Source organism: Streptomyces sp. RKAG337, assembly GCF_023701715.1.
Lineage (GTDB): Bacteria > Actinomycetota > Actinomycetes > Streptomycetales > Streptomycetaceae > Actinacidiphila.
The window spans coordinates 6762021-6992706 of the sequence record NZ_JAJOZA010000001.1; the positions used below are offsets into that span (position 1 = coordinate 6762021).

Annotated in this window: 180 protein-coding genes and 5 pseudogenes (2 of these 185 only partly in view); 98 read left to right on the forward strand and 87 right to left on the reverse strand. The window is 71.3% G+C overall.

What is annotated here, in order from left to right:
- The 11 genes and pseudogenes from LNW73_RS30000 to LNW73_RS30045 all read left to right on the forward strand — a co-directional run.
- A protein-coding gene (locus LNW73_RS30000; protein WP_250992054.1) for a beta-ketoacyl-[acyl-carrier-protein] synthase family protein crosses the window boundary here: on the forward strand, positions 1–1058 show its 3' portion. It extends 232 nt beyond the left edge of the window; 1058 of the gene's 1290 nt are visible here — the last part of the coding sequence; its start codon lies beyond the left edge, outside the window; the stop codon is at positions 1056–1058.
- The gene (locus LNW73_RS30005; protein ID WP_250992055.1) at positions 1051–1557 is read left to right on the forward strand and encodes an L-2-amino-thiazoline-4-carboxylic acid hydrolase; all 507 of its coding nucleotides are present in this window, start codon (positions 1051–1053) and stop codon (positions 1555–1557) included. Before LNW73_RS30000 ends, LNW73_RS30005 begins: the two co-directional genes overlap by 8 nt.
- A 55-nt stretch (positions 1558–1612) precedes the next feature.
- Entirely contained in the window at positions 1613–2683 is a 1071-nt protein-coding gene (gene hppD / locus LNW73_RS30010; protein WP_250992056.1) for a 4-hydroxyphenylpyruvate dioxygenase, read from the forward strand.
- 48 nt (positions 2684–2731) lie between these two features.
- Positions 2732–3655 (forward strand): phytanoyl-CoA dioxygenase family protein, encoded by a 924-nt coding sequence (locus LNW73_RS30015; protein WP_250974583.1) that lies wholly within the window; start codon positions 2732–2734, stop codon positions 3653–3655.
- 58 nt (positions 3656–3713) lie between these two features.
- Positions 3714–4087: pseudogene (locus LNW73_RS36495) on the forward strand (prephenate dehydrogenase/arogenate dehydrogenase family protein); the annotation flags it as partial.
- A gap of 63 nt (positions 4088–4150) precedes the next feature.
- The gene (locus LNW73_RS36500) at positions 4151–4558 is read left to right on the forward strand and encodes a prephenate dehydrogenase dimerization domain-containing protein (RefSeq protein ID WP_308407803.1); all 408 of its coding nucleotides are present in this window, start codon (positions 4151–4153) and stop codon (positions 4556–4558) included.
- Positions 4559–4655: 97 nt separating this feature from the next.
- Positions 4656–5363: a 3-oxoacyl-ACP reductase FabG gene (gene fabG, locus LNW73_RS30025; protein WP_250992057.1), complete on the forward strand. Its 708-nt coding sequence runs from the start codon at positions 4656–4658 to the stop codon at positions 5361–5363.
- A gap of 88 nt (positions 5364–5451) precedes the next feature.
- Positions 5452–6711: an acyltransferase domain-containing protein gene (locus tag LNW73_RS30030; protein ID WP_250992058.1), complete on the forward strand. Its 1260-nt coding sequence runs from the start codon at positions 5452–5454 to the stop codon at positions 6709–6711.
- A 97-nt stretch (positions 6712–6808) separates the two neighbouring features.
- Complete coding sequence (locus LNW73_RS30035) at positions 6809–7597, forward strand: DUF3050 domain-containing protein (protein ID WP_250974579.1); 789 nt, start codon at positions 6809–6811, stop codon at positions 7595–7597.
- Between the two features lie 83 nt (positions 7598–7680).
- Positions 7681–8427: a maleylpyruvate isomerase family mycothiol-dependent enzyme gene (locus LNW73_RS30040; protein ID WP_250992059.1), complete on the forward strand. Its 747-nt coding sequence runs from the start codon at positions 7681–7683 to the stop codon at positions 8425–8427.
- Between the two features lie 5 nt (positions 8428–8432).
- On the forward strand, positions 8433–9257 hold the full coding sequence (locus LNW73_RS30045) for a maleylpyruvate isomerase N-terminal domain-containing protein (protein ID WP_250992060.1): 825 nt from the start codon (positions 8433–8435) through the stop codon (positions 9255–9257).
- Between the two features lie 53 nt (positions 9258–9310).
- On the opposite strand, the gene LNW73_RS30050 is transcribed toward LNW73_RS30045, so the two are convergent.
- The 8 genes from LNW73_RS30050 to LNW73_RS30085 all read right to left on the reverse strand — a co-directional run bounded on the left by LNW73_RS30050 (position 9311) and on the right by LNW73_RS30085 (position 20669).
- A complete protein-coding gene (locus LNW73_RS30050; protein WP_250992061.1) occupies positions 9311–10324 on the reverse strand; it encodes a helix-turn-helix domain-containing protein in 1014 nt (337 codons plus the stop codon).
- A gap of 51 nt (positions 10325–10375) precedes the next feature.
- Positions 10376–11491, reverse strand: coding sequence for an alpha-hydroxy acid oxidase (locus LNW73_RS30055; protein WP_250992062.1), 1116 nt, complete (start codon positions 11489–11491; stop codon positions 10376–10378).
- Positions 11492–11693: 202 nt separating this feature from the next.
- Positions 11694–12761: an acetylserotonin O-methyltransferase gene (locus LNW73_RS30060; RefSeq protein WP_250992063.1), complete on the reverse strand. Its 1068-nt coding sequence runs from the start codon at positions 12759–12761 to the stop codon at positions 11694–11696.
- On the reverse strand, positions 12758–14377 hold the full coding sequence (locus LNW73_RS30065) for a DHA2 family efflux MFS transporter permease subunit (protein WP_250992064.1): 1620 nt from the start codon (positions 14375–14377) through the stop codon (positions 12758–12760). Before LNW73_RS30065 ends, LNW73_RS30060 begins: the two co-directional genes overlap by 4 nt.
- A gap of 13 nt (positions 14378–14390) precedes the next feature.
- Positions 14391–16070, reverse strand: a complete 1680-nt coding sequence (menD, locus tag LNW73_RS30070) for a 2-succinyl-5-enolpyruvyl-6-hydroxy-3-cyclohexene-1-carboxylic-acid synthase (protein ID WP_250992065.1) — start codon at positions 16068–16070, stop codon at positions 14391–14393.
- 97 nt (positions 16071–16167) lie between these two features.
- Complete coding sequence (locus tag LNW73_RS30075; protein WP_250992066.1) at positions 16168–17652, reverse strand: UbiD family decarboxylase; 1485 nt, start codon at positions 17650–17652, stop codon at positions 16168–16170.
- Positions 17653–18340: 688 nt separating this feature from the next.
- Positions 18341–19837 (reverse strand): APC family permease, encoded by a 1497-nt coding sequence (locus LNW73_RS30080; protein ID WP_250992067.1) that lies wholly within the window; start codon positions 19835–19837, stop codon positions 18341–18343.
- Positions 19838–20099: 262 nt separating this feature from the next.
- Entirely contained in the window at positions 20100–20669 is a 570-nt protein-coding gene (locus LNW73_RS30085; RefSeq protein ID WP_250992068.1) for a PadR family transcriptional regulator, read from the reverse strand.
- 86 nt (positions 20670–20755) lie between these two features.
- Here LNW73_RS30085 and LNW73_RS30090 point away from each other — a divergent pair, with 86 nt between their 5' ends.
- A complete protein-coding gene (locus LNW73_RS30090) occupies positions 20756–21193 on the forward strand; it encodes a nuclear transport factor 2 family protein (RefSeq protein ID WP_250992069.1) in 438 nt (145 codons plus the stop codon).
- An 84-nt stretch (positions 21194–21277) separates the two neighbouring features.
- On the opposite strand, the gene LNW73_RS30095 is transcribed toward LNW73_RS30090, so the two are convergent.
- A complete protein-coding gene (locus LNW73_RS30095; protein ID WP_250992070.1) occupies positions 21278–22699 on the reverse strand; it encodes a family 2B encapsulin nanocompartment shell protein in 1422 nt (473 codons plus the stop codon).
- Between the two features lie 444 nt (positions 22700–23143).
- On the opposite strand from LNW73_RS30095, the gene LNW73_RS30100 reads away from it, so the two are divergent.
- Together LNW73_RS30100 and LNW73_RS30105 are read left to right on the forward strand one after the other, a co-directional pair.
- A complete protein-coding gene (locus tag LNW73_RS30100) occupies positions 23144–24370 on the forward strand; it encodes a family 2 encapsulin nanocompartment cargo protein terpene cyclase (protein WP_250992071.1) in 1227 nt (408 codons plus the stop codon).
- Between the two features lie 46 nt (positions 24371–24416).
- Positions 24417–25283, forward strand: a complete 867-nt coding sequence (locus LNW73_RS30105) for a geranyl diphosphate 2-C-methyltransferase (protein ID WP_250974565.1) — start codon at positions 24417–24419, stop codon at positions 25281–25283.
- A 92-nt stretch (positions 25284–25375) separates the two neighbouring features.
- Here LNW73_RS30105 and LNW73_RS30110 read toward each other — a convergent pair whose 3' ends face one another.
- The gene (locus LNW73_RS30110) at positions 25376–26071 is read right to left on the reverse strand and encodes a GNAT family N-acetyltransferase (RefSeq protein WP_250992072.1); all 696 of its coding nucleotides are present in this window, start codon (positions 26069–26071) and stop codon (positions 25376–25378) included.
- A gap of 24 nt (positions 26072–26095) precedes the next feature.
- Between LNW73_RS30110 and LNW73_RS30115 the strand changes: the two genes are divergently transcribed.
- Positions 26096–26401 carry a hypothetical protein gene (locus LNW73_RS30115; protein WP_250992073.1) on the forward strand — a complete coding sequence of 102 codons (306 nt, stop codon included), beginning with the start codon at positions 26096–26098 and terminating at the stop codon, positions 26399–26401.
- A gap of 128 nt (positions 26402–26529) precedes the next feature.
- A complete protein-coding gene (locus LNW73_RS30120) occupies positions 26530–27936 on the forward strand; it encodes a cytochrome P450 (protein WP_250992074.1) in 1407 nt (468 codons plus the stop codon).
- A gap of 16 nt (positions 27937–27952) precedes the next feature.
- On the opposite strand, the gene LNW73_RS30125 is transcribed toward LNW73_RS30120, so the two are convergent.
- From LNW73_RS30125 to LNW73_RS30135, 3 genes are all read right to left on the reverse strand, one after another.
- Complete coding sequence (locus LNW73_RS30125; protein WP_250992075.1) at positions 27953–28657, reverse strand: M24 family metallopeptidase; 705 nt, start codon at positions 28655–28657, stop codon at positions 27953–27955.
- Between the two features lie 20 nt (positions 28658–28677).
- Positions 28678–29469, reverse strand: a complete 792-nt coding sequence (locus LNW73_RS30130) for a class I SAM-dependent methyltransferase (RefSeq protein WP_250992076.1) — start codon at positions 29467–29469, stop codon at positions 28678–28680.
- A gap of 204 nt (positions 29470–29673) precedes the next feature.
- Positions 29674–30978 (reverse strand): hypothetical protein, encoded by a 1305-nt coding sequence (locus tag LNW73_RS30135; protein WP_250992077.1) that lies wholly within the window; start codon positions 30976–30978, stop codon positions 29674–29676.
- A 457-nt stretch (positions 30979–31435) separates the two neighbouring features.
- On the opposite strand from LNW73_RS30135, the gene LNW73_RS30140 reads away from it, so the two are divergent.
- The 11 genes and pseudogenes from LNW73_RS30140 (at position 31436) to LNW73_RS30190 (ending at position 50970) form a co-directional block, all read left to right on the forward strand.
- Entirely contained in the window at positions 31436–32626 is a 1191-nt protein-coding gene (locus tag LNW73_RS30140) for an MFS transporter (protein ID WP_250992078.1), read from the forward strand.
- A 539-nt stretch (positions 32627–33165) separates the two neighbouring features.
- On the forward strand, positions 33166–35988 hold the full coding sequence (locus tag LNW73_RS30145; protein WP_250992079.1) for an ATP-binding protein: 2823 nt from the start codon (positions 33166–33168) through the stop codon (positions 35986–35988).
- A 443-nt stretch (positions 35989–36431) separates the two neighbouring features.
- A complete protein-coding gene (locus LNW73_RS30150; protein ID WP_250992080.1) occupies positions 36432–36650 on the forward strand; it encodes a type A2 lantipeptide in 219 nt (72 codons plus the stop codon).
- Between the two features lie 149 nt (positions 36651–36799).
- Positions 36800–37606 (forward strand): HlyD family efflux transporter periplasmic adaptor subunit, encoded by an 807-nt coding sequence (locus LNW73_RS30155; RefSeq protein WP_250992081.1) that lies wholly within the window; start codon positions 36800–36802, stop codon positions 37604–37606.
- 155 nt (positions 37607–37761) lie between these two features.
- Positions 37762–39879, forward strand: coding sequence for an NHLP family bacteriocin export ABC transporter peptidase/permease/ATPase subunit (locus LNW73_RS30160; RefSeq protein ID WP_250993083.1), 2118 nt, complete (start codon positions 37762–37764; stop codon positions 39877–39879).
- A gap of 1 nt (position 39880) precedes the next feature.
- The gene (locus tag LNW73_RS30165; protein ID WP_250992082.1) at positions 39881–42814 is read left to right on the forward strand and encodes an NHLP bacteriocin export ABC transporter permease/ATPase subunit; all 2934 of its coding nucleotides are present in this window, start codon (positions 39881–39883) and stop codon (positions 42812–42814) included.
- A 104-nt stretch (positions 42815–42918) separates the two neighbouring features.
- Positions 42919–44532 carry an APC family permease gene (locus tag LNW73_RS30170; protein WP_250992083.1) on the forward strand — a complete coding sequence of 538 codons (1614 nt, stop codon included), beginning with the start codon at positions 42919–42921 and terminating at the stop codon, positions 44530–44532.
- Between the two features lie 183 nt (positions 44533–44715).
- The gene (locus tag LNW73_RS30175; protein ID WP_250992084.1) at positions 44716–46938 is read left to right on the forward strand and encodes an RICIN domain-containing protein; all 2223 of its coding nucleotides are present in this window, start codon (positions 44716–44718) and stop codon (positions 46936–46938) included.
- 873 nt (positions 46939–47811) lie between these two features.
- A complete protein-coding gene (locus LNW73_RS30180) occupies positions 47812–49080 on the forward strand; it encodes an ABC transporter substrate-binding protein (protein WP_250974547.1) in 1269 nt (422 codons plus the stop codon).
- On the forward strand, positions 49077–50060 hold the full coding sequence (locus LNW73_RS30185; protein WP_250974546.1) for a carbohydrate ABC transporter permease: 984 nt from the start codon (positions 49077–49079) through the stop codon (positions 50058–50060). The genes LNW73_RS30180 and LNW73_RS30185 overlap by 4 nt, the downstream gene beginning before the upstream one ends.
- Positions 50057–50970 (forward strand): annotated as a pseudogene (locus LNW73_RS30190) (carbohydrate ABC transporter permease). Before LNW73_RS30185 ends, LNW73_RS30190 begins: the two are co-directional and overlap by 4 nt.
- A gap of 73 nt (positions 50971–51043) precedes the next feature.
- On the opposite strand, the gene LNW73_RS30195 reads toward LNW73_RS30190, so the two are convergent.
- Together LNW73_RS30195 and LNW73_RS30200 are read right to left on the reverse strand one after the other, a co-directional pair.
- Complete coding sequence (locus LNW73_RS30195; protein WP_250992085.1) at positions 51044–52690, reverse strand: amidohydrolase; 1647 nt, start codon at positions 52688–52690, stop codon at positions 51044–51046.
- Positions 52691–52741: 51 nt separating this feature from the next.
- A complete protein-coding gene (locus tag LNW73_RS30200; RefSeq protein ID WP_250992086.1) occupies positions 52742–54226 on the reverse strand; it encodes an APC family permease in 1485 nt (494 codons plus the stop codon).
- Between the two features lie 102 nt (positions 54227–54328).
- Between LNW73_RS30200 and LNW73_RS30205 the strand changes: the two genes are divergently transcribed.
- Both LNW73_RS30205 and LNW73_RS30210 read left to right on the forward strand, forming a co-directional pair.
- On the forward strand, positions 54329–55072 hold the full coding sequence (locus LNW73_RS30205) for a TetR/AcrR family transcriptional regulator (RefSeq protein ID WP_250992087.1): 744 nt from the start codon (positions 54329–54331) through the stop codon (positions 55070–55072).
- Positions 55069–55617: a putative glycolipid-binding domain-containing protein gene (locus LNW73_RS30210; RefSeq protein WP_250992088.1), complete on the forward strand. Its 549-nt coding sequence runs from the start codon at positions 55069–55071 to the stop codon at positions 55615–55617. The genes LNW73_RS30205 and LNW73_RS30210 overlap by 4 nt, the downstream gene beginning before the upstream one ends.
- 136 nt (positions 55618–55753) lie before the next feature.
- Here the strand turns inward: LNW73_RS30210 and LNW73_RS30215 are convergent, their stop codons facing one another.
- The gene (locus tag LNW73_RS30215) at positions 55754–58591 is read right to left on the reverse strand and encodes an N-acetylmuramoyl-L-alanine amidase (RefSeq protein ID WP_250992089.1); all 2838 of its coding nucleotides are present in this window, start codon (positions 58589–58591) and stop codon (positions 55754–55756) included.
- A 262-nt stretch (positions 58592–58853) separates the two neighbouring features.
- On the opposite strand from LNW73_RS30215, the gene LNW73_RS30220 reads away from it, so the two are divergent.
- From LNW73_RS30220 to eccD, 3 genes are all read left to right on the forward strand, one after another.
- Positions 58854–59204, forward strand: a complete 351-nt coding sequence (locus tag LNW73_RS30220; RefSeq protein WP_250974540.1) for a WXG100 family type VII secretion target — start codon at positions 58854–58856, stop codon at positions 59202–59204.
- A gap of 58 nt (positions 59205–59262) precedes the next feature.
- Positions 59263–59577: a WXG100 family type VII secretion target gene (locus LNW73_RS30225; protein WP_250974539.1), complete on the forward strand. Its 315-nt coding sequence runs from the start codon at positions 59263–59265 to the stop codon at positions 59575–59577.
- Between the two features lie 75 nt (positions 59578–59652).
- Positions 59653–61023: a type VII secretion integral membrane protein EccD gene (gene eccD / locus LNW73_RS30230; protein WP_250992090.1), complete on the forward strand. Its 1371-nt coding sequence runs from the start codon at positions 59653–59655 to the stop codon at positions 61021–61023.
- A gap of 134 nt (positions 61024–61157) precedes the next feature.
- Here the strand turns inward: eccD and LNW73_RS30235 are convergent, their stop codons facing one another.
- The gene (locus LNW73_RS30235; RefSeq protein WP_250992091.1) at positions 61158–61835 is read right to left on the reverse strand and encodes a LuxR C-terminal-related transcriptional regulator; all 678 of its coding nucleotides are present in this window, start codon (positions 61833–61835) and stop codon (positions 61158–61160) included.
- Positions 61836–62091: 256 nt separating this feature from the next.
- Between LNW73_RS30235 and LNW73_RS30240 the strand changes: the two genes are divergently transcribed.
- Together LNW73_RS30240 and LNW73_RS30245 are read left to right on the forward strand one after the other, a co-directional pair.
- Positions 62092–63123 (forward strand): hypothetical protein, encoded by a 1032-nt coding sequence (locus LNW73_RS30240; RefSeq protein WP_250992092.1) that lies wholly within the window; start codon positions 62092–62094, stop codon positions 63121–63123.
- Between the two features lie 59 nt (positions 63124–63182).
- Positions 63183–65927 (forward strand): right-handed parallel beta-helix repeat-containing protein, encoded by a 2745-nt coding sequence (locus LNW73_RS30245; protein WP_250992093.1) that lies wholly within the window; start codon positions 63183–63185, stop codon positions 65925–65927.
- 84 nt (positions 65928–66011) lie between these two features.
- Here the strand turns inward: LNW73_RS30245 and LNW73_RS30250 are convergent, their stop codons facing one another.
- Positions 66012–66521 (reverse strand): hypothetical protein, encoded by a 510-nt coding sequence (locus LNW73_RS30250; RefSeq protein ID WP_250992094.1) that lies wholly within the window; start codon positions 66519–66521, stop codon positions 66012–66014.
- Between the two features lie 357 nt (positions 66522–66878).
- Here LNW73_RS30250 and LNW73_RS30255 point away from each other — a divergent pair, with 357 nt between their 5' ends.
- The 3 genes from LNW73_RS30255 to eccCb all read left to right on the forward strand — a co-directional run bounded on the left by LNW73_RS30255 (position 66879) and on the right by eccCb (position 71863).
- On the forward strand, positions 66879–67175 hold the full coding sequence (locus tag LNW73_RS30255) for a WXG100 family type VII secretion target (protein WP_250974533.1): 297 nt from the start codon (positions 66879–66881) through the stop codon (positions 67173–67175).
- 11 nt (positions 67176–67186) lie between these two features.
- Positions 67187–67738 carry a WXG100 family type VII secretion target gene (locus LNW73_RS30260; protein ID WP_250992095.1) on the forward strand — a complete coding sequence of 184 codons (552 nt, stop codon included), beginning with the start codon at positions 67187–67189 and terminating at the stop codon, positions 67736–67738.
- A 102-nt stretch (positions 67739–67840) separates the two neighbouring features.
- On the forward strand, positions 67841–71863 hold the full coding sequence (eccCb, locus tag LNW73_RS30265; protein ID WP_250992096.1) for a type VII secretion protein EccCb: 4023 nt from the start codon (positions 67841–67843) through the stop codon (positions 71861–71863).
- Positions 71864–71957: 94 nt separating this feature from the next.
- On the opposite strand, the gene LNW73_RS30270 is transcribed toward eccCb, so the two are convergent.
- Positions 71958–72608, reverse strand: a complete 651-nt coding sequence (locus LNW73_RS30270) for a hypothetical protein (protein ID WP_250992097.1) — start codon at positions 72606–72608, stop codon at positions 71958–71960.
- A 752-nt stretch (positions 72609–73360) separates the two neighbouring features.
- On the reverse strand, positions 73361–73720 hold the full coding sequence (locus LNW73_RS30275; RefSeq protein WP_250992098.1) for a hypothetical protein: 360 nt from the start codon (positions 73718–73720) through the stop codon (positions 73361–73363).
- 6183 nt (positions 73721–79903) lie between these two features.
- Between LNW73_RS30275 and LNW73_RS30280 the strand changes: the two genes are divergently transcribed.
- Both LNW73_RS30280 and LNW73_RS30285 read left to right on the forward strand, forming a co-directional pair.
- Positions 79904–90727 carry a nucleotidyl transferase AbiEii/AbiGii toxin family protein gene (locus tag LNW73_RS30280; protein ID WP_250992099.1) on the forward strand — a complete coding sequence of 3608 codons (10824 nt, stop codon included), beginning with the start codon at positions 79904–79906 and terminating at the stop codon, positions 90725–90727.
- A 222-nt stretch (positions 90728–90949) separates the two neighbouring features.
- Positions 90950–91429 (forward strand): hypothetical protein, encoded by a 480-nt coding sequence (locus tag LNW73_RS30285; protein WP_250992100.1) that lies wholly within the window; start codon positions 90950–90952, stop codon positions 91427–91429.
- Between the two features lie 24 nt (positions 91430–91453).
- Here LNW73_RS30285 and LNW73_RS30290 read toward each other — a convergent pair whose 3' ends face one another.
- Both LNW73_RS30290 and LNW73_RS30295 read right to left on the reverse strand, forming a co-directional pair.
- On the reverse strand, positions 91454–92335 hold the full coding sequence (locus LNW73_RS30290; protein ID WP_250992101.1) for a diacylglycerol/lipid kinase family protein: 882 nt from the start codon (positions 92333–92335) through the stop codon (positions 91454–91456).
- A gap of 31 nt (positions 92336–92366) precedes the next feature.
- On the reverse strand, positions 92367–93962 hold the full coding sequence (locus LNW73_RS30295) for an FAD-binding oxidoreductase (RefSeq protein ID WP_250993084.1): 1596 nt from the start codon (positions 93960–93962) through the stop codon (positions 92367–92369).
- Positions 93963–94036: 74 nt separating this feature from the next.
- On the opposite strand from LNW73_RS30295, the gene LNW73_RS30300 reads away from it, so the two are divergent.
- Positions 94037–94636 carry a TetR/AcrR family transcriptional regulator gene (locus LNW73_RS30300; RefSeq protein ID WP_250992102.1) on the forward strand — a complete coding sequence of 200 codons (600 nt, stop codon included), beginning with the start codon at positions 94037–94039 and terminating at the stop codon, positions 94634–94636.
- Positions 94633–96234, forward strand: coding sequence for a glycerol-3-phosphate dehydrogenase/oxidase (locus LNW73_RS30305; protein ID WP_250992103.1), 1602 nt, complete (start codon positions 94633–94635; stop codon positions 96232–96234). The genes LNW73_RS30300 and LNW73_RS30305 overlap by 4 nt, the downstream gene beginning before the upstream one ends.
- A gap of 665 nt (positions 96235–96899) precedes the next feature.
- Here the strand turns inward: LNW73_RS30305 and LNW73_RS30310 are convergent.
- A complete protein-coding gene (locus LNW73_RS30310; protein ID WP_250992104.1) occupies positions 96900–97598 on the reverse strand; it encodes a TetR/AcrR family transcriptional regulator in 699 nt (232 codons plus the stop codon).
- A gap of 125 nt (positions 97599–97723) precedes the next feature.
- Between LNW73_RS30310 and LNW73_RS30315 the strand changes: the two genes are divergently transcribed.
- Both LNW73_RS30315 and LNW73_RS30320 read left to right on the forward strand, forming a co-directional pair.
- Positions 97724–98386: an O-methyltransferase gene (locus LNW73_RS30315; RefSeq protein WP_250992105.1), complete on the forward strand. Its 663-nt coding sequence runs from the start codon at positions 97724–97726 to the stop codon at positions 98384–98386.
- Between the two features lie 177 nt (positions 98387–98563).
- Complete coding sequence (locus LNW73_RS30320) at positions 98564–99901, forward strand: MFS transporter (protein ID WP_250992106.1); 1338 nt, start codon at positions 98564–98566, stop codon at positions 99899–99901.
- Between the two features lie 102 nt (positions 99902–100003).
- Here LNW73_RS30320 and LNW73_RS30325 read toward each other — a convergent pair whose 3' ends face one another.
- From LNW73_RS30325 to LNW73_RS30360, 8 genes are all read right to left on the reverse strand, one after another.
- Positions 100004–101287, reverse strand: a complete 1284-nt coding sequence (locus LNW73_RS30325) for an MFS transporter (RefSeq protein WP_250992107.1) — start codon at positions 101285–101287, stop codon at positions 100004–100006.
- Between the two features lie 83 nt (positions 101288–101370).
- Positions 101371–101868, reverse strand: coding sequence for a GNAT family N-acetyltransferase (locus LNW73_RS30330; RefSeq protein ID WP_250974520.1), 498 nt, complete (start codon positions 101866–101868; stop codon positions 101371–101373).
- 3 nt (positions 101869–101871) lie between these two features.
- Positions 101872–103245, reverse strand: a complete 1374-nt coding sequence (locus LNW73_RS30335; protein ID WP_250993085.1) for a DUF6271 family protein — start codon at positions 103243–103245, stop codon at positions 101872–101874.
- Positions 103246–103274: 29 nt separating this feature from the next.
- Positions 103275–104321, reverse strand: a complete 1047-nt coding sequence (locus tag LNW73_RS30340) for a phytanoyl-CoA dioxygenase family protein (protein WP_250992108.1) — start codon at positions 104319–104321, stop codon at positions 103275–103277.
- Between the two features lie 112 nt (positions 104322–104433).
- On the reverse strand, positions 104434–105666 hold the full coding sequence (locus tag LNW73_RS30345; RefSeq protein ID WP_250992109.1) for a type III PLP-dependent enzyme: 1233 nt from the start codon (positions 105664–105666) through the stop codon (positions 104434–104436).
- A 1147-nt stretch (positions 105667–106813) separates the two neighbouring features.
- Positions 106814–107305, reverse strand: a complete 492-nt coding sequence (locus LNW73_RS30350; protein WP_250992110.1) for an AAA family ATPase — start codon at positions 107303–107305, stop codon at positions 106814–106816.
- Between the two features lie 101 nt (positions 107306–107406).
- A complete protein-coding gene (locus LNW73_RS30355; RefSeq protein ID WP_250992111.1) occupies positions 107407–108045 on the reverse strand; it encodes a nucleotidyltransferase domain-containing protein in 639 nt (212 codons plus the stop codon).
- Between the two features lie 229 nt (positions 108046–108274).
- Positions 108275–108730 carry a MarR family winged helix-turn-helix transcriptional regulator gene (locus tag LNW73_RS30360; RefSeq protein WP_250992112.1) on the reverse strand — a complete coding sequence of 152 codons (456 nt, stop codon included), beginning with the start codon at positions 108728–108730 and terminating at the stop codon, positions 108275–108277.
- Positions 108731–108855: 125 nt separating this feature from the next.
- Here LNW73_RS30360 and LNW73_RS30365 point away from each other — a divergent pair, with 125 nt between their 5' ends.
- The 6 genes from LNW73_RS30365 to LNW73_RS30385 all read left to right on the forward strand — a co-directional run bounded on the left by LNW73_RS30365 (position 108856) and on the right by LNW73_RS30385 (position 115898).
- On the forward strand, positions 108856–109716 hold the full coding sequence (locus LNW73_RS30365) for an NAD(P)H-binding protein (RefSeq protein WP_250992113.1): 861 nt from the start codon (positions 108856–108858) through the stop codon (positions 109714–109716).
- A 304-nt stretch (positions 109717–110020) separates the two neighbouring features.
- The gene (locus tag LNW73_RS30370; protein ID WP_250992114.1) at positions 110021–111469 is read left to right on the forward strand and encodes a WGR domain-containing protein; all 1449 of its coding nucleotides are present in this window, start codon (positions 110021–110023) and stop codon (positions 111467–111469) included.
- 12 nt (positions 111470–111481) lie between these two features.
- Positions 111482–111616, forward strand: a complete 135-nt coding sequence (locus tag LNW73_RS36090) for a hypothetical protein (protein WP_285369348.1) — start codon at positions 111482–111484, stop codon at positions 111614–111616.
- Positions 111617–112005: 389 nt separating this feature from the next.
- Entirely contained in the window at positions 112006–114105 is a 2100-nt protein-coding gene (locus LNW73_RS30375) for an AAA family ATPase (RefSeq protein ID WP_250992115.1), read from the forward strand.
- Positions 114098–115342 carry an McrC family protein gene (locus tag LNW73_RS30380; protein ID WP_250992116.1) on the forward strand — a complete coding sequence of 415 codons (1245 nt, stop codon included), beginning with the start codon at positions 114098–114100 and terminating at the stop codon, positions 115340–115342. Before LNW73_RS30375 ends, LNW73_RS30380 begins: the two co-directional genes overlap by 8 nt.
- Before the next feature lie 394 nt (positions 115343–115736).
- Positions 115737–115898 carry an SAM-dependent methyltransferase gene (locus tag LNW73_RS30385; protein WP_308407747.1) on the forward strand — a complete coding sequence of 54 codons (162 nt, stop codon included), beginning with the start codon at positions 115737–115739 and terminating at the stop codon, positions 115896–115898.
- Here LNW73_RS30385 and LNW73_RS30390 read toward each other — a convergent pair.
- The 3 genes from LNW73_RS30390 to LNW73_RS30400 form a co-directional block, all read right to left on the reverse strand.
- Entirely contained in the window at positions 115844–116200 is a 357-nt protein-coding gene (locus LNW73_RS30390; RefSeq protein ID WP_250993139.1) for a hypothetical protein, read from the reverse strand. The genes LNW73_RS30385 and LNW73_RS30390 overlap by 55 nt on opposite strands.
- A gap of 279 nt (positions 116201–116479) precedes the next feature.
- A complete protein-coding gene (locus LNW73_RS30395) occupies positions 116480–117346 on the reverse strand; it encodes a transporter substrate-binding domain-containing protein (protein ID WP_374118224.1) in 867 nt (288 codons plus the stop codon).
- A gap of 49 nt (positions 117347–117395) precedes the next feature.
- Positions 117396–117977: a hypothetical protein gene (locus tag LNW73_RS30400; RefSeq protein WP_250992118.1), complete on the reverse strand. Its 582-nt coding sequence runs from the start codon at positions 117975–117977 to the stop codon at positions 117396–117398.
- 1965 nt (positions 117978–119942) lie between these two features.
- Between LNW73_RS30400 and LNW73_RS30405 the strand changes: the two genes are divergently transcribed.
- Positions 119943–120851, forward strand: coding sequence for a helix-turn-helix domain-containing protein (locus tag LNW73_RS30405; protein ID WP_250992119.1), 909 nt, complete (start codon positions 119943–119945; stop codon positions 120849–120851).
- Positions 120852–121105: 254 nt separating this feature from the next.
- Here LNW73_RS30405 and LNW73_RS30410 read toward each other — a convergent pair whose 3' ends face one another.
- Together LNW73_RS30410 and LNW73_RS30415 are read right to left on the reverse strand one after the other, a co-directional pair.
- The gene (locus LNW73_RS30410; RefSeq protein ID WP_250992120.1) at positions 121106–122293 is read right to left on the reverse strand and encodes an ice-binding family protein; all 1188 of its coding nucleotides are present in this window, start codon (positions 122291–122293) and stop codon (positions 121106–121108) included.
- Positions 122294–122970: 677 nt separating this feature from the next.
- Positions 122971–123198 (reverse strand): annotated as a pseudogene (locus LNW73_RS30415) (MerR family transcriptional regulator); the annotation flags it as partial.
- A 767-nt stretch (positions 123199–123965) separates the two neighbouring features.
- Here LNW73_RS30415 and LNW73_RS30420 point away from each other — a divergent pair.
- From LNW73_RS30420 to LNW73_RS30440, 5 genes are all read left to right on the forward strand, one after another.
- Positions 123966–124361 carry a hypothetical protein gene (locus LNW73_RS30420; protein ID WP_250992121.1) on the forward strand — a complete coding sequence of 132 codons (396 nt, stop codon included), beginning with the start codon at positions 123966–123968 and terminating at the stop codon, positions 124359–124361.
- A gap of 253 nt (positions 124362–124614) precedes the next feature.
- The gene (locus tag LNW73_RS30425; RefSeq protein WP_250992122.1) at positions 124615–125304 is read left to right on the forward strand and encodes a CBS domain-containing protein; all 690 of its coding nucleotides are present in this window, start codon (positions 124615–124617) and stop codon (positions 125302–125304) included.
- Positions 125301–127967, forward strand: a complete 2667-nt coding sequence (mgtA, locus tag LNW73_RS30430; RefSeq protein WP_250992123.1) for a magnesium-translocating P-type ATPase — start codon at positions 125301–125303, stop codon at positions 127965–127967. Before LNW73_RS30425 ends, mgtA begins: the two co-directional genes overlap by 4 nt.
- 206 nt (positions 127968–128173) lie before the next feature.
- Positions 128174–128662, forward strand: coding sequence for a universal stress protein (locus tag LNW73_RS30435; RefSeq protein WP_250992124.1), 489 nt, complete (start codon positions 128174–128176; stop codon positions 128660–128662).
- Between the two features lie 49 nt (positions 128663–128711).
- On the forward strand, positions 128712–129206 hold the full coding sequence (locus tag LNW73_RS30440; protein WP_308407748.1) for a DUF5994 family protein: 495 nt from the start codon (positions 128712–128714) through the stop codon (positions 129204–129206).
- A gap of 78 nt (positions 129207–129284) precedes the next feature.
- Here LNW73_RS30440 and LNW73_RS30445 read toward each other — a convergent pair whose 3' ends face one another.
- Positions 129285–130160, reverse strand: coding sequence for a universal stress protein (locus LNW73_RS30445; RefSeq protein ID WP_250992125.1), 876 nt, complete (start codon positions 130158–130160; stop codon positions 129285–129287).
- The gene (locus tag LNW73_RS30450; protein ID WP_250992126.1) at positions 130157–131215 is read right to left on the reverse strand and encodes a zinc-dependent alcohol dehydrogenase family protein; all 1059 of its coding nucleotides are present in this window, start codon (positions 131213–131215) and stop codon (positions 130157–130159) included. Before LNW73_RS30450 ends, LNW73_RS30445 begins: the two co-directional genes overlap by 4 nt.
- A gap of 248 nt (positions 131216–131463) precedes the next feature.
- Here LNW73_RS30450 and ppk2 point away from each other — a divergent pair, with 248 nt between their 5' ends.
- From ppk2 to LNW73_RS30480, 6 genes and pseudogenes are all read left to right on the forward strand, one after another.
- Positions 131464–132315, forward strand: a complete 852-nt coding sequence (ppk2, locus tag LNW73_RS30455) for a polyphosphate kinase 2 (protein ID WP_250974494.1) — start codon at positions 131464–131466, stop codon at positions 132313–132315.
- Positions 132316–132708: 393 nt separating this feature from the next.
- Positions 132709–133584 (forward strand): slipin family protein, encoded by an 876-nt coding sequence (locus LNW73_RS30460; RefSeq protein WP_250992127.1) that lies wholly within the window; start codon positions 132709–132711, stop codon positions 133582–133584.
- Positions 133585–133736: 152 nt separating this feature from the next.
- Complete coding sequence (locus LNW73_RS30465) at positions 133737–135206, forward strand: amino acid permease (protein ID WP_250992128.1); 1470 nt, start codon at positions 133737–133739, stop codon at positions 135204–135206.
- 62 nt (positions 135207–135268) lie between these two features.
- A complete protein-coding gene (locus tag LNW73_RS30470; protein WP_250992129.1) occupies positions 135269–136519 on the forward strand; it encodes an arginine deiminase in 1251 nt (416 codons plus the stop codon).
- 69 nt (positions 136520–136588) lie between these two features.
- Positions 136589–137610, forward strand: a pseudogene (gene argF / locus LNW73_RS30475) (ornithine carbamoyltransferase).
- Position 137611: 1 nt separating this feature from the next.
- Positions 137612–138577 carry a carbamate kinase gene (locus LNW73_RS30480; RefSeq protein ID WP_250992130.1) on the forward strand — a complete coding sequence of 322 codons (966 nt, stop codon included), beginning with the start codon at positions 137612–137614 and terminating at the stop codon, positions 138575–138577.
- Between the two features lie 153 nt (positions 138578–138730).
- Here LNW73_RS30480 and LNW73_RS30485 read toward each other — a convergent pair whose 3' ends face one another.
- The 6 genes from LNW73_RS30485 to LNW73_RS30510 all read right to left on the reverse strand — a co-directional run bounded on the left by LNW73_RS30485 (position 138731) and on the right by LNW73_RS30510 (position 142873).
- Positions 138731–139186 (reverse strand): universal stress protein, encoded by a 456-nt coding sequence (locus tag LNW73_RS30485; RefSeq protein ID WP_250992131.1) that lies wholly within the window; start codon positions 139184–139186, stop codon positions 138731–138733.
- Between the two features lie 93 nt (positions 139187–139279).
- Complete coding sequence (locus LNW73_RS30490) at positions 139280–139513, reverse strand: DUF5133 domain-containing protein (RefSeq protein ID WP_250992132.1); 234 nt, start codon at positions 139511–139513, stop codon at positions 139280–139282.
- 299 nt (positions 139514–139812) lie between these two features.
- Positions 139813–140439 carry a helix-turn-helix domain-containing protein gene (locus LNW73_RS30495; RefSeq protein ID WP_308407749.1) on the reverse strand — a complete coding sequence of 209 codons (627 nt, stop codon included), beginning with the start codon at positions 140437–140439 and terminating at the stop codon, positions 139813–139815.
- A gap of 105 nt (positions 140440–140544) precedes the next feature.
- Complete coding sequence (locus LNW73_RS30500; protein WP_250992134.1) at positions 140545–141036, reverse strand: Crp/Fnr family transcriptional regulator; 492 nt, start codon at positions 141034–141036, stop codon at positions 140545–140547.
- A 243-nt stretch (positions 141037–141279) separates the two neighbouring features.
- Complete coding sequence (locus LNW73_RS30505; protein ID WP_250992135.1) at positions 141280–142137, reverse strand: universal stress protein; 858 nt, start codon at positions 142135–142137, stop codon at positions 141280–141282.
- 22 nt (positions 142138–142159) lie between these two features.
- Positions 142160–142873, reverse strand: a complete 714-nt coding sequence (locus tag LNW73_RS30510) for a response regulator (RefSeq protein ID WP_250974483.1) — start codon at positions 142871–142873, stop codon at positions 142160–142162.
- Between the two features lie 281 nt (positions 142874–143154).
- On the opposite strand from LNW73_RS30510, the gene LNW73_RS30515 reads away from it, so the two are divergent.
- Complete coding sequence (locus LNW73_RS30515; protein WP_250992136.1) at positions 143155–144870, forward strand: sensor histidine kinase; 1716 nt, start codon at positions 143155–143157, stop codon at positions 144868–144870.
- Between the two features lie 37 nt (positions 144871–144907).
- Here LNW73_RS30515 and LNW73_RS30520 read toward each other — a convergent pair whose 3' ends face one another.
- The 8 genes from LNW73_RS30520 to LNW73_RS30555 all read right to left on the reverse strand — a co-directional run bounded on the left by LNW73_RS30520 (position 144908) and on the right by LNW73_RS30555 (position 152543).
- Complete coding sequence (locus LNW73_RS30520) at positions 144908–145366, reverse strand: pyridoxamine 5'-phosphate oxidase family protein (protein ID WP_250992137.1); 459 nt, start codon at positions 145364–145366, stop codon at positions 144908–144910.
- A 445-nt stretch (positions 145367–145811) separates the two neighbouring features.
- The gene (locus LNW73_RS30525) at positions 145812–148232 is read right to left on the reverse strand and encodes a glycoside hydrolase family 65 protein (protein WP_250992138.1); all 2421 of its coding nucleotides are present in this window, start codon (positions 148230–148232) and stop codon (positions 145812–145814) included.
- A 2-nt stretch (positions 148233–148234) separates the two neighbouring features.
- Positions 148235–149065, reverse strand: a complete 831-nt coding sequence (locus LNW73_RS30530; protein WP_250992139.1) for an HAD family hydrolase — start codon at positions 149063–149065, stop codon at positions 148235–148237.
- 128 nt (positions 149066–149193) lie between these two features.
- Positions 149194–149817 (reverse strand): hypothetical protein, encoded by a 624-nt coding sequence (locus tag LNW73_RS30535; protein ID WP_250974479.1) that lies wholly within the window; start codon positions 149815–149817, stop codon positions 149194–149196.
- A 265-nt stretch (positions 149818–150082) separates the two neighbouring features.
- On the reverse strand, positions 150083–150595 hold the full coding sequence (locus LNW73_RS30540; protein ID WP_250992140.1) for a flavodoxin domain-containing protein: 513 nt from the start codon (positions 150593–150595) through the stop codon (positions 150083–150085).
- Positions 150596–150635: 40 nt separating this feature from the next.
- On the reverse strand, positions 150636–151355 hold the full coding sequence (locus tag LNW73_RS30545) for a CBS domain-containing protein (RefSeq protein ID WP_250993086.1): 720 nt from the start codon (positions 151353–151355) through the stop codon (positions 150636–150638).
- Between the two features lie 257 nt (positions 151356–151612).
- Entirely contained in the window at positions 151613–151870 is a 258-nt protein-coding gene (locus LNW73_RS30550) for a hypothetical protein (protein ID WP_250992141.1), read from the reverse strand.
- Positions 151871–151949: 79 nt separating this feature from the next.
- Positions 151950–152543, reverse strand: coding sequence for a recombinase family protein (locus tag LNW73_RS30555; protein WP_250992142.1), 594 nt, complete (start codon positions 152541–152543; stop codon positions 151950–151952).
- A gap of 124 nt (positions 152544–152667) precedes the next feature.
- Between LNW73_RS30555 and LNW73_RS30560 the strand changes: the two genes are divergently transcribed.
- Both LNW73_RS30560 and LNW73_RS30565 read left to right on the forward strand, forming a co-directional pair.
- A complete protein-coding gene (locus LNW73_RS30560) occupies positions 152668–153282 on the forward strand; it encodes a flavin reductase family protein (protein ID WP_250992143.1) in 615 nt (204 codons plus the stop codon).
- Between the two features lie 136 nt (positions 153283–153418).
- Positions 153419–154621: a CapA family protein gene (locus tag LNW73_RS30565; protein ID WP_250992144.1), complete on the forward strand. Its 1203-nt coding sequence runs from the start codon at positions 153419–153421 to the stop codon at positions 154619–154621.
- A 36-nt stretch (positions 154622–154657) separates the two neighbouring features.
- Here the strand turns inward: LNW73_RS30565 and LNW73_RS30570 are convergent, their stop codons facing one another.
- Positions 154658–155437 carry an alpha/beta hydrolase gene (locus LNW73_RS30570; RefSeq protein WP_250992145.1) on the reverse strand — a complete coding sequence of 260 codons (780 nt, stop codon included), beginning with the start codon at positions 155435–155437 and terminating at the stop codon, positions 154658–154660.
- Positions 155438–155611: 174 nt separating this feature from the next.
- Between LNW73_RS30570 and LNW73_RS30575 the strand changes: the two genes are divergently transcribed.
- The 3 genes from LNW73_RS30575 to LNW73_RS30585 all read left to right on the forward strand — a co-directional run bounded on the left by LNW73_RS30575 (position 155612) and on the right by LNW73_RS30585 (position 158745).
- The gene (locus tag LNW73_RS30575) at positions 155612–156571 is read left to right on the forward strand and encodes a hypothetical protein (protein WP_250992146.1); all 960 of its coding nucleotides are present in this window, start codon (positions 155612–155614) and stop codon (positions 156569–156571) included.
- Positions 156572–156682: 111 nt separating this feature from the next.
- Complete coding sequence (locus LNW73_RS30580; protein WP_250992147.1) at positions 156683–157333, forward strand: ArsR/SmtB family transcription factor; 651 nt, start codon at positions 156683–156685, stop codon at positions 157331–157333.
- Positions 157330–158745, forward strand: coding sequence for an MFS transporter (locus LNW73_RS30585; protein ID WP_250992148.1), 1416 nt, complete (start codon positions 157330–157332; stop codon positions 158743–158745). Before LNW73_RS30580 ends, LNW73_RS30585 begins: the two co-directional genes overlap by 4 nt.
- Before the next feature lie 23 nt (positions 158746–158768).
- On the opposite strand, the gene LNW73_RS30590 is transcribed toward LNW73_RS30585, so the two are convergent.
- A complete protein-coding gene (locus LNW73_RS30590; protein ID WP_250992149.1) occupies positions 158769–159173 on the reverse strand; it encodes a winged helix-turn-helix transcriptional regulator in 405 nt (134 codons plus the stop codon).
- A gap of 137 nt (positions 159174–159310) precedes the next feature.
- On the opposite strand from LNW73_RS30590, the gene LNW73_RS30595 reads away from it, so the two are divergent.
- Positions 159311–160303 carry an NADP-dependent oxidoreductase gene (locus tag LNW73_RS30595; protein ID WP_250992150.1) on the forward strand — a complete coding sequence of 331 codons (993 nt, stop codon included), beginning with the start codon at positions 159311–159313 and terminating at the stop codon, positions 160301–160303.
- Between the two features lie 86 nt (positions 160304–160389).
- Here the strand turns inward: LNW73_RS30595 and LNW73_RS30600 are convergent, their stop codons facing one another.
- From LNW73_RS30600 to LNW73_RS30610, 3 genes are all read right to left on the reverse strand, one after another.
- Positions 160390–161151, reverse strand: a complete 762-nt coding sequence (locus LNW73_RS30600; protein WP_250992151.1) for a hypothetical protein — start codon at positions 161149–161151, stop codon at positions 160390–160392.
- A gap of 141 nt (positions 161152–161292) precedes the next feature.
- Positions 161293–161667, reverse strand: coding sequence for a hypothetical protein (locus LNW73_RS30605; protein ID WP_250992152.1), 375 nt, complete (start codon positions 161665–161667; stop codon positions 161293–161295).
- A 196-nt stretch (positions 161668–161863) separates the two neighbouring features.
- Positions 161864–162022, reverse strand: coding sequence for a hypothetical protein (locus LNW73_RS30610; RefSeq protein WP_250974461.1), 159 nt, complete (start codon positions 162020–162022; stop codon positions 161864–161866).
- A 128-nt stretch (positions 162023–162150) separates the two neighbouring features.
- Here LNW73_RS30610 and LNW73_RS30615 point away from each other — a divergent pair, with 128 nt between their 5' ends.
- The 3 genes from LNW73_RS30615 to LNW73_RS30625 all read left to right on the forward strand — a co-directional run bounded on the left by LNW73_RS30615 (position 162151) and on the right by LNW73_RS30625 (position 164873).
- A complete protein-coding gene (locus tag LNW73_RS30615; protein WP_374118287.1) occupies positions 162151–162789 on the forward strand; it encodes an HAD family hydrolase in 639 nt (212 codons plus the stop codon).
- Positions 162790–163044: 255 nt separating this feature from the next.
- Entirely contained in the window at positions 163045–163866 is an 822-nt protein-coding gene (locus LNW73_RS30620) for a hypothetical protein (RefSeq protein WP_250992154.1), read from the forward strand.
- Between the two features lie 155 nt (positions 163867–164021).
- Complete coding sequence (locus LNW73_RS30625; protein ID WP_374118225.1) at positions 164022–164873, forward strand: pentapeptide repeat-containing protein; 852 nt, start codon at positions 164022–164024, stop codon at positions 164871–164873.
- Between the two features lie 228 nt (positions 164874–165101).
- On the opposite strand, the gene LNW73_RS30630 is transcribed toward LNW73_RS30625, so the two are convergent.
- The 3 genes from LNW73_RS30630 to LNW73_RS30640 all read right to left on the reverse strand — a co-directional run bounded on the left by LNW73_RS30630 (position 165102) and on the right by LNW73_RS30640 (position 167088).
- Positions 165102–165260 (reverse strand): hypothetical protein, encoded by a 159-nt coding sequence (locus tag LNW73_RS30630; protein WP_187144761.1) that lies wholly within the window; start codon positions 165258–165260, stop codon positions 165102–165104.
- A gap of 157 nt (positions 165261–165417) precedes the next feature.
- Positions 165418–166299, reverse strand: a complete 882-nt coding sequence (locus LNW73_RS30635) for an undecaprenyl-diphosphate phosphatase (protein ID WP_250992155.1) — start codon at positions 166297–166299, stop codon at positions 165418–165420.
- An 81-nt stretch (positions 166300–166380) separates the two neighbouring features.
- Positions 166381–167088, reverse strand: a complete 708-nt coding sequence (locus LNW73_RS30640; protein WP_250992156.1) for a TVP38/TMEM64 family protein — start codon at positions 167086–167088, stop codon at positions 166381–166383.
- 408 nt (positions 167089–167496) lie between these two features.
- Between LNW73_RS30640 and tuf the strand changes: the two genes are divergently transcribed.
- The 3 genes from tuf to LNW73_RS30655 all read left to right on the forward strand — a co-directional run bounded on the left by tuf (position 167497) and on the right by LNW73_RS30655 (position 170552).
- Positions 167497–168669, forward strand: coding sequence for an elongation factor Tu (tuf, locus tag LNW73_RS30645; protein WP_250992157.1), 1173 nt, complete (start codon positions 167497–167499; stop codon positions 168667–168669).
- Positions 168670–168834: 165 nt separating this feature from the next.
- Complete coding sequence (locus LNW73_RS30650) at positions 168835–169677, forward strand: patatin-like phospholipase family protein (RefSeq protein ID WP_250974429.1); 843 nt, start codon at positions 168835–168837, stop codon at positions 169675–169677.
- Positions 169678–169703: 26 nt separating this feature from the next.
- Positions 169704–170552, forward strand: a complete 849-nt coding sequence (locus tag LNW73_RS30655) for a spermidine synthase (RefSeq protein ID WP_250974428.1) — start codon at positions 169704–169706, stop codon at positions 170550–170552.
- Here the strand turns inward: LNW73_RS30655 and LNW73_RS30660 are convergent.
- Both LNW73_RS30660 and LNW73_RS30665 read right to left on the reverse strand, forming a co-directional pair.
- Positions 170492–171841, reverse strand: coding sequence for an MFS transporter (locus LNW73_RS30660; protein ID WP_250992158.1), 1350 nt, complete (start codon positions 171839–171841; stop codon positions 170492–170494). The genes LNW73_RS30655 and LNW73_RS30660 overlap by 61 nt on opposite strands.
- An 81-nt stretch (positions 171842–171922) precedes the next feature.
- Positions 171923–172999 carry a hypothetical protein gene (locus LNW73_RS30665; RefSeq protein WP_250992159.1) on the reverse strand — a complete coding sequence of 359 codons (1077 nt, stop codon included), beginning with the start codon at positions 172997–172999 and terminating at the stop codon, positions 171923–171925.
- 125 nt (positions 173000–173124) lie between these two features.
- On the opposite strand from LNW73_RS30665, the gene LNW73_RS30670 reads away from it, so the two are divergent.
- The 5 genes from LNW73_RS30670 to LNW73_RS30690 all read left to right on the forward strand — a co-directional run bounded on the left by LNW73_RS30670 (position 173125) and on the right by LNW73_RS30690 (position 179544).
- Positions 173125–173577 carry a DUF4442 domain-containing protein gene (locus LNW73_RS30670; protein ID WP_138355457.1) on the forward strand — a complete coding sequence of 151 codons (453 nt, stop codon included), beginning with the start codon at positions 173125–173127 and terminating at the stop codon, positions 173575–173577.
- 226 nt (positions 173578–173803) lie between these two features.
- Positions 173804–177322 (forward strand): DNA polymerase III subunit alpha, encoded by a 3519-nt coding sequence (locus LNW73_RS30675; RefSeq protein ID WP_250992160.1) that lies wholly within the window; start codon positions 173804–173806, stop codon positions 177320–177322.
- Entirely contained in the window at positions 177319–178380 is a 1062-nt protein-coding gene (locus LNW73_RS30680) for a DNA polymerase Y family protein (RefSeq protein WP_285391850.1), read from the forward strand. Before LNW73_RS30675 ends, LNW73_RS30680 begins: the two co-directional genes overlap by 4 nt.
- Before the next feature lie 8 nt (positions 178381–178388).
- A complete protein-coding gene (locus tag LNW73_RS30685; protein WP_250974423.1) occupies positions 178389–178736 on the forward strand; it encodes a GNAT family N-acetyltransferase in 348 nt (115 codons plus the stop codon).
- Positions 178737–178851: 115 nt separating this feature from the next.
- Positions 178852–179544 carry a DedA family protein gene (locus LNW73_RS30690; RefSeq protein WP_250992162.1) on the forward strand — a complete coding sequence of 231 codons (693 nt, stop codon included), beginning with the start codon at positions 178852–178854 and terminating at the stop codon, positions 179542–179544.
- 37 nt (positions 179545–179581) lie between these two features.
- On the opposite strand, the gene LNW73_RS30695 is transcribed toward LNW73_RS30690, so the two are convergent.
- The gene (locus LNW73_RS30695) at positions 179582–180166 is read right to left on the reverse strand and encodes a gamma carbonic anhydrase family protein (protein WP_250992163.1); all 585 of its coding nucleotides are present in this window, start codon (positions 180164–180166) and stop codon (positions 179582–179584) included.
- A gap of 341 nt (positions 180167–180507) precedes the next feature.
- On the opposite strand from LNW73_RS30695, the gene LNW73_RS30700 reads away from it, so the two are divergent.
- The 7 genes from LNW73_RS30700 (at position 180508) to LNW73_RS30730 (ending at position 194277) form a co-directional block, all read left to right on the forward strand.
- On the forward strand, positions 180508–181830 hold the full coding sequence (locus LNW73_RS30700; RefSeq protein WP_250992164.1) for an MFS transporter: 1323 nt from the start codon (positions 180508–180510) through the stop codon (positions 181828–181830).
- Positions 181831–181975: 145 nt separating this feature from the next.
- Positions 181976–183286, forward strand: a complete 1311-nt coding sequence (locus LNW73_RS30705; protein ID WP_250992165.1) for a non-ribosomal peptide synthetase — start codon at positions 181976–181978, stop codon at positions 183284–183286.
- Between the two features lie 234 nt (positions 183287–183520).
- Positions 183521–186721: a non-ribosomal peptide synthetase gene (locus LNW73_RS30710; protein WP_250992166.1), complete on the forward strand. Its 3201-nt coding sequence runs from the start codon at positions 183521–183523 to the stop codon at positions 186719–186721.
- Positions 186721–188649 carry a non-ribosomal peptide synthetase gene (locus LNW73_RS30715; RefSeq protein WP_250992167.1) on the forward strand — a complete coding sequence of 643 codons (1929 nt, stop codon included), beginning with the start codon at positions 186721–186723 and terminating at the stop codon, positions 188647–188649. Before LNW73_RS30710 ends, LNW73_RS30715 begins: the two co-directional genes overlap by 1 nt.
- Position 188650: 1 nt before the next feature.
- A complete protein-coding gene (locus LNW73_RS30720; RefSeq protein WP_250992168.1) occupies positions 188651–190498 on the forward strand; it encodes an amino acid adenylation domain-containing protein in 1848 nt (615 codons plus the stop codon).
- Positions 190488–193367: a condensation domain-containing protein gene (locus tag LNW73_RS30725; RefSeq protein WP_250992169.1), complete on the forward strand. Its 2880-nt coding sequence runs from the start codon at positions 190488–190490 to the stop codon at positions 193365–193367. The genes LNW73_RS30720 and LNW73_RS30725 overlap by 11 nt, the downstream gene beginning before the upstream one ends.
- Positions 193368–193482: 115 nt before the next feature.
- Positions 193483–194277, forward strand: a complete 795-nt coding sequence (locus LNW73_RS30730; protein WP_250992170.1) for an acyltransferase — start codon at positions 193483–193485, stop codon at positions 194275–194277.
- A 19-nt stretch (positions 194278–194296) separates the two neighbouring features.
- Here the strand turns inward: LNW73_RS30730 and LNW73_RS30735 are convergent, their stop codons facing one another.
- A complete protein-coding gene (locus LNW73_RS30735; protein ID WP_250992171.1) occupies positions 194297–195160 on the reverse strand; it encodes an EamA family transporter in 864 nt (287 codons plus the stop codon).
- A gap of 96 nt (positions 195161–195256) precedes the next feature.
- On the opposite strand from LNW73_RS30735, the gene LNW73_RS30740 reads away from it, so the two are divergent.
- Both LNW73_RS30740 and LNW73_RS30745 read left to right on the forward strand, forming a co-directional pair.
- Positions 195257–195829, forward strand: a complete 573-nt coding sequence (locus LNW73_RS30740; RefSeq protein ID WP_250974412.1) for a cupin domain-containing protein — start codon at positions 195257–195259, stop codon at positions 195827–195829.
- Between the two features lie 20 nt (positions 195830–195849).
- Positions 195850–196380 carry a YbaK/EbsC family protein gene (locus tag LNW73_RS30745; protein WP_250992172.1) on the forward strand — a complete coding sequence of 177 codons (531 nt, stop codon included), beginning with the start codon at positions 195850–195852 and terminating at the stop codon, positions 196378–196380.
- Between the two features lie 10 nt (positions 196381–196390).
- Here LNW73_RS30745 and LNW73_RS30750 read toward each other — a convergent pair whose 3' ends face one another.
- Both LNW73_RS30750 and LNW73_RS30755 read right to left on the reverse strand, forming a co-directional pair.
- On the reverse strand, positions 196391–196672 hold the full coding sequence (locus LNW73_RS30750; protein ID WP_250992173.1) for a hypothetical protein: 282 nt from the start codon (positions 196670–196672) through the stop codon (positions 196391–196393).
- Between the two features lie 36 nt (positions 196673–196708).
- Positions 196709–197116 carry a CoA-binding protein gene (locus tag LNW73_RS30755; RefSeq protein ID WP_250992174.1) on the reverse strand — a complete coding sequence of 136 codons (408 nt, stop codon included), beginning with the start codon at positions 197114–197116 and terminating at the stop codon, positions 196709–196711.
- 89 nt (positions 197117–197205) lie between these two features.
- Here LNW73_RS30755 and LNW73_RS30760 point away from each other — a divergent pair, with 89 nt between their 5' ends.
- Positions 197206–197832, forward strand: coding sequence for a YigZ family protein (locus LNW73_RS30760; RefSeq protein ID WP_250992175.1), 627 nt, complete (start codon positions 197206–197208; stop codon positions 197830–197832).
- Positions 197833–197884: 52 nt separating this feature from the next.
- On the opposite strand, the gene LNW73_RS30765 is transcribed toward LNW73_RS30760, so the two are convergent.
- Positions 197885–198733 carry a GNAT family N-acetyltransferase gene (locus LNW73_RS30765; protein WP_250974407.1) on the reverse strand — a complete coding sequence of 283 codons (849 nt, stop codon included), beginning with the start codon at positions 198731–198733 and terminating at the stop codon, positions 197885–197887.
- 252 nt (positions 198734–198985) lie between these two features.
- Between LNW73_RS30765 and LNW73_RS30770 the strand changes: the two genes are divergently transcribed.
- Positions 198986–200143 carry an exonuclease SbcCD subunit D gene (locus LNW73_RS30770; RefSeq protein WP_250992176.1) on the forward strand — a complete coding sequence of 386 codons (1158 nt, stop codon included), beginning with the start codon at positions 198986–198988 and terminating at the stop codon, positions 200141–200143.
- A 3-nt stretch (positions 200144–200146) separates the two neighbouring features.
- Positions 200147–203194, forward strand: coding sequence for an AAA family ATPase (locus LNW73_RS30775; protein WP_250992177.1), 3048 nt, complete (start codon positions 200147–200149; stop codon positions 203192–203194).
- On the opposite strand, the gene LNW73_RS30780 is transcribed toward LNW73_RS30775, so the two are convergent.
- Positions 203184–203630, reverse strand: a complete 447-nt coding sequence (locus LNW73_RS30780; protein WP_138357223.1) for an Lrp/AsnC family transcriptional regulator — start codon at positions 203628–203630, stop codon at positions 203184–203186. The two genes, LNW73_RS30775 and LNW73_RS30780, sit on opposite strands and share 11 nt — an antisense overlap.
- 94 nt (positions 203631–203724) lie before the next feature.
- On the opposite strand from LNW73_RS30780, the gene LNW73_RS30785 reads away from it, so the two are divergent.
- Positions 203725–204201, forward strand: a complete 477-nt coding sequence (locus tag LNW73_RS30785) for a rhodanese-like domain-containing protein (RefSeq protein WP_250992178.1) — start codon at positions 203725–203727, stop codon at positions 204199–204201.
- Positions 204202–204221: 20 nt separating this feature from the next.
- Here the strand turns inward: LNW73_RS30785 and LNW73_RS36840 are convergent, their stop codons facing one another.
- From LNW73_RS36840 to LNW73_RS30830, 9 genes are all read right to left on the reverse strand, one after another.
- A complete protein-coding gene (locus tag LNW73_RS36840) occupies positions 204222–204545 on the reverse strand; it encodes a DUF7848 domain-containing protein (RefSeq protein ID WP_441349486.1) in 324 nt (107 codons plus the stop codon).
- Positions 204449–204670 (reverse strand): hypothetical protein, encoded by a 222-nt coding sequence (locus LNW73_RS30795; RefSeq protein ID WP_250992180.1) that lies wholly within the window; start codon positions 204668–204670, stop codon positions 204449–204451. Before LNW73_RS30795 ends, LNW73_RS36840 begins: the two co-directional genes overlap by 97 nt.
- Positions 204671–204787: 117 nt before the next feature.
- On the reverse strand, positions 204788–205636 hold the full coding sequence (locus LNW73_RS30800) for a helix-turn-helix domain-containing protein (protein ID WP_250992181.1): 849 nt from the start codon (positions 205634–205636) through the stop codon (positions 204788–204790).
- An 18-nt stretch (positions 205637–205654) separates the two neighbouring features.
- A complete protein-coding gene (locus tag LNW73_RS30805; RefSeq protein WP_250993089.1) occupies positions 205655–206191 on the reverse strand; it encodes a DUF6879 family protein in 537 nt (178 codons plus the stop codon).
- Positions 206145–206411, reverse strand: a complete 267-nt coding sequence (locus LNW73_RS30810; protein ID WP_250992182.1) for a hypothetical protein — start codon at positions 206409–206411, stop codon at positions 206145–206147. The genes LNW73_RS30805 and LNW73_RS30810 overlap by 47 nt, the downstream gene beginning before the upstream one ends.
- Before the next feature lie 160 nt (positions 206412–206571).
- On the reverse strand, positions 206572–207096 hold the full coding sequence (locus tag LNW73_RS30815) for a GNAT family N-acetyltransferase (RefSeq protein WP_250992183.1): 525 nt from the start codon (positions 207094–207096) through the stop codon (positions 206572–206574).
- A gap of 55 nt (positions 207097–207151) precedes the next feature.
- Complete coding sequence (locus LNW73_RS30820) at positions 207152–208018, reverse strand: ATP-grasp domain-containing protein (protein WP_250992184.1); 867 nt, start codon at positions 208016–208018, stop codon at positions 207152–207154.
- 331 nt (positions 208019–208349) lie between these two features.
- Complete coding sequence (locus LNW73_RS30825) at positions 208350–210035, reverse strand: DUF885 domain-containing protein (RefSeq protein WP_250992185.1); 1686 nt, start codon at positions 210033–210035, stop codon at positions 208350–208352.
- 113 nt (positions 210036–210148) lie between these two features.
- Entirely contained in the window at positions 210149–210631 is a 483-nt protein-coding gene (locus LNW73_RS30830) for an Lrp/AsnC family transcriptional regulator (RefSeq protein ID WP_250974396.1), read from the reverse strand.
- A gap of 59 nt (positions 210632–210690) precedes the next feature.
- On the opposite strand from LNW73_RS30830, the gene LNW73_RS30835 reads away from it, so the two are divergent.
- The gene (locus LNW73_RS30835; RefSeq protein WP_250992186.1) at positions 210691–211863 is read left to right on the forward strand and encodes a trans-sulfuration enzyme family protein; all 1173 of its coding nucleotides are present in this window, start codon (positions 210691–210693) and stop codon (positions 211861–211863) included.
- Here LNW73_RS30835 and LNW73_RS30840 read toward each other — a convergent pair.
- Positions 211847–213190: a GNAT family N-acetyltransferase gene (locus LNW73_RS30840; protein WP_250992187.1), complete on the reverse strand. Its 1344-nt coding sequence runs from the start codon at positions 213188–213190 to the stop codon at positions 211847–211849. The two genes, LNW73_RS30835 and LNW73_RS30840, sit on opposite strands and share 17 nt — an antisense overlap.
- Before the next feature lie 167 nt (positions 213191–213357).
- On the reverse strand, positions 213358–214974 hold the full coding sequence (locus LNW73_RS30845; protein WP_250993090.1) for an alkaline phosphatase D family protein: 1617 nt from the start codon (positions 214972–214974) through the stop codon (positions 213358–213360).
- Between the two features lie 193 nt (positions 214975–215167).
- On the opposite strand from LNW73_RS30845, the gene LNW73_RS30850 reads away from it, so the two are divergent.
- The 3 genes from LNW73_RS30850 (at position 215168) to LNW73_RS30860 (ending at position 220449) form a co-directional block, all read left to right on the forward strand.
- Entirely contained in the window at positions 215168–216976 is a 1809-nt protein-coding gene (locus LNW73_RS30850; RefSeq protein ID WP_250992188.1) for an HSP90 family protein, read from the forward strand.
- Complete coding sequence (locus LNW73_RS30855) at positions 216973–219939, forward strand: tetratricopeptide repeat protein (RefSeq protein WP_250992189.1); 2967 nt, start codon at positions 216973–216975, stop codon at positions 219937–219939. The genes LNW73_RS30850 and LNW73_RS30855 overlap by 4 nt, the downstream gene beginning before the upstream one ends.
- A 99-nt stretch (positions 219940–220038) precedes the next feature.
- A complete protein-coding gene (locus tag LNW73_RS30860; protein WP_250992190.1) occupies positions 220039–220449 on the forward strand; it encodes a VOC family protein in 411 nt (136 codons plus the stop codon).
- On the opposite strand, the gene LNW73_RS30865 is transcribed toward LNW73_RS30860, so the two are convergent.
- The gene (locus tag LNW73_RS30865; protein WP_250992191.1) at positions 220446–221837 is read right to left on the reverse strand and encodes an MFS transporter; all 1392 of its coding nucleotides are present in this window, start codon (positions 221835–221837) and stop codon (positions 220446–220448) included. The two genes, LNW73_RS30860 and LNW73_RS30865, sit on opposite strands and share 4 nt — an antisense overlap.
- Before the next feature lie 145 nt (positions 221838–221982).
- Positions 221983–223443: pseudogene (pdxR, locus tag LNW73_RS30870) on the reverse strand (MocR-like pyridoxine biosynthesis transcription factor PdxR).
- Between the two features lie 46 nt (positions 223444–223489).
- Here pdxR and LNW73_RS30875 point away from each other — a divergent pair.
- Positions 223490–224452, forward strand: coding sequence for a DMT family transporter (locus tag LNW73_RS30875; protein WP_250992192.1), 963 nt, complete (start codon positions 223490–223492; stop codon positions 224450–224452).
- Here LNW73_RS30875 and LNW73_RS30880 read toward each other — a convergent pair.
- Together LNW73_RS30880 and LNW73_RS30885 are read right to left on the reverse strand one after the other, a co-directional pair.
- Positions 224430–225263 carry an alpha/beta fold hydrolase gene (locus LNW73_RS30880; protein ID WP_250974387.1) on the reverse strand — a complete coding sequence of 278 codons (834 nt, stop codon included), beginning with the start codon at positions 225261–225263 and terminating at the stop codon, positions 224430–224432. The two genes, LNW73_RS30875 and LNW73_RS30880, sit on opposite strands and share 23 nt — an antisense overlap.
- Positions 225264–225452: 189 nt before the next feature.
- The gene (locus LNW73_RS30885) at positions 225453–226106 is read right to left on the reverse strand and encodes an NADPH-dependent F420 reductase (protein WP_250974386.1); all 654 of its coding nucleotides are present in this window, start codon (positions 226104–226106) and stop codon (positions 225453–225455) included.
- Between the two features lie 360 nt (positions 226107–226466).
- Here LNW73_RS30885 and LNW73_RS30890 point away from each other — a divergent pair, with 360 nt between their 5' ends.
- Entirely contained in the window at positions 226467–227240 is a 774-nt protein-coding gene (locus LNW73_RS30890; protein WP_250992193.1) for a GntR family transcriptional regulator, read from the forward strand.
- A 79-nt stretch (positions 227241–227319) separates the two neighbouring features.
- Here LNW73_RS30890 and LNW73_RS30895 read toward each other — a convergent pair whose 3' ends face one another.
- From LNW73_RS30895 to LNW73_RS30910, 4 genes are all read right to left on the reverse strand, one after another.
- Complete coding sequence (locus tag LNW73_RS30895) at positions 227320–228477, reverse strand: ROK family protein (protein ID WP_138357209.1); 1158 nt, start codon at positions 228475–228477, stop codon at positions 227320–227322.
- A 128-nt stretch (positions 228478–228605) separates the two neighbouring features.
- Complete coding sequence (mug, locus tag LNW73_RS30900; RefSeq protein WP_250993091.1) at positions 228606–229160, reverse strand: G/U mismatch-specific DNA glycosylase; 555 nt, start codon at positions 229158–229160, stop codon at positions 228606–228608.
- Entirely contained in the window at positions 229157–230590 is a 1434-nt protein-coding gene (gene purB / locus LNW73_RS30905) for an adenylosuccinate lyase (protein ID WP_138357207.1), read from the reverse strand. The genes mug and purB overlap by 4 nt, the downstream gene beginning before the upstream one ends.
- 88 nt (positions 230591–230678) lie before the next feature.
- A protein-coding gene (locus LNW73_RS30910) for an SGNH/GDSL hydrolase family protein (RefSeq protein ID WP_250992194.1) crosses the window boundary here: on the reverse strand, positions 230679–230686 show its final stretch. Its footprint extends 772 nt past the window's final position; only the last 8 of its 780 coding nucleotides appear in the window; the start codon falls outside the window, past its right edge; its stop codon occupies positions 230679–230681.

The window sequence follows — 230686 nt, forward strand, 5'->3', positions numbered from 1 at the left end:
TGATCCTCGCGCTCGCCGCGGCGGAGCAGGCGATGACCGACTCCGGGCTGCGGGTCGGCGAGAACGCGGACCCGGAGCGGGTCGCGGTGATCACCTCCACCGCCGGCGGACCGCTGCGGACGTACGAGGAGCAGGCCGCGGCGCGCCGCGAGCGCGGCCGCAGCGCGGTCAGCCCGTATCTGTGCCCGGGGATGATCCCCAACATGTCGGCCGCCCGGATCGCCATCAAGTACGGCATCCGCGGCTACAGCCTGCTGCTGTCCACCGCCTGCGCCGGGGGCGGCCAGGCCGTCGCCGAGGCGTTCCGGCTGATCCGCGAGGGCGAGGCGGACGTGGTGGTCTGCGGCGGCTCCGACGCGCCGCTGCACCCGACGGTCGCGGCCGCGTTCGTCAACGCCCGTTCGCTGGCGAACGGTTACGACGACCCGACCAAGGCGAGCCGGCCGTTCGACCAGGACCGCAACGGCTATGTGCTGGGCGAGGGCGCCGCGATGTTCATCCTGGAGCGGGCCGAGCACGCGGACGCCCGTGGCGCCGCCGGATACGCCGATGTCATCGGCTGGGGCGCGACCACCGACGGGTACCACGTGACCAAGCCCCGCCCGGACGGCTCGGGCGCCGCGGCCTGCATGCGCAAGGCCGTCGCGCGGGCCGGGCTGCGGCCCGAGGACATCGGATACGTCAACGCGCACGCCACCAGCACCGGGCTCGGCGACATCGCCGAGGCGCGGGCGATCCGGGCGGTGTTCGGCGACGAGACCCCGCCGGTCAGCTCCACCAAGTCCGTCACCGGCCATCTGATGGGCGCCTCCGGGGCGTTCGAGGCCGCCGCCACCGTGCTGGCCGTCGCCCACGGCACGCTGCCGCCGACGTTCAACCTGGACCAGGTCGGCCGGGGCTGCGAGCTCAACCACGTCCGTGGAAAGGCGTACCGGACCGAGGTGCGGGCGGCGCTCTCCAACTCCTTCGGATTCGGCGGGCACAACATCTCGCTGGCCATCGGCACCCCCACCACCCGGGGCCGGCGCCTCGCCGACGGAACGCGCAGCGATGGCTGAGCGGGCAGTCGACCTGCCGCTGCACAAGTTCTGGTGGCTGCACGACGCCCGCTGGTACCAGGGCGTGCTGAAGCGGTACGGGCAGGAGGCGGCCAACGAGATCAACGCGGAGGCGATGCTCTTCGTTGCCCGCCGCGTCGCCCGCTGGTACACCGCCCGGCACGACGTCGACTTCGAGAAGCTGCCGATGGACGAGTTCGTCGACCGGTTCAAGGAGATCCCCCGGGTCATGTGGCCCGAGGACATGACCAACTACCAGCACCACGCGGTCGGCCCCGACACCTTCGAGACCGTGGTCACCGAGCACTTCGCGCTGAAGATGCTCAAGGCCGCCCGGTCCTTCGACAGTTACCGGTGCCCCTGCCTGGAGATGCGGGCCGGCTGGTTCGAGGGCATGGGACTCACCGTCGAGGACAGCCGCAGCGAGTGCATGACCAGCGGCTCGGAGGTCTGCCGCTTCCGCGCGACCGTGCGTCGCACCGACCTGGATCCGGCCTGAAGGGGCGCGCGAACGCGCCCCGCCGGAACATCCCGTCCAAGGGAGAACCACACTCATGATCGCAGGTATTGACCACGTCGAGTTCTTCGTGGGCGACGCCCAGCAGTCGTCCTTCTACCTCTGCGGTGCCTTCGGCTTCCGGCTGTGCGCCGAGGGCGGCCCGGAGACCGGCCTCATTGGACACCGCTCGCTGCTGCTGCGCCAGGGCGGGGTCCGCCTCGTGCTCACCTCGGCGCTCACCGCGACCGCCGAGGCGGCCGGATACGTCAGCCGGCACGGCGACGGTGCGGCGGTGATCGCCTTCGGCACCGATGACGCCAGGGCCGAGTTCCACGCCGCCGTCGAACAGGGCGCGGCCCCCGTGCGGGAGCCGGCCGAGTACGCGGACGCCGGTGCCCGGGTGGTGATCGCCGAGGTCGCCGGGTTCGGTGATGTCGTGCACCGCTTCGTGGAGCGGCACGGCGACCCGGACGCATTCCTGCCGGGCCGGATGCAGACCCTCGCCCCGGACCCGGAGGACGGGGAGTCGCTCTTCGAGCTGATCGACCACGTCGCGGTGTGCGTGGCGGCCGGCGAACTGGACCGCACGGTCGCCCACTACGAGAAGGCGTTCGGCTTCGCCCAGGTCTTCGAGGAGTACATCGAGGTGGGCGAGCAGGCGATGAACTCCAAGGTGGTGCAGTCCCCTTCTGGCGGTGTCACCTTCACGATCCTGGAGCCCGACACCACCCGCAGGCCCGGCCAGATCGACGACTTCATCGGCCGGCACGGCGGCGCCGGAGTGCAGCACCTGGCCTTCCTGGCGCCCGACATCTTCACCGCCGTGGACCGGCTGCAGCAGCGCGGAGCCCGCTTCCTGGCCACCCCCGACGGCTACTACGACGGCGTCGCGGGACGGATCGGGGCCACCACCGTCGACGCGGCGGAACTGCGCCGCACCAACGTCCTGATCGACCGGGACCACTGGGGCGAGATCCTGCAGATCTTCACCCAGTCCATGCACGTGCGGCGCACCTACTTCATGGAGGTCATCGAGCGGCGCGGGGCGCGCAGCTTCGGCAGCGGAAACATCAGGGCGCTCTACGAGGCCGTGGAACGCGACGGTTCGAGCGCCGCGGCGGTCTGAGCGCCGCGGCGGTCCGAGCGGGGAACAGGACAGCGGGGAAGGCAGTTCATGGACGCGGGACAGACGGAATTCAAGCTCACCGACGAGGAAGCGGCACTGCTGCCGACGGACGACGAAGTGCGGCAGTACGCCGAGCGCGGCTGGTACCTGTCGCGCAAGCTGTTCACCGACGACGAGATCGACGTACTGACCTCGGCGAGCGACCGGTACTACGCGGGCCACCGGGACCGCACCCTGCCGGTCCGGCCGGCCAGGCTGGCGTACTGGACTCCTGAGGACGGGCCGGTCCAGCGGCACAACGACTACATCCACTACGAGGACGACCGGATCGCCGCGATCCTGCGCAAGCCGCTGCTCGGTGCGGTCGCGGCCCGGCTGGCCGAGGCCGACGAGATCCGGGTCTTCCAGGCCACGATGATCTACAAGCCGCCGCGGCCCGACGAGCGCACCAACCTGGTGCCCTGGCACTTCGACAAGCACTACTGGGCCACCTGCACCTCGGAGCGCATGCTCACCGCCTTCATCCCCTTCCACGACTGCGGAACCGGGATGGGCACCATCACGATGATCGACGGCAGCCACCGCTGGCGCGAGGCCGGCGTCGTCGACAGCGCCACCCGGCACTTCGCCGAACGGGACCGCTCGGAGCTGGACCGGATGCTGGCCCAGAACGCCACGCACAACAGCACCCAGGTCACGAAGGTCCCGATGGACATCCCCAAGGGCCATGTCAGCTTCCACCACTGCCGGACGTACCACGGCAGCGGACCCAACCTCAGTGACCGGCCGCGCCGGGCGATCTCGCTGCATCTGCAGGACGGCGCCAACCGCCACCGGCCGTTCCAGCTGTCCGACGGAACACCGGTCGAGTACAACCACGACGTCCTCGTCCGCCGTACGCCCGCGGGCGAACCCGACTACTCCGACCCCGCGTTCTGCCCGGTCGTCTGGCGTACCGGCACGGGACGCTGAGCCGCCGATGCGAACGGTGGCGGTGGTGGGCGGCGGGCTGATCGGCACCTCGATCGGCATGGACCTGCACGGATGCGGGGTGCGGGTGCACATCATCGACCGCGACCCGGTGACCCAGGCGGTGGCGGCCGAACGCTGCCGGGGGTACGAGGGCGCACCACCGGAACCCGCCGACCTGGCGGTGATCGCGGTGCCGCCGGGCGCGGTCGCTCCGGTGCTGCGCGAGTGGCAGTCGCGCGGCCTGGCCCGCTGCTACACGGATGTGGCCAGCGCCAAGGAGTCCGTGCACCGGGCCGCCACGGCGGCGGGCTGCGCGCTGGACGCCTTCGTCGGCGGCCACCCCATGGCGGGGGCGAGCGACCCGGGCCGTACGCGGCGCGCGCCGGCCTCTTCACGGGCCGGCCCTGGGTGCTCACCCCGGACCGGCACACCGGGACGGCCGCACTGTCCGCGGCCCTCGCGCTGGTCGAGGCGTGCGGGGCTCGGCTGGTGGTGATGGGCCGCGCCGAGCACGACCGGGCGGTCGCGACGACCTCGCACGCGCCGCATGTGGTGGCGAGCGCCCTGGCCTCGGCGGTGGGCGCGGCCCCACAGGAAGTGGTCGAACTGTGCGGGGCGGGGATCCGGGACGCGACCAGGATCGCCGCGGGAGAGACCGGACTGTGGAGCGACATCCTCGGCAGCAACGCGAGTGCGGTGGCGGCGGCACTGGAGCCGCTGATCACCGAACTCACCGATGCGCTCGTCCAGTTGAGGGCGGTCGCGGGCGCTCCGCCCGGATCCCCGCCGCGGGTGCTGGCCGGGCTGCTGGACCGCGGCGGGGAAGGCCGTGCCCGCATCATGACGGCCCAGCCGGCCGCGGCCCCCGCGCCGCCACCGGTCACGGTCCCGTCCTACGCCTAGCCCCGTGCTGCGCCCGGTCAGTACTGCGCCCGGTCCGTCCCACGCCCGGTCCCGTCCTGCACCCAGCCCTGAACGACGAGCGGAGAGGAGCCCGCAGATGAGCCGGTCGGTCCTGGTCACCGGGGGCAATCGCGGTATCGGCCTGGCGGTCGCCAACGCCTTCCTGGCGCAGGGCGACCGGGTCGCGGTGACCTGCCGGGAATCCCCGCCACCGGACGGAAAGCTGCTGGCCGTCCGCTGCGACGTGACCGACTCCGGGCAGATCGACGCGGCGTTCGAGGAGGCCGAGCGCGCCCACGGACCGGTGGAGGTGCTGGTCTCCAACGCCGGGATCATCGACGACGTCCTGCTGCTGCGGATGCGCGAGGAGCAGTTCACCCGGGTCGTGGACACCAACCTCACCGGCGCTTACCGGGTCGCCCGGCGGGCCGCGCGCGGCATGGTGCGCGGCGGCTGGGGGCGGATCGTCCTCATCTCCTCGGTGGCCGCCGTGCGCGGGGCTCCCGGGCAGGCCAACTACGCGGCGAGCAAGGCCGGTCTGGGCGGGCTGGCCCGTGCGGTCGCCCGCGAGCTGGGCTCCCGGGCGATCACCGCCAACGTGGTGCTGCCCGGTTTCATCCCCACCGACATCAACGCCGACCTGCCGGAGAAGGTCCGCCGGGAGGCCCTCGCCCAGATCCCGGCGGGCCGCTACGGCCGGCCGGAGGAGGTCGCGGCGGCCGTCACGTTCCTCGCGTCGGACGCCGCCGGCTACATCACGGGGGTCCTGCTGCCGGTGGACGGCGGCCTCGGCATGGGCCACTGACACCGCAGTTCACGTCAGGCCGGATCACCTCAGGCCGGATCACGGCACGGCAGCTCATGGAAACCGCAGACGACCGGGGGAGGACCCCTTGCACGCCACCCGCACCGTTCCCTGTCCGCTCGGCGCCCAGTCGCCCGACGCGCTCGGCGCACTGGCCCGCGAGCTCGTCGCGAAACTCACCGCCGACCCGGGGGTGTCCCCGGCCCAGGCGGCGCGCGGCCTGGCCGGCAGCCCCGCCGGGCCGCACCGCGCCGTGGTGCTCGCGGACGACCGGGCCGGGCTGCTCGACGGCCTGGCCGCGCTGGCCGCCGGCCTGCCCGCCGACCAGCTCGTCACCGGACAGGCCGTCACCGGCGCCGGAACGGCCTTCGTCTTTCCCGGCCAGGGCTCCCAGTGGCCGGGCATGGCGACGGAGCTGTACGCGCGGTCGGAGGTCTTCCGCGAGCGGATCGACGCCGTGGCCGGCGAACTGGGCCGGTGGACCGACTGGAACCTCCTCGACGCCATGGCGGGCGCGGAGGGCGCGCCGGGATTCGAACGGGTCGACGTGGTGCAGCCCGCGCTGTTCGCGATGATGGTGTCGCTGGCCGCGCAGTGGGAGTCGTACGGTGTCGCCCCGACGGCCGTGATCGGCCACTCGCAGGGCGAGATCGCCGCCGCGCACGTCGCCGGGATCCTCAGTCTCCAGGACGCCGTACGCATCGTGGTGATGCGCGGCCGCGTCCTGCGCAAGCTGACCGGGCGCGGCGGGATGCTCTCGGTGCCGATGCCGTACGAGTGGGTCGAGCGGTACGTCGCGGAGCACTCGGCACGGCTGGCGCTCGCCGCCGAGAACGGCCCCGGCAACCTGGTCGTCTCCGGCGATGTGCCCGCCCTGGAGGAACTGGTCCAGCGGTGCGCGGAGGAAGGCGTCCGGGCCCGGATGGTGAAGGTCGACTACCCCTCCCACTCGCCGCAGATCGACGAGATCCGCGACGAACTGCTCGCCGGCATCGCCGGCGTGGCCCCCCGACCCGGCCGGATCCCCTACTACTCGTCGGTGGCCGCAGGCCGTATCGACGGCACCGAACTGGACGCCGGCTACTGGTTCCGGAACCTGCGGCGCACGGTGCGCTTCGAGTCCGCGGTGCGCGCCGCGGCGGACGACGGCCATCTGCGGTTCGTGGAGAGCAGCCCGCATCCGGTGCTGGTGCGGGGACTGCAGCGCACGCTGCGCGAGGTGCCGGACGGCCGGGTGATCGAGTCGGTGCGGCGCGGTGAGGGCGGACCCGACCGGTTCCTGCGCTCGGCGGCCGAGGCGTACACGCACGGTGCGGACGTCACCTGGCCCGGCGCGCTGTTCAGCTGAATCCGGGATCCGGAAGAGCCCGGATCCCGGCGCCCACATGCCCCGGGAACCCAAGAGTCCCGGCGATCTCACGCGTTGTCCCACTCTGGAGGAACAGATGTCACGCTACGACTGGGAAATCGACAACCCCGGTATCGCCCGCCTCGAGCAGGCCGTGGAAGGCGCCCGCAGCCGGGTCGTCGGCCACCCCGTCTACCACAGCCTGGACAGCCTGGGCGCGGTGGTCACGTTCATGGAGCACCACGTCTTCGCCGTCTGGGACTTCATGTCCCTGCTGAAGTCGCTGCAGCGGACCCTGACCTGCGTCTCCGTGCCGTGGATCCCGAGCGGCCCGGCCGCGAGCCGGCGGCTCATCAACGACATCGTGCTGGTCGAGGAGAGCGACGAGATCGGCGAGGGGTTCATCAGCCACTTCGAGCTCTATCTGCAGGGCATGGCCGAGGCGGGCGCCGACACCGGGCCGATCGACTCCCTGGTGGCACTGCTGCGCGAGGGCAAGCCGGTGCTGCCGTCCCTGAAGGAGGCGGGCGCGCCCGCGGCGTCCATCGAATTCGCCACGAAGACCTGGGAGTTCATCGAGAACTCCCCGGTGCACTGCCAGGCGGCGGCCTTCGCCTTCGGCCGCGAGGACCTGATTCCGGACATGTTCGACAAGGTGGTCGCCGTCAACCGCGACCAGGGCAACCGGCTCGGTTCCTTTGTCGACTATCTGGAGCGGCACATCGAGGTGGACGGCGAGGAGCACACCCCGATGGCCATGCAGATGCTCGCCGACCTGTGCGGCGACGACCAGGACAAGTGGGCCGAGTGCGAGGAGGCCATCAACGGGGCACTCGACGCCCGGGTCCGGCTGTGGGACGGCATCCTCGCGGAAGTCCGTGCCTGACAGCCATCATTGAGGTCACGTCACTTCAGCCAGCAGCGACGGAACTTCACCTGACTCCCGCTGAATCCCACCAGGAGGACGACGTGCCGACGCAAGCGACAGAGGCATTACGGGCGGACCGCAGCGCACTTCTCGATCTGTGCGCGGGGCTGTGCGAGGCGGACTGGAAGACGGAGAGCGGCTGCCCCGGCTGGTCCGTACAGGATGTCGTGGCGCACATGGGCGCACTGTTCACCTCGGTGGTCGCTCCGGGGACGCTGCCCGACACCGCGGGCCTCGCCACCGAGCGGGCGCAGGACGTCCATGTGGAGTTCCGGCGCTCCTGGTCGGCCGCCCAGGTCGTCCGGGACTACGCGTCGGTCAGCACCGAGGCCATCGGGGCGCTGGAGCGCCTCGCGGCCGCCGACCGGCAGCTGGACCTCGGTGACCTCGGGACGCATCCGGCGTCCCTGCTGCCCAACGCCTTCGCCTTCGACCACTACACCCACATCCGCGCCGACCTGTTCGCTCCGCGCGGCCCGCTGACCGGGACTCCGCCGCCCTCCGACGAGCTGCGGCTCACGGCCGCGATCGACTGGATCGAGGCGGCCCTGCCGCAGCAGAACCGGGAGCTGCTCGCGGGGCTCTCGGGCTCGGCCGACCTGGTGCTCGACGGGCCCGGCGGCCGCACCGTCAAGCTGGGGGCCGGCGGCCGGACCGTGCGGGTCGCCGGCGACACCACGTCGTTCGTCCGCTGGATCACCCAGCGCGGCAGCTGGGAGGAACTCGACGTCACCGCGTACGGCGATCCGGATCAGGCGGCGCTGCTGCGCCGGCTGCGGGTGTGGTGACGCGGATGTTCCCCGACTTCACCACGACCCCGGAAGACCTGCGGCGGGCCGCGGCCCGCACGGCCGCACTGCTGCGGACCGTGCCCGATCCCGGCGCGCCCGTGCCGGGCCTGGCGTGGACCATCGGCGAGACCGCCGCCCATCTCGTCGTGGAACTCCAGCACTACGCGGGCTTCGCCGGCGGCGAGCTGGACGCCCGCACCGTGCTGGACGTCCTGCCCACCGGGCCGGGGGTGACCCCGGGCGAACTGAACGCCGCCGCGAATGCCCAGCTGCTCGCGGGGTTCCCCGAGCGGGACCCGAAAGTCCTCGCCGACCTGCTGGAGTCGGCGGCCGCCGACTTCGGTGCGGCGGCCGGAAGCCGCCGGCCGGACGAACCCGTCCTCACCACCAACGGTCTGCACATGACCGTGCCGGTGATGGCGGCGACGCTGCTCGGCGAACAGGTCGTCCACGGCCTGGACATCGCCCGCGCCCGCCGGACGCCCTGGCCGGTGGCCCGCCGGGACGCGCTGCTGATCGTCGAGGGCGTGCTCGCGATGGCCCCGGAGTACGTCGACCGGAAGCGGGCGGCCGGGATGCACATCGCGTACGAGCTGCGCTTCCGCGGCGGCCCGGGATACCGGTTCGCGGTGGACGACGGGACGGCCGTGGTGACCCCGACGGGCGCCCGCGCCGACTGCCGGATCACCGCGGACCCGGCGGCCTTCGTGCTGATGGGCTACGGCAGGGTCGGCCAGTGGGGCCAGGTGCTGCGCGGCCGGATCGTCGCCGGCGGACGGAAGCCCTGGCTCGCCTCGGCGTTCGGGTCGCTGCTCACCCCCGTCTGACCGTACGGCCGGGCGCCGCCCGGGATCGGTGGCGTGGGGTCGGAGGGGCGGGTTCAGAAGAGCTCCACGCCGGGAAGGTGCGGGCCTGGCTGGACGGGCAGTTGCGCGACCAGGGTGGTGATCCGCAGGGAGGGGTGCAGGGCGGCGTGCGCGCCGGCCGTACTCAGCGCGAGGGGGGAGCGGCGGCAGATGTTGATCAACTCGGCCGTCGCCTCCTCCTCGGCCACCACCCTGCTGTGGCCGAGCAGCACCTCCAGCGAGGCACGGGCGTCCTGGAAGGAGAGCACGTCCACACTGACCGGGTGCGCCCCGTGATGGGCCACCAGGCTGACGAGCTTGCGGCGGCTGGTCACCAGCGTCAGACACCCCGCGGCGCCCGGCAGCAGCGGCGACACCTGTTCCGCGGACCGGGCGTCGTCCAGCACCAGCAGCATCCGCTTGCCGGCGAGCAGGCTCCGCAGCAGCGCCGACCGCGCGGGCAGCCCGGCGGGCATCTGGTCCTGCTGCACTCCGAGCGAGTCGAGGAAGTCCGCGATCGCCTCGTCGGGCCCCGGCCCGGCGGGCGTGCTGCCGCGTAGGTTCACATAGAGCTGGCCGTCCGGGAAGCGGCCGGCGTGCTGATGGGCCCAGCGCACCGCGAGGGCGGTCTTGCCCACCCCCAGCGGGCCGTCGATCACGGCCAGTCCGGCGTGCCGCCCCTGGTGTTCGAGCAGCGCGGTGAGCGAGCGCAGCTCCCGGTCCCGGCCGGCGAAGTGCCGGGCCGCCATGGGTATCTGCTGCGGGACCACCACTTGGGCGACGGGCTTGCCGGGCGGTCCTGGCACCGCCGCGGGGTCGGCGTCGGGGGCCCGGCCGGAGGCGAGCCGCGCCATGTCGCTCGGATCTAACTCCAGTGCGGTGGTGAGGAGTTGCAGGGAGCGGGGATGAGGTTTGCGGGTCCTTCCGCGTTCCAGGTCACTGATCATGCGGACGCTCAGCCCGGTGCGCCGGGCCAGGTCCTCCTGCGTGAGGCCCATGGCCTCCCGGCGCTGGACGAGAAGTTCGGTCGAGTCACTGCTGATGTGCATGATGGATCCCCCGTTGTGAAAGTGCTGGTCCGCCGGCGGATGGCGCTGTTCCTAGAGGGGACGTCTGCCGGGCGGCCGGTGCGGATGGAGCAAGGTCCCGTCGACCGGGCCGAGTCCCGGCAGGCCGCAGAGCAGCATCGCCTCGGCCAGTTCGTCGCGCAGCAGGCCGAGTACCGCCGCCACCCCGGTGGACCCGCCGCAGGTGAGCCCCCACAGCGCGGGCCGTCCGATCAGGACGGTGTCGGCGCCCAGCGCCAGCGCCTTGAGGACGTCGGAGCCGTGGCGGAACGCGCCGTCCACGAGCACCGCGCACCGTCCGCGCACTTCGGCGGCGATCTCGGGCAGCGCCGCCACCGCTGTGACCGCGCCGGGCAGTTGGCGCCCGCCGTGGTTGGAGACGACGACGCCGTCCATGCCGTGCTCGACCGCGAGCCGGGCGTCCTGGGCGGTGAGTACGCCCTTGAGGAGCAGCGGCAGCTTGGTGCGCCCGCGCAGCCAGGCCAGATCGGCCCAGCCCACCGTGGTGTCGAACTGCTCGGCGGAGTGGGCCGCGAGCGCCGAGGTGCCGGCGACGGCGCGATGGGTGGTGGCCATGACCGCGGAGTCCAGATTGACCGCGCGCACGTCCGCGGGGACGGAGAAGCCGTTGCGCAGGTCCCGCGGTCTGCGGGCGACCACCGGGGCGTCCACCGTGAGCACCAGCGCGCCGAATCCGGCCTCCTCGGCGCCGGCGACCAGCTTCTCCAACTGGTCGCGGCGGCGCAGCCAGTACAGCTGCAGCCACAGCGGTCCGGACGCCGCGCCGGCCATCTCCTGCAGTGTCCGGTTGGCGAAGATGCTGGCGATGAACAGGGCGCCGGCGGAACCCGCCCCCTGGGCGGTGGCCACCTCACCCTCCGGGTGGAACAGCCGGTGGTGCGCCATCGGCGCCACTCCGAGCGGCACCCGCAGCGGGCGGCCCAGCAGGGTGGTGCCGAGGTCGGGCCCGGCGGTACCGGTGAGGACCCGTGGATGCAGTCCCAGCCGGTCCAGCACGGCCTGATTGGCATGGACGGCGGATTCATCGCCGCTGCCCCCGGCCAGATAGTCCCATACCGGCGGGGAAAGGCGCCGGTGAGCCTCTTCTTCGAAATCCCTGACGTGCAATAACGCGCGCTCTTGGGTCACGAGTTGCAGTCTCTCAGTACTTGGTTCGGATGCGGGTAATATCTTTTCCAACTCACGGTGTCACCGTCCGGAAGTCCTGGCTTCCATTCGACGGGAGGAAAACGCGGAAGCCGCCGCGGTGCGGGCGGCGGTTCGGCGAGCGATGAATTCCGGTGAGTTCCGGTGGGTTTCTCAGGACACCACGGGCAGTACTCCTGACGCGCTAGACGGCGATGACCTCGATGGCACCTTCCCCGTTGGGGTCGGTGGCCGGTGCCGGATGGACGGCCGTGACCTCGAAGCCCGCCTTCTCGGCGAGCGCGCGGTACTCCGGTGCCGTCCTGTTGCGGCCCTCGACCATCGCCAGCATCAGCAGGTCGTACACCTTGGCCTGGCTGGGGCCGGGTCCCGAGGGGATGACCTTCTCCAGGATCACCAGGCGGCCGCCCGGTGGCAGGGCGGCGCGGGTGGTGCGCAGGATGGCCAGGGCCTTGTCGTCGGTCCAGTTGTGCAGACAGCGGGAGAGCAGATAGAGGTCGCCGCCGGTGGGGACCTCCTCGAAGAAGCTGCCCTCCACCAGCGTCGTCCGGTCGGTGAGGCCGGCGGCTTCCAGCCGCTGCCGGGCCTGGCTCACCGCCTCGGGCAGTTCGAGAAGCACTCCGTGCAGCTCCGGTCGGTCCGTGAGCACCTCGGCGAGCAGGTTCCCGTTGCCGCCGCCGATGTCCACGACGGTGCGGACGCCGTCGAGTGAGCAGTGCGCGAACGCGGCGGGCACCGCCCCGCGGCTGCCCAGCGCCGCGTTGAAGGTGCGGGCGACCTCCTGGTGCTCCTGCAGATAGGTGTACATCGGCATGCCGTGCACCTCGTCGAAGGCGGGCGTTCCGGTGCGGACGGCGTGCACGAGCGCACCGAACGAGCGGAACACCTCCTCGCCGAGCATGATCGCGCTGTTCCGCAGGGAGTGGGGTGTGTCCGAACGGAGCAGGTCGGAGACCGGAGTGAGCGAGAACCTGTCCTGCTCGTCCTGCGCGAAGATTCCGACCGAGGCGAGTGCCCGCAGAATTCTGTGCACCCCGTCCGGTTGCGCATCGCATTCCCCGGCTATCTCCGCCGCCGCTTTGGGGCCTTCGGCCAGGATGTCGGCGATCCCGAGCACCGCGGCGGCATAACAGGCCTGTGCCACCCAGGATCCGGTGAGCGCACCGAGCAGTGTGCGGCTCGCGGCCGCCCTTTCCTGATCCGGCGTCGATTCCTCGTCGACCGGGCCGTTCTTCCGGCCATTTCCACTCATTGCGTCATCGCTTTCTTCCGGTCTTCCTTTTCGACGGCGGGCCTGGCGGCCGGCCGCTTGACGGCCAGACAGGTGAGGGCGGCGAGCGCGGTCGCGGCCACGGGCAGTGCGATCGTCGCGTGCATCGCGTCGATGAAGCCGTGGGCCAGGGCCTGTCGCCCGGCCTCCCTCAGTTGACCGGCCACCTCGGCGGGCACCCCGGCCGGCGGCCCGGACGCGCTGCCCGCACCGACTTCGAGACCGCGTTCGGCGGTGGAGCGCAGCCCCGACACGAAGGAGGCGCGGTACTGCTCCGGCAGCGCCAGGGAGCGGCTGTCCGCCTGGTCGCCGATCGACGCGACGAGCCGGTTCTGCAGCAGCGCACCGACCGCCGCGGTGCCGATGACCGCGCCGAACTGCCGGTTGGAGTTGAAGACCCCGGAGGCCGCCCCGCTGAGCTCGGGCCGCACCTCGCGCATCGCGATGGTCGGCATCGGCGCGAACGTCCCGCCCATGCCCGCTCCGGCGACGAGCAGCGGGGGCAGGAAGTGGTACCAGCGGGAGTCGGGTTGGGCGATCGCGGCCATCCATCCCATCCCGGCCGCGAACAGCAGCAGCCCGGAGACCAGGATGTAGCGGCCGTCGATCCGGTCGGTGAGCCGTCCCGCCAGCGGCGCCAGGACCATCGACACCATCGCGGCGGGCGCCAGGGTGAGCCCCGCCCGCAGCGCGCTCATCCCGGCCACCGACTGCAGATAGAGGTTGAACAGCAGCAGGAAGCCGAGCATCCCGATGTTGACCGCACCGCCGACGACGTTCATCAGCGCGTAGTCGCGGTCCCGGAACAGGGCGAACGGGATCAGCGGATCCCGTTTCTGCGAGCGGGCCTGCAACCCGAGGAAGACGGCGAGGAGTACCACCCCGATGCCGAGCACCAGCGGGATGCCGATGAACGGGACCACCGTTCCCCAGTCGTAGCGCTGGCCCTCGACCAGCCCGTAGCAGAGCGCCAGCAGCGCCAGCGTGATCAGCAGCACGCCGAGCGGATCGAGCCGGCGGGAGCCGCTCCCGCGGACCTCGGTGACGACGGCGAACGTTCCGGCCAGGACGACGATCGCGATCGGCAGATTGATGAAGAAGATCCACCGCCAGCCGAACGCGGTGACGAGCAGACCGCCCACGGTCGGCCCGGCGATCGCGGCGATGCCCGCCACCGCGCCCCAGATCCCGAAGGCCGTACCGCGCCGCTCGGGCGGGAAGCTGTGGGTGAGGATGGTCAGGGTCTGCGGCATCAGGATCGCCGCCCCCAGCCCCTGAACCGCACGGAACGCGATCAGCTGACCCGGATCGGTGGCGAACCCGCAGGCCATCGAGGCGAGCGTGAACAGGGCGACGCCGGCCGCGAAGGTGCTGCGCGGGCCCCACAGGTCGCCGATGCGCCCCGCGGTGATCAGCAGTGCCGCGAGCACCAGGGTGTAGCCGTTGATGACCCACAGGATCTGATCGAGCGAGGCACCCAGGTCGTCGACCACGTCCGGGATGGCGATGTTGACGATCGTCAGGTCGAGCAGCGTCATGAAGTAGCCGAGCGAGATGACGATCAGCGTGGCCCACGGGTTGCCGCGCAGGTTCCTCATGGCAGCCCCGCCTTCACTCCGCCTCGGGTGCGGGACCGGTCAGCGACTCGCTGATCGCCTGGCCGACGGCGCCCGCCAGGAAGCGGTGGAACTCGGCGTTGCCGCGCCGGTCGGTGACGACCTCGACGAGCCGGGGGCCCGGCGCGCGCACCGCGTCCAGCAGCTCCGTCATCGAACCGGCTCTGGTGTAGGGCCAGTCGGCGGCGCGGGCGACGGCGTCGAGCCGCACGTTGTGCGGCGTGCCGAAGAACGTCTCGAAGCCGTCGATGGGTTCGCTCTGCGGGGTCATCGAGAAGATCCCGCCGCCGTTGTTGTTGACCACGACGATCACCAGGTCCGGCCGGGCCGGAGCCGCCCCGGTGATCAGCCCGTTCTGATCGTGCAGCAGGGACAGGTCGCCCAGCAGGGCGTACGCGCGCCCCGACGTCTCCGCCTCGTGGGCCAGTGCGGCGCCGATCGCGCTGGACACCGCCCCGTCGATCCCGCTCAGCCCCCGGTTGGCCAGGATGCGCAGGTCGCCGCGCGGCCGCAGGGTCCGCTCCACATCGCGCACCGGCATGCTCGACGCGGCGAAGAGCAGCGATCCGGGTGGCAGCGCGGCCGCCAGGTCACGGGCGATCCGGGGCTCGGTGACCCCGCCCGCGTCGAGCGTGCTGTCCAGCGCCTCCAGGGCCGCCTTGTCCGCGTCCAGCCACAGACGCAGCCAGTCAGGATCCGTCCGCTCCTGCACGGGCTTCCCGAGCCGGGAGATCACCTTGGTCGCGGTGCGCGCCGGATCGGCCCAGTCCTCCGCCGGATCCACGACGATCAACTCCTTGACGGAGCCGAGGTAGTTGAGCAGTGCCAGGTTCACCCCGGCCCGGCCGACGGCGACCACCGCCTCGGGGTGCGCCACCGCGCGGAACCCGGGGTGCGACAGCAGATAGCCGTACGTCGTGATCGCGTTGCCGCCCTGGCGGGCACCGCTCTGCGGTTCGGCCAGCAGCGGCCAGCCGGCCTGCTCGGCGAAGGCCACGGCGCCGGCCGGGTCCGCGGCGGCGTCCCCGACCACGACCACCCCGCGCGCCGGAACCTCCAGCGCCTGCGGCTCGGGCAGGCTGCGCACCACCCGTATCCTCGGGCGCGGTTCCCGGTTCGCGACGCCTGCCTGACCGGCCCCGGCATCGGCGGTGTTCTCCAGCGGATCGGGCAGCATCAGATTGAGCTGGACGGGCCCTCCGGCCGCGGCCGCGACGGTACGGGACAGCACCGAGCGCCAGTACCCGGCGGTCGCCTCGTCACCGGGGACGGACTCCAGCTCGGCGAAGAACCCGGTCGAGGTGCCGAACATCCGCACCTGGTCGGTCGTCTGGTTGGCGCCCGTGCCGCGCCAGACCGGCTTGCGGTCGGTGGTGATCACGATGAGCGGCACCCGGGCGTGCCGCGCCTCGAGGACCGCGGGGTGCAGGTTGGCGGCCGCGGTGCCGGAGGTGCAGGCGACCGCGACCGGACGACCACTGGCCCGGGCGAGCCCGAGCGCGAGGAATCCGGCGGAGCGTTCGTCGATCCGTACGTGCAGCCGGAGCCCTGGGTGCCGGTACAGGGCGGAGGCGAGCAGCCCCGAGTGCAGTCCGGGGGAGATCACCGCCTCCGTGACCCCGCACTGCGCCAGTTCGTCGGCCACGGTGGCGGTGAGCTGGTCGGAAAGGTTCATGGTGTCCCGGTCTCCAGATCGGATCGATACGGCGAGGGGCGGTGCGGGGGAGCGGGCGACTGGCTTCCCGTGCGGCGGCCGGCCGGTGCGGGGCGGGTCAGCTGCCCGGCCGGTCCCACAGCGCGCGCGCCCGCCGCTTGATGTGCTCGGGGAAGTTCTGCTCGAAGGCGGTGCTCACGGGCCGCTTGTCGGCGTCCGGGGACAGCAGGCAGTCGTACGCCATCTTCGGGCCGCTCAGGGTCTGCATCTCGGCAGCGGAGTAGATGATGTGCAGCGGTGTGAACAGCTGGTCCTCGATGAGGACCTGCCCCTGCACCGGATGGCAGCGGGTGGCGAACCCCCAGGCCAGATCACGCAGATCGGTGGGGTCGAGGTCGTCGTCGAGCACCAGGATCCGGGTGATCCAGAATCCCACCTTGGGCCGCAGCACCACATTCGCGATGGCCCGGGTCAGCATGCGGGTCGTGGTGTGGATGCCGCCGCCCCACTGCCGCCACTCGCGCGGCACGGTGATCGCGGCCAGCGTGCAGGAGCCTTCCGGGATCAGCCACGCGGCGGTCACCGGCAGCCCGGCACCGCGCAGATTGCGCAGCACCTCGGCGGCGTGCGTGGGGCCCACCACGGTGTGGACCTCCTCGACCGGCTTGCCCGCCGAGACCACCGGCAGGATCGGGTCGTCCCGGTGGGTGATCGCGGAGATCCGGAAGACCGGCCGCTGCCGGGGCTGCCCGGAGATGTAGCCGAAGAACTCGCCCATCGGCCCCTCCGGCAGGGTCTCGTCGAGCGAGACATGGCCCTCGACGACGATCTCCGCGGAGGCCGGCACCTGCAGATCGACGGTGCGGCAGCGCGTCACCTCCAGCGGTTCGCCGAAGTAGCCGCCCAGGTAACCGGACTCGTCACGGCCGGATGGCAGCGCCATCCCACCGGCGAACGGGATCGCCGGCTCGCTGCCCTGGACCAGCGCGGCGGGCATGGGTTCGCCCCGCTCCTTCCACATCGCGTAGATCTTCCCGATGTCCTGCGGAGGGTTGATCATGACGACCAGCGTCCGGCTGTCGGCCGCCATCACCCGCGTGATGGCCCAGTTGGTCCACGAGCCGTCCGGGCTGCGCACGATGATGACGCCCCAGGTGTTGAGGTAGCGCCCGGCGTCGCCCACGTGCACCAGCGGCACCGGGAACGCGTCCAGCGTGGCCTCGTCGCCGAGCAGCACGTTCTGCTGGCAGGGCGCGTCGGTGATCTCCACCGGCGGGATGGGTTCCGCGTCGAGCGCGGCCGCGAGCTCGTCCACGATGGCCAGCGGATGGGTCCCGGGCTCCAGCCCCAGGGACAGCGCGACCCGGGCCCAGCGCGCCTCGGGCAGTGAGCTCAGGGCCCCGGGTGCTCCGAGGATCCGATAGCCGGGCCGGTGCCCGGCGAGCCGGTTGAACAGGGGCGCGGGCAGTTGGTTCTCCACGGCGTAGCGGATCACCGCGCCGGCCTCGAGTTCGGTACTCACCTCGTCGTCGATCTCGCGTAAATCGCCTATTTCCCGCAGTTCCTCAAGATATGCCCGAAGGCTGGTCAAGTGCTTCTTCATTCGGAGCTGGCACCTCGTGTAAACCGGTCGATAAACCGGCAGGTAGGCCGGTATGGGATGGCGTGTCAATACGTGTCAATACGTGCGGATACAACTGATGAAGGCACTGGGGAAAGGACGGCGGACCGGCACTTCTGTCATCGCCGGGCGGCCGCATGTGAGCGCCGCGTCCCCGGGGGAGTCCCTCTCCGGCCGGGCCGCCCGCGCCCGAGGGGCCGTGCAGGGCCTGTGCGGGGTCTGTGAAGGTCGGGAGGAGTGGCCGGCGGCGCTGGAGGACTTTATGCGGACTATTGAATTCCGCTCATCTCTCAGGCTTGCTCCTCCCGTGAACAGCTTCGGCGGGTTGGCGGTGGGGCGGACGGGAGAACGAATTAACGTTTTCCTTACGCCTACTGCTCAGGTACTTCGCGCGAGTCATGTCGTGAGGCGAGCTCTGTTCAAGTGGTACTTGAGGGCAACACTAGCCTGCGCCCGTGACCGGTTCAAGGGCGGCCAATTTTACGCAGGTAAAGTGCCGGAAAGCCGCGCGAAGGCCCCGCGAACGGTTGGGCGAGTTCCCGCCAATTCCGTTCGTACGGTGTGTGGCGGCAGGTGGACCACGGGATGAACCGTGCCACACAAGGCCCGGCCACGGCTCCTGGACGGCCGGACCGGGGACCGGCCGGGCCGCGGCCGACCGGCGGAATCCCTACCGCGGTTCCCGCTCCGGGAGCGGACCGTCGCCGGGTTGATGGGCGGAGACGGCGATGGTCTCCTGGCGGAAGAACGCGGGGCGGATCACCCGGTAGACGAGCATCAGGATGCCGCCGAGCACCAGCGCGCCGATACCGGTGACGAAGACTCCGCCGAACTGCCAGTGCGGCGGGAACGGCAGGGTCCACGAGGTGCTGCCGTAGTCCGAGGCGGAGTACACCACGCAGGCGTTGATGAAGAAGTACAGCAGCAGGGCGCCGCCGACCCCCGGCATGATCCCCTTGCCCCACAGATCGCGGGGGCTCCGGGTGAGCACCTTGCGGTAGTACCAGACACAGGCGAACCCGGTGAGCCCGTAGTAGAAGGCGATCATCAGACCCACCGAACCGATGGAGTCGGCCAGCACGTTCTCACTGACGCGGGTCAGCATGACGTAGAAGGCGATGGAGGCCAGTCCCATGCCGACGGTCGACCAGGTCGGGGTGAGGAACCGGGGGTGCATCCGGGCGAACCGGTCCGGGATCGCCTTGAACGCGGCCATCGAGAGCGTGGTGCGCGCCGTCGGCAGGATGGTGGTCTGGGTGGAGGCCGCGGCCGAGGTGAGCACCATGAAGATCAGGAGTTTGGTGGCGAACCCGCCCCAGCCCCCGGAACCGAAGACCTCGCTGCCGAGGCTGGACAGCACGTCCCCGGAGTTGTCCGGGTTGGCGAGCCCGATGCCCTTGTCCCCGACCCCGGCGAAGGCCTGCGCGGACACGGTGACCACCACGTAGACGAGCAGCAGGATGACGGTGGACATGACCGCGGCCCGGCCCGGTGTGCGGCCGCGGTCCTTGGTCTCCTCGTTGACCGACACGGCTGTGTCCCAGCCCCAGTAGATGAAGATGCCGGCGAGGATGCCCTTGGTGAGGGCGTCCAGCGAGTCGATCTTGGCGGGGTTGAACCACGACCAGGAGACCTCCGTCGACACGCTCGGTGCCGTTCCCGCGTACACCTTGACCAGCGCGGTGACGGCCAGCAGGAAGAGCACCACGATCTCGATGGTGAGCAGCACCTTCTGCAGGTTGGCCGAGAGCTCGATGCCGATGTAGCAGATGAGCGTCATCACGGCGATCCACACCACGCCGACCACGGTGACCCACGTGGTGTTCTCGGCCAGCCCGTCAGCGCCGATGAGCTGGAAGCCGTACGCCCCGGCGATCTGGGCAAGGTTCGCCATGACGATGATGTCGGCGGCGATGATGCCCCAGCCGCCCATCCACCCGGTCCGCGGGCCGAACGCCCTCGAAGCCCAGGTGAAGGTGGTGCCGCAGTCCGGGTCCGCCTCGTTGAGCTGCTTGTACGCGTAGGCGATCAGGAACATCGGGATGAAGGACAGGATGATCACGATCGGTGACTGGAACCCGACGACCGCGACGATGACTCCGAGGGTCGCCGCGAGACTGTACGCGGGCGCGGTCGAGGCCAGGCCGATCACCATGCTGGAGAACAACCCCAGCGCGCCGTCCTTGAGCCCCTTCTCCGTCGATCCAGGTCCCGACGGAGGCCGGGCCGCGGGAGGGGGAGGGACAACAGGCACACCCATAACGGCCGCCTCAGGTCAAAGAAGCACACCCCACGCATTTCCACAATGGACCGCTTCCCCGCAGGTCCGCAACCCAGAGGACCAGGCCGGGTCCGAGGGCGCTTCGCGCCGGCCGGTGTCGCCGAGCCCTTCGGTCTGGCTGTCGCCCAGGGCGACGCAGCGCAGGTGGTCACCGTTCGGCATGGGTCGACCGCCTTTCCCGCAGCACGGCGGCGATGCGAAGGCACCAGTCCCGGTGGTCCTGCTCGAAGGCCAGGCCGCGCAGGCAGGTCAGATAGGGCCCGATCCGCTCGCCGTGGCGCAGGAACTCCTCCTCGTCGGCGTCGCCGCGCAGCTGGCGCAGCAGTTTGCCGAGCAGCTCGATCTTGGCCTCGGCCGCGGCAGCGCGCTCCTGGAGCTGTTCGAGTACGGGCGCGGTGCCGACGCGGTCGACGGCCTGGACCTTGACGAGGAGGTCGTCGCGGATGACAGAAGGCTTGGACGAGGCCGCGGCGAAGGCCTCCAGTTCGGCGAGTCCGTCGTCGGTGACGTGGAACATGCGCTTGTTGGGCCGGGACTCCTGGACCACCTGCCGGCCCGCGACCAGCCCTTCCTTCTCCAGCTTCGCCAGCTCGGCGTACAGCTGCTGGGGCAGGGCGTGCCAGAAGTTCCCGACGCCGATGTCGAACGCCTTCGCCAGCTGGTACCCGCTGTACTCGCCGTCCAGCAGCGCCGCCAGCACGGCATGTCGCAAAGCCATCGAAGCGCCCCCTTCCCTTTCCCCGTCCTGCAGCGCATCCTACCCAAGAACATGATTAGTCATATCCTTGAGTATCAGGAGGGGTCATGGAGACCGCTGAACGCTTCCGCACCGCCGTGGAGAAGCGCGATCTCGCCGCACTGGACGACCTGTTCACCGACGACATCCGCTTCTACAGCCCGGTGAAGTTCACGCCCTTCGAGGGCAAGGCCATGGTGCTGGGGCTCTTCGGCGTGCTGCTGCGCACCTTCGAGGACTTCCGCTACGTCGGACGGTTCGACGGCACGGCCGAGACCAGCACCGACGGCGCGGAGGCCCCGTCGGAGATCCTGCTCTTCCGGGCCACCGTGGACGGCAAGGAGATCCACGGCATCGACATGCTCCAGTTCGACGAGGCGGGCCGGGTCAAGGAGTTCACGGTGATGGTCCGTCCGCAGTCCGCCGTACAGGCCCTGGGCCAGGCGGTGCTCGCCGGCCTGGTCGCCGACGGCCTGGCCCTCGGGGGCGGCGCCCCGACCCCCTGACGCCCCTGCCGTTCAACGGTCTCGGTACCGAGGCGTGACCGGGCCCGTGGGACGGACGGGCCCGGCGACCGCCGTTGACCGTCCTCAGTCGCGCCAGTTGGCGATGTTGACGTTCTCCAGGATGCCGAGGGCGTCGGGGACGAGTACGGCGGCGGAGTAGTAGGCGCTGACGAGGTAGCTGATGATGGCCTTGTCGCTCAGCCCCATGAACCGCACGTTCAGTCCGGGCTCGTACTCGTCGGGGATGCCGGTCTGGCGCAGGCCGATGACGCCCTGGTTGTCCTCGCCGGTACGCACCGCGATGATCGAGCTGGTGCGGGCCTCACTGATCGGGATCTTTCCGCAACTGAGGATGGGCACGCCGCGCCAGGCGAGAACGCTGCTGCCGTCGACTTCGACGTTGCCCGGATAGAGGCCTTTGCGGGTCCATTCGCGGCCGATGGCGGCGATGGTGCGGGGGTGGGCGAGCAGGAAGCGGGTGCCGCGGCGGCGGCTGATGAGTTCGTCGAGGTCGTCGGGGAGCGGGGGGCCGGCGTGCGGCTGGATGCGCTGGTCGTAGTCGGCGGCGTGCAGCAGCCCGAACTCGCGGTTGTTGATGAGTTCGTGTTCCTGGCGTTCGCGCAGGGCTTCGATGGTGAGTTTGAGCTGTTGCTCGATCTGGTTCATCGGTTCGTTGTAGAGGTCCGCGACGCGGCTGTGGACGCGCAGGACGGTCTGGGCGACGCTCAGTTCGTATTCGCGGGGGGCGACTTCGTAGTCGACGAACGTGGACGGCAGGTCTGCTTCGCCCTTGTGGCCGGAGGCCAGTTCGATGGCGGCTTCGCCGCGCTTGTTGACCCGTTGGCGGGGGATGGCGCGGTAGGCCTCGATGTGGGCGCGCAGGGCGGGGGACTGGTCGGCGAGGGTCTGGAAGTCCTGCCGGGACAGGGCCAGCACGGTGGTGGTGGTGGCGGCTTTGGCGGTGAAGTCCCAGGGTGTTTCCGGGTCGAGCAGGCCCTGTTCGCCGAAGTGGGCGCCGTCGGCGAGGACGCCGAGACGATTCTGCTCGCCGAATTCGCCCTCGCTGAGCTTTTCGACCTTGCCGTGGGCGAGGAGGTAGAGGGTGTCGACGGGCTGGCCGGCTTCGGCCAGGAGCTCGCCGGGGGCGAACTCGCGCTGGGTGAAGCGGTCGGCGAGCGCGGTGAGGACCGCGGTGTCCTCGAAGGAGCGCAGCAGGGCGAGTTCGCCGAGTTCGGCGGGGACGACCCGCACTTGTGACCCGGTTTTGACGAAGGTCACCTTGCCGTCGCCCACGGAGTAGGTCAGCCGGCGGTTGACCCGGTAGGTGCCGGCCGAGACTTCTACCCAGGGCAGCATGCGCAGCAGCCAGCGGGAGGAGATTCCCGCCATCTGAGGTGCGGACTTGGTGGTGGTCGCCAGATTCCGGGCAGCAGCCGTATCAAGGCTCGTATGGGACGGGCTGATTCCCTGAGCGGGCGCGGATTCCGGACGGGCTTCGATCGACATGGGTGGAGTCCTTTGCCGTGGCGTTCTTCAATGTCCGTGGATTACTTGTTCCCACGCGAAATGCGGCGTCAGTTCCCGAAACGAGTGAAGTGGTACGACGGGGTTGCGAAATCCTGAAACAGGAGCGATATCCGGCGTGATATGCCGCTTCCACCCGGAGGAATCGGTATCGCCGGGCCGGTGGCCGACCTGGCGCCGCCCTCGGTCCAACTCCCTTGATTGCAGGGGAACTCGCCGGTTGAAGTATTGCTGATCTTCCTCCCCCGCGCCATCACTCGATCGAGTGAGTGTGAGGTGTGGCCATGACGGTAATGATTCAGCCCAGGCGCTGCGCCCACATTGCTCAGAATCACCATATTCATTGGGTTGCCGCGAAGGATTCCGGCGTGGCGCGTGAACGGCGTCGCAACACATGGCCAACGTCAGTCAGGGAGAGCACACGTCATGACCACCACCGGCCGAGGCCAGCCCCCGGCCGAAGCGCTGGAACGAATCCTCGCCGGGCCGACCGGTCTGGGAAGCGCCGCCAGCCGCTTCGCACGTCCGCCCCACCTCCCGGCCCGCCCGGCACCGGCAACGGCAACGACGCCCGCACAGCCGTCGGCGCCCGCACAGCCATCAGCGCCCGCACAGCCACCGTCGCCGCCACGGCCACCGGCGTCGGCCCAGTCGCCGGCCCCGGCCCCGGCGCCGGCCGCGGCGTCCGCGAGGATCGAGGGGCTGCACTGCCCGCCCGCGGTACGCGACGACCGAACGCTCGCCGACCTGATCAACGAGCAACTCCTCCAATGGGCCGATGACGTCGACCTGTTCCGTTCGCCGGACCTGCGCGCCGGTCTGCTGAAGTTCGACCCGGGCCGTTCCGTCGTGCTCTGCCACCCCGACGCCCCCACCACCGGCCATCTCCTGACCGCCGCCAAACTCCTGGCCGGCGAGAACGCGGTGGACGACTACTTCTGCGAACCCGAGCTGGGCGGCACACCCGAGGGCCTCGGCGCCCGCCTCGCCGTCGCCCAGTCCGCGATCGACCCCACCCACATGCCCGCCCCCTACGACGCCGACTGGCGGGCGGCCCTGGCCTCGCATCCGGCGCTGCGCGCCATGCACTCGGCCATGGAGTCCTTCACCCAGCTCGCCACCCCCGCCCAGTCCCACCGGTACCGCCATGAGGTCGCCAGCCTGTACCTCGGCTACGAGGCCGAAGCCGCGTGCGTCCAGGAGGAACGCACTCCCCGGGTATGGGAGTACCTGGTCCAGCGTCAGCTCAACTCCTTCCGCCCGTGCCTGGCGATCACGGACGCGATCGGCGGCTATGAACTCCCCGCCGAACTGTTCGCCCTGCCGGCCGTGCAGCGCGCGACCGCGCTCGCCTCCACCGCCTCCACGGTCCTCAACGACCTGTACTCCCTGCGCAAGGAACAGGCGTCGGGCCGCTTCCACTACAGCCTGCCGACCGTCATCGCGGAGGAGGAGGACTGCACGATCGACGACGCCTTCACGAAGGCCATCGAGGTGCACAACGAGCTTGTGCGCGCGTTCGAGACCGAGGCCGCCGCGCTCACCGCCCATCCGGTCGCCGCCCGGTACGTGACCGGGCTCGCGAACTGGATGGGCGGCAACCACGAATGGCACGCCGGCCACGTCGGCGGCCGGTATGCCACATCACCCTGAGCTCCAACCCTGAAGTGACCTGACGATCAAAGGAGTAAGCCCGCACATGACCATCGACCACATCACCGCCCCCGCCCCTCTCCTCAACACCAGCCCCTACCAGCGGTCCGTGGCCGCCTACTGGAACGCTGAGAAGAACCCGGTCAACCTCCGCCTGGGCGACGTGGACGGCATCTACCACCACCACTACGGGATCGGTGACGTCGACTGGTCGGTCCTCGACGCGTCGGAGGACCTGCGGGAGAACCTGGTCACCAAGGAGCTCCACCGGCTGGAATGCAACCAGACCGAGTTCCTCCTCGACCAGTTCGGCTCCATCGCCCCCGAGGACCGGCTGCTGGACGCCGGATCGGGCCGCGGCGGGGGCAGCATCGTGGCCAACCAGCGGTTCGGGTGCTCGGTCGACGGGGTGTCCATCTCCCAGTCCCAGGTCGACTTCGCCAACGACCAGGCCGTCAAGCGGGGTGTGGACGACAAGGTGCGGTTCCACCTCAAGAACATGCTGAGCACCGGCTTCGACACGGGTTCCTTCCGCGGGATCTGGAACAACGAGAGCACCATGTACGTCGACCTGGCCCAGCTGTTCGCCGAGCACTCCCGGCTGCTGGCGCGCGGTGGGCGGTACGTCACCATCACCGGCTGCTACAACGACACCTATGGACTGCCCTCCAGGGCGGTGAGTCAGATCAACGCGCACTACATCTGCGACATCCACCCCCGCAGCACCTACTTCAAGGAGATGGCGGCCAACCGGCTCGTCCCGATCAGCGTCGTGGACCTCACCGCCGCGACCATCCCGTACTGGGAGCTGCGCGCCAAGTCGTCGCTGGTCACCGGCATCGAGGACCCGTTCCTCACCGCCTACAAGGACGGCAGTTTCCAGTACCTTCTCATCGCCGCCGACCGGGTCTGATCACTCGGGCCCCGCTACCCCTCTGCCGGACCGTCGCGCGGCGGTCCGGCAGAGGTCCTTCCACGCCGGCGGGTGCGTCCGTGGTACCCCGGTCAGCGTGGCGGGTCGGCCAGGGCCCACAGCGGTGAGGTGTGCGCTCCGCGGCCGCGCTTGGCGGCGAGGGACTTCATCCCGGCGTGGAGGTGGGTGCACCCGTGCCGGTACGCGTCCTCGATCGGCAGGTAGTAGGCGAGGTTGAAGTACTCGAACGCGTCGCCGGTGCGCTCGGGATCATGGCCGACGGCCCGCAGCCACGCGGTGTTCCCGAAGTGGTAGACGAGGGAGAAGGCGACCATGGCGGGGCCGTCGTAGGCTGCGGTGACCCGGGCGTCCTCGCCCATGGCCCGGGCCTGGCGGCGCATGACGCCGGTCATGGCCGCGGTGTCGGTGGTGTGGCCGTGGTGGCGCTGCAGGATCGCCAGCAGCCGCCCGGCGTCCGCCACACAGTTCGCGAGCGGCCCGGTGCGCACGGTCAGGCCCCGGGCGTCGAACGCGCGGCGTTCGCCGCGGATGCCGCTGCGCCGCTTGGCCGGGAGAGCGGCGAGGTAGTCGTCGAAGCCCGTGCCGGGCAGGGTGATGGTGGCGTCGTCCTCGATCCGGCGCGGCGCGGTGCCGTAGGCGTCGCCCAGTTCCGTGGCGGCCCGGTCGGTGAGGTAGGGCCACCAGTGCCGGGTACCGTGCCGGGCGGCGTGCTCACGGGCCGCGTCGCGCAGCAGCGTCAGGCAGCCGGCTCGCTGGGGGCCGCTCAACCCGGCCGCCAGCAAAGGGGCGTTGTGGTATCCGCGCCTGGCTCCGGCGATGACGCGGGGAGCCTCGCCCTGCGGATCTGCGGCTTCTCGGAACTGGCCCGTGAACGCGACGCCGCCGAGCGGCTCCGGACCACCGCGCCGCCGCGGCCACCGGTCCCGGTACCCACCAGCAGGGACCAAGTCCTGTACGCGCTGCGGCAGTTCGCGCCGGGAGCGGGCTGTGTCACCTTCCGGTACGCGGCGCGCGCTCTCGGCCTCTCCTGGCGGGACATCCTCCGGCTGCGTGAACTCACCGGGGTCGACGGTCCGTTGCTGCCCCTCGTGACGTGAACCGTCAGGGGTTCCTCCTCCTTCGAGTGCTCTGCGGCCAGGCGACGTAACTTCGGTTTCCTCGGGGAGTTCTCACCTCGTCCGACCGACCCGCCGTCGGTCCGAAGGCTCCCGCCGCGAGGAACCGTATGTCCCAGCACCACCGCATCGCCCCCTACACGACGGGCACCGCGCCCGGCAGATGGTGGCTCCTGGGCCACGCGCCGCGCATCATGAAGGATCCGCTGGCGTTCCTGACCTCGCTGTCCGCCCACGCGGACCTGGTCCGCATCAGCATCGGCCCGTGGCACGGGCTGGTCGTGTGCCATCCGGACCTGGTGCACCGGGTGCTGATGGACGACCGGACCTTCGACAAGGACGGCCCGGTCTACGAGCAGAGCAAGCGCACCCTGGGAGAGGGCCTGGTGACCTGCCCCCACCAGGCCCACCGGCGCCAGCGACGGCTGCTGCAGCCCGCCTTCCGCCGCGACCGCCTGCCCGCCTACGCCGCGACGATGACCGGGCACATCGACACCATGACCCGCGCATGGACGGACGGGCAGACCATCGACGCCTTCTCGTGCATGCACGCGAACTCGGCGCGGGTGGCCACCGCGACACTGTTCGCCGCCGGGCCGGACGAGGCGGCGATCGCGGAGATGGTGCGGTGCATCGACATCATCGTCAAAGCCGGGTTCTGGAACATGTTCGCACCGCTGAGCAGGCAGCGGGCCCCGTGGAACCGGCGCTGCGCGCGTGCCCAGGCCACACTGAACGCGACGATCGACGGGATCATCGGCGACTACCGCCGCCGCGGCCGGCGCCACGAGGACATGCTGACTCTCCTGCTGGAGGCCAGGGACGAGGACGGGGACGGCTCGGACGAGGACGGTACGGACGGCCTGGCCCCGGCCGAGATCCACGACCAGGTCATGTCCTTCCTCATGGCGGGAATCGACACCACCGGATCGACCATGGCCTGGGCCTGCCACCTCCTGGCCGGTAACCCCGGGATCCAGCAGCGGGTACGCGCCGAGGTCCACACCGTGCTGGGCGGCAGAGCGGCCGAGTGGCACGACCTGCCCCGGCTGGAACTCACCGGCCGCGTCATCTCCGAGGCGCTGCGCCTGTATCCGCCCGGCTGGCTCTTCACCCGCAATGTGACGCAGGACAGCCGGCTCGGCGACACCGTCCTTCCCCGGGGCACCACGGTGATCTTCAGCCCGTATCAGATGCACCGTCAGGGCGGCCTGTTCCCCGACCCCGAGCGGTTCGACCCCGACCGCTGGCTCACCACCCCCGCGGGCCGGTTGCCGCGCGGGGCGTACATCCCGTTCTCCGCCGGTGCCCGGCAGTGCATCGGCAACGACTTCGGACTCACCGAAGCCACCCTCACCCTGGCAACCGTCATCGACCGCTGGCACCTGCACCCCCTGCCCGGCTCCCCCGTCCGCCCGGTCCCCGGCCTGGCCCTGCGCCCCACCCCCATTCCGCTGCGCCTGCACCGCACGAGCCGCGACTCATCGACCGACGCCGACGGCCCGGCGGGCACATGAGGGACGACCGGCGGCGTCACGCCAGATCGAGCAGCTGCTCGTAGAAGCCGCCGAAGCCGTGCTCCTCGTCGATGAGGTGGATCTCCAGGATCCAGTGACAGCGCCAGCCCGCGCGGTCGGTGCGGCGGATCGGGGTGTCGTTGTCCGGGGTGATGTACGACTCGGCCCTGGCGCCGTCGATGCTCTCGTGCGGGAACTCGCCGACCAGATGGCCCGCGTGCCAGCCGCCGAGCGTCCAGCCCGCCGCGCCGGCGAGCCGCGCCACCTCCGCGTACAGCTGCCGGCCGGTGATCCGTGGATCCGCCCGGAAGGCGCTCCGGCCGCCGGCGAAGACGGTCGCCAGGTCCTCGCGCAGCCGGTGCTTGGCCGGGTCGCCGCCGAAGACGAAGGTGCGGCCGAAGTCCGCCTCGTACTCCTCGAAGATCGGTCCGAAGTCGGCGAAGGCGATGTCGTCCTCGCCGATGATCCGGTCCGGCGGGTTCTCCTGGTACGGGAACAGCGTGTGCGGGCCGGAGCGGACGATCCGCTTGTGCCAGTGCTTCGTCGTGCCGAACAGCTCGTTCGCGAGGTCCCGGATCCGGTCGCTGACCTCGCGCTCGCCCGCCCCGGGCGCGACCAGGCCGCGCGCCTCGACCTCGGCGAAGAGGCGCACGGCCTTGCGCTGCGCCTCGACGAGCCCCAGGGCGCGCAGCTGCTCGTCCATGCGGTCGGGTACTCCCATGATGCCGTTCCTCTTTCTTGTCACGGAGTCGCGCGCACGATGACGAGCGACCCTTCGTACGTCGGCCGGCCCCGCAGGTGGCCGAAGCGTTCGTCCCAGGCCCCGGACTCCAGATCACGGCGGAGCGTCGTGTCGAAGCGTTCGCGGACTCCGTCGTCGACGAAACTCCACGCCGAGCAGGCCTGGCGGGCTGCCGGGTCGAGAAGCAGCTCGGGGCGGCCGTAGTAGGCCTCGTTGAAGCCGTCCGTGCAGTCGAGGGGGATCGGGACGGTGCCGATCGTGGCGCGGCCGCCCAGGGCGGCGGCCATCTCGTCGATCGGCGGGTAGCGGCGGGCCTCGGTGTCGAGGACCTCCGGGGCGTACTCGTGGAGCCAGAAGTCGCGGACGCGTTCCGGGTCGCAGGTCAGGACGACGACCGGGCCGCGGGTGACGCGCCGCATCTCGCTCAGGCCGGCCGTGACATCGCTCCACTGTTGGACGCTGAAGAGGGTCATGGCGCCGTCGAACTCCCCGTCGGCGAACGGGAGGTGCTCGGCGACGGCGTCGACCGCGCGGGCGAAGCGGGCCGGGCGCCGGGCGCGCATCGACTCGGAGGGCTCGACGGCGGTCACGGCGGGGGCGGCGCTCTCGTAGGACCCGGCGCCGGCACCGACGTTGAGCACGGTCCGGGCGCCGTCCAGGGCCTCGGCGATGGACTGCGCGATGCGGGTGTCGGGCCTCCGGTAGGAGGAGTGTCCGGAGCCGATGGCGGCGTGGTCGACGTCTCCGGCGCTGCCGTCCCGGGTGCGGGCGTTGAGGGGTTCCGTGGTCATGGGTCCTTCCCTGGCCTCGTGAGCAGGAACAGGGGGAGTGATCCTCCGCGGTTCTCGCACATCCCTGTACCCGACATCCTGCATCCGCGAGGCCAGATTCGTAAACCAGCTGGCAAATGCTTGGCCAATCGACCAAAAATGCCCCAGATGCGAGTCGAGTGATCTGTCCGTTCCTCCGGACGGCCCGCCGGGCGTGGGACGGACTCAGCCCGCCTCGTGCCCGGCGCCGTCCGCACGGGCGTCGGTGGTGCGGCCGGTCGCGGCCAGCAGGGCGAGCAGGGCGAGCACGGCGAGGAGGATGAGCACCAGCAGCAGGACGGTGAGCACCGTGGGGTGGTTCCAGAGCGCGAAGATCAGCGCGAGGAGCAGCAGCACGCCGGTGGTGAGCCACTTCCGGTAGCGCACCGTCCAGGTGCCGACCTGGCCGGTGTGCACCCCGTGGGCCGCGCCCCAGCGCGCGGCGGAGTCCGCCGTGCGCTCGGCGGTGCCCCGTACGGCGCGTGGCAGCCGTCCCATGCCCGACAGGTAGGCGCCGAGCGCCACGACCACGCCGAGGACCAGCGCGGTGCGGATGCTGACCTTCAGGAAGTGCAGGAGGGTGTCGAAGATCGCTGCGGCGGCCCCGGGGGACTGCACCTGCGCCGGCAGGTGGTCGAGGTAGTAGTGCCGGGCGACGGCGAGGCCGATGGCGAAGATCAGGCAGACCCCGGCGGCGCCGAGCATGACGGTCACCAGCGCGCGGCGGCGCCGGCGGGCGAGCAGCACTCCGGCGGTGCCGAGCAGCACGGTGAGCACGGGCAGCCAGTTGCCGACGACGTCGAGCAGATGGGCCGCGCCGCGGATCTTGGAGAGCTTGTCGGACTGCAGGAGCACCATCTTCTTGTCGACATCAGGGATATGCGCCGCCGGGGCGAGGCCGGCGTCGACGAGTTCCTGCTTGACGGATTCCACGGCGGCGCCGACATCGAGGGTGACGGTGCCGTCGTCGACGCCCACCGCGCCGCGCCCCTCGCCGGTGAGGGCGTGCACGATCGAGGAGTGGGCGCGCCGGTTGGTGTCGTCCCAGATGGTGGCGAACCGGTCGCTCCGTACGAACTTGCCCGCCACCTTCTCGACGACCTGTTGGGCGGCGTCGTCGATTTTGGGTCCCAGGGCCTTGAAGGCGGTGCCGACGCGGGGTGGCAGGCCCTGGGATTCCAGCCAGGCCGCCAGGTCGGAGGCGACCTGGTCGCCGTCGACGCGGACGCCCGCGGCCTCGCCGATCCGGTTCACAGCGGCGTCCTGGACCGCGGCGTTCCTGGCGAGCGGGCCGATGGTGGAGACATAGCGGTCGGTGTCCAGAGCGATGTCGTGGACCCAGACGGCGATCAGGGAGACCGGCACGAGAATGCAGGTGAGCGTGATCAGCACGATCGACAGGGTGCTCTTCACGATCCGCCCGGCGTGCGAGCCCCCCGTGCGGTCCACGGCGGGTGGCTCGGACGCGGGCTTCGCGGGCGGGGTGCTCATAGCGCTCCAAAGGCAGGGGCGGCCAGCCTGCCGCTACCTTCCATTGGCAGGGCGGGCCACCGCCCCCGCACCTGGGACTAGGCCTCCCGGGCGAGTGGCCGAGGAGGAAGCGGGCACGGGGGAGTGCTGCCGGGCGGTGCTCGCGTCGGCGTCGGGGAGCAGGATCACGGTCGCCGCGAGAACGGCCGCCGCGGTGCCGGCGATGATTTCTGACCGCTTGTTCGCCTGTCGGTGGCTCAACTCGCTGACCTCCAGCTGGATCACGAAGAGCGCCCACGGGTGTCCGGTCCCGCGTTCTCCCGCGACCCCGCCGACGCCTGCTACCTGGTCCTACGCGGCCGGTCCGCACCGGACTCACGACCACTCACTCTTTGACAACCGCCGAGCGGTACGGCGGCGCGGCGTGTCGGGCTTGCCGCGCGGGCCCGGGACGGGGCGCGCGGTTACCGTCGGGGGCATGACCGGTGATCGCCAAGGGTGGCGCCAGTGTTTGGTCGGCGGGGCGGTGTTCGCCGTGTGCATGGCCGGCACCACGCTGCCGACCCCGCTCTACGGCCTCTACCAGGAGAAGTTCGGGTTCTCCGAGCTGACGGTGACGGTCGTCTACGCCGTCTACGCCCTCGGTGTCATCGGTGTGCTGCTGCTCGCGGGCAATGCCTCGGACGTCGTGGGCCGGCGGCCGGTGCTGCTGGCGGGCCTGGGATTCGCGCTGGCGAGCGCCGTCTGCTTCCTGTGCGCCGTGGGGCTGGGCTGGCTGTACGCGGGCCGGCTGTTCTCGGGACTCTCCGCCGGTCTGTTCACCGGAGCCGCCACGGCCTACGTGATGGAGCTGGCACCGGACGGTGGCACCTCCCGGGCCACGTTCGTGGCGACGGCCGCCAACATGGGTGGACTCGGCTGTGGCCCGCTGCTCGCCGGAGTGCTCGCGCAGTACGCCGTCTGGCCGCTGTACCTGCCGTTCATCGTGCACATGGCACTGGTGGCGGTCTCGGCCGTCGCGCTGGTGCGCCTTCCCGAGACCGTACGGGAGCGGCGACCACTGGCCGCGGTACGGCCGCAGCGGCCGGGACTGCCCAGACAGGTGCGGGCGGTGTTCGGGCCGGCGGCGATCGCCTCGTTCGTCGGGTTCGCCCTGTTCGGGGTGTTCACCTCGGTCAGCCCCGCGTTCCTCTCGCAGTCCCTGGGCGTGGACAACCGCGCGGTCAGCGGGCTGGTCGTCGCGCTGGCCTTCTTCGCGTCGACCGCCGGGCAGCTCGCGGTCGGCCGGGTCGGGGTGGAGCGGTCACTGCCGCTGGGCTGCGCCGGGCTCTTCGCCGGGCTGGCGCTGCTCGCCGGCGCGTTGCGCTGGGACCTGCTCGCGCTCGTCGTGCTGAGCGCGATCGTGGGTGGTGCCGGGCAGGGGATGGCGTTCCGCGGGGCGCTGTCCGCGGTGGCCGCGGCGTCTCCCGCCGACCGGCGCGCTTCGGTGATCTCGACGCTGTTCGTGGTGGCGTACGCGGGGATCTCGGTGCCGGTGATCGGGGTGGGATTGCTGACCGGTCCGATCGGCCTGGAGGGTGCGGGGCTGGTGTTCATCGCCTGCATGGCCGTCCTGGTCTCGACCGCGGCCGTCTATCTGCTCCGGCGGCCGGAACGGGCGGCGACATGAGTGCGGCCACGAAGTCGGTCCGCCCGGCGGCCTGATGGGGGCGGTGGGCCGGGTGCGGGGGAGCCGGAGCCCGCTCGCGGCGTCCCGATCGAACACTTGAGGCATGGCGAACCCGAACGATGGCCGATACGGTCTGGGGGCCCGACCGAACCGGACGGCCCGATTCCGGCCCCGGCTCCCGGGACCACTACAGTGGCCCGCCGGGCCCCGCCCGAACTGATCCGTCCCCTCTGATGTGCGGTGTGTGAACATGGCGCGACCCGGCGATCGTCCGTGGTGCTCCCATGGATGGCCGGCCGCGGTCGGGGTGCTCGCTCTCGACTGCCGAAGACCCGACGAGGAACGTCCGCATCAGGTGTGTCCCTCAATCGAGCAGGGCCGGGGTGACGGCGTGGTCGACCGGGCACGGCAGCAGGCAGTCGCCCCCCGGCGGGGCGGGAGCCGCACGGCGTAGGCGCCGACGCGGCACGCCGTCCCTGCTGAGCCCGCTCGTCAGCACGTCCGCGTCATGACGCCCGGCCGCAGGAAATGGGTAGTCCATGAACACGGCCACGTCAGGTCTGGTCGGCCGCGACACGGAGATCGCCGAGGTCGAGGCGATGCTGACCGGAGCGGCCGCGGAGGCCGGCCGCGTAGTGGTGGTCAGCGCCGGTGCCGGGACGGGGAAGACGGCGCTGCTCGACGACGCGGTCCGCCGCGCCCGGCGAAGCGGCTTCACCGTGCTGACCGCCCGCGGCAGCTCGGCCGAACGCGAGCTGCCCTTCGGACTGGTGAGCAGGCTGTTCGAGCCCGTTCTGCCGGACCTCGTGGAAGCCGGCCTGGTCACCTGCGCCGACTCCCTGTCCCGGGCCCGTGAGCTGCCGGTCACCAGGCCCGCGGGCGAGGCGTCGCTGACCGAGCTCTACGCCCTGCACCGCGGACTCGCGCATCTGGCGTCCCAGGCTCCGGTGCTCGTGGCGGTGGACGACCTGCAGTGGCTGGACCCGCAGTCGCTGCGCTGGCTGAGCACCCTGCCGCAACGTGTCGAACATGCCCGGATCGCGGTGCTGCTGACGGTGTGCCCAGGTGAGCCCTGCACGGATGCCGCCGCCCTCGACGAGCTGCTGGCCGTCAGCACGGTGGAGCTGCACCCGGCGGCTCTCGCCGCCCCGGCAGTGGCAACGCTCATCGAACGCGCCCTGGCCGCCCCGCCGGACGCGTCGTTCGTCGCCTCGTTCCTGCGGGAAACAGGCGGCAACCCGCTGTGCGTGACCGAGCTGACCGCCGTGCTGAGGGACCGGGCGGTCACGCCCACCGCCGGCCCGGCCGCCGTGCTCGGCGATATCGCCGTACCCCGGCTCGCCTCCCGGCTGCACGCCCGGCTGCGCCGAATATCGCCGTACGCGCTCGACGTCGCCCGAGCCGTCGCCGTCCTCGGCGACGATGCGGACCCCGGCCGCGTCGCCGCCGTCTGCGGTGTCGAGCCGCCGGTGGTCATGGAGGTGACGGCGGCGCTCGGGCGGGCGGGACTGCTGCGCGTGGCGGACCGGTTCCTGACCTTCGCGCAACCGCTGCTGCGCGGCACGATGATCCAGCACCTGCCGTTCGCGGAACTGCGGACCCTGCGCGGCGCGGCGGCCCGGATCCTGCGGGACACCGGCGCTCCGCAGGACCGGGTGGTCGAACAGCTCATGGCCACCCCAGCGCCGGCCGAACCATGGGTGGTCGCGGTGCTGCGCGACGCCGCCGAATCCGCGCTCGGCCGGGGCGAACCCGACATGGCCGTCGCCTACCTGACCAGGGCGCTGGGCGAGCCGGTTCCGGACGACGAGCGCATACCGCTGCTGCGGGCGCTGGGCCGGGCCGAGGGGTATCTGGACTTCGGCGCGGCGATCCGCCATCTGACCACGGTCTCCTCCCATCCGGCGGAGCCGGAGGGGCGGCCGGGTGTGGTGCGGGAGCTGGCGGAGCTGCTCGCCATGACAGGACGCCACGAGACCGCCGTCGAACTCGTCCGCACCCGGACGGGACCCGTCTCCACCGACCAGGCGCTCTGCTCGGCGGAGTTGCAGTTCGACTGCGAGGCGACCGCGGAGGCGGCGGCCAAGCAGCTGCACCGGCTACCCAGGCCGGCACCCCAGGGCGGGGCGGCCGACGGGCGCTATCTGAGCCTGCTCGCCCTGCGGACCGGGTGGGCGGGCAGGTCCAGATCCCGCGCCGTGGCCCTCGCCCAGCAGGCGTTGATGGTCCTGCCCCTCACCCCCGACGCGATGCGGCCCATCCTGCGCAGCGTCCTGGTGCTGGCCCAGGCCGGCCGCGCCGAGGAGGCCCACGAGTTCTGCGACGCGATGGTCGGTCATGCCGAACGCTGGCAGCACCGGCCGGCCATCGCCGCGGCCCGGTCGCTGCGCGGTGTCGTCGCCCACCGGCTCGGCCGGATGCCCGCCGCGGCCGAGGACGCCCGGATCGCCTTCGGGATGCTCATCGGCTGCGGGGCACCACGGCGAACGGGTGCGGCGGTGGAACTCCTGGCCCGGCGGGTGGAGATCCTGGTCGACCTGGGCGAGTACGACGAGGCGGAGAGCCTGGTCGAACGGTCGGACCTGTGCGGCGACCTGCCGAAGACCTGGGGCGGCACCGCCCTGTTGCTCGCCCGGGGCCGGCTGCGCGCCGCCGCGGGACACCCGGCCGAGGGGCTCCGGGACCTGCTGGCCGCCGGCCGCCGGCTGCCGTCCTGGAACGTGGCGAATCCCGCCGTCGCACCCTGGCAGGCCGAGAGCTCGGCGGCCCTGCTGGCGCTCGGCGAGACCGCCGGGGCGCGCCGCAAGGCCGCGGAAGCGGTCGAACTGGCCCGCCGATGGGGTGCGCCGGGCCCGCTGGGTGTCGCGCTCCGGACGCTGGGGGCCGCTGCCGGCGGATCCCAGGGGCTGGCCGCGCTGGAGGAGTCCGTCTCCGTTCTGCGGCGCTCCGCCGACCGGTTCGAGCTGGCACGGTCCCTGGCCGAGCACGGCACGGCCCTCAGCCGCGACAAGCGTCCGGTGCCGGCCAGGCGGGCACTGCGCGCCGCGCTCGACCTGGCGGAGGAGTGCGGCTGCGCGGATCTGGCGACCCGCTCCCGTATCGAGCTGTCCGCATCGGGCGGCCGCCCGCCGAAGTCCTCGCACACGGACGGAGTCGCCGCGCTGACGGCCGCCGAACTGCGCACCGCCATGCTCGCTGCCGAAGGCAAGTCCAACCGGGAACTCGCCGAAGTCCTGTCGGTGGGGCAGCGCACCGTCGAGATCCATCTCACCAACGCCTACCGGAAACTCGGCATCGGCGGACGCGACCGGCTTCCCGCGGTCCTGCAGGGCATGCCCACGGCACTCGCCGACTCCCGGTGAACCGGCGGCGACCATCCATGACACCCGGCCGCCCCCGGTGATCTGCACATCGCGCACGCGGAAAACGCACAGCGGCCCGGCGGGATCCCGCCGGGCCGGACGTGCGCCGAACCCTAAACGCGGATATGTCCGATCAGGATCGACGAGGGGACCGGCCCGTGAGAATGGCCCGTTTCCAGCATGTGAAGAATTCGTCGGCATTCGGTGGGCAATGCCGCCGGTGAGCGTCTCGCGGTACCGAAACGCCGACCGAAACACTGTGAAGGGCAGGGTGGCCCGGCAGCGCGTTGACGTGGTTGTGTCTTGCGACATACGGGAGTTGCGAAACGGGTTTCCGAATCATTCGGGCATCGGACGACCGTTGAACCGGCCGGACCGGCTTTCCGCCGAACCGGCCGACGCTATTCATGAACCCCCCACAGCTATGAAGGGAACCGCAAGTCATGCGCAACGACTTCACCCCCCAGGTCGAGACCCGCGAAATTTCCGACAGCGACCTGGACAACGTCTCCGGCGGTGTCGGCGTCGGTGTCGGCGTCGACGGTCTGTCGGTCGGCGACATCGTGGGCACCGTCGAGTCGGCCCTGCCGGTCTCGCTGCCGCTCTCGACGGTCACCGGTCTCCTCCCGGCGCAGGTCAACGGTCTGGCCGCCGGTCTCTGACCGTCAGGTTCTGCATGAGACGCCATAGCGTCGGCATGACCCGGCCCAGCGGTGCTTCTGACGCATCGTAAGGTCGGCCATAGGCCCCGGAACCCCTCGTTCCGGGGCCTATGAATGCCGCACCCGAATGCAGTTGAAGGAATACTTCCGTGCAGTTCCGCCAAAAGGCGCTGTCCAAGCTGCAATCGCCCGAAGACCTCGACGTACCGGTGCTTCTCGCCCGGCCGCAGGGCTGGCTCGTGCTGACCGTCACAGCGGTCGTCATGGCCGTCGGATGCTTCTGGGCGGTGACGGGCACGGTGTCGTCCAAGCTGAACGCACCCGGAATCCTGACGCATGCGGAAGGCAGTTACCTTCTGCAGAGTCCGGTCGCCGGCCAGATCACCGCGACCCTCGCCAAAGAGGGCGACACGCTGCCCGCGGGCGCCCCGCTGCTGACCGTACGCACGGACCGGAGGGCCGAAACCGTTCGCACGGTGGCCGCGGGCCGGGTGACCGCGATCACGGCCAAGATCGGCGCAGTCGTCGCCACCGGCGCGGACCTGGCGACGGTGGAGCGCATGGACCAGCCCAACGACCCACTGGTGGCGGTGTTGTACGCGCCCGGCGGCAGCGCGTCGACGATCCCGGTGGGCGCCTCGGTGGAGCTGACCGTCCAGTCGGTGCCGGCGCAGCGGTTCGGTGTGCTGCGGGGCCGCGTCATGGCGATCGGCCGGAATCCCGAGACCCGGCAGCAGATCAGCGATTTCCTCGGGAACCGTCAGCTGGGCGAGCAGTTCTCGGCGCAGGGCCAGCCGGTGGCGGTCATGGTCTCCCTGGAACGGTCGGCCGGCACCACGTCCGGCTTCAGCTGGTCGTCGGCGCACGGACCGCCGTACCCGATCGATTCCACGACGCTGGTCAGCGGCGCCGTCCATCTGACCGCACAGCATCCGATCGATTGGGTCCTTCCGTGAGCGCGCAGCACCGCCCGACCCCGGCAGGCCGCGGGCGGCACGCGCCGACGCCAACGCAGACGCAGACGCCGACGCCGAATCCGAATCCGCGGAAGCGGAAGAAGCCGGGGAAGGCGAAGAAGCAGAAGACCGTCCGCAGCCCCACCGTTCTGCAGATGGAAGCCGTGGAGTGCGGTGCCGCCTCGCTCGCGATGGTGCTCGGCCACCACGGCCGGCACGTCCCCCTCGAAGAACTCCGCATCGCCTGCGGTGTGTCCCGCGACGGCTCCCGGGCCAGCAACGTGCTGAAGGCGGCCCGCAGATACGGTCTGGACGCCAAGGGCATGCAGATGGAGCCCGCCGCCCTCGCGGAGGTCCGGGCGCCGGCCGTCCTGTTCTGGGAGTTCAACCACTTCGTCGTCCTCGACGGGATGGGACGGCGCTTCGGCCGCAAGGGGATCCACCTCAACGATCCGGCCCGGGGCCGGCGTTTCGTGTCGTGGGAGGAGTTCGACTCGAGCTTCACCGGCGTCGTGCTGACCTTCGAGCCCGGCGGCAGGTTCCGCCGCGGCGGCCGCAAGCCCGGGGTGATGAGCGCCCTGCCGGCCCGGCTGCGCGGCACCACGGGCACGATGGCGGCAGTACTGATCGCCAGCTTCCTGCTCGTCGTCGTCGGCGCTTCGGCGCCGGCTCTCAGCCGGACGTACATCGACCTGTTCCTGTTCGGCAACCAGACGTCGCTGCTGCCGGTGCTCTTCGGGTCGATGGCCGCGATGGTCGTGCTGACCGCCGTGCTGACCGCTGTGCAGCAGGCGAATCTGCTGCGCGGCCGCATCATCTCGTCCACCTTCGGCAGCGCCCGGTTCATGCGGCATCTGCTCCGGCTGCCCGTCACGTTCTTCGCCCAGCGCAACCCGGCCGACCTCGTCCAGCGCCTGCAGTCCAACGACACGGTGGCCGAGACCCTGGCCAGGGACCTCGCCGCCGCCGGGGTGGATGCCGTGGTCGTGGTGCTCTACGCGGTCCTGCTGTGGACCTACGATCCGCAACTGACGGTCGTCGGCGTGCTGATCGCGCTGCTCAACGTCGCGGCGATGCGCGTGGTGGTACGGATCCGCGCCACCGGTACGCAGAAGCTGCGGGCCGACAGCGCCCGGCTGACCAACACCTCGTACGGCGGACTCCAGCTCATCGAGACGATGAAGGCGACCGGCGCCGAGAACGGCTACTTCCGCCGCTGGGCCGGCCAGCACGCCACGACCCTGGACGGGCAGCAGCGGCTCGGCGTGCCCAGCGCGGTACTGGCCGTCGTCGCCCCCACCCTCGCGGCGCTCAACAGCGCGCTGATCCTGTGGATCGGCGGGCTGCGGGCCGTGGAGGGCCATATCTCCATCGGCCTGCTCGTCGCCTTCCAGGCGCTGGTGACCAGCTTCACCGCACCGGTCACCCGGCTCAACGGGGTGGCCGGCCGGATCCAGGACTTCGCGGCCGACGTGGCCCGGCTCAAGGACGTCGAGAGCTTCCCGGTGGACGGGCTGTACTCCCGCAGCGAGCCGGCCGCGAGCACCCGCAGGCTCAAGGGCCACGTGACGCTGGAGAACGTCACCTTCGGCTACAGCCCGCTCGACAAACCGCTGCTCACCGACTTCTCCCTGTCGGTCGGCCCCGGTCGGCAGGTGGCGCTGGTCGGCGGCTCGGGCAGCGGCAAGTCCACGGTGTCCCGGCTGATCTCGGGTCTGTACAACCCGTGGGAGGGCTCGATCCGCATCGACGGGCAGCGGCTCGACGAGATCTCCCGCAGCGCGCTGTCCGCCTCGGTCTCCTTCGTCGATCAGGACGTCTTCCTCTTCGAGGGCACCGTCCGGGACAACGTCGCGCTGTGGGATCCGTCGATACCCGACGACGACGTCATCGCCGCGCTCAAGGACGCCGCCATCCATGACACGGTCGCCCGGCGTCCCGGCGGCATCCACAGCCGGGTCGAGAAGGACGGCCGCAACTTCTCCGGCGGCCAGCGGCAGCGACTGGAGATCGCCAGAGCGCTGGTCCGCCGGCCCAGCGTCCTGGTCCTCGACGAGGTGACCAGCGCCCTGGACGCCGAGACCGAGCAGGTGATCATCGACAATCTGCGGCGGCGGGGCTGTGCCTGCGTCGTGATCGCGCACCGGCTCAGCACGGTGCGCGACAGCGACGAGATCGTCGTGCTCGACCACGGCACGGTCGTGGAACGCGGGCGGCACGAGGACCTGGTGGCGGCCGGCGGGCCGTACGCCGAGCTCGTCAGGGAGCACTGAGATGACATCCGTCCAGCACCCCGTGGTCACCGACGCCGTGCCGGGCGCCGTGCCCGGCGATGTGGTCGTGGGAGCCCTCGGCGGCCTGGGACGGCCCGTCGACTGCGCCGGGACCCGCAGCATGAGCCTGGAGGGGCCCCATGTGCTGTGGCTGGTCGTGGGCGGGGCGCTGGACCTGTTCGCGGTCGACTCCGGAAACCAGGGGCACTGGCACTTCCTCGGCCGGCTCGAAACGGGAACCCTGGTGCTCGGACCGGCGGAAGGCCCGCGCCACACCCTCGTCGGACGGCCCCTGCAGGGGTGCGAACTGCGCCGGATCCAGCTGCGGGAACTGTTCGGGCCCGGGTACGGCGGGTACGGCGAGCCCGGTGGGTACGACGGCTACGGGGACCAGCAGTCGTACGGCGGCTACGAAGCGCCCCTGAGCCCGCTGGAGGACGCGTTCGCCCGCGGGGTCGGGCGCAGTCTGCGCGTCCTGTTCGAGGCCCCCCACGACGGTCAGCCGGGCCATGGACCGGGAACAGCGCAGCCGGCCGCGGAGTACGAAGCGGCCGACGACAACATCCTGTGGATGCCGGTGGCCCCCGGAAGTGTGCGGTACGGCGCCGCGTTCAGCAGCGAGGCGGCCGCCGATCTGCTCATCGACGGGGCGATGTGGCAGCGGGTGGTCAATCAGCAGTCCCGGCTGCTGTTCGCGCTGGACCGCTGGATCGAACGCATCGAGCGCGCCCATGAGGACCGGACGGCGGCCGGCATCAAGGCCGGCCGGACGGTGCGCGCGCAGGCGGACCAGGCGCTGCTGGCCTCCATCGACAGGCCGGGAGGGAGGACCCCGTCCCACCCGGCCGACGGCACCGACGACGCCACACTCGCGGCCTGCCGCAGAGTCGCCGACGCGGCCGGAATCACCGTGTCGGCACCCGTGGACGGCGGCTCGTCGAACGGCCGGTCGAGCCCGGTCGAGCGCATCGCGGTGAGCTCGGGCTTCCGCACCCGCACGGTCAGACTCGACGGCCGCTGGTGGCGGGAGGACTCCGGCCCCCTGCTGGGCCACCGGGCCGGAACGGGCGCGCCGGTAGCGCTGCTGTGGCGCCGCGGCGGATACGAGGCGGTGGATCCGGTCACCGGCGAGCGGACGCGCATCGGGAGCAGGGGCGGGGGCGCGGGCGCGGCCGCGGACGCGTTCCAGCCCCGCGCCGTCATGTTCTACCGGCCGCTGCCCGACCAGCCCATAGCCGCCTGGCGGTTGCTCCGCTTCAGTCTGCGCGGTACCCGGGCGGACCTGCGCAACCTGATCCTGGGCGGCCTCGTCGCGGTCGGACTCGGCGCGCTGGTGCCCATCGCGACGGGTCAGGTTCTCGGGGTCTACGTACCGAACGCCGAGAACAGCCTCATCGTCCAGACCTCGCTGGCGATCGTGGCCACCACCATCGTCTCGGCCGCCTTCATGCTGCTGGAGAACATCTCCATCCTGCGCATGGAAGGGCGCATCGAGTCCACGCTCCAACCGGCCGTCTGGGACCGGCTGCTGCGCCTGCCGACGAAGTTCTTCGCCGGGCGCTCCACCGGAGAGCTGGCCAGCGCGGCCATGGGCATCAGCGCCATCCGCCGCGTCCTGTCCGGCATCAGCTCGGTGGCCGTGCAGGCGGGCACCGTCGGTGCGGTGAACCTCGCCCTGCTGCTCTGGTACAGCCCCACGCTGGCCCTGCTGGCGCTGGCGATGCTCACCGTGATCGGTGCGGTGTTCCTCACCCTGGGGCTGTGGCAACTGCGCTGGCAGCGCCGCCTGATCGTGCTCGGCAACAAGCTCAACAACCAGGCGTTCCAGACGCTGCGCGGACTGCCCAAACTGCGCGTCGCCGCGGCGGAGAGCTTCGCCTACGCCTCCTGGGCCCGCGAGTTCGCCCGCAGCCGCGAACTGCAGCAGCGGGTGGGCCGGATCAAGAACCTGATCACGGTCGTCAACGCGGTCTATCTGCCGCTCTGCACCCTCATCATGTTCATGCTGCTCGCAGGACCGGCCCGCGGGACCCTGTCGGCCGGCAGCTTCCTCACCTTCAACACCGCTGTGACGATGCTGCTGACGTCGGTGACCCAGCTGACCGGCGCGCTCATCTCCGCGGTCTCCGTCCTGCCGCTGTTCGAGCAGATCAAACCGCTGCTCGACGAGGTGCCCGAGGTCGGCGGCGGCACCACACAGCCGGGCGTGCTGTCCGGCGAGATCGAGGTCAAGCAGCTGTCGTTCCGGTACGCCGACGACGCGCCGCTGGTGCTCGACAACGTGTCGTTCCGGATCCTGCCGGGCGAGTTCGTCGCGGTCGTCGGAGCCAGCGGCTGCGGCAAGTCGACCCTGCTCCGGCTGCTCATCGGCTTCGACCGGCCGGTCTCCGGCAGCGTGCTCTACGACGGTCAGGACCTGACGGCCCTCGACCCGGCGGCCGTGCGACGCCAGTGCGGGGTCGTCCTGCAGAACGCGCAGCCGTTCACCGGGTCGATCCTGGACTGCATCTGCGGTTCCGAGACGTTCTCCCTGGAAGAGGCCTGGGAGGCCGCCGCGATGGCGGGGCTGACCGAGGACATCAAGGGCATGCCGATGGGCATGCACACCGTCCTCTCCGACGGCGGCGGCACCGTCTCCGGCGGCCAGCGGCAGCGTCTGATGATCGCCCAGGCCCTGATCCGCCACCCGCGCATCCTGTTCTTCGACGAGGCCACCAGCGCCCTCGACAACGAGACCCAGCGCGTCGTGACCGAGAGCACCCGCAAGCTGCGCTCGACACGCATCGTCATCGCGCACCGGCTGTCCACCGTCATGGACGCCGACCGCGTGATCGTGATGTCGGACGGCCGGGTCCTCCAGCAGGGCCCGCCCGCGGAGCTCCTCGCCGACACCGGCGGCATGTTCCATGAGCTGGTGCGCCGTCAGATGCGGTGAACGAGCCACACGGCTGCTGGGGAGCGATCCTCTGCGATCCGCGGCGACCGGCGTGACACGCTGGGGAACCCAGCGTTCCGCGTCCCACGAGGAGGTGCGTGCACGTGCCGCAGAGCGAGCCACGGCAGGCTCCGGAGGCCCCCACGGTACTGAGCGAGGAACGCCGGCTCCGCAAGGAGCTCGGGTTCTGGAGCCTGGCGGCGATCGGGTTCTCCAACATCCTCGGCTCCGGCTGGCTGTTCGCGGCCATGTTCGCCGCGCAGACCGCGGGGCCCGCCTCGTTGCTGTCCTGGGTCGCGGCGGGCGTGCTGTGCGGCCTGGTGGCGCTGGTGATGGTGGAGCTCGGAGCCACCCGCCCCGAGGGCGGCGGAACCGTGCGCTGGCCGCTCTACGCGAGCGGCCGGCTGGTCGGCACCGTGATCGGCTGGTCGGTGCTGCTGTCGGTCGGCGGCACGGCGGCGGAGATCAGCGCGATCATGCAGTACGCCGCGCACTACCTCCCGGGTCTCTACGACAACGGCCGGCTGACCGCGTCCGGCCTGGCCGTGGCCTCGGGGCTGAGCATCCTGCTGACCGCGCTCAACTGGTTCGCGGTCCGCACCTTCGCCCGGCTGAACAACCTGGTGTCGCTGTTCAAGGTCGTCGTGCCCGTCCTCACCGTGGTGGCGCTCTTCCTCTCCGGCACGCACTCCGGGCGGCTCACCGACCACGGCGGCTTCGCGCCGTACGGCTACGCGGCCTGCCTGACCGCGCTCGCCAGCGGCGGCATCGTGTACTCCGTCAACGGCTTCCAGGCGCCCCTCGACTTCTCCGGAGAGGCCCGCAACCCCCGGCGCAACGTGCCGGGCGCGGTACTCACCGGCATCGGGCTGGCCGTGCTGGTCTACCTGGGACTGCAGCTCGCCTTCCTCTACACGGTGCCGGACTCGCTGCTCGGCCACGGATGGCAGGGCGTGAACTTCGAGTCACCGTTCGGGCAGCTCGCCCTGGTGCTCAACCTGCACTGGCTGGCCACCCTGCTCTACGCCGACGCGGTCGTCTCGCCGGGCGGCTCGGCCTACGTCGGGGTCGCGATCGACGCCCGGCACACTTACGCCCTGGCCAAGAACGGCCTGCTGCCGCGCTTCTTCATGCGGATCGACGCCCGCTCCGGCACGGCCCACCGGGCGCTGCTGCTCAACCTCGTCGTCATCGTCCTGTTCATGCTGCCGTTCGGCGGCTGGCAGGACATCGTCAGCGTGATGGGCGACATGTATCTGCTCATCTACGCGGCGTCCGCGGTCGCCGTCGCCGTGTTCCGGGCGCGGGACCGGGAACAGGGAATGGTCCGCAAGGACGGCCAGGTGCCCGGGGTGCGCTGGATCGCGCCGATCAGCTTCGTGGTGTCCTCCGAATTCGTCTACTGGTCGGGCTGGCACGATCTGCGCCTCGCGCTGCCGCTGGTGCTCGCCGGTGTGCCGCTGTTCCTGCTGCTGCGCCGCGACGCCGGCGGGCGGCCGGTGCGCGAGGAGCTGCGGGACGGCGCCTGGCTGGTCTGCCAGCTGGCCGCGCTGACCCTGCTGTCCTGGCTGGGCACCTTCGGAGGCTCGGGCCGGCTGCCCGCGCCGTACGACACGATCGTGGTCGGCGTCGTCTCGCTCGCGGTGTTCGGCTGGGCCGTGCGCTCCGGGACGGCGCACCTCCGGGCGGAGCCGGCCCCGCCCGTCCCGGTCGCCTGACCGGGTCCCGGGACGGGGCATTCCCTGCTGAACAGGGCATGCCTGGTGAGGAAAACCCAAGTGGAGGCGAACGAAAACACATGTACTCCGGCTCGCGCAGGCGGTGGGATCAGGGCGACCCCCCGCTTGCCCTGATCCGGCCCCCACCGCCGGAACAGCACACCCGGACGGAAAGGACTGCCTGTGTCCCGTCCCCGAAGAGTCCTCGCGGCGCTCGCCGTGACCCTCCCGCTGCTGACAGCCGGCCTGCTCGCACCGGGAACGGCGTCGGCGGTCCCGCCCGGCGCCACGTACACGGTCTCCGTCGGCTCGAAGGCCTCCTACGCCCATCCGACCGACACCTCCGCGGTCCCCTACATCGACAAGGACGGCGCGTTCTACTTCCAGCAGTCCGCCGCCCTGTACGGTGCCGGTGACCCCCGCTACTGGGACTTCTTCACCGGTACGGACTTCGATGACGCCGCGCGGTCGAGTGCGATCAGCGACGCGGTGAACCCGGCGAACTCCAGCGACCGGAACAACGACACGACCTGGCGCTGCAACAACAGCCCGACCGGCGTGACGGCGACCGCCGCGCCCGCGGGCTCTGGCTACGCGCACAAGAACTACTGCGATCTGACCGGGGTGTGGGTCGACCCGGACACCGGTGACTGGTACGGCCTGGTGCACAACGAGTTCACCCCGCAGCCGTTCGGGGACGGCCTGCACTACGACGCGATCGACTACGCGCGCTCAACGAACCAGGGCAAGGTCTGGAACATCCTGGGCCACGCCATCACCTCCCCTTACAGCACCGCACGGGGCGACACCACGGCGTTCCCGAAGCAGACGTACGACTACGGTGACGGCGACCAGCGGCTCTTCGTCGACACCGCGTCCGGCTACTTCTACGTCACCTACGGCTCGCGCATCGTGGACAAGAACGGCGGCTGGAAGGCGTTCTACGCCCATGCGGCCCGCGCTCCGATCTCGTCCAAGATGGCGCCCGGCTCCTGGCAGAAGTGGTACAACGGCTCCTGGTCGCAGCCCGGCCAGGGCGGCCTGGAGAGCAACGAGGTGCCGGTGACCTCCTCGGGCGGCACCGGATACACCCCCGCGTCGGCCGAGTACAACCCGGCGAACACCGGCAGCGTGGACCAGCAGGTCGCGGCCGGCACGATGCCGCCGACCTCACCGCTGTTCGTCATGGACATCACCTACAACGCCTATCTGGGTCTGTACATCGGTGAACCGCAGGCGGTCGACCAGAGCGGCAACGCCCCGCAGCAGATCTACGCCACCGACAACCTCGCCACGCAGAAGTGGACGCTGATCGGCGACACCGGCAGCCACCACACCGCCTCCTGGTACCGGTGGTTCCTGGACAGCGCGAACAAGACGAGCTCCACCGTCGTCGGCAAGAACTTCCGTTCGTACTGCTCCTTCGGATGCTCCGGCGGCGCTTCCGGCGAGTACGTCAACCTCACGATCGACTCGTCCGCCCCGGCACCCTCGCCGGTCGACCCGGCGAAGACGTACACGATCGGCAGCGGGTCCGGCCGGGTCCTCGCCCAGGCCCCCGGCAGCTCGGCCACCACCTCCGTCACGGCCGCCACCGGGTCGAGCCGGGAGTCCTGGAGCTTCACCGCCAACGGCGACGGCTCGTTCCGCATCACCAACGCCGCCACCGGTCAGCTGCTCGGGGTGGACTCCGCTTCGACGGCCGACCGCGCCTGGGCCACCAAGCCGACCGCCACCACGGTGGGGTCCGGCGGTCCCACCGTCGGCCAGCAGTGGTTCCTCATCAGGAACGTGGACTCCGCGGGCGCGCAGACCGGCACATACCGCCTCGTCAACCGCTACAGCGGGCTGGTTCTCGGCATGTCGTCCGACGCCGGCCGGCCCGCCGAGACGGCCCCGGCCCGCACCTGGACCAACGGCACGGGCAACTCCGTCGGCGGCTCCCGCACCGCCGCCGAGCAGGCCCTGACCCTGACCGCCACCACGGCCGCGAGCAACCTCAACGGCACGCACACGGTCTCCCTCTCCGGCAAGGGTCTCGATGATCCCGACTGGCACACGGAGCCGGGCGTCCAGCTCGACACCTGGTCGCTCAACGGTGGAAAGAACCAGAACTGGGTCTTCACCCAGCAGTCCGACGGCTCCTACACCCTCGTCAACGCCCACTCCAGCCTGTGCGCCGACGATGCCGGAGGCGCCACCGCCCCGGGCACGGCAGTGGTCCAGTGGACCTGCACCGGGGGAGCCAACCAGAAATGGCGGGTGACGAAGCTGGCCTCCGGCGCCTACACGATCACCAACGTCCACAGCGGACTCCTGCTGACGACCTCGTCGGCCTCCGACGGTGGCACGGTCACCCAGCAGACGGACACCGATCTGCCGCGGCAGCACTGGACCATCGCCTGAGACCGCGCCGGGTCAGGCATCGGCCGACATCGCACTGAGTCAGGGAAGCGCACCCGATCGGTATCACCGACCGGGTGCGCTTCTCGCATGTTTCAACAAAATACGGCGGAACTCAACGGGATGGTACCGAGGGCTCAGGCCGGTGGCCCCGACCCGGTGCGGCCCTCCAGGGGAGGTCGCGGAGCGGAGCGGGGCCGTCGTGCGGTCGGCGTGCCCGCCGGGGCGCCGAGCCCCGGCGGCCGGCTCCTGTCGACGGTCCTCCTCGGCGTGACGCCCTTGAGTCATGTGCGAACGCAACGGTGGCCCGCCCGGCAGAAGACCGGACCGCCCTCCCGAAACGTCGGCGGAGGGCAGGCCCGGCCTGGGCTCGTCGGCCGTGCGCCCCGGCCGGCCCGGATGCCCGGGGATGGCAAGCGCGATCTATGGTGCATCTTGAAGCAACGTATGTGAACTTGTTTGACTGGTCAGGGCGTGTCCTGACCCCCGTTCCCGTCCCCCGTGACCGCTCCGGGGAGCACCCGATGTCGATTTCCGCAGTCCGGAGCGGCTCGTACTGCTACATCACGGTCCCACAACACCAACGGGGTGGAGCGTTGACGCCCCTGGGTAAGGGGGCGTAGAACTACCCCTGCGAGCGAGGTCCCGGTTAATCCTGTTGAATTTTGTTCGAAACCATCAGGTGCTAGGAGGTCCCCCAGCGGGGCCTCCCCTTCCGTCTCTTCGCCGCACCGCATCCAGTGCACCGCATCGTGACCGCAGACCACCGCAGACCGCAGACAACAGACCACCCATGGAGGCACCATGTCGGATGTCGGCTCGCCGGGCAGCAACAATCCGGGGTCATCGCCGAGTCGCCGCACCCTGCTCAGGGGCATGGCCGGCATCGCAGGTCTCTCCGTCGCGGGCGGACTGCTCTCGGCCTGCGACAGCTCCTCGTCCACGCCGAGCGACAGCGGCTCCGCCGGAGGTCAGGTGACCTTCGGTTCCAACTACTCGGACCCCGCCGCGAAGACCGCGTTCGCGGCACTGGCGGCCGCGGCCACCAAGGCGTCCGGGTCGGCGATCAAGATCAACACGGTCGACCACAACACCTTCCAGACCAACATCACCAGCTATCTGCAGGGCACGCCGGACGACCTGTTCACCTGGTTCGCCGGCTACCGCATGCAGTACTTCGCGGCCCAGGGCCTCGCGCTGCCGCTCGACGACGTCTGGGAGAAGATCGGCGGCAACTTCGGCCCCGCCGCCAAGAAGCTGTCGACCGGTCTGGACGGCCACCAGTACCTGGTGCCGATGTACAACTACCCGTGGGTGGTCTTCTACAACAAGAGCGTGTTCCGGGCCAAGGGCTACACCGTCCCCACCAACTGGGACCAGTACCTCGCCCTGGCCAAGAAGATGAAGGCCGACGGCATGATCCCGATCGCCTTCGCCGACAAGGACGGCTGGCCCGCGCTGGGCACGTTCGACATCCTCAACATGAGGATCAACGGCTACGACTACCACATGAAGCTCATGAAGCACGAGATCCCCTGGACCGACCCGGGGGTGACCCAGGTGTTCGACCACTGGGCCCAGCTGATGCCGTACGTGCAGAGCGGCGCCAACGGCCGGATCTGGCAGGACGCCGCCAAGGCCCTGGAGACCAAGCAGGCCGGCATGATGTTCCAGGGCACCAACCAGGTCGCCGCGCAGTACGTCACCGACAAGGCGAACCTCGACGACCTGGACTTCTTCGTCTTCCCCGAGATCAACCCGGCGTTCGGCACGGACTACATGGACGCGCCCACCGACGGCTTCATGCTCAGCAAGAAGGCCAAGAACAGCGTCGCCGCCAAGAAGGTCCTGGAGTACATCGGCAGCGGCGCGGCCGAAGCCGAGTTCCTCAAGACCGACCAGTGGGACGTCGGCCTGGCCACCGGACTGAAGGTGCCGTCCTACAACGCGATCCAGACGAAGTCGGTCGCCGAGATCGCCAAGTGCAAGGCCGTCGCCCAGTTCATGGACCGCGACGCGGACCCGGCCATGGCCAACGCCATGATCTCGATCATCCAGAAGTTCATCGCGGACCCGAGTTCCGGCAACATCGCCTCGTTGCTGAAGAGCGCGGAGAGCCAGGCGAAGGCCATCTACACCTCATGACGACCACTCATGCGCGACCCCCGGCGGCGAAGCAGCGCCGCCGGGGCGGCGTGCGCAAACTCTCCGGACGCGACAAGCTCGTCGTCGCACTGCTCCTCGGCATCCCCCTGCTGATAGAACTGGTCTTCATCTGGTTCCCGGCACTGGGCACCGTCCTGCTGTCGTTCACCAAGTGGAACGGCGTCGGCAGCCTCGGCACCAAGTCATGCCTGCCCAACGTGCCCTCGATCATGAACAACGGCTGCCTGTACGGGGTGCAGAACTACCACCAGGCCGCCACGATCTACCCCGAGTTCTGGCCCGCCGTCCAGCACAACCTCATCTGGCTGGCCGTCTTCATCCTCTTCGCCACCCCGTTGGGCATGCTGTTCGCCGTCGTCATCGACTACGGCATCAAGGGCAGCCGGATGTACCAGAGCATCCTCTTCCTCCCCGTGATGCTCTCCCTCGCCCTGATCGGCATCATCTGGGAGTTCATGTACTCCCAGAACTTCGGGCTGATCAACACGGTCATCGGACGCAACGGCGACAGCAACGCCATCGACTGGCTCGGCGATCCGCACCTCAACCTCTGGGCCGTCCTGGTCGAGGCGACGTGGCGGCAGGCCGGCTATGTGATGGTCCTGTACCTCGCCGGACTCAAGGCGGTGGACCCGACACTGCGGGAGGCCGCCAAGGTCGACGGCGCCAACGCCTGGCAGACGTTCTGGCGCGTGGTCTTCCCGGTGATGAAACCGATCAACATCGTCATCATGGTCGTCACCGTCATCGAGTCGCTGCGCGCGTTCGACCTCGTCTACATCACCAACAAGGGAATCAACGGCCTGGAACTGCTCTCGGTGCTGGTCACCTCCAACATCGTCGGAGAGACCCAGCGAGTGGGCTTCGGATCCGCGCTGGGCGTGGTGCTCCTGGTGATCTCACTGGTCCCGATCAGCATCTTCCTGTTCCAGACGTTCCGCCGTGAGGACACCCCATGACCACCGACACCCTGCCCCGCGTCACAGCGCAGCAGAGCTCCGGCGAACGGCCGAAGTCCCGCCCCTGGGGGCAGGTCAGCGCTCAGCTCTTCCTCGTCAGCGCCTCGGTGCTGTGGCTGCTCCCGATACTGTTCGCCCTGTACATCGCGCTGCGGCCGTACGCCGAGACACAGAAGTACGGCTATGTCTCACTGCCGCACACCCTCACGCTGAAGAACTTCTCGCAGGCGTGGACGCAGTCGGACATGCTGCACTACTTCCTGAACTCGGTACTGATCACGGTTCCGGCGGTGGTGATCGCCCTCGCGCTGTCCACCGGCGTGGCGTTCATACTGACCCGGGTCAACGTGAAGCTGAACGTCGCCCTGCTCATCCTGTTCACCGCGGGGAACCTGCTGCCGCAGCAGGTCATCATCACCCCCTGTACCGGCTCTTCCTGAAGGTCCCGCTGCCGGAGTTCCTCAGCGAGAGCGGTCTGCTCTACAACTCGGCCTTCGGGCTGATCCTCATCAACGTGGCGTTCCAGCAGGGCTTCTGCGTCTTCGTGCTGAGCAACTACATGAAGTCGATCCCGGAAGAGATGTACGAGGCGGCGCTGGTCGACGGCGCCGGCCTGTGGACCCGGTTCTGGAAGCTGACCGTGCCGCTGTGCCGCCCCGCGCTGGCGGCCCTCGCCACCTTGCTGACCACCTGGATCTACAACGACTTCTTCTGGGCGATCACCCTGATGTCGTCGGGTGACAAACGGCCGGTCACCTCCGCGCTGGCCAACCTGCAGGGGCAGTTCGTCAGCGACCAGAACCTGATCGCGGCCGCGGCCCTCATCGCGGCCGTGCCCACCCTGGTGGTCTACATCCTGCTGCAGAAGCAGTTCATCGCGGGCCTGTCCCTGGGGTCGAGCAAGGGCTGAGCGCAGCACCGCGAGCGGCCCACCGCGGGGCGGCCGGTCTTCGTCCTCGCCGAGTGACCGGTCCCGCCGGCCGTCAGTGTGCGTCCGCCGCCGCGTGGACGCGCTCGCCGCCGACATAGGTCAGTGCAACGGCGGTGTCACCGATGGCCTCCGGCGGGCCGTCGAAGGGATCCCGGTCCAGGACCACCAGGTCGGCCAGCGCGCCGACGCGGATCGTGCCCGTGTCGTCCAGGTGGTTCACATAGGCCGAGCCAGCCGTGTACGCCGTCAGTGCGGTGCCCAGGTCGAGACGCTGCTCGGGCAGGAAGGCCGGGCGGTCCTCGCCGTGGCCGACGCGGTTGACCGCGACATGGATGCCCTGCAGCGGGTCGGGGCTGCTCACCGGCCAGTCGCTGCCGGCCGCCAGCGTGGCTCCGGACCGCAGCAGATCACCGAACGGGTACTGCCAGGAGGCCAGTTCGCCGCCCAGGAACGGGATGGTCAGCTCGTCCATCTGCGGTTCGTGGGCGGCCCAGAGCGGCTGCAGGTTGGCGACCGCGCCGAGGCGGGCGAAGCGCGGGACGTCGTCGGGGTGGACCACCTGCAGATGGGCGAGGTGGTGCCGGTTGTCGCGGCGGCCGTTGGCGGCGAGGGCCGCTTCGACGGCGTCCAGCGCCTCCCGTACGGCGCGGTCGCCCAGCGCGTGGAAGTGGACCTGGAAGCCCAGGGCGTCCAGCTCCACGACGTGGTCGCGCAGCGCGGCCGGGTCGACGAAGCTGAGACCGCTGTTGGCGGTGGCGCAGCCGCAGGAGTCCAGGTAGGGCGCGGTCATCGCGGCGGTGAAGTTCTCGGTGATGCCGTCCAGCATGATCTTCACCGAATCGGCCCTGAAGCGCCCGGCGCGCAGCCGCTCGCGGCGTTCGACCAGCTCGGCGATCTGCTCAGCGCCGCGTGAGCGGTCCCACCACAGGGCGCCGTTGACGCGGGCGGTGAGACTGCCGTCGCGGGCGGCGGCCGCGTAGGCGTCGGAAGGGTCGGGCTGGCCGTTGAAGACGCCGAGGATGGCGTCCTGCCAGCTGGTGATGCCGAGGCCGTGCAGCACCTGCTGGGCGCGGAGCAGCCCGGCGAGCCGCTCGGCCGGGGTGGTCTTCGGGACCAGCCGCGCGACGAGCCCGGTCGCCCCCTCCTGCAGCATGCCGCCGGGGGCGCCGTCGGCCTCCCGCTCGATCCGGCCGTCGGAGGGGTCCGGGGTGCCGGCGGTGAGCCCGGCGAGTTCCAGGGCACGGGTGTTGGCCCACGCTCCGTGATGGTCGCGGTTGAAGAGGAACACCGGCCGGTCGGCGACGACGGCGTCGATGAGGTGGCGGGTCGGCACCCCGCCCTCGAAACTCTCCAGGGACCAGCCGCTGCCGGTGATCCATTCCCGCCCCGGGTACGCCTCGGCGTAAGCGGCGATCCGGCGCTGGTACTCGGCAAGGCTGGTGGTGCCGGTCAGATCGCACTCGCCCAGCTCGACGCCCGCGTAGACCGCGTGGACGTGGGCGTCCTGGAAGCCGGGGATCAGCAGCCGCCCGGCGAGGTCCACCACCTCGGTCTTCGGACCGACCAGTTCGCGCACTTCGTCGTGCCCGACGGCGACGATGCGCTCGCCGCGCACGGCCACGCTCGTGGCGCGGCTGCGGGCCGGATCCGTGGTGAGGGCGGGGCCGCCGGTGAAGACGAGGTCTGCGGCGTGGGTCATGAGCTGCTCCGTATGTCGTTTCGGTGGATCTCAGGTCGTTGGGTGGGTGGTTCAGATGGTCGCGGATGTCCGGGCGGTGGTGGGCTCGACGGAGAGCAGATCCGCCGCGTCGGCGTCGGTGGCCTGGCCGGTGGTGAAGTAGGGGGACTTGCGGCCCCACTTGGCCCAGCCGGCGACCAGCAGACCGGAGAGGATCATCAGCACCGGCATCAGCAGCAGGAACCAGCCGTTGTCCGCCCGCAGCGCGAAGTGGTCGGCGGAGGTGGCGTACCCCCAGCACATGTACCCGGCGAGAGCGAACAGGACCAGCGCGCTGAGCACCGGCAGCACGACCGCCCGGACGCCCTCCCGGAGGGTGCCGCGCAGCAGCCCGCGGAAGCGCACGGCGGCGGCGACCGCGGTCAGACCGTAGGAGAGCGCGACGACGATGCCGATGGCGCTGACGGAGGCGCTGATCAGCTCGCTGACCTTCGGGATGACGAGGGAGAGCGCCGCGACCACAGCGGCGATCGCACCGAGGAGCAGCGTTCCCGCCGCGGGCGTCCCGTACTTCGGGTGGATGCGGGTCCAGACCGGGCCGACGGTGCGGTCGCGGCCCATGGCGAACAGCCCGCGCACTGTGGGGATCACTCCGGCCTGCAGCGAGGCCACGGCTGAGAAGGTCAGCGCGACCAGCGGCAGTGCCGCGAGCGGCTGGTGGGCCAGCTGGTTGCCGAAGTAGGTCAGCCCCTGTGCGCCGTTGTCGACGAGCTGACCGTGCGAGAGGACCCGCTGGAAGGCCACCGCGCCGAGCAGGAACAGGCCGAGCATGGTGAACACCGTGATCAGGCCGCTGCGCGAGGCGTCCCGCGGGTTGCGCACCTCCTCGCTGACGCTGAAGGCGGCGTCGAAGCCCCAGTAGCAGAACACCGCCACCACCATGCCCTGGGCCAGGGCGGCGAGCGAGGGGATCGTGAAGGGGTTGAACCAGTCCAGGCTGAACGGCTGGGTGCCGGCGAACAGGCCGTAGCCGCAGAAGCCCAGCAGCACCAGGTACTCGAAGGCCAGGAGATAGCGCTGCAGCCGTGCGGCGACATCGGCCCCGGTGACGGCGGCGAGCGTGGCGGCCACCAGCACCGTCATTCCCAGCAGCGTCGACTGCAGCGTGCTGTCGGGATTCAGGGTCAGTCCGGCCAGGTGGTGCAGCCCCGCCTGGCCGGCGAGCTGTATCAGGGCCGACCCGGTCACGGTCGTCGTGTAGGCGAGGAAGACGACGGTTCCGACGACGTTCACCCAGCCGGAGAGGAACCCCAGCCAGGGGCTGACCGAGCGGCCGACCCAGACGTAGCTGTTGCCGCAGTTGGGCTCGACCCGGTTGAGCCGGGAGTAGGCCGCGGCGATGCCCAGGATCGGCAGGAAGGCGAGCAGCATGATGATCGGCAGATGCAGCCCGACGATCCCGGTGAGCAGCCCCATCCCGAGGCCGATGCTGGTGGTCGCGGCGGTGGTGGACGCTGCGATGACCACGCCGTCCAGCACGCCGAGCGACCTTCTCATGTCTGTTGCCATCGGGCCACCGCTTCGCTCAGGACTGGGTTGGAGCGACATGCAATCCTGCGGGCTCTTAACACGTCAATGCTGTTGACATAAGCTCGCGCCATGACCGACCGGCAGATCCCCGGGACCGCGCGGCCGCGCCGCCGCCCCACGAAGCAGGGCACGGTGCTGTCCGAGGCGCTGATCGTCGAGACCGCGCTGCGGCTGATCCGCCAGCACGGATCGGCCGCGCTGACCGTACGGCGGCTGGGCGCGGCGCTGGGCGCGGACCCCAGCGCGCTCTACCGGTACTTCCGCAACACCGACGACCTGCTGCTCGCCGTCGCCGACGAGCTGATCGGACAGGCCTTCGCCGGCTGGTCCCCGGTCGGCGACTGGCGCGCCGACCTGCGCGAACTGGGACTGCGGATCCACTCCGCCTATCTCGAGCACCCGCAGGCGGCGATGCTGGCGGCCTACCGGGTCACCGGGCGGCCGCACGAGGCCTTCGCCATCGAGTCGATCCTGGGCGTCCTGCGCCGCGGCGGTTTCCCGGATCCGGAGGCGGTCCGGATGTACCACACCTTCGTCGACACCGGCCTGGCCTACGCGGCCCTGGACGCCGCCAGCGCCGCCCTTCCACCGCAGGCGCGGGAGGCCGAGCGGCAGGTCTGGGAGCGGACCTACGCCTCACTGCCGGCCACCACCCACCCGCACATCGCCGCCACCTCGCGACTGCTGCAGGCCGAAATGGGGCGCAGCGCCTACGCCAAGACCCTGGACCTCTTCCTGGACGCGGCAGCGGCCCGCCTCGACGCGCTGACGGCCGGCCGGCCGTCGCCGCCGCTCGCTAGCATGGATCGATGACCACATCTCATGTGCTGACCTGGACGATCAGCGAGAGCGACGGGTACGAGACGGCGTGGATCGAGCTCGACGGCAGCACGCTGCGGGCCCACGGGCGCGTGGTCGGCACGGTGCCCGAGCCCTACTGGATCACCTACGAACTCGACACCACGGAGGACTTCGTGACCCGCCGACTGCGGGCCACCTCCGAAACGGCGGGCGGGACCACCGAGTTGGACCTGCGTCGCGCCCAGGACGGACGATGGACGGTGAACGGCCGACCGGCGCCCGGCCTGGACGGCGCGCTCGACTGCGACCTCGGCCTGTCCCCGCTCACCAACACGATGCCGGTGCTGCGCCACGCCCTGCACCGTCTGCCGGGCGAGCAGGACTTCCTGATGGCCTGGATCCACGTCCCCGATCTCGCGGTCCAGCCCAACCGGCAGACCTACACCCACCTCGGCACGAACCGCGTGCGCTACGCCTCGGGCACCTACCGGGCGGACCTCACCCTCGACGCCGACGGCCTCGTCGTCACGTACCCGGGCCTGGCCCAGCGCCGCTGAGTGCCTCCGCGGTGGCCGACCGGCGAGCAGAGCCCGGTCAGCCGGAGCGCCGGCGGGAGAGGCGCTTCTTCACCGCGCCGAACGCCGACGTGACGTCTTCGATCGCGTACAGCCAGCCGGCGTCGCCGGCAGGTGTTCAGCCCACGAGGGCGTTGTACATCTGCCAGCCGGCGGTGACGATCAGGCGGGCTGCGAACGGTGTGGAGGGGTTGCCGGTTCCGGGGTAGGTCCAGAGCCGGCCGGTGGTGTCCCGTGCGAGCAGATCCGGCTTGCCGTCGCCGGTCAGGTCGGACGTGCCGACCAGGAGGTTGTACATCTGCCAGCCGGTACCGACCTTGAGCCGGGCGGCGAAGGGCGCCGCCGCGTTCCCGGTGCCGCGGTAGAGCCACAGGACGCCGGTGGTGTCCCGCGCGATCAGGTCCGGTTTCCCGTCGCCCGTCATATCGCCCCCTCCGACCAGCATGTTGTGCATCTGCCAGCCGGTGCCCACCTTGAGCCGGGTGGCGAAGGGCGCGGCCGGGTTGCCGGTGCCGCGGTAGAGCCACAGGACGCCGGTGGTGTCCCGTGCGATCAGGTCCGGCTTCCCGTCCCCGGACACATCGCCCACGCCGACCAGGGCGTTGTAGATCTGCCAGCCGGATCCGGCCTTGACGCGCGTGGCGAAGGGAGCCGCGGTGTTTCCGGTGCCCTTGTAGTACCAGAGGACGCCGGAAGGCTCCCGCGCGATCAGGTCGCCGGTCCCGTCGGCACGGAATCCGGAGAGGTCGATCAGGGCGTTGTAGCCCTGCCAGCCGGCACCGACACGGTAGCGGTACAGGAACGGAACGGCGCCGCTGCCGCTGCCCTGGTACTGCCACAGCACACCGGCGCTGTCCCGAGCGACGACGTCGGAGCGGTTGGCGCCGCTCGCGGGGCGCGTACTGCTGATCTGCCGTACGTCGTCGGCCCGGACCCAGGCGAGGCGGTGGTTGAACCGGATCGGGATGAACGTGGTGGTTCCGGTGACGAGCTTGTGGTCACCGGGGGCGCTGTTGTCGTAGTTCATGGCGTAGAAGTAGTCCCCGGCCACGGCCGGGCCGCCGGGCACGTAGGCCTGTCCCGCCGGGAGGCTGTACTTCGTCAGCGCCTTGTCGGTGTCCGCCTGGACCGGGACGTCGGTGCCGGTGTAGTCGGCCGTCTGCGGATACGCGCGGCCGTACACGGGAATGGAGGCGAGCCCCGCCTTCGGGGTGACGACCGGCTGTGCGGTCGTGCCCACGGGGGCGGTCAGCCGGCCGCCGGGGTTGTAGAACCAGCCCTGCCGCCCGCCGTACCAGATCGCCGTCCAGTCGCCCTTCACCGCGGCCACCACGTAGTGGCTGCCGGCGACGGCTTTGGCCGCCCAGTCCGGGCCCTGGGTGCTGCCCGCGGCGCCCGCGCGCAGATACGGGTCCGCGATCAGCGGCGAGCCGGTGGAGGCAGCGGTGTACAGATAGAGGAAGTTCGCCGGGCGCGGGGTCTGCGTCGCGCAGGTGGGGGAGCAGTACACGACGGCCGGCTGGTTGGCCGTGGTGAACGGCGGCGCGACGGTGATCTCCTGGCCGACCAGGACGGGACTGCCCGCACCGCCGTCGCCGGTCGGAGCGCCCATGAGGGCGAAGTAGTGGTTCCAGTCCCAGTAGGGCCCCGGGTCCCAGTGCATGCCGGCCACGTAGGCGTCGATCGGGCCGGGGACCTCGTCGTGGCCGATGATGTGCTCGCGGTCCAGCGGAATGCCGAAGCGGGTGGCGAGGTACTTGACCAGCGCCGCCGACGACTCGTACTGGGGCTCGCTGTACCAGCTCCCGGTCTTGATGGCGAAGCCCTCGTGCTCGATGCCGATCGAGTGCATGTTGAGGGTCTTGTTGCCGGCGTGCCAGGCGGTGTCCTTGGTGGGCACCGTCTGGGTGACCAGACCGTCGGAGGCGCGGATGAGGTAGTGCGCGCTGGCGGACTTCGCCGGGTCCTGGAAGACGCTCAGCGAACTGTCGTAGCTGCCCTCGGTGTCGTGGATGACGATGTAGCGGATGTCGACACCGTCGGCCGGCCGGTTCGTTACGTCGTAGTTGCCGTAATCGGCCGGATCCGTCCCGTTCTTCTGAAATGCCGCGGCCCGGAAGTCGCAGTTCAGGCCCGAGGGGCATTCGGGGACCGGGGCGACCGCGGTACTGGCGAACGTCGCGGCCAGGGTCAGCTTCGCCGGCTTCACGGGGGTGACCGACGGGTCGGCGGGCAGGGTGACCCGCTGCCCGTCCGACGTGACCCGGCTCCCGCCGCGGTTGATGGTCTGGAAGACCCGCTGTGTGAACAGCTGGGCGCCCTTGGCGTCCGGCGCCTGGCTGTAGCGCGCGACGGCCGCGTACCACCGGCCCGCGTCGTCGGGCAGCGAACCGGCGGCCTCCTTCTCGTACTTCGCCAGCAGCGCCGCCCCACCCCGCACGCTCTCCTCGCGATCGGTGCGCAGCGAGCCGGCCGACTCACCGGTCAGCTCGGCGGCCGCGTCCAGCGTGTGCAGGCGGGGATCGGAGGTGTCGGTCTGGTCGTCGACGCCCCGCAGCGCACGGGTCGCGTTGAACTTCTTCATCCGGGCCGGATCGCCGCTCATGTTGAGATGCGACAACCGCTCCGCCCGGGTGGGCTCCTCGACGTCCTCGGCCGTCACCTGGGTCAGGCCCATGACGTTGTAGTTCCCGGCCGTACTCGGCCGGCCCTGGTGCGTCTCCCACCGGGTCAGGTGGTACGAGACCGCCATCAGCACGCTCTGCGGTACGTGGAACTCCTGCGCGGCGTCCGCGAACTCCCGCTGCAGTCCGGCGGCCGGATCCAGCGGGGGAGCGGCGCTGCCGGACGGGTTCGCCAGCGCGAACGTCCCTATGGCGGCCACGGATCCCGCGATGAGTGTCGCCGCGATGCCGATCGGCAGGAACTTTCCCGAGCGGCGGTGTGTACGGGTCAACGACCTGCCTCGATCTTCCGGCGCATCGCGCGCCCCCGGTGTGCCATGTGAGAGACAGGCAGGACGCTAGCAGCGGGCAGGCGGAACGAGCGCCCGGGGGGCCGAGTGGGCGCCTTCGGGCGCGGGGGACATCCGAAACGGTGACTGGAGCCGTCCCGCGGCGGTCCGGGAGGCTGACCGCAGTACTCCGGGTGCGGTCGCGGGTGGGGCGGTGGCGGTGTGCTGTTCGCTCCTCATCAGCAGACCGCCGAAAGGGCCAGGGATGACGACCCCCAACAACGCGGGCAGCGGCGGCACGATGGCCGGTTACTCGGTCACTCCCGAGGGTGTCGCCGCGGCGGCCTCCTACGTGACCACCCAGGCCACCGATGTCGATGCCAAGATCGCCGCGCTGCGCAGCTACGTCGCCGGCCTGGGCAACATCTGGCAGGGCTCCGCGCACGCCGCGTTCGAGACGCTGATGATGGATTACGACATCTACGCGCGGATGATGCACGACGCGCTCTCCGACATCGCGTCCGGGCTGCGCGGCAACTACGTCAGCTACACCGAGTCGGAGCAGGCGAACCTGGCCAACCTCCGCCAGGTGCAGCTGCCCGCGGCCCGGTTCTGACGATCCGTCCTCCGGCGGTCCGTCCCGCGCCCGCCCCCTTCACGACAGGAGCACCGGCATGAGCTTCTCCGACGCCGTCCCGATCAACGTCCAGCAGGAGCTGGAGACCGCGGGTCCTTATCTGAACGGGCAGGCGGCCGAGATCTCCGGGGAACTGCACCGGCTCGCCCAGTACCTGGACCAGCTGCCGGAGATCTGGCAGGGCGCGGCCTCCGGGTACTACCAGGGGTTGCAGGCCGAGTGGAACGTGGCCGCCGAAGGGCTGTTCGGGCCCGAAGGGGTGCTCGGCCAGATCGCCCGCGCGATGAACGTCAACTGGGCCAACTACAGCGACGCCGAGTGGGCCAACTCACAGACGTGGAACCACCACTGACCGACCGCAGGGGTTGGTTCGACAGGCCTCGACGACGACCCCGCACCTCACTGAACGATCCCGAGAGAGTTCCGCATGGCTGACAAGCACTGCCGCGTGACGGTGATCGGCGCGCGCAAGCGGGTCGACCTCGCGGTCCCCGCCGCCGCCCCGATCGCGGAGTACGTCACGACGCTGGCCCATCTGTGCGGCGAGGAGGAGCTGGAGGCGCTGCCGGCCGCGTGGTCGCTGGCGCTGGTGAACGGCCGCACGCTGCACCCGGTCTCCTCGCTGAGCGACGCCGGAGTCGTGGACGGCCAACTCCTGTATCTACGGGACGCCGCCGAGGGGGAGTTCGAGGAGCCCCTGGTCAGAGACCTCGACGAGATGATCGCCGAGGTCGCCGACTCGTTCGGTGATCTGCGCTGGACCTCCCGTACCCGGGCCGCCACCGTCGCGGTCCTCGGGGCGGCCTGGCTGGTGGCCGCCTGTCTGGTACCGGCGGTGTCCGGTGCATGGCCGGGTACGGCGGCCGGTCCGCTGGCGCTGGCCACCGGCTTCGTCCTGCTCTTCACTGCCTGGGGCCTGCGGCGCAGCGGTACGGCCCCAGGCGGACGGCCGACCCCGCAGAACCGGCTGGCGCTGCCGCTCGCGCTGAGTACGGTGCCCTGCCTGGCGGTCGCCGGGTGGTTCCTGCCCGATCCGTCCGCCGGCAGCCCGCTCGGGGCGGCGCTCGGCGCGATGGTCGGCGCGGCCGCCGCGCTCGGCGCGGTGCCGTCGGTGGCGGGCGCGGCGGTGCTGGTGTTCGGTGTGGCGGGCGCGGCCGTCGTCGGTCTGCTGACCGGCCTGCGGACGGACCTGGCCGAAGGCGCGGCGGCCGTCGCGGTCGCCGGTTACGGCATGCTGCTGGCCGCCCCGTCGCTGGCCGGCCGGCTCGCCGCGGCCTGGCCGGTCGTGGCGGAGGAGGGCGGCCCCGCGGGCTCCGACGACAGCCTGGTCAGGACGGTGGTGCTCCGCGCCCGTAACGTCCTGCTCGGCTGGACCTGCGCGGTCTCCCTCACGCTCGCTGTCGCCCTCGCCGTGCTGGGTGCCTCGCACGGCGGGTACGCGCCGGCCCTGGCCGGCTGCCTGGCGGTCGCGCTCCTGCTGCGCGCCGGTACGTTCCGGCTGCTGGGCGAGGCGGTCCCGGTCGTGGTGTGCGGCGCGGCAGGCCTGTTCAGCGCGCTGCTGGCCGTCCCCGCGACGACGTCGGCCCCCGACTGGACCGGACCGGTGGCGGTCGCCGCGGCCGGGGCGGTGCTGCTGGGTACCGGTGCCGCGCTCGCCTTCCGGCGCCCGGCCGGCCGGACCGAACAGCCGAAGGCGCTGCGGGCGGTGGCCGGACTCTGCTCGGTGGCCGCGATCCCGCTGGCGATCGGTGTGTTCGGCGTCTTCCAGCACCTGGCCACGTACGGACACCACCTGTGAGTCGGGTGAGCGGGACGGCTCCGATGCGCGCGCTCCCACCCGGACGCATGCCTTCGCCCGGACGCGCGCCGTCACCTGGACGGTCACCCGCCCGCGGACACGCGCTCTCACACGGGTACTTCGGACACGCGCTCTCACACGAGTACTTCGGACGCGGGCCGGATGTGGCCCGGCAGCCAGCGTGCAGGACCCGACTCGTCGACGTAGCCCAACGCGATCGCCTTACGGGTCAGTTCCGCCTTGTTGCCGGCGTTGAGCTTCGCCCGGATGCGCTTCACATACGTGTTGACGGTCGACTCGGTGAGCCCCATGCGGCGGGCTATCTGGCCGTGCGTGTACCCCTTGGCGATCAGGCGCAGCGTCTCCACCTCGCGGCGGGCCAGGCACTGGCCCTCGCCGGGCGACATGCGGCCGAGTTCGGCGTGCAGATGAGTGGCGAGCCCGGACGCGAGGTAGAAGCCGCCCCGGGCCACCGCCTCGACCGCGGACAGGAACTCGGTTTCGTCGGTGTGCTTGGTGACGAAGCCGTACGCCCCGGCCTTCACCGCGGCCAGCAGATGGTCCCGCTCGTCCGACGGCGACATGATCAGTACCGCGCTGTCGACGCTCAGATCACCGATCGCCTGCAGGGACGCCTCGGCGAGATAGGGAGCGGGGTCGAGGACGATCACGTCGGGGGCGAGCCCGGTCTCCGCGAATTCCTCCAGTGTTCCCACCGATGCGATGACGTCGAGCCAGGAACTGCGGGCAAGAACTTGTTCGATCCCCATTCGGGTCATGCGGTGGTCTTCGACGATGCCAACGGTAGGCATGACTCGGCCCTTCGATCTACCCATCCCCGTACAGCCGTCTCCTGCGACCCTTCTAATGGGTGTTCATGCCAAGTTCTATCATTTTCTTCCACTTGCGGTAGTCACCGCCCGCACGCCCCCGCGCGTGCCATGCCGGCCGCTGCGGCGCAGCCCGGAATCCGACGTGGAACACCTCCCGAGACCGTCCTCAGAACGTCTCGAATTTCGTCCGAAACACGCGGGTGCCGCGCGCCCGCCCACACCCCGGAGTTGGGCAATGGCTGAATCCGAGCAGCAGTCCGAGCAGCATGAAGGCATGGACCGGCGAGGTCTCGCCGCTGCTTTCGTCAACGAGGTCAGGCAGCCGGGGACCCGGCCGCGGATGCTGCCGCGGGCCTGGGCGGTCGGCATCGTCGTGGCCGTGGTCGGCGCGGGGGCGGTGGGGGTCGGCATGATGGCCGCGAGCGGCGGTCACTCCGACGCCAAGGATTCCGTCAACGCCGCGGCGAAGCGGCCCGCGACCGGGCCCGGCAGCCCTTCTGCGGTCCAGAAGTACCCGACGCAGCCGTCGAACGGCGGCTCGGGCGGCCCGGGCGGTACCGGCGGCAACGGGCCGGGCGGCCCCGGCATCCCCGGCACGGTCGACGGCCCCGGCGGCCCGGTCCCGGCGGGCGGCGCCGACGCCGTCATCCCCGGCGCCCCGTCCTCGACGAAGGGCCCCGTCGCGGGCACCACCGCGGGCGCTCCGCCGGTCAACCGCAACAGCCTGCTGGCGAAGAAGGCCGCCTACACCGCGGTGGCCGGCTACGGCTGCGCGAAGACCGAGACGTACGGCTTCGCCGAGCACGGCCGCAACAGCAACGGGGTCAAGGGATGGCTCGCGGTGAAGAGCGGCGGATGGAAGGCCGACGGCTGCAACGGGCAGTTCGACGCGATGCCGATGTCGGGCAACGCCGGCAAGGACGACCCGGACAACTACGCCACGTGGTACTTCAGGCCGGTGGCGGCGGTCACCAAGGGGGCCTGCCAGGTCCAGATCTACGTCCCCAACGACAAGGACATCACCCATGTCGGCGGAAACCCCGCCCACTTCGAGGTGTTCAACTCCTTCAGCCTGTCCGACAAGCCGATCCACGCCTTCGACATGTCGCAGTCCGGACGCCTGGGGACCTGGGTGCAGGTGGGCTCCTTCCCCATCACCAAGGGACTGCTGATGATCAAGCTGGACAGCCGGGGGCAGGACTGGCACGGCAGCACGGTGACCTACGCGCACCTCGCCGTGACCCAGATGCGCGCGACCTGCAACTGACCCGCGACCGCCTGCCTACCGCGACTGCCTGCCTACCGCGACCGATCGGACGGAGCCGAGTGAGCCAGAAGTGGGTCCGGGTCGCCCAGCGCGGCTGGGGTGTGCAGCACACCATCGGCGCCGCGGTGCGGGGCGCGGCCGACGGCGCGACCGTCTCCGTCATGCCCGGGGAGTACCAGGAGAGCGTCCTGCTGGAGCGCGACGTGTCGCTGGTGGCCGAGAAGGGACCGGGCACGGTACGGATCACGCCCGCCCGGGGGCCCGCGCTCACCGTGTCCGCGGGTAGCCCCTCGGTGCGGGGGCTGGTCCTGGAAGGCGCGGACCCCGCGGAGCCGGCCGTCGTGCTCAGCGGCGGCGCACCCGTGCTCGACGGTTGTGAGGTCGTCGGCGGCCGGGTGGAAGTCACCGGACAGGCCGCCCCGACGCTGCGCGACTGCCGCGTCCACCGGGCGGCCGGCGCCGGCCTGCGGCTGGCCGGGGACAGCCGGGCCGTCGTCGAGGACTGCGCGGTGGCGGACATCGACGGCATCGGCATCCAGGTCACCGAAGGCGCCGCTCCCGAAGTCCGCGGGACCACGGTCGGCCCGGCCACCGCGGAGGGCCTGCACCTCGGCGGAACGAAGGGCGGCACGTTCGAACGCTGCGAGGTGACGGGCAGCGGCGGCGCGGCCGTCCGCGTCGTCGGCGCGGCGGCCCCGCGGCTGCGCTCCTGCCGCCTGCACGGCAACCGGGCGGCGGGCGTCCACGTCTCGGCGGACACCCCCGTGCCCGCCGTGTCCCCGGCACCCGTCGCGGAAGGCGCGTCGGGAAGCGCCTCGGCGGACCGGGACGCGGCCGACGGCGTGGCCGACGCGAGCGGGACGGTACTGGAGGACTGCGAGATCTCCGGCACCGGAACGGCCGGCCTGCTCGCCGACGAGGACGCCAGGGTCCTGCTGCGCGACTGCCGGATCTCCCGCACCGGCGGCGCCGGCATCATCGCCGTCGACCGCAGCCGCCTGCGGCTGCACGGCACCACCACGGCCGACACCGGCGACACCGGCCTCGCACTGGGCGGCCGGGCGGCGGTACGCGCCGACGGCGGCGGATTCCTCCGCGCCACGGGCAACGGGGTGTACGCCGCAGGGGACTGCGAACTGACCCTGACCGGCTGCGAGGTGGCCGGCGCCGGATACAGCGGCATCCACCTCGGCGAGGGTGCCGGGGCGGTGCTGACCGGCTGCCGGCTGCACGACACCCCGGAACACGGGATCCGCGCCACCGGCAACTCCCTGCTGTGCGCCGAGGACACCGGCATCGAGCGGGCCAGGATGGCCGGGGTGTCGGTGGAGGAACGCGCCGACGCCGCACTGCGCGGCTGCACGGTGAAGGGCACCGGCACCGGCGTACGCCTGCACACCCCGCACCGCCCGCTGCTCGACGACTGCGAGATCACCGCCACCGAAGGCACCGGGGTGGAGATCGGCCCGGGCACCGGAGCACTGCTGCACCGGACCCGGATCCACCACACCGGCGGGTCGGGGCTGCTCGCCGGGGAGGACAGCACCCCCGCCCTGGACGGCTGCGAGATCGCCGACACCCAGGGCAGCGGCATCGTGGTGCGCGCCGGTGCCCGTCCCGTGGTGCGTGGCACCTCGATCGCCCGCACCGCCAAGAACGGCGTCTACCAGGACGACGGTTCGCACGGCGTCCTGGAGGACTGCGCGCTCTCCGCAACCGGCTTCCCCGCCCTGTACGTCGGCAAGGCCGCCGACCCGGCCGTACGCCGTTGCCTGTTCCACGACACCGCCGAGGACGTCACCTCGGCCGACGGGGCGGCGGCGGTGATCGAGGAGTGCCGGGCGGACCGGGTGAAGGTCTCCACCCTGCCGGTCTCCGAGCGCCGGGTGCTGCCGGCCGGCCCGGCCGGCATCGCCCGTGCCCTGCCCGGAAGCGCGGACGGCGACGGCAAGGAGAGCGGCACCGGCACCGGTGAGGCCGCCGAGGAGTCGCTGGAGACGCTGCTCGCGGAACTGCACCGGCTGGTCGGCCTCGAACGGGTCAAGCGCGATGTCGGCACCATGGTGAACCTGATGCAACTGGTGCGCCGCCGACAGGAGTTGGGGCTTCCGCCGCCACCCACCAGCAGGCACCTGGTGTTCGCCGGGAACCCCGGCACCGGCAAGACCACCGTGGCCCGGCTGTACGGGCGGATCCTGCACGCCCTGGGCATGCTCTCCAGCGGCCACCTCGTCGAGGCGGACCGCGGGGACCTGGTGGGCGAGTACGTCGGACACACCGCGCCCAAGACACAGGCGGTGTTCCGGCGGGCGCTCGGCGGGGTGCTGTTCATCGACGAGGCGTACGCGCTGGTGCCGCGCGGCCAGGGCGGCGACTTCGGCCAGGAGGCCATCTCCACCCTGGTCAAGCTGATGGAGGACAACCGCGACGAGATCGTGGTCATCGCCGCCGGCTACCCCGGGGACATGCAGCGGTTCGTGGACGGCAACCCCGGCCTCGCCTCCCGGTTCACCCGCACCCTGACCTTCGACGACTACCTCGGCACCGAACTCGTCGACATCGTCCGCCACCAGGCGGAGCAGCACCGCTACGACCTGCCGGAGGAGACCGTCGCCGCCCTGGCCGGCTACTTCACCGCCCTGCCGAGGGACGAGGGCTTCGGCAACGGCCGTACCGCGCGGCAGGTCTTCCAGCGGATGACGGAACGCCACGCCCAGCGGGTCTCCGGCGTCGCCGACCTCACCGCCGAGGACCTGTCCCTCGTGCTGCCGGAGGACCTGCCGGAGCTGGGCGCGGCGATCTAGCGGCCTGAGGAGCAGATCTGTCGCCGGTCGGGTGCAAGTCGTCGTCCTGGACGTCCTGGACCCTGGACGGCAGATCCCGCCGGATCAGGCCTTGGGGGTGGGGGTGATCGCCGGCATGATGGAGCTGAAGTCGGCGATGGCGTAGGCCTGGCCCGCCGTGTTCAGACGGCCCATGTAGGCGCCGGAGATCTCGATGGCGTCGGCGACCTGACGCAGCGCGTGGGTCAGCTCAGGATTGATGATCGGGGCGAACTTCGCCGCCGCTTCCCGGATGGGCTTGTTCTCCGCCACCCACGTGTCGATGTGGTCGCCCTGGCTGACGATTGTCGCGGCGCTGCGCCCCGTCGTGGTGGTGGTGGCCTCCTGGCCCCAGAACATGGGGCTGGCGACGACGACCTTGACCTGCTCGTGCAGGGCGTTGTAGGCGTCCACCATGGTGCGGTTGGCGGTCAGCATGGTCTCTTCCGCGGACCGGATCGTCCCCAGGTTCACCATGAGTGCCGAGTGGGGGTTCGGGGCGGCGGCCGGCGCCGCGCCGGGGGCCGGCTTCGTTCCGGCCGTCCCGATGAAGGGCGGCGGTGCGTCCCACTGCATGGACAGGACCGGGTCGGCCGCCGGATTCGGGGGAGTGGCCTCAGGGCCCCCCGAATCAGCGCCTTCGACCGGCGGCTTGTACAACGGGGAACTCTTCGGCTCGGCCACGATGACTCCAGTTCCGGGAGTGGGACACCGCTCCACGCGCCCGGAGAGCCCGGAGCGGTGGGGCACGGGCAGCATGCCGTCTTCCATCGTTCCGTACGGCCCGTCCCCATGGGAGGTCCCCGTTCGGGGACGCCGGGGCGGCAGAAAGCGGGGATGTCGTGCTCCCGGGACCGCTGCCTAGACTCCGTTGGAGCGAGCGGTACGGAACCCGACGAAACCCGACGAACGAGCCCCTGGGAGGTGCCTGCCGTGAGCCTCACCCTGCAGGATTTCAAGGTCGCCCTGCAGAACCTCCAGGACGTGACCGAACTGGTGCGGCGCAAGGGCGAGGACATCAGGGACGACATCACCCAGATCAATACGAGCCTGGCGAAAGTGGACTGGACCGGGCCGGCCGGCACCTCCTTCGTCGAAGTACACCGGGTCTACACCGGCAACATGGCCGAACTCACCTCGCTGCTCGACGAGATGGTCAGGCGGATGCGGCACTCCTACCGGACGTATCACGACATGGAGCTGGCCAACTTCAACAACGTCAACTCCTGAGCGGAGCAGTCATGGCCACGCCGACGCCCCACCCCGACCAGAACCTCGCCGTCGTCTCGGTGGACCTCCCGCCACTGACGCTCCCTCCCCAGCGCGACTACAGCCTCGACACCATCGCCGTGGCGCCCGAGCTCCTGATGACCGCCGCGACCGAGGTCACCACAGCCGTGCACGGGATCGTGGACAGCCTGACCGCCATCAACACCGGCCTGGCCGAACTCCAGCTCGGCTGGGCAGGGGACACCGCGTCCAAGGCCAAGGAGTTCAGCGACCAGTGGAACGCCTGCATGACCGAGATGTTCGGCAGCAAGGGCCACACGGCGGACGGTGTACTCAACCGGCTGGTGGATGCGCTGAGCGGAGCCCGCAGCAACTACGACGGGGCTGAGGACTACATCATCAACGTCCTCTTCAATCCGTTCACCACCCTGCTCACCGCGGCTCCGCCGCCCCCACCGCCGGCAGGCGCTCCCCCCACGGACCCCGGGCCGGGGAACGCGCCGGACCCCGCACCCATGAACCCCGTCAAAGAGGTGTTCGAAAACCCCGCCCCGTCCGCCTGACCGACGGTACGACCGAGCCCAGCCCGAACACCGAGAGGCACTCCAGGTGAGCACCCATCAGGCCCTGTGTGCGGCGCCGGCCGCCATGGGGGGAGTCCTCTCATGAGCAGGATCCCCTTCCACCGGCCGACCCGCGCGCTGCCGCCCGCCCTGCCCGATCAGCGGGTGGTGCTGCCCGCACCACCGGAGTCCCCGCAGAACTCCGGTGCGTCGGCGACCACCTGGCTGACCCTGCTGCTGCCGCTGATGAGCAGCATCAGCATGGCCGCGTTCATGGTGATGTACCGCAAGCCGCTGCTGATCGCGTTGGGTGTGGTGTTCGTGCTGGTCTCGGTGGGTGCCACCATCGCGGTCCGCTATCAGATGAACAACGTGACCCGGCAGAACAAGACGCGGCAGCGGGAGCGCTATCTGCGCTACCTGACCGGCGTCAGGCAGACGGCCCGCCAGGTGGCCGACGGGCAGCGGCTCGCCGCCGGCTGGCTGCACCCCTCACCCGAGCGGCTGTGGGCGCTGGCCGACCGCCGGCGCCGGGTCTGGGAACGGCGTGCCACCGACGAGGACTTCCTGCGGATACGGCTGGGCCAGGGGCGGGCCGCCCTGTCCACCCCGATCCAGCTCGGTTCCCGCGAGGACCCGATGGCGGACTACGACGAGAAGACCCACGCCGCGGCGCAGCGGGTCATCGAGCTGGCCGCCATGGTCGGCCGCCAGCCCGCCGTGGTGGACCTGTCCAAGGCCGGTGTGGTCAGCCTGCTCGGGCCCGTGGACCGGACCAGGGCGCTGGCCCGGTCCCTGCTCTGCCAGCTCGCCGTCCTGCACGCCCCCGACGACGTCACCGTCTCGGTGTGCACCGGCGGCAGCCCCGACTGGGAGTGGGCGAAGTGGCTCCCGCATGTGCACGAGGCGGGCGCGGCGGGTCCCGCCGGAGCGGTCCCGCTGGTCGCGGAGGACTTCGGTTCGCTCTCCGACGCCCTGGAGACCGCACTGTTGCGCGCCCAGACCGACCGGGCGGCGCGCCGGGGGCCGATGAGGGTCGGCGGCCAGGCGTCGGCGCCCGTGCACCGGCTCGTCGTCCTGCTCGACTCCTACGACCCGGCCGCCGACTGGGCGCGCGGCACGGTGGCGACCGCGCTGCTCGAAGCTGCCGGGCCCGACCTGGGCATCACCGTGATCTGCCTGGTCGCCGCCGAGCGCGACGAACCGACCCGCACCGAGGTGCGCGCCCGGGTGGGCGAGGACGGCTCGCTGGTCCTGGAGGGCCGTCGCGGCGAGTTGTACAGCGCGGTCCAGAACGGCGTCGCGGACGCCCCTGACCCAATCCTGTGCGAACTCACCGCGCGGGCCCTCGCCCCGCTGAGCCTGTCGGAAGAGGCCGAACAGCTCCTGGCGAGGACCATCACCCTGCCCGAGATGCTCGGCACCCCCGACGTGGCGTCCTTCGACCCGTCCGCGGGCTGGATACCGGCCGGGGACGAGCGGCTGCTGCGGCTGCCGATCGGTGTGTCGGGTGACGGCGACCCGATCGTCCTCGACCTCAAGGAGTCCGGGCAGGGCGGTATGGGCCCGCACGGCCTGGTCGTCGGAGCCACCGGCTCCGGCAAGAGCGAGCTGCTGCGCACCATGGTCACCGGCCTCGCCATGACGCACTCTCCCGAACTGCTCAGCCTGGTACTGATCGACTTCAAGGGCGGCGCCACTTTCGCCGGTGTCACCGGGCTGCCGCACGTATCCGGCCTCATCACCAACCTGGCGAACGACCTGTCGCTGGTCGACCGGGTGCGAGCCGCCCTGCAGGGCGAGCAGCAGCGCCGCCAGCGGCTGCTGCGCGACGCCGGGAACGTCGACTCGCTGCGCGAGTACCAGCTGCGCCAGGCGGCGGGGGAGAGCGACGTCCACGGAAAGCCGCTCGAACCGCTGCCGTATCTGCTGATCATGGTCGACGAGTTCGGTGAACTGCTCTCCCAGCGGGCCGACTTCATCGACCTGTTCGTCCAGATCGGCCGGGTGGGCCGCAGCCTCGGCATGCACCTGCTGCTGGCCACCCAGCGGCTGGAGGAGGGCCGGCTGCGCGGTCTGGAGTCGCACCTGTCGTACCGGATCTGCCTGCGGACCTTCAGCGCCGCCGAGAGCCGCGCCGTCATCGGCACCCCGGACGCGTACTCGCTGCCCTCGATCCCCGGGTCCGCCTACCTCAAGGTGGACGAGTCGATCTACCAGCGGTTCCGTGTCGCCCACATCTCCGGCCCCTACGTGGCGCCGGGCGAGGGACAGGGGCCGGGGAAGGCGCCCCCCATCGTCCCGTTCGAACTGCGTACTCCCCCACAGGAGGAGCCGGCGGAACCGGTGGTTCCACAGCGGCCGGTCCTGCTGGCAGGACCGACCGAGATGCAGGTGGCGGTCGAGCACGTCTGCCGGTTCGGGCAGTCGGTGCACCAGGTCTGGCTGCCCCCGCTGCCGCCGGCCATCCCGCTCGACAGCCTGCTCGGCCCCCTCTCCGACGTGCCGGGACGGGGGCGCCAGGCCGGACTGTGGTCGGGAAGCGGCCGGCTCGCCTTCCCGGTGGGTGTCATCGACCTGCCGCTCCAGCAGCAGCAGTTGCCCCTCCAGTTCGACTTCGACCGCACCCACGGCAACCTCGCGCTGGTGGGCGCGCCGCAGACCGGCAAGAGCACGATGCTGCGCACGATGCTGATCTCCGCGATGCTCACCCACACCCCCGAGGAGGCGCAGTTCTACTGCCTGGACTTCGGCGGCGGCAGTCTCCACCCGCTGGAGAGCGCCCCGCACGTGGGCGCGGTCGCCGGGCGCCGGGACGTACAGCGGGCCCGCCGGGTGCTGGCCGAGACCGGGCGCCTCATGGCGGCCCGCGAGCAGCTCTTCGGTGAGCTGGGTGTCGATTCGGTGGCCGGGTTCCGCGCGATGCGGAAGGCCGGGAAGCTGCCGGCGGGTACCAGGGCCGCCGACGTGTTCCTGCTGCTCGACAACTGGGGTGCGATCAAGGCCGAGTTGGAGGACGCCGAGGCGTCCGTGGTGGAGATCGCCTCGCGGGGGCTGGGCGTCGGGGTCCATGTGATCCTGACCGCCAACCGCTGGGCCGATGTCCGGATGAACCTGCGGGACAGCATCGGCGGGCGGCTGGAACTGCGGCTGAACGACCCGACCGAGTCCGAGGTCAGCCGGCCGGTGAGCCGGCAGATCCCGCACGGCGTCCCCGGCCGGGGAACCGTACCGCCAGGAGTGCTCTACCAGGCGGTGCTGCCCCGGCTCGACGGCCAGGAGAGCACCGAAGGCCTGGCCGAGGCCCAGGAGGAGGCGGTCGCCAAGATCACCGCGTCCTGGTCCGGCCCGGTCGCCCCACCCGTGCGGATCCTGCCGGAACGCGTCCTGCTCTCGACCATCGACCGGCAGGCTCTGGCGGACGACGAGGTGGCCGTCGGTCTCGGCGAACTCGACCTGGAACCGGTCGGCATCGCGATGGGCGCCACCGATCCGCACTTCCTGGTGCTCGGCGACGCCGCCAGCGGAAAGTCCTCCTTCCTGCGCACCTGGATGCGCGGCACCGCCGCCCGCCGCACCGCCTGGGAAGCCCGGTTCATGGTCATCGACTACCGGCGCAGCCTCCAGGACGCAGTCCCGGAGGACCATGTCGGCGCCTACGCGGGCGACGCCCATGCCGCCGAGGCCTACACGCAGCAGCTCATGGCCAAGCTGGACGAGCGGATGCCGCCGCAAGGGATCTCCGCCGCACAACTGCGGGCCCGCGACTGGTGGGAGGGGCCCGAACTGTACGTGGTGGTGGACGACTACGACCTGGTCGCCTCAGGCCGTCAGTCCCCGGTGGCCGGACTCGCCGACTACGTCACCCAGGCCCGGGAGATCGGCCTGCACGTGATCCTGGCGCGCCGGGTCGCCGGCGTCGGCCGACCGCTGATGGCCGACCCCCTGCTGTCGCGGATCAAGGAACTGGGCTCCGGGGGGCTCATCCTGTCCGGCGACTCCCGCGAGGGACTGCTCCTCGGCGACCAGCGGGCCGCCCAGCGGCCACCGGGCCGCGGCGTCCTGGTCCGGCGGAGCAGCCCCGTGTCGCTGCTCCAGGTCGCCCTGTCCGATGAGGACGTGTAACGCCGGGTCGTAACGCGGTTCGTAACGCCGGCTCATTGCGTCAGCAGGCGGTGCCTGTCCGGAACGCGTATCCAGCAGCAGTGCTCAGCGGCGCTCAGCCAGAGGGTGGTAAAAGATGGACGCTCCCAATTCCTCGGATTTCGGTCCCGGCAACATCTTCGCCCTGGGCAATGCCTGGATCGACATGGGCCAAACGATTCAGGACGAGGCCACCGTCCTGTATACGGCGGTCGAAGGAATCGCGTGGACCGGGGACGCCCGATTCGCCGCCCGTGAAGGCATTGTCGCCGTCTACAACAACGTCCTCTTTCCGGCCCGGACAACGTGCTGGGCCATCGGCGATTCCATCAACGACTACGGCCGGGCCATCGAGACCATCCTGGCCAAACAACAGGCGGCGGCCAATGCGGCGGGTCTGGCCGAAATCATCGGCACTATTCTCGGATTCGTTCTTCCGCTCGGCCTCGGTCTGCTGGCCAAGCTGATCGCGCCGCTGCTCGAGGGCCTCATAGCGGGCATCACCTCGATCATCAAGGCGCTCGGCGCCGCCATGCAAACAGTGGTCAAGCTGGCCGGATTCATCGCCGGGGTCGTCGGCGGGGCCGCGACGCAGCTGGGTGTCGACCTGCTCTCCCAGTGGATCGGCGACAAGGCCTACGACGTGCCCTTCGAGATCGACTGGAAGAGCGAGGGCATCAGCATGGGGGTCGGGGGCCTCTTCGGTGGCCTCACCGTCCTGCCCCACCTGTACCCCGGCGGGGGCAAGGGCCCTAAGGGAGGCACTATTGCCCCAGAGGTCCCAGTGCCCAAACCGACCGTCCCCAAGACGCCCGGGACAGCGGGGGTCGGCGAGGGGGGCGTTCACCAGGTCCCGGTTCCGGGGGAGATGCCGCCGCCGGCCCTCCGCGGGCCGGGAACGGGAGGCCCCACCCCGGTCGGCGGCCTGGGCCCGAACGGGCCCCGGCCGGTGGAGCCCATTCTCGCCCCCGGCGGGCACCCGCCCGAAACGACACCGCCCAGGCCCGGCCCGGGCGGCGGCAGGGAAACCCCGGTGCTCAACTCCGGCAACAGTGCTCCGCCCATCACGCCGGGCAGGTCGGGGACACCGGGCGCGCCGGGCGCGGACGCGCCGAGAGTCGGTAGCGAGCGGGCCGGCGGCCAGGGAACCGGCCACGAGCCGGGTCCGGGGATCCCGGACGGGAAGAACGCGCACACTCCCGGCGCCGGGACGGACCAGCCGGGCACTCCGGGGCTGGGCGGCCCCGGTACGGCGCCCGGCTCCGGCCACTCGGGGAATCCGTCCCCAGGACGGGGCATCGGCGAGAACGCCGACACCCATTCCCCCGCAGCACAGCGGACCGCGACTCCGGATCCCGCCTCCCGCGCAGTGCCGGACCCGTCCACGTCCACTCCCGGGCACGGCACCAGGGCACCGGGCGAGCCGAGCGCATCACCGGGCGGTGGCAGCCGAACGTCCGAGAGCCCCAACTCCCAGAACTACAAGTCCTCCTTCGAGCAGCAGCCCAAGGAGATGGGGAAGGGCACGACAGGTGACGGAACGTCCCCGAACGTCCGGAGCGGGCAGGACCCCGCGTCGCTCAACCAGACCAACCCCACCTCCACGAAGTCCGCTGCCCCGGTGGACGGAGTCAAGGAGGCGTCCGGCACCGGCTCCGGCGCCGGCAAGCACGGCATCATCAAGAAGTTCACCGAGGTCCCGCAGACAGCGCGCGGTACCGCACGGCCGGTGAACGAGGCCGGGTCCGGCTCGAATTCCGTGAACACTTCACAGAAGACGGTCTCCGGATCAGAGACCACGACCCTGGAGAATTCCGCGAACACCTCGGTGTCCGCCAAGGGATCCAGGGACGGCAGCAGCGCTCCGTCGAAGGGCGGCGACGGCAAGGCCGGCCAGGGTGCGCCGGGCGGGAAGCCGGGGGAGTCCGAGGTGTCGCCGGGGGAAGGCCGGAAGTGGACGGTTCACGAGAATGACAAGGCTCTGAAGGCGGTGTCGACCAAGTCGTTCTCGGGCGAAGGCAACGCCCTCGGAAGGGGCGAGGGTTCGGCGGCGGGCAGGCCGGCGGAGGTGTCCGGGCCGCCGACGGAGGGCACCGTCAAGGGCAAGGCTGCGGCCGAGGTGGCGGCGGTGCGGAGCCGGGACGCGCAGTTGCGTGCCAACGCGGCCGATGATCGCCGGTTCACCGTAGAGCCGGCGCGTGAACCGGGCGCCGAGGGCGCTGCGGCTGACCGGCCGGGTTCGCTGGCACGCGTATCACCGCGTGCCGGCGAGGTGGGGACGTTCGCTGATCTGGGCAAGGCCCCGGCACCCAAGCCTGAGTCCTTCACGGGAGAAGGCAACAAGCCGGGTACCGGGAAGGGTTCGGCTGCGGGCCGGCCGGTCGAGGTGTCCGGGCCGCCGACGGAGGGCACTGTCAAGGGCAAGGCCGCGGCCGAGGTGGCGGCGGTGCGGGATCGTGATGCGCAGTCGCGGGCCAATGCGGCTGACGATCGCCGTTTCACGCTGGAACCAGCGCGTGAACCTGAGGTCGGGCCGGGTTCGACGGCACACGTATCACCGCGTGCCGGCGAGGTGGGGACGTTCGCCGATCTGGGCAAGGCCCCGGCACCCAAGCCTGAGCCGTTCTCGGGCGAAGGCAACGCCCTCGGAAGGGGCGAGGGTTCGGCGGCGGGTAAGCCGGCGGAGGTGTCCGGGCCGCCGACGGAGGGCACTGTCAAGGGCAAGGCCGCAGCTGAGGTGGCGGCGGTGCGGGATCGTGATGCGCAGTCGCGGGCCAATGCGGCTGACGATCGCCGTTTCACGCTGGAACCAGCGCGTGAACCTGAGGTCGGGCCGGGATCGACGGCACGCACATCACCGCGTGCCGGCGAAGTAGGAACGATCGCTGACCTGGGCAAGGCCCCGACACCCAAGCCTGAGTCCTTCACGGGAGAAGGCAACAAGCCGGGTACCGGGAAGGGTTCGGCGGCGGGCAAGCCGGCGGAGGTGTCCGGACCGCCCACTGAAGGCACTGTCAAGGGCAAGGCCGCGGCTGAGGTGGCGGCGGTGCGGGATCGTGATGCGCAGTCGCGGGCCAATGCGGCCGATGATCGCCGTTTCACGCTGGAACCAGCGCGTGAACCTGAGGTCGGGCCGGGTTCGACGGCACACGTATCACCGCGTGCCGGCGAGGTGGGGACGTTCGCCGATCTGGGCAAGGCCCCGGCACCCAAGCCTGAGCCGTTCTCGGGCGAAGGCAACGCCCTCGGAAGGGGCGAGGGTTCGGCGGCGGGTAAGCCGGCGGAGGTGTCCGGGCCGCCGACGGAGGGCACTGTCAAGGGCAAGGCCGCAGCTGAGGTGGCGGCGGTGCGGGACCGTGATGCGCAGTCGCGGGCCAATGCGGCCGACGATCGCCGCTTCACCCTGGAACCAGCGCGTGAACCTGAGGCCAGGCCGGTGCTGGAGGCGGCCAAGTCGCCGAGGGCCGGCGAAATGATGACGGTTGCCGACCTCAAACCCGACGAGCCGCCGACGGGGGGACCGATCGGTCGCGGTGAAGGCGGGGACGGCGGGGGTGGTACCGCGACCCGAGGGAAGTCCTCGGGGAGCAGCACCGAGACGGCGCCGGCCGGCCGGCCGGCGGAGTCGAGCGGGTCGTCGTCGCGTACGACGGAGCACGCACCTTCGGGGACCGCGAACGAGAACTCCGCCGATGGCCACTTCCCCGGCGAGGGGGAGGCGCTCGGCTCGGGAGAGCACGGCGACGCAGCCGTCGGCGGGAAGCCCGGCGCGGGAGAATCCGGCACGGCGGGCGCCGCCGCCGAGGCGCGGGCCAAGACGTACGCGGAGAGCCCGGAGGCCAAGGCCCGGCTGCAGAAGAGACTCAATGCGGCGGCCCAGGCCAAGGCGGACGCCGACGCCAGATGGCAGATGTCGGAGGACCGACGGCAGCGGGTCGCCGAGGAGAATGTCCGTGCGGATCAGCAGCATCAGGACAGGCTGGACGGAGACGAATCCGCGTGGCAGAAGCTGGTGGCCGATCAGCGCGACAAGTCGGGTGGTGACTCCGGGAACCTCGGCGACATCTCGCTCTCCGATGCCCGGGCGCGCATCCAGGAGCGGGTGAACGCTCGGCTGGATGTGGCTGCCCGCGACTACCGGGGCTCTTCGGACTTCGACGCCATCGACCGGCACTTCGCCTCTGTTCAGCGCGAGGCAGAGCGGACGGCATGGCGCGAGCTCGCCGGCGACCTCGGCATCAATGTCGAGTCGTTGGAGCGCCGGGGACTCCTGTCGACGTTTCCCGGGCACGAGCCGGCCGTACCGGTACGCCCGGCCGCGTCCGACGTACCCAGCACGTCGGGCCGCCTCACGCTCGACCCTCCGCACCGGACTGCCCCGGTCACCGTTGAGCCTGTCGAGGCGCCGGCGCCGCCCGCCCGCCCGGAGACGCGCCCGGAGACCCACCCGGAAGGCGGCACCACACCCACCACCCAGACCCCCACCAGCGTTTCGCGGTTCCTGGCCGGTGACGAAGAATCCGCCTCACGACCGCCGGTGGCATCCGGCCCGTCGGCCTCCGCCGTGACGCCCGACCCCCATCGGGTCGACGCCGGTGGCGCGGGCGGCAGGGTCACCGAGCAGGACCTGATCCGCACCTCCGAGGTGCTGGCACCCGCGACCAGCACCAGCAGCACCCTGACCAGGGAGCAGCGGCTTGGTGCCGGGGCGCTTCTGAAGGTGCACGACGACCTCTTCCCTGAGGCGGGCCCTCGCAACGACTCCACCGTGCGGGCGCTGCGGGAACTGGAGACCTTCATGCGCGCCAGGTACCCCGCGATGGACGGGTTCCTCACCGGGGGCTGGCTCTCCGCTCTGACCCACGAGCTGCTCGGCCTGCACCCGCTTGAGCACGCCACGCCTCAGGACCTCCGGGCAGTTGTCGAGGCGGTGGCGGGCGTCGAGGAACCGGGACCCGTCGAATGGGATCGGCTGGTCGCCGCGTTGGCGCCACGACGGCCCGAGGCCATCCTCCCGGTCGAGCCCATCGCCGATCCCGCTCCCACCGCCCAACCCCAACCCGATGTCGCTGCCACGCCCGTACCGCCGGTGACGACCGGGAAGTCGCATCTCCCGGGCAAGCTGCTGGGCCAGGACGAGAAGTCCCAGGTCGGAATCGCCTTCGGCAGATCCAGGAGCAAGCCGCCGGCGGACGCGATCGTCGATGACTTGACGACGTACGACTGGTACTGGCCGCGCCAGAAGGAGACGGAGCCGGAGAAGGGCGGGATGGCCCCCGCCAAGCCCGCACCGGTGAAGCTCACCAAGCACACCCGCGACCTGAGCGAGATCTCGAAGGCGCCGCTGTTCCTGGTCGTTCTTCCCAAGAGTGCCCACGAGGAGTTCATCGCGGAGGACGTGGCCGAGGCGGTGCGGGTCTCTCCCGCGGTGGCCGCATTGCCGGCCGATCACCAACTCCTTCTTCTCGGTTCGCGCGAACTGGCCGACAGCCTGGAGTTTCCGCGGGCGATGGCCAAGGCCACCGGGCGGACCGTGTGGATCAACACCGCGTCGTCCACGGTGACGGATCAGCGCATTCGAGTAGAGGCGAAGAAGAAGGCGGGGGCGGAACACGGCTTCTGGATCCGAGAGGTTCCCCCGCTTCCGGGCCAGTCGGTGCCGGCGGCCGAGACGGCTCCCCAGACGATGGCGTTGCCGCGTATCGCGACCATGACGGTCAAGAAGGGGGACGACGGCCGGTGGGCCGATACCAACGTTCCGGGATCGGTGGACGATGAAGACCTCTTCACGCAGACGGCCGTCTTCCCGTGGAACAGGCAGTCGGGCGGCCGGTTCTACTACGAGGAGTCCCGCGAGCGGGGTTTCGAGGTCACTCGCCGTGGCTTCGACGCCACCAAGCCGCATTTCCAGTATCTGCCCACCAACTACACACTGCCGGAACCCGGGGTGGAGACCTCGGTCGAACTGGCCCCCGACCTCGATTCGATCGCGCTGGTTCCGTGGGATGTGACGCAGCCGATCTACACGGTCTTCACCCATGCCACGCACCTGGCCGCGTGGATGCCGACCACGGAGGAGGCGGAGGAGGGGAAGTACCAGCAGAAGCACGTCAACGTGCCGGGCACGTCGCTCGGTGCGGCGCTGCGCCGCAGGCCGAGCTTGCAGCGGATGCCTCCGCGGGCGCAGATTCTTCTGATGGCGTGCCAGGCCGGGGCCAGAGGTGTTCACGGCCAGGTGGTCGCCCAGCAGGTGGCCGATGAGACCCAGCACGTGGTGTGGGCGTCCACGACGACGATCTGCCTTTTCAACGGCCGTCAGGACATTTCCATCGGCATCATCCGCAATGAGCACGGGACAACGGGCCGCTGGGTGAAGTTCGTTCCAGGAGGTACGTCCGAAACGGAGCTGGGATCGCACGCTCCGCCGAAGGTGAAGCCCGTGGAATCGGCCAAGGCCAAGGCGAAAAAGGTCAAGAACAAGGCGAAGGTCGAGGACGTACCGGGTGTGCGGAGGTTCGCCGCGGAACCGGTCTCCACGATGACGGAGCCGACGGCACCTGTCGCACCCGCAGAACCGACCGCGCCTGCCGAACCGACCGCGCCTGCCGAACCGACCGCGCCTGCCGAACCGACCGCGCCCGCCGAACCGACCGCGCCTGCCGAACCGACCGCGCCTGCCGAACCGACCGCGCCTGCCGAACCGACCGCGCCCGCCGAAGCGATCGCAACGTCCGCGACAGCCGACCCCGGCAAGGTGGCCGCCGGCGGCGTGGGCGGCAGGGTCACCGAGCTGAAGCTGCGCGCGATCGCCGAGACACTGACGAAGGACACGACGTCGACCGAGGAGAAGTCGTCGTCGACGGAATCCGCTCCGTCGCGGAAGGAGCTGCTCGATGCCGGAGCGCTCCTGAAGCTGCACGACGACCTCTACCCGGAAGAGGGCGACCTCGCTCTCAAGGTGCCGGCGCTCCAGAAACTGGAAACCCTCGCACACACCAGATATCCCGTGATGAAGGCCCGCCTGACCGGCGGCTGGCTGTCGGCTCTGACGCACGAACTGCTCGTCCTGCAGGCTCACCAGCACGCCACACCAGCGGAGATCCGTGCGGTCGTCGACGCAGTGGCGGCCGTCGACGGACCCGTCGTCTGGGACGAGCTGTCGGAGAAGCTGGTCTCGCAACGGCGCCCTGTCGCCACGCCGGACTCTGCCACCGTGCCGGACGGTCTTGCCGCCGTCCCGGACGGCCCTGCCACCGTCACGGAGTCCGACGCCTCGGAGTCGGGCGGCCTCACGCCCGCGCCCATCCCTGCGCCCGCCTCCGCGCCGAAGGTGGAACCCAGGAAGCCGCATCTTTCCGGCCCGTTGACAGGTGCCGACGGCACGACCGTGGTCGGAATCGCCTTCGGTAAGAACAAGGGCAAGCCTCCGGTAGCCGCGGTCGTCGGCGACCTGACGACGTACGAGTGGCACTGGCCGCGCCAGAAGGAGACGGAACCGGAGAAGGGCGGGAAGGCCGCCGCCAAGCCTGCACCGGTGAAGCTCACCAGGCACACCCGCGACCTGAGCGAGATCTCGAAGGCGCCGCTGTTCCTTGTGGTCCTTCCCAAGAACGCCCACGAGGACTTCATCGCGGAGGAACTGGCCGAGGCGGTGCGGGCCGATCCGACGGTGGGGGGACTGACCGCCGATCACCAGCTCCTCCTCCTCGGTCCCAGCCGCATGGCCGAGACCCTGGAGCTTCCGCGCGCCATCGCCAGGGCCACGGGGCGGACCGTGTGGACCAGCACGGTGACGTCCGGCGTGGTGAAGGGTCGCATTCGAGTCGAAGCGGAAGAGAAGGCGGACGGGGAGCACGGCTACTGGATCCGTGAGGTTCCGCAGGAGTCCGGCGACGAGCCGGAGACCGAGGGCTTCAGCCTGCCGAGCGTCGCCACCATGGTTGTCGAGAAGAAGGACGGCCGGCGGGTCGACTCGGGGTCAAGGGCTCCGTCGACGACGAGGACCTCGACAGTCAGGCCCTGGTGTTCCCGTGGAACCAGCAGTCGGGCGGGCGGGTCTTCTACTCGGACTCCCGCACCCGGAGCTTCGAGCGCACGCGCAGCGGGTTCGACGCCACCAGTCCGCATTTCCAGTACCTTCCCCTCGACTACGAGAAGGTCGAGGACTCCGACTACTCGAGCGACATGACGCCCGACATCGATTCCATCGCGCTGGTTCCCTGGGACGTGACGAAGCCCATCTACACGGTCTTCACCCATGCCACGCATCTGGCCGCTTGGATGCCGACACGCGATGCGGTGGAGGGGGACGAGCCGCTGGTGCACAAACACCTGCCGGGTACGTCCCTCGGAACGTTGCTGAGCCGCCGGCCGAGCCTGCGGCGCTTGCCGCCGGAGGGCCAGATCCTGCTGTGCGCCTGCCAGGCCGGTGCCAGAGGGGCCGACGGCAGCGTGGTCGCCCAGCAGGTGGCCGATCGGACCAACCACGTGGTGTGGGCCTCCACGACGTCGATCTACATCTTCCACAACCGGCCCGACGTGCCCTTGAGCATTCTCCGCAACGAAGACGGCACACGGGGCCGCTGGGTCAAGTTCGTCCCGGGGGGAACTCCGGAGACGGAGCAGGGCTCCTACCCGCCGGTGAAGGTGCAGCCTCCAGCCGTCGTCGCGCCCGAACCGAAGACGAAGGGCCAGAAGAAGAAGGAGGTCAAACCCCGCAAATCGAGGGCCGGCGAGACGTCGACGTCGGTGGAGACGTCGGTGGAGACAGGGTTGGAGACGGAACAGGAAGCCTTCGAGATACCCGCCCGGACCCCGTCGTCCGCTCCGTTCAAAACCTCCAGCAGTGCGGCCTCGACCGCGGAGGGCTCGCACTCGGAGGAGGGGGCACCCGCCGACCCCGCCGCTTCCCAGCGGGAGAAGGCGGCTGCCGCTGCCGAGGCGCGGATCGCCGCTGAGCTGAACGATCCGGCTGCTCGAGCCCGTGCACAGGTCCGGGTTGATGAACAGCGGCAGGCGGCGGAAAGGGAGACGAAGCGGCGGGCCTGGGCCGACGCCATGGACAAGGCGCGGCTCGTCGCCCGGCTGGAGGTCGCCCAGCAGGCGGAGCGGCGGGCCGCCGAGGAGAACGCCCGGCGGGAACAGGAGCAGGCCGCACTGGCCGCGGCCGATCCCGCCGGGCTGTACGAACCCCAGGGCGTGCCGCAGGAGTTCGCGAGCGACCACCGCTTCGACCTCGACCCGAAGTCTCCCCGGAATCGCATCCCGTTCCCGGGCCACACCCCGTGGGAGACGACCCAGGAGGCAGCTGTCGGCGAAGCGGGTGACACCGGCCCGTCAGTATCCGCATCCGAAGCCGCATCAGTAGCCGCGTCCGAAGCTGCATCCGAAGGGACGGACGAGCCCGCCGAGCCCGACGAGGCGCCCCGGATCCCCGCGCAGGACAAGGGGAAGGGAAGGGCGACCGACCAGGGCGACGCCGTCGTTGAGCAGCCTGAGCAGCCGTTTCCCCGCTACAACCGTGCCGATTACGAACCGGCCGGCGACGCCGACCTCGGCGGCCCCAGCGGGACCAGCGGAGTCAGCCCGTCGGCCGAGCAAGCGAAACCCGCAGAACCCGCAGAACCCGCAGAACCCGCTAAGTCCGTCGAGTCCGTCGAGCCCACGCAGACCGTCGAGCAGCCGCCGGCCGCTTCCCTCGCGGCTCCGGCCCCGCCCGCTCCGTCCCTGCCGGCCGGTCCGCTGCCGGCCGGGCTGGCCCGGTTCGGGCTGACCGAGGTGAAGGACGTCGCCCAGGCGGACCTGGACGCGGTTCTGGCGTCGATCAGGAGAGCTCTGCCCGCGTCGCTCTCCCATCACGCCGACGTGGACGGCCTCTTCCACATCGCCCTCTCCGAGAAGGGGTTCAAGGAGATCTTCGAGGCTGCGCGCGGGGACGGCTGGGCCGTCACCGTCGGTGCCGGGCCGGACGCCCACGAGGCCGTGGTCAAGGTCGAGCTGACCAACGGGACGGGTCAGGACGGTGCCGAGGCGAGCAAGGTCGCACGGAGCCAGGGGGACAGCAAGACCGGCGCCGTCGACCAGAGCGACAAGGCCAATGAACGCCCCGAACTGACGATCGTTCAGGTTCCGCTCACCTTCGGCCAGGGCACCGACGCGGCGCTGCGGACCATCAGTCCCACCGTCAACGTCAAGGGGCTGATCAGTACGGTCGCCCGCGAGTCCACGGCGAACCGTGCGGTCCAGCAGTCGCGCGCCAGCAACAGCACCGGATACTGGCACCCGGTCGCCTTCGACTCTGCCTGGCAGGTCACCGTGCGCCCGGCCGCCGGCACCGGGACCTCCGCGACGTTGAGCGGTACCCCGGGCGGCCTCGTCCTCAAGGTCCCCGCCCACGTGGTCACGGCCGCGGCCCGGGCGGAGGAACTGATCCGGGCTGCGGAGACGGCAGGCTCCGGCGCGGGAGCCGGAACCGGAGCCGGAACCACGGCCGTGGCAGGAGCACCCCAGCCGATGCGGCTGCCGCCGCTCCATGTGCCCGAGTACGTCAGCACCGGCGACGGACGCCTGCTGCGGGACGTACTCGCCTTGCTGCCACCGGAGTTCAGGGTGGTCGGCAGCGGCGCCTACGAGACGCTGCGGGACTTCCTCAGCAGGCCGAACATGGAGGCCTCCTTCGAGCAGCTCGTCAACGAGCGGCTGATGTCGCCGACCCTGGAGGCCGCGACCCTCCTGGGGGCCAGCCGGGCCGTGGTGCGCGTGCGGGCCAGGCTGGACGCTCCTCAGCTGCTCGGTCCCACCGATGACGTGTCGCTGGACAACGGGACCAATCTCGGCACCGAGAACAAGACCGCCACCGGCGCCACACACTCCGTTGCCGTCTCTGTCGGAGCCACGTTCGGGTGGCTGGTCAAGCAGTTCGAAGGGAAGAAGGGGAGCGGCAGTTACGACGGCGTGGGCGCCAGCGTGAACCTGGCGGCGGGCGCGAAGGACACGCACACGTCGACCATCACCACCGGCGTGAACGCGGAGCAGACGCTCGGCTACTCGGGCACCACCCACCTGTACAGCGGCCGGATCACCTACGACGTCACCGTGGCGGTCGAGGGCGGGGGCGAACGCACCACCGTGGTACCCGTCGACCGGGGCGTCCGGGTGCGGGTTCCCGACCCGGGCTCCCCGCTGGGCGTTCACCCCGCTGACGCGTACGAGCGGCAGGGGCCGGCACGGCACCTGGCCGCCGACGGCCTCCGGGCCGGAACCGTGCTGTGGGCGGGTGGGTCGCAGGACGTCATGGACTCCATCGCCCAGCGGCTCAGGCTCAGGTTGGAGAGTGAAGGGCAGCAGTTCAAGGAGACCGCCAACGCACTCCGGAACCTGACGACGGCGTTGTCGCAGTCGGGCATGCAGGGCGTGTTCTGGGGCGGCGATTCCCTGCTGCTGAAGGTCCACACCCGGCGGACCCCGTACCCGCATCCGGAATACGTGCAGGTCATGATCCGGCCGCGCGCCACCGGTCCCGCGCTCTTCCGCGGAACGAGCAACAGCCTCGAGGTGACCAGCAGCGCGAAGAGCAGCGGAAAGCTGGAGGGGAAGCAGGCGCAGACCCGGTCGCTGGAGGTTGGGGCGGATCTGTCCGTCACCTTCGGCCTGGGGACCGCCACACCGCTGCGCGCACTGGTCCCCAAGGTGGCGGGCAAGGGCACCTACGAGTGGGAGAAGGCGACCACCGCCACGACGAGCGTCGGGCGTACCCAGCAGACGGTGGGCCCCAAGGAAGCCGCCGTGTTCCTGGTCCCGGTCGAGTACGAGATCACGATCCGCCACCAGTCCGGCGCGCTGGAGCCGGTGCCATCGGTGCCCGCACAGGTACAGGTGCTGGTCCCGATCGATCTGGCCCCGGAGGGTGAGAGCACCCGTCCGGTCGCCGGGACGGATGTCAGGAGGAACGCCGGATCGCTGACCACCGTGGCGCACGAGCAGCCGACGGTGCCCAACGGGGCGCGGACGGTGGAACTGCCCGGCTTCCACGCCGTACTGCGGGTGAACGGGGTGGACCCGCTGCCGGAGGGCGTCCGACAGGTCCTGCTGGCCAGCGCCACTCACGAGGAGCCGGCCCCCGCACCCCGGCCGACCCGGTCCGCCCGGCCGTACGAACGGGCGATGGCCTACCTCGCCCAGGTGTCGGCGGCGCTGCCGCTCGGCCCCCCGGTGGCCGGCGGATACGCCACGATCGCCTCGCAGCAGGTGGAGTCGGCGTTCAACGAGGACACGGTACGAGCCAACTTCCAGCGGATCCTGCACGACGGCTACGGGACCGGGCCGGTCTTCCGTTACGGGCGGATGACCGACGGGATGGACCAGGCACGGCTCGGCGGGGCGCTGAGCAACCCGCGCATCGTGGGCCGTGGACAGGTCGAGCTGAAGAACACCACCACCGGCGGGAACGCGGTCAAGACCGCTGCGAAGTCCGGCTCTTCGCGTGAAGTCGGGCTCGCCTTCGGCTTCTCGGTGGCGGTGCAGCGGTGGACGGTCACTCCGGGTGTGGGCGCCAAGCCGTACACGGCGAAGTCCTTCCGCACCAGCGCGCTGGATTCCGGCACCGGTCAGGAGAGTGCGGTGACCTACACCGGCCCCGGGTTGTTGGTGAGCCTCGATGTGACCTACCTGATCAGTGGGAACAGCGGGTCGCGGAACGTCGTCACGGACGTACTCGGCGGGTTCGTGGGACCGGTCGTCCGCAAGCAGCTCCATGTGCCGGGCGGGGTGCAGGTGTGGATTCGCGAGCAGGACGCGGCTCAGTGCTTCCACCTGAATCCGGACGGCACTCCACTGACCGCGACCTCGCCGGTGACGGTGCCGTTGACGGCGGCGGGTACCGGCGGGTCGTCCACCGGGGCGGTCTCGCCGCCGACCCAGGAGACGCTGGATCCGCCCCCTTACTACCGGTCTCTCCGGACGGCGGCCCCGACGCCTGCCACCACCACCTCCCCGGCCGTGTCGAGCGGGTACTCCTTGGGTGACTCGGACCTCGGTCCCGTCGATCCCCGCCCGGTGGTAAGGCAGTTGCGGGAGGCCCTCGGCAGGCTCCCGAACACCTGGCTGACGGGTTCGGCCGCCGCCCGCACCCGTGCCCGGCTGGAACAGCAGATGATGCTGCTCGCCTCTCCCGAGGGGCTGGGCGGCCTGTTCGACGTGCTGACCGGTGGCGGACTCTCGGTGCACGAGTACGACGACGGCCCCTTCGGCCGCTACCAGCTCCAGGTGCTGGTGAAGGCGGAACTGTCCAACCCCCGCCACGTAGCTCCCCAGGTGACGGAAGGCACCAGCTCGGCCGAGATCACCTCGAACGCCACCACCGGTCAGGAGGACATCGCGGAGAGCTCCCGGGGCGCGGAGGCCTCGGTCGGCCTCACCTTCTCCAACAGCCTCCAGACCAAGGACTTCGCCCGCGCCGGCGGCAGTGGAGCCGACGCGAAGTACGTCCGCGAGCGGGGGCTGACGGCGACCGGGAGCAAGACCGGCAAGACCGGTTCGACCAGCAAGCACGGAGCCGCCGGAACGGCGTCGTGGGTGCACGATGTCACCTGGAGCGTCAGCGTGCGCCGGGTCCAGGGCTGGGGCAGGCTTCCCCAGCTCGCCACCCTGGGGGTCTCACAACTGGCGGGCCGCGGGGGAGTGTGGCGCCATGCGCCACGTTTCCCCGTCGCGGACGGAGTGCGTTCCACGACGCCCGCGGACGACTCCGTCGCGCATCTCGGTACCGTCCCGGCGACGGTCACGGTCACGGTGCCGCCGCCGGAGGACTTCGTCCTGCCTGCTAACAGCCGGGTCCTCACGTACCACTTGCCGCCCGCCGTGTGGGTGGCGGTGGAAGGCCTGCTGCCGGCCACACTCACCGCGCCGTGGACCGACCATGTGCTGCGCAGCCAGCTGAACTCCACGGCGTTGGCAGCACAGTTGCAGCGTGATCCGCAGGCCGTGTACCGGATCGGCGGCCTGGCCGGCGAGCCCGGCGTGGTCAGCCTGCTGCGGGAGATCCAGGTGCGGACCCAGCTGCGGAACCCCCGCGTGGTGTCCTCCAGCGAGACGCTGACCCTGGCCGGCAAGACCGAGACCGCCGGCGGGGACAAGGTCAAGGTGACCGGATCCCAGGGCGTCAACGCCGGGTTGCAGGGCACCGCCACCTTCCAGGTCGCCACCGTCACCGAGGTGGGCAACGGCCCCGGCGGCGCGGACACCTGGACGCCGTCGGTGGCGCTCCCGCCGTACAAGACCGACTTCACGAGGGAGGCCACCTCCGAGGCATCGGCGAAGAAGAAGGGGAGCAGCAGCGGCGAAGGCCGTACCTACCTGATCCAGGCGGACGCCTCGATCTCCCTCACCGGCCTGGGCAACTGGTGGGGCCGCGGCGGCGAAAGGAACGCCGTCGTCCCCGGCGGAGTCTTCTTCCGCACCGATGAGGAGGGCGCCCGCGAACTGGGGCTGCTGCCACCGGTGGTTCCCGAACCAGTGGTCGCTGAGCCGGTCGTTCCCGAGCCGGTCGTCCCTGTGCCTGTGGTTGTCGAGCCGGTAGTGGTGGTCGAACCGGTTGTTCCCGTGCCGGAGGAGCGCGCCCCGGAGCCGGTCATCACACCGCCGGTTGCAGAACCGGTGGTCGTCCCGCCGGTCGTGCACGTAGCGCCGACCGTCAACGTGCCGACCGTCAACGAGCCCGCCGTCAACGTACCGGCCGCCAGGCAGCAGGGCGTGCGGCCGGAGGACGCCCGGAACTTCCACGGCCCCGTCACCGCCACGGACGACAGCTCGGACATTCCCCTCCAGGACCTGGCGCCCAGGGGCAGTACGTCGGCCCCTGTCCGCCCCGCCCGCCCGGCCCGTTCGACCCTCCCCCCGGCCGCCTTCGGACCCGTACCGTCGGGCGCGCGGAGTACCCTCGGCGTCCCCGTGCCGCCGCTGCTGGCGCCCGGGGAATGGGCCGACGTCCGGCGCTTCGCGGAACCCGCGCTGATGGTCACCGAGCGGTTCGATCCGGAGCTGGCAGGCCAGGCGGGGACGGGGCCGATCGGTGGCCCCACGCTGCCCGGCCGCTATGCGTCCCGGCAGCGCGAGCTGCGCTGGCTCCAGGGCCAGGAGACCACGATCACGTACGACCTGCGGCACTTCGAGGTGCGGCCGGGGCAGTGGGTACGCGAGTTCACCTTGCGGCTGCACCTCGAGCCGTACCAGGGCACGACGCTGACCGACACCGGGCGCACGGAGCTGTGGAACGCGGCGACGGCCGCGGTCGACCGGTACTTCAACGGCAGGTTCCGGCTGCCGGGCGGGGCGCAGGTGCATCTGAACCTGGAACTGTCCGGCACGGCCGAAGGTGCGCACCGGACGATCCAGGTGCGCCCCGGCGACGGCACGAGCAACCAGCTGGTCTGGTTCGCGCAGAGCTCGGCGGGGGTGCTGCTGCACGAGTTGCTGCACTTCCTGGGGCTTCCGGACGAGTACGCCGACGCGTTGATGGCGCTGCGCCAGGAGTCGCGGACGAGCCGGTTCGCGGATGACCAGGGGGTCATGGGAGAGTCCGCCAACGCGGCGGCCTTCGCGGTACTGGACCGGCATCTCCAGAGGATCGAGGCGGTGTCGCAGTCCGGTCCCGTGGTGCGGGATCTGTCCCACACCCGCTATCTGGAACTGCTGGCGGGCGACCACACAGCCCCGGATCGGACTCCGGACCACTCCGCCGCCGCAGGCAGCCCCACCGACGACGGACCGGTCCACATCCCGACCTCGGCGCCGTCGAAGGCGAAGCCCGTCGGCAAATGGAAAGCCGTGATGCGACGGAAGGACCAGGCGGACTGGCAGGGGATCGTGGACCTCCTGCGGCCCCCGCTCCCCGCGGAGTCGAGCACGGCCACGGCGGGCGCCGGTCCCGGCACGGTGAACAAGAGTCCGATCCCCTTGACCCTGTCCATCGGCGACCCGCGGGTGTCCGGCGACACCGTGCTCGGTCACCTGAAGCGGCGGATCGGTGAGCAACTGGCACCGGAGGGCGGCCCGGTCACCCCGCCGAGCTTCACGCTGACGGGGGACAAGGTCCCGACAGTGTGGAAGGCCGGACTCCATGAGGTGCAGCTCTTCGTACCGGCGAGGGACGTGCCGGAGGAGGTACCGACCCCGCTTACAGGCCAGGCGAACGTGTTGGTCACTTTCCACGTGACGATCGAGCTGCCGGTCGCGGAGGGATCCGCGAGCACCGCCTCCCCGGACACGGCGACGACCACCGTCGTGCCGCCCGAACCCAGCGACGAGCAGAAGCTGGTGGTGGGACGGGAGTTCAGCGAGGTCATGCAGCAGGTGACACCGAGCTTCTTCCTCTCCGGCGGTGCCGCAGTGAAGGTCATGTTCGGCAGCCCCCGGCCGATCGCGGATCTCGACTTCCGTCTCAACGACCGGGACCTGTCACCGAGGAATCTGCTGGAGGACATCAACGCCCGGCTCGTGGAGGATGTCCGCTTCACCGGAACGTTCGCCGTGGATGCCAAGGACAAGCAGGCCATCACCGGGGTCATCAACGGTGTGGAGATCACGGTCGGACCGAACAGGACCGTGGTGTACGAGCCGGGCACGGTGATGGAGGGCATACCCGTCCCGAGCATCGCGGACATGGTCTCCGACAAGGCACACGCGCTGGCCGACCGCCAGGGCGAAAAGGTGTACAAGGATCTGTTTGATCTGCTGTGGTCGGTCAAGGGCCTTCCGCAGGGCGGTGCCGTGTTGCTCAGTGAGCTCGGCGATCGACGCGGCGACGCGCACGCCGGTCGGCAAGGCATCGCCGTGGGCGCTGCCGGCCGGGTACAGCTCCTCAACGCCTTCAAGTGGAAGCTGCAGACCCTCACCAGCGGTACCAAGATCGGCTTCCTGAAGAATCATTGGAGCACGTTCGGTTCGGAGGTTGAACTGAAGGAACTGATCACGACGTTGAAGGTGCTGCTGAAAGCGCTGAAGGTCCCCGAGACCCCGGACCCCAGCAAACACCGTCTGATCGTGATGGCCGGCAACTTCACCGGGGACATGTTCGGGGTGTCCGCGGCGCTCCTGGTCAACCCCCATCTGCATGTGGCCGTGGTGTCCGGGGGCACCGTCACCGATCAGGTGAGCGGATTCCTGCGGGATTCGCTCGGCGGCGGCGCGAGCCGGGTACACGTCATCACGGACGCCCAACCGCACGACCTCTACCGGCGAGCCACCGACAACCGAGGTGACAGGCCGGTGCCCGAGGAGTTGCCGTACGGAGATGCCGTGCCGGCGATTCCCCACGGTCTGCGAAATCCCAGGTTCCAGGACCCGGTGTCCAGGGCGACCGGGCAACTGGCGGACAGCTGGGCGCAGACGAGCAGGGAGGCGGTCCGCCGCGCCTGGGGGATGAGCTCCACCGCGCAGGACACCGCTGTCGAGGGATTTCTTCAGACGGCCGGGGTACCCACGCGTGGCACGTTCGTCATGCTGTGGACCCGGTTCAGCGGCAAGAAGGGCGGCCCCCACCCCCAACATGACACCAGCATCACGGGGATTCGGCAGCTGATCACCGAGCTGCCCTCCCATGTGCAGGTGGTGCTGGTCGGTGACAAGGATCGGAACGCGGTCAAATTCCAGCAGATGGCGACCAATGCCACGCGCGTCCACGACCTGACCGAGTTCTGGAGCAGCGATGAGTGGCTCGCCGGATTCCCTGATGGTGGTCGAACCCATCAGTTCCAGCTCTTCGACTATCTGCACCGCATGAACCCGCAAGGGGTGCGGCACCTGGGCTTCCGGAGCGGAAACCTGGAGATCTACGCCCTGCTCGGACACCACGTCCGTTACCTGGAGGAGGAGGGCAACGGCCAGGCCACGCGGATGACGCGCCTGGAGAGCATCGGTTACAAGCGCCTTGAGGTGTCGAAGCCCCCGAGCCTCACCGGTCAGTTCATCGTGATGAAGGAGCGGGAGAAGAACGGCAGGGGCGCGGAGACGAAGCTTCCCTGGCGCGTGACCGGTCCGCAGGCGGTCGGTCAGCAGTGGAAGACACCCGGCTGGAAGCAGCTGAAGTGGGTCGAGCTGGAGACGGTCCAGCTCAACGACCGGACGCTGCGCGGCTTCGCGCCCACGGATCTGACCAGGATCATCGATGAGCTCACGCGCCCTGCGGAGCCCACTCCCTCGCGCCCCTCGAAGCCCCCTCGGGTTGCCGCCGCACCGGTGGGCACGCCTTCACAGGCACCTCCGCGGGCGCCCGCTCCCGCACTCGTCCCCGAACCCGTCCCCGAAGAACCCCAACCCGAACGCGAACCCGCACCCGACCTCGTATCAGTGCCCCTGATCCAGAACCGCGCGCTGCTGCGGGGGCGTCTGCAGGTACTCGACTGGATCACCGACGATCCACTCACCGGGCGGGGCCACCGAGGCTCCGGCCGGGGGCAGTTGCGCTACGGACGGGGCACCCTCGACGCCGGCGGGCTGACCGGGGACCATCCCGTCCGGACCCTGCTCGATCCGTCGGCGGGTGGCGCGGGCAGGCCGCCGGAGGTCATGTCGGTGACCGGCATGGTGTGGGACGGCGACGGCGACCGGTCGGCAGCGGCCGTACGGGCCCTGCTCCAGGACGTCGCACGGATCGCGCGCACCGGCAACGTCGACACCGTCCTGGTCGGAACCGATCCGGGGACCGGCGAACAACTGCTGGAACCGCTCGGTTTCCATCCGCTGGACCCCGCCCGGACCCTCTGGCAGGGCTCAGCGGACCACCTCCAGCACGCCCTGACAGCAGTGCCCACCGACCTGATCGTGGACGACTGCGCCTCCGACACCCGCTGACGGCCGGGGCCGGGGCTCCGGCCCCGGCCCGCAGGCCGTCCCGCTCGCACTTCATGAGTCGTCGCACCGTGGACCTTCCGTCCGACGATGGGCCGAGTGCCGATCGACATGACAGATGTCATAGCCTGACCACGACGAACATCTCTGGTGTGCACATCACGCCCTGAACCAGAATCGTGCCTCGTAAGGCACACGGATTCCAACGTTCGGGGGACAGTCGTCATGAGCAGCATCACCGACCCACACGACGCGGCCACGCCTTCCGAGGCCACGCCCTCGGAGGCGGGGACCGCGGCGGACGCGGCCGGGCTCGCCGGGATCAGGCCGCTGCCGGTCTGGTTCTTCGCTTCCGAGGGCATCGCGGCCGGAGCCTGGGACTTCCTCAAGGCCGACTCCGACTCATGGATGATTCTCGCCGTGCTGGCCGCGATCAACATCGTCATCGGCGTCACGGTCTTCGCCAAACGCCGCAAGCTCCTCAAGGCCATGCTGAAGAACAACCACACCCGCGCCATCTTCATCGGCCTGGTCGCCCTGCGCCTGGGACTGCACGTGGCCTTGAACCTTGTCGGCGCCCCGATCACCACCGTCGCCGGGCACTGGGCCATGGCGGCACTGATGACCACGACCACCGTCGGCCTGCTGTGGTTCGACCAGCGGACGTGCTTCCGTGCCCTCGGTCTGACCCCCGCCCGGTCCTGAACGACAGTTCCGGGACGGGACCCGTCAGCACAGGACGCGAAGCGCTCCGGGTTGCACCCTTGCCGTCATGGGGAGGACGTTGTCGACCTCGCCGTCCGCCCCGTAGGGGATCTCGCGGTCCGCCTCGATGCGGACTTCCTTGCCACGGAGGACCTCTATCTCCGGGCGGTTGATGTGTGCGCCGGTCTTCAGTTCGTTCATGATGGTGAAGAAGAGGCGCTTGGGTGCTTCACGGATGATGACGACGTCCAGCAGTCCGTTGTCGAGGCGGGCGTCCGGGGCGATGAGGCGACCGAAGCCGTAGTAGGCGGAGTTGGCCGCCACGACCGTGTAGCCGCGCCGCTCCCGCGAGACGCCGTCCATGGTGATCCTGAAGTCGGCGGCCCACCAGGTGGCCACCGCGCGCAGCCCGCCCGCGTAGTAGGAAGCGGAACCTCGCAGGAGGCGTGAGGTGTTGGCGTGACGGTTGGCCAACGCGTCGACGCCCGCGTAGACGCTGCCCAGGACGACGGTTCGGGTGTGGGCCGCCGAGTCGACCGCGATGGTGTCGATCCGTCGCGGTGTGCCCTTCAGGAGCAGTTTGGCCAGAGCGGGCGGCTCGTTGGGAAGGCCGAGGGCGCGGGCGAAGTCGTTGCCGCGGCCGGCGGGGACGATTCCGAGGACGGCTTCGGTGCCGCTGAGGGCGCCGCCGACACAGCCCACTATGCCGTCGCCGCCGACGGCGAGGACGATGTGCCCCTGCTCGGCCGCCTTCAGCGCGATCTCCCGGGCGTGTTCCAAGCTGTTGCTGTACTGCGTGTCGAGCTGCGCTCCCGCTTGCCGGAGCAGACGGGCCAGCGGGAGCAGGGCCGCTGTTCCGGTGGCTCCCCCGGCCGAGGGGTTGACGACCGCTGTGAACTGTCGCATGAAGGTGCCTCCGAAAGGCATGAGTGACCAGTCAGCGGATGGGGAGCAGGATGCCGGGGTTGAGGATTCCCGCGGGGTCGAGGGCCGCCTTGACGGCTTGCAGGACGCCCACCCCGAGCGGGCCGATCTCCTGGGCGTACCAGTTGCGATGATCGGTCCCCACGCCGTGGTGATGAGTGATGGTGCCGCCGGCGGCGAGGATGGCGTCGTTGGCGGCGCGCTTGGCGGGCGCCCAGTGGGCGACCGGATCCTCCCCCTGGGCCGAGACGACGGTGAAGTAGAGGGATGCGCCGGTCTCGTAGACGTGGGAGATGTGGCACATGACCAGGGGCGGGGTTCCGGCCTCGGTCAGGGTGACGGTGAGCGCCTGGCGTACGGCTTCGTAGAGCGCCGGGATGCGGGACCAGAAGGCGGCGGTCTCCAGGGTCTCGGCGAACGCGCCCGCGTCGAGCAGCGAGTCGCGGAGATAGGGCGCGTTGTATCGGCCGTGGGCCCACTTCTCACCGGCCGCGTCCACGAGTTCACCTCCGCAGGCGCGCAGGACGGCGGTTGCCCGGGCCCGCCTGTTCTCCGTGTCCTCGGCGGTGCCCTCGTACCCGGCGATGGCCATGACGCCGGCCGGCTGGGGGGCTGCCGACTCTCCGCCGATGCTGTCCGGCTGAGCCAGCCCGACGAAGGTCTCCGTCTCGTCCGAGAGGCGCAGCACGGTGGGGAGCGGGCCGTCCTGGGCGAGTCGGCGCAGTGCGGTCGCCCCGGCCTCGAAGGTGGGGAATCGCCAGCCCTCGTAGACCTTGGTCGTGGGCAGCGGCCGGATGCGTACGGTCACCGCGGTGATGACGCCGAACGCGCCCTCGGAACCCAGGATCAGCTGGCGGAGGTCCGGACCGGCGGCGGACCGGGGCGCACGGCCCACCTCCAGGGTGCCTTCCGGAGTGGCCACCGTCAGCCCGAGCACCATCTCGTCGAAACGGCCGTAGCCGGCCGAAGCCTGCCCGCTGGAGCGGGCCGCCGCGAATCCACCGATGGTCGCCCACTCGTACGACTGCGGGAAATGCCCCAGGGTGAAACCGTGTGCGGCGAGCAGGGCCTCCGCCTGAGGTGCGCGGAGCCCGGACTGCAGGGTCGCGGTGCGGGAGACCTCGTCGACGGAGACCAGGCTGTCGAGACGGCGCAGGTCCAGCGCGACGAAGGGGCCCGGCCCGGTAGGAGCGAGTCCGCCGACCACCGATGTGCCGCCGCCGAAGGGAACCACCGCCACGCCGTGCTCGGCGCAGATCCGCAAGACGTCGAGGACGTCCTGGTGGGATCCCGGCAGCAGCACGGCGTCCGGTATGTCGTCGACCTCGCCGGCGCGGATCCGCAGGAGGTCGGGGGTGGACTTGCCGCGCGTGTGCCGGATCCGGGCCTCCGCGTCGGTCCGCAGACGGGCCGGGTCGCCGAGGCATTCGGCGAGGGCTCGGCGGGTCTCGGCGCCGAGGCCGGTTTCGGGCACGACGATGTCGCCGAGCTCGGCCGCCCCGGCGCTCCGGGGCTTGACGCCGAGCAGGTCTCGCAGCAGGCCGAGCACTGAATCGGGCAGCGGCGCCGCCTTGGCCGGGTCGCCCCAGCCGCTCCACAACATGTCCACCATCAGGGCTTCCTTACCGATCGGATCCGCGGGCGCTGTGTTCTGCGGCCCCCGCTGGTATTACACTGTGACAGATGACGCCCATTCGTCACAAGCACTCGGACGGCAACGCCGTACTCGACGCCGCACGCGACTGCGTTCTCGCCGTCGGCGTCCGCCGGACCACCCTGACCGACGTGGCCCGGCGTGCCGGGGTCTCGCGCATGACGCTGTACCGCAAGTGGCCGGACGTACGGACTCTCGTGGGAGACCTGATGACCCGCGAGTGGGTCGCCGTCGCACGGGACGCCCTGCCCGGGCACGACCCCACGGCTCCCGCCCTCGTGCGGCTGGTCGAAGGTCTGACGGCCGGCGTGCGGGCGTTCCGCGCCCATCCGCTCTTCCACAAGATCATCGATGTCGATCCCGAACTGCTGCTCCCCTATGTGCTCGACCGCCGGGGGGCCAGTCAGGACGCACTGCTGGAGCTCCTCGTCGCGGCCCTGCGGGAAGGGCACGCCGACGGATCCGTCCGTGCGGACCACCCCGTCCGGCAGGCCCGTTCCCTGCTGCTCATCGCCCAGGCCTTCACGCTTTCGCTGCGCACGATGTCCGACGAGACCGACCCCGACCTGACCGCGGCAGCTTTCGACGATGAACTGCGGATGATCCTGGAGAGGACCCTCACGCCATGAGCCCCCACCCGCTGCCCCGTCCGGCCCGAGCCTCTTCCTCTCTGAACGCCGGGCGCCGGTCCCGGGAACTGGCCGAGGTCGCCGCCGGCCTGAAGGTCGACGTCCTGGTCGTCGGGCTCGGCGCGACCGGCGCCGGCGTCGCCCTCGACGCGGCGTCCCGCGGTCTGTCGGTGGCCGCGATCGACGCCCACGATCTCGCTTTCGGAACCTCCCGATGGAGCTCGAAGCTGATCCACGGCGGCTTGCGCTACCTCGCCTCCGGCCAACTGGACGTGGCCTACGAGAGCGCGGTCGAGCGGGGGGTGCTGATGGAGCGCACCGCCCCGCACCTGGTCCACGCCCAGCCCTTCGTGCTGCCGCTGACCCCGTTGGTCACGCGGCGGCAGGCCGCACTGACCTGGGCCGGATTCACGGCGGGCGACCTGCTCCGCGTATCGGCCGGCACCTCCCGCCGCACCCTGCCCGGCCCCCGCAGGCTGTCCGCGGTGGAGACCCGGCATCTCGCCCCCGGTCTGCGCCAGTCCGGGCTGCGGGGCGGGCTCCTGTCCTGGGACGGCCAACTCAGCGACGACGCCCGGTTGGTGACCGCTCTCGCCCGCACCGCCGCGACCCGTGGCGCCAGGATCCTGACCCGGGTCCGTGCGCTGGAGCTCACCGGCGCCGGAGCCAGGGTGCGTGACGAACTGACCGGTGAGGAAACGCAGATACGGGCCCGCGCCGTGATCAACGCGACCGGAGTGTGGGCCGGCGGTCTCGTCGAGGAAGTACGGCTGCGCCCGTCCCGCGGCACCCATCTCGTGCTGCGGCCCCAGGATCTCGGCCTGATGGCGGCCGGGATGCACATCCCGATCCCCGGTGAGAGCAACCGCTTCGCCCTCGTGCTGCCGCAGGGCGACGGACGGGTCTACGTCGGACTGACCGACGAGCCCATCGAGGGACCGGTCCCGGATGTCCCGGAAGTCCCCGAGACGGACATCGGCTTCCTGCTCGATGTCCTGGGATCAGCTCTCGAGGTGTCCCTCGACCGTACGCACGTGGTGGGCGCGTTCGCCGGCCTGCGTCCGCTGCTCGACATCGTCACTCCGGAGACGGGCTCCCACGGACCGGATCGCACCGCCGACATCTCCCGTAGGCACGCGGTTCTGACCTCGCCTCAGGGCGTCACGACGATCGTCGGCGGCAAGCTCACGACCTACCGGCGGATGGCCCAGGACGCGGTGGACGCCGCCGTCACCACACGCCGCCTCGCCGCCGGACCGTGTCGCACCACCTCCATTCCGCTGGTCGGAGCCGCGCCGCCGCGAACCCTGACCACGCTCGACGCACCCGCCCGCCTGATCGGGCGCTACGGAGTCGAGGCACCGGCCGTGCACGCCCTGGGCGCCGCGGACCCCGCGCTCCGCACCCCCGTCGCCCCCGGCCACACCGTCACAGCGGCCGAGTTGCTCTGGGCGGTGCTCCACGAAGGAGCACTGGACACGTCCGACCTCCTGGACCGTCGTACTCGCACCGGCCTCGTTCCCTCCGACCGGGAGGCGGCGATGGGCGCGGCGCACGAAGCACTCGCCAGGGGCAGCGCGTCGGAGCTCCCCACCTGAGGGTCGGTCACCAGGGGCCCGGTCGTGGATTCATGCGCAAGTGCCGCGGACCGGCGCGCACACGAGGGCAGTGCCCGGCCGATTTGTGGCGACTACCATGAGAGACGAGTCGGTCACATGAGGTAACGGAGGCGTGATGCTGGGTCTGGTTCCCGGAGCGAAGACCGGGTCGGGGGTGCGCACCCTGGGGCTCGACGAGATCACCTCGCGGCCCACGGTTCTCAAGTGCATGGGCCGCAGCTACAGTGCCGCACGGTCCGGCGGTGCGGTGGTCATCCAGGACGTCACCGACATCACGCATCCGCTCCCGATGGGCAGGGCCGAACCCCGCTCGGGAAGCCTGTGGAGCGTCCATACTCCCCGAGGCCGGCTGGCCGCCCGCACCGATGAGACCCTGCAGGCGATCGCGGCGCTGAGGGAAGCCAACTGGCCGCCCCGTGACCCCTGCCCGCAAGGGGGCGGGGGCCGGGAACCGTCTAGGGCCTGTCCGGTCGATCATGGGCGGCCCAGGCGTCGTCTGGTGCGGTGCCTCGCAAGGCGCCGGAGCGCCCGCATACCGGTTGTATTCGGGCGCTTCGGCAACGCCGCGAGGGGCCGTGCCAGGCGGCGAAGGGGCCGTTCGTGATCGGCCGGACAGGCCCTAGCGGAGGCCGTGTTCTGCGGCCTCAGCCCGTGCTGTCCGCGCGCCCCGCGCGGTGCAGGAACGCGTCCACGAGCCGGTCGGTGAAGTCGCGGCCGATCGGTTCGCCAGTGACCAGGAAGCGGTAGTAGACGGGGCCCACGAGTTGGTCCGTCTCGGCCGCGACGTCCAGGCCGGCGGGCAGGTCGCCGCGGTCCACGGCGCGGTCCAGCGGGAGGCGGTCACGGCGGCGCTGCTCGTCCAGATACCGGGCCTGGAGGTCGGCGGCGAAGACCGGGTCGAGGTGCGCCTGGGCCATCAGGGCCTTGAGGACGGCTCCGGAATCGGACCGGCCGAGGAACGCGGCCAGCCAGCCCAGGTGGTCGCGTAGATCGCGGGCGACGTCGCCGTGGTCGGGCGGGGCGGGTTCCTCGGCCACGTCCTGGAGGAAGGCCTCCATGAGGATGTCGGTCTTGGTGTTCCACCAGCGGTAGATCGTCTGTTTGGCCACGCCGGCGCGCGCCGCGATGCCTTCCACCGTGACGCCCGCGAACCCCTTCTCGGCGAGCAGGCCGTCGACGGCCTCCAGTACCGACTCCCGGGCCTTCGCGCTCCGTCCGTGACGGTTCCCGTGGTGGTCCCGGCCCGCGCCGCGGGGGGCGGTGTCCGCTGCGGCGCCCTTCGCGACACCGCCCGCCGGATCACTGCCCGCCACGTCAGTGCCCGCCACGTCATTGCTCGTCACGACGGTGCCCTCCTCGGCGGTGCTCTCCTCGGCGGTCCCCGCCGAACCTGCTGTGCCGCCTGTGCTTCGCCCCAGCATAGACCTACCCCCTAGACGCAACGCAACGGTGCGTCTAGTCTAGAGCAATGACTTCCACCAACACCCTTACCGACCCCCGTGTCGAAACCGCCCTCCGCCGCATGTTCGCGGACGCCGCGCGGGACGACGCGACCGTGGCCCGCATCATGGCCGGGCGGCCCGCCGACCGCGGATGGCAGACACCGCAGGAGCACGCCGACGCCGTGGCCGAGGTCTACATGCCGATCTCCGCAGCGGGTGGCCAACTGCTCTACAACCTGGTCAGGGCGATCCGGCCGGCCACCGTCGTCGAATTCGGCATGTCCTTCGGGATCTCCACGCTGTACCTGGCGGCCGCCGTGCGGGACAACGGCACCGGGCGCGTCGTCACCACGGAACTGAGCGAGGCCAAGATCGCCGCAGCGCGCCGCACCTTCTCCGGGACCGGCCTGGAGGACGTGGTGACGGTGCTGGCGGGAGACGCCCGCGACACCCTCGGCGGGCTCGGCGTCCCCGCCGACTTCGTCCTGCTCGACGGCTGGAAGGACCTCTGCCTGCCCGTACTGCGGGTCCTGGAACCGCACTTGAAGCCCGGCACCCTCGTCGTGGCCGACGACGTCGACCTGCCCGCCCTGGGCCCGTACCTGGAGTACGTGCGCACCCCGGCGAACGGCTACCAGAGCGTGACCTTCCCCGTCGAGGACGGCATGGAGATCAGCTGCCGCCTCTGAACGGCGGTTGAGCGGACGACCACCGGGGCGATAGCCGCCGGTGGCACCCCGCTGTCATCATCCCGTCCCACGAGCCGGATCATGTTCCCGGCCGGCGGAATCGCCGAAAACCCCGAGAGGAGGAGACCGAGGTTGTGTGCCGCCTGCGGAATCCCCACCCACATATCCGAGCCTGAAGTGACCGCGCCCGACGCGGAACTCGCCGCACCCTCGGGTGTCGCACCACCACCGGCGAACACGTCCCGCCGGTTCGCCGCACTGCGCAACCGTGACTGCCGGCCCTATCTCCTCGGCTCGATGCTGGCGATGATGGCCGACAACATCGAACACGTCATCACGTACTGGGTGCTCTGGCAGACGTTCCACTCACCGGTGCTGACCGGCTTTCAGGTGATCAGCCACTGGGTGCCCTTCCTGCTGCTCTCGATGTGGTTCGGCGCGCTGGCCGACCGCTACGACTGCCGCCGCGTCATCCAGGTGGCCCAGGTGGTGTTCATGGGCGTCTCCGCAGCCTGGGGGATCCTGTTCCTCACCGGCTCGCTGCACATGTGGGAGGCCTGCGTGCTGCTCGTCCTGCACGGCCTGGCCGGATCACTGTGGGGGCCGGGTGAGCAGTTGATGCTCCACGACTTCGTGGGCCCGTCGGAACTGCCCAGTGCGGTACGCCTGAACGCGACGTTCCGCAGCCTGGGTGTGCTGTTCGGGCCGGTGATCGGGTCGGCGTTGCTGCTGGGGCTCGGCCCGACCGCCGGCATCTTCGCCAACATCGCCTTCTACCTGCCGCTCACGCTCTTCCTCTTCCGCACCAAGTTCACCGGCCACACCCGGGACCGGCACAGCCGTCCCCGGGTCGGAGCCCTGGAATCACTGCGGGTGCTGCGGGAGGTCGGATCCAACCCCACCCTGGTCAGCATGATCGTCCTGGCCGGCCTGGGCTCCTTCTTCGTCGGTTCGTCCATGCAGTCCTCGATGCCGATCTTCGCCCACGACCTGGGCGCCGGCGCCGTGGGCACCGCCTACGGTGTCCTGCTCTTCGCCAACGGCGCCGGCGGGGTCATCGGCGGCATCGTGCTGGAGGCCACCGGCTGGGTCAGGCCGCATGTGGCCGCCGCCGTCCTCAGTACCGCCCTCTACGGCGTGACCAGCATCTTCTTCGCGCTCACCACCAGCTACCCACTCGCACTGGCGCTCCTGTTGGTCGGCGGCGTCGCCAACCTGGCCTCGATGTCGATCGGCCAGACCGTCGTTCAACTGCTCGCACCGGCCGCCGACCGCGGCCGGGTCCTCGGCGTCTACGGGATGTCCGCGAACGGCTTGCGCGCCGGCAGCGGCTTCACCGTCGGCCTCCTGGGCGCCGTCATCGGCGTCCGAACGTCGCTCGCGTACAGCGCGACCGCGCTGTGCGTCGGCACAGCCGCCGCCGGACTCCACGCACTGCGCGGAGCGCGCCGACCGGGTGGAAGCGGAAGCGGAACCGTGCTGGAGGACCACCGCGAGACGGCGCCAGGTTCCTGACTTCTCCGGTCAGCCGTCAGCCGTCAGCCGTCAGCCGTCAGCCGTCAGCCGTCAGCCGTCGGCCGCGTGGACCGTCAGCCGTCAGCCGTCAGTGGTGGCCGGTCAGCGGTCAGCGGTCAGGGTGCCGGGTGGTTGCGCGGCGGGAGTCGGTTGGGCGGGGACCAGGGCGGGCCAGCGGATCCGGGTGGCGCACAGGGAGACCAGGACCGCCGAGACGGCGATGGCGCCCATGCCCCACGTCAGACTGCTGCCGCTCGCGATGAAGCCGATCACGGGCGGTCCGGCCAGCAGGCCGATCGTCCCCATCGCGGCGACCAGGGCCAGGGCGTCCGGCCCCTGCCGGGCCGCGGCAACGTAGACGCAGGGCGTGACGGCCGCGACGCCCAGGCCCACGCAGGCGAACCCCAGCAGCGCGGGGAACACACCGCCGGCCACCAGGGCGACCGCCAGGCCGGCCCCCGCGAGCGCGCTCCCGGCCACGACGATCCGTCCGTCGCCCCAGCGGGCGCGCCAGCCGTCGGCGAAGATCCGGGCGAGCACCATCATTCCGGAGACCACGGCGATCCCCAGCGGTGTCACCCGCGGCCCCGCTTCGGCGATGTCCTTCAGGTAGAGGGAGGACCAGTCGTTCATCGCACCCTCGGTCACGGTGCCGAACACCATGGCGAGGCCCATCCAGATGGTCACCCGCGTCGGCAGGACCAGCCGGCGCTTCGGCCGCTCTGCCGGCTCCGTCTGCTCCGCCTGCTCGGACGCGGAGTCCGCCTCCTGCTCCGGAGTGGAGTTCAGCGTGGCGTCGGGCGCGGACTCCACCTGCTGGTCCTGCGGCAGCAGCCCGGACTGCGTCAGGCCCACCGCGAGCAGCAACAGCAGGGCGGCCGCCGTGAAATGCACCGCCAGGGACGAGGTGAACAGGTTCACGCCGACGGCGAGCAGCGCGGCGGAGAGCGAACCCGCGCTGAACGTGGCATGGAACCTGGCCATCACGGTCCGTCCGTACTCGACTTCGAGCGCGGCTCCCTGCGCGTTCATCGCGACGTTGAGGAAGCCCACCGCCACGCCGTCGAGGCAGATGACCAGCAGGGTGACCGGGTAGTTCGGCAGCACCGCCAGGACCAGCAGGATCAGGCCCAGGACCAGGGCGGACAGCAGCGACAACAGCCGGGAGCCCAGCCGCTTCATCGCCGGCGGAACCAGCGGGAACGAGATCACCGCCCCCGCACCGCCTGCCATCAGCAGCAGGCCGACCTGCGCCGCGCTCAGGTCGAGGTGCGTCTTCAGCGTGGGCAGCCGCGAGACCCAGGTGGCGTACTGGAACCCGAGGAAGAGGAACAGCGCCGCGATGGCCAACTGCGCTCTGCGGAAGGGGTCGTGCATGCGAAACATGTGTGAATCAGCCTACTTCGTCCGACGATGGTGATCCGCGCGGCGGATCCGCTGGGTACTGCTGTCCCGGTCCGGGGCGCGCTCTACAGCGCCTTGGACATGTAGACGGCCTCCGTGCCGTAGCTCTCGGGGAGGCCGACCTCCGCATGGGCGGCGTAACCGAGGCGACGCCAGAGGACATGGCTGCGCTGGACGGCCACCATGGAGATCCGGTCGAAGCCCTGCGACCGCGCCTCCTGCTCGATCTGCCGCACGAAGTGGGGCGACAGCCCCCTGGCGCGGAGTGCCTCGGTGATCACGAAATCGTGCGCGTGCAGATTCGCCGACCTGTGGTCGGACGCCTCGGTCAGCGTGAGGTCCGGGCACTGGCCCGGCGGATAGGGGAGGGCGAGCAGATAGCCCCCGAACTGCCCTTCGTGCTCCAGGACGAAGCAGGTGGCCGGTGATACGCGGCCCCTGGACCGCAGCACCTCCGGTCCTTCGGACAGGCCGCTCGCGGCGTAGGCGCGCGCTTCCAGCGCCACGACCTCGTCCCAGTCGGTGTCGGCCAGCCGGCGGAGGCGGATGGTGTCGTCGGCCACTCTTCAAGCCCTTCCGGTGGATCGACCGGTGGATTGCCCGCTGGGCTGACCGGTGGATCGGCTGGTGGACTGACCGGTGGGCCGACCGACGGCTCTGCTCGCCGCCACCAGTGGACGCCACGCGTCGATCAACAGCGCGAAGTGCTCGGTGTCGACCTGGGCCCGGTCGAGCAGGCCCTGCCGCAGCGGCACCAGATGGTCGGCGAACTCGGCGTACTTGCCGCCGAGTTGCCGGTAGCAGCGGTCGATGACGTCCAGCCGCCGGATGTTCTCCGTGCGGTCCGCACCGGTGGACCGCCGGACGAAGCCGGATATCGAGGCGGCGCGCACATGGTGCTGCGGGTCGAGCAGTGCCGGACCGGCTTCCTCCAGGTCGAAGTAGACGGGATGGAGGTAGAGCATCGACAGCAGGAACTTCACGAACCGCACCTGGTAGTCGGTGAATCCGCTGCCGGTCCGCCGCTCCGCGGTGTAGAAGTTGACGATGTGGCGGTTGTGCACGACCGCGGGCAGCGGAGCATGGCGGACGACGTGCAGCAGGAAGTAGTCGCTGCCGATGGTGTCGGTCGCGGGCGGCAGCGGGACGCGCTCGTACAGCTCGCGGTCGAAGCCGATGTTGCACATGTCCAGCCGCCAGATGTCCGGGACGTCCAGCACCGACCGGTCGACGCTGAACGGCTCGGTGCCGGCGCCGATGAACGACTCCTGGACCAGGCCCTGAACCTCCTCCGCCGGCCACTCGGGCGGGGCCCACAGGCTGACCACGTCGTGGTAGATCCCGGGGTCGGTCTCCTTGATCTCGCTGACGTCGACCGACAGTTCACCCACGAACGATCCGCCCACCATCGACACCGGCTTCCGGCCGTGCACCGGGTCGAGTTCGTTCTCGGTGACGCCGTCGGCGGCGTCGGCCCCCGGCTTCCCGAGGGACAGCAGCTCGTGGTGGATCGGGAAGACCGGATTGCCGTCCAGGGTCTGGTAGCCGCTGTCCGAGTCCCGGCGGTGGATCGACTCGCAGCCGAGTGCGGCGGCGAGCAGGAAGGCCCGGTTGGTGCAGGCTCCGTAGGAGACGGCGGCCGGCAGCATCAGGTCGAGCAGCAGCTCGGGTTCGGCCTGACCGGAGCGCTTGATCACCTCCCGCAGGAAGTCGCGCTGCCGCGCCTCGTCGAGGTGGTGCACGATCACGTTCGGCACAGCCGGGAGTGCGTCGACGGCCTTGGCGTGATCGGCGAACGTCGAGGCGTCGGAGGAGTCGAGGATCAGCAGGTGGACCTCGACGTCGAACCGCCCGGCGGCGTAGGCGGCCTCCTCGCCGATGTCGGCGATGGTCGCGGTGCAGGCCCGGTTGGTGGGAAGGGTCAGGCAGATCCTGCGCAGGTCGGTACCACGACCCACTGTGCGGAGACTCACTGTGCGGACTCCGCTCCGTGCCGGGAGGTTCCGTGCCAGGAGGTGAGGCCCAGCAACTTCTCTCCGAGCTCGTTGAGTTCGGCGGCCTTGTACCGGAGCGACTCGTGCGTGACGGCGTCGCCGACCAGGGTTCCGTTCCAGTCCGGAGTGCTGAGGGTCTCCCAGGAGCTGATCCGGGAGCGGCGTAGCTGCTCGCTCTCCTCCAGAGCGGGCATCATCGAGACGTACTGGACCGCCCGGACGCCGTTCTCGGAGGTGTTGCGGGCGACGCCGTGGGCCAGGGCGCCGTTCCAGATCAGCAGGTCGCCGGCGGACAGCTCCGGTCGGACCACCGGGTATGCGTCCCGGTCGACGGCGGGCCGGATCGGATCGCGGTCGGCCGGCTGGCCGAGCTTCCACTCGTCGAACCGGCGGAACAGCTCGGGGTTGCACTGGAAGCCGCCGTGGTCGGGCCGGGTGTCGGTGAGCGCGATGATGCCCTGCACCCGCTGCGGTATGACGCCGAGCGTGCTGTCGATGTCCCAGTGGAGTTCGATGTCGAAGCCCTTGTCGGTGGGTTCGATGAGGGCGCGGTCACGGTTCTTGATGTTGGGCGGGTTGAGGTTGAGACGGTCGAGGGTGACCCAGAGCTCCTCGACGTCCCAGACGTCGGCGAAGGCGTCGTAGACGCGCTGCGTCTGCCGGCTGTCCCAGACCAGCTGGTGGTGGTACGCCTCGACGAAGCCGTAGACGTGCAGATGGCGGTCCAGCTCGTCACGGTAGGGCCGCTGCTCGTACCAGGTGTCCGGACGGTTCGGGTCGAGGCCCTGGAAGTCCCAGGCGAAGTCCAGCAGGCTCCTGGCGGACTCGGCGGGAACCGCCTCCTTGACCACGACGTAGCCGTAGGTCTGCCAGAAGGCGAGGTCCGCCTCGGAGAGCACGCGCAGGGGCTGCTCCTTGCGGAGATCCCTGAGCGGGGTCGGCGCGAGGTACGTCTCGCCGTCCGCACTGAAGTACGGGCGGCGGGAGGCGGCTCGGTGAAGATACTGATCGGGGGCGGGCATGTAGGAACTCCAGAAAACGGGTGGGTCAGGTGGGCCAAGTGGGTCAGGTGGGCGTATGGCACGCGCGTTTCGCGCCGGCGGCGGCGAACGGCCGGAGCGTGCCAGCGGGGAATCAGGCCGGCGGACTCGCCTCGTCGTCCGTCACCGCGGATCTTTCGGGCTCACCGGCGGTCCAACCGCACGGAAGCGGATCGAAGCCGTTGAACCCCTGGGTCATGTAACTCGTCGCGTAGGCGCCGCTGGAGAGGATCCACACCGGATCTCCGGAGGCGACCGCCCTGGGCACCTGGACCCGACTGTGCTCCTGGGCGTAGGCGTCGTCGCTGTCGCAACTGGGGCCCGCGACGACGGCCGGAACGTACTCCCCGTCCCGGTGGGACGGAAAGACCAGCCGGTACTGCAGCTCGTCCATCTCGTAGAGGCCGTTGAACTTCCCGCAGCTCAGGTAGAGCCAGTACTCGCGCTCGCCGTCGAGCTGCCGGCGCGACGACAGACGGAGGACGTGCGCCTTGATCGCGCCCTGGTCGGCGACCAGGTGGCGGCCCGGCTCCATGACGAAGTCCAGCTCGGAGCCGGAGACCTCCCGCAGCCGCTGCATGCCCTCCCGGATCACCACGAACATCTTGTCCAGCGGCGGGTCGAGCGGGTTGCCCCGCCGGTCCAGATAGCCGAGTGCGGGCAGGCCGCCGCCGAGGTTGACGTGGTCCAGCAGGATCCCGCTCCGCCGCAGGCTCACCAGCAGGTCGCCGATGCGATCGAAGGCCTCCCGCCAGGCGTCGCACGTCATCTGCTGCGAGCCGACGTGCACCGACACCCCGGCCGGTGACAGGCCCGCCGCCCGCGCGGCCTCCAGGACGAGCACCGCGTCGGCAGCCGAGCAACCGAACTTCCGGCTGAGCCCCCAGAGCGCGCCCTCCCCGCTGGTGGCCAGCCGGCAGAACACCCGGGCGCCGGGAGCGTGGGTCGCGATCGCGGCGACGTCCTCCAGGCTGTCGGTCGCGAAGTCCCTGACACCCAGGCGGTACGCCTCGGCGATGTTCCGGTCGGACTTGACGGTGTTGCCGTAGTGGATCCGACCCGGTGACACGCCGGTCCTGACCGCCTGGGCGATCTCGTTGGGGCTCGCCGCGTCGAAGCCCGCGCCCTGCGCCACCAGGTGGGTCAACACCTCGTCGACCGGGCACGCCTTCATCGCGAACCGGACGTCGACGCCTGGCAGTTCCTCGGTCAGTGACCTGTACCGCTCGCCGATCCCGGCGAGGTCGTAGATGATCCGGTCCTCGGACTCGGTCGCGAGGGCGGCGTGCAGAGCCGCACTGATCGGGGCCGGTCCCGGTCTCCTCATCGCGGTACCTGGTCGATGCCCGTGGCTTCGGCCGTCCGGGCCGCGTCGGTGAGGGCCTACGGCCGACCCTGCTTGCTGTTGGCGTGCCATGTCTATCTCCGCGCTCGGGTCATGTTCACGTTCCTTGCGAAGGCGGACACTCTCGCAAGGTCCTGGACCTGGACCGCCCTGACGGCATTCTCGGGGCGATTGCGGACGACACTCTGCGGGACGGATAGCGGTGGTGAAGGTGGTGCAGGTGTCGGTCGGACTCGGTCATGCGGTCCTTCCAGGCTCGGGTCTTCGGTGGCGGGGCGGGGTGGATCGAGAGCACGGCGAATCCAGGGTCGACTCCCGTCGCGTTGGGCACCACTTTTGTGGAGCCCATGACGGTCGGCGGGCGGCGGACGCACCCCTCGAGAGGCTGGACGCGCGCACGGACCCTGGCCTCAACATTGGACTAGACCAGCTTTCGACGTCAACCCTTTCCGGTCGCCAACTCGCCTTCCCGGACGGCAATTCACCGGCAATCTGCTTGCTACGGCCAGAATTTGACGCTCTGTCATGTCTGCTGGTCAGTCGGTTAGGACGAGGGGCGTCATTCAGGCGTCACCGCCCCGACCGACCCCGGCGGGGCGTACTTCCCGGCAGCCCGGAAGGCGGTCGGCCGTGCCGCCTGACTAAAGTGCCATCAGCTCCCGGCGGGGGCGAGCGGAGGCCCGCCGGAGGAGCGGGCCCCGGCCAACCCTCGACCTGGGACACAGCCTGTGCATGACGACGACGAGCCGGCCTTCAAACGAAGCAACTGGGGAACCAGCCGCTACTACTACAACCCTCGCAACCCACTTGGCCTTGCCTTCATCGTCATCACCCTGCTCGTCGCGGCGACGATGCTGATCCTCATGGCCAACCGGGCAGGCCCATTCAAACCCCCGCCCGCCCCCGCCCCCTGGAGCCCGCCACAGTACGACTACTCCTGGCCACCACCCTCAGCCGCCCCAACCCCCTGGCCGCCCGTACCACCGATCACCGATCCACCCAGGAGCGGCTGAGCGCACCCGCCAGGTGATCGAGCAGCTGAGGTTTCCGCTGCGGATCTCGTCCGGTTTCCAGGGGTGAGGCATCCGCTGGGGCGGGCGTCCCACCCCCGCCGAACGGCTGCAGATCCTCACGTCGAGGACTGCATGACGACCCGCTCACCCTCTCCGTTCGGTTCCTCGAAGTTGGCCAGGTAGCGGTTGAACAGCGTCTCATCCACGGTGACGGCGTTGGCACCCTCTACACCGCTCCGTACTTCGAGGCGGCGCTCCAGCGTCGTCCGGTCAGCCTTGAGGTGGACCAGTTCCCAGCGGCAACCATGGCTTTCAATCAGCGCCTTGTAGTCGTCGCGGGCGGCCCGACTCCAGAAGCTGTAGTCCACCACCACGTCGCGCCCGGCCAGCATCAGCTCGATCAGCTCCTGCCGCTGCTCGCGGCGGACCTCTTCCTTGAGCCGGTCGAACGCTTCAGCTCCCAGCACCAGGCCGGCGTCGCGCTGCCCGAGCCGTTGCCAGACCACTTCGTCGATCGACAGCCGGGCGAAACCGCGTCGCACCAGATCCATCGCGTAGGTGGTCTTGCCCGCTCCCGGAAGACCGCACATCAGCACCACCGTGCTCACTTGCCCCGTCATGGAGCCAGGTTAGACCGGCCAACCCGGCGAACCTATGCGGTCAGAGCAGTGGATCGCCCTTGGCCCTCTACTGGTGCGGCCCGCCCCACTCACCCCGCCAGCTCCGCCAGCCACGGATGCCCGGGGTGCACGCGCTCCAGCCACCCGTTGAGGACATCCCGCCGGGCTCGGCTCAGCAGCGGCAGCACCTCGTCGAAGTCCACCTGGTCCTTGGGCCGCACCGCCTTGGCCTTGAAGAGCAGCACCAACTCCGGTACCAAGTACGGGACCCCGTCCACCGTGCGCTCAATGATCGCGTCGTACGGCAGCCGCAGCCGCTCGTCCCGCCGGCAGATCCACGTCCCGCCCTCGTGCGGCTCGCGGAAGACGTCAAACAGGAACTGACCGCTCGCCGGATCCCGCAGCCAGGTCTGGTACGTGGCCGCCAGCGCTTCAGCTCTCGCCCCCGCCCAGACCCGCCCCGAACCCACCGCGTCAAACACGCACTCGGGGAAGCGGTCCCGGATCTCCGGGAACACCGCCGCAGGCACCGCAATCTCCAGATCGCCGTGTGGCCGCGACTGTCTCCCGCGGAACAGATCCAGCGCCCACCCCGCCGCGACGCACCAGGGTGCATCGATCCCACTCAACCGCTCCGCGACTTGTTCCGGACGCCAGGCATCCGCCCAGCGGGCTTCCAGTTCGTCCGCATCGAGCACAGCGCCGCCAGGCGGCAGGGATTCGGTCATCGGCACAATTTACGCCGCAACCCGGCCGGGGTGCGGTTTTCCGTAGGACCGCAGCCAGGCCCGCTACCAGGGCGGATACGGCTTCATTGTTGTGTGTGGCTTCTCGGGCTGGAGGGGTGGTGGCCGGTCGCGCAGCCCAAGGCATGCTCATGGGATCGAGGAAGTCGTCGGTGGGCAGGAAGCCGTCTTCGTGCTTGTCGGATCTGTTCAGACAGGGGGCGCGGGAGTGTCAGGTGATGGCGGAGTCGCCGTAATCGATGGGCTCGCGCAGTAGCTCGCTCGCCGCCCGATGGACCTTCGCCAGGGCGGTCAAGAGGGATTCACGTTCGGTCTCGGTGAGATCCGCCGTGACCTTCTCCTCGATCAACCGCCGTTCCGCTTCGACCGGTTTCTGCAGCGCACGCCCCGCGTCGGTGAGCCAGAGCCGGACGAGGCGGTTGTCCCGGTCATCACGGCGACGGGTGAGCAGCCCGGAGGCGGTCATCCGGTCAGCCATCTTGACGACGGTGGGCGTCGTGACGTTCAGCGCGGCGGCGACCTCGCCTGGCGTGCTGCCGTCACGCTCCCACAACGCCGCGAGCAGGTAGTTCTGTCCGACGTGCAGCCCATGGCGTCGCATGGCCGCGTCGGCCAGGGCTCGGAGGACCTTCGACGTTCTGCCGTGCAGGTCCAGGAACTCTGCCATCGGGGCCTTTCGGTGATGTGCGGAAGCGGATGTCCGAGCCGCAAGCAAGTCGATTGACGGCTAATCATTCACCGGCTAACGTTCCTTGCGATTCGTTAGACGGCAAACGACTTTGGGGAGCCACGATGATACTGGTCACCGGAGCCACCGGGAACATCGGCCGTGAACTCACCCGCGAACTCGACGCGAAGGGCGCGAAGTTTCGTCTCCTCGTCCGCGACCCCGCCCGCGCTGCCGGACTGTCCGACCGCGCCGAGCGCGCCGTCGGCGACCTGGGGGACCCCTCTACACTGACGCCGGCCTTCGCCGGCGTCGACAAACTCTTCCTGCTCACCCAAGGCATCGGCACTGACCACACCGCCGCCGCCATCACCGCGGCCGAGGCCGCCGGGGTGAGCCACATCGTGCACCTGTCTTCCCTTCACGTCGCCCTTGACCCGCTGCCCGCGATGGCCCGCTGGCATCACGAACGCGAGGAGATCATCCGCGCCTCCGCAATACCCGCCACATTCCTTCGGCCCGGCGGTTTCATGACCAACGCCTTCGACTGGCTACCCACCATCCGCGAGGGAAAGGTCCTCGACCCGGTCGGCCCGGGCCGCTACGCGCCGATCGACCCCGCGGACATCGCCGCAGTCGCAGCCCTCGTCCTCACCGAGGCCGGCCACCAGGGCAAGGAGTACGTCCTCACCGGCGACGAGACGTTCACCGTCGCCGAGCAGGTTCGGGTCATCTCCCAGACGATCGGCCGCGACATCGAGGTCCGAGAAGTGACCACACCGGACGAGGCCGTACGGTTCCGCTTCCCCAACGGGGCACCCCAGGCACTCGCCGAAGCCGTCACCGAGGGCTTCAACCTCATGCGCGCCGACACCATCGGGTTCCGGACGGACACGGTCGAGCGACTGCTCGGACGCAAGCCGCGGACTTTCGCGGACTGGTGCGCGCGCAACGCCGACGCGTTCCGACGGCCTGGAACCGCCTGAGCCGAGAGACGGCCACGCCCTCTTTTGCGGCATCCTCGCAGTGCTGGCCCACACGATCCCGATATCGGGGTCGCGGATTGCGGGGGATCCGTTCGCGGGGGTCGGCTCACCGTTCGGCGCACGTCGGCGGTGTGGTTGACGGTGTCGCAGGGTGTGCTTCGCCGGAGAGCAACAGCACGCCCGAGCGCCTCTCCTGAGCGTGACCTGCCGTCACGACTCTGGGTGACCGTTTGTCAGTGGTGGCGGCTACGTTGAGATCATGGAAGATCGGCCGCGCTGGCCGGTCCGTGGGGAGGGGTGTGTCATGGCGGCTGCGCGGGCGGAAGAGACGACGTATTTGGAGCTGTCGCAGGACGACGGCGGGGCGCACAAGTTCTACGAGGTGACCGTCGACGGCACGACGGTTTCCGTGCGATACGGGCGGATCGGCGCGGCCGGGCAGCTGCAGATCTCGACGTTTCCCACGGGGGAGAAGGCGAAGGCCGCGGCGGCGAAGAAGGTTGGTGAGAAGGTCCGGAAGGGATACGCGCCGGCGGTGGCGGGGCAGCGCGCAGCGCGTGCGGTGACGCGACGCCAGGTGACCTCGGCGCCCTCCACGGCGCGGGCGACGGCGCCGGTGTTGTGGCGGTTCCGTACGGGCGCTTCGGCCTTCGGGATCCATATCGACGAGGACCGCTGCTGGGTGGGGAACCAGCGCGGCGATGTCTACACCTTGGGCCACGACGGCGAGGTGCTGGCCCGGTTCTCGCTGCCGGACGGGGTCAAGTGCCTGGTGGCGGACGACTTCTGGATCTATGCGGGGTGTGACGACGGCAAGGTGTACGACCTGTCGTCGAAGGTGCCCTTCGCCGCCTATGAGATCGCCGACGACGTGGACATCTTCTGGCTGGACATCCACGAGGGCGTGCTGAACGTCGCCGACCGCAACGGCGGTCTGACCGTCATCGACCACGAGGACGAGTTCCAGTGGTCGCGCAGGTCGGCGGGCTCGAGTGCGTGGATGGTGCGGGCGGACGACCGTGCGGTCTTCCACGGGCACAGCCAGGGGGTGACGGCCTACGCGGCCGACGGCAGCGGGGAGTTGTGGCACACCCGCACCACGGGGAACGTGCTGTTCGGGTGGCAGGAGGACACCGCGGTGTACGCGGGCACGGGGCGGCGTGTGGTGGAGCGCCTGTCGAAAGCAACGGGCCGGATCGAGGCGACGTACGCCTGTGACACCGCGGTGTACTCCTGCGCCACGTCCCAGGGCGGCCAGTACGTCTTCGCGGGCGATTCCGCCTCCTCGGTCTACTGTTTCGACGCGGATGGCACCCGGCTGTGGAAGTTGGGCACGGGCGGCGGCTCGGCGCTGTCGATGCAGTACCGGGACGAGAAGCTCTATATCGTGACGACGGACGGCTCGCTGGCCTGCATCGACGCGAGCACGGCGGCGATCGCGGCGGCGCAGACCGGCACGGTGCCGGTGGCGAGGGATGTCAAGGAAGCTGCGGCGCTGCCGACTTACACCCCGGCGGCGACCGTGGCGACGGTGAGCGCGGTGCCCGCGCCGGGGGCCGGGATCGTCGTGGAGTGCGTGCAGGTTGGCGGGCGGCTGCGGGTCCACGTCGTCTCGGACGGTTTTGAGCCGACGTGGCGCGTCCAGTTCCCGCGCTCCATGCGGCAGATCGGCGCCCGCTATGTGGTGGACGCGCTGCACACCTCATCCGGCGGCTTCTACCGGGTGCGGGGCGAGATCAAGCGGCTGGTGTAAGGCTGCGGACGGGTGCCGCTGGCCCCGGCACCCCTCCCCGCGGACCGGCCGCGCCTCGGCCGGCGCCCCGCGCTGTGCCTGGCCGCGCTCGCTCGGCCCGCGGCGCGTGCCGTCGAATCCACCCTCGACCTCATCAACAGCTACTGACCTCTCCGTCTGCCCGGGCCCGGCCGAAGACCCGGCCCGGGCAGCGCCGGCCCCTAAGGCCAACCGCAATGCGCCGCCCGAGTGGATCAGGTTGCTGCGACCCGATCAGGCGGTGCTTGCGGGCCCGGGCGCGTTGAGGCCACAGCCCCAGCAGATGACCCGGTCGGCGCCCTTGGGACAGCAGCTCACGGCCCAGTTCAGGCCGCGGAGGCGATGTAGCCCTCAGGGGTCCGGTAGCCGATCGGTTTGGTTGTGCGGCGGCGGGTTGTGCGGCGGCGGGTTGGCCGGTCGCCGCCCAGGGCGAGCGTGCGGAGGGAAGGGACCGCACGTCGGTTCCATTGTTCGGATGCGGGAACCGCAGGTGCCCGTGCTCCGCCATGCTGACCCTCATGAACGACACGGTGGATGTGCGGGTGGCGGCGGCCAGGTTCGACCGGAGCGGTGCGGCTGAGGACGAAGCCCTGGCCGAGGACGAGCGCAAGCGGGTACTCACTGAGTTCCCGCTGCAGGAATGGCCGACGCTGCCACTGGAGCGCTACGCGCTGGGCCTGGACCTGTCGGGGTCGCTCATGACGTACTGCCGGCTGATGGAGTTCGGCGTCCCGCGGCTGGGCAGCATCAAGGGCGGCAGCGCAGCGAAGCACATCATGTACCGCCACAACTCCGGCGAGTGGCGCCTGGCGGCGCCGCTGCGCAATCTGCAGCAGCAGGATGCCTGGGCGCAGCTACGGGGCCAGTACGTGCAGGCCTTCGAGGCGGCGGCCGCAGGAGACTTCGAAGCCCTGGACGACCTCGATGTCCTGCGGTTCGGGGCGGCGCTGGTGACCAAGTCGCTGGCCACCTACTTCCCCGAGCATTTCCTGCCCGTCTATTCGTCGGACCATCTACGCCGATTCCTGACCCTGCTCGGCGCGGCGCCCGAGCGTGATGCACCGACGTGGCGCCTCAACCGCAAGCTGCGGGAACTTGTCCGGTCGCGGCCCGAGTTCGAGGCCTGGACCGGGCACCAGGTGATGCACTTCCTCTACCAGGACTTCGATCCGCGTCCGCGGCAGCGCACGATCTGGAAGATCGCCCCCGGTGAGCGCGGCCGCCTGTGGCAGGACTGCCTGGAGGGCGCGTTCATCTGCGTCGCCTGGGACGAGGTGGGCGACCTGGGCCAGTACCAGAGCGACAGCGAGCTGAAGCAGGCTCTGGACGTGGCCGGGCCCGACAACACCGGCGGCAGCCTGAGCACTGCGCGGAGGCTGCTGGCCTTCCGAGACCTGGAAGCCGGTGACCGGGTGGTGGCCAATCGCGGCGTCTCCGAGATCCTGGCCACCGGTACCGTCACCGGGGGCTACCGCTTCGATCCGGACCGCTCGCAGTTCCAACACCTGGTCCCGGTGCATTGGGACACTTCCCACGCGCAGGTTCTGGCGAAGCCGCAGCACGGCTGGCGCTCCACCTTTGCCAAGGTGGACCCCGAACGCTTCGCCAAGTTCACCGCGCGCCGCGCCGGTTCCGCCGCAACCGGGAGCTCACCGAACGGAGCTCAGCCGCTGGAACTCCCCGAGGAGGTCCAAGGCGTGCTGGACGCGCTGCAGCGCAAGGGGCAGGTAATCCTGCACGGACCGCCCGGCACCGGCAAGACCCGGCTCGCGCTCAACGTCGCCCTCGCCCTCGGCGGCCGGGCCGACGCGATCACCGCCGACTCCGCCCCACGTGCCGAGGCGCTGGCAGACGTGCTGACCGGTGAACGGGTGCGCTTGGTGACCTTTCATCCCTCCTACGGCTACGAGGACTTCGTCGAAGGATTCAAGCCCGACCTCGCCGCCGTCGGTCCCGGGCTGACCCTCGCACTGTCCGACGGGCTGTTCCACACCCTGTGCCAGGCGGCCGCCGCGCAGCCCGAGCGCACCTTCCTGCTGGTCATCGACGAGATCAACCGCGGCGACCTGCCGCGAATCTTCGGCGAGCTGATCACCCTGCTGGAGATGGACAAGCGCGGCCTGCCGGTTACCCTCCCGATCAGCAAACGCAGCTTCTCGGTGCCACCGAACCTTCGCATCATCGGGACGATGAACACCGCAGACCGCAGCACCAGCCACCTGGACGCCGCCATCCGCCGCCGCTTCGCCTTCCTGCCCGTCGCCCCGGACCCGGACGCCGTCTCGGGCACGGTCGGCCCACTGGACCTGGCCGCGTTCTTCGAGTCCCTCAACACCCGCATCACTCGACACCTCGACGCCGACCACCAGATCGGGCACGCCTACCTGCTGTGCGCGAGTGGGCCGATCGCCACCGAAGGCGAACTCGCCGCCGCCTTCCACCACGAGGTGATCCCGCTTCTGGAGGACTACTGCCTGGGTCGGGCCGACCTGCTGCACCAGATCCTCGGCCGTCTGGTCGACGCGGACACCGGACGCCCGTCGCTGATGACCCCCCAGGACCTTGTCGCTGCCCTGGCCACCGAATTCACCAGCGGCGAGCCGGGCCCCGATGCCTGAACGCACTGAGATCCGCCTCGGCGAGTACGAGTCCGCCCGACTCGGAATCGAGCAGCTCACTTCGCGCGATGTCGACCGGCTGCACGCACTCCAGGACCGCGGCGGCCTCACTCTGACACCGGATCGCACAGGGTGGCGGCTGAAGGCGGATGCCACCGTCGGCGTCCTCATACTGGACCGGATCCGACTCGTCCTCGAGCCCAAGTTCGCCATCCCCGGTGCACAACTCATGCGCTGGCTCGCCTACGCCCTCGCCGCGCCGGTGCCACACCAAGCCACCGCGCGGCCTTGGGCCACCGACCACGACGGCTATGCGGACCTCATCGCCGCCGCACTTCTGGCGGAATGCCAGGCACTGCTGCGAGATGGCCTGCGACGCGACTACGTGCGCCAAGAACGACTGGAACCCCTGGTGCGCGGACGGTTGGATGTCGCCGCTCAGGCCACGCGCCGATACGGCCAACTCGACCAGCTGCATGTGCGCACCTTCGACCGTGAACCCGACATCTGGGACAACCGCGTGCTGGGCACGGCGCTGAAAGCCGCGCTGCCACTGGCGCGCAATCCCGACCTTGCCCGCGCCCTGCACCAGACCGCCGCAGCGTTCTCGCACGCCCCTACTCCTGGCGCGGCCCTGCGCGCCTTGGACCGAGTCCAGTACACCCGCCTGAACGTCCGCTACCACGCTGCCCACAGCTGGGCCTGTCTGCTCCTGCGCGGCGGCGGTGTCACCGACATCCTTGCCGACCACGGGGCCACGGCGGAGAGTCTGCTGTTGGCAATGCCCGCCCTCTGGGAATCAGTCGTCCGACGCCTCGTCTCCCAGGCTGCGGCAGCCAACGGCGGGCGAACTGTCCCCGCCGGCGGCGCGACCGGGATCACCGTCCGCGGCGACCTGGGGAACAGCTCGACATTCCGCCCCGACGTTCTGGTGAGTCTCCCCGCCCGTGCCACGGCACAGCCGCGGCTGCTGCCGGTGGACGCCAAGTACAAGCGCTACGACCGCCAGAGCGTCGGCGCCGGCGACGTCCACCAACTCCTCACCTACATCGCCGGCTACGCCCCCGATGACACCCCGACCGCCGTGATCATCCATCCTCAGCAGGGCGGATATACCCATCGCACTCTGCGCGTTGTCGGCCCGGCGCGGACGCTCGGCACCATCCACGTGCTCGGCATCGACACGCATGCAACCCCCGATGAAGCAGTCACTATCGTGCGGTCCGCGCTGCGGTAGACACCCGCAAACGGGCGACGCGCCCGCCGCGGACAGTCCCGCCAGCACGAGAAACACCGGATGGTGGCCGCCGAGCGGTCCGGCCGGCGAGGCTCCGGCGAACGGTGAGCGCGGTGGCGGCGGTGATCGGCGCGGCCGGCAACCCCGACAGCCGTCCGTAGGCGGCCGTGCTGCAACCGGTTGGTTTTGACCTCCGGGGAAACTGCCTCGCTTGATGGGTGTCGAAGAGTTCGCGGTCCCCAGCCGCCTTTTCCGCGCTCGGCGGACCTGTCAACCTGACCTGAGACCGTGCCTGACAGGAGCCCAGCAAGCGCCTGATTGCACGCGTGTTCCCTCGACCACCGCTACGTCGGAGCAGATTCGGCGATGTCGTGTTCGCCACGATGGGGGCCTGATGAGCTACAGCGACACACCTCTGCCTGTGACGGTCGACGTGAACGTGCCCAGCGTCGCCCGAATGTACGACTTCCTACTCGGCGGGAAGGACAGCCATCCCGTCGATCAGGACGCATGCGCAGCATTACTCGAAGAGGTGCCCAGCCCCGAGCGTGCGTGATCCCATCGGGTCAGAACATTCACCCGAACGGGGCGTTGAGAACATGGTCCGATCGGCGCGAGCGTGCTGACGCGGTTCTTGTACTCGCGACGGGCCTTGCGCCGGGCCGGAACAGCCGGGACATCCTGGCCGCCGTCGAGCGGCTGGCAGCGGCCGAGGAACTGACGGTGCACGGCGGGGACTGCGGTCACGCGCAGGGTGTAGCCCTGGCCGCGCCGAACCGTTGCCCCCTGGTCGAGCGCAGTCCGCTCGGCGGGTTCCAGATCGGCTGAGCGGACGGGGGCGGCGACCTTGACCGGCATGTCGAGGGTGACCGACAGTTCCGAGGCGGGGACCGCACGGGCTCGTGCTCCGCGGCTCCTGGCAACCTGGCGTGTGAACCATCCGTTCGAGGAGGGCGTGACAAAGCACCCCTTCACCACGGGAGTAAGAGAAGAGCTGCTATGCACCGGACGCACGGATGGGCCGACAACTTCCGTCATTCTTGAGCGTGGCGGGTTCGGATAGGGCCTCAGCCGGTGCGTCCCGTTGTTCCCGTGCGTGACGGAAACCGCTGATGAGGCTCTGTGGACGCCGACCGGTCAGAGCTTGCAGGAGAGCCGCTGCATGTCCTGTGCGGTGGGTTTGAAGATGGATTGGTAGTCCCCGGTGGAGGTGTCGGCTCCGGAGTACTTCTGTGCGGCTACGGGGAAGTTGTTCTTGAAGTCTTGGGCCCACTGGTTGTCGAGGAAGGCGCTCACTAATTCATCGAGCTTGGCGCAGTCGGCGTGGTGGCCCCCAAGGATGCCGATGCCCGTGTACTGGAGTTCGCCGAAGACGCCGGGGAGTACCACCTGGTACTTCGTGGGGTTGGAGTTCACGTAGCCGTAGAGGATGAGCGCGTCGCTGAAGACGGCGTCGGTGTCGGAGCGGTCCAGGAGGTTGAGGCAGTCCTGTGTGGTCTGCACCTGGGTGGCCATGTTCGCGCCGGGGATCTTCGTTCTGGAGCCGGTCGATCCCTCGACGGTGCAGACACTCTTGTCCTTCAGGGCGGCCTTGTGCGTGAACCGCTTGTCGTCCGCACGAACCAGGAGTGCTTGCGGGGAGACCATATAGGGGCCGGCGAAGTCGATGCCCTTCTGATTCCGCTCCGGGGTGATCGAGTACGTGGCGATGACGAGTTTGAGGCTGCCGTCCAGCAGTCCGCTCTCGCGGCTCGCGTAGTCGATGATCGTCGATACCGTCTTGGCATTCTGCGCGGCGCCGATGTTCTTCATGACGTCGATGTCGAAGCCGGACTGGTTGATGGTGCCGGTATCGAAGCCGGGTGCGTCGTTCACGGTGCCGACGACGATAGGGCTGGTGAGTACGGAATCGCCGCCTGAAGAGCCCGGCCCGGAACAGTTGACCACCAACGCGAGAGTGAGCAGGCCGGCAAGTGTGATCGCGGTGTGGCGCGCCTGGCGCACGATGGTTCTCCCGCCATTGGTGGTTGTACGGAGGGGTGATGGGGGAGTGCTAGTTGGAGAGCGTGACCTTGGACAGGCTCAGGTCGACCGCGCAGTTGGGATCCCGGGGGTTTTCCACGCGCACGGTGAGAGTGATCTGCCGCTGGTTGGGGAGCAGCCGAATCCTGGCCGGTTCGCCCGGGACCGTGGTGATGGGAGTGGCGGGGCCGGCCGCCGAGGCATTGAGCAAGGACAGTCCGGTCTCTGGACTGCAGTTGCCCTGCGCGCCGTCGGTATCGACGGCCTCGATGGTGACGGCGATGGTCTGCCGGGACACCGTGACGGGACTGTGGAACGTGGCGGAGCCGCCGGGCAGCACTCCTCTGTTGCCCGTGAGGCTTGCCTCGGCCGTCACGTTCTTGTCCGTGTTCGCCTGGTGATACGCCCACAGTGGCCACATCGCGGAGGTCAGCAGGTCCAGGCACAGGATCGCGACGACCGACCAGGTGACCGCCTGCTGCGGAACTGACGGCATTCGCAGCGGTGCGAACAGGCCGAGGACCGCGACGACGACCGCCACCAGGCCGCCGAAGCCGGCGACGACGCGCGACAGTCCGTCGGTAGTGATCGCCAGGGTGACCAGCAGAGCCACTGTCCAGATCGCAGCTACCACGCAGGCTGGTAGGAACCAACCAGGAGGTGCCGGTACGGGAGGAGGTGGGGCCGGGTCGGGATCGGCGGGGTCCGGGGGCGTTGCCCCGTCGTCCGGATCATCGCCTGGTAAGGGTGGTTCGGCCATGGCAGTGCATCCCCCGAAGTTCCGGCCGACGGTATGTCAGCTGCAGCGGAACCCAACCCTTGCATGCCGCACGGCCGCCCCGCAGGGAATACGCATGTTGGCCCGCGGCTCCCCTGGGTCCGTCCGGTTGTGGTTCGCCGGTCTGTCGTGGATCGATGTGGTACGACTGCGCAGCCCTGTCTGCAGCCCGAGGCGGATGCCCCTGAGTGCAGAGTCTCCGCACGTCCTGAATGGCACCCGCACCAGCTGATTCGCGCTCGGTGTCAGTCTGGCTTCGCCAACGGAGGTAGTGCCGCGCAACCGGCATGACGCCAAGAAGAAAAGAGCAAATTCCCGCACTGGCGTTCGTGTCGAATCGATGACGCGCCGGAAAGAAGATATTTACTTCGGTACAGGGTAGGACGTAACCATGATCACCGAGATAGGCTGCTGCTTCACTCTTTGTATGAGTGAACTATTGGGGGGATCATGGAGGTTGCTGTTCAGGCTGCGTATATTACGGGCTCCGGCTTTGTGCTGGCAGCGGTCGTTTCGGCGAGTGCGGCGATCTATCAAGCGAGACGAAACAGTGTGACGGGCACAAATACTCCCATCGGCTCTGCTGTGAGACCGGGCTCCAGCGGGGACCCGTCGAGATAGGATTCGAGTCCTCAAAAACTATGGATGTTAACATCTGGATTGCTCTTCCTTTCCATTGCTCCGTTGCTGGTACTGCTGCTCTCCGATGGGTCGGAGAGCCAAAATAGTGGTGCGCCATCGGGGGTCAATTCGACCAGTGCGCCTTCCGTGAAGCCCCCGCCGGGCAGCCTGGTCCCAGCGACCGGCGCGTCCTCCCTCGATGGGCCGCAGGGAGGTTCCGCCCCGCCAACTGGGGCCCCTTGCTCGGCAAAGGTGAGAATCGTCTCGCCAGTCAGCGGGAGCTTGGTCGATGGTGCGAGCGGCGTACGAATCGAGGGCGACGCCTGCGGCCTGAGCAATGAGTCGGCATGGCTCTTTGATTACGACTACGGAAGCAAGTCGTACTACGAGGACTACGGAGACAGCCCAGGGCCCATTGTATCCAGAAATGGAAAGTGGACCTTTACCAATAGCCCGATCGGGAATAAGGGCGATGATCGAGTCAAGTACACGCTCACACTTGTTCTCGCTTCTCCGGATTGCAACGGAAAACTACGTGCAATCAAACCGGACGGCACCGAATACTCCATTTCGGAAATGCCTCCCGGTTGTGTAATAGCCCAAGGAGTCGATGTCTATGTAACTTATTGAATTCGGGCGTTCGAATTTAGATATTGAGGTGTCCGAGTCTCGCTGGGGCGATGCCGAGCACCCGGTGGACCGTGGTCTTCACTGATGGGTGTGGGTCACTCCATTTCCGACGCCATGCTCGGCATCGCCCTGGTGCACAACCTCACCTCGCTGCATAGTCGAGCCCCCGCCCCGCCCACGCTTCACGACGCCCGAGACAGCGCGGAGATCAACTACGGGACGGCCTTCAGTCGACGTCGCCCGCCCGCTGTTCGGCCAGTGGGTGAGTCGTCGTGCCCGTTGGGTGTGCCCTTTGCGGTGAAGGATCGTCGGCGACCTCGACACCTCCGTGGATACCGGCATGCGCTCCTGCAGCGCTGGGGACGAGAACCCGTACCGCCTGGCTCGGGGGCACGGGCGCACTGTCAACCACCCATTAGAAGGAGACACGCCGGAAGATGATCGTTCCTGCAGCCCTGACCACCTAATCTGCAGGCGGATCGCTGAGCGGTCGTCGGTACGGCCGCCCAGCGGCTGTTCCCAGTTTTCTGTAGCGGAGGTAGTTGTCCTGTGTCGCCCCACGTCAATCCCACTGTCGGAAGACGCCGACTGGGATCGGAGTTTCGCGCGCTTCGACAGAGCAGGGGTTTGACAGCCCAGCAAGTGGCAAAGCAGTTGCTGGTCTCGCAGGCAAAGATCAGCCTTCTGGAGAACGGTCGCCGCAAGGTCAACTCACGCGATGTCCGCGATCTCTGCGAGGTGTACGAAGTTCAGGATCCACAGGTTGTCGATGCCCTGATGCGAATGGCCGAGGAATCGGGTCAATCCGGGTGGTGGAAGGAGTACGGCGATATCCCGCACAGCGTCTACATCGACCTCGAAACCGATGCTGCGGCCATCCGCTGCTACGAATCCATGGTGATCCCCGAACTGCTGCAAACTCCGGCCTACGCCCGAGCAGTTATTGCAGGAACGATCCCGCACGCTACGGCAGAGCAGATCGGCACGTGGGTTCACGTACGGTTGCGCCGTCAATGGCGGGTCGACGACCTGGACCACGCACTGCACTTGTGGATCGTGCTGGACGAGTCGGCCTTGCGTCGCGTCGTAGGTGGTGGCGAGGTCATGCGGGAGCAGCTGGAGCGGCTGCTGGACCTCGGCGGCCGACCGCACGTCACCGTGCAGGTCATCCCGCACCACGCGGGAGCGCATCCTGGCATGGCCGGACGGTTCTCGATCGTCGAGTTCGCCGACGTCTCGGACCGGAACGTTGTGTACCTGGAAGGGTTGACCAGCGATCTCTATCTGGAGAAACCCCCCGACGTGCAGCGCTACGGCGTCATCTACGAGAGTTTGCAGGCCAGGGCGCTGGACCCGGTCGCTTCCGGGCAGCTCGTCACTGATGTCATCAAGTCGTATATCGGGGCGGAGTTCCAAGACTCCACACGGCCCGATGCGTCGCCATCGCCCGGAGGCTGACCGGCGAAGAAGCTGATGGGTAGGGTGCCGCCGCCACGGCGGACGAAGGCACCTGCTCGCGCCGGCGGCGCGCGGCGGAGTCGATGACGATCCGCCGCGCGCCGCTCGTAGCCGTCGCCTGTGCGGGCGACGGCTACGAGCGCTCAACGCGCTGCCAGGTGCAGGTTCAGCTGCGGCCTCGCCCATCCGCACGGTGAGTGGGCATCACATGCCCTGTCCCGGCGTTGGTGCTACGCGCAGTCGCTGTCGTGATCTCAGTGATCGGCGCCGTAGGCACCGTGGATGTCGTGCGGCTGGCCCTGGTCATCGTGGCCCTGAGGCTGGTCACCGTAGCCGTGGTTGCCGGTTTCTCCGCCGTTCTCACCGCCGGGGTAACCACCGGTTTCTCCGCCGTTGTCACCGCCGGGATAGCCACCGGTTTCTCCGCCGTTGTCGCCGCCCGGGTAGCCACCAGTGGTACCCGCGGTGGGGCTGCCGGTGGTGCCTGCCGAGGCACTGCCCGTGGTTCCGGCGATGAGACCGCCAGGGGTGCCGCCGATGACTCCACCGGTCAGGACGCCGCCGAGCAGACCGCCGTTGGTGCCACCCGTTGTCACCCCGGCGATCAGGCCGCCCGAGGTGGTTCCGCCGGTTGCGGTGCCACCGGTACTCGTGCCGGCGATCAGGCCGGTACCACCGGTGATCACGCCACCCGCGGTGCCGGCCGCACACGTGGCCCGGGTGATCTTGTTGGTGTCCAGGGTCACCGAGCCGTTGCGCGCCAGCGCCCGGCCGTCGATGCTCGCACCCGTGGTGGCATTGATCGAGGTCAGCGCCATGATGGTGCCCACGAAGGTGGAGTTGGTGCCGAGAATGGCAGTACTTCCGACCTGCCAGAACACATTGCACGGTGCGGCACCGTTGACGAGGAGCACGCGGCTGGCGGACGCCGTCGTCAGACCGGAGCCGACCTGGAAGACCCAGACGGCGTTCGGGTCGCCCTGGGCGTCCAGGGTCAGAGTGCCGGTGAGACCGAGCGTGGAGGAGGCGGTGTAGACGCCCGGAACCAGCGTCAGGCCGCCCGCGTCCGGGGGAAGGGCGCCGTTCGTGGCCTGGCCGGCAGCGTTGTTGTAGGCCGCGACCAGGTCGCTCTTGGCTTGCAGCGCCACCGCGTCATGGGAGTGCTGAACTCCGTTCACCAGGCCGGGCGGGAAACCGGTGATCGACGTACCCGGATCCACTCCGAGGTCTCCGGTGATCACTGAAGGACCGGTGTTGGTGACCGACTCACCGGACAACACCGCGAAACTGGCCGCCGTCGCCAGCGGTACGGGGGTGGCGATGGCCTGGGCCGGGCTCGACGTCATGGCGACCATCAGAGCGGCCATGACCGCCGCGACCAGTGCCGCGATCCAGGCCGAAAGGGTGCGTGCATGGGGGACTACAGGGGCATTCAGGGTCATCGAGGGGCCAACTCCTGTGTGGGGGCAGTGGCGCAATCGGTGCTTCTTTGCCGAACAGAGGCGCCGACTTCTGTCACCGGCATATTACGGAGTCACGTAATCCGGAATGCGGCGCATTCGGGTGATCGGGGAACGTCACCCATTTGCGACCGTGCTGCGATAACCATACGAACTTGTTCGGCGGACGTGTCCGTTAAGCAACGGATCTCTAACGCCGTGTCATATGTGGGGTGTTGGATTTCCCCCGCGGGCTGAGGGAGATTGCGGAGCTCTGTTTCCGTTCCGCACTGACCTGGCCTTCCGCGGATTTCTGCGGCTCTCTGCGGGCTTGCGGCAGACCTCTGCCGCTACCAACGACCCCTCCGCCTCGCCGCATACGAAACGGTCTTGATCTTCAGCGGCACGAACTCGCGTCCGTCATCGCTCGGCCCGGTCCGCTCCATGATCTGAGCAGGACGAGAACCCCCGCGCCGATGACGTCGGACTCGGCCACGGCCACGGGGAGCCTGCGGAGCAGGTTCGCCTCGGGGTGACCGCTCAGGTGAGTCAACGGCGCCGCGACCCTGCCGGGACCGGGTTGCCGACGGTCATGGCCGTGCCGGCTGCCCGATGCGGTTGTTCGTTGTGCAGCTGTTCCGATGCGGGGGCGATCGGGGCGGGCTCGGCCGGCACCCTGGTCAGTTGGGTGCGTTGTTGCGGAGTTTCTTGTTGAGTTGGAGGGCTACTTCGAGTTGGTCTTCGAGGGCGACGATGCGGCAGGCGGTTTCGATGGCGGTGCCCTGGTCGACGAGTTCGCGGGCGCGGGCGGCGATGCGCAGTTGGTAGCGGGAGTAGCGGCGGTGGCCGCCCTCTGACCGCAGGGGGGTGATCAGGCGGGCTTCGCCGATCGCGTGGAGGGGCCCCGGCAGCCGTACCTGGCTTCCGGGGCCCCATGGGGCGGATCAAACACCATCTACTTCTACTACCGGCTTGTGCGTGCCGGTCCTGCCGTAACCGCAGCGCCGCGTCGGGGGAACACGGAATGCGGGGATCTTGAATGCTTGACCGGGGACCGCCTTCCAATCCGGGGCCTTGCGAGTGCCCGCACACACCTGCCGTGCGGGCGATCCTGATGGTGTCGCTCCGAACCTTTCCTGCTCGTACCTGAACGATGAAAGCTACTGACCTGCTGGTACTTCAGATACTGCGGTCCTGCGATCACAACTGCCGGTGGCCTTCACCGCACCACCGTCCGGCAGCCAGCCCCGTCGCCTGTTCCGCAACTGCTCTGGCTCAGAACCCCACTGCCGAACCTCCTGGCACGCGCGCCCGCAGCCGGCGCCTTCACCAAGAGACCACTCATCCGCTGCTGTACTGCTGGTACCGCTGTCAGAACTGCACTTGCTCTCCTGCGCGGCAGCCCCTGTGCGGGCCGCCCGGCCCGGCAACCAACCCCACGGCCCACTCACCAACCGGCCGTCGGATTCCATCACCGTGCCGCACACTCTGCGCGGCAGTTCGTGTCTGCCGCGCCCTGCTTCCCTCTTGGCTACGACAGGAACACTACCCACACCCGCAGGCGAATGTCTACTGCCCTCAGGATAGATTTCCGTGCCAGTGGGGGACAGGCATACTGCTCCCGTCCAGCACGACCAGAGAGTGCGCCCGAGCCCGGAAGGGGCAGGAGAACGGCATGCGAAGCGAACGCTCCCCGGTCCCGGAGACCGACATCTGCGACCTGTGCGCCCGACGGCTCACCCAGGGGTGCCAACTGGGCGTCGTCCCGGACTCCTCCGCGATCCACGCCCGCAGCCCGGCGCGCGACGGCCGGCGGCTGGTCGTCGCCTGCTCCCTCGAGCACTTGGCCGTCCTGCAGCAGGAGTACCGGACGCGCCCGTACGTGCCCGAGGAACTGTGGGCCGGGCAGATCGACCGCGCGCAGGCGCTTCAACCCAAGGCGCTCAGCAGGGATGCGCTGTCGGCGGCAACGGGCCTCAGCCACCTGGAAATCCAGCGGGCCCTGGCCTGGAAGAGACACCGCGACAGGCGACTGTACGAGCAGGACCCGCAAACACCCGAAGTCGGTTGAAGGAGCCGACCGTCCTTCTGTTCCCTTGCCGGTGCTGCCGGTGCTGCCGGTCCCGCCAGTGCGTGGCGGACGGCGCGGCGGCTTGTGGAGTGGGGGTGAACATCCTGCCGTCCGTCGATGGGGTCGGTCGGACCTCCGGAGGGTCCTGGTAGGCCCTGCTGTGCCCACTCCGGCTGCCTCAATGTGGAAGCAGGGACCGGTTCCCGCCGGGTCGTGTCGCCCCCTGATCCATCTGCCGAGAAGACGTGAGACCGTGCAGCACCGCACCGTACGAGATGTCATGACCCACCAGGTTGTGAGCGCCGACGCAGACTGCTCCTTCAAGGAGCTTGTTGTCCTGCTGGCTCGGAACGACATCAGCGCCGTGCCGGTGGTCGATGGCCAGGGCAGGCCGGTCGGTGTCGTCTCCGAGGGGGATCTGCTGCGGAATCAGGCCTCCCGGCCGGACCCGTTGGGGCACGGGCAGCTCGCCGACCCCTCGGACCCGACAGGTGTCCAGCCCGAGACCGCCGTCGGCCTGATGACCGGCCCTGCGCTCACCGCCCGGCCGGAATGGTCGGTCGTCGAGGCCGCCCGCGCGATGGAGCGTGACGCAGTGAAGCGCCTCGTGGTCGTCGACGAGATCGGGCGGCTGGCGGGCATCGTGAGCCGGAGCGACCTGCTGCGTGTCTTCCTGCGCACCGACCGCTTCATCCGGGAAGAGATCGTCAACGACGTCCTCGGCCGGACACTGCGGATCGCCGAGGGCGCGGTCCACGTCCAGGTGCGGGAGGGCGTCGTCACCCTCCGCGGAACGCTCGGCCTGCGCAGCCTGGGTCTGCTCGTGGTCCGGCTGTCGCAGGGCGTCGACGGGGTGGTGAACGTCCACGATCTGATGGTCTTCGACGTCGACGACGCCCCGGCCCTCCCGGAACCGTCGGCCGCGCTGCCGGCGACCCCGTGACCGTTCTCGCACCCGCAGCGCAGGCCACCGGTTCCGGAATCACCACGGCGGCCGGCCGGCCCGTCGACGACGCCCTCCGGGCGGCGGGTACGACACGGGACGGTCTGTCAGCGCGCGAGGCCGCCGAGCGGCTGCGCACCTGGGGGCCGAACGCGGTCACCTCCCACCGGGCCAGGCTGCCGGCGGTGCTGTGGCGTCAACTGCGCTCTCCCTTGCTGGGGTTGCTGCTCGCGGCGGCGACGGCCTCGTACTTCGTCGGGCAACGCGGTGACGCCGTGATCATCGGCGCCATCGTCGCCCTGTCGGTGGGGCTCGGGTTCGTGAACGAGTACCGCGCGGAGAAGGCCGCCGAGGCGCTCCACGGCCAGATCCACCACGAAGCGGTGGCTGTTCGGGACGGCGGGCTCTGCAAGGTCGACGTCACCGAGTTGGTTCCGGGCGATGTCGTCGAGCTGAAACTCGGGGAGATCGTTCCGGCTGACATCCGGCTTCTCGACGTTGTGGGTCTGGAGTGTGACGAGTCGGTCCTGACGGGGGAGTCGCTGCCGCTGCCCAAGGGCACGTCCGCGGTGCCGTCCGGTACCCCGCTGGCCGAGTTGTCGGGCTGCGCCCTGATGGGCACCGTCGTGCATGCCGGCAGCGGCCGGGGAGTGGTGGTGACCACCGGCGCCGCGACGGAGTTCGGGAAGATCGCGGCGGGCCTGGGCACGCACCAGTTGGAGACCGAGTTCCAAGTCGGACTGCGCCGGTTCTCGATGCTGCTGGTCTACGTCGCGGGTGCGCTGACCACGTCGATCTTCGCCGTCAACGTCCTGCTGCACAAACCTCTGTTGGAAGCGCTGCTGTTCTCGCTGGCGATCGCCGTCGGGATCACGCCGCAGCTGTTGCCGGCCGTGGTGTCGACGAGTCTGGCCGCCGGGTCCCGGCGGATGAGCCGGCGGAAGGTGCTGGTCAAGCGGCTGGTGTGCATCGAGGACCTCGGGGACGTCGATGTGCTGTTCACCGACAAGACGGGCACGCTGACCGCCGGCCGTATCGACTTCATGCGGGCGCTGCCCGCCGACGGCTCCACCGCGGACGAGCTGCTGCGCTGGGGTCTGCTGTGCACGGAGAGCGGCGGCGCGGACGGTCCGGCGGTGGGAGGCAATGCGCTGGACGCGGCCCTGTGGGAGTCTGCCGCGTCGCAGCGCCTGCGCGGGACCCTGGCGGGCAGTACTCGGCTCGGGTTGCTGCCGTTCGACCATGACCGGCGCATGGTCTCCGCCGTGGTGCGTGACAGCGCGGGTGTGACGACGCTGGTCACCAAGGGCGCTCCGGAGAGCGTGCTGGAGCGCTGCGTCGAGGTACCCGACGCGGCCCGCGAAGCGCTGGCCGCCGAGTTCGCCGCAGGGAACCGCGTGGTCGCCGTGGCCACCCGTACCCCGGTGGGCGGGGAACGGCCCACCGCCGCGGATGAACGAGGCCTGCGTCTCGCCGGCCTGTTGGTCTTCCTCGACCCGCCCAAACCCGACGCGGCCGCGGCGCTGCTGAGGCTGGCCGGTCTCGGGATCACGGTCAAAGTCGTCACAGGGGACAACCCCGCGGTCGCGGTCAAGGTCTGTGACGACCTCGGACTGCCTGCCGGACGGGCACTGACCGGGGTGGATCTCGACGCGCTGGACGACGCCGAACTCGCCGCGGCGATCGTACGCACCACCGTCTTCGCCCGGGTCAGCCCCGAGCACAAGGCACGTATCGTCCGGATCCAGCGGACGACCGGCGGCGATGTCGCGTTCCTGGGCGACGGCGTCAACGACGCGCTGGCTCTGCACGCCGCCGACGTGGGCATCTCCGTCGAGTCCGGCACCGACGTGGCGAAGGACGCCGCGGACGTGATCCTGCTGGAGAAAGATCTGGACGTGCTCGCGGACGGCGTGGTGGAGGGGCGGCGGATCTTCGCCAACACCATCAAGTACGTCCTCATGGGCACGTCCAGCAACTTCGGCAACATGTTCAGCGCGGCCGGTGCGTCGTTGTTCCTGGGCTTCCTGCCGATGCTGCCGTCCCAGATCCTGCTCAACAACCTGCTCTACGACACCAGCCAGCTGGCGATCCCCACCGACCATGTCGACGAGGAGCAGCTGCGCAGGCCCTCGCACTGGGACATCGGGTTCATCCGCCGCTTCATGGTCTGCTTCGGTCCGATCAGCTCGGTGTTCGACTTCGCCACGTTCGGCGTCATGCTGTGGGTCTTCCACTCAGGACCGGTCCAGTTCCGCACCGGCTGGTTCGTGGAGTCCCTGGCCACCCAGGCGTTGGTGATCTTCGCGATCCGCACCCGCCGCAGCCCGTTCTGGCGCAGCCGACCCAGCCTGCCGCTGACACTGGCCGCCTTCGGGGTGGTCGCGGTGGGAGCGGTACTGCCGGCGACACCCCTGGCCCACACACTCGGCTTCGCGCCGCTCCCGCTGGGCTTCTTCGCCGCGCTGGTAGCCATGGTGGTCTGCTATCTGGGTCTCATCGAGATCGGGAAACGGCTCTTCTACCGGCAACAGTCCGCCGCTCCGACCGCTCCGGCCGATCCGATCCGCAGGCGGGACCCCTGGCGGCATCTGCGGCGTCGTGGAGCCGGCTTCAGCGTCCCCGGCCGGTTGGGCCACCACAACCCTGTACGAGCCGACTGAACGGGGACGGCCGGACCCATGCGGCGAGCCCTCGCCGGCCGTGTAGGCCGCAGGCAGGGCCGTTCGGCCCCCGGAGGGACCCGCAAGGCCCCTCCGCTTCCGTTCCTCCGCCTGTGAGGCTGGAAGCGAGCGGGATACCGCACACCACTCCACGACTTCGCGCGGTACACCATCGACCGCGGTCCCACCAATCTCCGGAGGGCCCCATGTCCGACACGAGCGCGAACACTTCTGACCGCCCCATCGTGGTGGGCACGGACGGCTCACCGACCGCCCGCCACGCCGTGCTTCTCGCACTGCGCGAGGCACAGCTGCGCGGTACCGGGCTGCGGGCCGTCTGCGCCTACGACTACGGGCCCGACCGTTACGCCGGCTACGCATGGCTGACCGCGTCGGACGACGCCGGCCTGCACGTACAACTGCGCGACATCGCTGAGCAGGCCGTGACCGACACGGTCGCCGAACTCCAGAAGGAGCTCGGCGGCACACCGGTGGAGGTGGAGGTCGTGGTCGAACCGGGTCGCCCGTCGCAGGTGCTGCTGGAGGCCAGCGCGGACGCCTGCCTGCTGGTGGTCGGCTCCCGGGGTGCCAGCTCCTGGGGACGTCTCAGGCTCGGTTCGACCAGCACCGAGGTCGTGCACCACGCCCACCTTCCGGTACTGGTCGTCCCGGGCGACGTGCCCGACGCCGCATAAATCCGTTCACCACGACGCCGGGTCGCTGACCCGGGGACAGGTTCGGATCATGACCACCAACGCTCTGTTGCAAGATCCGCACCCGGACCTGACCGCCCTCCCCGCGGTCCGGATGCTGCTGAAACCGAAGTGCGCTGACCGGGGGATGGTGGACGGGGCCTGGTGGCCGCGCTCGCGTGACCTGGCCCGTGAACTGCCCTCCCTGGTCGCGGTCCTGGACGAGTGCTGGGGCCGGATCACCCGGGTCGCGGTGAACGTGCGCAGGTGGCCGGAGATCCCGGAGAAGGTGCCCGCAGGGATCCACACCGTGAGCGTCGGATGGTTCGACGCCGAGCAGGACCCGGACGATCTGCTGCTGCTCTCCTACACGGTCGGGCGCTGGGACCTGCTGGTCGTGCCGCCGGAGTGCGACCCGGATCGGGCAGCCCGGCTGATGTCCGCCGCGGCCGATGTGCTCACCAGGCAGAGCGCCCGTGAGCTGATGACCGACGCCGGTCCTGCCCGCCACACCGCCGCGCACGCTGCCCCGTGGGATGTCATCTGAGGGAGACTCGTACGACGACGGAAAGGGCCGGCCTGAGGGCCGGCCCTTTCCGTCGATGCGCCGTTCAGCGGGTCCGGCTCAATCGCGCGGGGGAACGGGCAACGAGCTCTGCGGTGTCTGGGGGACGAGCAGGACCGGGCAGTGGGAGTGATGCAGCAACGCGGTGGCGACGGGCCCGAGTTGAGGTCCCAGCAGGCCCGGCCGCCGGTGCGCGGTGACCACGATGACAGCCGCTCCGCAGGTGGCCTCCAACAGGGCGTGCGTAGCACCGGACCGTACGGTGCGCGTCTGCACGGGAACCTGCGGATACGTCTCCCGTAGCGGTGCCACGACCTGGCCGGGTACCGCCTCCTCCGTTCGCGCCCGCCGTGTGATGTCCTCCTGAAGGCGGCTGGTGGGCACCGGGGCGTATCCGACGGGTGGCAGATGCCGGTAGGTCCAGGCATGCAGGACCCGCAGCGGCGCTCCGCGCCGTGCCGCCTCGGCGAAGGCGGACCCGGCGGTGTCGGTGTCGGTGTCGTCCTCCAGACCGAGCAGCACCTCACCACCGGGCCCTGAGCTCTCGTGCCACGCGGCGTGGTCGCCGCGGACGACCAGGAGCGGGCTCCGGGTGCGGGCCGCCACCCGCAGACTGACCGACCCGAACAGCCTCCCGGCGAACCCGGGCAGATCACGGGTGCCGACGACGGTGAGTGCGGCGTCCCGGCCACGGCACACGATGGCCTCGGCCGCGTCGCCCACCACCGCCGCGGTGCTCACCGCGAGCGCCGGGTAGCGGTGGCGTGCGCGGGCCACAGCCGATGCGAGAACCGGTCCGGCCTCGTCGAAGCCGGGCACGGCATAGACGATCTCCAGACCGGTGGCGCGCCGGCCCGCCTCGACGGCGGCCTCGTCGAGCGCTCGCATCGATACGATCGAGCCGTCGACGCCGACGACGACGTGTCCAGCGGTCATGTCCGGTCCTTCGCGGGTCCGCTGCTCAGGACGACCTTCAGTGCACCGGTGTCGGCGGCCCGGGAGAAGACGTCGTACGCCTCCGCCATGCGGTGGAGCGGGAAGTCGTGCGTCACCAGGGACGATGTGGGGAGTCTTCCGGCGGCCATCATCCGCAGCAGGGCGGGGGTGGAGTACGTGTCGACGAGTCCGGTGCGGATCGTCAGGTTCTTGCTCCACAGGGTTTCCAGATGGAGTGTCGCGGGTTTGCCATGGACCCCGACGTTGGCCATCCGCCCTCCGGGGCGCACCATGCGGGTGCACATCTCGAAACTCGCGGGCACGCCCACGGCTTCGATGACCACATCGGCCCCCAGGCCGTCGGTCAGCTCCGAGACCAGCTGCTCGGGGTCCTCCGCGGCGTTGACCACCGTGTCGGCGCCCATGCGCTTCGCCGCTTCCAAGCGGGCCGGCGCCAGGTCGACGGCGATGATCCGGCCCGGCGAGAACAGCTGAGCCGTGGTGATGGCGGCAAGTCCGATGGGGCCGGCGCCGACCACGACGACGGTGTCGCCGGGACCCACCCGCCCGTTCAGCACGCCGACCTCGTACGCCGTGGGATAGATGTCGGCCAGCAGAACGGCGTCCTGGCTGTCCACAGCGGCGGGCAGCAGGTGCACCGACAGGTCGGCGAACGGTACCCGGACGTACTCGGCCTGCGTGCCGTCGATCGTGTGGCCGAGGATCCAGCCACCGCCGCCGAGGCACTGCCCGTACGCGCCCTCCCGGCAGAACCGGCAGCGCCCGCAGGCGGAGATGCAGGAGACCAGGACCCGATCGCCGGGCCGCACCGTACGTACCCCGCTGCCGACCTCGACGACCTCCCCGACGGCCTCGTGGCCGAGGACCGTGCCCGGCGGGACCTCCGGTACGTCGCCCTTGAGGATGTGCAGATCCGTTCCGCAGATGGTGACGGCATCGACGCGGACGATCACGTCATCGGGGTCCTGGATCCCCGGGTCGGGAACGTCCTCCCATGCCGACTGTCCCGGGCCGTGGAAAACGAATGCCTTCATGGCCGTTCCCTTCGTCGAATGCGTCCGGCGGCCCACTACGGCTTCCGCCCGGGAAATCCCGGCCGCGGGAACGGCCCGGCGGGGCCGGTGCCCGCTCCGCAGTCCCTCAGGTACAGCCTGACCCGGCACCGGTGCCGGCCGCTTGGGCCACTCGGACCCGGTACGGGGGTCCAACCGGCCCGCATCGCCGAAAGGCCATAGCGTGGACCCTCAGTACCTTCAGCACTCGCTCCCTGATGGAGGCCGCCGTGGCAGCCGGCAAGAAGTCCCGATCGAGCGCCCCGCGTCAGGAACGGCTGCCGCGGCGGCTGTACGAGAGCGAGCTGCTCCGACTGCAGACGGAACTGGTCAAGCTGCAGGAGTGGGTGCGTGCCGAGGGCGTCCGGCTGGTCGTGGTCTTCGAGGGACGTGACGCGGCCGGCAAGGGCAGCACCATCAAGCGCGTCACCGAGCGCCTCAACCCGCGGGTCGCCCGGATCGCCGCGCTGCCCGCGCCGACCGAGCGCGAGCGCACGCAGTGGTACTTCCAGCGCTATGTCGAGCAGCTCCCCGCCGCAGGCGAGATCGTGCTGTTCGACCGCAGCTGGTACAACCGGGCCGGTGTCGAGCACGTCATGGGGTTCTGCACCAAGGAGGAGTACGGACGCTTCCTGCACCAGTGCCCGATCTTCGAGCGGATGCTGGTCGAGGACGGCATCCTGCTGCGCAAGTACTGGTTCTCGGTGAGCGACGCCGTGCAGGAGGAGCGCTTCCGTGCGCGGCTCGAAGATCCCACCCGGCGCTGGAAGTTGTCACCGATGGACCTGGAGTCCGTCACCCGGTGGGAGGCGTACTCACGCGCCAAGGACGAGATGTTCGTACACACCGACATCCCTGAAGCGCCCTGGAACGTCGTCGCCAGTGACGACAAGCGCAGCGCCCGGATCAACATGATCAACGATCTGCTGTCGGCGATCCCGTACCGCGAGGTGACGCGGCCGACACTGGAACTGCCCCCACGCCCTCCCTCCACCGGCTACGAGCGGCCGCCGCGCGATCTGCAGACCTACGTACCCGACCACGCGGCCGCCCTGGCGCGTGGCGGCGGGGCCTCCGACTGAGCCGGCGCCGCCGATGTCCGGGCCCTGGCGCCGGTGGCCGTCCGGATACGGGCCTCGGCGCCGTAGCCGTCCGCCCCGCCACGTGTCACATGACCCGTTTCCGGGCCACCGCCGCCGTCCAGGGAGCTGCCGGCGGCACGGTCCGGAAACGTCAAGGCGTGCAGGACCGGTAGCCGTTCAGCCCTCCCATCTGCGGGACCAATGGCCCTCCTTGTGGCCCTGGCAGGCCCTCCATGGGGACTCGGACCCGAACCAGGATGAGGGCAGACGGCGATCCGGCCGTGCTCTGAAGTGGCGAGACGCACCGCTGGGCCTGACGACCACGGCCGCCGGCAACGCCCTCGCCCGCCAATCGAACCGAGGCACGCCATGCCCGTCCTGATCATTGCTGTCGTGGTCCTGCTCCTCCTGCTGATCGGCGCGATGGCCGTGAAGATCGTCAAGCAGTACGAGCAGGGGGTGCTGTTCCGGCTCGGCCGGGTGCTGGGCGAGCGCAAGCCCGGTCTGCGGCTGATCATCCCGTTCGTCGACGTCCTGCACCGGGTGTCGCTGCGGATCGTCACCATGCCGATCCAGTCGCAGGGCATCATCACCCGCGACAACGTCAGCGTCGATGTGTCCGCGGTCGCCTACTTCCGGGTGGTCGACCCGGTGAAATCCGTCGTCGCCATCGAGAACGTGTACGCGGCGATCGACCAGATCGCGCAGACCACGCTGCGCAAGGTCGTGGGCCAGCACACCCTGGACGAGACGCTGTCCGAGACGGACACGATCAACCTCGACATCCGCGAGATCCTCGACGTCACGACGGTCGAGTGGGGCGTCCAGGTGACGCTGGTGGAGCTGAAGGACATTCAGCTGCCCGACAGCATGAAGCGGGCGATGGCCCGGCAGGCCGAGGCCGAGCGGGAGAAGCGCGCGAAGATCATCAACGCCGAGGGCGAGTCGCTGGCCGCCGCGGCCCTCGGTGACGCCTCCGACGTGATGATGGCCCACCCGCTGGCCCTGCAACTGCGCAACCTGCAGAGCCTGGTGGAGATCGGCGTGGACAAGAACACCACCGTCGTCTTCCCGGCCCCGCTGATGAGCACCATCGGCGAACTCGGCTCCTTCCTCGCCCGCGAAACCGCGGCGGCGATCCCGGTCGCCCCGCCGGCGGCCAAGGACGCGGAAAGGTCGCCCGTCACCGAGCCCGCGTTCGTCGACATCACGACGACCGACGCACTGGCCGGTTCCTCCAACGGCAGTCCTCGCGCGATCGGCAAGTAGCGGTGGTCGAGCCGGAGCCGGGACCGATGTGACGAACCGGACCCACTCCGGCCCGCAGGACGCCGTTCCCGTCGGGTGACACCGGCGCTGCAGCCGTACCGATCGACGGCGGGTCCGTCGCCTTGACAGTGATCAGAAGTGAGGACGATCCCGTGACCGAGAAGGTCAACAACGCGCCGACCGAGGACGATACGACGTCCGGCTCCCCTGGCCGGACACCCGGGAAAGGGATGTTCGGGCTGCCGACCGCGACCGCGCTCGTCATCGGTTCCGTGATCGGTACCGGGGTGTTCGCCCTGCCGACCGCACTGGCACCGTACGGCCCGATCAGCCTGGTCGCGTTCGTGCTGGTCACCGTCGGCGCGCTGGCGCTGGCCTTCACCTTCGGCGCACTGTCCAAGCGGGTACGGGGATCCGGCGGCCCCTACGTCTACGCCCGGGACGCCTTCGGTGACTTCGCCGGCTTCCTCAACGCGTGGTCCTACTGGATCACGGCGTGGGCGGGCAACGCGGCCATCGTCGTGGCCTGGGTCGGGTACGTGGAGGTGTTCTGGAACACCGGCCACGCCAAGGCCTGGTCGATCGTCATCGCCATGGTCGGACTGTGGATACCGGCGGTCATCAACCTCTCCGGCGTCCGCAACATGGCGGTCACCCAGATCGTCACCACCGTCCTGAAGTTCGTGCCGCTGCTGTTCATGGCCACCGTCGGGCTGCTGTTCATCAAGGCGCACAACTTCGGCGCCTTCAACGCCGGCGGCACCTCCGCCGGTTCGGCGATCTCCGCCGCCGCGGCCATCGCCCTGTTCAGCTATCTCGGCATCGAGACCGCGTCGGTTGCCGCAGGCCGGGTACGTGACCCGCAGCGCAACGTGGGCCGGGCGACGATCCTCGGCACCGTCGGCTGCGCGGTCGTCTACATCCTGGGCACGGTGACGGTGTTCGGCACCGTCTCCAACGCGGCTCTGCAGAAGTCGGCCGCGCCGTTCACGGACTCGGCGGATGCCATCTTCGGCGGCCGATGGGCCGGCCAGGCCGTTGCGGTCGCGGCGATCGTCTCCGGACTGGGCGCCCTGATCGGCTGGACCCTCATCGTCGCCGAGATGCCGATGGCCGCGGCGAAGGACCGCCTGTTCCCGGCCGCGTTCGGTCGCACCCGCAAGGGCGTCCCGGCGTTCGGGATCGTCAGCTCGACGCTGCTCGCCTCCGTCCTGACGGCTGTCAGTTACAGCCAGTTCGAGAAGGTCTTCACCACCCTCGTCCTGCTGTCCGTGGTCACCGCCGTGATCCCCTACATCTTCAGTGCCGGTGCCCAGCTGTACTGGCTGCTCACCCGCGGGCGCCAGACCCGGTGGCCGCACCTGCTCCGCGACTGCGGCGTCTCCGCCGTCGCCCTGGCCTTCTCGTTCTGGTCCCTCGCCGGCAGCGGCTACCAGGCCGTCTACTACGGGCTGTTCTGCCTGCTCCTCGGTCTGCCGGTCTACATCTGGCTCAAGGCCGCACGCAACGAGTACGGCGAGACACCGGTGATCCCGGCCGGTGAGCCCTCCTGGACCCTCGCCGCAGACGTCCCGCCGCAGCCCGTGGCTCCGGTGGACCCGCTCGTGGGGCACACGACGTGACCCGGCCCCCGACACCCTCCGGCACCGGCCCCCGACCTTCCCCGCACGTCAAGGAGACCACCATGACCCGCACCCTCGGCGTGCATTCCGAAGTCGGCCCGCTGCGCGAGGCCATCGTTCACCGCCCCGGGCTGGAGCTGAACCGCCTGACGCCCGGCAACTGTGACGAACTGCTCTTCGACGACGTGCTGTGGGCCGACAAGGCCCGCGAGGAGCACGACACCTTCGTCCAAGTACTCCGCGACCGCGGCACGACGGTCCACCACTTCGACCACCTCCTCGCGCAGACACTGGAGCGCCCGGAGGCACGGGCCTTCGTTCTGGACCGCATCTGCACTCCGGAACTGGTGGGCCCGACCCTGGCGGCACCTCTGCGACGGCTCGCCGACGAGGCGGACCCCGCGACGCTGGCCGAACTGCTCATCGGTGGAGTGACCCGCGCTGACCTGTCGCCCCTGCGAGTGCGCAGCCTGCGCTGGCAGAGCCTGGAACTGGACGACTTCGTCCTCGCGCCGCTGCCCAACACGCTGTTCCAGCGGGACAACTCGGCCTGGATCTACGGCGGCGTCACCATCAACCCGATGGCCAAGGCCGCCCGGCAGCGCGAGTCCCTGCACAGCCGCGCCGTGTACACGTTCCACCCGCTGTTCGCGGACGCGACCTTCCCGGTGTACTACGGCAACGACGACACCAACCACCAGCCGGCCACCCTCGAAGGCGGCGACATCCACGTCCTGGGCCGAGGTGTCGTCCTGATCGGGATGGGGGAGCGGAGCACCCCGACGGGCGTGGAGATCCTCGCCCGCGAGCTCTTCCGCAGCGGACAGGCCACCACCGTGATCGCCGTCCAGCTCCCCAAGTCACACGCCTTCATGCACCTGGACACCGTGCTGACGATGATCGACGTCGACACCTTCGTCCGCTATCCCTACCTCGACCCGAAGTCCCTGCGCACCTGGGTGATCGTCCCCGCCGACCCGCGGGAGACCGTCGAGCACGACACCGGCGGCCTGCACGTCGAGCAGCGGGACGACCTGTTCGCCACCATCGCCGACGCCTTGGGCCTCGACAAGATCAGGGTGCTGTCCGCCGACGAGGACGCGCGGGCGGCCGAACGCGAGCAGTGGGACGACGCCAACAACTTCCTCACCGTCGCACCCGGGGTCGTGGTCGGCTACGAACGCAACACCGTGACCAACGCGATGCTGCGGGACAACGGCATCGAGGTCATCAGCATCCCCGGCAGCGAACTGGGCCGCGGCCGGGGCGGGGCACGGTGCATGACCTGCCCGACCCGGCGCGACGGGATCTGACCCCGCCCGCGACCCGAGCCCCGGCGAACCCGTCACCATCCTCGATCAGCCCACTGTGAGGACTTCCCCATGCCCGCTCAGACGCCCACGACCGTCACCCACCACCGGCCCGGCTCCCTCCTCAAGGAGCTCGACCTCGACAAGGCGGGATTCCTGGCGCTGATCACCGCGGCCGGGCAGCTCAAGGCAGCCAAGGCGAACGGCTCCGAGCGCCCCCAACTGGAGGGCAGGAACATCGCCCTGGTCTTCGAGAAGAGCTCCACCCGCACCCGCTGCGCCTTCGAGGTCGCCGCCCACGACCAGGGCGCACAGGTCACCTACCTCGGCCCGGAGGGCTCCCACATCGGACGTGAGGAGTCGATCCGTGACACCGCCAGGGTGCTGGGCCGGATGTTCGACGGCATCGAGTTCCGCGGATTCGCCCAGGACACCGTGGAGGAACTGGCCGACCACGCCGGCGTCCCGGTGTGGAACGGACTCACCGACGCATGGCACCCGACCCAGATGCTCGCCGACGTCCTCACCATGACCGAGCACCACCCCGGGCCCGTCGAGGAGATCGCCTACTGCTTCCTGGGCGACGGCCGCAACAACGTGGCCCGCTCGCTGCTGATCACCGGGGCGCTGCTCGGCATGGACGTCCGCATCGCCGCACCGCGCGACCTGTGGCCCCGGACGAGGTGATCGCCGAAGCTGACCGGCTCGCCGTGACCAGCGGGGCCCGCGTGCTGGTGACCGAGGACGTCGAGCAGGGGGTGGCGGGCGCCGACTTCGTCTACACCGATGTCTGGGTCAGCATGGGGGAGTCGGACGAGCAGTGGAGTACCCGCATACCGCAGCTGCTGCCCTACCGCGTCACCGAGAAAGTGCTGCTCGCCTCCGGCAAGACCGACACGAAGTTCCTCCACTGCCTGCCGTCCGTCCACGACCGCAGCACGCAGCTCGGCCGGCGGCTGTTCGACCGCTTCGGCCTCGACGGGGCGGAAGTCACCGACGAGGTCTTCGAGTCGCCGCACTCAGTGGTCTTCGACCAGGCCGAGAACCGCCTGCACACCATCAAGGCCGTCCTCGTCGCCGCCTTGGGCGCCTGAGATGCGCATCGTGGTCGCGATCGGCGGCAACGCACTGCTGCGGCGCGGTGAGAGGCCCGACGCCACCGTGCAGGTCGACCACATCCGTGCCGCCGCCCAGGCCCTCGCACCACTGGCACTGCACCACCAGCTGATCATCTGCCACGGCAACGGTCCCCAGGTCGGGATGCTCTCCCTGGAGAGCGAGAACGACCGCGAACTGACCCACCCGTACCCGTTCGACGCGCTGGTCGCGCAGACCCAGGGCATGATCGGCTACTGGCTGGCCCAGTCGCTGCGCAACGCGGGAGTGACCAAGCCCGTCATGAGCCTGGTCACCCAGACGCTCGTCGACGCGTCGGATCCCGCCTTCGCGGCCCCGACGAAGTTCGTCGGCCCGGGATACCCACACGGGCAGGCCCAACGGCTCGCCGACCGGCACGGCTGGACGATCGCTGTCGACGGCGACCGATGGCGCCGGGTCGTCGCCTCACCCGAACCTCTGCGGATCGTCGAGCAGGAGTCGATCGACCGGCTGCTCGACCACGAAGCACTCGTCATCTGCGGGGGAGGCGGCGGAATCCCGGTCACCGAGGACGGTGCCGGTCAGCTGCAGGGCGCCGAGGCGGTCGTCGACAAGGACGCTACGGCCGCTCTACTCGCGGTGGCCGTCAAGGCCGACCGGCTGCTGATCCTGACGGACGTGCCCGCGGTGATGGAAGGCTTCGGCACCCCTGAGGCCACCCCGCTGCGCCGGCTGGCCCTGGACGGTTGGGAAGCACTGCACTTCCCCGCAGGCTCCATGGGACCCAAGATCGCGGCTTGCGCCCACTTCGTCGGAACCACCGGCCGACCGGCCGCCATCGGATCGCTCGACGACGCTGCCGCGGTCCTCGCCGGCGGCGCCGGAACTGTCATCGTCCCCAGCGATGCACCGGACGCGAGCGGCCGGATCACGGCCGGGACGACTGCGGCGATCCAGCGCTGAGGCCCTTCGCCGGTCCGGTTGCCGGACCGGCGGAGGGTAGGAGAGCGCCCGGCGGGATCCCCGCCGGGCGCTCTCCCAGTGGAACTGGCCGAGGGTCCCACCGAACAGCTCCCTCAACTCAGTGGCTGTCCGGAGCGGGTGGCCGGCGGCACGTCACTCAGGAATAACGACGACCGGGCACGGTGCGTGCTGGACGCAGTGCTGGCTGACCGAGCCGAGGAGGATTCCGGCGAAGGTGCCGTGTCCCCGGCTGCCCACGGTCAGCAGCTGTGCCCCGGCCGCGGCCTCCAGGAGCACCTCTGCCGGATGCCCCTGCACCACTCGCGCGAGTACCTCGACGGGGTGGTCGAGGTGCCCGGAGACGTCGGCGATGGCTGCGTCGAGGTTCTTGCGGATACCCGCTGCGATCTCACTGGTATCGATCGCACCGGGCGACCAGCCGTAGCTGTAGACGTAGGTGTCGGGGTTCTGCCAGGTGGTGATCGCCTCAACGCTGGAGCCGGTCAGCCGTGCGTAGGTCATCGCCCATTTCAGCGCCGACTTGGAGCACTCCGATCCATCGATTCCGACGACCACACGTCGTGCGGGTTCCGGGGTCTGCTGCGGCATTGTCGAGCTCCTGGGATCGAGGCGGCCGGCCCACGTGGGCCGGCCGCGGTCTGCGTGCGGGGGAGTGCGGGGTGCGGCTCGGCCGGACAGGCCCTAACCGACCACGGTGGGCGTGCGGGGATCGGTGGGGATCGGCCGGGTCTGCTCGCGGGCGGCGATGAGCGCCGCCCCGATGTCCCGGGTGCCGGTGGAGACGCACAACGTGTAGGCGACGTCCTGGAGCTGTCGGTGGACATACGGGTCGACGGCGTCGGTTCGGGCCTGTAACTGCAGGGCGTCGTAGCGTTCCAGCAGGTTCCGCAGTACGGCGGGGTGGGCCATCAGCATCGTGGGGTCTCCCTCGGCTCAGCGTTCGGTGCGGCTGTTCAGATGCAGGCGCGGCGCCGTAGGCGTGCGCGAGCGAGTAGCCCAGCTCCCCGCCCTCGTGGATCTTCGGCATCGTCAAGGCAGCCGTCCTGGTGGGTCGGTGAGCTGGTGCCAGGCATATCCCTCTCCTCCGCAAGCGCCGAACCGGTGTTGCTCCTACTCTGCGATGCGGTGCGGCCCCGCCTCTTGGGCCGATGAGGGACATCCGGGGGGCCGAACGGCCCTCGTCGTGCGTGACGATGCGTCGGGTGACCGACGGGTCAGCGGACGTGAATCCGGCGTCCGGTGATCCGGTCCGGGTCGATCCGCACCCACCATGCGCGGTCCCCGCCTGCCCATGGGCCGCTGTGGGTCCGTTCGATGAGCTGCCGGACGGTGTCGGGATCCGTGACGTGTTCGGCGCTGCCGACCACGAGCACGCTCCATCCCTGGCTCAGCGCCTCGTCGATGTGATCCACCTCGAAGGCGACCCGGGTCCCGATCGACAGGGCGGGAGCGGATCCCGGCGACGTTCTGAAGGCCGGCGACCCGTCCGTCATCTGGTAGTTGACGGGGACGATGGCGGGACCGCCGTCGCCGGTCACGGCAACACGTCCCACCCCGTGCGTGGACAGCCGGGCCCGGCATTCTTCCGGCGTCATCTCCACCAGTTCCGGATGGCGGGCCGCCTTTCCGAGGCCGGGCGGCAGATCCGTGCCGCCTCCGCGCAGCTCGGAGACCGTGGTCTGCAGCGCGTCGGCGAGGCTCAGCAGGAGGACCGCGCTGGGGACGGCGGTCGGCTGCTGTTCCAGATACTCCAAGTAGGGCGTGGCCATACCCGCCTGGTCGGCCACCTGTTCGCGGGTGAGGCCCAGTTGCTCGCGGCGCGATGCCAGCCGCCGTCCCATGTCTCCGACAGGCCGTGGCCGGACGGAAGCGGCGTCTGTTCTCGTCTGCTGGTTCATGGCCAATCGCTTCCCTTTTGATGTCGGTCGGTGCTCCGGGCGGCGGCGTCAGCCGTCGTCCTCCGGGCCGCCCACTGATACGGAGGCGCCGCGGTTCACGCCGAAGGGGCCGTACAGATCGAGCAGCCGGGTGCGCGTGTTGTGCAGCCGGCTCCCGATGACCGCCGCGCAGAGCAGCACGAATTCCTGTCCCAGTCCGGGATCGGCCGAACACAGGTCACGAACCGCCGCCGCCGGGAACTCCGTGGCCTGCACGGCGGTGCGGGCCTGGGCTCCGAGCTGCCACCGGAACGGCGGGAACAGCCAGGACCAGCCGAGGAGTTCGCCTGCGGAGAGGGTTTGCACCACGACGGCCCGGCGCCCGGGAACGTGCAGGTCCAGGGCCACCTCGCCGCGGTCCAGGACCCAGAAGCGTTCGGCGGCTCGGTCCGCTTCGAAGATGCGTGCGCCGGTGGGAAAGGAGACCGGTGCGGACAGCGCCAGCAGTCGGTCACGGTGTGCGGTGGTGAGGGTGTCGAGAAGGTAGTGGGTCGTGGACATCGCACTGTCCGTTTCCGCGGCTACGCGGGATCCGACGTGGTGCAGGCGGTGGTCGCTTCGCCGCTGTGGTTGTCCATCAGGCCTGCCTGCCCTCTCATCCTCACCCCGGGCGGGCGGACGCGGGCAGGGGCCGAACGTCCTCAGCTGCCGGCAGGGTGGCCCGGGTACGCTGCCGGCCGACCACGGAGGGTGACGGTCCGCTGCTCATCCGGGCGCGCACCGCCTCTTGGCGATCCGGCGGGCTCAAAGGGTGGGCACCACGGCCACCGGGCATGGGGCGTGGTGCAGCATGGCGTGGTTCACCGAACCCAGTTGCAGGCCCGGGTGGCCGCGCCGGCGGTGTGCGCCGACCACGAGGAGGTCCGCCCCGGCAGCTGCCCGCAGCAGAGCGGGCGCCGGCCTGGCCTGCTCGGCCTTGCGCCGCACCTCGACCTCGGTGTCCCCCAGGTCCGGAAGTCGCACCGCGTTCAGCAGGGACCGGGCCCGGTCGGACGCCGCGCCGACGTCCATGAGGACGGACATCCCCGACAGGTCGACGTCCGGATGCCAGGCGTGGACGAGCTCCAGGTCGGCGTGGCCCGCCACCGCCTCCTCGACCGCCAGATCCACCGCCGCCGAAACATCGTGCGGCCCCACACCCAGCACGACCCGACGGTGCCCTGGCTCCGCAGGTGCTCCTTCACCGCGTACCACCACCACGGGGTACGCGGCCCGGGCGGTGACCCGCAGGGCCACCGAGCCGAGGAGCAGTCCCGGGAACCCGCCGTGGCCACGGGTCCCCAGCACCAGCAGCGGTGAATGGCGCTGCAGGCCCAGCAGCGCGGACAGGACGTCCTCGGCGAGCAGCTCGGTTTCCACCGGCACCCCGGGCCGGCGCTTCACCGCCCGCTCACCCGCGGAGTCCAGGATCTCCTGCACCGCTTTGCGCTCCGGAGCGAGTTCGCTGTCGTCCAGGGTTTCCTGTTCGTAGCGCTCCCACAGACAGGCGTGGACCAAGCGCAGCCCCAGCCCGCGGCGGAAGGCGTCGTCGGCCGCCCAGTCAACGGCTCGCAGACTCTCCGGCGAACCGTCGACCGCGGCCACTACACACGCAATAGTCATGATCTCCTCCGCTTCGCGGGGGTCACCGCCGGTGTCCGGCGCCGTGTTGGCCTTCCTGGTTCAGGCGGTCCTGGGCCTGGGTCGCGATCACTGCGGCCTGGACGCGCCGTTCCACCCCCAGCTTGGCGAGCAGCCGGGAGATGTGGTTCTTGACGGTCTTCTCCGCGAGGTAGAGCCGCTGTCCGATCTGCCGGTTGGTCAGTCCCTCGCCGACCAGCGCCAGGATCTCCCGCTCCCGTTCCGTCAGGCTGGGCAGTGCGACCGCTTCCGGTGCCGGTTCCTCCGCGCCGCGCAGCTTGGCCATCAGCCTGGCCGCCGCGCTGGGGTCGAGCGTCGACTGTCCGGAGGCGACGGTGCGGACGGCCGAGACCAGGTCGGAGCCGCGGATCTGTTTCAGCACGAACCCCGAGGCGCCGGCCATGATCGCGTCGAGGAGCGCCTCCTCGTCGTCGAAGGACGTGAGCATCAGGCAGGCAAGATCGGGCATCCGGGAGCGCAGTTCCCGGCAGACCGTCACTCCGTCACCGTCCGGCAGCCGCACATCCAGCACAGCGACCCGCGGGCGCAGCGCGGGAATACGGATGAGGGCTTGCTCCACGGTGCCGGCCTCGCCGATCACTGTGATGTCCGGTTCGTCGTCCAGCAGGTCACGCACCCCCCGCCGCACCACTTCGTGGTCGTCGAGGAGGAAGACCGTGATCCCGGCCGCGGGAGTGGGAGGGTCGCTGTCGGACATCAAGAACTCCTGAATCCTGCGCCGGGATGCTCCGTCCAGCGGACAGGTCCCGAACCGCGCTCACCGATCAGTCTGCGGCTCCCCACACGGCGGTACCAGGGCCAGGTGGCCCTGATCCCCTGGCATCACCGCCACCGCACACCTCCCATTCTCCGCCCTTCGGAGCCCTGGCACAGAAGCTGGCGCCCGCGGGCGGCCTTGCGGCGCACGGGGGCGAGTACGGTGGAAGGGGCTGGGAAGGTAGGCCTCCGTCCTCTCGCCATGCACCTGGAGGCATATCGGTGGGTAACGTCGACGAGGGCCTCGGGCAGTCTCCGCAGGTGCGGCTCGATGAGCTTCTGGGGGAACTGCAGACCCGGCTGGACGCGGCGCGCGGCACCCGGGACCAGGTCCGCGGCCTGCTGGAGGCGGTGCTCTCCGTCGGGCGTGAGCTGGATCTGGAGCAGGTGCTGCGCAATATCGTCGAGGCGGCGGCCGTGCTGGTGAAGGCCGAGTACGCGGCGCTGGGCGTGATCGGGCCGGACGGCGAGCGGCTGGGCGAGTTCCTGACGGTCGGTTTCACGCCCGAGCAGATCACGGCGATCGGCGCCTACCCGTCGGGGCACGGAATCCTGGGTGTCCTGATCCGTGATCCGCACCCGTTGCGGCTGCCGCGGATCTCCGATCACCCCTCCTCGTACGGTTTTCCGCCGAACCACCCGCCGATGGACTCCTTCCTGGGGGTACCGATCCGGGTGCGCGACCACGTCTTCGGCAACCTGTATCTGACGGAGAAGCGCGGCGGTGGGCAGTTCGACGCCGAGGACGAGTCCGTCCTGGCCACGCTGGCTGTGGCCGCCGGGGTGGCGATCGACAACGCGCGGCTGTACGAGGAGTCCAGGCGGCGCGAGCGGTGGCTCCAGGCCAACGCGGAGATCACCCACACGCTCATGGCCGGCAGTCCGCGCAGCGCGGTCATCAGCCTCATCGCCGATCGCGCCCGCGAGATCACCGGTGCGGAGCTGGCCCTCGTCGCGCTGCCCGTCGACGACGCGGCGGCGCTCTCCGTCGAACTCGTCATCGGGCGGGACGCGCCCGCGCTGCGCGGTCTGGTCGTGCCGGTCGAGGGCAGCCTCGTGGGTTCCGCCTTCTCCTCCGGGAAGCCCGTGACCAGCGAAAACATCAACCTGGACGAGTCGGTCCGCGCGGACGGGCCGCGCAATGACCGGCTGGAGGCCGCGGTCGCGGTCCCCATCGGTACGGGTGACGGCCCGCGTGGCGTACTGCTGTTGGTCCGCGCGGCCGGCGGGACGGCCTTCACCGATGAGGAGATCGAGCCGCTGCAAGGGTTCGCCGGGCAGGCGGCGGTGGCGATGGAGCTGGCCGAACGGCGTGCCGGCGCCGAGCAGATCGCGCTGCTGGAGGACCGGGACCGGATCGCCCGCGATCTGCACGACCTCGCGATCCAGCGCCTCTTCGCCACCGGGATGACGCTGCAGAGCGCGGGCCGCTTCATCGAGCACCCCGAGGCCTCGGAGCGGGTCCGGCGCGCTGTCGACGATCTGGACGAGACCATCAAGATCATCCGATCGACCATCTTCGGTCTGCGGTCCCGTGAGACCGGCGCCGAACACACCCTCCGGGCCCGTACGGTGCGTGCCGCATCCGACGCCTTCGCGACACTCGGCTTCACGCCGAGCGTGCGGATGGAGGGGCTGCTGGACACCCAGGTGCCGCGGGAGGTCGCCGACCATGTGATGGCGGTGCTGGCCGAGTCGCTCAGCAACGTCGCGAAGCACGCCCACGCCACCCGCGTGCAGGTGGCCCTGGAGACCGACGGCCGGCAGGTCGTCCTCACGACGACCGACAACGGCGTCGGGCTCCCGGCGGAACGGATCGGCAACGGCCTGCGGAACATGCGGGAGCGCGCGCTGCAGCTGGGCGGGGACATGGAGTTGGTCTGCCCGCCGGACGGCGGGACGACCCTCGTCTGGCAGGTGCCGGTGAAGGCGGAATAGCCGATCTCGACCGGCTTCCTGTCGGCGCTCGCCTCCGTCAGGGCATATCGGCGGGAGACAACTGGACCCGCTCTGCCGGAACGTAGCCATTTCCGTCCACGACGCGCCCTGCGACGAGTTCGGCTTCGACATGGATGAAGACTCCGTCATCCGTCTCCAGCCATGGCCGCGGACCGCTCGACCTCAACCGCGCTTCCTTCACCGGGTTGGTGACCACGGAAGCCCGGCCGGTGACCACCACACTCCATCCGGTGTGGCCCGCCTCGTCGAAGTGGTCCGCCTCGAACGCGACCACCGCACCCCGCACCGCGCGGGCCATGTGCGATGCGGCGGACGCCTGGAACAGCACGGCACCGTCCGGGTCCAGGAGGAAGTGCACCGGCAGAACGGTGGGCAGGGCATCCTCGGTGTAGATGACCCGGCCGATCGTCACCAGAGACAGCAAACGCAGGCTCTCCCCGCGATCCAGCTCCCGAAATCCGTTGTGCCGGTGCATCGTTCCGTCCTCAATACCGCCCATGTGATCATGGCGGGCCGATCGGCCCCCGTGCGGTGATATGGGCGCTGTGCAACCACGAGTGCGAGTCGGGCCAGGGACCGGGAACGGTCTCCCGGTCGGGCCAGAAGCGTTGTGCACAGTCGCCCACTGCCCATGCTTCCTCATGACGCCCTCACACGATAGGGCCGCACGTCCCGCACCAGGGCCACATGGCCCTGGGCACCACCGGGCGGACGTGCTCAGTCGTGCTCAGTCGTGCTCAGTCGTGCGGGACGACGGCGACCGGAACGGCGGCGTGGGGTCACCGCCTGTGCAGAGACCTCCACGCCGGGGAACTTCTCCCGCCACGGATGCAGCGCGTCGGCCGGCGCGGTCTTCTTCCGCTCCGCCGGTTCCCCGCCGACGTCCTGGTTCACGGCGAGGTCCGGGGTCCCGAAAACGGTCAGTCGGAGAGGGGGAGAATGCGGGAGGTGCCCGGGGCGAGGGTGAGGGAGCGGCCCGCGAGCCGGATCCGGACGGGCGGCTCGTCGGAGGGCGGAACGCTGATGCTCAGGTTCCCGGCGTGCAGGGTCAGTCCGATACCCCGGTGACCGCGGTAGCGGATGGAGAGGCCGTATTCCGACAGCTCGGGAAGCGGCGCCGGGTCGAGCGACAGCTCGTCCCCGCGGACCTCCAGACCGGTCAGGCCGCGCTGGACGAGGTCGAGCGTGCCGGCCATGGCGCCCAGGTGGATGCCCTCGGCGGTGGTGCCGCCCTGAAGGTCGGCCACGTCTCCGGTGAGCGCTTCCTGGCAGTACTTCCAGGCTCCGGCGCGGCGGGCGCGGGCCAGTACCCATCCGTGGACCAGCCCGCTGAGTGTCGAACCGTGGCTCGTTCTGCGCAGGTAGTGGTCGACGGTCGTGCGCCACATCTCGTCGTCGAGGCCGTAGCCGAGCCGTCGGAAGAGTGTGGTGAGTTCGGCCGGGGAGAAGAGGTAGCCGAGCATCAGCACATCGGCCTGCTTCGACGCCTGGTACGCGTTGACGGTGTCGCCCTCGGCCTCCAGGATCCGGTCGAGGCGCCGGATGTCGCCGTGCCGGGCCCGGTAGGCGTCCCAGTCCAGTTCGGCGAGGTCGCCGTAGCCCTCGAACTGGCTGATGACCCCGCGGTGGAAAGGCACCCGCAGCCGGTGCGAGACGTCCTCCCAGAGTTTGAGTTCTCCCGCGTCCAGCCCGATGCGCTCGAACAGCGCCTGCCGGCGTGGGGCGGGCAGGCCCTCGGCGAGTTCCAGAGCGCGGGTCAGCACCCAGGCGGCCGTCACATTGGTGTAGGCGTTGTCGTCAAGACCCGGCTCTGCGGCACCGGGGTACGCGTCGTGGTATTCGTCCGGGCCGACCACACCACGGATCCGGTAGCGGCCGTAGTCCTTGTCCCAGACCGCGCTGTTCGCCCAGAAGCGGGCGATCTGCAGCAGCATCTCGGCGCCCGCCGTGTGCAGGAACTCCGTGTCCCCGCTGGCCTCGCAGTACTGCACGATGTTGTAGGCGATCGCCGAGCCGACATGGTGCTGGAGCCGTGAGTGGTCGGGCAGCCACCGCCCCGAGCGGGGGTTCAGATGCAGTGTCTGGGTCTCCTCGCGGCCGTCGCTGCCGCTCTGCCACGGATACATGGCACCGGTCCGGCCGGCTGCGGACGCCGTCCGGCACGCCTGCCCCAGGCGCCGGTAGCGGTAGGAGAGCAGAGCCCGGGAGACCTCCGGAAGGTGCAGGTTCAGGAAGGGCAGGACGAACAACTCGTCCCAGAACACGTGGCCGCGGTAGGCCTCGCCGTGCAACCCGCGGGCCGGCACGCCCACATCGAGGTCGGCCGTGTGCGGGGAGAGGGTCTGCAGCACATGGAACAGATGCAGCCGCAGTACCCGTCCGGCCTCGCCCGGCACCTCCAGCTCCGCCCGCTGCCACAGGCGCTCCCACGCGGCTTCGTGGGACGCGAGCAACGCGGTGAAGTCACCGGCCTGCTGTACCCGGCCGATGGCCGCGTGCAGCGGATCGCTGATCGCCGGGTCGCGCGAGGTGTGCAGCGCGACGGTCTTCTCGACGATGACAGCGCTGTCGGGCTCGATCGGCAGCGTCAGCGCATGGGTGGCGGTGCGGTCTCCGGTGACGAGCCGTGCCGAGGTGGGGATGCTCCCGGTCACCTGGGTACGGGCGGCCATCGCGATGAGGATGTCGGAGGCGGTGGTGCGGCATTCCAGCCACACCGTGTTCGGCCCGGTGGTGCCGGTATGCCAGCGGTCGAGGTGCCGGCCGTTCAGATCGTGGTAGCGCTCGACGCCCGAGTTGGTGATGTCTCCGTCGAGGGCGGATTCCACCTCCAGCTCGCCCGCCCAGCCTTCGGCGGTGAACTCGGTTCGCAGGGCGGCCAGATGCGGATCGCCCATGTGCACGAGTCGGGACTGCACCACGGTGATCCGGCGACCCTGCGCGTCAGACAGCCGCATCCGTCGCGTCAAGGTGCCGCGACGCAGATCCAGGACCTGCCCGTATTCCAGAACTGAACCGTCGTCCGGGGAGAGCCAGGGGCCGGGCGCGGTATCGCTGTCGGAATCCGTGTCGGAGGTCGTGTCACGGGCGCGGAAGCGCAGCGGCAACCAGTTCGGCAGGTTGACGATGTCCTCGTTCTCGACCGTCCGTCCCGCTACGGTCGACGTCAGCCGGTTGTAGCAGCCGGCCGCGTAGGTACCCGGATAGTGCGCGGTGCCCGCTGTCGCCTCGGGCGCGGCGCCACGGGTGGCGAAGTAGCCGTTGCCGAGGGTGCACAGCGATTCGCGCAGCCGCTCCTGTGCCGGGTCGTATCCCTCGTAACTCCAAGTCCAGTCGGACATCGTCAGTTCTCCCCGCCGGTCAGCAGTTCGGCCAGGTCGCGGACGACGATGCCCGCGCCGTGCTCGCGCAGGTCGGTGGCGCTGGTCGGTCCTGCGGTGCGGTCCACGCCGACCACCAGGCCGAAGCCGCCCCGGCGGCCCGCTTCCACACCGGCCAGAGCGTCCTCGATCACGGCCGCCTGCGCCGCGGGTACGCCCAGCCGCCGGGCGGCTTCCAGGAACAGTGCAGGGTCGGGTTTTCCCGCCAGCTTCAACCGGGCCGCCTCCTTGCCGTCCACCACGGTCCGGAACAACTCCCGTACGCCCGCGCCCGCGAGGAGTTCGGGCGCGTGGCGGGAGGCGGAGACCGCGGCGCACGGGACGCCGGCGGCGTGCAGCGCGTGCAGCACCCGTACGGTGCCCGGCCAGGCGGCGATGCCCCCCGCACGCAACTGCCGCGTGAACAGCTGCTCCTTGCGGGCGGCGACCGCCTGCACGGTGCCCGTTCCGGGCGGGTCGTCGGGGTCGCCCAGGGGAAGCCGCAGGTCGCGCGAGGCGAGGAAGGCGGCCGCGCCGTCGAGCCGGTTCCTGCCGTCGACATAGCGGCGATAGTCCTCCACCGGGTCGAACGGGCGGTCGTGTCCCGCTGCCCGCAGGCAGGCGTCGAAGGCGGTCCGCCATGCGGCGGCGTGCACCCGGGCCGAATCGGTGATCACCCCGTCGGTGTCGAACACCACGGCCCGCACCGACCGCAGGGCCGGTCCGAGTATGGCGGCCGGGGCCGTGGCGGTGTTCCGTCCCGGACGGACAGGTGTCTGCCCGGCGCTGCGGCCGGCGGTCTCAGGTACGGCCATGGTGGTGCCTCCTGGTTCGGTCGGGACAACGCCCGTCCGGCCCGGCACGTCATGCGACGCGGCGGGCCGGACGGGGTGGGGCGGCCGGGGCGGGCCGGCCGGGGCGGGCTGGCCGGCTCGGGCGGGTGTCAGAGCAGCCAGCGGTGGTCGCGGACGACCGGCAGGCGGGCCCAGATCCGGCCGAGGCCCCAGACAGTGCCGGCGGAGGCGACGGCGAGTGCGATCATGACGGCCGCGTACAGCAGGTGGTAGTCGACGAGCGGGTTGCTGGACATGCTCAGCGAGCCGTCGGAGGCATGCCGGGCCGGCGGCCACTCCGCCATCCACATCAGCCCCATCATGGCCGTGCCCGCCACGGCGGCGAACCGCAGTGCGACCCCGGCCGTCAGGGCCACTCCGATGCTCAGCAGACCGAGCATGAACAGCCAGTTCGCCCAGCCGGCGCCCGCCCAGGAATGGAACGTGGACTCCATGGGGCCGGCGGAGACCCCGCTTAGGAAGCCCTTCGTCGGTGAGCCGCCGTCGACCCAGCCCTTGCCCGACGAGGTCGCGTAACCCCAGCCGAACGCCTTGTCGAGGAAGGCCCACAGGAAGATGAACCCGGTCAGGACCCGGATCCCGGCGAGGACGCGGGCGCCGGTCGACGTGACCGCCAGTGCGGGCGACGTACCGGACACCGCTGCCGCACCGGCCCTGTGGCGTGACGGCAGGTGGAACCCGGTGTGCTGCTGCGGGTGCTCGTGGACTGCCATGATGGCCATCCCTTCCGGGACTTGGAGGAGTGACGCGGCAACCGCGTCCGGTCTCAATGTGCCGTCCCAGGTGCCGGGACCCCAGGGGCTCGCAGTCCCGGCGAACGGGCCGAACGTCCCTACTCCGAGGACCCGTTCGGCCGACCGGGGACAGAACCGGGTTCGGTTCCGGGCCCGGCGTCCTTCGGCACGCGGCGGCGGGGCCGCGCTCCGGGTGAGCGCGCGTATCTCACTCCGGGCGCCGGCCCTGCGGCCCTCAGCCCGTTCATGGTGTCGCGGGTTCCCTGGTCAGTTCGCGCGCGACCCCGTGCGCCCAGAGCCGGATCCGTTCGGGGTCCCGGAAGTCCCCGCCCCGGCCGGACTTGACGATCATGCGGGCGATCCAGCCCCTGGCACCGTCCTGCAGACAGCCGCCGAAGGTGACGTGCCCGCGGACCTTGAGGCGGTCGGCGATGCGCTGGACACCTGCCACCGGTGGCAGGACGAGCTCGCCCGCCGTGGCGTCCAGCGGGCCGCTGCTGAACAGCCAGACGGGCCGCTCGGCCAGATCCGCCCGGTGGTGCCGGGCGAAGCGGACCGCTTCCGGGCGCCATCTCCCGGCGTAGAGGGCGCTGCCGAGGATCACGGCGTGGTAGGAGCCGACACCGTCCACCTCGGATACGGCCAGTACCTCCACCGCGAGGCCCTGCTCCCGCAGGGCCTCGGCGACCATCCCGGCGATGGCGGAAGTCGAACCGTTCTTCGACGCGTACGCGACGAGCACACGTTCGCCGGTCATGAAGGCTTCCGCACAGTCTCCGCGGTCATGACGGGTCGGCTCACAGCTTCCTCAGCCAGTCGTCCGCAACGCCCTGCAGCGACTGTTCGGTAGGCCGCAGGTGGGAGTCGTCCAGTGCGAAACTGAGCTTGTCGAGTACCCCGACCACCCCGTCGATCTGGCGTGCCAGGTGGATCGCGATCCCACATTCGCTGCGCCGCTCCAGCCGGCCCTCCAGCGTGACGACGCCGTCGCGCACGCCGACGCCGATGCTCAGCGGAGCCAGCCACAAGGTCTTGACCACCACCTCGTCGATCACTTCCTGGCGGATCTCGTCGTCCGGTCGCAGGAAGATCTGCAGCAGATCGCGCCGGGTGACGATCCCGACCAGCCGGTCCTGCTCGTCGACCACCGGCAGCCGTTCGACGCGGTGTTTCGCCATGACGCGCGCGGCGTCCGCGATCGACTCCTCGGCGTGCACCAGGACCGGCGGCTGGGACATCAGCTCCCCCGCGGTACGGGCGCGGGCCTTGGCCTGCTCCCTGCGGGCGGAAAGGGACCACACGAACGGCCGGCGTCCCCTGTCGTCCAGGGAGGCGGCCTGGCGCGCCAACAGGTCGGTCTCGGAAATGACGCCGATGACCTTCTCATCGTCATCGACCACGGGAAGCCCGCTGACCCCGTGCCGGACAAGGCGCTCGGCGACCACCTTGAACGGTGTGCTGTAGACCGCCCTGACGACTTCGCTCGTCATCACGTCGGTCACCCGGTTGTGTTTCATCACGCTGTCTCCTCCTTGGCGTCTGCGGGAGTCGGCACGGCGGTTCCGCGAATTCACTTCACCGAGATCGCCGTGACCCAGCAGGCCGGTACTTCCAGCGTGCTGGCCGTGCAACGGCTGAGCGAGGGGCCGCAGGTCCCTGCCGGAGGCCGACCGGCCCAAGCCCGTGGTGGCCGGTCGAACCGGCCGGGATGCCCACGGCCTACCGGACAGCGGGCGGAGCCGTCAGGAGGAACCGCCCCTCAGGCGAACAGCGTTCAGAGCCTGTCGGCCACGGCCCGGGGGTCTGGTCGCAGCGGCACGAGGGGGCTGGTGTTGAACACGTTCGCCTTGATGGGTGGCCGTACTTCCACGCCGTGGAGGTACCGGCGGAGTATCGCGCGACGTTGGTGCAGCGTGCCGTTGTGCCAGGCTTCGATGAGGTCCTGCTGGGAGATTCGGGGGGCAGGTTTCCTCTCTGCGGAGGCGAGGGCCTCGTGCAGGAGGGAGATCTTGCGGTTGGTGCCGGCGAGCATCTGGAAGTAGGTACGTGCTGATGAAGGGGCTTCGGCTCTTGCCGGCGGGGATGCCGCGGCGCTGGCGACGCAGCTGTAGCTAGAACTGGACCTGGGACCAGGCCTTGGGTGTGACGATCGGCTCCCACGTTCCGAGCAGCGGGCGGCCCTCGTCGTCGAACAGGACCCGGGACCAGCCGTCCCAGTCGTTGATGAGGTTCATCCGGCCGCCGGTCGCGCCGATGACGGGGCGGTGGACGTATTCGACGATGTCGATGAGGTCTTCCAGGTCCCGGGGCTGGCGCACTAGGCGGTCCAGGTCGTAGAAGATCACGCCGTCGATGAGGCCGCTGGCGAGGTCGGCCAGGAGCTGCCGGAACTGGGGACGGATGACGATCCAGTCGATCGTTCCGTCGTCCCGCACGACCTTGCGCTTCTTGAACCCCGAGGTGTCGTTCTCCTTGTAGACCTTCGCGAACGGTCCCCACCGCAGATGCTTGCGCGTGTCGGCGGCGTCCTCGCTCTGGCGGTCGACGCCGGCCTCCAGGCCGAAGCGGTCCGAGGAGATGCGGAGGTAGGCCCCGGGGCGCTTGGGGACGTATGCGGAGAGCTGGTCGTAGAGGTTGAGGGTGACGCCGCCCTTGCGGGCCTGCGGGGGGATCTCGAAGTCGTCCCATAGGGACAAGGTGGACATAGCGCTTCGGCTCCGGGTGCTCGTGTCGTTCCGACACCGGGCACTTTTCGTCGAACACAGGGGCTTGGCCGCGCCGTGATCCAGGGTTAAGGTTCACGGCCGACTTGTGTGGATACTGGCTGGCATGCGCATCGACTTTGATCCTGCAGTCGTGGACCGGACCGCCTTCTACAAGCTCCTGACCTCGGTGGTTGTACCTCGGCCCATCGCTTGGGTGTCGACGATCAGCCCAGACGGCTTTATTGCGAACCTCGCCCCGCACAGCTTTTTCACCGTGTTCTGTGTCAGTCCGCCGATCGTGCAGTTCACCTCGGTCGGGCGGAAGGACTCGTTGCGCAATATCGAGGGGACGGGGGAGTTCGTCGTGAACTTCGCGCCGGAGCACCTCTTCGAGCAGATCAATGCGACGGCGACGGACTTTCCGGCCGGGGTGAGTGAGTTCGATGCGGTGGGGATCGCCCGGGAGCCGAGTCTGCGGGTGAAGCCGCCGCGGGTGGCGGCGTCGCCGGTGGCGTTGGAGTGCGAGATGCACAGCATGGTGCGGATGGGGGACTCGACGGTGGTGTTCGGGCGGGTCGTGCATGCGGCGGTGTCCGAGGCGGTGCTGGTCGACGGGCATCCTGAGGTGCGGAAGCTGCAGCCGCTCGCGCGGTTGGGGAAGGACGAGTGGGGTGCGCTCGGGGAGATCCTGGAGATCTCCCGGATCCGGTTCGAGGACTGGCCGGGCGCCGGCGGCTGAGGCGGCGTCACATGGAACGCCGGTAGCCCGGTTGGGCTGACGTCGTTGCCTCCCAGGGGTGACTGCTGTCGCAGGTCTCATGGTTGCGTGGTGGGATCGAACGACAGTCAGATTTCCTGATCATGGAGTCGCGTCGATGACGATCCGCACACGACACGGGGCGCTGGCCGTGGCCGCCGCTCTGCTCGGAACCGTTGCTGTCAGTGCCTGTGGCGGTGCCGCCGGGCCACAGGCCGGGCCCGTATCGAAGGGGGATGTCGGGCAGGCGGGCTCGTCCGGCGCTGCTTCGCAGCTGAAGGGGTTCACGCTCGTCGCCTCCGGAGACGTGCTGCCCCATGCGGTGATCATTCGTCAGGCCCAGGCGGACGCCGGAGGACACGGCTACGACTTCCACAAGATGCTGGCGGGCGTGAAGCCGGTGGTCAGCAAGGCGGATCTGGCGATCTGTCATATGGAGACGGTGTACGGCGCGAAGGACGGTCCCTTCACCGGCTATCCGACGTTCAAGTCGCCGCCGCAGGTCGCCCAGGCGCTCAAGGACACCGGTTACGACTCCTGCTCCACGGCCTCCAACCACACGCTGGACGACGGTGCGGACGGGGTGCAGCACACGCTCGACGCCATGGACGCGGTCGGTGTCCGGCACGCCGGTTCGGCCCGTACCGCCGCCGAGGCCGGAAAGCCGGCGCTGCTCAAGGCGGGGAGCGCCACCGTCGCGCAGCTCGCCTACACCTACGACACCAACGGGTTCCCGCAGCCCGAGGGGCACCCGTGGGCGGTCAACCTCATCGATCCCGACCGGATCATCGCCGACGCGCGGGCCGCCCGGAAGGCCGGGGCGGACGTGGTGCTGGTGAGTCTGCACTGGGGAACCGAGTGGCAGGACGAGCCGGACGAGATGCAGCTGACCGTTGCCAAGCAGCTCACCGCGGCGCGGACCGGCGGGCGTCCGGACATCGATCTGATCCTGGGTACCCATGCCCACATTCCCCAGGCGTACGAGAAGGTCAACGGCACCTGGGTCGTCTACGGGATGGGCGACCAGGTCGCCGGGGAGATGTTCAACTACGACGACAAGCAGGACGCGCGCGGCAACATGGGGTCCATCGCCCGGTTCACCTTCGCTCCGCCCGCGACGGCCGGACAGCGGTGGACCGTGCGCAAGGCCGAGTTCATTCCGCAGTTGATGGACCTCGGCGCGCCGTACCGCGTCGTGACCCTCAACGACGCGCTCCGCCAGAACCCGCGCCGCGCCGACTACCTCAGGGCTCGCGATCACATCCGCACCATGGTCCTGAGCCGTGGCGGTGCTGCCGCCGGGCTCACGATGGTCCCCTGACCATCTCTCCGGAGTCGAGGGCCGGGAGTTAGGGGATCAGGCGACGGCGATCCCGGCGATCCCGGCGGCGCGGGCCAGCAGGTGGGCGGTCCGCGTCCCGGCGTCGACGGCGTGGGCCGCCGTACTGGGCAGGCAGCGCTGGTGTTCCACGCTGTACTCGGTCATGACGATGCCGGCGTGGTCGGTCACGAGCTCTTCGAGCGGCGCCGGCCAGCCGCGTTCCTCCAGTGCGTCGCGCAGCTCACGCGACTGCTCGATGTCCACCATCGGATCGGCGGTGCCGTGCACCAGGTGGACCGGAATCGGCGGCACCGGGTCACCGGCCCGGGACGCGTCGTCGATCGGAATGGTGCCCGTGGTCGGCGCCGCGGAGCGGTAGCCGCCGGCGATGCCCATGACGGCGCGCGGCCGCCAGCCGTCGAGCGCGGCGGGGTTGAGGGCCACGCCCAGCACGGCGTTGGCGCCCAGCGACCAGCCCGCCAGGACCAGCCGCTCGGCATCCCCGCCGAAGCGGGCCGCGTTCGCGCGCACGAACGCCACCGACTCGGCCAGCTGCGTCCGGCCGCCGTCAGGAGCGTCGGGACGCCAGTCCGGTACGAAGGCGACGACTCCGAGCCGGGCGGCGCTCCGGGCGAGCGGCGCGAGCACGTCCCGTTCATCGGGGCCACGGCCGTGCCAGAGCAGCACCACGGGTGCCGCCGACGCCGACGCCGACGCCGACGCCGATGACGATGAGGGCGCGGGCCGATGGACATCCATGTGCCGGCCACTGGTCCCGTAGGCGACCTCGGTCACCACATCAACATCCGCCGTCACGGCGCCACCCCCGGATCGTCACAACCCTACGAAATACCACGGAACGTAAAGAACGACGTCCGGGGCTGCCCCGCCCCATGATCCGTTCCTGCCGGCCCACGGTACCCGGAACCGCCGTTACCCGACTCACGTCGAAGGGGCACGCCGCCGGGGCGTGGTCATGGAGGAACCGTCATGCGCAGCCGTGCCGCTCTTGTCAGTTCAGCTCTGCTGTTAGGTGTGTCGCTCACCGTCGTGGGGTGTGGCGCCGATGGGGTGCGGACGGCGTCGGACGCGCCCGCCGGCAAGGACGTGCTGGTGACGGAGGACACCGGGCGTCCGGACAACGGGGCGGGCGCCCGGCGGGCGGCCGAAGTGGTCAAAGCCTGGACGGGATCGGCGGCGGAACGCGCGTGGCGCAAGGGATACCGGCCGCTCGACCAGGCGGAGTGGCTTCCACCGGACGCGTTCCGCAGCGAGGGGGACAAGGTCGCGTTCATCAGCGGGCACCTCGACCTCGTCACGCAGCTCCCGGCGTCCGGATCCGGGGGTCCGGAGGCAACGGTGACGTGGCAGGACGGATCGACGGTGCGGCGACCGCTGCTGACGTCACGTCACATCTTCGACGGTCTGGCGCGGAACAAGTCCGGCTGTGATGGGACGGATTGCAACCGGCGGCTGCGGGTCACAGGAGTCAAGGCGGCCACCCGAACGCTGGCGACGAGCCGCGGCCCGGCCTCCATCCCCGTATGGGAGTTCACGATCGAGGGCTACGCCCAGCCGTTCGCCTATCCGGCCGTGGCCCCCGACCAGCCGCCGCGGGGGCCGCAGTCGGACCGTCCAGCACCTGACATCGACGGTGTGAGCTCGGCGGGGGACTGGAACGGACTGTCCTCGGACGGCCTCGTCCTCAACGCCGGGGTGTCGCACGGGTCGTGCGTGAACACCCTGCCCGGCCAGGTGTACGAGACGAAGGACGCCGTCGTCCTCATCGGCCGCGTCGAGCAGTTGCCCAAGGGCACGATCTGCGACGCGGATCTGCGGGTGACGCCCGTGCGGTTCCGGTTGTCGCGCCCACTGGGAACCCGGACCGTGCTCGACGCGGTGACCGGGGACCCCATGGCGCTGATGACGCCTGGGGGCGCGGCTCGGTAGCCGGCCTTGCGGGTGGCCGGTGCCGCGGGGAACACTCGCCGAGGAAATAGGCAGAGACTTCTCTGCAGATATCCCTTTGCAGAGAAGTCTCTGCAATCTATGATGGCGGCCATGGCCGATGAATCAGCACGTCCATCGCACCCGTCCGAGCCCGAGTCCCTGCCCGAGTCCGGGTCCGCCTCCGATCCGGAGAGGACCGTCCGGCACATCGACGCCCGCAGTCTTCGCGGGCTCGCGCATCCGCTGCGCATGCGGATGCTCGAATTGCTGAACCTTGACGGACCCGCCACCTCGACCGGGCTCGCCGAGCGGCTGGGTGAGAACACCGGCACCGTCAGCTGGCATCTGCGCCAGCTCGGCGAGCACGGTTTCATCGAGGAGGTCGTCGGTCGGGGCACCAAGCGCGAGCGCTGGTGGCAGGCGGTCAAGGAGCGGCGCACGCTCGACACCACGGAGTTCCGCTACGACCCCGACACCCGGGGCGCGCTCTCCGTCTACATGCACGAACTGATCCAGCAGACCTTCTCCCGGGTCGCCGACTACCTCGCCGACGACTGGGAGGGCCCATGGCAGGGCATCGGCACGCTCGTCGACCGGTCCGACCTGCGGATGACGCCCGCTCAGCTCGCGGCGCTCAACGCGGAGTTGGCGGCCGTCATCGAGCGGCACACCCCGGCTCCCGACGCTGAGCCCGGCGAGGACGCGCTGCCCGTCATCGTTCAGTTCCAGTCGTTCCCCCGCAAGGAGCGTGGCGGCGCATGAACCAGGACACGGACAACGGTCTGCGCGAAGACGCACGCCCGGACGACGACAACCGCCTCGACGCCGGCACGCGCTCCGACGGCGACCTTCGCCCCGACGAGGGCCTTCGCTCTGACGACGGCCTTCGCCCCGACAACGGCATACGCGGCGGCCTGCTGCGCCGGCACCGCGACTTCCGGCTGCTGTGGTGCGGTGAGACGGCCGGTAAGTTCGGCGCGTCCGTCACCGGCGTGACGATGCCCCTCATCGCCGTCACCACGCTGCACGCCACCACCTTCCAGGTCGGCTTGCTGACCGCCGCCACCTGGCTTCCCTGGCTGATCATCGGCCTTCCCGTCGGCGTCTGGGTGGACCGGTTGCGCCGCCGACCGATCATGCTCATAGCAGCGGCGGTCTCCCTCGTCCTCTACGTCAGCATCCCGGTCGCCGCCTGGTCCGGCGACCTGAGCATCGGCCTGTTGCTCGCCATCGCCCTGCTGACGGGTACGGCCGTGGTCTTCTTCCAGACCGCCTACACCGCCTATCTCCCCAGCATCCTGGCGCCGGCCGATCAGCCCGAGGGCAACGCCAAGCTGCACGGGAGCGCATCGGCCGCGCAGATCGCGGGCCTCGGATCCGGCGGTCTGATCGCCCAGTTGGCGGGTGCGGTCAACGGGATGTTCGCCAATGCCGCGACGTTTCTCGTCTCGCTGCTCTGTCTGTCGGGCATCCGGCACCGCGAACCGCGCGCCGTCAGGACCGAACGTCCGCCCAGGGCGCTGGTCAAGGAGGTCGGGGAGGGGCTTCGGCTGGCCACCCGCGACCCCTGGATCCGCAGCCTGACGCTCTTCGGCGCCACCTCCAACCTCGCGCTGATGGGATTCCAGTCGATCCTGGTGGTCTTCCTGGTGCGGGAGGTCGGCGTGGGCTCCGGTACGGTCGGCGCGCTGATCGCGGCCGCCGGCAGCGGCGGGGTCGCCGGTGCGTTCGCCGCCCGCCGGGTCGCCGCCCGCGTCGGTACGGCGCGCGCCACGCTCCTGTTCGAGCTGGGGTTCGCGGTGTTCGCGCTGCTCATCCCGCTCACCGTCGGCGGTGCCGGGATGCTGCTCTACGTGGCGGGCGGCTTCTGCGTCTCCGCCGGGGTGGTGGCGGGCAATGTCATCAAGGCGGGCTTCCAGCAGAGCTATTGCCCGCCGGAACTGCTCGGCCGGCTCACCGCGAGCACGTCGTTCATCAACTTCGGCACGATCCCGCTGGGCGCGCTGCTCGGCGGCACGCTGGGTACCGTACTCGGCCTCCGCGCCGCCATGTGGATCACGACGGCAGGTGTTCCGCTCGCGGGTCTGATCCTGGTCTTCTCGCCGGTGCGCAGTGCCCGCGACCTGCCGACGTCACCACTGCCCGGCACCCGGTCCGCCGCGCTCCCGCACTGATCCGCCCTGCGATTCGGCAGTCGTCAGGCCCCGGCCCGGCTGTCGTAGGACTCGCGCGCCGCGTCGACCGCCTCGATGTGCTGCTCGGCCCAGTCCTTCACCGCGCGCATCACAGGCAGCAGGCTCTCGCCGAGCGGTGTCAGTTCGTAGTCGACACGGATCGGCACGGTCGGCGTGACGGTCCGGGTGACGAGACCGTCGCGTTCGAGGGCGCGCAGCGTCTGGGTGAGCATCTTCTGGCTGACGCCCGCGACACGGCGCGCGAGATCGCCGTATCGCATCGGGCCGTCGGCGAGTGCACTGAGCAGCAGGCTGACCCACTTGTCGCTGATGCGGTCGAGCAGCCGGCGCGCCGGGCAGGCGGCGAGGTAGGCGTCGTACTCCTGCCGGGCCTCGGCCCGGATCTCGGCGGCGGTTCGTGTCGGCATGGTGGGTCCCCCGGGGTGCGTCGGGCACTCTCAAGTGCGTACTTCCTGTTGGAGAGTAGCTCTCTCTAGGTTGGTGATCGAGGCCCGGTGCGGGCTGCTTCATCGTCTTCAGCGTCATCGATCCACGGAGGTACGCAATGCGCGCACTGATCGCCCGATTCACCGAGAGTTCCGAGAGTTTTGAGGGTTCCGCCGGTTCTGCCGGTGCCGACGGCTCCGCCGGGACGCTGGAGGTCGTCGACGTGCCGGTGCTCGGGGTCGGCGCCGGGCAACTGCGGATCTCGGTCGGGGCCGCCGCCGTCCATCCCGTCGATCTGCTCGTGTCGGCGGGGGCACCCGTCGCCGCCGGGCTGGTCGGTGCCCGGCCGACCTTCGGCCTCGGCTGGGACGTCGCCGGGACGGTCGACGCCATCGGCCCCGGCGTGACGGCGTTCACGCCCGGCGACCGGGTCATCGGACTCCAGGACCGGCTGGACGTCCGCACCGGCGCCCAGGCGGAGTACGTCGTCCTCGACGCGGACGCCGTCGCCTCCGCTCCCGCCGGGATCCCGCCCGAGGCCGCGGCGACCCTGCCGCTCAACGCACTGACCGCCGATCTGGCGCTCGACGTACTCGGCGCGCTCGGTCTGGAGCCCGGCGGAACACTGCTGGTCACGGGGGCGGCCGGGGCCCTGGGCGGGTACGCCGTCGAGTTGGCCGCACTCCGGGGGCTGCGGGTCGTCGCGGTCGCGGGTGCGGCGGACGAATCCTCGGTCCGGGCGCTGGGGGCCGCTCACTTCGTCGAACGGGGAGCGGAACTGGCCGACCGGGTCAGGGCGTTGGTGCCGGGCGGGGTCGATGCCGCGCTCGACGCGGCGATGCTGCGGGCCGACGCGCTGGACGCGGTTCGCGGCGGCGGCGCGTTCGCCTCCGTCAACGCGGGCGCCGCGCCGGTGCCGCTGCGCGGAATCCACGTCCGCGACGTCTGGGTGCGGGCGGACGGCGCGCGGCTCGCCGAACTGGCCCGGCTCGCGGAGACGGGTGCGCTCACCCCGCGCGTCGCGGGGGTGCTGCCGCTGGAGCGCGCGGCCGAGGCGCACGCGCGGATGTCGGAGGGCGGAGTACGAGGCCGGTGGGTGCTGGTGCCGTAACGCGCGGGGCGCAGTCCGCCCTCCGCCCCCTGCCCTCCGCACCCCTGCCCCTCCGCTCCTCCGTCCTCCACCTCTCCGCCCACCCGTCAGTACTTCAGGACCGCCCACACCAGCGCGCCGGCGACGGCCGCCGCGTAGCAGCCCGCGGCCGCGACCACCGCGCGGTACCGGGCTCGCGGACTCCAGGGAGTGAACGACAACAGCCAGGCCAGCACAGGGAGAACCAGGATGGCGTGCAGGCTGACGCCGTGCAGGGGCTTGACGGAGGCGGTGCTGCGGTAGCCGGCGGCCTGGTGGCCGGTGCGGGTCAGGATGACGCCGCGCGCGATCATCGCCGCACCGGACAGGAGTCCGATGAGCAGGATGGCGAAACCGGTCCGCAGCGCGAGCGGCATACCGGTCGGCCCCTCGGGCCGCGGGGTGAACGAGATGACCGCGAACGTGGAGAGGATGACGACGAGCAGCGCGCCGCCGAAGGCGAGGGACATGGACACCGAGGTGTTGAAAGGCGACTCCATGTTGAAGTGCGACGGCACGCGGCGCCACGCCTGAAGCGTGATGCCGCCCACCTCCAGTACGCAGTCGGCCGCGAACAGGGTGAGCAGCACGGCGCGGGTGCGTGCGCCCATCCGCAGATACGACGTCACCCAGGTGATCGCGATCAGCGTCAGTCCGAAGGAGAGCCCGAAGGTGAAGGGCTTCCGCCAGGAGACCGGCCCCTCCCACGGCCCTCCGTCGACGGCGAACACCCCCAGGTGCACCAGCCCGGAGACGACGAGGACGGCGCCGGTCGCGTAACAGAGCCGCTCGCTCCTCCTCGCCGCCCGCCACACGTCTCCCCGCAACATCGCGGGCGGCGCCCCCGTGGCTCCCGGCGGGTTCGTGCGCGTCGCAGGGTCGGGCTGGGGCACTGCCGCTCGCGCGTGCATGGGACATCTCCTGGCGGAACGTGGGAGGGGGCTGGGTGAGTTGGGAGGCAGGGCTCGAGGTCAGGCGCGGACCGCGGACTCCTTGCGGCGGCTCATCCGCAGTACGGAGACGGCGCCGGCCATGACGATGCCCAGGAGGGCGGCGAGCTGCACCACGGTCGAGGCGATGAGTAGGCCGTTGCCCGACCCGAGGTGATCGCCCGTGTTCGGCGTCGTGATCGATCCGATGCCGATGAAGAGGCCGACGGCCGTCGCGATCGCGGCGGTCCAGACGCGCGGACGCCAGGCCAGCAGCCCGGCCGCGACCACCGGAATGACGGCGCCGGGCGGCACGACCGGGTAGTCCGCGCCCGCTGCCATCTGCACGAGAATCGACAGCGCCATCAGGGCCAGCATGGCGAGGGTGATCTTGACGGGTCCTCGGTAGGTTTCCATACCCCAAGAATCCCGAGCGGCCGTCCGGGTGTCGTCGTCCGGCCGAAGGCACCCGCTCTACGCCCGGGGGAGTAGGGGGAGCGGACCAGGGCCGCCGGGCGGACAAGGCCGTCGGGCGGACCAAGGCCTCGTCCTGGGTCCGACGGTCCGACGGTCCGGTGAGCGGGCGGGGGAAAGGGAAGGCGGGAAGCGCTGGTTACGCGGCGCTCGCGCGTTCGGCGCGGCGCGCCGTCAGATAGGCGTCCCGGAGGCGGGCGAGTTCCGTGAGTTCGGCGGGTGTCCAGGATCGGTCGCCGTGCGCCTGGACATAGGCGCGCAGTCGATCATTCGCATGGGTCGAGAGTGTGCCGCGCATGCGATAAGACTATGGGTCCTTTGCGGCGATCGGAATCCAGCTGCCAGGAACGGCATATGCGACCTCAGGACGGCGCGGCATTCCGGGCCCGGCCGGAACCCTCGTACGCTGACGGGGTGATCGAGGCAATGGTGTTCGATATCGGCGAGACTCTCATCAGCGATACCCGGTACTGGGAGTCATGGGCCGACTGGCTCGGAATTCCCCGACATACGATGTCCGCCCTGGTCGGCGCCGTTGTGTCCCAAGGCCGTGACAACGCCGACGCGTTGCGGCTCATTCGTCCCGGGCTCGATCTCCCGGCCGCCCACGCGGCCCGCCGGACCGCCGGCCGCGGTGAGTTCCTCGACGAATCCGACCTCTACCCGGATGTGCGTCCGGCGCTGGGCGGGTTGCGGAAGCTTGGAATCCGGGTGCTGGTCGCGGGCAACCAATCGGCGCGTGCCGGTGAGCTGTTGCGCGGTCTGGACCTGCCTGCGGACGGGATCGCGACGTCCGAGGAGTGGGGTGTCGCCAAGCCCAGCCCGGAATTCTTCGCCCGGATCGTCGAGTTGGCGCAGGCCGAGCCGCACGAGATCGTCTACGTCGGGGACCATCCGGCCAACGACGTCTTCCCGGCGAAGGATGCCGGACTACTGGTCGCGCATCTCCGGCGCGGGCCGTGGGGCCATCTGTGGGCGGACGATCCGGAGACGGTCCGGGCAGCTGACTGGCGCATCGGTTCCCTGACCGATCTGACCTCGATCGTCTCGAACCAGACGGTGTGACCGAACCGCCGGCCCCACACAGCCGACCTGACGGCCCAACATTCCAGTAAACACCACGGTGGCCGCGAAGGACCCGTATTCGCCGGAGGGTGGGAAATCGACGCCGTCGTTCTGGGATTGTGCAGCGGGGTCGGCTGGGCAGGATCTGATGAGGGCGCGTGAATTCGTGGAGCGGTGATTGCCTGATCTGGCAAACAGTTCGAATTCCCGTCGCGCACAAGTACAGGTGTTCGGCTCGTAGTTCGTAGGAGCGAGATGGCAGCAGCGCAGTGGAATCGGCTGATGGACCACGTCATGGCGGTCCCGGAGCGGACCTACGAAGGATGGAACAGCCACGACGGCTGGGACAACCACACCAAATTCGGAGAGGAGTTCGGCGAGGACGGGTACTCCTGGTGCGTCATGTGGGAATGGGACATGTACCACGACGTGGGGCTCGACGCGATCGTGCCCAAGGTCGACAACGTCTCGGCCTTCACCGCCTGGGCGCAGCAGCGCGGCCAGTGGAGCGAGTATCCGAGCATCGGTGCCTGGGTGAACCTCGGCAACGGCGCCCACACCGAGATCGTGACCGGCTTCGACGCCGTCAACATCCGCACCAAGGGCGGTAATTCGATCAAGGAGGGCGCCGCCGACAACGGGCAGGGCAACGGCGTCTGGTCGCACACCACCGCCCGCCGGTCGTCCCGCGTCGTCGGGTACTTCGCCCCGCGCTTCCCGGACGGCGTGTGCCCGCCCACCGCGGACCCCGGCGATCACCGCGGCGGCAAGGCCGTCGCCTCGTACCACTGGGCACCGCAGTCGACACCGGGAGCGCCCGCGTTCCCCGGGCGGCAGTACTTCGTACTGGGGGCGAGCAGCGACTACGCGCTGCAGCTGCAGACGTGGCTGCAGCGCGGCGACTGGGGGCCGCCGTACAAGGTCGGACCGAGCCGCACCATGTCCCAGCTGGACCTGATCAAGGTCAAGGCACTCCAGCAGCACTACCTCTCCGTCCTCGGCCCGGCCGACGGGCTCACCGGTCCCAGGACGTGGCAGTACGCGTACGAGGTCGCCTACGGCCTCCGGGCGAAGTGATCCGGGCGGTCTCCCCGGAGGCCACCGTGCGGGACGAGGTCGGATAATGTGCGAGGTGAGAGTGCCGGGCCCAGCTGTTCAGCGATGCGGAGACGCAGCAACCGTGCCGGCGGCCGCGGACGGCACCGCTGCTTCGTAACGGGAGACCGAGCACGTTGTCCGAGAACCGCGAACGCGAACGTACACAGGCCGAACCGGAACCCGGTTCGGGGCCGGCCGCCCTGCGGGCCGACTGCGGGAACTGCTTCGCACTGTGCTGCGTCGTACCGGCGTTCTCCGCCTCCGTCGACTTCGCGATCGACAAGAACGCCGGTCGGGCCTGCCCCAATCTGGGGCAGGACTTCCGCTGCGGCATTCACACCCGCCTCCGGGACAAGGGCTTCCGGGGCTGCACCGTCTACGACTGCTTCGGCGCCGGGCAGAAGGTCTCACAGCTCACCTTCGGCGGCCAGGACTGGCGGCAGGCACCCCGCACGGCGCGGCAGATGTTCCAGGTCTTCCCCGTCATGCGGGACCTGCATGAGCTGCTCTGGTACCTGACCGAGGCGCTGACGCTGCGGCCGGCCCGCTCGCTGCACGCCGAGCTCGGGGCCGCGCTGGAGGAGACCGAGCGCCTCACCCGGTACAACCCCGAGCTCCTCGTGGAGCTGGACGTGCCGGCCCACCGCGGCGACGTCAACGCCCTGCTGCTGCGGGCCAGCGAACTCGTGCGGGCCGAGGTCAAAGGCAAGAAGAAGGACCGCAGAGGAGCCGACCTCATCGGCGCCCGGCTCAAGGGGGCCGACCTGCGGGGCGCCAACCTGCGCGGGGCGTATCTCATCGGGGCCGACCTCTCGGGCGCCGATCTGCGGACGGCCGACGTGATCGGCGCCGACTTCAGGGACGCCGACCTGCGCGGCGCCGACCTCACCGGGGCCATCTTCCTCATCCAGTCCCAACTGGACGCGGCGCGCGGGGATGCCGGAACGAAGCTGCCGCCCGCGCTCAGCCACCCGGAACGCTGGTAGGACCCACCGCCCGCGCTCAGCCACCCCGAACGCTGGTAGGACCCACCGCCCGCATCCGCGCCTTCAGCGACGCCGCCGCCGGCACCAACGCACAGGCCTCGTGGACGGAGCCCCCGCCCCCGGAGCCCCGCAGACAGAAGCCGCCCACACCGGCTGGCGGTGTGGGCGGCGGGACGGTCGTCGGGTGCGGGGCGGCCGGTGAACGGCGGCCCGCGGGAAGGTCAGTCGCTACGCGGCTTTCCGGTAATGGGCGCGCTGCGCTGCCAGGAACGCGGACCTCAGGCGTTCGAGCTCGGCGAGCTCGGCCGGGGTCCAGGCACGGGAACCGTGCGCGTGAAGGTAGGCGCGGAGGGCGTCGTTCGCCTCGGCCACGGGTGTTGCATGCATACCGATCAGGTTACGGTGCGCCGGTGGCCGCTCCGACCAATCCGGGCGGAATCGCGTGTGCGAATGGTCACGCTGTGAAACGTCGCCCGGTCGGAGCGGCGCCCCGCGGCCGGTGAGCGGGCCGGTGACCCGTGCCGTGCGGACCGGTCGGCTCCGGTTACTCGAACGCGGCGGCTTTCGCGTCCAGCACACCGGCCGCCACCAGCGCGAAGAGCACGATGCCGAGCACGACGCGGTAGATCACGAAGGGCATGAAGCTCTTGGTGGAGATGTAGCGCATGAACCAGGCGATGACGGCGTATCCGACGCCGAACGCGATGACCGTGGCGAGGATCGTGGGTCCCCAGGAGAGATGTGAGTCACCCCCGACGTCCTTGAGCTCGAAGACCCCGGACGCCAGGACCGCGGGGATGGCGAGCAGGAAGGAGTACCGGGCCGCGGCCTCGCGGGTGTAGCCGAGGAAGAGGCCGCCGCTGATGGTGGCGCCGGAGCGGGAGACGCCGGGGATCAGGGCCATCGCCTGGCAGAGGCCGTAGACCAGCCCGTCGCGGGTGGTGAGGTCGCGGAGCGTCTTGCGGGGCGGTGCGGCGCGGTGCCGGCCGCCCTGGTCGTCGGGGCCGCCGCGCGCGGCGAGGCGGTCGGCGACGCCGAGGACCAGGCCCATGACGATCAGGGTGGTGGCGATCAGCCGCAGGTCGCGGAAAGGTCCGTTGATGGCGTCCTGGAAGAGCAGTCCGAGCACACCGATCGGGATGCTGCCGACGATCACCAGCCAGCCCATCCGGGCGTCGAGCTCCGAGCGCAGCCGCCGGTCGAACAGCGAGCGGGCCCAGGTGGAGACGATCCGGCCGATGTCCTTCCGGAAGTAGATGATGACCGCGGTCTCGGTGCCGATCTGGGTGATCGCGGTGAAGGCCGCACCGGGGTCGTGCCAGCCCGCGAAGGCCGCGGTGAGACGCAGATGCGCACTGGAGGAAATGGGAAGGAACTCGGTCAGTCCCTGGACGAGGCCGAGAATGATGGATTCGAACCAACTCATGGGCGGTGGCACAGGTCCTTGCGGTCGTCGGGCGGTGGAAAGCGGTGCCGGAACGTCAGCCGGGGCTGAACGGCTGAAAGGTCAGGCGGACGACCTGGAGCTCTGGGTACGGCGGGCCCGGACCGCGACCAGGACGGCCCCCAGGCCGGTCACCGCGATGAACCCCATGGCCAGCAGGAAGGCCGGTGAGGTCGGTGACGACGCGCGGCTGCCCGCTATGACGTACGCGGCCGTGTTGGGGATGCTGCCGATCGCGGTGGCGAGCAGGAACGGGCCCAGGCGCATGTGCGAGACGGCCGCCGAGTAGTTGGCGGCGGCGAAGGGCACACCGGGGAAGAGCCGGATCGCGAGCATGCTGCGGAAGCCGTGCTTGCTCAACTGCCGGTCCACCGAGGTGATCAGGCGACCGCGCAGCAGGGGTCGGAGCGCGTCGCGGCCGAGCACCCGGCCCAGACAGAAGGACAGCCCGGCACCCAGTACGGTGCCGGCCAGCGAGGAGAGCAGCCCGGCCTGCGTCCCGAAGAGCGCGCCGGCCGCCACGTTGAGCAGCGGGCGGGGCACGAAGGCGAACGCGCACACCCCGTACGCGGCCGCGAAGAGCACCACCGCGGCGCCGCCCGACAGCTGCGGCCAGCCGTCCATGACCAGGTGCTGCGGCTGCCAGACCAGGACGGACGTGGCCGCGCCCGTCAGCAGCGCTACCAGCAGGGCCAGCCGCGCCCACGGCGAGAGCAGCGCACGGGTGCACCGTACGGCGGGGCCGTCGGACGTCGGGAGGCGGTCGAGCATCCAGGGAGCCTAACCGAGAGCGGTGAACGTGCGGAGTGAGCGGGGGTCCCCGCAGGGTTCCCGCACCGTCCCCGCGGGCGGAAAACCGTTCGACGCCGGGCCGCCGGGTGACGGATCATCAACGCCATGAACCGGTATGCCTTCGCAGATACGTCCGCAGTCGCGGACGCGCTGGAGGCTGCCCTCGCTTCATTCCCCGACGGCGCCCGAAGCTGACCCTCCCCGGACATTCCGGCGGACCCCGCAGGGGGAGGGTCGGTCCGGCCCAGGGGGTCCCCGCGTTCCCGTGCGCGATCACCACGTCATCCGGTCACCAGGCCAGGCCATCCGGCCATGCCACCAGGCAACGCCACCCGGTCATGCCGTCGTGCCGCCGCGCGCAGAATTCCGAGGAAGAAGCGAACAACCATGTCCAAGACGGCATACGTGCGCACCAAGCCGCACCTCAACATCGGCACGATGGGCCACGTCGACCACGGCAAGACGACGCTGACCGCCGCGATCACCAAGGTGCTCGCCGACCGGGGGACCGGCACCTTCGTGCCGTTCGACCGGATCGACCGGGCGCCGGAGGAGGCCGCCCGCGGGATCACGATCACCATCTCGCACGTCGAGTACGAGACCGCCACCCGGCACTACGCGCACGTGGACATGCCCGGCCACGCCGACTACGTGAAGAACATGATCACCGGTGCGGCCCAGCTCGACGGGGCGATCCTGGTCGTCTCGGCGCTCGACGGCGTGATGCCGCAGACCGCCGAGCACGTGCTGCTCGCCCGGCAGGTGGGGGTCGAGCACATCGTCGTGGCCCTCAACAAGGCCGACGCCGGTGACCCCGAGCTGACCGACCTGGTCGAGCTGGAGGTGCGCGACCTGCTCAGCGCGCACGGATACCCGGGGGAGTCGGCCGCGGTGGTGCGGGTGTCGGGGCTGCGGGCGCTGGAGGGCGACCCGCGGTGGACGGCGGCGGTCGGTGAGTTGCTGGACGCCGTCGACACCCAGGTGCCGATGCCGGTGCGCTACACCGACGCGCCGTTCCTGCTCTCGGTGGAGAACGTGCTGACCATCACCGGCCGGGGCACGGTCGTCACGGGCGCCGTCGAGCGGGGGACCGTGCGGGTCGGCGACCGCGTCGAGGTGCTCGGTGCGGACACGGCCTCGGTCGTGACCGGTCTGGAGACCTTCGGCAAGCCGATGGAGTCCGCGCAGGCGGGCGACAACGTGGCGCTGCTGCTGCGCGGGGTGCAGCGGGACGTCGTGCGGCGCGGCCACATCGTGGCGGCGCCGGGCAGCGTGACGCAGAGCACGCGCTTCACCGCGCGGGTGTACGTGGTGCCGGCCGCCGAGGGCGGGCGCCGTACCCCGGTCTCCACCGGCTACCGGCCGCAGTTCTACATCCGCACCGCGGACGTGGTCGGGGACGTGGACCTCGGCGTCGCCGGGATCGCGCTGCCGGGTGACACCGCCGAGATGGCGGTGGAGCTGGGCAGGCCCGTACCGCTCGAGGTCGGGCTCGGCTTCGCGATCCGCGAGGGCGGCCGGACGGTCGGCGCGGGGACCGTTACCGCCATTGACGGCTGACCGGTAACGGTCGCCCGGGGTCGTCCCGATCCGTGTCCCCCGCACCATCCGGTGCGGGGGACACGGCCCGTCGTCTGTTCGTCGCGCGGCGCACACGGCACACTGCTCATCACACCTGTTCCCGGGAGCGCATCGGCCGCGGCCCGTGGCGAGAGGAACCTGGGCATGAAGGGCACAGCGCTGGTACTGGGCAGCGGCGGACTGACCGGCGTCGGGTGGGAGATCGGCATGATCGCCGGCCTCGCGGAGGCCGGGGTGGACCTCGGCACGGCCGACCTGGTGGTCGGCACCTCCGCCGGATCCATCGTCGGGGCGCAGCTCACCTCCGGCCGGCTCGGCGTCGAGGAGCTCTACGAGCGCCAACTCGTCGACCCGCGCGGGGAGGCCGTCGCCCGGATAAGCCGCCGGCTCATCTCCCGTTACGTCTGGGCCGCGGCGCGCTCGCACGACGTGCAGGGCTATCTCCTGCGCATGGGCCACATCGCGCGTACCGCGCGCACCGCCCCCGAGGCGGAGCGGCGGGCCGCCATCGCCGGGCGGCTGGTGTCGCACGACTGGCCGGAACGGCGGCTGCTGGTCACCGCGGTCGACGCGGAGAACGGCGAGTTCACCGTCTTCGACAGCGCCGCGGGCATCGGGGTCGTCGACGCGGTGAGCGCGAGCTGCGCCGTACCCGGCGTCTGGCCGCCGATCACCGCGGGAGGGCGGCGCTGGATCGACGGCGGCGTGCGGTCCAGCGCCAACGCCGACCTCGCGGCGGGCTACGAACGGGTCGTCGTCCTCGCGCCGGTGGCCCGTGGCGGCGGCCCGGTCCCGGCGCCCCGGACGCAGACCGCCGAGCTGACGGCCGCCGGCGCCCAGGTGGTGCTGATCACTCCTGACCAGGCGGCACGGACCGCGTTCGGACGCAACGTGCTCGATCCGGCGCGGCGGGCCGGCGCCGCGCGGGCCGGCCGCGCCCAGAGCGCCGCGCACGCCGAGCAGGTCCGCGCCGTGTGGTGCGGCTGACCCGTCCGGCTTGGGACAATGACGCGGTGGATCCAGAACCGATACCGGTGACCCGTGCCGTGGACTTCGGCACCGCCAAGCTGCTGCCCGATGTGGACCGGGCGCGGGCCTGGCTGCTCACCGTGGACGGTGCGCCCCAGTCGTACGTGGACCTCGACGACCCGGTGTACCTGGAGTTCGAGTACGTGCGGCGGCTCGCCCACGCCGTGGACGCGGTCTTCGACGAGGGCCGGCCGCTCGACGTGGTGCACCTCGGCGGGGGTGCGCTGACCCTGCCGCGCCGGCTGTCCGTGACCCGTCCCGGATCGCGGCAGGACGTGGTGGAGGCCGACCGGGGGCTCGTGGCGCTGGTGTCGGAACACCTGCCGATGGACGATCCGGCGGTCGTCGTGCACACCGACGACGCGCGCGGCTGGCTGGAGCGGGCGCTGCCGGACAGTGCGGACGTCCTGGTGGCGGACGTGTTCGGCGGCTCGCGGGTGCCGGCGCATCTGACGTCGGTGGAGTTCCTGCGGTCGGCCGCGTCCGTGGTGCGTGCGGAGGGCGGCCTGTATCTGGCCAACCTCGCCGATGCCGCGCCGTTCGCGTTCCTCGGCTCGCAGATCGCCACCGTGCGCGAGGTCTTCGAGCACTTCTGTGTCATCGCGGAGCCGGGGATGCTGCGCGGCCGGCGCTTCGGCAACGCGGTGCTGCTCGGCTCGCACGGCCCGCTCCCGCTGGACCGGCTCGCCCGGCTGGCGGCGGCCGACGCGTTTCCGGCCCGGGTGGTCGACGGGAAGGCCCTCGCCCGGCTCGCGGCCGGGGCGTCCCCGGTCTACGACGCCACGGCGGTGCCGTCGCCCGAGCCGCCGGACGGCGCCTTCACCGTCGGCTGAGCCGGCCCGGCGCCCTCTTCCGCCGCCGTCCCGTGGACCGCAGCGGGCTCGCGGCGGGTCAGCCGGCGGACCTCGGGCAGCAGGAGCACCGCGGCGGTGAGCAGGACGACGAGCCCGGAACAGCCCCACAGGGCGGTGGACCGGCCGACCGCGTTCATGACCGGTCCTGCCAGTGCGGTGGCGACCGGGATCATCGCGACCGAGCCGAACCAGTCGTACGAGGAGACCCGCGACAGTTTGTCGCCGGGGATCTCCTGGTGCAGGGCGAGCATCCAGCCGACCGCGAAGACCTCGACCGCCACGCCGGTGACGAACATCAGCGCCGCCAGCCCGGCGGCGGGCATCACCAGGGCCAGGGCGGCGGGCGGCAACGCCATCGGGAAGATGCTGAGCGTGCCGGCCAGCAGCATGCGGCGCGGCTTCCAGCGCATCATCAGCACACCGCCGCTCACCGTGCCCGCGCCGAACGCCGCCAGCGCCAGGCCCCAGGGGCCGGCGCCACCCAGCCGTTCATCGGAGACGAGCGGTCCGTAGACCGCCTCGGAGGCGGTGAAGACGGCGTTGACGACGGAGAACTGCAGGACGATGCCCCACAGCCAGCGCCGTGAGGCGAACTCCCGCCAGCCGTCGCGCAGATCGCGCAGCATGCCCCCGCCGGCCTCGGTGCGCAGGTTCGCGGTACCGGTGAGGAACGAGCGCAGCGCCGCCGCGACCGCGAAGGCCGCCGCGTCGACGGCGAGGACCCAGCCGGGGCCGATGGCGGCGACCAGGGCGCCGCCGAGCGCCGCGCCGCCGATGTTCGCGCCGTTCATGCCCACCCGGAAGAGCGAGAACGCCTTGTTGGCGTGGGCCGGGTCGACGGTCGCCAGCAGCATGCCCTCGGAGGCGGGGGCGAAGAACGCGTGCGCGGTACCGCCGACCGCGGTGAGCGCGGCCATCTGCCACAGCTGCGCGTGCCCCGAGATGATCAGGGTGGCGAAGACCGCCTGGGAGGCGGAGTTGAGCACGTTGGCCGCGACCATCACCTGGTTGCGGGGCAGCCGGTCGGCCAGCGCTCCGCCGATGAGCAGGAAGACCACCAGCGGGAGGGTGCGGGCCGCGGCCACCAGGCCGACGTCGGTGGCGCTCCCGCCGGACTCGATGACCGCGAAGGCGGCCGCTATCAGGGCCCCGGAGTTGCCGAGGCTGGTGATGATGGACGCCGCGGTCAGCAGCCGGAAGTCCCGCCCGGCCCAGGCGGGCAGTCGGGGCGGGCGGCCGGGGGACCGGAGTGCGGCGTCGGGAGTCACCCGGCGACTATCGCGGCCCGTCCGCCGCGGTGCCACCGGATTTCGGCGGTGGGCACCCGTCCGGCCCACCGCCGTCGGCGGTCACTTCTTCTTCAGCTCGCGGATGCTGCCCATGATGGTGGTGATGGTCGCGTCCGGCAGCCCGTCGGTGACGCCCGCGCCGCGGTCGGCGTACAGCACCCACACGGTCAGGGCCTTGGTGGAGTCCACCCAGGCGACCGTGTAGACGACACCGTCGGACGTGCACTTGTTCTTCTTGGGCACGTTCTTCGCGGTGGCGGAGGAGGAGAAGCCCGTGATGCCGTGCGAGTTGGTGAACGGCTTGGCGGCCGTCTTGGCGACGGTGACCTTGCCGTCCTCCTGGTATCCCCAGTACGCCCACGACTCGGCCTGGACCTCGGCGGCCTCCCGGACGCTTTTCGCGCCGTTGGCGCCCTTGGTCCCGACCGCGGCGCGCTCGTCCTTGTCGCACCAGTTCTCTTTGTAGAAGGCGGGCGCGCCCATGGTGACGGCGGGCTTGCCCTTGTCCTCGAAGCCGATGAGGGTGCCCTCGCTGGCCAGCGTCCAGTTGGCCGGCACGTCGAAGGCGACGTTGCGCTCGGTGCGCCGGACGACCTGCCAGCCCGGGACCACGGGCTTGATCTCGACGGCGTTCGGATCGCCGCGCGAGTCGTCGCCGGTCCCGCCGGTACCCGCCGCCGTGGTGTTCGAGGCGGAGGGGGTGGGGGTCGGCTTGGCGCTCTGCGAAACGCTCGGGCCGGCGCTCGGGTCGGCGACGTCGGCCTTCTTGTCGTCCCCCGACAGGTAGACGCCGCCGATGACCACGGCCGCTATCACCGCCACGGCGGCCACGATCGACACGGCGATCGTCATGTTCTTGCGGTTGCCGGGCTGCGGGCCGCCGGGGCCGGGGCCGCCGGGCATGGTGGGCGGTCCCCACTGCGGCGGCGGGCCGGGCGGCTGTCCGGGCTGCTGGTACTGCCCCTGCTGCGGCTGTTGCTGCGGGTAGCCGTAGCCGGGTGTCTGGTACGGGGACGGCGTCTGGTAGGGCGACGGCGCCTGGTACGGCGGTTGCTGGTTCGGGTCCTGCGGGTACTGCCCCTGTGGGTTCTGCTGTGGGTACTGCTGTCCCCCGGGCTGCTGCTCTCCTGGCCACATGGCCAGAAACACTAGGGGGTGAGGGCTTCCGGTTCCACGCCGCCCCTCATTACTGGTCAGTAATTTATGCTGACGGTCCCACGGATGCCCTGGGCAGGGTTACTACTCGCTGGTAACATCCAGGCATGTCCGAGACCCTGCCTTCGACCGGCGAACTGCTTGCGGCCACTGTGCCCATGGTCCGCACCCTGAACCTGCAGTTCGGGGAGACCAGCGCGGAGCGTGCCGTCGTCACGCTGCCCGACCAGCCCGACTTCCACAACCACGTCGGCGGCCCGCACGCCGGCGCCATGTTCACCCTGGCCGAGTCCGCCAGCGGTGCGATCGTCCTGAGCGCCTTCGGCGACCAGCTCTCCCGCGCCGTGCCGCTCGCGGTCCGCGCGGAGATCGCGTACGCGAAGCTCGCGATGGGCCCGGTCACGGCCACCGCCGAGCTCGGCCGCCCCGTCGCGGACGTCGTCGCCGAACTCGACGCGGGCGAGCGCCCGGAGTTCCCCGTCCGCGTCACGATCCGCCGCGAGGACGGCGCGGTCACCGGCGAGATGAGCATCATCTGGACGCTGCGCCTCAACCGCTGATCCACTCCGGGCGGCCAGGTCCGCCGCACGTCTCCTCAGGGCGCGGCCGGTTCATCCGGCCGCGCCCTTTGTGCGTCATCCGGGCCGCCGACGGACTCCGGGTGGGTCTTGTCACCCTCGCCGACCGCTGCTGATCGAACAAAGATTCGATCTGTGGTTTATGGTGAAGAGGCAGGTCCGAGGGTCGGACCGGGGGCAGGGGGCACATGAGCGGCAGGAGGCGTGTATGTCGTTTACGCACCTCCACACCGCGAGCGGTTTCTCCCTCCGCTACGGGGCCAGCCACCCCGGGGCTCTCGCCGAGCGGGCCGCGTGGCACGCCATGGACGCCCTCGCACTGACCGACCGGGACACGGTCTCGGGCCTCGTACGGTTCGCGGCGGCATGCACCGCGGGCGGTGTGCGCCCGGTCTTCGGCGTGGACCTCGCCGTCGAACCCGTCCCTCCCGTCTCCGTCCCCGGCCCGGCTCCCGGGACCGCCCCCGCCCGGCGGCGCACCCCGGTGCGCGGTGGCGCGTACATCGACGAGTCGGCGCCCCGGATCGTCCTGCTGGCGCGGGACGCGGCCGGCTGGGCCGCGCTGTGCCGGCTGGTCAGCGCCGCCCATGCGGGCGGCGACCGCCCGCTGCTGCGCTGGGCGGACCTGGAACGGCAGTCGGCCGACGGTCTGACGGTGCTGCTGGGACCGGCCTCCGAGCCGGTGCGGGCGCTGTCCGCGGGCCGTCCGGACATCGCGGAGCGACTGCTCGCACCGTGGCGCGAGCGGTTCGGCGAGGACCTGCGGCTGGAAGCGGTGGACCACGGGATCCCCGGTGCGGGACCGGGCTCCCTGCGGCTCGCCGCGCACACGGTGGGGCTGGCCGACCGGCTGGGCATCCCCGCCGTCGTCACCAACGCGGTCCGCTACGCGGATCCCGCGCAGCACCGGGTGGCCGACGTGCTGGACGCGGCCCGGCTGCTGCGGCCGATCGACCGCCGCCGGCTGGACTCCGGACAGCGCTGGCTGAAGAGCCCGCAGGACATGGCGCGGGCCGCGGAACGGATCGCCGGGGCCGCCGGGCGCGGGCGCGGTGGCGCCGCCCGGCTCCTGGCGGCGACGCGGGAGACGGCGGACGCGTGCCGGATCGACCCGAAGGCCGATCTGGGCATGGGCAGGCCGCACTTCCCGGAACCCGAACTGGCCGGGGCGACCGCGGCCACCGCCGGCCGGGTGCTGCGCGAGCGCGCCGAAGCCGGTCTGGCCCGGCGCGGCCTGGAGCACGCGCCGGACGCCCGGCGCCGGCTGGACGCGGAACTGACGATCATCGGCAAGCTCGGTTTCGAGACGTACTTCCTCACCGTCGCCTCCGTGGTCTCCGACGCCCGGGACCTGGGGATCCGGGTCGCGGCCCGCGGCAGCGGCGCCGGGTCGATGGTCAACTACGCGCTGGGCATCTCCAACGTCGACCCGCTCGAACACCATCTGGTCTTCGAACGGTTCATGTCGCTGCGCCGCCACTCCCTGCCGGACATCGACCTCGACACCGAGTCGGCCCGCCGGCTCGACGTCTACCGCGCGGTGATCGGCCGCTTCGGCCCCGCGCGGATCGCGACCGTCGCGATGCCGGAGACGTACCGCGCCCGGCACGCGATCCGGGACACCGGGGCCGCGCTGTCCCTGCCGCCCTGGGAGATCGACCGGCTGGCGAAGTCGTTCCCGCACATCCGGGCCCGCGATGTGCGGGGGGCGCTGGCCGAACTGCCGGAACTGCGGGAGGTCGCCGCCCACGCGGACCGGTACGGCCCGCTGTGGGAGCTGGTCGAGGCGCTGGACGGGCTGCCGCGCGGGGTGGCGATGCACCCGTGCGGCGTCCTGCTGTCGAACGCGTCCCTGCTGGACCGCACCCCGGTGGTGCCGACCAGCGGTGAGGCGTTCCCGATGAGTCAGTTCGACAAGGAGGACGTCGAGGCGATGGGCCTGCTGAAGCTCGACATCCTCGGCGTGCGCATGTGGTCGGCGATGGCGCACGCCACCGCCGAGATCCGGCGGGCCACCGGCCGGGACATCGATCTGGAGGACCGCGCCCAGGTGCCGCCGGACGACCCGGCGGCGTTCGAGCTGATCCGCGCCTCGGACACGCTCGGCATGTTCCAGCTGGAATCGCCCGGCCAGCGCGACCTGCTGGCCAGGCTGCAGCCGACCACCGTCGACGACATCGTCGCCGACATCAGCCTGTTCCGTCCCGGACCGGTCGCCGGGGGCATGCCGGAGCAGTACATCGCCGCGCGGCACAGCACCCGGCCGCCGCGGTATCCGCACCGGGACCTGGAGCCGGTGCTCCGGGACACCTTCGGGGTGACGATCTGGCACGAGCAGATCATCGGCATCATCGCCGCGCTGACCCGCTGTGAGCCTGATCTGGCGGAGGAGGCGCGGCGCTGTCTGGCCGACCCCGTCCGGCGGCCGAAGGTGCGGAAGTGGTTCCACCGCGAAGCGGCGGCGCACGGCTACGCGCCGGCGGTGCTGGCCGAGGTCTGGGGGATCCTGGAGGCGTTCGGCGCCTACGGTTTCGCGCGCGCCCACGCCGCCGCGTTCGCCGTTCCTGCGCTGCAGTCGGCGTGGCTGAAGGCGCACTTCGCGGCGGCGCTCTACGCCGGGCTGCTGGAACACGATCCGGGGATGTGGCCGAAGCGGGTGATCCTGGCGGACGCGCGCCGGCACGGTGTGCCGATCCTGCCGCTGGACGTGAACGCGTCGCGCTCCGCCTATGTAATCGAACTGGAGTCTGATAAGTGGGGGTTGCGGCTCGCCCTCTCCGAAGTACGCGGCATGTCGGAGGCCGAGGCCGGGCGGATCGAGGCCGGGCAGCCCTACTCCTCACCGGCGGACCTGTGGGAGCGGGCCAGGCCGTCCCGTCCGGTGCTGGAACGCCTCGTCCAGGTCGGAGCGCTCGACCCGCTGGCCGCCGGGCTCACCCGCCGCGACCTGCTGCTCCAGGTCTCCGAACTGCACCGGCAGGGACGCGCCGCCGTACCCGGCGGACAGCTCGCGCTCGCCGCACAGGAGTCCGCGGTCCCGGCCGGGCTGCCCGACATGAACGCCGGTGAGCGGACCGGCGCCGAACTGGAGGTGCTGGGCATGGACACCACCCAGCATCTGATGGAGCATCACCACGCGCTGCTGGAGGAACTGGACACGACGCCGGCCCGGCGGCTGCACGAGGTGCGGCACGGCGAGACCGTGCTCGTCGCGGGCATCAGGGCCTCCACCCAGACGCCGCCGATCGCGTCCGGGAAACGGATCATCTTCGTGACGCTCGACGACGGGTCGGGCCTCGTGGACCTGGCGTTCTTCGAGGACAGCCACCAGCAGGCCGCGCACACGGTGTTCCACTCCGGCCTGCTGCTGGTCCGCGGCACCCTCCAGCGGCGGGGGAAACGCGCCTTCAGCGTCGTCGGCTCCGCCGCCTGGGACCTCGCGGAACTCGCCGACCTGCACCAGGACGGCGGCCTCGCGGCGGTCGCCGCCCGTCTCGCGGAGCCGACGGCCGGACCAGCGGCCGATTCGACGGCTGATGCGGCCGCCGGGTCGACCGCGGACCCGGACGCACGCCCCGGCGCGGACGCGGCCGATCCGGTCGGCGGCCGGCGCATCCGGCACGAGACCGGCGCCGAGCTGCACCCCTGGGCCGACCTCCAGCCGCCCGGCGACCGCACCGCCCCCAGCAGAAAGCTGTGGCACTCCAGCCAGGGGAGCGCAGGATGAGCCGCCACCCAGCCGGTCGGGCCGCTCACCCGGTCGATGGGGGAGCCGGTCCGGTGCCGCACATCCTCTATGTCCACCTCCACGCGCCCGCCGGCTCCGTGCCGCACGAGGACGTCTACGAGATGCTCCTCGACCTGCTCCGCGGCATCACCCCGGTCGTCCAGGCGCTGCCACCCGACGCGGCCCTCGCCGACGTCCGCAGCGCGCTGCGGTACTTCGACCGGGACGCCGCCGGCCTCGCCCAGCTCATCCGGGTGCGGGCCCTGGCCCTGCACGGCGTCGACTCCACGATCGGCGTCGGACCCAACCCGCTGCTGGCCCGGATGGCCGCCGCGGACGGCCCCGCCTGCGCGGTCCGGGTGCTGAGCGGTGACGGGCCGGCCGTCGAGGACTTCCTGCGGAACAAGCCGGCCGCCGCGCTGGACGGCATCGGACCCGCCTCCGCGAAAACCCTGGCCGGCTACGGGCTGGACACCGTCGGACGCATCGCCGCCACCCCGCTGGGCACCCTGCAGCGCGCACTGGGCGCGACCGCCGGCCGGCGGCTGTACGACAGGGCCCGCGGTATCGACCCGACGCCGGTCGTCCGGGGCGCCCCCGCCCGCTCCATCGGCGGTGAACGGCGCTTCGGACAGGACGAGCTGGATCCGGAGCGGCACCGCCGGGCGCTGCTGTCGCTCACCGAGGAACTCGGCGCCCGGCTGCGCACCGAGCGCCAGGCGGCCCGCTCCCTGACCCTCACCGTCCGCTACGCCGACCGTTCGACGACGACCCGCACCCGGACCCTGCACGAGTCGTCGGGGCACAGCGCGGTGCTGCGGACCACCGCCTACCAGCTCTACGACGCGCTCGGCCTGCAGCGGGCCCGGGTCCGCACCCTTTCGCTGCGCGCCGACGGCCTGCTGGCGGAGGAGCTGACCGCCCGGCAGCTGAGCCTGGAACCGGGCGACGACAAGTCCCGGCTGATCGAGGCCGCCGCCGACCGCGCCCGCGCCCGCTTCGGCCCCGCCGCCGTCCGCCCCGCCGGTACCGCGCACCGGGCGCCCCGTCGCGCATGATGGAGGGCATGGACATTCGTGACGAGCGGGCGGTGGGCCGCCTGGGGGCATGGGCCGGGGACGAACTGATCGGCCGGATCAACTATTTCGTGCTGGAGGACGACGGGACCGGTGGCGGGAGCGCGCTGGTCGCCGTGCACACGGTGGTCGAGCCGGGACACCAGGGGGAGGGCATCGCGGGCGCGCTCGCCGGGGCGCTGTACGAGCTGGCCGCCGCGGAGGGCCGGGCCGTCGTACCGCTGTGCCCGTACGTGGCGGCCTGGTCCGTCAAGCACTCCGACCTGGCCCCGGAGCCGGATCCCGCGCTGGCGGCCCGCGCGCAGGAGCGGCTCCTGGCCGACCCCGACCTGTGGTGAGAGAGGCCGGGGGAGCGGTCCGCCGGCCGCACTGCCGTGCGGAGCGGTTCGGTTAGGCTTCACTGACGTGGGCCGCGGCGCACGGTCCGGATGGTGTCCAGGGGAGGACTCGGCAGTGCACGTGCAGGAATGGATCGAGACGATTCCGCCGCTCGCCGTCTACCTGGTGGTGGGGCTGGTCATCGGGATCGAGAGCCTGGGCATCCCGCTGCCCGGCGAGATCGTCCTCGTCACCGCGTCACTGATGGCCTCGCAGGGCACGATCAACCCGTGGATCGTCGGTGCCTGCGCCATCGCGGGCGCGGTGATCGGTGACTCCATCGGCTATTCGATCGGCCGCAAGGGCGGCAAACCGCTGCTGGACAAGCTCGGCCGGAAGTTCCCCAAGCACTTCTCGCCCGGCCATGTCGCCACCGCCGAGCGGTCGTTCGAGCGCTGGGGCATGTGGGCGGTCTTCGTCGGCCGCTTCGTCGCGCTGCTGCGGATCTTCGCCGGCCCGCTGGCGGGCGTCCTGAAGATGCCGTACTGGAAGTTCCTCATCGCGAACGCCCTCGGCGGCATCGTCTGGGCGGGCGGCACCACCGCCGTCATCTACAACGTCGGTGTGGTGGCGGAACCGTGGATCAAGCGGTTCGGCTACTTCGGTCTGGCGGCGGCCGTGCTGTTCGGGATCGCCTCGTTCCTCTTCGTCCAGCGGCGTGCCAAGGCCCACACACCGGATGAGACGCCGGAGGCGGACGCATCGGCGACGCCGGGAACGCCGGTGGAAGGCACCGCCGAAGCCGTGGTGGCCCCCACCGGCGAGTGACCTCGCGAAGGGCCCGGCGGACCGGGCACCGGGCCGCTCAGGCCCCGTCGGCCGGTTCCCCGGCCGGCTCTTCTCCGACCGGCTCTTCAGCGGCCGGTTCGAAGGCGGCCCGGTGGGCGCGGGAGAGCTCGACATAACCCGCGGCGTTGAGCAGCACCGACTCCCGCTCCTCCGCGGTCAGCTCACGCCGCACCTTGGCCGGCACCCCGGCCACCAGTGACCCCGGCGGTACGCGCATCCCCTGCGGTACGAGCGCGGCCGCGGCGACCAGCGAACCGGTCCCGATGTGCGCGCCGTTCAGGACCGTGGCGCCCATGCCGATCAGTACGTCGTCCTCGACGGTGCAGCCGTGCAGCACCGCGTTGTGACCCACCGAGACCCGCTCGCCGACCACGACGGGGAACCCGGGGTCCGCGTGCACCGAGCAGTTGTCCTGGATGTTGCTGTCGGCGCCGATGCTGATCGACTCGCAGTCGCCGCGCAGGACCGCGTGGTACCAGGCGCTGGAGCCGGCCGCCATCGTGACGTCGCCGACGACGACCGAGGTGGGCGCGGTGAACGCCGCCGGATCCACCTGGGGCTTGCGCCCCGCCACATCGGCAACCAGTGCCCGCTCCGCCATGGAATCCACCCTCGCATCCGCGCCTTCGCTGTCGAGCAGCACGGTATATGACGGGCCGGTCCCGGCGACGGGTCGGTAGGTGCATACGGCATCGAAGCGGGGCAGGGACTGTTTTCGGTCAGAGGTGCGATTCCTGGCGCGTTGCCGGTGATCGTCCGGCCACGGCCGTGCGGGGGCTGTCCGATCCTCTTGTCGCGGGGCCCCAACGTGCATAGTTCATCCCGAGGTTGCCCGGATCCGACGGAAGATTTGCTGATTTAGTGGAGGTAGTGCAAAAGATTCGACCGAAAGTGTTCTTTGCGCTTTGACTGTTAACGGCGTTTGCGGTGAAGGTCTGGCACATGTCCCCTTTACCCCGAACCGCGTCGAGCGGCCCGCTGCGCATGCGCGACTTCCGTCTGCTGCTCGCCGGCGCCGCGGCCGGCCAGGTCGGTGCCCAGGTCACCCTGGTCGCGCTGCCCCTGGTGGCGGTCCTCGAACTCAAGGCGCCCGCGTTCCAGGTGGGGCTGCTCACCGCCGCGGAGACCGCCGCGTTCCTGCTGATCGGCCTGCCCGCAGGGGCGCTGGTCGACCGGATGCGCAAGCGCTCGCTGATGATCCGCGCCGACATGGTGCGGGCGCTCGCCATGGCGAGTGTCCCGCTGGCCGCGGTCGCCGACGTCCTGACGATGGTGCAGCTGTACATCGTCGCCCTGGTCACCGGCGCCGCGACCGTCTTCTTCGATGTGGCCGACCAGAGCTATCTCCCCGAACTCCTGCCCAGGGAACAGCTGATGGCGGCCAACGGAGCGCTGGAGACGGTCCGCTCCTCCGCCCAGGTCACCGGTCCCGGCCTCGGCGGCGGGCTGGTACAGCTGGTCGGGGCGCATCTGGCGATCGGGGCCGACGCGATCGGCTACGTCGTCTCGGCACTGTTCCTGTCGCGCATCGACAAGCCGGAGAGCAAGCCGGAACCGGTGCCGGGCGCTTCGCTGCGCAAGGAGATCGGTGAGGGGCTGCGCTTCGTGCTCGGCCACCGGCTGCTGCGCGTCATCGCGACCAGCACCGGCCTGAGCAACTTCTTCACCGCGATGCTGATGGCCACTCAGACCATCTTCCTGGTACGGGTGATCGGGCTGCAGCCGGCCGCCATCGGTCTGATGCTCTCCGCGTCCGCCGCCGGCGGACTCGCCGGTGCGCTCTGCGCCGGCAGGCTCGCCGCCCGGCTCGGCCAGGCCCGCATCATCTGGCTGTCCGCCCTGGTGACCGGCCCGTTCGCGCTGCTGTGGCCGCTGTCCGGCCGGGGAGCCGCCGCCGTGCTGTTCGCCGTCGGTTCCGGAGTGGTCTCCTTCGGCGCGGTCGTCTACAACGTCGCCCAGGTGAGCTTCCGTCAGACGCTCTGCCCGCCCCGGCTCCTGGGCCGGATGAACGCCACCCTGCGGTTCCTGGTGTGGGGCACGCTGCCGCTCGGGGCCCTGGTGGGCGGCGCCGTGGCCGACGGCTTCGGGGCGCGCGCCGCCCTGTGGGTCTGCGCGATCGGGTTCCTCGTCGTACCGCTGCGGCTGCTGCTGTCCCCGCTGCGCCGGATGCGCGATCTGCCGGCCGCCCCGGACGACCTCGAGGACGCCGTCGCGGGCGGCTCCGACGCCTCCGCCGGCCGTAGCGAGTCCGCTTCCGTCAGCTGACCCGGTCGGGCATCCGGCCGGACCCGGGACCCATCGCCCGGCCCGACCACGCCCGGAACCGCCACGCCCGGAACCGGCACGTCACGGAACGCTCCGTCCCGAACCGCTCCGTCCCGAACCGCCCTGCCACGTCAGAGAGGATCACATGCCCCGAACCATCACGGGCCAGTACCTGGCCCGCTACCAGCGCATTGCCGCCGACGACGGCGGTACCTCCCTCCTGCCCGTCACCGGAGCCCAGCGGCGCTTCGTGCTCGTGCGCGCCATGGACCCCTCGGGCCGGCCCGACATCGTCCCGATGTTCTTCGCCTTCCCGGGCGGCACCGTGGATCCGGTACGGCTGCGCGCGGCCGCGAACCGGCTGGCCGCCCTGCACCCCGTGCTGCGCGCCCGCCCGGAGGTGCTGCGCGGCACCCCCGTGCTCCGTCTGACGGAGCCCGACGTACCGGTGGAACACGTCGTCCGCGCCCCCGGCGAGGACGCGGCCACCGCGCTGCGCCGGGTCCTGGCCGGCTGGACCGCGCAGGGCTCGCCGCTGCGGCTGTACCTGGTCCAGGACGGGCCGGCCGCCGGGGACGAGGTGCTCGCCGTCGTCCTGGACCACACCGCGTGCGACGGCCAGTCCCTCGCCCGGATCGTCGAGGAACTCACCGCCGCCTACCGTGACGAGCCGGGATCCGCGGGCCCGGAGCCCGCCGAGGCGGCCGCGGAACTCGCCGCCTACCGCGAGGCGGTCCAGCTGCAGCTCGACGCCGAACAGCGCGCGGGATCCGCCGGCGCGCTGGAGTACTGGGGCGACCGGCTGCGCGTGGTGCACGAACGGGCCCCGCAGCTCCCGCCGCGGACCCCCGTCACCGGCTCCCGGCCCACCGGCGCCGCCGAACTGCGGCTGCCCGCACCCGCGTCCGGCGTACCGTTCCCCGCCCTGCTCGACGCCTGCCGGGCCGCGGCCCGGGTGCTGTACGGGCCCGGCCACGTGCTGCCGATCGGCTACCCGTGGGGCGGCCGCCCGGCCGGCGCACCGCCGGTCCTGGGCTGCTTCCTCAACACCGTGGTCTTCCCGGCCGCGACGGTCGACGTCCCGCACGCCCCGGACGAGACGGCCACCCAGTGGTGGGACGACCTGGACCGGGCCGACACCCCCTTCGACGAAGTGGTGCACGCCGCCCGCTCGGCCGGTTCCCAGTGGTCCGGCCGGCTGGACGGGCTGCTGACGGTGGACGACGCCCGGCGCCGTCCCGCGCTGCGGCTCGGCGGGGTGGAGGGCCGTGAGGTGCACATCGACGGCCGGCAGGTGCGCGCCCCGTTCGCGGTCTCCGTCACCCACGGATCCGAACTCCACATCCGGATGGTGTGGGACCGCACGGTGCTCGACGACGCCGCGGCCCAGGACGGGTTCGCCGCCTTCCGCGACGCGGTACGCGCCCCCGTCCGGGCCGACGTCCCCGTCGGCTGACCCACAGCCACAGCCACAGCCACAGCAGGACTCACAGCCACAGCAGCCGCAGCCGAAGCGGCGCGCCACGTCCCGCAGTCCCGCCCGTCACGGCGTAGGGCTGTGACGCCCTGATCCAGTACCGCCGGCCCGGACCGCGTGATCCGCGGACCGGCCGGTGAACCGCGGGCGGAAGCACGACCGTGCCTCCGCCCGCACCCGAAGACACCGACCCGACAACCCCAGGGATCGCCGATGCTCCCCCTCTCTCCGTCGCAGGAGATCGTCTGGCTGCACGAACAAGTGCAGCCCGGCAGCCGCGCCTACAACTTCACCGCCTCCCTCGACCTGTGGGGCACGCTGGACACCGAGGCGCTGCGCCGCGGACTGGCCGCGGCCCTCGACCGCCACCCCGGACTGCGGCTGGAACTCGTGGCGGTCCCCGGCTCGATGCCCATGCAGCGCGCCGTGGACCTCTGCGAGCCGCGGCTGCGCACCGTGGACCTGACCGGGGAGGCGGACCCCGAGGCCGCGTTCGCGCGGCTGCTCCGCACCGAGGCGGAGACCCCGCTCGACACGTACCAGGCGCCGCTGCTGCGCTGGACGCTGGCCCGGCTCGCCGACGACCAGCACCGGCTCATCCACGTCGAGCACCACCTGATCCACGACGGGCACTCCTTCGCGATCCTGCTGGGCGACGTCTTCACCGTCTACCGCGCCCACGTCCTCGGTGAGCCGACCGCGCTGCCGCCCGCCATCTCCTACGTCGACCACGTACGCTCCCTCGACGCGGACGACGACCGGGCGACCGCGGAGCGGCGGTCGAGCCTGGAGTACTGGGCGGCCGAACTGCGCGACGCCTCCTTCGACATGCCGCTGCCCGGTCTGGCACGGCCCGGCGCGCGGCGCCGGCACCACGGCGGGCAGCTGCGCCAGTCGATCGGCGCGGACCTGACGGAGCGGCTGCGCGCCCACACCCTGGACCGCGGACTGACCCCGTTCTCCACGCTGCTCGGGCTCTTCGCCGAACTGCTGCGCCGGCACAGCGGCCGTGAACAGATGGTCGTCGGCACCGCCGTCGGCAACCGCCCGCGCGGCTTCGAGGGCGCCGTGGGCATGTTCGTCAACACGATCCCGCTGCGGCTGCGGCTGGACCCGGCGGCCCCGGCCGAGGACACCATGGACGAGGTGACCGACACCCTCTTCCGTGCCCTGCCGCACCAGGAGGTGCCGGTCCAGGAGCTGACGCGCGCACTGGGCCTGCACACCTCGGGTGCGGACAACCCGCTGTTCAGCGTCATGTTCAGCGCGCACGACGCCGCCCTGCCGGAGATCGACGTGCCCGGTCTGGACGTCACGCTCTTCGAGGGGTTCAACACCGGCACCACCCGCTTCGACCTCGACGTCGTGCTGCTCCCGGACGACCGGCGCGGCGTGAGCCCCCGGCACGGCGCACGCGGCATGACCCTGGTCTGGGACTACGACGCCGACCTCTTCGGCGAGGACACCGCGAAGCTGCTCACCGAGCGCTTCCTGGACCTGCTGCGCGCCTATCTGGACGCTCCCGGCACCCTGCTCGCCGACCTCGCGCTCCCGGCACCCGCCGCCGTACCGGTGCCGGCCGAGCCCGCCGCGTCCCCCGGCCGGGATCCGCTCGACCCGGCCGCCGCCCACGACCCCTCGCTGCCCGCGCTGTTGATCGGCGCCCGCCGGCTGACCTACGGGGACCTCGACGAGCAGGTCGCCGCGGTCGCGCGGCGGATGCTGGCGGCGGGCGTGACGGCCGGTCAGCCGGTCGCCGTCGTGCTGCCGCGCGGCGCCGACTCGGTGGTGGCGCTGCTGGCCTGTCTGCGGACCGGCGCGGTGTACTGCCCGCTCTCCCCGTCCGACCCGGAGTCCCGGCTGGAACTGCTGCTGAACCGGCTGGGTCCGGCGCTCGTGCTCACCTCCGCCGCCGCCGGGGTGACGCTGCCCGCCGGCCTCCAGGTGACCGCGCTCGACGCCGGCTCCTACCCGGCCGCGCGCCCGGCCGCGGTGGTGCCCGGTGCGGCGTACATCATCCACACCTCCGGATCGACCGGCATCCCCAAGCCCGTGGCCGTGGGCAGGGCCGCGCTGGAGAACCATCTGACCGGTGCCGCCGACCGGTTCGCGCTGGCGGCCGGCGACCGGGTGCTGCTCTTCGCCCAGCCGTCGTTCGACGTGGCACTCGAAGAGGTCCTTCCGTCGCTGTACGCCGGTGCCTGCCTGGTCGTACCGGAGCGGGAAGTGCCCACCGGGGCGGAGTTGGCCGAGCTGCTGGCCGCCGCCCGGGTCACCGTCGCGAACCTGCCCACCAGCTACTTCCTCGCCACCCGCGAGGACCTGCGGCCCGCGCTGCGCGACCGCCGCTGGGCACCGCGACTGCTGGTGCTCGGCGGTGAGCGCATCCCGGCCGACGCGATGCGCTCGTTCCTGGCCGACACCGACGCCGCCGTGCTCAACGTCTACGGCGTGACCGAGGCGGCGATCAGCTCCACCGTGCACGAGATCACCCGCGAGAACCTGGCGGACGGCGCCGAGATCCCCCTCGGCACCGAACTGCCCGGCGAGCGGATCCACGTCCTGGACACGGCACTCCGTCCGCTGCCGGCCGGCGCGGTCGGTGAACTGGCCATCGCCGGAGCCGGTCTGGCCGAGGGCTACGTCGGCAACCCGGAAGCGACCGCGGCACGGTTCGTGACGATCCCGGCGCTGGGCGGCGAGCGGGTCTACCTCACCGGCGACCTCGGCCACCGGGGCCGCGACGGGCTCCTGCACTTCCTCGGACGGCGGGACAACCAGATCAAACTGCGCGGCTACCGCATCGAGTTGGAGGAGGTGGAGGCCGCCGCCTCCGCCGTGCTCGGCGGCCGGTCCTGCGCGGTCGTCCTGGACCGCGAGGCGGCCGGCGGACCCCGGCTGGTCGGCTTCCTGGAGAGCGCCGACGACCGGGAGCCGTGGGACGAGCAGACGATGCACCTCGAGCTGAGCCACCGGCTGCCGGGCGCGCTCGTCCCCGGCCGCTGGGCGCGGCTGGACGCCATGCCCACGCTGGCCGGCGGCAAGCCCGACCGGGTCGCGCTGGCCCGGCTGGCCGCCGCGCTGGAGCCCGCGACCCCCGCGGACGAGGCCGCCCCGGACCTGGACCCGGCCGCGTTCGCCGCCGACCCGGTGCTGGCGCTGCTCGCCGAGGGCTGGAGCGAGGTGCTGGGCCACCGCCGGTTCACCGCGTCCTCGCACTTCTTCCAGATCGGCGGGCACTCCGTGCTCGCCGCGCATCTGGCGGCCTGGCTGGAGCCGCGGCTCGGCGAACGGCCGCCGCTGCGGCTGCTGTTCCGCAACCCGGTGCTGGCCGACCAGGCCCGCGCCCTGGACTCGCTCGCCCCCTCGCCCGTCGCCGCGTACGCCGCCGCATCCACGCCGAAGGAGTCGTGATGACGAACACCCTGATCACGGACATGAACACCGACGCCACGACCACCGCCACGATCACCGGCACGCCGACCGTCCTGCCGGGCGTCGCACACGGCGCGGTGCTCCCCGCGACCGCCGCCTCCGGCGTGCTCTCCCGCTACGAGGACTGGGTCCGCAGCTCCCCGCAGGCCCCCGCCGTGGTGGACGGCGGCCACACCTGGAGCTACCGGCAGCTGGACGAGGCGGCCGATGAACTCGTCCGCGCACTCGACGGCCGGGTACGTCCCGGCGACATCGTCGGTGTCTGCCTGGACCGTTCGGCCGCGCTCGCCGTCACCGCGATCGCGCTGGCCCGGCTCGGCGCGGTCTATCTGCCGCTCGGCCCCCGCCCCGGCGAGCGCCGCATCGGGGCGGTCACCGAGGACGTCGCGGTGGTCTGCCTGATCGGCGACCCCGCCGTACTGCCCGCGCACCACCAGGCCGCCGAGCGGATCGAACTGCCGCTGCCCGCCGAGGGAACGAACGCCGCGGCCACGGTCGTCGCCGCCTTCGCCCCGCCCGCGGCCGGCGCCCGCCCGGCACCGCCGGAGGCGTTCTACGCCGTACTGACCTCCGGATCCACCGGCCGCCCCAAGGCGCTCGCCGTGGCGGAGCCCGCCCTGGCCACGCTGCTCGACTGGTACCGCGCCGAGACCGGCCTGGCCCCCGGCGACCGGCAGTCCCTGCTGATCGGCGTCGCGTTCGACCCGCACGTACTGGAGCTGTGGGCCGGACTGACCTCGGGTGCCGCGCTGGTGCCCGCTCCCGACGCGGTCCGCTGGGACCCCGCCGAGCTCACGGACTGGTGGCGGGACGCCGCGGTGACCGTCTGCGTCGCGGCCACCCCCATGGCGGAGCCGGTGCTGGACCGGCCCTGGCCGCAGGATCTGCCACTGCGTCATCTCGTCGTCGGCGGCGACCGGATGCGCCGCCGGCCCGGCCAGGACGTGACCGCCACCGTCCACAACGCCTACGGGCCGGCCGAGGCCACCGTCATCACCACCACGCACGCCATGCGGCCCACCGACAACGAGCCGGACGACGCGACCGCGCCGCCGATCGGCTCCCCGCTCCCCGGCACCACGGTGGTCGTCGCGGGTCAGGACGGTCGCATCGCCGCCCGCGGCGAGACGGGGGAACTGCTCATCGGCGGCGCCTGTCTGGCGATCGGCTATCTGGACCCGGAGCTCACGGCCCGGCGCTTCACCGCACCGCCCGAGGGGCTGGACGCACCGGGCGTTGACCGTTTCTACCGCACCGGGGACCGGGTGCGGATGCTGGACGACGGGCGGTTGGAATTCCTCGGCCGGCTCGACGACCAGGTGAAGATCAGCGGTGTGCGGATCGAACCGGCCGAGGTGGAGGCCGCGTTCGAGCAGAACCCGGACGTACGCAGCGCGGTCGTGACCGCGCCCCGCTCCGCCGACGGCCGCACCCGGCTGGTGGCGTTCGTGCTGCCGTCGGCCGGCGCCGCCCCGACCGCGGACGCCCTGCTGTCGGCGGTCCGGGTCTGGCTGCCCGAGCAGGCGGTCCCCTCGACCGTACGGATCGTCGAGGCCTTCCCGCTGGACGCCAACGGCAAGGTGGACCGCGCCGCGCTGCTCGCCGGTGAGGCGGCCGCGTCCGGCCCGACCGCCGGCTCCGTCGCTCCGGACGACACCGCGACGGACAGCGAACGGCTCGTCCTGCGGGTGGTCCGCGACCTGCTCGACCGCCCGGACGCCGCGCTGGAGGACGCCTTCACTTCGGTGGGCGGCACCTCGATCATCGCGGCCCGGCTGCTGGCCGCCATCGAGCGCGAGACGGGCACCAGGCTGCGCGCACCCGAGGTGCTGCGGCAGCCGGACCTGCGCGCGGTGGCCGCTGTGCTCGACAAGCGCCGCGCGGCCGCGTCACCGGCGGTGGTCTGAGATGACGGCCGCCTCCCCGCGGATCTCCGACGCCCGGAAGATCCCCGACGACCGGAAGGACAATCCCGTGACCGCCCTGCCCGCCCTGGTGGCCCGGCACGCCGAACGGACCCCGCACGCGCTGGCCGTGGTCGACGGCGACACCACCCTGACGTACCGGCAGCTCGTGACCTCCGCCCGCTGTCTGGCCGCGCACCTGCACACCTACGGGGTACGCCCCGGCGACCGGGTGGCGCTGCTGATGCCGCGCTCGGCCCGCACCCTGGTCACCCAGCTCGCCCTGTGGTGGGTGGGCGCGGCCTGCGTACCGCTCGACCCGGCGCACCCGCGCCCCCGTACCGAGGCGATGCTCGCCGATTCCGGGACGACGCTGACCGTCGGCGACAGCAAGCTGCTCGCGTCCGCTGCCGGTACCGGAGTGACGCTGGCGCTGCCCGAGGACCCGCTGCTGTCCGGCGAGGAGATACCCGCCGCCGACACCGGCCCGGACGCGACGGCGCTCGTCCTGTTCACCTCGGGCTCCACCGGCCTGCCCAAGGGCGTGACCGTCACGCACGGCGGCATCGCCGAACTCGTCACCGACCCGAGTTACGTCACCGTCACCGCCCGGGACCGGGTGCTGTTCCACTCGCCGACGACGTTCGACGCCTCGACCTTCGAGGTGTGGGCGGCCCTCGCCAACGGCGCCTCCGTCGTGGTGTGCACCACCGAGCGGCCGTCGTTCGAGGACCTCGCGCAGCACGTCGAGCGGTACGGCGTGACCGTCGCCTTCTTCACCACCGCACTCTTCCACCAGCTCGCCGCCCGCCGCTCCCGGCTCTTCTCGGTGCTGCGCACCGTCGTCGTGGGCGGTGAGGCGATGGCCGCCCAGCAGGCCCGCGCGGTACTGCGTGCGTTCCCCTGGCTGGAACTGGTCAACGGCTACGGCCCGACCGAGACGACGACCTTCGCCACCACCCACCGCGTCACGGACGCGGACTGCGAAGGACCGGTGCCGATCGGCCGCCCGTGCGCGGGAGCCACGGCCCATGTGCTGGACGAGGCGGGCCGGCCGGTCGCGGACGGTGCACGCGGTGAGCTGTGGATCGGCGGCAGCCGGCTCGCGAACGGCTACGCGGGACGACCGGAGCTGACCGCCGAGCGGTTCGTGGAGCACGCCTCGCTGGGCCGGCTCTACCGCACCGGCGATCTGGTCTCGTGCCGTCAGGACGGCGTGCTGGAGTTCCACGGCCGCGCCGACGACCAGGTCAAGGTGCGTGGCTTCCGGATCGAACCGGGCGAGATCGAGCACCTGCTGCGCGAGCAGCCCGAGGTGGACGACGCCGCCGTCACCGTACGGCGGCCCGCGGCGGACGACGCCCGGCTGGCCGCCTTCGTGGTGGCGGCGCCCGGACCCGTGCCCCGCGCCGAGACCCTGCGGACCCGGCTCGCCGAACAGCTGCCCGCGCACCTCGTCCCGGACGAGCTGACCTTCGTGGAGCGGCTCCCGCTGACCGTGTCCGGGAAGGTCGACCGCCGCGCGCTCGCCGACCTGCGCGGTGTCACCGTCACCGAGGACCGTGCGGAGCCGCTGACCCCGCTCCAGCAGGCCGTCGCCGAGGTGTGGAGCCACGCCCTCGGCTGCGAAGTGGCCCGGGCGGACGCCGACTTCATCGCCTACGGCGGCCACTCCCTCCTCGCGCTGATCGTCACGGACGACCTGCGCGAGGAGCTGGGAGTGACGCTGTCGCTGCCCGACTTCTTCGCCGCTCCCACCGTCGCCGGCCACGCCGCGCTCGTCGAACGCGCCCTGCTGGCCAACCACAGCGATCTCCACCCCGACGCGCCGGAGGACACCGATGGCCACTGACACCCACCCCAGCTCCGCCGCCCTGCAGGAAGAGCTGCTGCGCCGGGCCCGCGCCCGTAAGGACGCCCGCCCGGCCGAACCGGCGGCCGCCGCCCGTGGCCAGGGGCCCACACCGCTGTCCCACGCCCAGCGCCGCATGTGGCTGATGGACCGGCTCGGCCAGGGCGGCTCGCTGTACAGCGTGCCGTTCGCCACCCGGCTGCGCGGGCCGCTCGACCTGGACGCCCTGGGCACCGCGCTGACCACGCTCGTCCAGCGCCACGAGATCCTGCGCACGCGCTACGGGCAGCACGGCGACGAGCCGTACCAGGAGACGCTTCCCGCACCGGACGCGATCGCCGTGCCGGTGCTCGACGCCGTCGGTGACGGCCTGGCCGCCCTCGCCGAGGAGGCACGCCGCCCGTTCGACCTCGCCGCCGGCCCCCTGCCGCGCGCCCTGGCGCTGCGGCACGGTCCGCAGGACCACACCGTGCTGGTGACGTTCCATCACATCAGCATCGACGGCGGGTCGTTGGAGACCGTTGCCGCCGAACTGGCCGAGCTGTACGCGGCGGCCGTCGGCGGGACCCCGTGCGAGCTGACCCGGCCGCCGCAGTACGCGGACTTCGCGGTCCGCGAGCACGCAGCGGCCGGCCGGCTCGACGAAGGGCTCGCGCACTGGACGCACCGGCTGGCGGGCGCCGTCCCGCTGCGCCTGCCCCGCCCCGCGCTGCCCGCCGCCGACCTGACCGCGCGGCCCGCCGCCGTGCACAGCACGCCGCTGGACGAGCAGGTGCTGCCCGCTCTGCGCGAGCTGGGCCTGCGGCACCGGGCCACCCTGTTCACCGTGGCTCTCGCCGCCGCCTTCGCCGCACTGCACCGCTTCACCGGCGAGGACGACCTGGTGATCGGCTGCGCCGGCACCCACCGCGAGGGCGCCGCCATGCGCGGCCTGGTCGGTCTGTGCGTCAACACCCTGCCCATCCGGGTGGAGCTGTCCGGCGACCCGGAGTTCGGGACGCTGGTGGACCGGGTGCGGGACGCCCTGCTGGAGGCACAGCAGTACCGTGACGTGCCGTTCGACCTGGTCCTGGAGCGGCTCGGCGCCGCCGCCCGGGACGCCGGCGGAACACCGCTGGTCCGGGTCACCGCCGATGTGCTGGGCGAGCCCACCGCGCTCCGGCTGCCCGGTCTGGCCGCGGAACCGGTCGACGTGGCGCTCGGCGAGGCCAAGTTCGACCTGTCGTTCGGCCTGTCCGACACCGGCCGTCCCACCGGTCTGGTCCAGTACGGCAGGGCCGCCCTCGACGACGCGGCGGGGGAGCGGCTGGCGGACGGCTTCGCCGGACTGCTGGCCGCGGTCGCCGCAGACCCGGAGCTCCGGCTGTCCCGGCTGCCCGGCAGTCCGCCGGTTCTCCCGGCCGCCGGCACCCCGGCCACCGACGGTCATCCGGCGGAAGTGCTGCTGCGCGCACACCCGTTGGTGGCCGACGCCGCCGTGCCGGTCCCGGCCGGCGGACCGCTGCTGGCCTACGCCGTCCTGCGCGGGACGGGCGGGCCCTCGCCCGTGGAACTCCGCTCGCACCTGCGGGCCGGCCTGAGCCGTGAACTCGTCCCGGCGGCGGTGACGTTGCTGGACGCGATGCCCCGTACCGCCGACGGCACCCTGGACACGGCCCGGCTGCCCGGCGCCCCGGCCGCGCCCGCACCGAGCGGTGTCCGTGCCGACGCGGTGACGGCGGCGTTCGCGGCACTGCTGGGCCGCGTCCCCGGCGCTGACGACGACTTCTTCGTACTCGGCGGCCACTCGCTGATCGCCGTACAGCTCGCCGAGCGGCTGCGCACCGGACTCAAGCTGCCGCTGACCGGCCTGGACGTCATGGAGCACCGCACTCCGCGAGCGATCGCGGCGCTGCTGGACGCGCGGGAGACGGAACGGGAACGGCTGGCGGCCGCGACCGGCACACCGGCGACCCGCACCCGGCGGACCCGTGAGGGCACGGTCCTGGTGACCGGCGGCACCGGCGGTGTCGGCGCCTTCGTCCTGCGCGAACTGGCCGCCAGGGGACGGCCGGTGCTGGCGCTGTCCCGGCCCGAGTCGGCGCACCTGGTCGCGGGGGAGGGCGTGGAGGTCGTCGAGGGCGATCTGACCGACCTGGACGGGCTGCGCGCCGCCGTCGGGAGGGCGGACGCGGTGATCCACGCCGCCTGCACCTTCACCCGTCCAGAGGTGGACGTGGCGGCGATGGCCGCGATGGTGGAGGCCTGGAACCGCGGCCCGTTCGTCTTCGTCAGCAGCGTGGACGCCTACGGCCGGCCCACCGGCTCGCGGGTGGCCGAGGAATCCGCGCCCGAGCGGCCGCTGAGCGCGTACGGGCAGGCGAAGCTCGACTGCGAGCAGCTGCTGATGCGGGCGGCGGGCACCGGCGGCCGGGGCGGGGCGAGCGTCGTGCGCTCGCCCATCGTCTGGGGCCCGCACGACCGGTTGCGCGACCAGCTGCGCTGGGGCGCGACCGGGCTGCTCTACCAGGCGGCCCTCGCCGGGGAGCCGATCGACCTGCCGCGGCCTGGCACCGCCGGCCACGACTGGTACGGCGCCCCATGGGTGCACGCCGCCGCCCTGGCGCGCGCGGTCACTGACTGCCTGGGCACCCCGGTGCACGGGGTGGCCAACGCGGTGAGCGGACATGTCGGCTGGCCCGAGCTGGCCGCCGAGCTGAAGGGGCTCCTCGGCAGCGACAGCGAGATCCGGCTCGTCGACCGGGTGCACCCGGACCTCGACCACCGCTGGCACTACGGTTCCGGCCGGCTGGCCACCGCGCTGGACGAGCGGCCCGGCGAGGACCGGCACTCCGTACTCGCCGCCATGACCGGCTCCGCCGGGCGTTGACACCCGGAGGAGCCGCGGCGGTCCGCGCGGCTCCTCCGTACGGCCGGATCCCCTCTTCACACGCGGCCTCACAGCCGGGACTTCACCGGCGGGCGGCACCGTATACGGTGATCCCGTGCCGAAGAACGAGAACGTGTTCTCCTCCTGGGCGGCCTGGCGCCGCCGCACCGCCTCGCGTCTGGTCCACCGTGGATGGCGGTGGGTGCAGAACGCGGGCGCGGTGACCGCGCAGCGCCCCGGCCCCTACCACTTCCGCAGTTTCGGCACGGGCTCGCGGCTGGCGTTCCCGCTCGGCACGGTCTTCGGCGAGCAGTGGATCGAGATCGGGGAGCACTGCGTGGTGGGCGAGCAGGTGACCCTCACCGCGGGCATGATGCCGGACCTGGACCTCGGCCCCGACCCGGTCCTGCGGCTCGGCAACGGCGTGGTGCTCGGCCGCGGCAGCCACGTGGTGGCCTCGGCGCCGGTGGTCTTCGGCGACAACATCTTCGCCGGCCCCTATGTGTACGTCACCAGCGACAACCACTCCTACGACGACCCCCACGAGCCGGTCGGCAAGCAGTGGCCGCGCTCGGCGCCCGTCGAGATCGGGTCCGGCAGCTGGCTGGGCACGGGAGCGGTGATCCTGCCCGGCGCCCGGCTGGGCCGCAATGTGGTGGTCGCGGCCGGCGCGGTGGTGCGGGGGGACGTGCCCGATCACGCGGTGGTCGCGGGCGCTCCCGCCAGGATCGTCCGCCGCTGGGACCCCGAGGCCGGCTGGCAGCCCCCGCTGCGGACGCCGCCGCCGGTGCCGATACCCGAGGGGATCACCCCCGAGCAGCTGATGGCGCTCGCCGGGATCGAGGACGGGCCGGGGACGCTCGATGACCGGGCGGACCGCGCGGACCGCGCGCCGGATCCGGCGGTTTGAGGGCCTGCTCGCGGCCCGGCTATCCCGCCGCGAGCAGGATCGTGCCGGCCATCGCGAGTCCCGCGCCCGCCGCCTGGATCGCGAGCAGCCGTTCCTTGAGGAAGCCCCGGGCGGCGAGCGCCGTCACCACCGGGTAGAGCGAGGCGAGCACCGCGGCGACGGTGACCGGGCCGTGCTGGGCGGCCAGCGAGTACGTGCCGTTCGCCGCGACGTCCGCGAGGCCGACCAGGGTGAGCGCCGGCATGGCGGCCCACACCACGGCCATGCCGCCCTCGGGGGCGGCGGCCGGGTCACGCCGTACGGCCACGGCCAGCGCCGCTCCGCCGACCAGCGAGTTGCACACCCGCTGGACGAAGAGCGCGAGGAACAGTCCGGTGAGCGTCGAGGACGCCTCGGCGATGAGCGCGAACACCGAGCCGAAACCGAAGGCGGCGACGAGGGTGAGCAGCACCGTCTGCCGCTGCACGGGCGCGCCGCGCAGCTGCGGGCCGCCGGCCAGGACGACGCCGACGACGGCCACCGCGATCCCGCCGTACTGCAGCAGCCCGGGGCGTTCGCCGAGCGTCAGTCCGACGCCGAGCGGTATCACGACGCCGACGGTGGCCAGCGGTGAGACCACACCCATCGGGCCCTGGGCGAGGGCCTTGTAGAAGCAGATCATCGCGACGGGTCCGACGACACCGGCCGCGACGGCGTACCAGAGCTGCGGGCCGATCTCGCTCCACGCCCCGGTCGCCACGACGATGACACCGAGGACGAGGGCGGCGGCGATCTGCGAGGCGACGACCACGACGAGCGCCGGCAGCCGGCGGGTGAGCAGCCCGCCGCCGAAGTCGGCGAGCCCCCAGAGCAGGCTGGTGGCGAGCGCGAGAACCGCTGTCATGGGACTTCCCCCGCAGTACAGTGTGATGAACGTGTTGGTACACCACACCGTAGTGCACTCAAATGAACTCTGTCATTCATAATATTGGACGGAAGCGTGCCGGACCTCGAAATCGTCGCCCAGTCGCTCGCCCGCAACGTCAAGCGGCTGCGGCTGGAGCGCGGATACAGCCTCGACGCGCTCGCCGCCCGCGCGGGCGTCAGCCGGGGCATGATCATCCAGATCGAGCAGGCCAGGACCAACCCCAGCATCGGCACGGTGGTGCGCATCGCCGACGCCGTCGGCATCAGCATCGCCAACCTCCTGGACTACGCCGACAGCCCCCAGGTCCGGCTGGTCCCCGCCGACCGCGCCGTACCGCTGTGGAGCACCCCGGCCGGCAGCTACGGCACGCTCCAGGCCGGCACCGAGGCACCCGGCCCGCTGGAACTGTGGTCCTGGCGGCTCATGCCCGGCGAGGGCCACGACTCCGACGCCCACCCGCCCGGCAGCGCCGAACTGATCCGGGTGGACGCGGGCGAGCTGACGCTCGTCGTCGAAGGCCAGGAGTACCGCGTCCCCTCCGGGACCACCGCGAGCTTCGACGCCCATGTGCCGCACGGCTATCACAACGCGGGTCAGGTCCCGGCCGAGATGACGCTCGCGATCGCCGTCCCGCCGCCCAGGTGACGCCTGTTACGTTTCCAGGTATGCGCGCACCGATCGGCAATTTCGACGAAGCCCACCCCGCCACCGAACGGCTCGACCTGCTCCCGGCTCCGGTGGCCGCCGCGGTGACCGCCGAGATGCTCCACGTCGACACCGACCCCGAGAAGGCCGACACCGCCGTCTTCGTCGAGACCTACGGCGCCGACCTCCTGGACGCCTCGGCGAACTGCGTGGTCGTCGCGGGCAAGCGCGGCCAGGACGTCACGCTCGCCGCGTGCCTGGTGCTCTCCACCACCCGCGTCGACGTCAACGGCGTGGTCCGGCGCCATCTCGGCGCCCGCAAGGCCTCGTTCGCCGCGATGGACGCCGCGACCGGTGCCACCGGCATGGAGTACGGCGGCATCACCCCCGTCGGCCTGCCCGGCGACTGGCCGCTGCTCATCGACGCGGCCGTCGTCGACGCCCCGTACCTGGTGATCGGCAGCGGCGCCCGGCGCGGCAAGCTGATCGTGCCGGGCAAGGTGCTCGCCGCGCTGCCGGGCGCGGTCGTCCTCGAAGGCCTCGGTATCTGAGCGACTGCGGTCAGCGCCGGTCCGGCGGTCCGCCGGACCGGTCCTCGTCCGCCGCGTGCAGGGACCGGTGCAGCCGCCGTCCCGCCCGCACCACGATCACACCGACGCCCACCGCGACCACGGCCGCCAGTACCTCACCCCACCACTGGTCGGGCAGCACCCCGAGCAGCACCGCGAAGACCCCGAAGGCCAGCACGAAGCCGAGCACCGGCAGGGCGTAGAACCACAGATCGGCGTAGGTCTTCTCATCGAGCCCGAAGGGCGGCGGCGGAGGCTTTCGGTCCTTGCTCACCCCGCCACCGTAGGCTTCCTGGCCCGGTATCGCGCGTCAGCCGAGGCGCGGAATCTCGATCGCCGGGCAGCGGTCCATGACCATCTCCGCACCGGCCGCCCGCGTCCGCTCGAACGCGGCCTCGTCGATCACCCCGAGCTGGAACCACACGGCCTTCGCCCCGGCCGCCACCGCCTCGTCGGCGACCGCGCCCGCCAGCTCGGAATTGACGAAGACGTCGACCACGTCGACCGGGAACGGAATGTCGGCGAGCGAGGCGTACCCCTGCTCGCCGTGCACGGTCTCGGCCTTGGGGTGGACGGGAACGATCCGCTTGCCGAAGCGCTGCAGCACCCGCGCGACCCCGTAGGCGGCCCGTGCCTCGTTGTTCGACAGACCGACCACCGCCCAGGTGTCACCCGTCTCCGTCAGGATCTTCCGTACCGTCGCAGCATCGCCGTACACGTCGTCCTCCAGAGGGTGTCCCGCTCGTCGTGCCTGGTCAACGAGCGACCGGCCCGGCCCATTCCCGGCGGGCGGCATAGGGTGGCCGGATGGTGGACCGGTATCTGACGGTGCGGCGCGAGGGCGTGCACGAGAGCGAGATCAAGCGCTCGCGCTTCCTGTGCGCGCTGGCGCCCGCGGGCAGCGAGCAGGCCGCGCAGGCGTTCATCCAGAAGATCCGCAAGGAGCACCCGAGCGCGACCCACCACTGCTTCGCCTATGTCATCGGCGCCGAGGGCCGCATCCACAAGGCCAGCGACGACGGCGAACCCGGCGGCACCGCGGGCACCCCCATGCTGCAGGTACTGCTGCGCCGCGAGGTGCGCGATGTCGTCGCCGTCGTCACCCGCTACTACGGAGGGGTCCAGCTCGGCGCCGGCGGGCTGGTGCGCGCCTACGGCGGCGCCGTGTCCGCCGCGCTCGACGAACTGGGCACCGTTGAGCGGCAGCGCCTCGCACTGCTGACGGTCGCGGCCGACCACCAGCGGGCGGGCAAGCTGGAGAACGACCTGCGGTCGGCCGGGCGGACGGTGCGCGGTGTGCGGTACGGCGCCGATGTACGGATCGACATCGCGCTGCCCGAGTCCGAGGTGGCGGCGTTCCGCTCCTGGGTCGCCGACAGCACCTCCGGTGCCGCCACGGTGGAGGCCGGCGGCACCGAATTCGTCGACGTCTGAACCCCGCCTGAGCCCCGTCCGGTCCCGTCCGGTAGATCCGGTCCGGGAACGCTCAGCCCAGTTCGAGGCTGGTGACGCCGTACATCCCGGCCTGATCGGTCTCCGGCACCGGGCCGGTGTACATCCGGGCGGTCTCGAAGGACGGCGCCAGGCCGAGCTGTTCCATGAGGTGCACCGCCGGCTTGTTGATGTCGGGCACGTCGATCGACACCGGCTCGCCCGGCACGGTCGCCGCCAGCGCGCCGACCAGGGCGCCCGCCACCTCCGGCGCGTCCGCGTGGACCGGCCCGATGCGCGAGGCCTCGCGGCACGCGCGCAGCACGGCGAGACCCTGCAGCTCCCCGTCGCGCACCGCGGCCAGCGCGGTGCGCTGGGGTGCCGCGATCCAGGTGGCCAGGAAGCTGTCGCGGGGCGCCGGGAAGAAGCGGCGGTCGTAGGCGGCGAGTTGGTCGAAGGGCAGGGTGCGGGCGTCCACCAGGGTGACGCCGGCCGGCGCCGGCGCGTCCGCGGCCGGAGTGCCTTCGTAGCGGATGTTGTTCCAGGCGGAGCGGAATCCGGACTTGCGGTAGTTCTCCTGCTGGGCCACCACCCCGTCGAGCCCGACGTTGCGCCCGGCGAGCCGCGCCATGCCGGCGCGCCAGAGCTGGATGCCGTAGCCCTGGCCGCGCAGCGACGGCTGGGTGATGTAGAAACCGAGGAAGCCGAAATCGGTGCCGTACCGGACGACCGAGACGCAGGCGACCGGATCACCGTCGAGGCGGCCGATCAGGAAACCGTGCGGATCGGCCGCGAAGAAGGCGGAGCCGTCGGTGCGGCCCGGGTTCCAGCCCTCCGCGGCGGCCCAGTCCGCCATCAGCCCGATGTCGGCGGCGCTCGCGGCCGTGATCTCGAATGTCGGCACTTCTCACTCCAAGGGCGTCGGTGGCGGGGCGTGTTCGGTACTGGTTCACCCCTGGCGTGATCGTTTCGTAACGGACCGGATCACGGCAATACCGCCCGCCGTCCGGCCCCGGCACCGATGACAAACCGAGGTCCGTGGTGGATGAGGGGCGTCCGGGCGCTAGCGTGGTCGGTGCCGACAGCTGGACCCCAGGCTGGTCCGGTGCGGGTTCTGGGGTGGAGGAGAGATAAACGTGCAGGTCGGAGCACCCCAGTGAGACTTCTGCACACTTCCGACTGGCATCTGGGACGCTCGTTCCACCGGGAGAGCCTGCTCGCCGCCCAGGCGGCCTTCCTCGACCACCTCGTCCGTACGGTCCGCGACGAGGCCGTCGACGTGGTGCTCGTCGCGGGCGACATCTACGACCGGGCGGTGCCGCCGCTGTCCGCCGTCGAGCTCTTCGACGACGCCCTGCACCGGCTCGCCGACCTCGGCGTCCCGACGGTGATGATCTCCGGGAACCACGATTCGGCCCGGCGGCTGGGCGTCGGCGCAGGACTCATGGGCCGCGCCGGCATCCACCTGCGCACCGACCCGGCCGGCTGCGCGGTCCCCGTCGTCCTGCCGGGCGCCACCGGCGACACCGTGCTGTACGGGCTGCCCTACCTCGAACCGGCGCTGGTCCGAGCCGAGTTCGACGCCGAGCGGGCCGACCACACCGCCGTCCTGGGCGCGGCCATGGACCGGGTGCGCGCCGATCTCGCCACCCGCCCGGCCGGCACCCGCTCGGTGGTGCTGGCGCACGCCTTCGTCACCGGGGGCGCGCCGAGCGACAGCGAGCGCGACATCACCGCGGGCGGGGTGGAGGCCGTGCCCGCCGAGATCTTCGCGGGCGTGGACTATGTGGCGCTCGGCCATCTGCACGGCTGCCAGACGATCACCGAACGGGTCCGGTACTCCGGCTCGCCGCTGGCGTACTCCTTCTCCGAGGAGCGGCACCGCAAGAGCATGTGGCTGGTCGACCTCGACCCGGACGGCTCCGTGACCGCCGGGCGCGTCGACTGCCCGGTACCGCGCCCGATCGCCCGGATCCGCGGCCACCTGGACGACCTGCTCGCCGATCCGGCGCTGGAGCGTCACGAGGCCGCCTGGGTCGAGGCCACCCTCACCGACGCGCTGCGCCCGCCGGAACCGATGGCGGCCCTGGCCAAGCGCTTCCCGCACGTGCTCAGCCTCGCCTTCGACCCCGAGAACTCCGGCACCGACCCGGCGGTCTCCTACGCCCAGCGGCTGCGCGGCCGCACCGACCAGCAGATCGCCGAGGACTTCGTGGCCCACGTCCGGGGCTCGGGCCCCGACGGGCGGGAACGGACGGTGCTGCGCGAGGCCCTGGACGCGGTACGCGCGCACCACGCAAGGACGGAAACGTAAGCAATGCGGCTGCACCGGCTCGACCTCACCGCCTTCGGCCCCTTCGCGGGCACCGAGAGCGTCGACTTCGACGAACTGTCCTCGGCCGGACTGTTCCTCCTGCACGGCGCGACCGGTGCGGGGAAGACCTCCATCCTCGACGGCGTCTGCTTCGCCCTGTACGGCGATGTGCCCGGCAGCCGGCCGGCCAGCCGGCTGCGCAGCGACCACGCCGACGCCGCCCTCAGTACCGAGGTGGTCCTCGAACTGCACGTCGGCGGACGGCACCTGGAGATCACCCGGCGGCCCGAGCAGCAGCGCCCGAAGAAGCGCGGCTCCGGGACGACGCAGGAGAAGGCCGTCACGCTGCTGCGGGAGCGCAGCGACGGGGAGTGGCGCGCGCTGTCCAAGTCCCACCAGGAGATCGGTGAGGAACTCAAGCAGCTGATCGGGATGAGCCGGGAGCAGTTCTGCCAGGTCGTGCTGCTGCCGCAGGGCGAGTTCGCCAACTTCCTGCGGGCCACCGCCGCCGAACGCGGCGCCCTGCTGGGCCGGCTCTTCGACACCCGTCGCTTCAAGGCCGTCGAGGAGTGGCTCAAGGAGCGCCGCCGCGCCGCGGAACAGCGGATCCAGACCGGTGACCAGGAGCTGGACAACCTGGCCGGACGCCTCGCCCAGGCGGCGGGCCCGGGGGCCGAGCCGCTGGACGGCTGGCTGCCCGAGGACGTACCGGCGCGCGCACCGGCGGTCCACTCCGACCTGGCCGCGCCGATCCTGCAGTGGGCGGCGGTGCTGCGCTCCACCGCGCGCGAGCGCCACGACATCGCGGTGAGCGCGCTGGAACTGGCCGAACAGGCGCACCTCCGGGCCCGCGACGAGGCCGGCGCCGTCCAGGAGCTGTACGGCCTGCAGCAGCGGTACGCCGCCGCCCGCCGCCGGGCCGACGGCATCGCCGGGGCGCGGTCGGAACGCGACGAGCAGCGTGCCCGGCTGGAGCGGGCGCACCGCGCCTCCGGTGTCGAATCGGCCCTGGAACTGCGTGAGAAGGCCGCGACACAGCACCAGCAGGCGCTCGCCGCCCGGCGCACCGCGCGGGCGCAGCTCCCCGCCGACCTCGCCGAGGCGGCCGCGGAGCAGCTCACCACGACCGCCAACCAGTTGCGCGAGGAGCTCGGATCGCTCACCGAGGCCGGTGAGCTGGAGCAGCGCGCCGCAGAACTGGTGGTCCGGCGCGACCGGTTGGAGGCCGAGGCGCGCGGTGACGACGAGGCCGTACAGGAGGCCGACGGCTGGCTGGCGGGTTGGGAGCCGGAACGGCTGCGGCTGCAGCGCCGTGTCGACGACGCGCAGACCGCCGCGGCCCGCGCCGGAACGCTGGACGCCGAACGCGACCAGGCCCGCCGCCGCCTCGACGCGGCCCGGGAGCGTGACCGTTACGCCCATGCCCTGACCGTGGCCGAGGACCGGCACCGCGCCGCCCGGGACCGGGCCGCCGACACCCGTGAGGCCTGGCAGGACGCCCGCGAAGCGCGGATCTCCGGTATCGCCGCGGAACTGGCCGCCGCCCTGGTGCCCGGCGAGAACTGCCGGGTGTGCGGCTCCGCGGAACACCCCGAGCCGGCTCGTCCCTCCGACCGGCAGGTCACCCGCGAGGACGAGGACGCCGCCTACGCCGCCTATCAGAGCGCGTCCGCCGCGCAGAGCGCTGTCCAGGACGAGCTGAGCCGCGCGCGGGCCGGGCGGGACGCGGCCCTGGCGGCGGCCGGCGACACCCCGGTCGACGAACTGGCCGCCGCGTACACCGCGTTGGACGGCGAGTACGTGCTCACGGTGCGCGCCGCCGCCGACACCCACGCCGCCCGTGAGGCGCTCGGCGAGGCCGATCGGGAACACGACCGCAGGACCGCGGAGCGGCACGAGGCACTGAGCCATGCGGCGGCGCGGACCTCGCGGCGCGAGGAGCTCGACGAGCAGTACGAGCGCATCGCCGAGCAACTGTCGCGGGCGCGCGGCGGCTTCGCCACCGTGGCCGCCCGCCGATCGCAACTGGCCCGGCACGTCGAGGTGCTGGCGACGGCCGCGCAGGCCGTCGACCGGGAGCACGACGGGGCCCAGCGGCTGAAGGAGGCCGACGCGGCACTGTCCGACGCGGCGTTCCGCGCGGGTTTCGACACCCCCGCCGACGCGGCCCGCGCGCTGTACGCGCCCGACCGGCGGCTGCGGCTGGAGCACCTCGTGGCGCAGTGGCGTGACGAGGAGGCCGCCGTCACCGCCGATCTGGCCGCGCCGGGACTCGCGGCCGCCGCCGCCCTGCCGGCCGCCGATCCGGCGCGGGCGCGGGCGGCCGTCGACACCACGACCGCCCGGCTGCGCGAGGCGGCCGCCGCGCACGCCGCCGCGCAGACCCGTGGCGCCGACCTCGACCGGCTCGGGGCGCAGGCCGCCGCGAAGGCCGCGGAACTCGCCCCGGCCCGCGCCGAGTACGCCCGCATCCGGCGGCTGGCGGACCTGTCGGCCGGCACCTCCACCGAGAACCAGCTGAAGATGGAACTGGAGACCTACGTCCTGGCCGCCCGGCTGGAACAGGTCGCCGCGGCGGCCAGCGTCCGGCTGCAGCGCATGTCGTCGGGCCGCTACACCCTCGTCCACAGCGACGCCAGGAGCGCGGGCCGCTCCCGGTCCGGGCTGGGCCTGAGGGCCGTCGACGCCTGGACGGGCACCGAGCGCGACACCTCGACGCTGTCGGGAGGCGAGACGTTCTCCGCCTCCCTGGCGCTGGCGCTCGGCCTCGCGGACGTCGTCACCGACGAGGCGGGCGGCACCCGGCTGGACACCCTCTTCATCGACGAGGGCTTCGGCAGCCTCGACGAGCAGACCCTGGACGAGGTGCTCGACGTCCTGGACGCGCTGCGCGAACGGGACCGTGCCGTCGGCATCGTCAGCCACGTCGCCGACCTGCGGCAGCGGATTCCCGCCCAACTGCGCGTCATAAAGGGCCAGTCGGGCTCCACTGTCGCGCAGGGCCCGTCCGGGCGCGCCGCTGCCCGTGCCACCGCCCCCGTCACAACGTGAGCGGGCGGCGGGACAGCGGCGAGGAGTAGACGATGCTGGTGGTGACCGATCCGAGGCCCGAGATCCGGCCGGCGGTCTCCTCCAGATGCCGCATCGAGCGGGCCGCCACCTTCATGACGAAGCAGTCGTCGCCCGTGACGTGGTGCGCCTCCAGGATCTCCGGCGTCGACGCCAGCAGGTCGTGGAACGGCTTGTAGTTGCCGGTCGGATACCGCAGCCGCACCAGGGCCAGGATCGGCAGACCGACCCGGTCGTGGTCGATGACCGCCGAATAGCCGGTGATCACCCCGGACTCCTCCAGCCGGCGGACCCGCTCGGTCACCGCACTGGGCGACATCGCGACGGCCCGCGCCAGCTCGGCGTAACTGGCCCGGCCGTCACGCTGCAGGGCTTCCAGGATGCGCCAGTCGGTGGCGTCGAGGGATTCACTGGTCATGACCGATGAATAGCAGGGGAAACCCCGGCCGAGCAAGAAAACCGCCGGGGAATCTCACTTCACGGTCCTGTCCGGGTTCCGTAGATTTTCCGCCATGACACAGCTGATCGTTTCCGAGAACCCCGTCCTCCGCGTCCCCCCGGCCGCGCCCGCCGACGCAGCCGCCTACTTCGCCGCCAGCTTGGCCTTCCACGCCGACGTCTCCGACGTCGCGGCCGGTCTGCAGGCCGAGCACCCCGGCTTCGTCGTCGTCGACTCCCGCAGCACCGCGTCCTGGGACCAGGGCCACGTACCGGGCGCCGTCCACCTCCCGACCGCCGGGATCCCGCAGCTCGCCGTGGAGTTCCTGGACCGCTCGGTCCCGGTCGTCGTGTACTGCTGGGGCCCCGGCTGCAACGGCGCGACCCGCGCCGCCCACGCCCTGGCGAGCCTCGGCTACCAGGTCAAGGAGATGCTCGGCGGCATGGAGTACTGGATCCGCGAGGGCTACCCCTTCGAGACCTCCGAGGGCGAAGCCCACCGCGCCGCGGACCCCCTCACCGCCCCGATCGACGCAGCCTGTGGCTGCTGACCGGCCGTGCGGCCGCGGTTTCAGGAGTCCCCGCCGCCCGTGACGATCCAGGAACGACGCGCCAGCTCGGAGAACTGCGTGTGCGCCGGCTGCCGGCCGGCGTGCCGCAGCGCCCAGTCCTGAGCCGTCGAAAGACTCTCCTGCAACGACAATGTCTCCAGACACCGGACACACTGCAGCTCGAACACGGCGGGCGTGTCCTTCGTCCGGTGCCGCTGAAGCGTCAATCCGCGCGTGGCCCGCAAGGTCAGCCACCCCGCTTCCGCGCGCGGTCCTCGACCACCCGCGCTTGAAGTCGATCGCCGGTCGTCGCGGGAACGATGTCCCGGGGATCCGCCTCCCACTCTGTGCCGCCGTTGGGCGGCCGCAGCTGCACGAGTGAGTTCAGGCGATCCATGACGTAGCCGAGCCGGTCTGCGGCCTTGTCCATCACGAGCGCGCCGATCTCCGGCGCGTTCTCTTCATCCATGGTGACCCCCGACGGGACGCTGGCGCTGCCGTGTGCGGCGCCTGAACGGCCGTCATACATCGACCGTAAGGAAGTCAGTTGGAGCACCTCAACGTTGTTGCACGGGATTGCATCACTTCATCCCAAGGCATCAATCGCGGATGTGATCAGAATCCGAGCGGCCGACCCATAGACGGCCAATTCCTGCATGCTGGTGAACGCATGCCCGTACGTCGCGATATCGCCGGGGGCCACCACGTTCACGAAGGCGGTGAGCAACTCCACCTGCACCGAGTCGTCATCGAAGATCATGAACGTCTCGAGTGGCCACATCCCGCGCTGCGCCGTGAACGGGACGATGCCCAGCGCTACCGACGGAAGCGACATGATGGCCAGCAGGTAGCCCAGTTGGCCGGCCATGACCGATGGGTCGGCGATCCTGTTGCGCAGTACCGATTCCTCCACGAGAAATGCGAAGGTGTGTCGCGGCGCATGGATCACCCTCGATCGCGCCATGCGTGCCGCGACAGCCGACGAGACGTCGTCGGGCGTCCCCTGAAACGCGGTGATGGTGCTGAGGAGCGCCGACGCATATCCGGGGGTCTGCAAAAGTCCCGGTACGACGTTGGAGCAGTAGACGCGGAACGTGCGCGTTCTCTCGTAGAGCGGGACCATGGCGTTCTGGCTGTGCCGAAGACCATCGCGATGGATCCGACGCCACTCGACATACAGCGAATCCACGGACCGGTTGGCCGCGACGAGGTCCGGGGCCCGCTCCTTCGCACCGCACGCCGTGCACCAAGCGTGGATATCCGCGTCCGACGGAGGCGTCTTGGCGTTCTCGATACGCGACACCTTGGCAGGGCTCCAGCCGCAGCGGGCGGCCAGAGCCTTGCCGGAGAGCCCCCCGTCGCGTCGGATCTCCCCGAGACGCGCGGCCAACGATCTACGCGCCTCCTGAGCGCTGGACGAAGGGGACGCGGGCATGATCCGACTGTACGTTGACTATGGGGACTGGAGGACGAACTCGGCGTGGGGGATGGCCCGTTCCCACACGGCGGCAAAGGCATCGGCGCACATCGCCACCGTGCGTGGGTCCTCCGTGTAATCGGGATCCACGAGCGATCCGTCACCCGCGAACAAGTTGAAGCGGACGGCGCGATCGTCGATCAGCCAGAAGTCGTTGCCCGGCAGCGCGAGATCGGACGCGAGGCGGCGCGGCAGCCAGGCCACCCGCTCTCCGGCGCCGACGTTCCAGTCCGTTGCCGCGTGCTCGAACCGGATGTATTCCGAGACCGGCTCGGACACGACGCGTGCTCGGCGCACCTCCACGCCACGGGCCACGGTCTCCGCTACGAGATCCGTCCACGGTCGCCAGTACGCCTCGGCCCGTCCGCCCTCCCAGCGTCGCCCCGCGCTCTGCCAGAGAGCGAACTCCTCGGCTTCGCTTTCAACGGCATAGGAGTCGTGCATCTCCAGGTGAACGGCGGACCGTTCAGCCGACCTGAGAAGCGGCCCGAAGTCGGGAACACTCTTCGACAACACGCGCAGCCTCCGTCAGTTGTGACGCCATTCGCGCCGGGATACGAACGACCGTCTCATGGTCCGGGATGTCTCCGGTCTCCAGACACCGCGCGTGTGTCAACGGATCGACTACCTTCCATCCCTGAACCACGACTTCGAGTTTCTCCTCATCGACCCACACCGTCGGGCAGTTGCCCTGTCCGGTATCGGGATCGATCCCAATGAACCGCAGCGCCATGCCAGGCTCCTATGCCTAGTCGATTGCGTCAGGTTGCACGACCATCGCCTATTCGGGCAGCGGGCGTCAAGTACGCTAGGTGATCAACCGACCACGCAATGGAGGGTGTTGGGGCGCCGGACAGCTGCTCCTCGCGCGCTGACACGCAGGATGCGACGGCTCACGCCGCTGGGTCGGCCAGTTCGAACGCGCGCAGCGCCCCGTGGTCCGCCACGCGAGTGAAACCCGCTCGTTCCAGGACGCGTTGGGACGGGATGTTGTCCGGTTCGGTGGTCGCGAGGAGGACGCGGACGCCGGGGCGGGCGAGGGCCCATTCGGTCAGGGCCAGCAGGGCGTCGGTGGCCCAGCCGGCGCCGCGGGCGGAGACCGAGAGGTCGTAGCCGATCTCGGCGACGCCGTCGGTGGGGGGACCGTGGAAGCCGATGCCGCCGATCGCCATGCCGTCCTCGGACCGCTGGATCGCGAACACTCCCCAGCCGGGCTGGAACACTCCGGCCGCGTCGGCCTGGACCGTCATCCCGGCGGCGCTCATCGTGCCCTCGCCGGGTATCCCGTCGATCCAGACGAGCTCGGCGGGCTTGCCCTCGGCCAGCTGCGCGCAGTCGGCGGGCAGCTGCTCGCGCAGCGTCACCCGGCCGGATACGAGTAGGTGTCGGCCGTCGTGGTGGGAGGTGCGCAGGGTCATGGATCGGAACCGTCCTGTCGGAGAAGGCAAAGGATCTGCAGAGTATCCCTCGGGGTCATCGGACGGAGGCGAGTTTTCCGGTCAGAGCCCCGGGGTCCGCGTCCCGCGGCAGATCGCTGACCTGGCCGTCCCCGACCTCGATCACCCGCCACTGTCCATCGGCCCGCAGTGCGAGGTCGGTGCTGACGAAGCGGCAGCCGAGGGCGGCCACCAGCGGCTGTACCCGGTCCAGCGCCGGCCTTGGGCGGAGTTGCGGGGTGTCGGGGTGCGCGGTGACGAGGACGGGTTCCGCGTCCAGCCACCACACCCGTGCCTCGCCGGTGTCCGTGAACTGCTCGAAGGCCCGGATGACGACGCCGCCCGCGAGGAAGTCGCCCTGTCGCTCGACGAAGCAGGCGGTGACGGCCGCGAGCCGTGCGGTGTCCGCGAGGTCGGGGACGTAGCAGGCCTCGTCCCACTCGTGTTTGCGGGACTTGACGAAGTCCTTGACGATGCCGGGGCCGCCGCCCAGCGGTGCGGTGAGTGCGGCCAGCGTCGCCGCGTCCGGCGGTCGGCCGGTGTCGACGGGCAGCCAGACGGTGCGCGGCGTCAGCTCCTCGAACGTGCCGTACCAGCCGGGCAGTTCATGGGCCGCGCGATAGCGGTCCGGATCCGTCAGCAGCGTGCAGCCGCGCGCGTCGAGCGCCTGGGCCAGGGTGCCGTAGTGGTCACCGGGGATCATCCAGCCGCGGTACCAGGCGGGCCCGGTGCCGCGCGGGACGCGGGCGACGGCGGTCGCCGGATCTCCGGCGAGCAGGGCGTCGTGGTCGAGCAGCGCGACCGTCAGGCCCAGTTCCCGGGCGGCCCGCGCCTCGGGTGCGAAGTGGACGTCCGGTCGCCGCGGATTCAGCGGATCCGCGCAGAAGATGATGGTGGCCCCCATGCGGGCAGCCTAGGCCGTGTCTGACAAATTTCGCCTGGCCCGGGGCGCCTGGCACGCACGCTCTCCCCCAGCTACCGCTGGGAGGTGCCCCCAGTTGTCGGGCTCATCCACGTACCCCGGTACGAGGACGACCCTCCGCCTTGCGATCGCACGCACCAGACGCCCCGGGCCCCGCCCTCCGGGCGGACGCCGCTATTTGTCAGACCCGGCCTAGACCGGCCGCGGACGGCACCATCCGGCGGCGCCCGGGGCGGCTCCGCGCGGACGGCGGCGGAAGAGATCCGCCGCCGTCGCACGGAAACGTTTGCGAGGCCGGGGCCCCGCCGGGTTTCTACAGGGCGGAGAGCTCGGTGACCAGGTCGTCGAGGCCGAGGGAGCCCTGGGAGAGGGCGGCCATGTGCCAGGCCTTGGCGTCGAAGGCGTCGCCGTGGGCCTTGCGGGCGGCCTCGCGGCCGGTCAGCCAGGCGCGTTCGCCGAGCTTGTAGCCGATGGCCTGACCGGGCATGCCGAGGTAGCGGATCAGCTCGCTGTCGACGAAGTCGGCGGGGCGGCCGCTGTGCAGACCGAAGAACTCCCGGCCCAGCTCCGGCGTCCAGCGCTCGCCGGGGTGGAACGGGGAGTGGGCGGGGATCTCCAGCTCCAGGTGCATGCCGATGTCGACGATGATGCGGGTCGAGCGCATCATCTGTGCGTCGAGGTAGCCGAGCCGGCGCTCGGGGTCGGTGAGGAAGCCCAGCTCGTCCATGAGGCGCTCGGCGTACAGCGCCCAGCCCTCGCAGTTCGCGCTGACCAGACCGACGGTCGCCTGGTAGCGGGAGAGGGACTCCGCGACGTGCGTCCACTGGGCGAGCTGCAGGTGATGGCCGGGTACGCCCTCGTGGTACCAGGTGGAGACCAGGTCGTAGACGGGGAAACTGGTCTTGCCCATCGTCGGCAGCCAGGTCGTGCCCGGGCGGGAGAAGTCCTCCGACGGCTGCAGGTAGTAAGGAGCCGCGGCGCCGCCGGGCGGCGCGATCCGCGACTCGACGCGCTTGACGCGGTCGGCCAGCTCGAAGTGGGTGCCGTCCAGCGCCTCGATGGCCTCGTCCATCAGCGACTGGAGCCAGGTCCTGACCTCCTCGACGCCCTCGACGCGGGTGCCGTGCTCCTCCAGGTGGGCCAGGGCCTCCCAGGGGGTCGCCGCGCCGGGCAGGATCTTTGCGGCCTCGGTCTTCATCTCCTCGTGGATGCGGTGGTACTCGGACCAGCCGTACGCGTAGGCCTCGTCGAGATCGAGGTCGGTGCCGTTCCAGTACCGGGACCAGCGGGCGTAGCGCTCGCGGCCGACGGTCTCCGGCGCGCCCTCGACGCTCGGGGCGTAGGTGTCGCGGAGCCAGTCGCGCAGGGCCACGAGGGCTTCGGTGGCTCCGGCGGCGGCGTCGTCGAGCTCACCGCGCAGCTCCTCGGGGCCGGGCGCGGCGATGGTCCCGAAGTAGCTGCTGTCGGTGCCGATCCAGCCGGTCAGCTGGCCGATGACGGTCGTCACCTGGAGGGGACCGGCCGGCAGCTTGCGGTCGAGGCCTTCGGCGAGCGAGGCGCGGTAGCCCTCCAGCGCGGCCGGGACGGCGCGCAGCCGGGCGGCGATCGCGGTCCAGTCCTCCGTGGTCTCGGACGGGGTGACGCTGAAGACCTCGCGCAGCGAGTGCAGCGGCGAGTGGATGTTGCTGACCGCGCGCAGCCCTTCCGCGGCCTCGTGCACGGCGAGTTCGGCGTTGAGCCGCTCGCGCAGCAGCCGGGCGCAGCGCCGCTCCGCGTCGGTGTCCGCGCCCGGCTGCGCCTCGGCCTGGGTCAGCAGGTCCAGCGTGGTGCGGGCGAGGTCGGCGACGGCGCTCGTCCCGGCGGGGGAGTAGTCGGGCAGAAAGGAGTTGCTCTGCGCGATGCCGAGGTAGGTACCCATGATCGGGTCGAGTTCGATGAGGTGGTCGACGTACGCGTCGGCCACCTGGCGGGGCAGCGGGCTGCTGGTATTCGTGGACATACGGCCATCCTCGTATGAACGGGGCCGCCGCGTCATCATTCTTCTTGGCTACGTACCTGTCGCCGCGGGCCCCGCGAGGCCGGCGGGGCCGTCCGGGGCCGGCGGTCGGGCTTTCAGGCGCCCGGCACGGGCGGCAGCAGAGGGCCGCAGTCCCACTGCTGGAAGATCAGCCGGGTCTCCACCCGGGCGACCTCGCGGCGTGAGGTGAACTCGTCGATCACCAGCCGCTGGAGGTCGGCGGTGCCGGTCACCGCGACATGGACGAGGTAGTCGTCGGGGCCGGTGAGGTGGAACAGCGCCCGCGTCTCGGGGAGGGCGCGGATCCGGGTCACGAACGGGCTGATCAGTTCCCTGCGGTGCGGCCGCACCTGCACCGACAGCAGCGCCTCCAGACCGCGTCCGAGCTTCGCGGGATCCAGCCGCAGCTCATGGCCGAGGATCACTCCGGTGCGGCGCAGCCGCGCCACGCGGTCCAGACAGGTGGACGGGGCGACGCCGACCGCCGTCGCAAGATCGCGGTTGGTGGTCCGGGAATCGTTCTGCAGGACCCGGAGAATCTCGAGATCGATCGGATCCAAAGTGACGGAATCGGTCATCGGCCGAACGTAGCACGGGATCCGGTCACCGATGGGCGCCGATTGTTCAGGCTCTGGGCATGGAACAACACACTGTGACACCGCCGCGTTCCCTGGCCACCGAAGCGGTGCACGCCGGCCGCGAGGACCTCGCCGGGCTCGGCGTGCACGCCGTACCCCTGGATCTGTCGACCACGTACCCGTCGTACGACAGCCGGGGCGAGGCCGCCCGGCTCGATGTGTTCGCCGCCACCGGCGCCCGGCTGGAGGGCCCGCCGGTCTACGGCCGGCTGGACAATCCGACTGTCAGCCGTTTCGAGACCGCCCTGGCCCGGCTCGAGGGCACCGACGACGCGGTCGCCTTCGCCAGCGGCATGGCGGCCCTGACCGCCTGCCTGCTGGCGCGCGGCTCGCTGGGCCTGCGGCACGTGGTCGCGGTCCGCCCGCTGTACGGGTGCAGCGACCATCTGCTGACCGGCGGGCTGCTGGGCACCGAGGTGACCTGGGTGGACCCGGCGGGCATCGCCGACGCGATCCGGCCCGACACCGGGCTGGTCCTGGTCGAGACCCCCGCCAACCCCACCCTCGCCGAACTGGATCTGCGGGCGATAGCGCACGCCTGCGGAACGGTGCCGCTGCTCGCGGACAACACCTTCGCGACGCCGGTACTGCAGCGCCCCGCCGAGCTGGGCGCGAGCATCGTGCTGCACAGCGCCACCAAGTACCTCGGCGGTCACGGCGACGTGCTCGGCGGGGTGGTGGCGTGCGACGAGGACTTCGCCCGGCTGCTGCGCAAGGTCCGGTTCGCCACCGGCGGCGTCCTGCACCCGCTGGCCGGCTATCTGCTGCTGCGCGGTCTGTCGACGCTGCCGGTGCGGATGCGCGCCGCCTCGCAGAGCGCCGAAGTCCTCGCCGGGCGGCTGGCCGCCGATCCGCGGGTGGCGGCGGTGCACTACCCGCGGATCGGCGGCGCCATGGTCGCGTTCGAGGTGCACGGCGACCCGCACGAGGTGATCGCCGCGGTCCGGCTGATCACCCCGGCGGTCAGCCTCGGCAGTGTCGACACCCTCATCCAGCACCCGGCCTCGATCAGCCACCGCGTCGTTGACGAGCGGGACCGCCGGGCGGCGGGCGTCAGCGACCGGCTGCTGCGGATGTCGGTCGGCCTGGAGGACGTCGAGGACCTGTGGCGCGACCTCGACGGCGCGCTGCGGGCCGCGGCCCTCGCCGGGTCGGTCAGTTCCGGCTCGTGACCTTCGGCGAGGACGGCACGCCCGCCGGCGTCAGCGTCGCGGTGATCACCAGCGTGCCGTCCTCGACCTGGTAGTCCAGCGGGAGTCCCAGATCGCGCATGGTCGCCACCATGCCGGTGTTGTTCGCCTGGGTCACGGCGTAGACGCTGCCCCGGCCCGCCTCGACGGCGTGCCCGACGAGCTTGCGCAGCAGTTCCGCGCCGATGCCTCGGCGCTGCCAGTCGTCCTCGACCAGCAGGGCGACCTCGTTCTCGTCGCCGTCCCACAGCAGGTGCGCGAGCGCGACCAGCCGGCCCGATGCCGTCTCGACGGCCAGCGTCCGGCCGAAGCGCGGGCTGAGCAGATGCTTCAGATAGCGGTCCGCGTCGGGGACCGGGCCGTGATAGCGCTGCGCGAGCGTCGCCGGGGAGCAGCGGTCGTGCATGGCGCGGGCCGCGGGCAGGTCCTCGGGCCCGGCCCGGCGGATCGTGATCTCGTTGCCCTCCGGCAGCGTCAGCACGTCCTTGCTCTCCGGCATCCGCGCGCCCAGCCGCGAGTCGAGCTCCACCAGGGCCCGCGCCCTGGCGAACTCGGTCGGGGTGAACGGCAGATAGGCCCGCTCGACGGTGATCGTGCCGCCGGACGGGTCGCGCAGCGTCATCACGGTCTCGGTCAGGGACTCCTCCGGCGCCGGTGCGCCGTCCTTCGCGGCCGGGACCGAGCGGATCGTGCACCGGCCGAAGAGCTGGCGCAGGGCGAGCGGCAGCTCCGCGGCGTCCAGGGCGGTGCGGGTGGCGAGCGTCAGCATCCTGGTGGGGGTGTCCACCAGGTCGTGGGCGTCGGCCCGCTCCGTCCAGGTGTCGCGTCCGCCGGCCGCCCCGACGACCTGGGACAGCGCGAGGGCCGGTACCGACCCGGGCGCCCGGAGCAGGAACTCGTCGACCGTGCCGTCAGCCAAGGGATGGGTCTGCAGCGTCAGGATGTCGACACCGGCGTCGGCCAGTGCCATGCACACCGCGCCCAGGCTGCCGGGCGTGTCCCGCACCGTGGTGCGCAGCCGCCACAGCGTCGCCGGGCCCGGTTCCTCGGCCCCGTCCGCCGGAGCAGGTCCAGGGGGCGCATGACTGTGGCGGCGTGCCCACCATGTGTGGAAACCGGCCGTCGCCAGCAGTGCGACGGCCGAGGCGGCCAGCAGGACGGGCCCCTCCGGACCGTGCACCACCACATCGGCCACCAGGTCGGCGGCGGCCACCGCGGTGAAGAGAGCGGCGAGTTCCACCAGGTCGCGCCGCCAGTGGTGGCGGTGGGAGCGGGAGGGGCGTGGGTTCGACGGAGTCAGCTGAGGCATGAGAACACCATGTCGAACATGTGTTGCGTGATCACGAACGTTCTATGACCGGTGGGTTAAGGGTGATTCCTGGTGGTTAATTTGCGCTTTCAACGGTTTTGCCGTCCGCCGGGCGGTGTCCCGCGACCGGCGGACGGCAGAACCGCGGACGAAGCGGGCCGGGTGCCCTACTGCCCGACGCGGCCGGGCTGCAGCACCTTGGTGAACAGCACCGTGCCGTCCTGCTCGCGCAGCCGCACCGTCAGCTCGCCCGACTGCCCGTCGATGTCGACCTGGCCGAAGAACTGGTACCCCTCGGCGGGCGAGACGTTGGCGCGCTCGGGCGCCTTGACGAACACCCGCTCGGGACCGAAGGTGCCGTCCAGCGCGCTGGCCGGGAACGCGCCGGCGTTCAGCGGACCGGAGACGAACTCCCAGAACGGCGCGAAGTCCGTGAACGCCGCGCGGGACGGCTGGTAGTGCTGCGCGGAGGTGTGGTGCACATCGGCCGTCAGCCACACCGTCCCGGTGATCCGCCGGTGCTTGACGAACCGCAGCAGCTCGGCGATCTGCAGCTCACGTCCGAGCGGGGCGCCCGGGTCGCCCTGCGCGACCGCCTCGATGTTCGGCCTGCCCTCCGTGGTGTCCGGCACCACCAGGCCCAGCGGCATGTCGGCGGCGATCACCTTCCACACCGCGCGGGACCGGGACAGCTCCCGCTTGAGCCACTCCAGCTGCGCCCGGCCGAGGATGCCCTGCGCGTCCTGCGTCTGCGTGTCGGGGGAGTTGGCGTTGCGGTAGGTGCGCATGTCCAGCACGAAGACGTCCAGCAGCGGACCGTGGTGCTGCACCCGCTGGACCCGGCCGTCGGCGTTCGGCCGCAGCGTCGAGATCGGGAAGTACTCGGAGAACGCCCGCCGGGAGCGGGCCGCCAGGACGTCCACGCTCTTCTGGGCGTACCGCGCGTCGTCCATGATCTCGCCCGGGTACCAGTTGTTGCGCACCTCGTGGTCGTCCCACTGGATGACCGAGGGCACCCGCGCGTTGAAGGCGCGCAGCTTGTCGTCGAGCAGGTTGTAGCGGAAGGCGCCGCGGAACTCCGCGAGCGTCTCGGCGACCTTGGACTTCTCCGGGGTGGTGAGGTTGCGGTAGATGCTGCCGTCGGGGAGTGCCGCGGTCGGCGCGATGGGACCGTCGGCGTAGATGTTGTCACCGCTGCAGAGGAAGAAGTCCGGGTCGAGCCGGCCCATCGCCTCGTAGATGCGGTAGCCGCCGATGTCCGGGTTGATGCCCCAGCCCTGTCCTGCGAGGTCCCCCGACCACAGGAAGCGCACATCGTCGCGGCGCCGTGCCGACGGGGTGCGGAAGGTGCCGTCCACGGGTGCGCCGGTACGCCGGTGGTCGTCAGGATCGGCCAGCAGCACCCGGTAGTGGATCTGTTCACCGGACGGCAGCCTGCGCAGCGAGGTCGTGCCGGTGAAGTCGGTGTCGGGACCCAGCAGCGGGCCCTGCCAGCGGCGCGCGTCGCGGAAGGAGCCGCTGACCGATGTCTCCACCACCATCCGGGCCGGCCGGTCCGCCCGCACCCACACCAGGCCGGACGTGGCCGTGACATCACCGCTCTGCACACCCCACGGGGCGGCCGGCCGCCCCGAAAGCGCCAGCGCGGGCGCCGCCGTCACGGCGGGAACGAGCAGCGCTCCGGCCGCGGCGAGGCCGCCGCCGAGGACCGTCCGGCGGTCCACCCCCGTGACCGAAGGCCGCGACCGCGGCGAACCCTGCTCCTGGTGTGCTGTGTTCGGCATCTGCGACATGTGCGACTCCCGCTGCTCGGCTGCCCCTGCGTCGTCCCCGTTCCTACTGGTCCCGGATGCCGTCCGGCCGAACGGCCGGTGAACACGGCGCCCGGGGCTGGACGGCCCGCACGCCGAAACCCATGGTCAACACCGGGGCAGCGGCCTACGATGGCCGGAATTCATCCCCTGCACGGCTGAGACGATGACTGCTGATCACATACCGCACACCTTCCAGGTCGATCTCCGCGGCCTGGTGGACCTGCTCTCCCACCACCTCTACTCCAGCCCCAAGGTCTACCTGCGGGAACTGCTGCAGAACGCCGTTGACGCGATCACGGCGCGTCGCGCGGAGCAGCCGGACGCGCCCGCGCGGGTGCGGCTGTACGCCGGCGAGGGCCGGCTGCGGGTCGAGGACAGCGGCATCGGTCTGACCGAGAACGACGTGCACACCCTGCTGGCCACCATCGGCCGCAGCTCCAAGCGCGACGGTCTGGAGTCGGCGCGCGCCGAGTTCCTCGGCCAGTTCGGCATCGGCCTGCTCGCGTGTTTCGTCGTCGCCGAGGAGATCCGCGTCGTCAGCCGCTCCGCCCGCACCCCCGACGCCCCGCCGGTGGAGTGGACGGCCCGCGACGACGGCTCGTACACCGTCCGCACCCTGCCGCCGGACGCGCGCACCGAACCCGGCACCACGGTGTACCTCAGCGCCCGGCCCGGGGCCGCCGAGTGGCTGGAACCCGCCCGGGTCACCGCCCTCGCCCGGGACTTCGGCTCGCTGCTGCCCTACGACGTCCGCGTCGGTGACGAGCCGGTCACCGATCTGCCCGCGGTGTGGGAACGCCAGCACTCCAGCCCCGCCGCCCGGCGGATCGCCCTCGCCCGGCACTGCCACGAGCAGTTCGGCTTCACCCCGCTGGACGCCATCGGCCTGGACGTGCCGCTCGCAGGCGTGCGCGGCGTCGCCTACGTGCTGCCGGAGGCCGTCAGCCCCGCCCGGCGCGCGGGCCACCGCGTCCACCTCAAGGGCATGCTGCTCACCGAACGGGCCGACGACCTGCTGCCGGACTGGGCGTTCTTCGTCCGCTGCGTCATCGACACCGACAGCCTGCGCCCCACCGCGTCCCGCGAGAGCCTGTACGCCGACGAGACACTGGCCGCCGTCCGCGACGCGCTCGGCGGCCGTATCCGCGAGTGGCTGACCGCGCTCGCCGCGGGAGACCCCGAACGGCTCGGGCAGTTCCTGTCCGTGCACCACCTCGGGGTGAAGTCGCTGGCCCGGCACGACCCGGAGATGCTCCGCGTGATGCTGCCGTGGCTGCCGTTCGAGACCACCGACGGACGGCTGTCGCTGGAGGAGTTCGCCCGCCGCCACCCGGTCGTGCACTTCACCCGCACCGTCGAGGAGTACCGGCAGGTCGCGCCGATCGCGTCCGCCCAGGGCATCGGGGTCGTCAACGGCGGCTACACGTACGACGCCGACCTCGTCGAACTGCTGCCGCGGGTCCGGCCCGGCACCGCCGTCGCGGAACTCGACGCCGACACCGTCACCGCGCACCTGGACGCCGTCGACCCCGCGGAGGAGCTCGCGCTGGCCGGCTTCCTCACCGCGGCGCGCACCCGGCTCGACGCCCTGGGCTGCGACGTCGTGCTGCGCACCTTCCACCCGCTGACCGTCCCCGCCCTGCACCTCGACGACCGTGCCGCCCGGTTCGAACGCGCCCGCGCCGAGGAGGAGACCCAGGCGGACGGGCTGTGGGCCGGCATCCTCGGCTCGCTGCGCGGCTCCGCGCCCCGCGCGCGGCTCGTCCTCAACCACCACAACCCGCTGGTCCGCCGGATCAGCGCCCTCGACGACCCCGAACTCGCCGGCACCGCCACCGAGGCGCTCTACGGCCAGGCCCTGATGCTGGCCCAGCGCCCGCTGCGCCCGGCCGACTCGGCACTGATCAACCGTGCGTTCCTGGACCTGCTGCAGTGGGCCACGCACCCCGAAGGCCAGGAGGAGACCCGATGACGGCGGCCGCGCACGAGATCCACCAGGCGCTGGAGGAGAACCGCTCCGCGCGCAACGGCACGGTGCGCAACGCCCGCGCCGAGGAACTGGTGGGCCTCGCCGAGACGACGGGCGACCGGCCGCTGCTGCTGGACGCGCTCTTCGACCTCGTCAGCGCCTACGAGTACAGCAGCGAGCGCGCCAAGATGTTCGTGCCGTTCTCCCGTCTGCTGCGGATGTGGGACGAGCACCCGGAGGACTTCGGCGAGCGCGCCGTCTACCAGCTGCACTGGCGCTTCAAATGGGTGAGCACCGGCATGATCGGCTACTCCGACATCCCGCTGGAGTCCATCCGCCGGTGGCTGGTGGAGATGGGCCGCCGCTACGCCCTCGGCGGCTACTCGCAGCGGCCCGTACGCGCCGCCGAGTACAGCCTGGCCCGGCACACCGGCGACATGGCCGCGGCCGCCGAATCGCTGGCGGCCTGGACCGCCGCCGACCGCGACATCATGAGCGACTGCCGGGCCTGCGAACTCAACGACGAGGGCGAGTGGCACGCCGACCTGGGCGAGGACGAACGCGCCGTCGACGCCTGGGCGCCGGTGCTGGCGGGCGAGCACAGCTGCCAGGAGGAACCGCACCGCGTCCTGGCCCTGTCACTGCTGCCCCTGGTCCGGCTCGGGCGGACCGACGAGGCCCGCGGGAACCATCTGCGCGGCTACCGGCTGGCCCGCGGCAACGAGAGCCTGCTGCCCTCGATCGGCCGGCACATCGAGTTCTGCGCGCTGACCGGCAACGAGGCGCGCGGCCTGGAGATCCTCGCCGAACACACCGCGCACCTGGAGGGCGACGGAACGCCCCTGTCCCGGCTGCACTTCCTGGGCGCCGCCGCCGTCCTGCTGCGCCGGCTCACCGCCCTCGGGCACGGCGACCGTCCCGTCCCCGCGCCCGGGGCGACGACGCGCACCGCGGCCGAGCTCCTCATCCGCACCGAAGCCACCATCACGCGCCTCGCCCGCGGATTCGACGAGCGCAACGGCACGGACACCGTCAGCACGTGGGTGACGGAACGCCTCGGCAGCACCCCGCTCCTCGACCGGCTGCCGCTCGGGGTGCGCGCCGCGCGCCTTCCGGAGACAGCACCGGCCGCGGCGGCCGACGTGCCGTCCGCGGACGGTGCCGCGGACGCCGCCGCGGACTCTGCCGCGGAACGGAGTGACGACCTCACGGAGCTGATCGCCCGGGCCCGTGAGCTCAGCAGGGCGCAACGCGACGCGGCCTACCGGGCCTGGGCCGCGGTCGGCCGCGCCGCCGACCGCACCGGGACCCCGCTGGACCCGATGGTCCGCGCCGAAGTCGCCGACCACGCCGGCATGGACAGCCTCGACGACCCGCCGGCGGCGCTCGCGCTGCTGACCGCGGCCGTGGCGGACTTCGAGGCGGCGGGGGAGTACGGGGAGGCCGCCGCGTGCCGCGGCCGCGCCGCCTACGCCATGGCCCTCGCCGGACCCGCGCAACCCGCCCTCGCCGCGGCCGACGCCGCCTGCGAACAGCTCAGGGAACTGCACGCCAAGGAGCGGGCCACCACCCGCCAGTTCACCGGCGCACTGCTGATGCGCGCCAGGATCCGGCTGGGAACGATCGGGCAGGCCGCCGACCCCCAGGCGGCCGCGGCCGCGGTGGAGGCCGAGGTCTCCGACATCCTGGTTCTCGCCGAGGCCCGCCGCGACGAGGACCGCGTCCTCGGCCGGATCGCCGACGCGACCTGCCTGCTCGGCCGGCTCGTCGCCGGCCGCGGCGATGTCCGGGGCGCGGCCGAGGCGTTCACCCGGGCCTCCGCACTGCACCAGGAGGCCGGACGCCCCTGGCTCGCCGTCGAGGGCGAGGCGATGCTCGCCGAGCTCGCCCTGAACCACGGCGATCCGCACACCGCCGCCCGCGCGGCCCGGTCCGCGCTCGACCTCGGCGCCGGGATCCTCACCCCCGCGCACCACGCCCATCTGCTCACCGTCCTCGCCCAGGCGCTCGCCGACAGCGGCCAGGACGACGAGGCCGCCGACCACGCGCTGGAAGGCGCGCACCGGGCCGACGAGGCGGGCGACGGCGAGGACACCGGCGGCTGGGCCCGGCTCGTGCTCGGCGGGGCGCTGAACCGCCTCGGCCGCGCCGCCGAAGCGGCCGCCGTCCTGGAGACCGCGCTGCCCGACCTGCGCGCGGCGCACCACGAGGGCCGGGTCGTACAGGCCCGGTGGTGGCTGGGCGAGTGTCTGCTGCAGCTGGCCGAACCCCGCGAGGCCGCCGAGCAGTTCCTGCTCGCCGCGGAGATCGCCAAGGAGTGGGAGGAACAGCAGGACCACGCGAATCTCGCCCACCTCGCCGCCGACGCCCTCAACCGCGCCGGGCTCGACGACCAGGCCGTCCAGGCCTACGAGCGCGCGGAACAGCTGTGGCGCGCCCTCGGGCGGACCCCGGCGGTGGTGCGCGCACTGCGCGCCCGCGCATGGATCGAGCTGCGCGAGGGCCGGCCGGGACTGCCCGCCGCCCGCCGGGCGATGGAGTCCGCCGCTCAGACCGCCGCCGCCGCGCTCGCCGCGGCCACCGACGAGGACGAGCGGGACATGCTGCGCGCCGACCTCGCCGACACCCACCTCCAGACCGGCCAACTCCTGGTCCGCGGCTGCCCCGGCGAACCCGGGGACACGGACACCGACGGCTCGGCCCGCGCCGCCTACGAGGAGGCACTTGAACACACCGGGCGGGCCGCCGCGACCTACGGGTCCCGCGACGGCCGCTCCGCCGCACAGCTGGTCGCCGCCTGGATCGAGGCCGACCTCGGCCGGCGCGACGCCGCCGCCGACCGGGCGCGGGCGGTGCTCGCCGACTACGGCGACGAGGAGGGCGAGATGGCCGAACGGAGGCGGGCCGAAGCCGGATCCGTCCTCGACCACACCAAGCAGCCACCGGACGCGGATCCCGCTCCCTGATCCCTGGGGTCCGTGGCCGACCGTACGGATGATCAACGGCCCGGTAGGTTCCTCCGTATCGGGTCACCGCAGGTGGCGGCCCCTGGGCAGGGGGTTTTCATGGCGGTCAACGGCACGGCACACGTCCGCATCGCGCGGCCGTCGAAGGATCTGGCGGCGGCCGAACGCTTCTGGATCGGCGGTCTCGGTCTCGATGTGCTCTACCGCCACGAAGGGGACGGCACCCCCGGGGACCACGCCCTGCTGATGGCCGGCTGGCCGGACGCGGCCTGGCACCTGGAGCTGGTGCACGACCCCGGACAGCCGGTCGAGCCCCGGCCCACGGCTGAGGACCTGCTCGTCGTCTACGTCGACGGCGAGGTCCCGGCCGACCTCCTCGCCCGCCTGCTCGAGCACGGCGGCACCCGCGTGCCCGCGCACAACCCGTACTGGGACCAGTGGGGTGTCACGATCGAGGACGCGGACGGCTACCGGCTGGTCCTCTCGACCCGCCAGTGGTCCAACTCCTAGATGTAGAGCCGTGCGCTAGACCGACGTGAGCTGCGCCGCCGACTCCTCGCGGGGGCCGGCAGCGCGGCCGCCGGCGGGGCGAGCACCGCTTCCAGTACGGGCATCGGGGCGACCTCGATGTCGGTCACCACCAGTTCGGTGCCGCCCAGTTCGGGTACGGCCCCCGCCGGGGCGCCGGCCGCGCCCGCGACAGCCGCCGCGGCCGCGCCACCGCGCCGCCGTACGGTGCCCGGCAGCAGGACGCGGCCGCCGCTGTGCAGCGCGACCGCGGTGAGCGGCACGGCGGTGGCGAACAGCACGCAGGCCAGTACGGCGCCCATGACCGGATAGCCGGCATGACCGGCGAGCAGCGTCCCGGCCATCGGTCCGCAGGCGACGCCGAGGTTGGAGGCGGAGCCGGCCAGCACGGCCCAGCGGCCCTGGCCGTCGAGTGAGGCGGCCAGGCCGATCAGGTAGGAGAGCACCACCGGGTAGACGGTGTTCCAGAGCACCTCGCCGGTCGCGAACGGCACGGCTCCGCCGGCCGAGGCGCTCACCGCGACACAGGTGGCGATGACCGCGGTGCCCACGCCGATCGGGACGGCGCGGCCGAGCCGGGAGCCGAGCGCGCCCGCCGCGCCGACCCCGGCCAGACCGCCGCCGAGGGCGACGGCGAAGACCAGGCCGAGCGCGGCCTCGGAGAGTCCGGCCCGGTCGAGGCCGATGCGTCCGCTCACGCCCCACAGGGCGTTCTGCGCCATCGACCAGCACAGCATGGCGACGGCCAGTACGGCGCCGGCACGGCGGTGCGGCAGCCGGGCCGGGACGCCGGCGTCGGGGCGCGGTGACGCCGCCCGGTCCGGTGCGGCGGGCAGCCGCCCGGCCGCGGGCAGCGCCAGCGCGGCGGCGCAGGCGATGGCGGCGAACGGCAGTGCGTGGCCGCCACCGAGTCGCGGCAGCACCAGGTACAGCGCGCCGGCCGTCGCCGAGGTGGTCAACAGACCCAGTACCGAGGCGCGGTGCGGATCCGGGCGGGCGGCGATGCCGACGGCGGCCACCGCCGTCGCCGTCCCGGAGCCGAAGCCGCCGATGACACAGCCGGCGACCACCAGCGGGACGTGGGACGTGCCGGCGGCGAGGGCGAAGCCCGCCACCATGAGCAGCAGTCCGGCGCGGGCGAGGCGGACGGGCCCCAGGCGGTCCACACGGGAGGCGAGGGTCAGTCCGGCACCGGCCGACGAGAGCAGCAGGGCGCTGCCGACAGCGCCGGCGTGGGCGCTGCTCAGGCCGAGGCCACCGGGGGAGGAACCGAGGTGCCCGACGATGGTGGGCAGCAGATAGGCGGCGAGATACCCGGCGGCGAAGACCGCGACCAGGGGCAGGACCGCCGCGCGGGGGCGCGGAGGCATGGGCGTACCTCTCAACAGGACGAAGGCCAAAAGGGGGTGGAGCGCCTATCGACCGACAGGAACGCGCTGCGTCATATCTATCAAGGGGGACGACTGCGACAGAAGGGGGTATCGAGAAGTTAAACCTCTCGTTGCCGATTCGAGATCAAAAGCCCTCGGCCAGCAGGGCGACGGACCGTTCGATGTCCGCGGGCGACAGGTGCGCGTACCCCATGACGAGGTGCACCCGGCCGTCCTCCGCACCGCCGCCGCGCACGGTGTAGTCGGACAGCGGCCGTACCGCGACACCCGCCGCCGCGGCCGCCGCGAGGAAGCGCGGCTCGGGTCCGTACCGTGCGGGCAGGGCCGCGATCACATGCAGTCCGGCCGCGATCCCGCTGATCTGTGAACCGGGGAAGTGCCGTTCCAGCGCCTCGGCCAGGGTGTTGCGGCGGATGCGGTAGAGGCGCTGGCAGCGCCGCAACTGCCGGTCGTAGTGGCCGCCGGAGATGAACTCCGCCAGGACGGCCTGCTCGGTCACCGGATTGCCGAGGTCCATCGTCCGCTTGCGTGCCGCGACCTCGGCCGCGAGCTCCGCCGGCGCGACCAGTCAGCCCAGTCGCAGTCCGGGAGCCAGCGACTTGCTGACGGATCCGGTGTAGGCGACCCGGCCGGGGGCCAGGCCCTGGAGGGCGCCGACGGGGGCCCGGTCGTAGCGGAAGTCCCCGTCGTAGTCGTCCTCGATCAGCAGCCCGCCGCTCTCCCGGGCCCAGTCGGCGAGTTCACCGCGCCGCCGGGCGGTGTACGCCACCCCCGATGGGAACTGGTGGGCCGGGGTGACCACGGCCGCCCGTACCCCGCTGGCGGCCAGCGCCGCCGGGTCCAGGCCGTCGCAGTCCACCGGAACGGGCACGGCCTCCAGCCCGGCGGCCGCGAACAGCGCCGTGTGTTCTGGGCTGCCCGGATCCTCCACCGCCACCCGGCGCTCCCCGCGGTCCCGCAGGACCAGGCCGATCAGGGTGTGCGCCTGCGCCACCCCGGAGCACACCACGACCCGGTCCGGCTCCACCGCGACCCCGCGGCGGCGGGCCAGCAGATCGGTGAGCGCGGCCCGCAGTTCGGGCAGCCCGCGGGGATCGGGATAGCCGAACGCCCGGTGCGGCAGCCGCGTCAGCACCCTGCGATGGGCGGCCGACCAGGCGGCGCGCGGGAAGAGCGACAGATCCGGCAGCCCCGGCCGGAAGTCCGCGGGGCCGCCCCGGTCGTCCGCCGCGAACGGTCCCGGGGCAGGTGCCGCAGGACCCGCGCACGCGCTGGTCACCCACGTCCCTGAGCCCTGCCGGCCGCTCAGGTATCCCTCTGCGGTCAGCTGCGCGTACGCGTCCGTCACCAGACCGCGCGACACCCGCAGGTCGGCGGCCAGCTCCCGGCTCGACGGCAGTTGGGTGCCGGGCGCCAGCCGGCCCGACCGCACCGCGTCGCGCAGCGCCCCCTGCAGCGCGCGGCCACGGCTGCGCGCCGGGGCGGCGAACGAGGGGAGCAGCAGCTCCCAGGCGGCGGTCCCGCCCGCGCCGTCACCGTTGCCGTTGCCGTCGCCGTCGTCGGAAGTGGTCCTCGAAGCAGCCATGGGATTGGACCTTAATCCGGACCGGTTCTCTTCATAGCGTCATCGCATGAACTCATTCCAGCGCCGTGGAGCGCTCCTGGCCGCCCTCGCCTGTGTCCTGGTCGGCGGCTCCTTCACCGCCAACGGCGCGCTCGTCGACTACCCGCACGCCGGAGGCCAGGGGCTGCGGTACGGCATCGCCTTCGTGCTGCTGGCCCTGCTCACCCTCAGAAGCGCCGGCGACACCGCCGTCCGGCTGCGCGCGCTCACCGGGCGGCAGTGGCTGCGGCTCGCGGTGCTCGCCGCGACCGGCATGGTCGGCTTCAACCTCGCGGTGCTCGCCGCCGAGGGCAGCGCGGAACCCGCGGTGCCCGGCGTCCTGGTGGGCTGCGCGCCGATCGTCGTGGCGGTGCTCGTGCCGCTGCTGGCCGGCCGGTGTCCCTCCCGCGCGGTACTGGCCGGGGCGCTGCTCGTCGCGGGCGGGGCGTTCGCGGTGCAGGGGTGGGGCGGCTCGGACACCGCCGGGCTGGTGTGGTCGGTGGCGGCGCTCGCCGGGGAGGTCGCCTTCGCGGTGGTCGCGGCACCGCTGGTCGGCCCGCTGGGTCCGCGACTGCTGTCGACCTGCGTCTGCGGCTTCGCCGCCGTCGAGGCCGGGCTGCTCGGACTGCTGCTCGACGGGCGGGCCGCGCTGCGGCTGCCGGACACGGGCGAGGCGGTGGCGCTGGGCTGGCAGGCCGTCGTGGCGACCGTCATCGGCTTCGTCTGCTGGTACGCCGGAATGCAGCGCATCGGCGCCGAGCGCGCCACGCTCTTCTCCGGGCTGATCCCGGTCTCCGCGGCGCTGACAGCGCCGCTGGTCGGCGTGGGCACGTTCGGGCCCGGACGGCTGGCGGGCAGCCTGCTGGTCGCGGCGGGAGTCGCGGTGGGCTCCGGAATGCTCGCCCGGCGCGCGCCGGGCGAACGGACCGGAGCCCTGACGGGCCGGGCGGCGCAGGCCCGGCCGGCGGTCAGCGCGAGCCGTCGAGGATGACTCGGGCCACCAGCTCCGGGTCGTCGTTCATCGGCACATGGCCGCAGCCGGGCAGCCGGATCAGCCGGGCGCCGGGGATGGTGCGCTTGGCGCGGATCCCCTGGCGGCGCAGCAGGACGCGGTCCTGGGAGCCCCAGGCGATGGTCACCGGGACATCGGGGACGTCGTCGCTGAAGACGACGCCGGCCCGGCCCGCCGCCAGCGTGGCCTCGAATCCGGCGGCCTCCCGCATGGCACGCGTCTCGGCCACCACCGCCTCCGGCGAGCGCTGTCCGGGGCGGGAGTAGATCGCGCTGGTGAGCGCGGCGCGGCCGGCCGTACTGCGGGCCATCCGCTGCACGGTGGTCGGCGGCAGCAGCAGGGCGCCGCGCCGCATCGCCCCCAGCACGGTGAAGGCATAGCGCCGTTCCGACTCGGTCCAGAACCCGGCGGGGGACAGCGCCGTCACACTGCGCACGAGCCGTTCGCGGCCCAGGTGCAGTGCGACGAGGCCGCCGAGGGAGTTGCCGGCCACATGCGGGCGGTCGAGCCCGAGCGCGGTGAAGAAGGCGTCGAGCGCGGCGACGGCGGTCGGCAGGTCACTGGGGACGGACTCGTGCTGAGCGGGGGACTGCCCGAAGCCGGGCAGGTCCACGGCGATGACGTCCCGCTCGGCCGCGAGCAGACCGGCCACCGGGTCCCATGCCTGGAGGTGGTGCCCGATGCCGTGCAGCAGCACCAGCGGCTCTCCCTTGCCGCGGCGCTCGTAGGCGACGAGAACGGGCGGGAGACCGGCGGGGGAGACCTCGACGAGGGAGGCGGTTCGGGGCATGGAGCGCTCCTGACCGTTGATAGACATGACGTCAGGAAGGGTATCGGGGAAGCCCGGGAACTCCTATGGGGCACCGTGAGTTCACTGGATACGGGCCGGTGTTCGCTGCCGGCCCGGCCAGCAGCCCCGACCGGGCGCCCCCGTCTCGGTCGGGGCTCCTTCCCTCCTCCGTGGCGGGCAGGGCAGCGGTCAACCGGCCCGCTGCAGTGTGACGTTGAAGTCGGCGTGCCCGAGGGCGCCCATGGCCTTCACCCACAGCAGCAGATAGGCCTCGGTACCGCGGGCCGACGTGATCCCGCCGAGGTCCACGACCCGCTCGCGCGGCCAGCCGAACTCCGCCAGCAGCGCGGCCGTCTGCTCCTTCGCCGCCGTGTCCTCCCCGCTCAGGAACAGCACATGCTCACCCGGCACCCGTGAAGGATCCACCATCACCGCCGAGTTGACCGTGTTGAGCGTCTTCACCACGCGGGCCTGCGGAAACGCCCGCTGGATCCGCTCGCCGAGACTGTCGGAGCCCACCGGGTCCAGCACCATCTCCCCGGCCGCGAACGCCAGCGGATTGGCGACGTCGACCAGCAGCTTCCCCGCGAGGTTCGCCGCACCCGCCGCCTCCAGCGCCTGCAGCGACACCATGCCCCCGGTGGCGTTGACGACGACCTCGCCGAAGGCCGCCGCATCCGCGAACGTCCCGTGGTGCCCACCGGGCCCGGCCTCCTGCGCCCACGCCAGCGCCGCCGGGTTGTCCTTCGTACGCGACCCGAGCGTCACCTCGTGGCCCAGCGCGACGAGCTTGCCCGCGAGCGTCCGGCCGACCTCGCCCGTACCCAGTACCGCGTAACGCATCCGGTTCCCCTTCGTTCCCGCAGCGGCCGCCGCTGCGGCGGCCCGGCCTCATTGTGGCTCCGTGCCCGCCGCCCCGCCCGGACATCGGCACGGCCGGTCCCACCGGAGTGCCGCCCCGGTCACCCCGGCCGGCGGCGACGCTCCGTGACCGGCCCGCGCCCCTGTGGCGCGGCATCAACATCGCGTGAACGCCATGCGTACGAGGCGTCCCTGGTCAGGGACCGGATCGATGATTGGTCTTGACCAAGGGGGAGGCCCGCCCTATCGTCGCCTTAGTAGTGCAAGAACCTTTAATAAACAGGGGTTCCGAAACAAGGCTGAACAAGGCCCGCTCAGGGCCCCAGCGATTGCGAGGACAGGGTGGGGACCACGCAGCTCGACGCGACGCAGGACGTTCAGGAGCCGAAGTACTGGCACCTGAAGACCGTGCTCAATGACGCGCTCGACTCCGAGTTCTCGGTGGGCGAGATCCTGCCCAACGAGCGTGACCTCGCCGCCCGCTTCGGTGTCGCGCGGGCCACGCTCCGCCAGGCCCTGGAGCAGCTCGAGCTCGAAGGACGGCTGCAGCGCCGCCGTGGTGTCGGCACCACCGTCGCCCCGCCCCGCATGGGTGTGGCCGTCGGCCCGACGGACAACGCCTGGCCCGGTATCGGCAACGACACCTGGCGCACGGTCGGCTGCGCCGAGGCCGTCGCCCCGGCCGCCGTCGCCCGGCTCTTCGACAGCGGTGCCGGGGTCCCGGTGCACACCATCCGGCGCGAGCGCGTCATGAACGGCCAGCCGGTCGCCACCGAACTGCTCTACGTTCCCGCCGAGTCGGTCCCCGGACTGCCCGGTCTGCTGTCCCCGGCGACCCACGCGCCCGCCGTGCTGCGGGAGCTGCAGCGGCTGGACCTGGAGGGTGAGGACCGCGCCGTGGAGCTGGGCTCGGCCCGCGCCGAGGACGCCAAGCAGCTCGACCGGCTGCCCGGTGCCCCGGTCCTCGTCGTCACCACGCGTTACTTCGCGGCCGGCCAGGTCGCCGCCGTCGCGATCTCCACCTACCGCGCGGACACCTGCCGGCTCACCTTCGGCGACTCCGGCGCCGTGGAGGTCACCCCGCACGAGGAGCAGGAGCGCCGCCAGGCGTCCTGAGCACACAGCGTCGTACCCACCTGAGCACCGGGACCCTGGGGGTTCCGGTGCTCAGTGCTGTCGGGAGGGCGCCGTCGGCTCAGCGCCGGGGGAGCGAGGTCTGCTCGACGGCGAACAACTGCTCCTCGACGTGGTCCAGCGCCAGCCGCAGCGCCCCGGTGGCGATGGCCTCCTGGCCCAGCGCCGACAGCGTCACCTCCGGCGGCCGCAGGCAGTAGCGCGCCAGCTGGTCGCGCAGCGGCTCCAGAACGCCGTCCAGACCCGCCGCCCAGCCGCCGATCACCACCAGCTCGGGGTCGAGGGCGAGCACCAGGGCCGCCACATCGTGCACCAGCCGCCGCAGATACCGGTCCACGGCCTCCTTGGCCTGCACATCGCCACCCTTGGCGAGCGCGAAGACCCGGGCGACGGCCGACTCGTCCAGCGGGTGCAGCGGCGTCCCGGTGGTCGACAGCAGATGCTCCGGTGTCACCTCCTGCCCCAGCAGGTGCAGCGCCCCGATCTCGCCCGCCGCGCCGCCGAAGCCGCGGTGCAGCCGGCCGCCGATCAGCGAACCGGCACCCGGGCTCAGCCCGGCCAGCACGAAGACCATGTCGTCGGTCCCCATGCCGACGCCCTTCCAGTGCTCGGCGACGGCCGCGACGTTCGCGTCGTTCTCCACCAGCACCGGACAGCGGAACGACCGCTGCAGCCGCTCGCCGAGCGGCAGACCCGTCCAGCCCGGCAGCGCCGTACTCAACCGCACCGCGCCGTCGGCCTCGACGATGCCGGGGCTGCCGACACCGACCGCCCACAGCGTGCTGCGCGCCACCCCGCACTTGCGGAGCAGCTCGGCGACGGTGCCGCGGACCCGGTCCAGCCGGTCGTCCGCGGACGCCGCCTCCGCCACGTCATGGCCCAGCGAGCCCAGCAGCTGGCCGCTGAGGTCGGACAGCACCGCACGCACCTGGTGCGCGCCGATCTCGATGCCCAGCAGATGGCCGGCCTCGGCGTGGAACCGGAAGCGGCGGGCCGGCCGGCCCTGCTTGCGGGCGTCACCGGGCTCGGCCGGGGCCTCCACCACCAGACGGGACTCCGTCAGCCCCTCGATGACGCCCTCGACGGTCGGCCGGGAGAGCCCGGTGCTGTGCACCAGCTCGGTCAGAGTGGGGGTCTGGGACCCGCGCAGCGCATGGAGGACCACCGCGGAATTGATCCGTCGCAGTAGGGACGGGTCCCCGCCGGTGAGCCGCCCCAACGTATGTCCTCCCAGCCGGCGCGTGTATGTGGGCGGATCGTACCTGGCCAGCGGCCGCGCGGCGAGTGCCGTTGCAGCCCGCGCGGCGCCGGTCGCCGCCGGAGCCTCACCGGAGCACCCTCAAGTGCCTAGCGGGCGGCCGGATCCGGGTCGTCGGCGGCCGCGCGCAGCCGTCCGAACTCCTCCGCCATGGCCGCGGCCGTCCAGTGGGCGTTGAGGCCGCTGGGGTTCGGCAGCGCCCAGATGCGGGTCCGGCCGATGGTCCGCTCCTGCGGGCCGATCCGGGCGTCCTTCTCACCGAAGGCGACCCGGTAGGCGGTGATGCCGGCCACGGCCAGCCACGCCGGCTCCAGCTGCCGCACCTTGGCGTCCAGGATCCGGCCGCCCTCCACCATCTCCGCGGCGCTCAGCTCGTCCGCCCGCGCCGTGGCCCGCGCCGCGACATTGGTGATGCCGAGCCCGTACGAGAGCAGCTCGCGCTGCTCGGCGGGGAGCAGCCGCCGGGGAGTGAAGCCCGAGGCGTGCAGCACCGGCCAGAACCGGTTGCCCGGCCGGGCGAAGTGGTGGCCGGTCGCCGCGGACAGCAGCCCCGGATTGATCCCGCAGAACAGCACACGCAGACCGCCCGCGGCCACATCCTCGATGGTGCGGTCGCGGGCGGCTTCGAGTTCCTCCGGCGTCAGAGGATCGCTCCGGGCGCGTACGCGGCCGCCTTCGGGTGCCGCTCGGCGACCTCGGCGATCCGCTGCACGACGGCCGCGACCTGTCCGGCGGCGGCACCGGTGAACGACAGCCGGTCGGCCATCAGCGCGTCCAGCTGCGCCCGGTCCAGCGGCATCCGCTCGTCCTCGGCCAGCCGGTCCAGCAGCTCGTTGCGCTCGGCGCCCTTCTCGCGCATCGCCAGCGCGGAGGCCACCGCGTGCTCCTTGATGACTTCGTGCGCGATCTCCCGGCCCACACCGGCGCGCACCGCGCCCATCAGCACCTTCGTGGTGGCCAGGAACGGCAGGTAGCGGTCCAGCTCACGGGCGATGACGGCCGGGAAGGCACCGAACTCGTCCAGCACCGTCAGGAACGTCTCCAGCAGGCCGTCGAAGGCGAAGAACGCGTCCGGCAGCGCGACCCGGCGCACCACCGAGCAGGACACGTCGCCCTCGTTCCACTGGTCGCCCGCCAGCTCGCCGACCATCGAGGCGTAGCCGCGCAGGATCACCGCGAGACCGTTGACGCGCTCGCAGGAGCGGGTGTTCATCTTGTGCGGCATCGCGGACGAGCCGACCTGGCCCGGCTTGAAGCCCTCGGTGACCAGCTCGTGCCCGGCCATCAGCCGGATCGTCTTGGCCAGCGAGGAGGGGGCCGCGGCCAGCTGCACCAGCGCGGTCACCGCGTCGTAGTCCAGCGAGCGCGGGTAGACCTGGCCGACGGAGGTGAAGGCCCGCGAGAAGCCCAGGTGACCGGCGATCCGGTCCTCCAGCTCGGCGAGCTTCGCGGTGTCGCCGCCCAGCAGGTCCAGCATGTCCTGCGAGGTGCCGACCGGGCCCTTGATACCGCGCAGCGGGTAGCGGCCCAGCAGGTCCTCGACCCGCTCGAAGGCCACCAGCAGCTCGTCCGCCGTCGTCGCGAAGCGCTTGCCCAGTGTGGTGGTCTGCGCGGCGACGTTGTGCGAACGCCCGGCCATGACCAGCTCGGCGTACTCGGCCGCGAGCTTCCCCAGCCGGGTCAGCACCGCCACCGTACGGTCGCGGACGTGCTCCAGCGACAGCCGGATCTGCAGCTGCTCGACGTTCTCGGTGAGGTCACGCGACGTCATGCCCTTGTGGACCTGCTCATGCCCGGCGAGGGCGTTGAACTCCTCGATGCGGGCCTTCACATCGTGCCGGGTGATCTTCTCGCGCTCGGCGATGGAGGCGAGGTCGACCTGCTCCAGCACCCGCTCGTAATCGGCGAGCGCCTGCTCCGGCACCTCGATGCCGAGGTCCTTCTGCGCCCGCAGGACGGCGAGCCACAGACGGCGCTCCAGCACCACCTTCTGCTCGGGGGACCACAAGGTGGCGAGCTCCGCCGAGGCGTAGCGGCCGGCCAGGACGTTCGGGATACGAGGCTTAGCAGTCACGTGCAGAGAGTCTACTGCGCGTCGGCGCAGGCCAGCGCCCCGGCCGGATCGGCCGTCGGCAGAGCGCGTCGGCGCTGGTCAGCCCTGGTCAGCTCT

Bases quoted from the DNA above. Each gene is read 5' to 3' on its own strand.
- LNW73_RS30005 (WP_250992055.1), top strand. From the start codon at position 1,051: ATGGCTGAGCGGGCAGTCGACCTGCCGCTGCACAAGTTCTGGTGGCTG.
- hppD (WP_250992056.1), top strand. From the start codon at position 1,613: ATGATCGCAGGTATTGACCACGTCGAGTTCTTCGTGGGCGACGCCCAG.
- LNW73_RS30015 (WP_250974583.1), top strand. From the start codon at position 2,732: ATGGACGCGGGACAGACGGAATTCAAGCTCACCGACGAGGAAGCGGCA.
- LNW73_RS36500 (WP_308407803.1), top strand. From the start codon at position 4,151: ATGGGCCGCGCCGAGCACGACCGGGCGGTCGCGACGACCTCGCACGCG.
- fabG (WP_250992057.1), top strand. From the start codon at position 4,656: ATGAGCCGGTCGGTCCTGGTCACCGGGGGCAATCGCGGTATCGGCCTG.
- LNW73_RS30035 (WP_250974579.1), top strand. From the start codon at position 6,809: ATGTCACGCTACGACTGGGAAATCGACAACCCCGGTATCGCCCGCCTC.
- LNW73_RS30045 (WP_250992060.1), top strand. From the start codon at position 8,433: ATGTTCCCCGACTTCACCACGACCCCGGAAGACCTGCGGCGGGCCGCG.
- LNW73_RS30050 (WP_250992061.1), bottom strand. From the start codon at position 10,324: ATGCACATCAGCAGTGACTCGACCGAACTTCTCGTCCAGCGCCGGGAG.
- LNW73_RS30060 (WP_250992063.1), bottom strand. From the start codon at position 12,761: ATGAGTGGAAATGGCCGGAAGAACGGCCCGGTCGACGAGGAATCGACG.
- LNW73_RS30065 (WP_250992064.1), bottom strand. From the start codon at position 14,377: ATGAGGAACCTGCGCGGCAACCCGTGGGCCACGCTGATCGTCATCTCG.
- menD (WP_250992065.1), bottom strand. From the start codon at position 16,070: ATGAACCTTTCCGACCAGCTCACCGCCACCGTGGCCGACGAACTGGCG.
- LNW73_RS30075 (WP_250992066.1), bottom strand. From the start codon at position 17,652: ATGAAGAAGCACTTGACCAGCCTTCGGGCATATCTTGAGGAACTGCGG.
- LNW73_RS30085 (WP_250992068.1), bottom strand. From the start codon at position 20,669: ATGGCTTTGCGACATGCCGTGCTGGCGGCGCTGCTGGACGGCGAGTAC.
- LNW73_RS30090 (WP_250992069.1), top strand. From the start codon at position 20,756: ATGGAGACCGCTGAACGCTTCCGCACCGCCGTGGAGAAGCGCGATCTC.
- LNW73_RS30095 (WP_250992070.1), bottom strand. From the start codon at position 22,699: ATGTCGATCGAAGCCCGTCCGGAATCCGCGCCCGCTCAGGGAATCAGC.
- LNW73_RS30100 (WP_250992071.1), top strand. From the start codon at position 23,144: ATGACCACCACCGGCCGAGGCCAGCCCCCGGCCGAAGCGCTGGAACGA.
- LNW73_RS30105 (WP_250974565.1), top strand. From the start codon at position 24,417: ATGACCATCGACCACATCACCGCCCCCGCCCCTCTCCTCAACACCAGC.
- LNW73_RS30120 (WP_250992074.1), top strand. From the start codon at position 26,530: ATGTCCCAGCACCACCGCATCGCCCCCTACACGACGGGCACCGCGCCC.
- LNW73_RS30125 (WP_250992075.1), bottom strand. From the start codon at position 28,657: ATGGGAGTACCCGACCGCATGGACGAGCAGCTGCGCGCCCTGGGGCTC.
- LNW73_RS30130 (WP_250992076.1), bottom strand. From the start codon at position 29,469: ATGACCACGGAACCCCTCAACGCCCGCACCCGGGACGGCAGCGCCGGA.
- LNW73_RS30135 (WP_250992077.1), bottom strand. From the start codon at position 30,978: ATGAGCACCCCGCCCGCGAAGCCCGCGTCCGAGCCACCCGCCGTGGAC.
- LNW73_RS30140 (WP_250992078.1), top strand. From the start codon at position 31,436: ATGACCGGTGATCGCCAAGGGTGGCGCCAGTGTTTGGTCGGCGGGGCG.
- LNW73_RS30145 (WP_250992079.1), top strand. From the start codon at position 33,166: ATGAACACGGCCACGTCAGGTCTGGTCGGCCGCGACACGGAGATCGCC.
- LNW73_RS30150 (WP_250992080.1), top strand. From the start codon at position 36,432: ATGCGCAACGACTTCACCCCCCAGGTCGAGACCCGCGAAATTTCCGAC.
- LNW73_RS30160 (WP_250993083.1), top strand. From the start codon at position 37,762: ATGGAAGCCGTGGAGTGCGGTGCCGCCTCGCTCGCGATGGTGCTCGGC.
- LNW73_RS30165 (WP_250992082.1), top strand. From the start codon at position 39,881: ATGACATCCGTCCAGCACCCCGTGGTCACCGACGCCGTGCCGGGCGCC.
- LNW73_RS30180 (WP_250974547.1), top strand. From the start codon at position 47,812: ATGGCCGGCATCGCAGGTCTCTCCGTCGCGGGCGGACTGCTCTCGGCC.
- LNW73_RS30185 (WP_250974546.1), top strand. From the start codon at position 49,077: ATGACGACCACTCATGCGCGACCCCCGGCGGCGAAGCAGCGCCGCCGG.
- LNW73_RS30195 (WP_250992085.1), bottom strand. From the start codon at position 52,690: ATGACCCACGCCGCAGACCTCGTCTTCACCGGCGGCCCCGCCCTCACC.
- LNW73_RS30200 (WP_250992086.1), bottom strand. From the start codon at position 54,226: ATGAGAAGGTCGCTCGGCGTGCTGGACGGCGTGGTCATCGCAGCGTCC.
- LNW73_RS30205 (WP_250992087.1), top strand. From the start codon at position 54,329: ATGACCGACCGGCAGATCCCCGGGACCGCGCGGCCGCGCCGCCGCCCC.
- LNW73_RS30210 (WP_250992088.1), top strand. From the start codon at position 55,069: ATGACCACATCTCATGTGCTGACCTGGACGATCAGCGAGAGCGACGGG.
- LNW73_RS30220 (WP_250974540.1), top strand. From the start codon at position 58,854: ATGACGACCCCCAACAACGCGGGCAGCGGCGGCACGATGGCCGGTTAC.
- LNW73_RS30225 (WP_250974539.1), top strand. From the start codon at position 59,263: ATGAGCTTCTCCGACGCCGTCCCGATCAACGTCCAGCAGGAGCTGGAG.
- eccD (WP_250992090.1), top strand. From the start codon at position 59,653: ATGGCTGACAAGCACTGCCGCGTGACGGTGATCGGCGCGCGCAAGCGG.
- LNW73_RS30235 (WP_250992091.1), bottom strand. From the start codon at position 61,835: ATGCCTACCGTTGGCATCGTCGAAGACCACCGCATGACCCGAATGGGG.
- LNW73_RS30240 (WP_250992092.1), top strand. From the start codon at position 62,092: ATGGCTGAATCCGAGCAGCAGTCCGAGCAGCATGAAGGCATGGACCGG.
- LNW73_RS30250 (WP_250992094.1), bottom strand. From the start codon at position 66,521: ATGCAGTGGGACGCACCGCCGCCCTTCATCGGGACGGCCGGAACGAAG.
- LNW73_RS30260 (WP_250992095.1), top strand. From the start codon at position 67,187: ATGGCCACGCCGACGCCCCACCCCGACCAGAACCTCGCCGTCGTCTCG.
- eccCb (WP_250992096.1), top strand. From the start codon at position 67,841: ATGAGCAGGATCCCCTTCCACCGGCCGACCCGCGCGCTGCCGCCCGCC.
- LNW73_RS30285 (WP_250992100.1), top strand. From the start codon at position 90,950: ATGAGCAGCATCACCGACCCACACGACGCGGCCACGCCTTCCGAGGCC.
- LNW73_RS30290 (WP_250992101.1), bottom strand. From the start codon at position 92,335: ATGCGACAGTTCACAGCGGTCGTCAACCCCTCGGCCGGGGGAGCCACC.
- LNW73_RS30300 (WP_250992102.1), top strand. From the start codon at position 94,037: ATGACGCCCATTCGTCACAAGCACTCGGACGGCAACGCCGTACTCGAC.
- LNW73_RS30305 (WP_250992103.1), top strand. From the start codon at position 94,633: ATGAGCCCCCACCCGCTGCCCCGTCCGGCCCGAGCCTCTTCCTCTCTG.
- LNW73_RS30315 (WP_250992105.1), top strand. From the start codon at position 97,724: ATGACTTCCACCAACACCCTTACCGACCCCCGTGTCGAAACCGCCCTC.
- LNW73_RS30325 (WP_250992107.1), bottom strand. From the start codon at position 101,287: ATGTTTCGCATGCACGACCCCTTCCGCAGAGCGCAGTTGGCCATCGCG.
- LNW73_RS30340 (WP_250992108.1), bottom strand. From the start codon at position 104,321: ATGCCCGCCCCCGATCAGTATCTTCACCGAGCCGCCTCCCGCCGCCCG.
- LNW73_RS30345 (WP_250992109.1), bottom strand. From the start codon at position 105,666: ATGAGGAGACCGGGACCGGCCCCGATCAGTGCGGCTCTGCACGCCGCC.
- LNW73_RS30355 (WP_250992111.1), bottom strand. From the start codon at position 108,045: ATGACCGAATCCCTGCCGCCTGGCGGCGCTGTGCTCGATGCGGACGAA.
- LNW73_RS30360 (WP_250992112.1), bottom strand. From the start codon at position 108,730: ATGGCAGAGTTCCTGGACCTGCACGGCAGAACGTCGAAGGTCCTCCGA.
- LNW73_RS30365 (WP_250992113.1), top strand. From the start codon at position 108,856: ATGATACTGGTCACCGGAGCCACCGGGAACATCGGCCGTGAACTCACC.
- LNW73_RS30370 (WP_250992114.1), top strand. From the start codon at position 110,021: ATGGCGGCTGCGCGGGCGGAAGAGACGACGTATTTGGAGCTGTCGCAG.
- LNW73_RS30375 (WP_250992115.1), top strand. From the start codon at position 112,006: ATGAACGACACGGTGGATGTGCGGGTGGCGGCGGCCAGGTTCGACCGG.
- LNW73_RS30380 (WP_250992116.1), top strand. From the start codon at position 114,098: ATGCCTGAACGCACTGAGATCCGCCTCGGCGAGTACGAGTCCGCCCGA.
- LNW73_RS30385 (WP_308407747.1), top strand. From the start codon at position 115,737: ATGAGCTACAGCGACACACCTCTGCCTGTGACGGTCGACGTGAACGTG.
- LNW73_RS30390 (WP_250993139.1), bottom strand. From the start codon at position 116,200: ATGCCGGTCAAGGTCGCCGCCCCCGTCCGCTCAGCCGATCTGGAACCC.
- LNW73_RS30410 (WP_250992120.1), bottom strand. From the start codon at position 122,293: ATGACCCTGAATGCCCCTGTAGTCCCCCATGCACGCACCCTTTCGGCC.
- LNW73_RS30420 (WP_250992121.1), top strand. From the start codon at position 123,966: ATGCGAAGCGAACGCTCCCCGGTCCCGGAGACCGACATCTGCGACCTG.
- LNW73_RS30435 (WP_250992124.1), top strand. From the start codon at position 128,174: ATGTCCGACACGAGCGCGAACACTTCTGACCGCCCCATCGTGGTGGGC.
- LNW73_RS30440 (WP_308407748.1), top strand. From the start codon at position 128,712: ATGACCACCAACGCTCTGTTGCAAGATCCGCACCCGGACCTGACCGCC.
- LNW73_RS30445 (WP_250992125.1), bottom strand. From the start codon at position 130,160: ATGACCGCTGGACACGTCGTCGTCGGCGTCGACGGCTCGATCGTATCG.
- LNW73_RS30450 (WP_250992126.1), bottom strand. From the start codon at position 131,215: ATGAAGGCATTCGTTTTCCACGGCCCGGGACAGTCGGCATGGGAGGAC.
- LNW73_RS30470 (WP_250992129.1), top strand. From the start codon at position 135,269: ATGACCCGCACCCTCGGCGTGCATTCCGAAGTCGGCCCGCTGCGCGAG.
- LNW73_RS30480 (WP_250992130.1), top strand. From the start codon at position 137,612: ATGCGCATCGTGGTCGCGATCGGCGGCAACGCACTGCTGCGGCGCGGT.
- LNW73_RS30485 (WP_250992131.1), bottom strand. From the start codon at position 139,186: ATGCCGCAGCAGACCCCGGAACCCGCACGACGTGTGGTCGTCGGAATC.
- LNW73_RS30490 (WP_250992132.1), bottom strand. From the start codon at position 139,513: ATGCTGATGGCCCACCCCGCCGTACTGCGGAACCTGCTGGAACGCTAC.
- LNW73_RS30495 (WP_308407749.1), bottom strand. From the start codon at position 140,439: ATGGGACGGCGGCTGGCATCGCGCCGCGAGCAACTGGGCCTCACCCGC.
- LNW73_RS30500 (WP_250992134.1), bottom strand. From the start codon at position 141,036: ATGTCCACGACCCACTACCTTCTCGACACCCTCACCACCGCACACCGT.
- LNW73_RS30505 (WP_250992135.1), bottom strand. From the start codon at position 142,137: ATGACTATTGCGTGTGTAGTGGCCGCGGTCGACGGTTCGCCGGAGAGT.
- LNW73_RS30510 (WP_250974483.1), bottom strand. From the start codon at position 142,873: ATGTCCGACAGCGACCCTCCCACTCCCGCGGCCGGGATCACGGTCTTC.
- LNW73_RS30520 (WP_250992137.1), bottom strand. From the start codon at position 145,366: ATGCACCGGCACAACGGATTTCGGGAGCTGGATCGCGGGGAGAGCCTG.
- LNW73_RS30525 (WP_250992138.1), bottom strand. From the start codon at position 148,232: ATGTCCGACTGGACTTGGAGTTACGAGGGATACGACCCGGCACAGGAG.
- LNW73_RS30530 (WP_250992139.1), bottom strand. From the start codon at position 149,065: ATGGCCGTACCTGAGACCGCCGGCCGCAGCGCCGGGCAGACACCTGTC.
- LNW73_RS30535 (WP_250974479.1), bottom strand. From the start codon at position 149,817: ATGGCAGTCCACGAGCACCCGCAGCAGCACACCGGGTTCCACCTGCCG.
- LNW73_RS30540 (WP_250992140.1), bottom strand. From the start codon at position 150,595: ATGACCGGCGAACGTGTGCTCGTCGCGTACGCGTCGAAGAACGGTTCG.
- LNW73_RS30545 (WP_250993086.1), bottom strand. From the start codon at position 151,355: ATGAAACACAACCGGGTGACCGACGTGATGACGAGCGAAGTCGTCAGG.
- LNW73_RS30550 (WP_250992141.1), bottom strand. From the start codon at position 151,870: ATGCTCGCCGGCACCAACCGCAAGATCTCCCTCCTGCACGAGGCCCTC.
- LNW73_RS30555 (WP_250992142.1), bottom strand. From the start codon at position 152,543: ATGTCCACCTTGTCCCTATGGGACGACTTCGAGATCCCCCCGCAGGCC.
- LNW73_RS30560 (WP_250992143.1), top strand. From the start codon at position 152,668: ATGCGCATCGACTTTGATCCTGCAGTCGTGGACCGGACCGCCTTCTAC.
- LNW73_RS30565 (WP_250992144.1), top strand. From the start codon at position 153,419: ATGACGATCCGCACACGACACGGGGCGCTGGCCGTGGCCGCCGCTCTG.
- LNW73_RS30575 (WP_250992146.1), top strand. From the start codon at position 155,612: ATGCGCAGCCGTGCCGCTCTTGTCAGTTCAGCTCTGCTGTTAGGTGTG.
- LNW73_RS30580 (WP_250992147.1), top strand. From the start codon at position 156,683: ATGGCCGATGAATCAGCACGTCCATCGCACCCGTCCGAGCCCGAGTCC.
- LNW73_RS30585 (WP_250992148.1), top strand. From the start codon at position 157,330: ATGAACCAGGACACGGACAACGGTCTGCGCGAAGACGCACGCCCGGAC.
- LNW73_RS30590 (WP_250992149.1), bottom strand. From the start codon at position 159,173: ATGCCGACACGAACCGCCGCCGAGATCCGGGCCGAGGCCCGGCAGGAG.
- LNW73_RS30595 (WP_250992150.1), top strand. From the start codon at position 159,311: ATGCGCGCACTGATCGCCCGATTCACCGAGAGTTCCGAGAGTTTTGAG.
- LNW73_RS30600 (WP_250992151.1), bottom strand. From the start codon at position 161,151: ATGTTGCGGGGAGACGTGTGGCGGGCGGCGAGGAGGAGCGAGCGGCTC.
- LNW73_RS30605 (WP_250992152.1), bottom strand. From the start codon at position 161,667: ATGGAAACCTACCGAGGACCCGTCAAGATCACCCTCGCCATGCTGGCC.
- LNW73_RS30610 (WP_250974461.1), bottom strand. From the start codon at position 162,022: ATGCGCGGCACACTCTCGACCCATGCGAATGATCGACTGCGCGCCTAT.
- LNW73_RS30615 (WP_374118287.1), top strand. From the start codon at position 162,151: ATGGTGTTCGATATCGGCGAGACTCTCATCAGCGATACCCGGTACTGG.
- LNW73_RS30620 (WP_250992154.1), top strand. From the start codon at position 163,045: ATGGCAGCAGCGCAGTGGAATCGGCTGATGGACCACGTCATGGCGGTC.
- LNW73_RS30630 (WP_187144761.1), bottom strand. From the start codon at position 165,260: ATGCATGCAACACCCGTGGCCGAGGCGAACGACGCCCTCCGCGCCTAC.
- LNW73_RS30635 (WP_250992155.1), bottom strand. From the start codon at position 166,299: ATGAGTTGGTTCGAATCCATCATTCTCGGCCTCGTCCAGGGACTGACC.
- LNW73_RS30640 (WP_250992156.1), bottom strand. From the start codon at position 167,088: ATGCTCGACCGCCTCCCGACGTCCGACGGCCCCGCCGTACGGTGCACC.
- tuf (WP_250992157.1), top strand. From the start codon at position 167,497: ATGTCCAAGACGGCATACGTGCGCACCAAGCCGCACCTCAACATCGGC.
- LNW73_RS30650 (WP_250974429.1), top strand. From the start codon at position 168,835: ATGAAGGGCACAGCGCTGGTACTGGGCAGCGGCGGACTGACCGGCGTC.
- LNW73_RS30665 (WP_250992159.1), bottom strand. From the start codon at position 172,999: ATGTGGCCAGGAGAGCAGCAGCCCGGGGGACAGCAGTACCCACAGCAG.
- LNW73_RS30670 (WP_138355457.1), top strand. From the start codon at position 173,125: ATGTCCGAGACCCTGCCTTCGACCGGCGAACTGCTTGCGGCCACTGTG.
- LNW73_RS30675 (WP_250992160.1), top strand. From the start codon at position 173,804: ATGTCGTTTACGCACCTCCACACCGCGAGCGGTTTCTCCCTCCGCTAC.
- LNW73_RS30680 (WP_285391850.1), top strand. From the start codon at position 177,319: ATGAGCCGCCACCCAGCCGGTCGGGCCGCTCACCCGGTCGATGGGGGA.
- LNW73_RS30685 (WP_250974423.1), top strand. From the start codon at position 178,389: ATGGACATTCGTGACGAGCGGGCGGTGGGCCGCCTGGGGGCATGGGCC.
- LNW73_RS30695 (WP_250992163.1), bottom strand. From the start codon at position 180,166: ATGGCGGAGCGGGCACTGGTTGCCGATGTGGCGGGGCGCAAGCCCCAG.
- LNW73_RS30700 (WP_250992164.1), top strand. From the start codon at position 180,508: ATGTCCCCTTTACCCCGAACCGCGTCGAGCGGCCCGCTGCGCATGCGC.
- LNW73_RS30705 (WP_250992165.1), top strand. From the start codon at position 181,976: ATGCCCCGAACCATCACGGGCCAGTACCTGGCCCGCTACCAGCGCATT.
- LNW73_RS30710 (WP_250992166.1), top strand. From the start codon at position 183,521: ATGCTCCCCCTCTCTCCGTCGCAGGAGATCGTCTGGCTGCACGAACAA.
- LNW73_RS30715 (WP_250992167.1), top strand. From the start codon at position 186,721: ATGACGAACACCCTGATCACGGACATGAACACCGACGCCACGACCACC.
- LNW73_RS30720 (WP_250992168.1), top strand. From the start codon at position 188,651: ATGACGGCCGCCTCCCCGCGGATCTCCGACGCCCGGAAGATCCCCGAC.
- LNW73_RS30725 (WP_250992169.1), top strand. From the start codon at position 190,488: ATGGCCACTGACACCCACCCCAGCTCCGCCGCCCTGCAGGAAGAGCTG.
- LNW73_RS30735 (WP_250992171.1), bottom strand. From the start codon at position 195,160: ATGACAGCGGTTCTCGCGCTCGCCACCAGCCTGCTCTGGGGGCTCGCC.
- LNW73_RS30745 (WP_250992172.1), top strand. From the start codon at position 195,850: ATGCGCGCACCGATCGGCAATTTCGACGAAGCCCACCCCGCCACCGAA.
- LNW73_RS30760 (WP_250992175.1), top strand. From the start codon at position 197,206: ATGGTGGACCGGTATCTGACGGTGCGGCGCGAGGGCGTGCACGAGAGC.
- LNW73_RS30775 (WP_250992177.1), top strand. From the start codon at position 200,147: ATGCGGCTGCACCGGCTCGACCTCACCGCCTTCGGCCCCTTCGCGGGC.
- LNW73_RS30780 (WP_138357223.1), bottom strand. From the start codon at position 203,630: ATGACCAGTGAATCCCTCGACGCCACCGACTGGCGCATCCTGGAAGCC.
- LNW73_RS30785 (WP_250992178.1), top strand. From the start codon at position 203,725: ATGACACAGCTGATCGTTTCCGAGAACCCCGTCCTCCGCGTCCCCCCG.
- LNW73_RS30795 (WP_250992180.1), bottom strand. From the start codon at position 204,670: ATGGATGAAGAGAACGCGCCGGAGATCGGCGCGCTCGTGATGGACAAG.
- LNW73_RS30800 (WP_250992181.1), bottom strand. From the start codon at position 205,636: ATGCCCGCGTCCCCTTCGTCCAGCGCTCAGGAGGCGCGTAGATCGTTG.
- LNW73_RS30810 (WP_250992182.1), bottom strand. From the start codon at position 206,411: ATGGCGCTGCGGTTCATTGGGATCGATCCCGATACCGGACAGGGCAAC.
- LNW73_RS30815 (WP_250992183.1), bottom strand. From the start codon at position 207,096: ATGACCCTGCGCACCTCCCACCACGACGGCCGACACCTACTCGTATCC.
- LNW73_RS30820 (WP_250992184.1), bottom strand. From the start codon at position 208,018: ATGGGGGCCACCATCATCTTCTGCGCGGATCCGCTGAATCCGCGGCGA.
- LNW73_RS30825 (WP_250992185.1), bottom strand. From the start codon at position 210,035: ATGTCCACGAATACCAGCAGCCCGCTGCCCCGCCAGGTGGCCGACGCG.
- LNW73_RS30830 (WP_250974396.1), bottom strand. From the start codon at position 210,631: ATGACCGATTCCGTCACTTTGGATCCGATCGATCTCGAGATTCTCCGG.
- LNW73_RS30835 (WP_250992186.1), top strand. From the start codon at position 210,691: ATGGAACAACACACTGTGACACCGCCGCGTTCCCTGGCCACCGAAGCG.
- LNW73_RS30840 (WP_250992187.1), bottom strand. From the start codon at position 213,190: ATGCCTCAGCTGACTCCGTCGAACCCACGCCCCTCCCGCTCCCACCGC.
- LNW73_RS30845 (WP_250993090.1), bottom strand. From the start codon at position 214,974: ATGCCGAACACAGCACACCAGGAGCAGGGTTCGCCGCGGTCGCGGCCT.
- LNW73_RS30850 (WP_250992188.1), top strand. From the start codon at position 215,168: ATGACTGCTGATCACATACCGCACACCTTCCAGGTCGATCTCCGCGGC.
- LNW73_RS30855 (WP_250992189.1), top strand. From the start codon at position 216,973: ATGACGGCGGCCGCGCACGAGATCCACCAGGCGCTGGAGGAGAACCGC.
- LNW73_RS30860 (WP_250992190.1), top strand. From the start codon at position 220,039: ATGGCGGTCAACGGCACGGCACACGTCCGCATCGCGCGGCCGTCGAAG.
- LNW73_RS30865 (WP_250992191.1), bottom strand. From the start codon at position 221,837: ATGCCTCCGCGCCCCCGCGCGGCGGTCCTGCCCCTGGTCGCGGTCTTC.
- LNW73_RS30875 (WP_250992192.1), top strand. From the start codon at position 223,490: ATGAACTCATTCCAGCGCCGTGGAGCGCTCCTGGCCGCCCTCGCCTGT.
- LNW73_RS30880 (WP_250974387.1), bottom strand. From the start codon at position 225,263: ATGCCCCGAACCGCCTCCCTCGTCGAGGTCTCCCCCGCCGGTCTCCCG.
- LNW73_RS30885 (WP_250974386.1), bottom strand. From the start codon at position 226,106: ATGCGTTACGCGGTACTGGGTACGGGCGAGGTCGGCCGGACGCTCGCG.